The organism is Parafrankia sp. BMG5.11, assembly GCF_004337455.1.
In genome coordinates this window covers 1-195694 of the sequence record NZ_SJXI01000028.1, presented here as the reverse complement: position 1 = coordinate 195694, position 195694 = coordinate 1, and the positions used below count along the sequence as shown (strand labels likewise).

Annotated in this window: 168 protein-coding genes, 2 tRNA genes and 1 pseudogene; 79 read left to right on the top strand and 92 right to left on the bottom strand. The window is 72.6% G+C overall.

The annotated features are described in order from the left end of the window. Positions 1-1647 (bottom strand): succinyldiaminopimelate transaminase (dapC, locus tag E0504_RS52160; RefSeq protein WP_243657569.1); only part of this gene is annotated, 1647 nt, incomplete at its 3' end. Positions 1648-1706: 59 nt separating this feature from the next. Beyond that, positions 1707-2030 (bottom strand): ferredoxin, encoded by a 324-nt coding sequence (gene fdxA / locus E0504_RS21895; protein WP_018502185.1) that lies wholly within the window; start codon positions 2028-2030, stop codon positions 1707-1709. A gap of 558 nt (positions 2031-2588) precedes the next feature. On the opposite strand from fdxA, the gene E0504_RS21885 reads away from it, so the two are divergent. Continuing rightward, on the top strand, positions 2589-3611 hold the full coding sequence (locus E0504_RS21885; protein WP_131625784.1) for a transglutaminase-like domain-containing protein: 1023 nt from the start codon (positions 2589-2591) through the stop codon (positions 3609-3611). A 4-nt stretch (positions 3612-3615) separates the two neighbouring features. On the opposite strand, the gene E0504_RS21880 is transcribed toward E0504_RS21885, so the two are convergent. From E0504_RS21880 to E0504_RS21855, 6 genes are all read right to left on the bottom strand, one after another. Next, complete coding sequence (locus E0504_RS21880; protein ID WP_112104646.1) at positions 3616-4329, bottom strand: flavin reductase family protein; 714 nt, start codon at positions 4327-4329, stop codon at positions 3616-3618. A 135-nt stretch (positions 4330-4464) separates the two neighbouring features. Continuing rightward, complete coding sequence (locus E0504_RS21875; protein WP_235013557.1) at positions 4465-4998, bottom strand: DUF6113 family protein; 534 nt, start codon at positions 4996-4998, stop codon at positions 4465-4467. A gap of 190 nt (positions 4999-5188) precedes the next feature. Further along, entirely contained in the window at positions 5189-6220 is a 1032-nt protein-coding gene (locus E0504_RS21870) for a S1C family serine protease (protein WP_200835123.1), read from the bottom strand. A 243-nt stretch (positions 6221-6463) separates the two neighbouring features. Next, positions 6464-7381: an N-acetyl-1-D-myo-inositol-2-amino-2-deoxy-alpha-D-glucopyranoside deacetylase gene (gene mshB / locus E0504_RS21865; protein ID WP_112105113.1), complete on the bottom strand. Its 918-nt coding sequence runs from the start codon at positions 7379-7381 to the stop codon at positions 6464-6466. A gap of 184 nt (positions 7382-7565) precedes the next feature. Beyond that, complete coding sequence (gene typA / locus E0504_RS21860) at positions 7566-9407, bottom strand: translational GTPase TypA (RefSeq protein ID WP_112105112.1); 1842 nt, start codon at positions 9405-9407, stop codon at positions 7566-7568. A 194-nt stretch (positions 9408-9601) separates the two neighbouring features. Then, positions 9602-10033, bottom strand: coding sequence for a (deoxy)nucleoside triphosphate pyrophosphohydrolase (locus E0504_RS21855; RefSeq protein ID WP_071059441.1), 432 nt, complete (start codon positions 10031-10033; stop codon positions 9602-9604). Positions 10034-10318: 285 nt separating this feature from the next. Between E0504_RS21855 and E0504_RS21850 the strand changes: the two genes are divergently transcribed. Continuing rightward, positions 10319-10618: a 4a-hydroxytetrahydrobiopterin dehydratase gene (locus tag E0504_RS21850; RefSeq protein ID WP_112105114.1), complete on the top strand. Its 300-nt coding sequence runs from the start codon at positions 10319-10321 to the stop codon at positions 10616-10618. Between the two features lie 33 nt (positions 10619-10651). Here E0504_RS21850 and E0504_RS21845 read toward each other — a convergent pair whose 3' ends face one another. The 4 genes from E0504_RS21845 to E0504_RS21830 are packed head-to-tail and all read right to left on the bottom strand — an operon-like array spanning position 10652 to position 14612. Further along, on the bottom strand, positions 10652-10996 hold the full coding sequence (locus tag E0504_RS21845) for a DUF952 domain-containing protein (protein WP_071059302.1): 345 nt from the start codon (positions 10994-10996) through the stop codon (positions 10652-10654). A gap of 43 nt (positions 10997-11039) precedes the next feature. Beyond that, positions 11040-12356, bottom strand: coding sequence for an ABC transporter permease (locus E0504_RS21840; protein WP_131625783.1), 1317 nt, complete (start codon positions 12354-12356; stop codon positions 11040-11042). Continuing rightward, positions 12353-13675 carry an ABC transporter permease gene (locus tag E0504_RS21835; RefSeq protein ID WP_112105110.1) on the bottom strand — a complete coding sequence of 441 codons (1323 nt, stop codon included), beginning with the start codon at positions 13673-13675 and terminating at the stop codon, positions 12353-12355. Before E0504_RS21835 ends, E0504_RS21840 begins: the two co-directional genes overlap by 4 nt. After that, the gene (locus E0504_RS21830) at positions 13668-14612 is read right to left on the bottom strand and encodes an ABC transporter ATP-binding protein (RefSeq protein ID WP_112105109.1); all 945 of its coding nucleotides are present in this window, start codon (positions 14610-14612) and stop codon (positions 13668-13670) included. Before E0504_RS21830 ends, E0504_RS21835 begins: the two co-directional genes overlap by 8 nt. A 137-nt stretch (positions 14613-14749) precedes the next feature. Between E0504_RS21830 and E0504_RS21825 the strand changes: the two genes are divergently transcribed. After that, positions 14750-15931 carry a heparan-alpha-glucosaminide N-acetyltransferase domain-containing protein gene (locus tag E0504_RS21825; RefSeq protein WP_071059296.1) on the top strand — a complete coding sequence of 394 codons (1182 nt, stop codon included), beginning with the start codon at positions 14750-14752 and terminating at the stop codon, positions 15929-15931. A 19-nt stretch (positions 15932-15950) separates the two neighbouring features. Here the strand turns inward: E0504_RS21825 and ychF are convergent, their stop codons facing one another. After that, positions 15951-17027, bottom strand: a complete 1077-nt coding sequence (ychF, locus tag E0504_RS21820; protein ID WP_071059294.1) for a redox-regulated ATPase YchF — start codon at positions 17025-17027, stop codon at positions 15951-15953. A 525-nt stretch (positions 17028-17552) separates the two neighbouring features. On the opposite strand from ychF, the gene E0504_RS21815 reads away from it, so the two are divergent. The 4 genes from E0504_RS21815 to E0504_RS21800 all read left to right on the top strand — a co-directional run bounded on the left by E0504_RS21815 (position 17553) and on the right by E0504_RS21800 (position 23337). Continuing rightward, a complete protein-coding gene (locus tag E0504_RS21815; RefSeq protein ID WP_071059293.1) occupies positions 17553-18071 on the top strand; it encodes a DUF6542 domain-containing protein in 519 nt (172 codons plus the stop codon). 1151 nt (positions 18072-19222) lie between these two features. Next, positions 19223-20191, top strand: coding sequence for a polysaccharide deacetylase family protein (locus E0504_RS21810; RefSeq protein WP_112105108.1), 969 nt, complete (start codon positions 19223-19225; stop codon positions 20189-20191). Continuing rightward, positions 20188-22050 carry a hypothetical protein gene (locus tag E0504_RS21805; protein ID WP_131625782.1) on the top strand — a complete coding sequence of 621 codons (1863 nt, stop codon included), beginning with the start codon at positions 20188-20190 and terminating at the stop codon, positions 22048-22050. The genes E0504_RS21810 and E0504_RS21805 overlap by 4 nt, the downstream gene beginning before the upstream one ends. Positions 22051-22086: 36 nt before the next feature. Continuing rightward, the gene (locus E0504_RS21800; RefSeq protein ID WP_131625781.1) at positions 22087-23337 is read left to right on the top strand and encodes a glycosyltransferase family 4 protein; all 1251 of its coding nucleotides are present in this window, start codon (positions 22087-22089) and stop codon (positions 23335-23337) included. Positions 23338-23412: 75 nt separating this feature from the next. On the opposite strand, the gene E0504_RS21795 is transcribed toward E0504_RS21800, so the two are convergent. The 5 genes from E0504_RS21795 to xseA all read right to left on the bottom strand — a co-directional run bounded on the left by E0504_RS21795 (position 23413) and on the right by xseA (position 28758). Then, positions 23413-24102 (bottom strand): sterol desaturase family protein, encoded by a 690-nt coding sequence (locus tag E0504_RS21795; protein WP_373693924.1) that lies wholly within the window; start codon positions 24100-24102, stop codon positions 23413-23415. A 72-nt stretch (positions 24103-24174) separates the two neighbouring features. Beyond that, entirely contained in the window at positions 24175-25194 is a 1020-nt protein-coding gene (gene glpX, locus E0504_RS21790; protein WP_235013705.1) for a class II fructose-bisphosphatase, read from the bottom strand. A gap of 512 nt (positions 25195-25706) precedes the next feature. Then, positions 25707-26306, bottom strand: a complete 600-nt coding sequence (locus E0504_RS21785) for a DUF4245 domain-containing protein (RefSeq protein WP_020458497.1) — start codon at positions 26304-26306, stop codon at positions 25707-25709. Positions 26307-27083: 777 nt separating this feature from the next. After that, the gene (locus tag E0504_RS21780; protein WP_071059282.1) at positions 27084-27416 is read right to left on the bottom strand and encodes an exodeoxyribonuclease VII small subunit; all 333 of its coding nucleotides are present in this window, start codon (positions 27414-27416) and stop codon (positions 27084-27086) included. Positions 27417-27552: 136 nt separating this feature from the next. Further along, a complete protein-coding gene (xseA, locus tag E0504_RS21775) occupies positions 27553-28758 on the bottom strand; it encodes an exodeoxyribonuclease VII large subunit (RefSeq protein ID WP_020458495.1) in 1206 nt (401 codons plus the stop codon). 124 nt (positions 28759-28882) lie between these two features. On the opposite strand from xseA, the gene E0504_RS21770 reads away from it, so the two are divergent. The 3 genes from E0504_RS21770 to sthA all read left to right on the top strand — a co-directional run bounded on the left by E0504_RS21770 (position 28883) and on the right by sthA (position 33971). Beyond that, complete coding sequence (locus tag E0504_RS21770) at positions 28883-29845, top strand: 4-hydroxy-3-methylbut-2-enyl diphosphate reductase (RefSeq protein WP_071059280.1); 963 nt, start codon at positions 28883-28885, stop codon at positions 29843-29845. Positions 29846-30494: 649 nt separating this feature from the next. Beyond that, positions 30495-31886, top strand: coding sequence for an aspartate ammonia-lyase (locus E0504_RS21765; RefSeq protein ID WP_131625780.1), 1392 nt, complete (start codon positions 30495-30497; stop codon positions 31884-31886). Between the two features lie 666 nt (positions 31887-32552). Then, positions 32553-33971 (top strand): Si-specific NAD(P)(+) transhydrogenase, encoded by a 1419-nt coding sequence (sthA, locus tag E0504_RS21760; protein ID WP_020458492.1) that lies wholly within the window; start codon positions 32553-32555, stop codon positions 33969-33971. Between the two features lie 7 nt (positions 33972-33978). Here sthA and E0504_RS21755 read toward each other — a convergent pair whose 3' ends face one another. Together E0504_RS21755 and E0504_RS21750 are read right to left on the bottom strand one after the other, a co-directional pair. Next, positions 33979-35073 carry a DUF3616 domain-containing protein gene (locus tag E0504_RS21755; RefSeq protein WP_235013645.1) on the bottom strand — a complete coding sequence of 365 codons (1095 nt, stop codon included), beginning with the start codon at positions 35071-35073 and terminating at the stop codon, positions 33979-33981. Positions 35074-35776: 703 nt separating this feature from the next. Beyond that, entirely contained in the window at positions 35777-36328 is a 552-nt protein-coding gene (locus E0504_RS21750) for an NUDIX domain-containing protein (protein WP_071059275.1), read from the bottom strand. A 511-nt stretch (positions 36329-36839) separates the two neighbouring features. Here E0504_RS21750 and E0504_RS21745 point away from each other — a divergent pair. After that, the gene (locus E0504_RS21745; protein WP_131625779.1) at positions 36840-37409 is read left to right on the top strand and encodes a hypothetical protein; all 570 of its coding nucleotides are present in this window, start codon (positions 36840-36842) and stop codon (positions 37407-37409) included. A gap of 75 nt (positions 37410-37484) precedes the next feature. On the opposite strand, the gene E0504_RS21740 is transcribed toward E0504_RS21745, so the two are convergent. Next, positions 37485-38141, bottom strand: a complete 657-nt coding sequence (locus E0504_RS21740) for a nucleoside monophosphate kinase (protein ID WP_018502151.1) — start codon at positions 38139-38141, stop codon at positions 37485-37487. Between the two features lie 507 nt (positions 38142-38648). On the opposite strand from E0504_RS21740, the gene E0504_RS21735 reads away from it, so the two are divergent. Next, on the top strand, positions 38649-40103 hold the full coding sequence (locus E0504_RS21735; RefSeq protein WP_112104926.1) for a hypothetical protein: 1455 nt from the start codon (positions 38649-38651) through the stop codon (positions 40101-40103). Positions 40104-40183: 80 nt separating this feature from the next. Here the strand turns inward: E0504_RS21735 and E0504_RS21730 are convergent, their stop codons facing one another. Both E0504_RS21730 and E0504_RS21725 read right to left on the bottom strand, forming a co-directional pair. Then, on the bottom strand, positions 40184-40921 hold the full coding sequence (locus E0504_RS21730) for a maleylpyruvate isomerase N-terminal domain-containing protein (RefSeq protein WP_071059438.1): 738 nt from the start codon (positions 40919-40921) through the stop codon (positions 40184-40186). A 49-nt stretch (positions 40922-40970) separates the two neighbouring features. After that, positions 40971-41531, bottom strand: a complete 561-nt coding sequence (locus E0504_RS21725; RefSeq protein ID WP_112104923.1) for a hypothetical protein — start codon at positions 41529-41531, stop codon at positions 40971-40973. A 180-nt stretch (positions 41532-41711) separates the two neighbouring features. Between E0504_RS21725 and E0504_RS21720 the strand changes: the two genes are divergently transcribed. Then, on the top strand, positions 41712-42374 hold the full coding sequence (locus E0504_RS21720; protein ID WP_020458486.1) for a RadC family protein: 663 nt from the start codon (positions 41712-41714) through the stop codon (positions 42372-42374). A gap of 130 nt (positions 42375-42504) precedes the next feature. After that, positions 42505-43317 (top strand): sigma factor, encoded by an 813-nt coding sequence (locus tag E0504_RS52155; RefSeq protein WP_235013647.1) that lies wholly within the window; start codon positions 42505-42507, stop codon positions 43315-43317. 80 nt (positions 43318-43397) lie between these two features. Here the strand turns inward: E0504_RS52155 and msrA are convergent, their stop codons facing one another. From msrA to E0504_RS21695, 3 genes are all read right to left on the bottom strand, one after another. Next, on the bottom strand, positions 43398-44063 hold the full coding sequence (gene msrA / locus E0504_RS21710) for a peptide-methionine (S)-S-oxide reductase MsrA (protein ID WP_112104924.1): 666 nt from the start codon (positions 44061-44063) through the stop codon (positions 43398-43400). Positions 44064-44495: 432 nt separating this feature from the next. Next, positions 44496-45788, bottom strand: a complete 1293-nt coding sequence (locus E0504_RS21705) for a PhoH family protein (RefSeq protein ID WP_071059262.1) — start codon at positions 45786-45788, stop codon at positions 44496-44498. A 668-nt stretch (positions 45789-46456) separates the two neighbouring features. Next, a complete protein-coding gene (locus tag E0504_RS21695) occupies positions 46457-48280 on the bottom strand; it encodes a phosphoenolpyruvate carboxykinase (GTP) (protein WP_112106376.1) in 1824 nt (607 codons plus the stop codon). A gap of 376 nt (positions 48281-48656) precedes the next feature. Between E0504_RS21695 and E0504_RS21690 the strand changes: the two genes are divergently transcribed. Next, positions 48657-49274, top strand: coding sequence for a hemolysin III family protein (locus tag E0504_RS21690; RefSeq protein ID WP_112106379.1), 618 nt, complete (start codon positions 48657-48659; stop codon positions 49272-49274). A gap of 249 nt (positions 49275-49523) precedes the next feature. Here the strand turns inward: E0504_RS21690 and E0504_RS21685 are convergent, their stop codons facing one another. Both E0504_RS21685 and E0504_RS21680 read right to left on the bottom strand, forming a co-directional pair. Next, a complete protein-coding gene (locus E0504_RS21685) occupies positions 49524-50054 on the bottom strand; it encodes a hypothetical protein (RefSeq protein WP_020458481.1) in 531 nt (176 codons plus the stop codon). Positions 50055-50259: 205 nt separating this feature from the next. Then, the gene (locus tag E0504_RS21680) at positions 50260-52269 is read right to left on the bottom strand and encodes a thioredoxin domain-containing protein (RefSeq protein ID WP_112106375.1); all 2010 of its coding nucleotides are present in this window, start codon (positions 52267-52269) and stop codon (positions 50260-50262) included. Between the two features lie 277 nt (positions 52270-52546). Here E0504_RS21680 and E0504_RS21675 point away from each other — a divergent pair, with 277 nt between their 5' ends. Both E0504_RS21675 and arfB read left to right on the top strand, forming a co-directional pair. Continuing rightward, positions 52547-55615 carry a leucine--tRNA ligase gene (locus E0504_RS21675; RefSeq protein ID WP_112106374.1) on the top strand — a complete coding sequence of 1023 codons (3069 nt, stop codon included), beginning with the start codon at positions 52547-52549 and terminating at the stop codon, positions 55613-55615. 173 nt (positions 55616-55788) lie between these two features. Further along, positions 55789-56220 (top strand): alternative ribosome rescue aminoacyl-tRNA hydrolase ArfB, encoded by a 432-nt coding sequence (gene arfB / locus E0504_RS21670; protein ID WP_020458478.1) that lies wholly within the window; start codon positions 55789-55791, stop codon positions 56218-56220. Between the two features lie 63 nt (positions 56221-56283). Here arfB and E0504_RS21665 read toward each other — a convergent pair whose 3' ends face one another. Together E0504_RS21665 and mca are read right to left on the bottom strand one after the other, a co-directional pair. Then, a complete protein-coding gene (locus tag E0504_RS21665; RefSeq protein ID WP_112106373.1) occupies positions 56284-56589 on the bottom strand; it encodes a hypothetical protein in 306 nt (101 codons plus the stop codon). 97 nt (positions 56590-56686) lie between these two features. After that, positions 56687-57583, bottom strand: a complete 897-nt coding sequence (gene mca / locus E0504_RS21660) for a mycothiol conjugate amidase Mca (RefSeq protein WP_131625777.1) — start codon at positions 57581-57583, stop codon at positions 56687-56689. Positions 57584-57872: 289 nt separating this feature from the next. On the opposite strand from mca, the gene E0504_RS50460 reads away from it, so the two are divergent. The 6 genes from E0504_RS50460 (at position 57873) to E0504_RS21630 (ending at position 64175) form a co-directional block, all read left to right on the top strand. Beyond that, complete coding sequence (locus tag E0504_RS50460) at positions 57873-58094, top strand: hypothetical protein (RefSeq protein ID WP_157904188.1); 222 nt, start codon at positions 57873-57875, stop codon at positions 58092-58094. A gap of 123 nt (positions 58095-58217) precedes the next feature. Beyond that, positions 58218-58703 (top strand): transcription elongation factor GreA, encoded by a 486-nt coding sequence (gene greA / locus E0504_RS21650; RefSeq protein WP_112106370.1) that lies wholly within the window; start codon positions 58218-58220, stop codon positions 58701-58703. Positions 58704-58817: 114 nt separating this feature from the next. Beyond that, on the top strand, positions 58818-60329 hold the full coding sequence (locus tag E0504_RS21645; RefSeq protein WP_112106369.1) for a sigma 54-interacting transcriptional regulator: 1512 nt from the start codon (positions 58818-58820) through the stop codon (positions 60327-60329). Between the two features lie 103 nt (positions 60330-60432). Continuing rightward, entirely contained in the window at positions 60433-62430 is a 1998-nt protein-coding gene (locus E0504_RS21640) for a VWA domain-containing protein (RefSeq protein WP_112106368.1), read from the top strand. A gap of 74 nt (positions 62431-62504) precedes the next feature. Continuing rightward, positions 62505-63623: a serine protease gene (locus E0504_RS21635; RefSeq protein WP_131625776.1), complete on the top strand. Its 1119-nt coding sequence runs from the start codon at positions 62505-62507 to the stop codon at positions 63621-63623. Between the two features lie 42 nt (positions 63624-63665). After that, complete coding sequence (locus tag E0504_RS21630) at positions 63666-64175, top strand: hypothetical protein (RefSeq protein WP_235013987.1); 510 nt, start codon at positions 63666-63668, stop codon at positions 64173-64175. Here the strand turns inward: E0504_RS21630 and E0504_RS21625 are convergent. After that, complete coding sequence (locus E0504_RS21625; protein ID WP_112106365.1) at positions 64150-65088, bottom strand: alpha/beta fold hydrolase; 939 nt, start codon at positions 65086-65088, stop codon at positions 64150-64152. The genes E0504_RS21630 and E0504_RS21625 overlap by 26 nt on opposite strands. 219 nt (positions 65089-65307) lie before the next feature. Between E0504_RS21625 and E0504_RS21620 the strand changes: the two genes are divergently transcribed. Further along, positions 65308-66915 carry an MBOAT family protein gene (locus E0504_RS21620; protein ID WP_112106364.1) on the top strand — a complete coding sequence of 536 codons (1608 nt, stop codon included), beginning with the start codon at positions 65308-65310 and terminating at the stop codon, positions 66913-66915. Positions 66916-67002: 87 nt separating this feature from the next. Here the strand turns inward: E0504_RS21620 and E0504_RS21615 are convergent, their stop codons facing one another. Both E0504_RS21615 and E0504_RS21610 read right to left on the bottom strand, forming a co-directional pair. After that, a complete protein-coding gene (locus tag E0504_RS21615) occupies positions 67003-68121 on the bottom strand; it encodes a site-specific integrase (protein ID WP_131625775.1) in 1119 nt (372 codons plus the stop codon). A gap of 74 nt (positions 68122-68195) precedes the next feature. Continuing rightward, positions 68196-68912 (bottom strand): helix-turn-helix domain-containing protein, encoded by a 717-nt coding sequence (locus E0504_RS21610; RefSeq protein ID WP_165938572.1) that lies wholly within the window; start codon positions 68910-68912, stop codon positions 68196-68198. A gap of 124 nt (positions 68913-69036) precedes the next feature. Here E0504_RS21610 and E0504_RS21605 point away from each other — a divergent pair, with 124 nt between their 5' ends. The 13 genes from E0504_RS21605 (at position 69037) to E0504_RS21545 (ending at position 77169) form a co-directional block, all read left to right on the top strand. Beyond that, positions 69037-69267: an AlpA family transcriptional regulator gene (locus E0504_RS21605; RefSeq protein ID WP_207974578.1), complete on the top strand. Its 231-nt coding sequence runs from the start codon at positions 69037-69039 to the stop codon at positions 69265-69267. Next, positions 69267-69518, top strand: a complete 252-nt coding sequence (locus E0504_RS21600) for a hypothetical protein (protein WP_131625772.1) — start codon at positions 69267-69269, stop codon at positions 69516-69518. The genes E0504_RS21605 and E0504_RS21600 overlap by 1 nt, the downstream gene beginning before the upstream one ends. Continuing rightward, positions 69515-70354: a bifunctional DNA primase/polymerase gene (locus tag E0504_RS21595; protein WP_131625771.1), complete on the top strand. Its 840-nt coding sequence runs from the start codon at positions 69515-69517 to the stop codon at positions 70352-70354. Before E0504_RS21600 ends, E0504_RS21595 begins: the two co-directional genes overlap by 4 nt. Further along, positions 70351-72000 carry a hypothetical protein gene (locus tag E0504_RS21590; protein ID WP_131625770.1) on the top strand — a complete coding sequence of 550 codons (1650 nt, stop codon included), beginning with the start codon at positions 70351-70353 and terminating at the stop codon, positions 71998-72000. Before E0504_RS21595 ends, E0504_RS21590 begins: the two co-directional genes overlap by 4 nt. Positions 72001-72284: 284 nt before the next feature. Continuing rightward, the gene (locus E0504_RS21585; RefSeq protein WP_165938571.1) at positions 72285-72836 is read left to right on the top strand and encodes a hypothetical protein; all 552 of its coding nucleotides are present in this window, start codon (positions 72285-72287) and stop codon (positions 72834-72836) included. Continuing rightward, positions 72833-73024 carry a hypothetical protein gene (locus tag E0504_RS21580; RefSeq protein ID WP_131625768.1) on the top strand — a complete coding sequence of 64 codons (192 nt, stop codon included), beginning with the start codon at positions 72833-72835 and terminating at the stop codon, positions 73022-73024. Before E0504_RS21585 ends, E0504_RS21580 begins: the two co-directional genes overlap by 4 nt. After that, positions 73021-73344 carry a hypothetical protein gene (locus E0504_RS21575; RefSeq protein ID WP_131625767.1) on the top strand — a complete coding sequence of 108 codons (324 nt, stop codon included), beginning with the start codon at positions 73021-73023 and terminating at the stop codon, positions 73342-73344. The genes E0504_RS21580 and E0504_RS21575 overlap by 4 nt, the downstream gene beginning before the upstream one ends. Positions 73345-73496: 152 nt before the next feature. Beyond that, the gene (locus E0504_RS51340) at positions 73497-73688 is read left to right on the top strand and encodes an HNH endonuclease (protein ID WP_207974577.1); all 192 of its coding nucleotides are present in this window, start codon (positions 73497-73499) and stop codon (positions 73686-73688) included. A 172-nt stretch (positions 73689-73860) separates the two neighbouring features. Then, complete coding sequence (locus E0504_RS21565) at positions 73861-74802, top strand: DUF5131 family protein (RefSeq protein WP_131625765.1); 942 nt, start codon at positions 73861-73863, stop codon at positions 74800-74802. A 33-nt stretch (positions 74803-74835) separates the two neighbouring features. Then, positions 74836-75216: a hypothetical protein gene (locus E0504_RS21560; RefSeq protein ID WP_131625764.1), complete on the top strand. Its 381-nt coding sequence runs from the start codon at positions 74836-74838 to the stop codon at positions 75214-75216. 207 nt (positions 75217-75423) lie between these two features. Continuing rightward, positions 75424-76047, top strand: a complete 624-nt coding sequence (locus tag E0504_RS21555) for a hypothetical protein (protein ID WP_131625763.1) — start codon at positions 75424-75426, stop codon at positions 76045-76047. A gap of 88 nt (positions 76048-76135) precedes the next feature. Next, a complete protein-coding gene (locus E0504_RS21550) occupies positions 76136-76354 on the top strand; it encodes a hypothetical protein (protein WP_131625762.1) in 219 nt (72 codons plus the stop codon). Further along, on the top strand, positions 76351-77169 hold the full coding sequence (locus E0504_RS21545; RefSeq protein WP_131625761.1) for a hypothetical protein: 819 nt from the start codon (positions 76351-76353) through the stop codon (positions 77167-77169). Before E0504_RS21550 ends, E0504_RS21545 begins: the two co-directional genes overlap by 4 nt. Positions 77170-77879: 710 nt before the next feature. Here the strand turns inward: E0504_RS21545 and E0504_RS21540 are convergent. Beyond that, positions 77880-78341, bottom strand: a complete 462-nt coding sequence (locus tag E0504_RS21540; protein ID WP_131625760.1) for a hypothetical protein — start codon at positions 78339-78341, stop codon at positions 77880-77882. Between the two features lie 648 nt (positions 78342-78989). Between E0504_RS21540 and E0504_RS21535 the strand changes: the two genes are divergently transcribed. Beyond that, positions 78990-80018, top strand: coding sequence for a hypothetical protein (locus E0504_RS21535; RefSeq protein WP_131625759.1), 1029 nt, complete (start codon positions 78990-78992; stop codon positions 80016-80018). 56 nt (positions 80019-80074) lie between these two features. On the opposite strand, the gene E0504_RS21530 is transcribed toward E0504_RS21535, so the two are convergent. The 3 genes from E0504_RS21530 to E0504_RS21520 are packed head-to-tail and all read right to left on the bottom strand — an operon-like array spanning position 80075 to position 80729. After that, positions 80075-80257: a hypothetical protein gene (locus E0504_RS21530; RefSeq protein WP_131625758.1), complete on the bottom strand. Its 183-nt coding sequence runs from the start codon at positions 80255-80257 to the stop codon at positions 80075-80077. Next, positions 80254-80475, bottom strand: coding sequence for a hypothetical protein (locus E0504_RS21525; protein WP_131625757.1), 222 nt, complete (start codon positions 80473-80475; stop codon positions 80254-80256). Before E0504_RS21525 ends, E0504_RS21530 begins: the two co-directional genes overlap by 4 nt. Then, complete coding sequence (locus E0504_RS21520; RefSeq protein WP_131625756.1) at positions 80472-80729, bottom strand: hypothetical protein; 258 nt, start codon at positions 80727-80729, stop codon at positions 80472-80474. The genes E0504_RS21525 and E0504_RS21520 overlap by 4 nt, the downstream gene beginning before the upstream one ends. A gap of 149 nt (positions 80730-80878) precedes the next feature. Between E0504_RS21520 and E0504_RS21515 the strand changes: the two genes are divergently transcribed. After that, entirely contained in the window at positions 80879-81112 is a 234-nt protein-coding gene (locus E0504_RS21515; protein ID WP_131625755.1) for a hypothetical protein, read from the top strand. Positions 81113-81379: 267 nt separating this feature from the next. Here the strand turns inward: E0504_RS21515 and E0504_RS21510 are convergent, their stop codons facing one another. Genes E0504_RS21510 through E0504_RS21490 form a run of 5 tightly spaced genes read right to left on the bottom strand, consistent with a single transcriptional unit; the run spans position 81380 to position 84981 of the window. Further along, positions 81380-83476, bottom strand: a complete 2097-nt coding sequence (locus E0504_RS21510; RefSeq protein ID WP_207974576.1) for an FtsK/SpoIIIE domain-containing protein — start codon at positions 83474-83476, stop codon at positions 81380-81382. After that, positions 83473-83691: a hypothetical protein gene (locus tag E0504_RS21505; protein ID WP_131625754.1), complete on the bottom strand. Its 219-nt coding sequence runs from the start codon at positions 83689-83691 to the stop codon at positions 83473-83475. The genes E0504_RS21510 and E0504_RS21505 overlap by 4 nt, the downstream gene beginning before the upstream one ends. Then, a complete protein-coding gene (locus E0504_RS21500; protein WP_131625753.1) occupies positions 83688-84398 on the bottom strand; it encodes a hypothetical protein in 711 nt (236 codons plus the stop codon). The genes E0504_RS21505 and E0504_RS21500 overlap by 4 nt, the downstream gene beginning before the upstream one ends. After that, the gene (locus E0504_RS21495; protein ID WP_131625752.1) at positions 84395-84676 is read right to left on the bottom strand and encodes a hypothetical protein; all 282 of its coding nucleotides are present in this window, start codon (positions 84674-84676) and stop codon (positions 84395-84397) included. The genes E0504_RS21500 and E0504_RS21495 overlap by 4 nt, the downstream gene beginning before the upstream one ends. Next, positions 84673-84981 carry a hypothetical protein gene (locus E0504_RS21490; protein ID WP_131625751.1) on the bottom strand — a complete coding sequence of 103 codons (309 nt, stop codon included), beginning with the start codon at positions 84979-84981 and terminating at the stop codon, positions 84673-84675. The genes E0504_RS21495 and E0504_RS21490 overlap by 4 nt, the downstream gene beginning before the upstream one ends. A 131-nt stretch (positions 84982-85112) precedes the next feature. On the opposite strand from E0504_RS21490, the gene E0504_RS21485 reads away from it, so the two are divergent. Next, positions 85113-85316 carry an AlpA family transcriptional regulator gene (locus tag E0504_RS21485; RefSeq protein ID WP_131625750.1) on the top strand — a complete coding sequence of 68 codons (204 nt, stop codon included), beginning with the start codon at positions 85113-85115 and terminating at the stop codon, positions 85314-85316. A 431-nt stretch (positions 85317-85747) separates the two neighbouring features. After that, positions 85748-86863, top strand: a complete 1116-nt coding sequence (locus tag E0504_RS21480; protein WP_235013984.1) for an SGNH family hydrolase — start codon at positions 85748-85750, stop codon at positions 86861-86863. A 104-nt stretch (positions 86864-86967) separates the two neighbouring features. Here E0504_RS21480 and E0504_RS21475 read toward each other — a convergent pair whose 3' ends face one another. Continuing rightward, complete coding sequence (locus E0504_RS21475) at positions 86968-87354, bottom strand: hypothetical protein (RefSeq protein ID WP_112106341.1); 387 nt, start codon at positions 87352-87354, stop codon at positions 86968-86970. 109 nt (positions 87355-87463) lie between these two features. On the opposite strand from E0504_RS21475, the gene E0504_RS21470 reads away from it, so the two are divergent. Together E0504_RS21470 and E0504_RS21465 are read left to right on the top strand one after the other, a co-directional pair. Then, positions 87464-87691, top strand: a complete 228-nt coding sequence (locus E0504_RS21470) for a DUF4287 domain-containing protein (RefSeq protein ID WP_020458465.1) — start codon at positions 87464-87466, stop codon at positions 87689-87691. 119 nt (positions 87692-87810) lie between these two features. Beyond that, the gene (locus tag E0504_RS21465) at positions 87811-88218 is read left to right on the top strand and encodes a PPOX class F420-dependent oxidoreductase (RefSeq protein ID WP_112106340.1); all 408 of its coding nucleotides are present in this window, start codon (positions 87811-87813) and stop codon (positions 88216-88218) included. Positions 88219-88290: 72 nt separating this feature from the next. Here E0504_RS21465 and E0504_RS21460 read toward each other — a convergent pair whose 3' ends face one another. The 12 genes from E0504_RS21460 to mfd all read right to left on the bottom strand — a co-directional run bounded on the left by E0504_RS21460 (position 88291) and on the right by mfd (position 104369). Further along, positions 88291-89088, bottom strand: coding sequence for a Bax inhibitor-1/YccA family protein (locus E0504_RS21460; protein WP_112106339.1), 798 nt, complete (start codon positions 89086-89088; stop codon positions 88291-88293). Between the two features lie 355 nt (positions 89089-89443). Then, positions 89444-89518 (bottom strand) — tRNA-Leu (locus tag E0504_RS21455). A 1743-nt stretch (positions 89519-91261) separates the two neighbouring features. Further along, positions 91262-92050, bottom strand: coding sequence for a uracil-DNA glycosylase (locus E0504_RS21450; protein WP_020458461.1), 789 nt, complete (start codon positions 92048-92050; stop codon positions 91262-91264). Next, positions 92047-93003 (bottom strand): Ppx/GppA phosphatase family protein, encoded by a 957-nt coding sequence (locus E0504_RS21445; RefSeq protein ID WP_071059225.1) that lies wholly within the window; start codon positions 93001-93003, stop codon positions 92047-92049. Before E0504_RS21445 ends, E0504_RS21450 begins: the two co-directional genes overlap by 4 nt. After that, positions 93000-93629 (bottom strand): DUF501 domain-containing protein, encoded by a 630-nt coding sequence (locus E0504_RS21440; RefSeq protein ID WP_373693923.1) that lies wholly within the window; start codon positions 93627-93629, stop codon positions 93000-93002. The genes E0504_RS21445 and E0504_RS21440 overlap by 4 nt, the downstream gene beginning before the upstream one ends. Positions 93630-93637: 8 nt before the next feature. Then, on the bottom strand, positions 93638-94042 hold the full coding sequence (locus E0504_RS21435) for a septum formation initiator family protein (RefSeq protein ID WP_071059223.1): 405 nt from the start codon (positions 94040-94042) through the stop codon (positions 93638-93640). Positions 94043-94049: 7 nt separating this feature from the next. Next, positions 94050-95333: a phosphopyruvate hydratase gene (gene eno, locus E0504_RS21430; RefSeq protein ID WP_112108376.1), complete on the bottom strand. Its 1284-nt coding sequence runs from the start codon at positions 95331-95333 to the stop codon at positions 94050-94052. A gap of 333 nt (positions 95334-95666) precedes the next feature. Further along, positions 95667-97622, bottom strand: coding sequence for a signal peptide peptidase SppA (sppA, locus tag E0504_RS21425; protein WP_112108373.1), 1956 nt, complete (start codon positions 97620-97622; stop codon positions 95667-95669). A gap of 185 nt (positions 97623-97807) precedes the next feature. Next, positions 97808-98167 carry an inorganic pyrophosphatase gene (locus tag E0504_RS21420; RefSeq protein ID WP_071059219.1) on the bottom strand — a complete coding sequence of 120 codons (360 nt, stop codon included), beginning with the start codon at positions 98165-98167 and terminating at the stop codon, positions 97808-97810. Between the two features lie 496 nt (positions 98168-98663). After that, the gene (locus tag E0504_RS21415) at positions 98664-99983 is read right to left on the bottom strand and encodes a nucleoside triphosphate pyrophosphohydrolase (RefSeq protein ID WP_112108372.1); all 1320 of its coding nucleotides are present in this window, start codon (positions 99981-99983) and stop codon (positions 98664-98666) included. A 5-nt stretch (positions 99984-99988) separates the two neighbouring features. Continuing rightward, the gene (locus tag E0504_RS21410; RefSeq protein ID WP_112108371.1) at positions 99989-100744 is read right to left on the bottom strand and encodes a SurA N-terminal domain-containing protein; all 756 of its coding nucleotides are present in this window, start codon (positions 100742-100744) and stop codon (positions 99989-99991) included. Between the two features lie 58 nt (positions 100745-100802). Then, on the bottom strand, positions 100803-104369 hold the full coding sequence (gene mfd, locus E0504_RS21405; RefSeq protein WP_112108370.1) for a transcription-repair coupling factor: 3567 nt from the start codon (positions 104367-104369) through the stop codon (positions 100803-100805). A gap of 493 nt (positions 104370-104862) precedes the next feature. Between mfd and E0504_RS21400 the strand changes: the two genes are divergently transcribed. After that, positions 104863-105276, top strand: a complete 414-nt coding sequence (locus tag E0504_RS21400) for a MerR family transcriptional regulator (RefSeq protein ID WP_112108369.1) — start codon at positions 104863-104865, stop codon at positions 105274-105276. 37 nt (positions 105277-105313) lie between these two features. On the opposite strand, the gene E0504_RS21395 is transcribed toward E0504_RS21400, so the two are convergent. After that, complete coding sequence (locus E0504_RS21395; protein WP_131625749.1) at positions 105314-108106, bottom strand: glycosyl hydrolase; 2793 nt, start codon at positions 108104-108106, stop codon at positions 105314-105316. A gap of 869 nt (positions 108107-108975) precedes the next feature. Between E0504_RS21395 and E0504_RS21390 the strand changes: the two genes are divergently transcribed. From E0504_RS21390 to E0504_RS21370, 5 genes are read left to right on the top strand one after another with little or no spacing between them, the layout of a single operon-like run. Then, the gene (locus E0504_RS21390) at positions 108976-109818 is read left to right on the top strand and encodes a sugar phosphate nucleotidyltransferase (RefSeq protein ID WP_020458450.1); all 843 of its coding nucleotides are present in this window, start codon (positions 108976-108978) and stop codon (positions 109816-109818) included. A 50-nt stretch (positions 109819-109868) separates the two neighbouring features. Next, positions 109869-111278: a DUF4910 domain-containing protein gene (locus E0504_RS21385; protein WP_165938570.1), complete on the top strand. Its 1410-nt coding sequence runs from the start codon at positions 109869-109871 to the stop codon at positions 111276-111278. Next, positions 111275-112024 carry a 2-C-methyl-D-erythritol 4-phosphate cytidylyltransferase gene (locus E0504_RS21380; protein ID WP_131625748.1) on the top strand — a complete coding sequence of 250 codons (750 nt, stop codon included), beginning with the start codon at positions 111275-111277 and terminating at the stop codon, positions 112022-112024. The genes E0504_RS21385 and E0504_RS21380 overlap by 4 nt, the downstream gene beginning before the upstream one ends. Then, positions 111987-112913 carry a hypothetical protein gene (locus E0504_RS21375; protein WP_112108366.1) on the top strand — a complete coding sequence of 309 codons (927 nt, stop codon included), beginning with the start codon at positions 111987-111989 and terminating at the stop codon, positions 112911-112913. The genes E0504_RS21380 and E0504_RS21375 overlap by 38 nt, the downstream gene beginning before the upstream one ends. Then, positions 112910-113770: an SDR family oxidoreductase gene (locus tag E0504_RS21370; RefSeq protein WP_373693922.1), complete on the top strand. Its 861-nt coding sequence runs from the start codon at positions 112910-112912 to the stop codon at positions 113768-113770. Before E0504_RS21375 ends, E0504_RS21370 begins: the two co-directional genes overlap by 4 nt. Before the next feature lie 60 nt (positions 113771-113830). On the opposite strand, the gene E0504_RS21365 is transcribed toward E0504_RS21370, so the two are convergent. Continuing rightward, a complete protein-coding gene (locus E0504_RS21365; RefSeq protein WP_112108365.1) occupies positions 113831-115102 on the bottom strand; it encodes a glycoside hydrolase family 26 protein in 1272 nt (423 codons plus the stop codon). A gap of 765 nt (positions 115103-115867) precedes the next feature. Between E0504_RS21365 and E0504_RS21360 the strand changes: the two genes are divergently transcribed. Then, positions 115868-117229, top strand: a complete 1362-nt coding sequence (locus E0504_RS21360) for a hypothetical protein (RefSeq protein WP_112108364.1) — start codon at positions 115868-115870, stop codon at positions 117227-117229. A 669-nt stretch (positions 117230-117898) separates the two neighbouring features. On the opposite strand, the gene E0504_RS21355 is transcribed toward E0504_RS21360, so the two are convergent. The 5 genes from E0504_RS21355 to E0504_RS21335 all read right to left on the bottom strand — a co-directional run bounded on the left by E0504_RS21355 (position 117899) and on the right by E0504_RS21335 (position 127322). Then, a complete protein-coding gene (locus tag E0504_RS21355) occupies positions 117899-119491 on the bottom strand; it encodes a lipopolysaccharide biosynthesis protein (RefSeq protein WP_112105080.1) in 1593 nt (530 codons plus the stop codon). Between the two features lie 222 nt (positions 119492-119713). After that, entirely contained in the window at positions 119714-122953 is a 3240-nt protein-coding gene (locus E0504_RS21350; RefSeq protein ID WP_243657568.1) for a hypothetical protein, read from the bottom strand. Between the two features lie 915 nt (positions 122954-123868). Further along, positions 123869-125152 (bottom strand): class I SAM-dependent methyltransferase, encoded by a 1284-nt coding sequence (locus tag E0504_RS21345; protein WP_071059198.1) that lies wholly within the window; start codon positions 125150-125152, stop codon positions 123869-123871. Between the two features lie 575 nt (positions 125153-125727). Continuing rightward, positions 125728-126297, bottom strand: coding sequence for a dTDP-4-dehydrorhamnose 3,5-epimerase family protein (locus tag E0504_RS21340; RefSeq protein ID WP_112105078.1), 570 nt, complete (start codon positions 126295-126297; stop codon positions 125728-125730). Next, positions 126294-127322 (bottom strand): NAD(P)-dependent oxidoreductase, encoded by a 1029-nt coding sequence (locus E0504_RS21335; protein WP_071059195.1) that lies wholly within the window; start codon positions 127320-127322, stop codon positions 126294-126296. The genes E0504_RS21340 and E0504_RS21335 overlap by 4 nt, the downstream gene beginning before the upstream one ends. A gap of 258 nt (positions 127323-127580) precedes the next feature. Between E0504_RS21335 and E0504_RS21330 the strand changes: the two genes are divergently transcribed. The 4 genes from E0504_RS21330 to E0504_RS21315 all read left to right on the top strand — a co-directional run bounded on the left by E0504_RS21330 (position 127581) and on the right by E0504_RS21315 (position 132738). Then, positions 127581-128303 carry a TetR/AcrR family transcriptional regulator gene (locus E0504_RS21330; RefSeq protein ID WP_235013696.1) on the top strand — a complete coding sequence of 241 codons (723 nt, stop codon included), beginning with the start codon at positions 127581-127583 and terminating at the stop codon, positions 128301-128303. Further along, positions 128300-129220, top strand: coding sequence for an ABC transporter ATP-binding protein (locus tag E0504_RS21325; RefSeq protein WP_112105076.1), 921 nt, complete (start codon positions 128300-128302; stop codon positions 129218-129220). The genes E0504_RS21330 and E0504_RS21325 overlap by 4 nt, the downstream gene beginning before the upstream one ends. Next, positions 129217-130818 (top strand): ABC transporter permease, encoded by a 1602-nt coding sequence (locus tag E0504_RS21320; RefSeq protein WP_131625747.1) that lies wholly within the window; start codon positions 129217-129219, stop codon positions 130816-130818. The genes E0504_RS21325 and E0504_RS21320 overlap by 4 nt, the downstream gene beginning before the upstream one ends. Before the next feature lie 222 nt (positions 130819-131040). Further along, entirely contained in the window at positions 131041-132738 is a 1698-nt protein-coding gene (locus E0504_RS21315; protein WP_112105074.1) for a S8 family serine peptidase, read from the top strand. Between the two features lie 43 nt (positions 132739-132781). Here E0504_RS21315 and E0504_RS21310 read toward each other — a convergent pair whose 3' ends face one another. Next, the gene (locus tag E0504_RS21310; RefSeq protein ID WP_235013695.1) at positions 132782-133792 is read right to left on the bottom strand and encodes a glycosyltransferase; all 1011 of its coding nucleotides are present in this window, start codon (positions 133790-133792) and stop codon (positions 132782-132784) included. A 55-nt stretch (positions 133793-133847) separates the two neighbouring features. Continuing rightward, on the bottom strand, positions 133848-135062 hold the full coding sequence (locus E0504_RS21305) for a glycosyltransferase (protein ID WP_071059192.1): 1215 nt from the start codon (positions 135060-135062) through the stop codon (positions 133848-133850). A 189-nt stretch (positions 135063-135251) separates the two neighbouring features. On the opposite strand from E0504_RS21305, the gene E0504_RS21300 reads away from it, so the two are divergent. Further along, positions 135252-136478: a glycosyltransferase gene (locus tag E0504_RS21300; protein WP_112105073.1), complete on the top strand. Its 1227-nt coding sequence runs from the start codon at positions 135252-135254 to the stop codon at positions 136476-136478. A 90-nt stretch (positions 136479-136568) separates the two neighbouring features. On the opposite strand, the gene E0504_RS21295 is transcribed toward E0504_RS21300, so the two are convergent. The 9 genes from E0504_RS21295 to E0504_RS21250 all read right to left on the bottom strand — a co-directional run bounded on the left by E0504_RS21295 (position 136569) and on the right by E0504_RS21250 (position 142589). Continuing rightward, positions 136569-137222, bottom strand: a complete 654-nt coding sequence (locus E0504_RS21295; protein WP_020458433.1) for a PIG-L deacetylase family protein — start codon at positions 137220-137222, stop codon at positions 136569-136571. A gap of 144 nt (positions 137223-137366) precedes the next feature. Next, the gene (gene pth / locus E0504_RS21290) at positions 137367-137954 is read right to left on the bottom strand and encodes an aminoacyl-tRNA hydrolase (protein WP_112105072.1); all 588 of its coding nucleotides are present in this window, start codon (positions 137952-137954) and stop codon (positions 137367-137369) included. Positions 137955-137971: 17 nt separating this feature from the next. Further along, positions 137972-138598: a 50S ribosomal protein L25/general stress protein Ctc gene (locus E0504_RS21285; RefSeq protein ID WP_071059186.1), complete on the bottom strand. Its 627-nt coding sequence runs from the start codon at positions 138596-138598 to the stop codon at positions 137972-137974. A gap of 300 nt (positions 138599-138898) precedes the next feature. Further along, entirely contained in the window at positions 138899-139546 is a 648-nt protein-coding gene (locus E0504_RS21280) for an alkaline shock response membrane anchor protein AmaP (RefSeq protein ID WP_112105071.1), read from the bottom strand. Then, a complete protein-coding gene (locus E0504_RS21275; RefSeq protein WP_112105070.1) occupies positions 139543-140343 on the bottom strand; it encodes a DUF6286 domain-containing protein in 801 nt (266 codons plus the stop codon). The genes E0504_RS21280 and E0504_RS21275 overlap by 4 nt, the downstream gene beginning before the upstream one ends. A gap of 147 nt (positions 140344-140490) precedes the next feature. Continuing rightward, entirely contained in the window at positions 140491-140880 is a 390-nt protein-coding gene (locus tag E0504_RS21270) for an Asp23/Gls24 family envelope stress response protein (protein WP_131625746.1), read from the bottom strand. Next, on the bottom strand, positions 140877-141116 hold the full coding sequence (locus E0504_RS21265) for a hypothetical protein (protein ID WP_112105068.1): 240 nt from the start codon (positions 141114-141116) through the stop codon (positions 140877-140879). Before E0504_RS21265 ends, E0504_RS21270 begins: the two co-directional genes overlap by 4 nt. Before the next feature lie 493 nt (positions 141117-141609). Beyond that, positions 141610-142020, bottom strand: a complete 411-nt coding sequence (locus E0504_RS21255) for a hypothetical protein (protein WP_235013694.1) — start codon at positions 142018-142020, stop codon at positions 141610-141612. After that, positions 142017-142589: an Asp23/Gls24 family envelope stress response protein gene (locus tag E0504_RS21250; RefSeq protein ID WP_112105066.1), complete on the bottom strand. Its 573-nt coding sequence runs from the start codon at positions 142587-142589 to the stop codon at positions 142017-142019. Before E0504_RS21250 ends, E0504_RS21255 begins: the two co-directional genes overlap by 4 nt. Positions 142590-143079: 490 nt before the next feature. Between E0504_RS21250 and E0504_RS21245 the strand changes: the two genes are divergently transcribed. Beyond that, positions 143080-144156 carry a 4-(cytidine 5'-diphospho)-2-C-methyl-D-erythritol kinase gene (locus E0504_RS21245; RefSeq protein ID WP_235013700.1) on the top strand — a complete coding sequence of 359 codons (1077 nt, stop codon included), beginning with the start codon at positions 143080-143082 and terminating at the stop codon, positions 144154-144156. A gap of 94 nt (positions 144157-144250) precedes the next feature. Further along, a complete protein-coding gene (locus E0504_RS21240) occupies positions 144251-146149 on the top strand; it encodes an ABC-F family ATP-binding cassette domain-containing protein (RefSeq protein ID WP_112105065.1) in 1899 nt (632 codons plus the stop codon). Positions 146150-146265: 116 nt separating this feature from the next. On the opposite strand, the gene E0504_RS21235 is transcribed toward E0504_RS21240, so the two are convergent. Next, the gene (locus E0504_RS21235) at positions 146266-147285 is read right to left on the bottom strand and encodes a fatty acid desaturase (protein WP_020458421.1); all 1020 of its coding nucleotides are present in this window, start codon (positions 147283-147285) and stop codon (positions 146266-146268) included. Between the two features lie 480 nt (positions 147286-147765). Here E0504_RS21235 and E0504_RS21230 point away from each other — a divergent pair. The 4 genes from E0504_RS21230 (at position 147766) to E0504_RS21215 (ending at position 152376) form a co-directional block, all read left to right on the top strand. Then, positions 147766-147837, top strand: a tRNA-Gln gene (locus E0504_RS21230). A gap of 450 nt (positions 147838-148287) precedes the next feature. Next, positions 148288-149811, top strand: coding sequence for a bifunctional UDP-N-acetylglucosamine diphosphorylase/glucosamine-1-phosphate N-acetyltransferase GlmU (glmU, locus tag E0504_RS21225; RefSeq protein WP_112105064.1), 1524 nt, complete (start codon positions 148288-148290; stop codon positions 149809-149811). 448 nt (positions 149812-150259) lie between these two features. After that, positions 150260-151234, top strand: coding sequence for a ribose-phosphate diphosphokinase (locus tag E0504_RS21220; protein ID WP_112105063.1), 975 nt, complete (start codon positions 150260-150262; stop codon positions 151232-151234). Between the two features lie 122 nt (positions 151235-151356). After that, entirely contained in the window at positions 151357-152376 is a 1020-nt protein-coding gene (locus E0504_RS21215; protein WP_071059168.1) for a tryptophan--tRNA ligase, read from the top strand. A 23-nt stretch (positions 152377-152399) separates the two neighbouring features. On the opposite strand, the gene rsmA is transcribed toward E0504_RS21215, so the two are convergent. Then, positions 152400-153293, bottom strand: a complete 894-nt coding sequence (rsmA, locus tag E0504_RS21210) for a 16S rRNA (adenine(1518)-N(6)/adenine(1519)-N(6))-dimethyltransferase RsmA (RefSeq protein WP_131625785.1) — start codon at positions 153291-153293, stop codon at positions 152400-152402. After that, on the bottom strand, positions 153287-154111 hold the full coding sequence (locus tag E0504_RS21205) for a TatD family hydrolase (protein ID WP_071059166.1): 825 nt from the start codon (positions 154109-154111) through the stop codon (positions 153287-153289). Before E0504_RS21205 ends, rsmA begins: the two co-directional genes overlap by 7 nt. 212 nt (positions 154112-154323) lie before the next feature. On the opposite strand from E0504_RS21205, the gene E0504_RS21200 reads away from it, so the two are divergent. Both E0504_RS21200 and E0504_RS21195 read left to right on the top strand, forming a co-directional pair. Next, positions 154324-155661 (top strand): ABC transporter substrate-binding protein, encoded by a 1338-nt coding sequence (locus E0504_RS21200; protein WP_131625745.1) that lies wholly within the window; start codon positions 154324-154326, stop codon positions 155659-155661. Positions 155662-155673: 12 nt separating this feature from the next. Next, positions 155674-156321, top strand: coding sequence for a YdcF family protein (locus tag E0504_RS21195; protein WP_112106950.1), 648 nt, complete (start codon positions 155674-155676; stop codon positions 156319-156321). A 54-nt stretch (positions 156322-156375) separates the two neighbouring features. Here E0504_RS21195 and E0504_RS21190 read toward each other — a convergent pair whose 3' ends face one another. Continuing rightward, positions 156376-156924 (bottom strand): YdcF family protein, encoded by a 549-nt coding sequence (locus E0504_RS21190; RefSeq protein ID WP_112106951.1) that lies wholly within the window; start codon positions 156922-156924, stop codon positions 156376-156378. Positions 156925-157775: 851 nt separating this feature from the next. On the opposite strand from E0504_RS21190, the gene E0504_RS21185 reads away from it, so the two are divergent. Then, complete coding sequence (locus tag E0504_RS21185) at positions 157776-158390, top strand: dTDP-4-dehydrorhamnose 3,5-epimerase family protein (RefSeq protein ID WP_112106952.1); 615 nt, start codon at positions 157776-157778, stop codon at positions 158388-158390. 54 nt (positions 158391-158444) lie between these two features. Here E0504_RS21185 and E0504_RS21180 read toward each other — a convergent pair whose 3' ends face one another. The 5 genes from E0504_RS21180 to E0504_RS21160 are packed head-to-tail and all read right to left on the bottom strand — an operon-like array spanning position 158445 to position 162955. Next, positions 158445-159044 carry a DapH/DapD/GlmU-related protein gene (locus E0504_RS21180; RefSeq protein WP_071059157.1) on the bottom strand — a complete coding sequence of 200 codons (600 nt, stop codon included), beginning with the start codon at positions 159042-159044 and terminating at the stop codon, positions 158445-158447. Continuing rightward, positions 159041-160075, bottom strand: a complete 1035-nt coding sequence (locus E0504_RS21175; RefSeq protein WP_071059155.1) for a glycosyltransferase family 2 protein — start codon at positions 160073-160075, stop codon at positions 159041-159043. Before E0504_RS21175 ends, E0504_RS21180 begins: the two co-directional genes overlap by 4 nt. Beyond that, positions 160072-160701 (bottom strand): DapH/DapD/GlmU-related protein, encoded by a 630-nt coding sequence (locus tag E0504_RS21170; RefSeq protein ID WP_112106953.1) that lies wholly within the window; start codon positions 160699-160701, stop codon positions 160072-160074. Before E0504_RS21170 ends, E0504_RS21175 begins: the two co-directional genes overlap by 4 nt. Then, positions 160698-161621, bottom strand: a complete 924-nt coding sequence (locus tag E0504_RS21165) for a glycosyltransferase (RefSeq protein ID WP_112106954.1) — start codon at positions 161619-161621, stop codon at positions 160698-160700. Before E0504_RS21165 ends, E0504_RS21170 begins: the two co-directional genes overlap by 4 nt. Further along, entirely contained in the window at positions 161618-162955 is a 1338-nt protein-coding gene (locus E0504_RS21160; RefSeq protein WP_071059149.1) for a glycosyltransferase family 4 protein, read from the bottom strand. Before E0504_RS21160 ends, E0504_RS21165 begins: the two co-directional genes overlap by 4 nt. A 327-nt stretch (positions 162956-163282) precedes the next feature. Between E0504_RS21160 and E0504_RS21155 the strand changes: the two genes are divergently transcribed. Together E0504_RS21155 and E0504_RS21150 are read left to right on the top strand one after the other, a co-directional pair. Then, the gene (locus E0504_RS21155) at positions 163283-164812 is read left to right on the top strand and encodes a lipopolysaccharide biosynthesis protein (protein WP_112106955.1); all 1530 of its coding nucleotides are present in this window, start codon (positions 163283-163285) and stop codon (positions 164810-164812) included. Positions 164813-164833: 21 nt separating this feature from the next. Then, positions 164834-166084, top strand: a complete 1251-nt coding sequence (locus tag E0504_RS21150) for a glycosyltransferase (protein WP_131625744.1) — start codon at positions 164834-164836, stop codon at positions 166082-166084. 53 nt (positions 166085-166137) lie between these two features. On the opposite strand, the gene E0504_RS21145 is transcribed toward E0504_RS21150, so the two are convergent. The 5 genes from E0504_RS21145 to E0504_RS21125 all read right to left on the bottom strand — a co-directional run bounded on the left by E0504_RS21145 (position 166138) and on the right by E0504_RS21125 (position 171962). Then, on the bottom strand, positions 166138-167562 hold the full coding sequence (locus E0504_RS21145) for an O-antigen ligase family protein (RefSeq protein WP_235014154.1): 1425 nt from the start codon (positions 167560-167562) through the stop codon (positions 166138-166140). 2 nt (positions 167563-167564) lie between these two features. Continuing rightward, positions 167565-168419 carry a hypothetical protein gene (locus E0504_RS21140; protein WP_112106958.1) on the bottom strand — a complete coding sequence of 285 codons (855 nt, stop codon included), beginning with the start codon at positions 168417-168419 and terminating at the stop codon, positions 167565-167567. A 165-nt stretch (positions 168420-168584) separates the two neighbouring features. Then, a complete protein-coding gene (locus E0504_RS21135; protein ID WP_112106959.1) occupies positions 168585-169739 on the bottom strand; it encodes a glycosyltransferase family 4 protein in 1155 nt (384 codons plus the stop codon). After that, positions 169736-170797 (bottom strand): polysaccharide pyruvyl transferase family protein, encoded by a 1062-nt coding sequence (locus E0504_RS21130; protein ID WP_071059136.1) that lies wholly within the window; start codon positions 170795-170797, stop codon positions 169736-169738. The genes E0504_RS21135 and E0504_RS21130 overlap by 4 nt, the downstream gene beginning before the upstream one ends. 58 nt (positions 170798-170855) lie before the next feature. Next, on the bottom strand, positions 170856-171962 hold the full coding sequence (locus tag E0504_RS21125; protein ID WP_112106960.1) for a hypothetical protein: 1107 nt from the start codon (positions 171960-171962) through the stop codon (positions 170856-170858). A gap of 842 nt (positions 171963-172804) precedes the next feature. Here E0504_RS21125 and E0504_RS21120 point away from each other — a divergent pair. Continuing rightward, the gene (locus E0504_RS21120) at positions 172805-173707 is read left to right on the top strand and encodes a tyrosinase family protein (protein WP_112106961.1); all 903 of its coding nucleotides are present in this window, start codon (positions 172805-172807) and stop codon (positions 173705-173707) included. Positions 173708-173716: 9 nt separating this feature from the next. Beyond that, entirely contained in the window at positions 173717-174076 is a 360-nt protein-coding gene (locus E0504_RS21115; protein WP_071059130.1) for a hypothetical protein, read from the top strand. A 145-nt stretch (positions 174077-174221) separates the two neighbouring features. Here E0504_RS21115 and E0504_RS21110 read toward each other — a convergent pair whose 3' ends face one another. Together E0504_RS21110 and rsmI are read right to left on the bottom strand one after the other, a co-directional pair. Next, positions 174222-175859 carry a carbohydrate-binding protein gene (locus E0504_RS21110; RefSeq protein WP_112106962.1) on the bottom strand — a complete coding sequence of 546 codons (1638 nt, stop codon included), beginning with the start codon at positions 175857-175859 and terminating at the stop codon, positions 174222-174224. Between the two features lie 752 nt (positions 175860-176611). Then, positions 176612-177607, bottom strand: a complete 996-nt coding sequence (gene rsmI, locus E0504_RS21105) for a 16S rRNA (cytidine(1402)-2'-O)-methyltransferase (protein ID WP_112106963.1) — start codon at positions 177605-177607, stop codon at positions 176612-176614. Between the two features lie 40 nt (positions 177608-177647). Here rsmI and E0504_RS21100 point away from each other — a divergent pair, with 40 nt between their 5' ends. Together E0504_RS21100 and E0504_RS21095 are read left to right on the top strand one after the other, a co-directional pair. Further along, a complete protein-coding gene (locus E0504_RS21100) occupies positions 177648-179252 on the top strand; it encodes a dolichyl-phosphate-mannose--protein mannosyltransferase (protein ID WP_112106964.1) in 1605 nt (534 codons plus the stop codon). Between the two features lie 448 nt (positions 179253-179700). Beyond that, positions 179701-179901, top strand: a complete 201-nt coding sequence (locus E0504_RS21095) for a hypothetical protein (protein ID WP_018502051.1) — start codon at positions 179701-179703, stop codon at positions 179899-179901. 63 nt (positions 179902-179964) lie between these two features. On the opposite strand, the gene E0504_RS21090 is transcribed toward E0504_RS21095, so the two are convergent. Further along, positions 179965-181311 carry a hypothetical protein gene (locus E0504_RS21090; protein WP_131625743.1) on the bottom strand — a complete coding sequence of 449 codons (1347 nt, stop codon included), beginning with the start codon at positions 181309-181311 and terminating at the stop codon, positions 179965-179967. A 390-nt stretch (positions 181312-181701) separates the two neighbouring features. On the opposite strand from E0504_RS21090, the gene E0504_RS21085 reads away from it, so the two are divergent. The 7 genes from E0504_RS21085 (at position 181702) to E0504_RS21055 (ending at position 191383) form a co-directional block, all read left to right on the top strand. After that, positions 181702-183486: a glycoside hydrolase family 15 protein gene (locus tag E0504_RS21085; protein ID WP_071059120.1), complete on the top strand. Its 1785-nt coding sequence runs from the start codon at positions 181702-181704 to the stop codon at positions 183484-183486. Positions 183487-183692: 206 nt separating this feature from the next. Beyond that, entirely contained in the window at positions 183693-185348 is a 1656-nt protein-coding gene (locus tag E0504_RS21080; RefSeq protein WP_112106972.1) for a hypothetical protein, read from the top strand. Positions 185349-185377: 29 nt separating this feature from the next. Beyond that, positions 185378-185812: a hypothetical protein gene (locus E0504_RS21075; protein ID WP_071059118.1), complete on the top strand. Its 435-nt coding sequence runs from the start codon at positions 185378-185380 to the stop codon at positions 185810-185812. 207 nt (positions 185813-186019) lie between these two features. Continuing rightward, positions 186020-187516 (top strand): FHA domain-containing protein, encoded by a 1497-nt coding sequence (locus E0504_RS21070; protein ID WP_112106965.1) that lies wholly within the window; start codon positions 186020-186022, stop codon positions 187514-187516. 164 nt (positions 187517-187680) lie between these two features. Next, positions 187681-188607 (top strand): DUF305 domain-containing protein, encoded by a 927-nt coding sequence (locus E0504_RS21065; protein WP_235014162.1) that lies wholly within the window; start codon positions 187681-187683, stop codon positions 188605-188607. Between the two features lie 256 nt (positions 188608-188863). Further along, positions 188864-190546, top strand: a complete 1683-nt coding sequence (locus tag E0504_RS21060; protein WP_235014164.1) for a SulP family inorganic anion transporter — start codon at positions 188864-188866, stop codon at positions 190544-190546. A gap of 111 nt (positions 190547-190657) precedes the next feature. Further along, positions 190658-191383, top strand: coding sequence for a YceI family protein (locus tag E0504_RS21055; protein WP_112106968.1), 726 nt, complete (start codon positions 190658-190660; stop codon positions 191381-191383). Positions 191384-191487: 104 nt separating this feature from the next. Here the strand turns inward: E0504_RS21055 and E0504_RS21050 are convergent, their stop codons facing one another. Together E0504_RS21050 and E0504_RS21045 are read right to left on the bottom strand one after the other, a co-directional pair. Next, positions 191488-193311 (bottom strand): regulator, encoded by a 1824-nt coding sequence (locus E0504_RS21050; protein WP_131625742.1) that lies wholly within the window; start codon positions 193309-193311, stop codon positions 191488-191490. A 23-nt stretch (positions 193312-193334) separates the two neighbouring features. After that, positions 193335-194057, bottom strand: coding sequence for a cysteine hydrolase family protein (locus E0504_RS21045; RefSeq protein WP_071059106.1), 723 nt, complete (start codon positions 194055-194057; stop codon positions 193335-193337). 649 nt (positions 194058-194706) lie between these two features. On the opposite strand from E0504_RS21045, the pseudogene E0504_RS54290 reads away from it, so the two are divergent. Beyond that, a pseudogene (locus E0504_RS54290) lies at positions 194707-194838 on the top strand (hypothetical protein); the annotation flags it as partial. 69 nt (positions 194839-194907) lie between these two features. Next, positions 194908-195687: an endonuclease domain-containing protein gene (locus E0504_RS21040; protein WP_243657566.1), complete on the top strand. Its 780-nt coding sequence runs from the start codon at positions 194908-194910 to the stop codon at positions 195685-195687. Positions 195688-195694: the final 7 nt, after the last annotated feature.

The following is a 195694-nucleotide window of genomic DNA, read 5'->3' as shown; positions in this document are numbered from 1 at the left end:
CATCTGCCCCGTCTGGTACGGCAGCGGCGGTTGCTGCTGCGGCGCGCTGCCGCCGCCGTTCTCATACGAGGGGACGGGCAGCTGACCCGTCTGGTACGGCGGTGGCGTGCCCTGCCCGGCGGCACCCTCACCCGCACCGGAGTACGACCCCGACCGACGGTGGGCGCCCTGGGGGTCCCGGTAGGGATCTCCGGGCTGCCCCGAGCGGACGTCCCGGCCTCCCCAGAAGTCCTGGGGCTGCCGGTATTCCTCAGGCTGCCGGTACTCCTCGGGCTGGCGGTACTCCTGGGCCGAGCCGAAGTCCTGGGTGGGGCGGTAGTCCTGGGACGGCCGGGCGCCCGGATCGGGCTGACTCGACCGGTACCGGTCGAACGAACCGACGGAGCTCTGGTCGGCCCGCGCCGGCTCACCCGCTCCGTACCCGGACGGACGGCCGGAGGACCAGCCCTGGTCACCGCCGCGGCCCGCACCCACCGGATGCGGCCCCGAAGCCGCGGGGCCGGGCGGCCCGGCGGGCGGGTAGCCGGCCGGCTGCTGGCCCCAGCCCGGCGCGGCCTGCGCGCCGCTCGGGGCGCCTGCCGCGGGGAGCATGGTCATGCGCTCCGGAACGGTGGCGATCTGGGCGTCCGGGGCGGTCAGCGCGACCCGCACGTGCCGCCGGCCGGACTCACCGTAGAAGCTCCCCGGCGCGACCAGGACACCCACGCTGGACAGCGCGTCCACCGTGGCCCAGCAGTCCTCGCCGCGGGTGGCCCACAAATAGAGACCGGCCTCGCTGTGGTCGATCGTGAAGCCCGCGACGGCGAGCGCCGCGGCGAGCACCGCCCGCCGGTTGGCGTAGCGGGCGCGCTGGTCGGCGACGTGCATGTCGTCCGCGAGCGCGGCCGTCGCCGCCGCCTGCACCGGCGACGGCATCATCAGCCCCGCGTGCTTGCGGAGCTGGAGCAGCCCGTCGACGAGCTCGGGGTCACCGGTGACGAACCCGGCCCGGTACCCGGCCAGGTTCGAGCGCTTGGACAACGAGTGGACGGCGAGCAGGCCCTCGTGGGAGCCGCCGCAGACATCCGGGTGGAGCACCGAGACCGCGCGGGCCTCCCAGCCCAGCTCGATGTAGCACTCGTCGCTGGCGACGATCACGCCGCGCTCACGCGCCCAGGTGACCACCGCGCGCATCTCGTCCACCGACAGGACACGCCCCGTCGGGTTGCCGGGCGAGTTCAGCCAGACGAGGGCGACACCCTCGGCGGGGCCGACGACCGGCTCGCAGTGCGCGAGCAGGGCGCCGACCTCGTAGGTCGGGTAGGCCGGGGTGGGCACCCAGACGCGGTCCCCGGGCTCCAGGCCGAGCTGCGAGGGAAGCTGGGCGACCAGCTCCTTCGTGCCCAGCACCGGCAGCACGGCGGACGGCTCCACCAGCACTCCGAGCCGGCGGGCCAGCCAGCCGGCGGCCGCCTCGCGAAGATCAGGTGTACCTGCGGTGAGCGGGTACCCCGGAGAGTCCGCGGCACCGGCGAGGGCATGGCGCACCACCGCCGGCGTCGCGTCGACCGGGGTACCCACCGACAGGTCCACCAGCCCGTACGGATGCGACCGCGCCTTCTCCTTGTACGAGACCAGGTGGTCCCACGGGAAGTCGGGCAGCCGCACCCGCGACCGTCCCGGCGATCTGATCGTCCGGGACGGTCTCGCCGACTCCCCTGAACCGGTCAGGACTCGCCCTGGGGAGCCAGCGCGGAGATGGTGGGCGGGTCGAAGTCGAGGGCGCCGACCTTGGAGGCGCCGCCGGGCGAGCCGAGCTCCTCGAAGAACGACGCGTTCGTGTCGGTGAAGGTCTTCCACTGGTCGGGGACGTCGTCCTCGTAGTAGATCGCCTCAACCGGGCAGACGGGCTCACAGGCACCACAGTCGACGCACTCGTCAGGCTGGATGTAGAGCATCCGTCCGCCTTCGTAGATGCAGTCGACCGGGCACTCCTCGATGCAAGCCCTGTCCTTCACATCAACACAGGGCTCCGCGATGACGTAGGTCACCGGACGTTCCTCCTCGAGCTCACGGGCGACTGATTCCTTAGTATCGACCTGGACCGTTCGGTGTCGACAACAAGGGCGTGCACTAGTGGTGTATGTCGTCCACATCACTCCGGCCGACATCGGCTCCCGGGTCGTGATCCGGCGCCGTATCTCTGGTCCGCTCCCCCTGAGCGATGTTCTGGGCACGCTTGAGTCCTGGTCGGAAGGCGAACTCCGCCTCCGCCGCACCGACGGTACGACAGTGAGTGTGCCCGAGGAATCCCTCGTAGCGGCGCGTGTCGTGCCCTTGACACCCCGGCGGGCCAATCCTCGGCCCCCCGGTCGGGCGACACCATTGGACCAGCCCGGAACGCCCCCTCGCCACGACATTGCGGAACGCAACGATCAGATCACGGAATCAGATCGCCCCGCCGCTCTCCGCACGGACGGCCAGGTCGGCGCCGACGCGGATGGAGAGTACCCGGACGCCGGTGACGACGATACCGGGGACAATGGCGGCGACCGGGACGCGAGTGGCGCCGACCCGGGCGGCGCCGGCCCGAGTGTGGAGGTCCAGCGGTGAGCGCCCACAGCAGGCGGATGTTCGCCACCGTCGTCCGCCGCGAACCCGTCGACCTGGCACTCGCGTGTCATCTGATCGCCGCCGAGGCCGGCCCGGAGACGAACCCGGCCGAGACGACCCGTGCCCTCGACGCCCTGGCCGCCGACACCGCCGCCCTCCTCGCGGCCCGCCGGGCCGCTCCGCGGGGCCGTGGCGCGGCTGGTGCCGGTACCGACACCGGTGCCGCTTCCGGGGCCGGGGCCGGGGCCGCCACTGAGGCCGCTTCCGGGGCCGGGGCCACCTCCGGGGCGGTTCCCGGGGCCGCCTCCGGGGCGCCGGCGGAGCGGGGCACCGCGGCCGACGCGGGCACCGACGCCGGCGGGGGCACGCTGACCGGGCTCGACCTGCGCGCCGCCGCCGAGGCGCTGCGGGAGTCCCTCGGCGAGCGGGCCGGGTTCGCCGGGCACGAGTCCGACTACGACGACGTTCGGGCCTCGTTGCTGCCCGACGTCATCAGCCGGCGCCGCGGCCTGCCGATCCTGCTGTCCATCGTGTGGATCGAGGTCGCGCGCAGAATCGGCGTCCCCGCCTACGCCGTCGGGCTGCCCGGCCACGTGATCGTCGCGGTGGGCGCGCCCCATGAGAACGTCCTCGTCGACCCGTACGCCGGGGGGGAGATCATGACGGTGCACGACGCGGCGGCACGAGTGCGCGCGGCCGGCGCGGCGTTCACCCGGGCCCAGCTCGCCCCGATGACCCCGGAGGACCTGCTCACCAGGGTCCTGAGCAACATCCGGGTGCTCGCGGCACGCACCGACGTCCCACGCACCAGGCTGTGGGCGGTGGAGCTCTCGCTCCTGCTGCCCCGCCACCCCGCCGTGCTGCGGCGCGAGCGGGGCGAGCTGCGCGTCCGGCTGGGCGACTTCCTCGGCGGCGCGACGGACCTGACCAACTTCGCCGACGCGGTCACCACCGTGGAACCCGCCGCCGCCGCGGCCGCCCGGCACGCCGCCGCGGCCGCCCGCGCCCGCCTGAACTGAAGGCTTACGAGGACGAGCCGGCCCGGCGCGAGCGAGCCGGCTGGTCGGCCGAGAGGTACGAGCCCTCGTAGAAGATCAGCGGAGCGGCATCCGGCCGCTGCGCCGCCAGCGCGACCACCTCTCCGATCACCAGCGTGTGGTCACCGCCCGGATGCGTCGCGACGGTCCTGCACTCCAGGACGGCGAGCGCGCCCTCCAGCAGGGCGACCCCGGTCCGCGCGCCGAGCGAGTACCGCCAGCCCAGGAGCTGCCCCCCGCCACCGCCGGACCGCCCGTCGCCCCCGTACCCGTCGTCGGTGGGCCGGTCGGCGCCGCGGCGGGCGAAGTCGCGGGACGCCTGATCCATGTCGGCGGCGAGGATCGAGACCCCCCACACCCCGGCGTCGAGGAGCGGGGCGTGGAACCGGGCGTCCTGACGCACGCTGACGAGGACGAGCAGCGGGTCGAGGGAGACCGAGACGAAGGAGTTGGCCGTCATCGCGAGCTGGTGCCCGTCCACAACCGTGGTCAGGACGGTCACACCGGTCGCGAACCGGCCGACCACCCGGCGGAACGCCGCCGCGTCGGGCACGGCCAATCCGTCCGGAGCCGTCGGGCCGTCCAGGGAGCCGGCGGCGGGGAGGTCGGGCCCGGGCTGGAGCTCGGCCGGGCACGGCTGCGCGCGGGCCGTCTCCGCCGGAGCGGGTTCGGGCAGGGGCTGGCGCGCGGGGCTGGCCACGGCGGCAACGCTACAGCGGCGGAAGTGGCCCCACCGCCCTGTCGGGACACCTCGGTGACCATCGGCACAACCCCGGCAGGGCCCACGGCCCCACCGTCACCCGGCCGACCGCGCGGACGCTCCTCCCGGCCGCCCTCAGCGGGGAGGCACCGTCGGGGGACGCGGCGGCAGCGCCGTCAGGCCGCGCCGCGCCTGCCCGAACACGGCCACGACCACCGGCGCGAACACGCCTATCCCCAGGAAGAGGTAGCCCGTAGCGGTCGCCTTCAGCAGCAGGTCGCCCTCGGTACGCGACGCGGCGAGAAGCAGGACGACGGGGATCCAGCCGACAAGCGGGATCATCGCCCCGAGCCGGGTACCGGTCAGCCAGCGGACCAGAAACGGCACCCCGGTGTTACCGAAAAGCGCCAGCAGCAGGCCGATGGAGATCAGCGTCCCGCCCGGCCGCGGGCCGGAGGGCACCAGAACGACGCCGTACACCCCGAGCACGAGCCCGGCCACGATGCCGAACGCGTACGAGACACCGAGGAAGGCACGATGGGGCTCCTCGGGCGGCCCCGGCACCGCGGCGGCCGGGACGGCCCGGCCGGCAGCGGCGCCCGGGGTGGCCGGGGTGGCCCTCCCCTGCCGGCGCGCGGACGGCTTGGAACGCTCCTTCGAAGGCGTCAAGGCCGTCGACGGAGCCGGATCACCGCTCGCGTCGTGACCGTGGCCAAGCGTCGGACGGGGCATTCCCCGACAGTAGGCCATGGACCGCCCGATCACGCGCCGAGGCCGAACCGTCGATCTCGCACCGCCCGCCAGCCGGCCGCCCCGGCGCCAGGCCCCGTTCCGCTGCCGGCTTCTCCGGGTCGGTGCCCTACGGGGTTACGAGTTCCCGGGGCACGGCTATGACGTCCACGAGGGCGCCGCGACGCCAGACTGTCATTTCGACGGGTTGTCCGATGGTGTCCTCGGTCAGCAGTCGCTGGAGATCGCCCGGGCCGGCGACGGGCGTCCCGGCGATCGACAGGACGAGATCGTCGGTGAACAGTCCGGCCTGCCCGGCTGGGCTACCCTGTACCACCTCCGCGAGGCGCACGCCGTGGCGTTGCCCCGTCCGCTCGGCCAGGGCCGGCGGGAGCGGCACCCGGGCACCGGCCACACCGAGGTAGGCGCGGCGGACTCGGCCATCCCGGATCAGTGCCGCGAGGATGCGCCTGGTGGTGGCGTTCACGGGGACGGCCAGGCCGAGCCCGACGCCGGCGACGGCGGTGTTCACCCCGACCACGCGGCCGTCGGCGGTGACCAGTGCCCCGCCGGAGTTTCCCGGGTTCAGCGCGGCGTCCGTCTGGATGACCTCGTCCACGACGCGCACGGCCGAACCGGAGCGGGTCGGCAGCGAGCGGTTCAGGGCGCTGACCACGCCGGCGGTGACGCTCCCGGTCAGCCCCAGCGGATTGCCGACGGCGACGACGAGTTGGCCGACCCGCAGCGTCGCCGCGTCGCCGAGCTCGGCCGGGCGCGGTGTGGAGCCGCGGGCCCGCAGCACGGCGAGGTCGGAGAGCGGGTCGGCTCCCACCAGGTCCACGGCACGCTCGGTCCCGTCGACGAACTCCACCGTGCCGACCGGCTCGCCGGCCCGGCCGGTGCCTGGACGTCCCTCGACGACATGCGCGGAGGTGAGCAGGAACCCGTCCTCGGTGAACAGCACCGCGGAACCGGCTCCGGCGCCACGCGAGGTGCGCACCCGCAGGCTTCCCACGCTCGGCCCGACCCGCTCGGCCACCCGGGTCACCACACGGGAGTAGGCGTCCAGCGCCGCCTCACCACGATCACCGGACGGCGCGGTCTCGTCGGGGAGTGCGATCTGGTCCTCGGGGCCCGGGTTGGCGGTGGCGCCTGCGTCCATCCGATCCTCCTCGCGATTACAGTGTTGCACTGCAATCAACGCAAGCGAGGAGCGGATCCTGCCGCCGAGGCGTCCGCCGTCGGCATAACCACCCCACCCCACCCCACCCACCCCGCCGGCGCCGGCGCCGGCGCCGGCCGGCGATGTGGCGGCCGGGTGAGTCCTGGGTGTCGCCGAGCCGCCCCGGTCGACCCGAGCGGCGCGCCGGAGCCGCCCTGGCCCGAAGCGCCAGGGCGGCCAGAGCTAGAGGGGGAGGCCGGCGAAGAGGTCGGTTTCGCGGGCGCCGGGTTCCGTTCCCGGGCCGCGCTCACCCCGGGTCAGCACGAAGTGCTCGGCGGCCCAGGCCCGCTTGCCGATGCCGTCGGCGAGCGCGAAGAAGAAGCCGTCCACCGCCATCTGGGTGCGGTGTGCCCGCATCGCCGCCACCTTCGCGGGCAGGTACTCGTCGGTCTGGATCTCGGTGGTGATCATCTCGTCGGGAACCGCCAGCGGAATGTCGTCCGCGGACTCGGCGGAGCCGAACGGGCTCTCGCCCCCGGACTCCCGGAAATACTCGATACCAGCCTGGACGAACGACTTGGGCGTGGCCGTCTCGTAGAACTTGGAGATCTGCCACGGCGGGCCGGCTTCCGGCGCGAAGTCGGGGTTCGCGGCATCGGCGAAGGCCCGGACGGACACGTCATGTGCCCGAATGTGATCCGGGTGGCCGTAGGCGCCGTTCTCGTCGTAGGTGACGAGAACCTGTGGACGGACCTCCCGCACCACCTGAACCAGGGCCGCCGACGCCTCGTCGAGGTCCGCGCGCCACAGGCAGCGCGGGTCGTCGTTGGCCGGAGTGTCGATCATGCCGCTGTCCCGCCACCGGCCGGCGCCGCCGAGGAAACGGTGGTCGGTGACGCCGAGCTCGGCGCAGGACCGGTCGAGCTCACCGATCCGGTACCCGCCGAGCTGGTCACCGAGATCCGACCTGAGGTTGATCAGCTCGGGAACCAGAACCTCACCGACCTCACCGAGCGTGCAGGTGACGAGAGTCACGTGCGTGTCGGGCCGAGCCGCGTAGGAGGCCATGGTCACGCCGGTCGAGATGACCTCGTCATCCGGGTGGGCATGCACGAAAAGCACGCGGCGCGGCGGCAGCACCGTTTCGGCGGATTGCGTCACCCCGCGACCCTATGCGGCCCCGGACCAGCGCCTCCGGCCCCCGCGCACCGAGCCCACCGCGGAAAGCGGGCCCACCACGGAAAGCGGGCCGACTCCCTGAGAGCAGGCCCGCTTCCCGGACTTCCTGAACTTCCTGAACTTCCCGGGCTTCCCGGGCTTCCCGGGCTTCCCGGGCGGGTCGGTGTCAGCCGGTGCGGCGACGCGAGCGCAGCTTCTCCCGCTCCGAGGCGGCGAGCGCCACCTTGCGCAGGCGCACCGTCGCCGGGGTCACCTCGACGCACTCGTCCTCGCGGCAGAACTCCAGCGCCTGCTCCAGCGAGAGCTGACGGTGCGGGGTGAGCCGCACCAGCTCGTCGCCGGTCGAGGACCGCATGTTGGTGAGCTTCTTCTCCTTGGTCGGGTTGACGTCCATGTCGTCCGCCCGGGAGTTCTCACCGACGATCATTCCCTCGTAGAGCTCGGTCGTCGGCGCGACGAACATCGTCCCGCGGTCCTGCAGGTTGAACAGGGCGTAGGCGGTCGCGACGCCCGACCGGTCCGCGACCATCGAGCCGGTCGCACGGGTGCGCAGCTCGCCGAACCAGGGCTCGTACCGGTCGAAGACGTGGTGCAGCAGCCCGGTGCCGCGAGTCTCGGTGAGGAACTCCGTCCGGAACCCGATCAGCCCGCGGGCCGGGACGAGGTACTCCAGCCGGATCCAGCCGGTCCCATGGTTCACCATCTGCTCCAGGCGGCCCTTGCGCAGCGCCAGCAACTGGGTGAGCACCCCGAGGTAGTCCTCCGGGGCGTCGATGGTCAGCCGCTCGACGGGCTCGTGCACCTTCCCGTCGATCTCCCTGGTCACCACCTGGGGCTTGCCGACCGTCAGCTCGAACTCCTCGCGGCGCATCAGCTCGACCAGGATGGCCAGCGCCAGCTCGCCACGACCCTGGACCTCCCAGGTGTCCGGCCGCTCGGTCGGCAGCACCCGGATGGAGACGTTGCCGACGAGCTCGGCGTCCAGCCGGTTCTTCAGCAGGCGCGCGGTCAGCTTCTTGCCGGACCTGCCGGCCAGCGGCGAGGTGTTCACGCCGATCGTCATGCTGATCGACGGCTCGTCCACCGTGATCACCGGGAGTGCGTGCGGGTCCTCGGCGTCGGCCAGGGTCTCGCCGATCATGATGTCGGGGATACCCGCGACGGCGATGATGTCGCCGGGGCCGGCCTGCTCGGCCGGGACCCGCTCCAGGGCCTCGGTCATCAGCATCTCGGTGATCTTCACCCGCTGCTGGCTGCCGTCCACCCGGCACAGCACGACGGTCTGCCCCCGGGTGATCGTCCCGTTGTGCACCCGGCACAGCGCGAGCCGGCCGAGGTACGGCGAGGCATCCAGGTTCGTCACCAGCGCCTGCAGCGGCGCGCCCTCGGTGTGGGACGGCGCCGGGATGGCCTCCAGCAGCAGGTCGAACAGCGGCTTGAGGTCAGGCGAGTCAGGGCTCGTGCCGTTCTCCGGGCGGGTCGTGGACGCCCGCCCCGCCTTGGCGTTGCAGTAGACGATCGGGAAGTCGATCTGGTCCTCGTCCGCGTCGAGGTCGAGGAAGAGCTCGTAGGCCTCGTCCACGACCTCGCTGATGCGGGCGTCCGACCGGTCGACCTTGTTGATGACGAGGACGACGGGCAGCCGGGCGGCGAGCGCCTTGCGCAGCACGAACCGGGTCTGCGGCAGCGGGCCCTCGCTGGCGTCCACGAGCAGCAGCACGCCGTCGACCATCGCGAGACCACGTTCCACCTCGCCGCCGAAATCGGCGTGGCCGGGAGTATCGATGATGTTAATGGTGACGTCACCGAAACGTACGGCGGTGTTCTTCGCGAGAATGGTGATCCCCTTCTCGCGCTCGAGGTCCATCGAGTCCATCACCCGGTCGGTGGCCTCACCACGCTCACCGAACGCGCCGGACTGCCGGAGCATCGCGTCAACAAGAGTCGTTTTGCCATGGTCGACATGGGCAATGATCGCGACATTACGAAGATCGGCGCGTACGGGCACGGTGATGAGCTCCGGGGCAACATGGGGCTTCAGGGCACTACCCTAGGACCCCGAAACGGTTCGTCGGATGAGGGACCGCGATCTTCGGCAGCACCCCCCGGAGGGCGGTACCCGCCCGGGAGAACGACGTCTGCTCCGCCGCGGTCCAACTCCATGGTACGGACTCGCGGCCGCGGGCCGCGCACTGCGGACCGTCACGACGCCGGCAGGCCCTCCCCCGGTTCCCCGAGCTCGGCCCGCAGGGCGTCGACCAGCGGCGCGTCCGCCGGCAGCCACGGGACGTCGTCGAGCTCGCGCACACCCAGCCAACGCAGGTCGTCGTGCTCGGCGGCGACTGGCACGCCCGCGGCCACGCGCCCGAGCCACAACCGCATCCGCCAGCCCGGGCGGGGCAGCGCGATCTCCCCGAACAGGCGCCCGACCTCAATCTCCACGTCGAGTTCCTCGCGGCACTCGCGGCGCAGCGCCGCGAGCTCGTCCTCCCCGGGCTCGACCTTCCCTCCCGGGAACTCCCACATCCCCGCGAGGGACGGCGGCGACACCCGCCGCGCGGCGAGCACCCGCCGAGCACCGTCGATCAGCGCGACGGCCACGACGAGCCGCCCCTCCTCCACCGATCCCACCACCAGCCGCCTTTCCGCCACCCGTTCTTCCGCCACCTGCCACCCTTTCGCCACCTGCTCCTCCGCCACCAGCCACCTTTCCGCCACCAGAGGACGGCCGGGCCGGGCGACCCCGCTGTCCGGTGCGACGGCCCGGAGTGGTAGCCGACGGAACTGATGAGTGTGCGGAGGGTGGCGGATTCCGCTTCCGGGTGACAGCATCCGGCGCAAGGGCCGAGGACGGGCAGGTCCCGTGCCCGGCACGGATCACAGACCGGACCACCGCTCACGGACGTGAAGGAGTCGCGGATGCCTACACGGCTGGACAACAGCGCCGTATCCACCGCGTTGGAGGCACTACCCGGCTGGATCGGCGACGCCGATCGGATCCGGCTCGAGATCCTTGTCGACGGTGACGAGTCGACGGCCATAGTCGACGAGGTGATGCGCGAGGCCGACGCGATGGACCATCACCCGGTCGTGGAAAGCGGCCCGGGGAGCACGATCTTCACGGTCTGGACCCACTCCGCCGGTGGTGTGACCGAGCTGGACGTCGAGCTGGCGCGCAAGATCTCCGCCATCCTGAGGTCCGCCGGCATCGCCTTCTGAGTCGCCTTGGGAGCATGACGGGGGCGGAACCCGTCACCACAGGCCCGGCATCACCGCGAAGGTGCCCTCCGCGGTGGGCGGGAGCGGGACGACGGCCCGCACGGCCTCCGGATCGATCATCCCGTAGAGGTGCGGGAACAGTGCCCCGCCGCGGTCGTCCTCGCCGCTGGCCGGCTCCCAGCGCAGCGGGGCGGTGAGCCGCTCGGGGTCGACCACGAGCAGCAGCAGGTCGGAGCGCCCCGAGTAGTAGCGGCTCGCCGTCTCCAGGACCTGCTCGGGAGCCGAGAAGTGGATGAACCCCTCGGCGTCGAGGCTCGGCGGGTGGTAGTTCGCCGGACCGACCGCCCATGCGTCCCGGCCCACCAGATGACAGATCACTACCGAGCCCTTCCCTCCCACGCGCCGTACGGACGCGGTTTCGTCAGCCCCGCGCGAGCTGATGGCGCAGGATCGCGGCCGCGGCCGCCGACAGCGCGACCGCCATCACCGCAAGCACCGCCAGATTGACACCGACATCCGCGAGTCCGCCACCGTCGATGATCAGATCTTCCCATCCGGTCACCGCCCAGTAGTGGGGTGTCACATGCGCCACCGCGTCGATGGCCGGTGGGAAGAATTCCAGGGGAACCATGCACCCCCCGATCGCGCCCAGCACGATGCCGACGAACGGCGTGATGGACGAGGTCCGCTCGGGGTCGCGCCCGATCGCGCCCACGACCAGGCCCCCGCCACAGCCCACGCCGGCGAAGGCCAGCAGGAGCAGCCCGCCGGCGAGCGGATCACCCCAGTCGACACCGAACGCGAGCGCCCCCACCGCGACGATCAGCGCCGACTGGGCGAGAGCCAGCACGAGCCAGCCGAGGGCGAGCCCGGCCAGCAGGGCCGGCACCCCCGACCGGGTCGAGGCGGCCCGGTGCAGGACCCCGCAGCGGCGGACACTCACGATGAACGCGGCGCTCGCGAGACTGTTGATGAAGACGAAAAGGATCAGGTTTCTTGGCGCGACCTCGGAGAACCGGTTCGGCTCGACGCCGGCACCGGCTCCGACGTCGCGGGAGGCGACCGCCACCGGCGGAGCCGTCCGGGCCAGGTCCCGGGCGATCTCGGCCACCGGGGCACCGGTCAGCCGGGCGGACACGGCTGTGGCCGTGAAGGTGGCCGCGGTGCCCTGGACGATGCCGGTCAGGGTTGTGCGGGCCGTCATCCCCACGTCGCTGCCGAGATCGGTGAGGACCTCGACCTCCCCGGGATCACCCGCGGACACGCGGGAGGGATCCGCGGCGGCGAACACGGCTGCGTCGAGGCCGGCCGGCAGCACGAGGACGGCGCCCACGTCCCCGCGGCGGAGCTGGTCACGGGCGTTACGCACGGTGTCGACGGCCCGTTCACGCAGGCCCGCGGCGGTGGAGACGCGATCCTCGATCGCGGCGGTGACCGGGCCGTCACCCTCGCGCACGACCGCCACGGTGATGGAACCGGCCCCGCCGAACGCGGCACCCGTCACCACCATCACGGCGATCGGAAGGACCAGGAGGAAGAACAGGGCCATCCGATCACGGGACAGCGAGCGCCAGACGACGGCGGTGAACGCGAAGGCCGCGACGAGCCGCAGCCAGACGCCGGGCAACCCGCGTGGACGCCCCGGGCCGCGACCGCGGCCGCCGGTACCCCCGGAACCAGCGCTGCGGCCGGGATCGGGACCGGGATCGGCCCGGTGGCTGGCGGTCTCCGCTGTCACCGGAAGATCACCCGCCGCACGCGGATCATGCCGATGCCTCCCGTGACCACGGCGACGACGAGCAGTACCGCCACCGCCGTCAGCACCGACTCGACGGTCGCCACCCCGGCCGCCAGGTCCGACAGGATGCGCAGCGACCAGCCGTTCGGTGTGAGAAGCGAGATCCGGTCGAGCACCGCGGGTTTCGGCCCCGGGCCGAAGAAGTTCCCGCCGGCGAGCGCGAGGGCGAACGCCACGAGCGAGGTCAGGGCTCCGACCTGCTGCTCGGTCCGGCCGAGCGAGGCGACCACCAGCGTCACCCCGGCGATGGCCAGCGCCGTCGCGACCAGCACCGGCAGCACGCCCGCCGTGGGTCCCCAGTGGGCGCCGAAGGCCACCGTGGTGACCGCCCACACGGTCACCAGACCCGACGTCCCGAGCGCGGCGACCGCCAGCGCGCGTCCGGCGATGAGTTCCCCGGGCCGGACCGGCGCGGCGAGGATCCGGTCGAGGATGCCCGCGTCACGGTCGTTCACCAGCGAGCGCGCGACGAACCCGACCGTGAAGAACAGGAAGAGTATCCCCATGGCGGCGCCGTAGAACGCGACGGGATCGACGCCCGTCCCGGAGACGCCGCTCTCCCGCAGGGTCAGGACGGGGGCCGCGTCGCGGGCGGCGGCGACCTCCGCGGCACTCGGCGGGCGCCCGGTACGGCGCGCCACGTCGGCGAGCGTGAGCCCGACCTGGTTGAACGACGCCGAGACGCCGATCGCGATGGAGTCGGCGACCTGGCCGGCGACCGGCGACGCCGGATCCCGCAGCACGGTGATGGTCGTGAGACCGCCCCGCCCCGCACCCTCCTCGTCCGGCCCGCCGGCGCCGGCCGCCCCATCATCGCCGCCGGCCGCCCCGTCATCGCCGGTGGCGCCGGCCGCCCCGTCGCCCGCGGCCTGGCCAGCGCGGATGGCTCCGCCACCGACCGCCGCCCCGAACCCCGCCGGCAGGACGAGGGCCGCGTCGACATCTCCGTCGTCCACCCCGCGCTCCGCCGCCGCCGTATCCGCCAGCGTCGCGAAACGCATCGGGCCGGCGTCGCCACGGGCCGGCGCGGTCAGGTCCGCGACGAGATCGCGGGTGAGGCCGGATCCGTCCTGGTCGACCACCCCGATCGTGAACGTCACCGACGACGTCCCGCTGATCAGCAGGCCGAAGACACCCGCGAGCACGAGCGGCCCGACGAAGCCCATCATCAGCGCGGATCTGTTCCGCAGGCGGCGCCGCAGGTCGACGCCGGCGATGACGAGCACCGGATGAGCACGCTCCGGACGCCGCTCAGTCACGCAGCGCCCGGCCGGTCAGGTGGAGGAAGACGGCCTCCAGGTCTGGCTCGACGACCTCGATGCCGGCGATGGTCACCCCGAGGTGCTCACCGGTGGTGACCAGAGGCGCCAGCAGGGCCGAGGCGGAGTCCGCGAGCACCTCCAGACCGCCGTCGACCGGCCGCGCCGCGTGGACGCCGGGAAGCTCGCCCGCCGCCGCCGCGAACCCGGCCGTCGGACCGGTCGCCGTGACGACGACCCGGTCGTGTTCGCCGATGCGTTCCACCAGCTCGCGGCGGGTGCCCTCGGCCACGATCCGGCCGGCGTCGATGATGCCCAGCCGGTCGCAGAGCCGCTCGGCCTCCTCCATGTAGTGGGTCGTGTACAGCACCGCGAGACCGGCGCCGCCGAGCGTCTCGACGCTGGCGAGGATCTGATGCCGGCTCTGCGGATCCACGCCCACGGTCGGTTCGTCGAGGATGAGCAGCCGCGGTTCGTGCAGGAGTCCGACGGCGATGTTGACCCGCCGCTTCATCCCGCCGGAGCAGACGTCGACCCGGTCCCGGGCCCGGTCGGCGAGGCCGACCACCTCGAGGACCTCGTCGATGCGCCGCGCGAGGTGCCGGCGGGGCATCCGCTGCAGCCGGCCGAAGAACCGCAGGTTCTCCCGAATGGTCAGGTCCGGGTAGAGCGCCAGCTCCTGCGGGACCAGACCGATCGCGCCGCGGGCGCGGCCGGCGTCGGTCCGCATCGGATGGCCGGCGACGACGACCGACCCGGAGTCGGCGGCGAGGACCCCGGCGATGATCGAGATCGCCGTCGTCTTGCCCGCTCCGTTGGGGCCGAGCAGGCCGTACGTCTCACCGGGGGCGATGGAGAAGCTGACGTCGTCCACCGCCGTCCGCTCGCAGAAGCGCCGGACGAGGCCCTCACAGCGCAACACCGGCGCGGCGTCCATCGTCGGTAGCGACCCGCTGCCCGTCACTCCGCGAACCCTAACCGCACCCGGCGGAAACGGGGCCGCCAGTGGCGAATCGGACGGCGACCGGGCCGACCGTCCAACCCCGACGAGCCGCCGCCTGCGACGCTGGAGACATGGACGGTGAGAATCCACCCCGGTCCGGACGGATCGTCGGTGTCGACATCGCTCGCGGCGTGGCGCTGCTCGGCATGGTGGCGACCCACGTCTTTCCCGCCTTCACCGACACCGAGTCGGACAACCCGGCGATCTCGCCCGTGTTCACCCTGGCCGCCGGGCGGGCCGCCGCCGCGTTCGCGGTGCTGGCGGGCGTGGCGCTGGTCCTGTCCACCCGGCGGCAGAGCGCGGGCCAGGCCCGGCTCTCGGTGTTCCTGCGCGCGCTCGGCATCGGGGCGCTCGGCCTGGGCCTCGCCTATGCCGACTCGGGCATCGCCGTGATCCTGGTGTACTACGCGCTGCTGTTCGTCCTGGCTCTGCCGCTGCTACGGGCATCCGTCCCGGTCCTGGTGGCGGTCGCCGTCCTGGCGATCGTCGCGGAGCCCGTCGTCAGCCAGTTCGTCCGCGACGACCTGCCGGGTTCGGACCTGTCGTCGCCGACGTTCGCCGCGCTGGGCGAGCCCGGACACCTCCTGGCGAAGCTGACGGTCACCGGCGTCTACCCCGCACTCGCCTGGCTGGGTTATCTCTGCGCCGGGATGGCCGTGGCCCATGCGGACCTTCGCTCACGCCAGGTGGCGACCCGGCTCCTGGTCGGTGGCCTGGCGCTGGCCCTCGCCGCGAGCGCCGCCTCCTGGCTGCTCCTGGAACCGCTCGGCGGGCGCACCGAGCTCGCGGACCCGGCCGAGGTTCCCGGCGTGGGCTCCCTGCCGCAGGGCTGGTTCATCGACTCCGGTCTCTACGGCGCGACCCCCACCGACAGCGCCTGGTGGCTGGCCGTCGACACGCCGCACTCGACGACTCCGTTCGACCTGGCTCACACCACCGGGACCGCGCTGGCGCTGCTCGGCCTGGCGTTGCTGGTGGCCCGCGCCCCCCTTGCCCGGCCCCTCGCGGCGGTCGGCGCGATGACGCTCACCTTTTACTCGCTGCACGTGGTGGTGATGGCCTCCGACCTGCTCCCCACCGACCCGACCAGGTCGTATGCGCTCCAGGTCCTCGTCGCGCTCACGGCCGCCACGCTCTGGCGCCTGACCGGCCGGCGCGGCCCGGCCGAGGCCGCCGTCTCGGTGCTCCCCCGGGCGGCCCGCCTCGTCCAGAGCCCGCGGCGGCCCGCGGTCAGGCTGGAACGAGGAACCTGACCCAGGCGGGGCGCCGGCTTCAGACGTTGAAACGGAAGTCGACGATGTCGCCGTCGGCCATCACGTAGTCCTTGCCCTCCATGCGGACGCGGCCGGCGGCGCGCGCCGCGGCCATGGAGCCCGCAGCCATCAGGTCGTCGTAGGAGACGATCTCGGCCTTGATGAAGCCCCGCTGGAAGTCGCTGTGGATCACCCCGGCCGCCTCGGGCGCGGTGGCTCCGGCCCTGATGGTCCAGGCCCGGGACTCCTTGGGACCCGCGGTCAGGTACGTCTGCAGGCCGAGGGTGTGGAAGCCGATCCGGGCGAGCTGCGCCAGCCCGCTCTCGTCCTGGCCGAGGGAGGCCAGCAGCTCGGCCGCGTCCGCCTCGGGCAGTTCGATCAGCTCCGCCTCGACCTTCGCGCAGAGGATCACCGCGTCGGCCGGGGCCACGAGGTCCGCGAGCTCCTTGTGCCGACCGGTGTCGGCGAGGACGTCCTCGTCGACGTTGAAGACGTAGAGGAAGGGCTTGGCGGTGAGCAGGAACAGCTCACGCAGCTCCGCGCGGTCGATCGACGGGTCGCTGGACAGCGGCCGCCCGGCGTCGAGCACCTCGTGCGCCGCCTTCATCGCGGCGAGCAGGGGCTGCTTCGACCGGTCGAGGCGAGCTTCCTTCTCCAGCTTCGGCAGCCGCGCGCCGATGGTCTGGAGGTCGGCGAGCACGAGTTCGGTGTTGATGGTCTCGATGTCGGAGGCCGGATCGACGTTGCCCTCGACGTGGACCACGTCCGGATCCGAGAAGACCCGGACGACCTGGCAGACCGCGTCCGATTCGCGGATGTTCGCAAGGAAGCGGTTGCCCAGGCCCTGACCCTCCGACGCACCTCTGACCAGGCCGGCGATGTCGACGAAGCTCACCATCGCGGGGACGACCCGCGCGCTGGAGAACATCTCGCCGAGCTTCGCGAGACGCGGATCCGGCACGCCGACGACGCCCACGTTGGGCTCGATCGTCGCGAACGGATAGTTCGCCGCCAGGACCTCGTTACGGGTCAGGGCATTGAAAAGCGTGGACTTGCCGACGTTGGGCAGCCCGACGATGCCTATCGACAGACCCATGACCGAGCAGTCTACGGGTGATCGCGCCCGGCCCCGATCGCGGAGGTCCCGGTCGCAATGCCACCGCCGCTCCCGCGACGCCACAGCGGCGCCACCGCGGCACGGTCGCGCCGCCCGCATGGCCGCGGCGCCACCATCGGATCATTCGTGGGCAGAGTATTCGCCGCCGCGCGCCGCCCGGCCGGGACGGACGGCGCGCGGCGGCCGTCGCAACGGCCTGGGATCGGCCGGGACGAGGCACGATCCCCGCTCTCCGCTGGACTTCCGGGTCGCCGGGCCGTCGGGCCGACGTCCGCGGACGGCCGGACGGCCGGTCCCGCCCGATCCGTCCGATGGCTGCGGGTCATACCGATCGGTAGCTCATCGTGCATAACGGAATGCCGAAAGTGCAGCTACCAAGACGTGCTCACTTCTCTGACCTATCGCCCTGACGCAGCCGCAAAGTTGGGACGGTACGTTGCCTGGGTGAGTACGCCGCCTCACCGGCAGCCCGCCGGACCGCCGGGAAGGTCCGGGCGTACCCGAGTGCCGGATGATTCGTACCCGCCCGGCCCGCGCACGCGGTCCGGATCACCGCCGCCCCCCACCGTCGTCACGGGGACGCGCCGGGGCCTGACCGCGCTCGGCGCGGGACTGGTCGCCGTGGTGGTCGGCGGAATCGGCGCCGCGGTCGACTCGCTCCTCTTCGACAATCTCAGTTACGTCTTCGGTGTCCTGTTTGTGGCCGCCTGCGTGCTGGCCGCGGTGCGGGTCCATGTCGACGACCTGATCGGTGTCGTGATCATGCCGCCGCTGGCGTATGCCGTGATCACGGTAGTGGTCGGCTTCCTGAACCCCGCGGCCGGCGACGGAAGCGCCGGGCTGCGCAACCGGGCGATCGACATCGGCTCCGAGATGATCCTGCACGCTCCCGCGCTGCTCACGGCGGTCGTCCTCGTGACGCTGATCGCGGCCGTGCGCGGGCGCCGGGCGCAGGTCGCGCGGCGCGAGCGCCAGCGCTCGCTCGCCCAGTCGGCCGCGGCCCGCAGGCGCCGGCCCCAGTAGAGCCCGCCCCAGTAGCGCGCGCTCCGCCGCCACTCTCCGACGGCCCCTCGCCCCGACGGTGCCCTTTCCGTGGCCCACTGCCGCGGGCCGCGATCCCCCGGCGAACGATGCGGCCGCGTGGTGCCGGCGTCCAGGGCAGCCGCCCGCCGCCACCGCAATGTGCCGCACCCAGGGCCCGCCCGCCACCGTGCGGATCACACCGATCACCGCTTCACGGGGGTCGGCCGGGCCCGGCCGACACACCAAGGCGCCATTCACGTCGTTCACCCGCATTGTTCACGGGTTAGCACGCCTGGGCTTTGCTGAGGTCAGCGCGGTGATCCCCACCGATGGGCACCCGAACGTCACCATCGCAACATCCGGACCGGCGGATCCGTGCAGTACTGTCACGACGTGCCCAACACGCCGGATTACCAGGGACGCACTCGTCACCCCTGGTGGCGGGCGTGCCGGTGCGGCCACACGCGGGATTCGCACCGACATTACCGACCAGACAGCGACTGCGGCGAATGCGACTGCCCACGGTTCACCCGGGTGCGTCGCCGCACCGGTCGTTCGGGTGCGCCACCGCCGTAGCGACGTCCATCCGGAGGACGTCGACGGGGCATGGTCGATCCCGGCGCTTGACGGCCGTGACGGCCATGGCGGCCGTCATGTGTCGGTTGCCGTGTCGGGTGTGGTGACGACCGCCCTAACGGCGGGGTCCTGACATCCGCTGTTCCGGCAGTGATCGCCCTGGCGGTCGCCGCCCGGTCAGCGGTTGCCGTGACCACCGCCCGCCATGCCGGCGGCACCGCTGGACGGCGGCACCCGGCGCGACGCGGGACAGCGACATCGAGGTCGCCGTCCGGGCACCCGCATGTAACGCAGTATTCGGAATTCTCGAATACAGATGATCTAAATTTCTTCAGCAGGACGCAGGAACACCGTCGCCCGCAGGTGCCGAACGGAAGCGCGGCCACTCACCGATGACGCGCCGTTAACCGTTCGATTTCAGCTCACCTCTTGATACACATCGCCTGGCCGTAATGGCGCTACTACAGGCAGCAATCACTCATGCTAGATTCCGCTGGACGCCAACCGGTTACATTCCGCGATATGAGCCGACCCGAGCAAAGCGGGCGGCCCGGGGACCGCTGGAGGGGCGAAAAGTGTCTTCCCCGAAATCCGCCACCACCGCGACGTGCAAGGAAAACAACGAAGGAGCCGGAGCCACGGCTCGTTCGGCGGCGGCCGGCCGGGCACGCGGTCGCAACGGCGCGGCCAACCAGCCGCGGCCGGTCCCGATCCTGCGCTACGACGTTGCCGCCGATCCCACGGGCCACGCGCCGCGGAGATCGACGGTGACGCCCGCCGTCTTCGCGCGCCACCGTCGCATGATCCAGAGATCCCGTCGCCACTTCATGACCGTCGTGGACTACTGCGCGGCGCTGCGCTCGGCCGACGCGCCACCCGACGCGATCGTCATCACCTTCGACGGCGATCACGCGGAGACCTTCGTCGCGGCCCGCGAGCTGGCCGAACGAGGCCTCGCCGCCACCGTCTTCGTCACCACCTCCCGGCTCGGGACACCCGGCATGCTCAGTGAGGGGGACGTGCGCCGCCTGCACGAGATGGGCGTCGAGATCGGCGCGGCCGGGCACAGCGGGCGCCGGCTCGACGGTCTGCAGCGCTCCGACGTCACCGCGGAGATCACGCTGAGCCGGCGGCGGCTGGCCGCGATCACCGGCGACGAGCCACGCTCGTTCGCCTACCCCCGCGGAGGCTGGGACCCGACCGCGCGCCAGCTGGTGATCGCGGCCGGATACGGCGGCGCGTGCGCCGTCGGGCAGGCGCTGTCCCACCAGGGTGACGACCCGTTCGCCATTACCAGGCTGACCGTGGACGGCGGTCTCGCCGACCACCGCGTGCGCGCCTGGCTGGACGGGATCGGCCGGACGCTGCCGCGCACGGTCCCGGCCAGGCCGCGGATCAGGCTCGTCCCGTCGGTGCTGGGGGCGCGGGTCCCGGCCCGGGCGCCGGCGCGGCTGGCCGGCGCGTACCGCCCCCGGTTCGCGCCGCACATCGCCGAGGGGACCCGTCTCCCCGCGCCCGGCCAACCCACCCTCCCACCGCTGTGACCACGGCCTCGTCGGCGGGCGCGCGAGGCGGCGCGGGACGGCGGAGCGGACGCGGCCGGCCCGCGAGCGCCGGCGCGGCCACAACCGGCACGACCACCGGCACGACCACCGCCGCAGCCGCGGCCGTCACCACGGTGACGGCCGCGCTGCTCGCGGCCGCCTTCTGGGCCTGGGCGGCACACCGGGTCCCGGCGGTAGACGTCGCCGCGGACGCCACCGTCGTGCTGGGTCTGCGGGTCATCGTCTCGCTCGCGCGCGCCGCCGCGCCCGGACCCGGCGCGCGGCACCGGCTGCGCGCCGGAGCCCTGGCCGCGCTCGGAGCGGTCACCCTGGCCTGGGCCGGTGGATCGCTGATCCCAAGCCTGGCCTTCCTCGCCGCCACCCCCGGTTTCCTCATCCTCCTGCCGCTGGCGGCCGCCAGCGTCGCCCTCTGGCCGGCACGCCCCGATGTGTGGCGGTTCAACGCGTCCCAGGACTCACCGAACCGCCGCACATCGGCGGCCGGGATGCTGGTCGCCGCGGGGGCGTGGGTGGCGCTGGGCGCCGTCCGGGTGGGCGCGCTGGTGTTCGCCGCGGACGTCGCGGCGCGGGGCGGGGCGGGGCATGCGCACGTCGCCCTGCTCGCATGGCTGGCGCCGGTCGCCCTGGCGGCCGGTCCACGCTGCGGATGGCTGCTCTGGCGGACGGACGCGGACCCCGGCCTCGCCTCATCCCGTGTGGCCACCCCGGCGGGGCGGCAGCGCCCCGTCCGGCGGCTCGGCGCCCCCCGGCGGACGACGACGACGGCGCGAGCCGTCCCCGCGCCGGAGTGGGAGCCGCCGGCTCCCGGGTCACGCCCGGGCCTCAGATCGCTCCCAGCCCGCGGATCGCAACCCGCTCCGGGATCGCTCCCGACCCGCGGCTCGCCACCCACTCCCGACTCGCTCCCCGCTGTCGGGTCACCGTCGGAGCGAGGATCAGTGGTCCGGCCCAGCGCGCAGCGGTGGGCGCAGGGCCCCCAGCGACCGCCCAGGTCACGGCGCCCCTCGCTACCACCGACGAGGTCGCCGCAGGCGCCGACCCCGCGGTCACCGTTCTCGGCACTGCCCACAGCTCCGCCCAGCAGGACCCCGTTCGGCAGGACGCAGGTGGATGAGGCGGCGCGGCGATCGCTCGCGTCACTCGCGGCCGCGCCGGCCGCGCCGGCCGCGCCGGAGCCTGTGACGCGGGTGCTCTGGTCGGCGGCGGCGGCCGGACTGGCCCTGGTCGTCCTCGATCACCAGGTCGGCCCGGGGAGCGCCGCCTTCGCCCTGGCCGTGCTCGCCATCCTGGCCGTCGGCGGGTTCGCCGGCGGCCGTGGGGCCGCGACGCTGCCGTGCGTGGCCGTCGCGCTGGTCGCCGCGCCGCTGCCGCTGGCCGTGCTCGGCGACGAGTACGCCGATCAGGGAACAGCCGGGCTCCGCCTGCTCCTGGCCACCCTCGCGATCGACGCCCTGCCAACCGGCGCCCGCCCGACCGGCGCCCAGCCGTCCAGCGGGGTGCGGGCGGCCGCGCGGCCGGTGATCCGGCGCGGGGCCACGGTGACTGGGCTGGCCGTTCTGGTGGCCGCGCTCCCGATCATGCTGGCGGCCTGGGGTGCCGAGGGGGCCGCGCTTGCGCTGCTGCTCGGCCGGGTGGTCGCCGTGGCGCCTGTGGTCCGCCTGCCGGCGCGCCGCGAGCGCGCCGGCGGGCCAGCCGCCGAGGCCCCCGGGCAATCCCGGCCCGCCGGAACCGCGCCGGCCGCCGTCGACCGCCGCCCCGAGGCGGCCGGCCGCGGCGGGAGACGCGCCCGGATGGCCAGGTTCGCGCCGGGAGTCAGTCACCCATCTCGGTCACTGTAGCGACACGATGGCCAACTTTCCGTAACCTGCCGTGGCGTGGAGGAACAGCCGGCCGCACGGGTCCTCATCGTCGAGCAGGGTGAGGGGCTGTGGGGCGCCCAGCGCTTCCTGCTGAGGCTCGCCCCGCTGCTGGAGCGACGCGGGATCGAGCAGATTCTCGCCGCCCCGGAGGACAGCGCGACGGGCGCGGCCTGGCGGGCGTCCGGGCGGCACCACGCCGTCCTGCCAGTGCCGGCGGACCGGAGGTTGCGCCGCCCGGACGGCCGCCCGAGCCCCGCGCTGGTACTGCGCGAATCCGGCCGGACGGCGGTCATGGCGGCCCGGACAGCCCGGCTCGCCCGGCGGTTCGGCGTCGACGTCCTGCAGGCGAACAGCCGCTGGTCGCATCTGGAGGCCGTCGGGGCCTCGGCGCTGTGCCGGCGGCCCGCGTTGCTGCTGCTGCACGAGGAGAACGAGCCGGACCTGGTCGGCCAGCTGCACGGGCTGGCCGTCCGGGGGGCCGCGCGGTCCGTGGCGGTGAGCGGCGCGGTCGCGGCGTCGCTGCCGGGGTGGGCCGCCCGACGCGCGGTGGTGATCCGCAACGGGGTCGACACCGACGCGCTGCGCCCCGGCCCGGCGGACCCGGCCGTGCGGGCCAGCCTGTCGACGGACCCGGCAGCGCCGCTGGTCCTAGCGATGTCCCGCCTGGACCCCCGCAAAGGCGTCGACAAGGTGATCCGTGCGGTGGCCGCGCTGCCGGACCACCTGAAGTCCACGCGGCTGGCGGTCGCGGGCGCGCCCAGCCTCGACCCGGCGTCCGGGGAGTCGCTGCGCCGGCTCGGCGCCGAACTGCTCGGTGACCGGGTGCTGTTCCTGGGGCCGCGCTCGGACATCGGCGACCTGCTGCGCGCCACCGATGTCCTGGTCCTCGCGTCGAGTCTGGAGGGGCTGCCGCTGAACGTGCTGGAGGCGCAGGCGTGCGGGCGGCCGGTGGTGGCGTTCCCGACCGCGGGCATCCCGGAGATCGTGACCGACGGAGCGACCGGCCTGATCGCCCGCCAGGACGACATGGCCGACCTCAGCGCGAAGCTCGCCCGGGTGCTCGACGACCAGACGCTGGCCGAGCTGCTCGGCGCCCGCGCGCGGGCGAGCGTCGTCGCCCACCACACGCTGGACGCGCAGGCGGACGCGCTGGGCGGCCTGCTGATCAGCCTCGCCGGGCAGGCTCGCGCGCGGAGGCACCGGTCAGCCGGCCACGACACCGCACACTATGAGGTGCATCACACCACCGCTGGACGCAGGTCGTAGCCGGGCGGTTCCGCGAAGCCGCCGCCGGGCTGGCGCGGAGCGGCCCGGTCACGGCGCCGGCTCACGAGGAGCCGGTCAGGCGCCGGTAGGCAGGCCGGGGGCGGCGCGCCGGGCGGCACCGCGGGCCGTCGGCGAGACAGGCACGTCGTCACGGGCGGGCGAGGTGCCCAGCACCATGTCCGCGACCGGGCTCGTCACACCCAGCCAGTACCGCTCGTTGCGATAGTGGTGCAGCCGGTGCCCGCGCCAGACCCGCCGGTAGAACCGGTTCGACGGGCGGACGGCCGTGTGCACGAGGAAATGCGTCCAGTCGTAGGCCAGTGCGCCCAGCCCGGCGCACACCGCCGCGGTGCCGACAGCCGGCGGGCCCAGCGCCGCGAGGCCGACGGCGAGCGCCCCGCCTGCCGTCACCTCCCGGGGCCGCAGGAACATCGTGTCCAGGTTCGTCGGATCACGGTGATGCTGCTCGTGCCCGTAGCCGGCGAGCTGGTAGCCGACCGACCCGAGCCGGCCGCCCGGCCGGGCGTGCAGCAGGCCGCGGTGCACCGCCCACTCGACGAACGGCTGCGCGGCGAGGCAGGCCGCGGCCGTGACGACGTCCCGGCGCCGCAGCGGACCACGCACGGCCCGCACCACGCCGACCGCGCCCACACACCCGAGGAGCACCGGCGGGCGCGGGTGGGCGACAAACCGCCGCAGCGCCTGCGGAAGCGTCCGGATCTCGGCCGCGCTGCCATGCGGGCCGGGCCGGTCCAGCCGCGCCACCGCCCGTCCGATCGGAGCCGTCAGCCGCCGCCGGGTCCTGGCTCCTCGGACGAGAGTGGGCATCGGCCGGACTCAGAACGGGACGGTCGAGTAGGCCTGGAGCTTGGTCAGCTGGTGCTGGCTGTCGACCCGCCGGATCGTGCCCGAACGCGAGCGCATGACCAGCGACGACGTGTTGGCACCGCCCGGCCGGTACCGCACCCCGGCGAGCAGTTCGCCGTCCGTGATGCCGGTGGCGACGAAGAAGATGTCCTCGCTGTTCACCAGGTCCCGGGTGTGCAGGACCCGGCCCGGGTCGTGCCCGGCGTCCAGGACCCTCGCCCGTTCGGCGTCGTCCCGCGGCCAGAGCCGGCCCTGGATGACGCCGCCGATGCAGGTCACCGCGCACGCGGCGATGATCCCCTCGGGTGTTCCGCCGATGCCGAGCAGCATGTCCACCCCGGTGTCCGCCGAGGCCGCCATGACCGCGCCGGCGACGTCACCATCGGAGATCAGCTTGACGCGCGCCCCGGCCTTGCGGATGTTCTCCACCAGCTCGGCGTGCCGAGGGCGGTCCAGCACCACGACCGTGACATCCCGCGGCAGAATGCCCTTGGCCTTCGCCACCGCGCGGACGTTGTCCTCCACCGAGGCGTCGATGTCGACGACGCTCGCCGCTTCCGGCCCGGTGACCAGCTTCTCCATGTAGAAACAGGCGCTGGCGTCGTACATCGAGCCACGCTCGCTGACCGCCATCACCGACACCGCGTTGTTCATTCCCTTGGACGTCAGCGTCGTCCCGTCCACCGGGTCGACCGCGACGTCGCACTCGGGGCCCTCGCCGGAGCCGACCTCCTCGCCGTTGAACAGCATGGGGGCCTCGTCCTTCTCCCCCTCGCCGATCACGACGACGCCCCGCATCGACACCGTCCCGACGAGCCGGCGCATCGCGTCCACGGCCGCCTGGTCAGCACCGTTCTTGTCACCACGCCCGACCCAGCGGGCGGCGGCGAGCGCCGCGGCCTCGGTCACCCGGACCAGCTCGAGAGCGAGGTTCCTGTCAGGCGCCTGGCCCTGGACGGCGAGGGACTCGGGCACGGACGACTCGGGCACGGAAGGGGTCTCGGCAGCCACGGGAGGAGCGTAGTTCGACACGGCGTCACGCGCCGCCGGTAGCCGCCGAAGTACCAGCCCGCGACCGGGCCGCTACCGCCACGACCAGCCCTGCGACCAGCCTGTTTCCGGTCCGTGATGAGGCCGGCGGCTGGCTGCGGAGGCCGCGTCGCCGACGACCGGGCGGAAGCCCGGAAAATTCTTTGGACGGGCGCGCAACCTTCCCCGGAGGAACCGCGTCATACAGGTCGATACGGGTGGCCGTCACGCGGAGGGGGCGTGACGGCCACCCGAAGTCGTTTCTGTACCCGAGCCGTCCCAGCGCCCGGAGCCGTTCCAGGTCAGTGCATCCCGCCCACGGGACGGCCGCGCCGGGAGCCCACCCCGAGCCGGCTCGCGATCGCGACATCGGCGGGGCCCGCAGCGGCTCGCCTGGCGTCGCAAACGCCGCCAATCCCCTTTCTGGTCCTGCTGGTGCCGTCCTGCTGGTGCCGCCCTGGTCCTGCTGCTGATCAGGCGGCGGGGCTGGCGACCGCGGCTGACGCTCCGGTGTCGAGCGGCCGGACGGCGGCGGCGAGCGTCTCGAGGTCGGCCCGGTCGGCTGCCCCGGGGCCGCCACCGTCGTCGACAATCGTCGTCACACCGTCGGCCACGCGCGTGATCGCCAGATGCCCGTCGCTGTCGCGTCGCTCGTCCCACTCCTCACCGGCGACGCTCACGGCCCCGGTGGTGGGTCGGTCACCGAGAATCGCCTGGACCGCGTCCGGGGCGTTGCTCTGGATGAACCGGGTGTAGGTCCGGTCGCCCGGCCGGTCGATGACGTACCCGATCGTGATCTGAGTGGTGTCTCCGTCGCTGGTCCCACCGGAGGGCAGCTTCATCCGGATCGACGTCGGCTTGAAGAAGTCGGGCAGGTCCTGGGGCGCCGAGGCCGGGTAGGGCGCCTGGCGCGCGTACGGCACCAGCGTGGACTCCGTGTCCACGACCTTCACCTCGGGATCCTCACCCCCGTGCGGCATCACGAAGACGTAGAACACCGCCACTCCCGCCAGCACCACGGCGAGGGAGAGCACCATGTCCCGGACTGTTTCCTGACCGCGTTGACGCGCCACGCCCTCATCTTCCGATCCGACGCCGCCCTGATCCGACGACGTCCGTACTCGACGTCCGCATGGGACGCCCACAGGGGACGTCCGTGACTCCATGTCCGCACTGGACGTCCGGGCCCGACGGCGTTCGGATCCGGCGGCCATCACCTGACGAACACCCGCTGGACACCCGCGGAACCTCTGAACCGCGGAACCGCGGAACCCGACCCTACGGCCCCCCGAAGCCCTGGCGTCCCGCCCGGCCCCACCGAATGTGTGCCACCCACCGCACACCTGGCCCCCCTGAACGCGCTCAACCCCCACCACCGACGCACCCCCCACCAGAGTCCCGCTACCCCGCCCACCCCGAAGCCGCTCCCGCCCTCCGCCCCACCCAGCTCCCAACCGGGCTTCGGGGCCCGGGCCCCGAAGATGTGTGGCGGCTCGATGTGTGGCGGCTCAGTGAGTCCATGGACTCACTGAGCCGCCACACATCAGAAGCGATCTTCAGGCCGCGAATGATTCGTGATGGTTTTGGGGTTTTGGGGTTTTGGGGTTGGAGGTGCGGGCTGGGAGTCCCCGGTTCGTGGCCTGGCAGGCTCAGGCGCCCCGGGTCCCGGAGTCCGGGATCCCGGGGCAGGTGGAAGATCGACGATCTGGATGGCTCTGTGTCCTCCGCGCCCGGGAACGGGAGACCCGGCCCCGGGCTGACGGGGGTTCCGGGAAGACCACCGGCAGGTCGAGAACGACCAGCGAGGAGGAGCAGCGCGGCGCGATGCCAGGAGGTTCGGCCGGTGGGACTCAGGAAGGTTCGGCGGTCGGGGCGGGGGTGAGGCGGGCCCGGGCGCCGTCGAGGAGGCGCTGGCAGACGGCGGCGAGCTCCTCGCCGCGTTCCCAGAGCGCGAGGGACTCCTCCAGAGCGCATCCCCCGGCCTCCAACCTGCGGACGACGTCCTCCAGCTCCGCGCGAGCCGCCTCGAAGGTGAGACCGGGAGTGGTCCCCGGGGTGACACCCGTGGCGACCCCGGAGGTCGGTCCTGGCGCAGTACCCGCCGTAGTCCCTGGCGTGGTCTCCGGAACACCATCCGAACCGGGTCCGGTGGTGGGGCTCCGCTGACGGTCAAGATCGGTCATGTGCCTTCTCCTGTCCCGTTCGACGGCTGTCCCGCTCGACGGCCGTGAGCCCGCGCCCGGGCTCGAGAGCACCGAAAACGCTGAGAACACCGAGAGACGAGAACACCGGGAGAACCGTTCGAGCGCCGCGTGGTGGTCACTCCGCTCTGGCGGCGAAGGTACCGCCCGCGACCCGGACGGTCAGCGGGTCGCCGGCCTCGATCTCGGCCGGTGAGCGGATCACCGCGCCGTCCGCGTTCTGGATCAGGGCGTAGCCGCGTTCCAGCGTGGCCGCCGGGGACAGCGCCCGCATGCGTGCCGCCGCGTGGACGAGGTCGCGCTCGGCGACGTCCACCGCGTGGGTGAGGCAGCGCAGCGAGCGCGAGCGCAGCGCCCCGACGGTCTGCTCGCGCCGGTCGATCTCGCGCAGCGGGGCTGCCAGGACGGGACGGGCCCGCAGGTCCGCCAGCCGGCGTCGTTCGAGGTCGAGGCGGTGCGCGAGGACCCTGCGGGCCCGGCTGCGCAGGGCCTCCACCAGCGCTGACTGCTCGGAGACGTCGGGGACCACACGCTTGGCGGCGTCGGTCGGCGTGGAGGCTCGGACGTCGGCCACAAAGTCGAGCAGGGGGGTGTCCTGCTCGTGTCCGATTGCCGACACGACAGGTGTCCGGGCGGCGACAACGGCGCGCAGCAGGGCCTCGTCCGAGAACGGTAGGAGATCTTCCAGGGAGCCCCCGCCGCGGGCGATGACGATCACCTCGACGGCGCGGTCGGCGTCCAGATCGGACAGCGCGTCGAGGATCTGGCTCACCGCGAGGGGGCCCTGGACCGCCACTTCCCGTAGTTCGATGCGTACCGCGGGCCACCGGCGGCGGGCGTTCTCGATCACGTCGCGCTCGGCGGCGGATGCACGCCCGGTGATGAGGCCGACCGCCGTCGGGAGGAACGGGAGCCGCCGTTTGCGGCTCGCCGCGAAGAGTCCCTCGGCGGCGAGCGTGGCCTTCAGCCGCTCCAGCCGGGCCAGCAGCGCACCGGCCCCCAGAGGGCGAATCTCCACTACAGCAAGGGCCAACGTGCCCCGGCCGGGGTGGAAGCTGGGCTTGCCCCAGACCACCACCCGGGCCCCGTCGACGAGCCCGGGACCGACCGCGTCGCACACCGCCCGGGGGCAGGTGACCCGCAGGGAGACGTCCGCGACAGGGTCGCGCAGGGTGAGGAAGACCGTGTTCATGCCCGGCCGGCGGGAGATCTCGGTGACCTGACCTTCCACCCATACGCGACCGAGCCGGGAGATCCAGTCACCCAACGCCCGGGAGATCGTCCGCACCGGGAGCGGCTCGTCCGGGGTCGAGGTCAGGGGCACCTGTCGAACCGTACGACCTCCCCCACGGGGGAAGGTCACCGGCGGGCCGGACGATGCTGCCCATCCGGTGATGCTCCGCTCGCCGCTCTTCCAGCCTCGCTGCTCCCGCGTAGACTGCTGCGACATGGGGCGGGTCTTGTTGGCCAAGCCGCGCGGCTACTGCGCGGGTGTCGATCGCGCGGTCCAAACCGTCGAGAAGGCACTCGATCTGTACGGGTCGCCGGTGTATGTACGCAAGCAGATCGTGCACAACGCTCACGTCGTCAAGACGCTGGAAGCGAAGGGCGCGATCTTTGTCGAAGAGACCGACGAGGTGCCTCACGGCGCCACGGTGGTGTTCTCGGCGCACGGCGTGGCACCGACGGTCCACGAGGAGGCTTCCTCGCGTCAGCTTCGCACCATTGACGCGACGTGCCCCCTCGTTACCAAGGTCCACTCCGAGGCTCGCCGGTTCGCCAAGGAGGATCTGGACATCCTCCTCATCGGTCATGAGGGCCACGAGGAGGTAGTAGGCACCACCGGCCAGGCGCCGGACCGTATCCATCTGGTCGACGGTCCTGAGGACGCCGCCGCTGTGAAGGTCCGGGACCCGAAGCGGGTCGCGTTCCTCTCGCAGACGACGCTCTCGGTCGACGAGACGCAGACAACGGTCAAGGCGCTTCGCGAGCGGTTCCCGCATCTGCAGGGGCCGCCGAGCGACGACATCTGCTACGCCACCCAGAACCGCCAGGTGGCCGTCAAGGAGATCGCCGAGAAGGTCGACCTGCTCATCGTGGTCGGCTCACCGAACTCCTCCAACTCGGTCCGGCTCGTCGAGGTCGCCCTCGACGCCGGTGCACCCAAGTCGTTCCTCGTGGACGACTGCGCCGAGGTGGATGAGGGCTGGCTCGACGGTGTCGAGACGGTTGGTGTGACGAGCGGGGCGTCCGTCCCCGAGGAACTCGTCACCGGGGTCATGGCGTGGCTGGCGGACCGCGGGTTCAACGACGTCGAGGAAGTCACCTCGGCGGACGAGCACCTGCTGTTCGCGCTCCCGCCGGAGCTGCGTCGCGACATGCGTGCCCGGGAGCGGGCCGCGGGCGCCTGACGCTCGCTCATCCTGAGCGCGCCGACGGCACCAGGCGGCACAGCACTCCAGCGGTACGTCACTCCAGCGATATCCACTCCGCCGACATTCATCCGGCGTCGGCGCCGCCGTCCAAGCCGCATCGCCGCATTCGGGCGGTCGCGGCCGGAGGCGTCGTCGGCGCCGGCACCAACGGGCCGTCCAGCCAGCGCCGGAAATTCCGGTCGGTCGTGCTGCCGGCGGCCCCCTCACGCCTGGGTCACCGCGCGTGGTGTGAGGACCGTGTCCCATCGGGCGGCTGCGCCACCCGGTCGGATGATCGTCGACGCCCGTGCTGGTCACCGGCTTCGCTCGTAGCCCGGTCCACCCATCGTGTTTCTCTCCGTCCGGTGCCGCGCCAGCCTGGTGCGGCACCGGACGTTCGTCTGTGGTGGCCCGGTGACGGGTGCCGGCCGCCCGGCATGCCGCCCGCGCAGGCCCGTCTCGGGCGATGTGACGAGCGCCCGCCGGGGATGCCGGCCGAGGCGACGGATGCACCTGATGTCCTAGGGTCGGCAGTGGCCTGTCATCGCCAGCGCCGCGGGCGGTTCCGCGGCAAGCCGGATCGGCGGCAAGCCAGATCAAGGTCGACGGACATCTCGGGAGATCGGCGCATGAGCGAGCACGAGTCATGAGCGAGCAGGAATACCGCATCGAGCACGACAGCATGGGTGACGTGCGGGTGCCGGCCGCGGCGAAGTGGCGAGCGCAGACGCAGCGGGCGGTCGAGAACTTCCCCGTCTCCGGCCAGCGCATCTCGCGCGCCCACATCGCGGCGCTCGCGCGGATCAAGGCCGCGGCCGCGACCGTGAACGCCAAACTCGGCGTTCTCGACGGTGACATCGCCGCGGCGATCGCCGAGGCCGCCGGCGAGGTGGCCCGGGGCGACTGGGACACCCAGTTCCCGCTCGACGTCTTCCAGACCGGCAGCGGCACGTCGTCCAACATGAACACCAACGAGGTGCTGGCGTCGCTCGCCTCGGAGCGGCTCGGCCGGGCCGTTCACCCGAACGACCACGTGAACGCCTCGCAGTCGTCGAACGACGTGTTCCCGTCCTCGATCCACGTGGCGGCGACCCAGGGGATCGTGCACGAGCTGATCCCCGCGCTCGATCACCTCGCCGTCTCACTGGAGCGGAAGGCGACCGAGTTCGCCGAGGTGGTCAAGTCGGGGCGCACCCACCTCATGGACGCCACGCCGGTGACCCTCGGCCAGGAGTTCGGCGGGTACGCGGCGGCCGTCCGGCTGGGTGTCGAGCGGCTCAACGGCGCGCTGCCCCGGATCGGCGAGCTGCCGCTGGGCGGCACCGCGGTCGGCACCGGCATCAACACGCCGCCGGGGTTCTCGGCGGCGGTCATCGAGGAGCTGGCGGCGAGCACCGGGCTCCCGCTCACCGAAGCCCGCAACCACTTCGAGGCCCAGGCCTCGCGGGACGGCCTCGTCGAGGCGTCCGGCGTGCTGCGGGTGATCGCGGTGTCGCTCTACAAGATCTCGAACGACCTGCGGTGGGCGTCCTCGGGCCCGCGGGCCGGGCTGGGCGAGATCAGGCTGCCGGACCTGCAGCCCGGGTCGTCGATCATGCCCGGCAAGGTGAACCCGGTCATCCCCGAGGCGGTCTGCCAGGTGGTGGCCCAGGTGGTCGGCAACGACGCGGCGGTGGCGTTCGGCGGCTCGGCCGGCAACTTCGAGCTCAACGTGATGCTGCCGGTCATCGCCCGCAACCTGCTCGAGTCGATCTACATCCTGTCGACGATCAGCCGTCTGTTCGCCGACCGCTGCATCGACGGCATCGTCGCGGACGTCGAGCGCTGCCGCCGCTACGCGGAGTCCTCGCCGTCGGTCGTGACGCCACTCAACAAGTACATCGGCTACGAGGAGGCGGCCAAGGTCGCCAAGCAGTCGCTGGCCGAGGAGAAGACGATCCGCGAGGTCGTGATCGAGCGCGGGTACGTCCAGGCCGGCAAGCTCACCGAGGCCGAGCTGGACAGCGCGCTCGACGTCCTGTCGATGACGCACCCGTAGGACGGACCGGTAGGACGGACCGGTAGCCGCACCCGTGGGCGGTCGCCCGCGGGTGCGCCTCCCACGGGTGCTCGGCTTTCGCCGCCGGCACCCTCGGGCGCGACTCGGCCCGTCGGTGCGCTCGATCAGGCGGAACGGGGGGGACGGGCCCGGGTGGGCCCGTAGCGGTGGGACAGGGAACGGACCCGGCTCCACGAACGTGCGGGAGCCGGGTCCCGATGCCGACGCCTGTTCCCCCGGCCACTGGCCGGGAGCACGCCATCCCCACGGCAGGCCAGCATACCCCGTCGCGAGAGCCGTGGAAGACCCCCCAGCCAGCCTCCACGACCCCCGCGACCCCCGATGCCCTGTCCAACGAGGCGGCTCGGCTTTCGTTACGGGCCGCACCACGGATTTCTGGGTTTCCTCCGGCCGGTGGGCGACCACGGGCCGGCACGGGGCCCGGGTGACCACGGGCCGGCACGGGCCGGGTGAGCACGGGTGGACCACGCCGTCCCCCCGCGTCGGCGTGTGACGATGGGAACGCAAGCCATGACATGGCGCGACTGGTGTGACGTTCTGGGGACCTGGGCGAGAAAACGGCGTAACAACACCGACCGCCGGAGGTTCCGGGCCTCCTGGGCGGATAGCCTCGGCGCGACACGATAAATGACAGGGGGAAACGACGTGCACGAGGTCGATGTCCTTGTCATCGGTTCCGGGCCCGGCGGGCAGAAGGCTGCCATCGCCGCGGCCAAACTCGGGCGCAGCGTCGCGGTCGTCGACAAGCGGGACATGATCGGCGGGGTCTGCATCAACACGGGGACCATCCCGTCCAAGACGCTGCGCGAGGCCGTCATGTACCTGACGGGCCTGGCCCAGCGAGAGGTCTACGGCCAGAGCTACCGACTCAAGGACGAGATCACGGTCGCGGACCTCTCCGCACGGACGCAGCACGTGATCGGCCGCGAGATCGACGTGATCCGCAGCCAGCTCACCCGCAACCGGGTCCAGGTCCTCTCCGGGCTCGCGACCTTCCTCGACCCGAACACCGTGAGCGTCCGCGGGCCTGGCGGGGTCGAGGAACGACAGGTCCGCGCCAACAAGATCATCATTGCCACCGGCACCCGGCCGGCCCGGCCCGACTCGGTGGACTTCGACGGCCGCACGGTCGTCGACAGCGACCAGATCCTCGACATCGACCGGATCCCCGGCTCGATGGTCGTGGTCGGCGCCGGAGTGATCGGCATCGAGTACGCCTCGATGTTCGCGGCACTGGGCACAAAGGTCACCGTCGTCGAACGGCGCGACCGGATGCTGGACTTCTGTGACCTGGAGATCATCGAGGCGCTCAAGTACCAGCTGCGCGACCTCGCGGTGACCTTCCGGTTCCGCGAGTCCGTGGTCTCCGTCGAGCGCCACAACGGCGGCACCCTCACGACGCTGGAGAGCGGCAAGAAGATCCCCGCCGACACCGTCATGTACTCCGCCGGGCGGCAGGGGCTCACCGAGGTCCTCCAGTTGCAGAACGCCGGGCTCTCCGCGGACAACCGCGGCCGGATCCTGGTCGGCCCGGACTTCCGCACCGAGGTGGACCACATCTACGCCGTCGGTGACGTGATCGGTTTCCCGGCCCTGGCGGCGACGTCCATGGAGCAGGGGCGGCTGGCCGCCTACGCGGCGTGCGGCGAGCCGGCCACGGGGATGCGGGCCGAGCTGATGCCGATCGGCATCTACACGATCCCGGAGATCTCCTACGTCGGCAGCACCGAGGACGAGCTCACCGAGCGCGCGGTGCCCTTCGAGGTGGGCATCGCCCGCTACCGCGAGCTGGCCCGCGGCGCGATCCTGGGCGACTCCTACGGCATGCTCAAGCTCCTGGTGAGCCCGGAGGACGGCCGGCTGCTCGGCATCCACGTCTTCGGCACCGGGGCCACCGAGCTGGTCCACATCGGGCAGGCCGTGATGGGCTGCGGCGGAACGGTCAACTACCTGGTCGACACCGTCTTCAACTACCCGACCCTGGCGGAGTCCTACAAGGTCGCCGCGCTCGACGCGATGAACAAGATGCGGGCGGTGGCCCGCATCTCGGGCCGTCACCTGTGACGGCGGGCTAGCCGGCGGCGGGCGGCAGGGGCAGGACGTCCGCGATGATCTCGTGGCGGTGCCGGCGGCGGTGCGGAGCGGGGCTGTCGTAGACGACCAGCAGCGCCTGCCCGCCGGAACCACCCGGGTCGGGGATCAGGGTGATGCCCTCGGCGTGGTCCACTCCATCGCCGTAGGGGACGTCCATGATCTTCTCGATGACGGTGCCACGCACCACGACGGACGTCTCCGCCCGCACCGCGCCCCGCCAGGCGTGGATGCGGACCGGGCCGTCGAGATCCATCGTCGGCCCGGCGAGGACGAGCAGGTCGTCCCCGTAGGGGATCATGTCGCGCACCCCGAGGCCGCCCAGGTCGAGGAAGTGCTTGCGGTAGGGGCCGTCGTCGAGCGGGGCGAGCAGCAGGTCGGGGCCGTCGCTGCCGGCCAGCCGCAGCTCGATGACGACGGCCCAGCCGCGCAGCACGGGGCCCCGCAGGCCCAGGTAGATCCGCTCCCCCACGACGGCCAGTCCCTCGATGTCCAGGCCGTTGTCCTTGCTGGGGATCGTGAGGAAGGGCCCCAGGTGCGGGTCGTCGCGCAGCGCGCGGGTGAGCCGGGTGCTCTTGCGTAGGCCCAGGGCCGCCGCCGACAACTTCCGGCCCGGGTTCGCCGGGTCCGGCGCCGATGCGGCCAGCACGGGCCCGTCGGGCGTCTCCACGACCGGTATCCGGCCGATGATGTGCCGGTTGGCGTTGTTGCTCACCTTGGCGAGCCGGGTGAGCGCCGCCTCGGTGGCGTGGTCGGGCCGCACCCGCTTGCGCGTCCTGGCGTGCGACCCGGTGAACCAGAGGTAGCCGCCTGCGAGGTCCAGGCCCTCGATGTCGATCTCCGGCACGACCCCGTCGGCGTCGGCCGGCTCGGGCAGCGCCAGGAAGTCGCCCACCTGGAAGCTCACGTGCCCGCCGTAGCAGTCGCCGTCCGCCGAGCGGGTCACCCGCTCGATCGTCACGGTCTCGTCGCCGCCCAGCCACAGGTGGCTGCCGTCGCAGCGCACCGTCGACAGTGACTCGGCGATGTCGAGCACCATGCGACCGTCGACGAACCGGATCGGAATCGTGTCCACGCCGCTCCCCTTCACCGGCACCCGGCACTCGGCCGCCGGCACCCGTTCCAGGAGCCTACGACCGCGCCCCGTCGTCAGCCGGACGTTGTCCCAGGCAGGACCCGTCCGGCCGAACCCGGCGTCATCCCGAGGCGGGCTCGGAGAGCAGGGATCCACATTGAAGCCCGCCCCCGCCCACCCACCACACTGGTCGCCCCGTCCGGCCCGCTCGCCGAATCCGGTCCGCCCGGAGCGGCCGTGCTTGTCGAATCGCTTTCAGCTAAAGATCCATCAGTACTGCCCGGATATTTTTCCGATCGTCCCCTGACCCCGATCAGGGGACGGGTCGGCGGGGTGCTCAACGGGTCGACTCCGTCGCCGTCCGCCCGAGGGGAATCGCGGGCGGCTGGCGCGGCGGGGGCCTCACCGGGAGCGGGCAGGACCGCCGTGGCAGGGGAAGGCACGAGGAGCAGGCGATGCAGCTGACCAGCGCCAGGGCCAGGGCCATCGACGACAGGGGTCGTCCCCCGCCGACCGGTCCCGCGCGCTGCCACCAGATGTGTGTAGCGGCGGCCGGGACGCGAGAGAAGAGGGTGCGCGTATTGTTTCGCGGATTTCACCGGCCACAGCGACCAGGCCGGCCGACGCCGTGGCCGAGAAATAACCCGGACGCGGATCCGTCACATCACGGAACACATTGTCCGAGGTCATTCGGAGCGGTAGGTCAGACCTCGGCGCGGTTGGAGGCCAGCCGGAGCTTGTCGCCGAGCTTGCCGCGTACGTCGGCGAGGTTCACCCAGCGGCGGGAGATCCCCCGGCCCGACGGCTCGGGCAGCGTGCGGTCGTCGACGTGCAGCAGGAAAGTGGCCTCGTAGTGCACGTGCTCGGGCTCGCTGAGCGCGGGGACGGCGTCGATGGGGTGGGCCGTCACGTCAACGGGTAACACGCTCGCCGGGATCAGGCCGTTCGCCTCGATGTCGGCCTCCGTCGCGAGGTGGCGCAGCGCGGCGCCGAGCAGCGACTGGTCCTCGGGGTCGATGTGCCCGCCCGGCAGCCGCCAGTTCCTGGCGGGGCGCCGCCTGGTCTGCAGCACCCGCCAGTCGGGCGAGACCAGCACCGCACTGCACGTGACATGGGCCGGAGTCGTGGAGCGGGTGACGACGGGCGGCCCATGCAGCGCAAGCACGATCAGGGAACGTAGTAGGTCCGTCTCGTCGGGGTTGGCCTCGATGTACCCCAGCGCAACACCGATCACCGCGTTGTTCGTGACCGCCACAAAAGGAACGTACAGGTGTAAGCCGCCCAAGGCACCCCCCAGATGGGGTGACACTTATCGGACCGGCTCCGTGCGCACTCCCTGACTCCAGGTATGGACAATGGGGGCACAGTGGGCTAAAACGCCATGACCAGCAGGCCTGACGATCAGTCGCCGGAATCGTGCGACCGCGCCGCGCGCCCAACCCGGGCGACCCCGCCCGCGGCGCCCGCCCGCGCCGGGCCCGAGGCGGCGGTGGTCCCGCCTCCGGGTGGCACGTAGTTCCCTATCCCCCACTTGTCCCCCGCCCAATCCACCTGGTTCGCAGGGGATGCCGGGAGTTCCCACGGGATGCGGGGAGTTCCGGGGGCGGGGCGAGTTCGGCGGGATGCGGCGAGTCGTCGCGTTCGTGACACGATGAGACGGGTTCGGACGACGTGCCGCTAGGGTGTCCTCAGTCGATCTTGTGTAGATCCGCCGCATGACGGGCCGCGGCGGCACGGCGCGATCATGAGCACGGGGAGGACCGGGCATGCCGAAAATCGCCCTCACCCAGGTCGGGCCGCGGGTATACCGGGGCAGGCTGCTGGCGGTGGGGATGGCGGCCGTGGCCGCGGTCACCCTCGCCGGCTGCAACGGCTCCGACGGCGACCTGGACGTCCCGAAGCCCTCGGCGAGCCTGCCTACCAGCCTTCCGACCAGCCTGCCCAGCGGCCTGCCGACGTCCCTGCCGACCTCGCTGCCGACGGCGATCCCGACTTCGCTGCCCGGCGTCGGTCGAGTCGACACGGCGACCGGGGCGGAGGCGCTGCGCGGCACGAACATCCCGCCCGACTTCCCGATCCCGCCCGGCGCCACCGTGAAGGTGGGGACGACCACCGGCAGCCGTTCCACCTTCACGATGGAGGGCGTGGACAGCGACGCCGCCCGCGCCTTCTACCGCCAGGCGCTGCCGGCCGCCGGGTACGAGATCACCCGGGACGTCGGTGTCGCCGGCATCGCCAGCTCGATCGAGTTCCGGGGCAAGGGCGTGACCGGGACGATCGGGGCCGCCGGCGTCGGCTCCGCGAACGCGATCGCGGTCGTCTTCCAGAAGCAGTGACTCCCCCGGCCCGGGGGATTACCGCCGGGCCGGCGGATCATCACCGGGCCAGAGTGGATCCGCCGGGCGGGACGGTCACCGTGCCATCGCGCGCGGTGACGGCAGGGCGAACTGGTCGCGGATCTCCGCCTGCACCTCCAGAACGGAGCGCCGCGCGTCGACCACGGCGACCTGCTCCTTGCGCTGGAAGATCTCCATCACCGGCCGGGTCTTCGCGTGGTACTCCGAGAGCCGCACCGCAAGGGCCTCGGGGTTGTCGTCGGAGCGCGTCACCAGCGCGCCCCCACAGACGTCACAGGTGTCCTCGATCTGCGGCCGGCTCGCGATCAGGTTGTAGTCAAGACCACATCGCGAGCACAGCCGGCGGGCCAGCACCCGGCGCACCACCTCCTCGTCCGGCAGGTCGAGGTAGATGACGCCGTCTATGTCGTAGCTCTCCAGGAAGAACTCCGCCTGCCTGGCGTTGCGCGGGAACCCGTCGATGATGAACCCGTAGTTCCAGTCGTGCTCGGTGAGCCGGGTGCGGACCACCGACTCGACGAGGTCGTCGCCCACCAGGTGCCCGCTGGCCACGATCCGCCGCACCTGCGCGCCGATCTTGGTGTGGTTCTGCACGTTCCAGCGGAACACGTCGCCCACGCTGATGTGGACCAGGTCGAGCTCGTCGGCCATCAGCTTCGCCTGGGTCCCCTTCCCGCTGCCCTGCACGCCCATGATCACGAACTTGCGCACGGTGCCTCCCCGCGTGCTTCGACGGCCTGTGGTCGGGCGGCTCCCCACCCAGCCGACGACCCGTGCGGCGGGGAGCCCTGATCTGGCTGCCGATGGCGTGCCATGGGTACGAGCGTTCCTGGCTCCGGGCGTCTGTCTCCACGCGCTCACGCACCCCTGCTGCACGTACCCCTCAAGAATGATGCCGGACGGGCCTGCGCCTCCGCGTCCGCCGCGGGCACGTTCGGAGGGATTCCCGGCCGTCGCGGCGAGCGACATCCGCCACCCGCGGCAGCGGCCACCCCGCTCGCGGACGTCCGAACCCCACCCGCACCCTCAACCAAGAGTGACCAAACGGGTGCCCGCCAACTGGACCTTCCAGGATGACACCCCCATTAGGGGGAGGCCGGCTGCGACCGAACGCGGCTGAGACGTCAGGATGGAGAAACGCAGGATCGCGTGACGATTCGGGACGGGTGGGACGGCCGCGGCGCGGCGGGTGCTCCCGGATCACAGAAGGAGAATCGGGTGCCTGGGGTAATTCGCCGACTGCTCGGTGGCGGGCTCGCCGCCACCCTGCTCGCCGTGACCGTCGCGGCGTGTGACTCGAGCGGTGACGCGCCCGCCGCGCCCGCCGAGGTGGTGCTCGACCGCGCGGCCGAGACGACCGTCCCGTTCAGCGTGGACAACGCGGGCGAGGTCGTGCTCGACGTGACCACGTCCGCCCCGGGCGTCTCCTGGGGAACGGTCGGTTCCGAGTCCGCCGTGGTCTCCGTGTTCGTCGACGGCACCTACACGACGGACGTGGTGATCCCCGCGTCGTTCCCGATCCGGCGCGGCCTGGCCCTCGGCGCGCTCACCCCCGGGAAGCACAACCTGCGGCTGCTGTTCGCCGGGGACCGCTCCCCGCAGGGGTCGTCCACGGCGAAGCTGTCGGACTTCGCCTTCCGCACGATCGCGCCCGGTGACCCCCAGTACGCGGCGGCCCGCAACGCCCCGGTGCTCTACGGGCGCACGGCGGTCAACCCCGCGCTTCTGCCCGGGACACCGGCGACCGGCCCCTTCCAGAACGCCCTCACCGACGCCCCGCTCGTCGCCTTCTACTCCGAGGCCCCGACCGCGGTCTCCGGGCACCGCCTGTTCACCTACTCCATGATCTGGAGCAACGAGGACGGCGGGACGTCCACGCCCGCGCTGATGGCCCGCTGGGGCCGCACCACCGACATCGAGTGGACCTACCAGGTCGAGGTCGACGCCGCCGGCAACGCCGTCCCGGGCAGCGCCGTGATCCAGGCGCCCGAGCACGTCCAGGCCCCGTTCACCGGACGTCTCGAGGGCACCCACCCCGTCCTGCAGACCTGCACGCTGAACAACAACATGTGCGACCCGACGGACGGCAGGATGCGCTTCTCCCTCGCCCTGGGCGAGCCCCTGGACCAGGCGGACGAGGCCCGCGAGCGGGTCATGGACCGCAACCCGTGGACGTACTGGGTGATGGCCCAGGAGGTGAACCGCGAGGGCAAGGTGACCGAGGCCCCCGAGGCGTCGTCCACCGACCTGATCAGCGATCCCCGCAACTACCTGTACCTGGTCATCCGTAAGAGCACGCTGGGCCAGCCGAACACCGACGACGCCTGGGTCGGGCTGTCCGTGGGCGTCCGGCTCTCCGGCAACCCCAACACGTTCCGCTCCAGCGGGGTGTATCCGGCGTGGTCCATCCAGCGGGACTCCCCCGCGCAGACCGCGATCGCGCTCCCGCCGGGCACCGTCGCCGAGGACATCGCCTCCATCCAGGCGACCCGGCTGATCGGCGCGGGATACGACACCGGGGCACGCATCCAGGTCGACTCGATCGAGCAGGCGTTCTTCCTCGGCCCGGACGGCCTGCCGCAGAAGTCCTTCCTGTTCACCCCGGCCAAGGCCACGCTGACCGCCGCGGCCCCCACCGCCACGCTGTTCCGCCGGCCCACCGGCACTTCGTGAGCCGGCGGCGTTCCCGCCGGCGGATCCCTGAGGACACGCCGGCGGGAACGCCGCACCCGCGAGCACCGGGACGGCCTTGATCAGCCCGGCCGCAGCCCGGCCAGGATGGCGGCGTCGCCGTGGACGGCGAGGCCGTCCCCACGCGGACCGGGAGCGGCCGGATCGAGCCGCCCCCACAACGCGAGCAGGACGGGCCCGGCCGGCCCCCGCAGCGCGGCGTCCCCCTTGGCGTGCTCGGGCGTCACCGTGACGGCGGGGCCGTTCAGACGCACCAGCCACTCGCCGGGCAGGTCGGTGAGGTGCACATGCGCGGTGCCCTCGCCCGGCGGCGAGATCCCGGCCGCACGCGCCGCCGGCAGCAGCACCGTCAACACCTCGTCCACGCCGTCCGCGGCCAGCTGCGGGACCAGCTCCGGCGGCGCACCGAACGCGGCGGCGGCGTCCCAGGCGTGCACCTGGAACTCGTTGGCCAGCCGGCGCGGCCAGAACCCGGCCACCTCGGGGGCGAACCCGGCGACGAACGTCCAGGCCGGCGCGCCCGGATCGACGTCACGAAGCACCGTGAGCGTTTCGGTGACCATCCGCCGGTAGTAGGCGGTGAGCTCGCCGGCCTCCGCGGGCGGGCGGGGCACCAGCTCGGGCGGATCGGTCGTTCCCCGCGGCAGGTGGCGCACCGTCGAGGCGAGCAACCGGGCGACGTGGGAGACCAGGCGGCGGCAGTCCCAGCCGGGACAACTCGGGACGGGTGCGTCGAGATCACGCGACGCGGCCGCCAGCAGGGCGTCGGCGTGGGCCTCGAACTGTGCTGGGTAGTCCATCAGCCGAAGTGTCGCAGCATCGAAGCCACGCCGCCCGAACCCGGCCGGCTCAGGCCGGAGGGACCACGAGGGCCGGTTCACCCAGGTCGGACGCCAGCCGAGCCCACAGGCCGTCCGCCGTGTCGAGAGCGGACGTCGTGCGCGTGAGCAGGGTGGGCGGCGGGACGGGCGTGCCGTCGAAGAGGTTGCCGCAGGCCCTGGCCGCGCCGGCGTACGCCGCGGCACCGTCGGACCAGGTCCGAGCCGCCGACTCCAGCGGCGCGGCCGGGATCTCGGCCGCGTCCCGGGCCGCCCGGTCCAGCACCTCACAGGCTGGCCGCAGCGAGATCCCGTCGTTCGCGCCGATGTGGGTGCGCACGTCGGTGGCCGCCCTGGCGACGTCCGTGCGCACCGCCGACGTGGACTGGTACCAGTCGGCCAGCTCGGCCTCGAGGTCGATGGTCGGGGGCGCGGCCGCGCCGGTCTCGGCGTCCGCGCCGTCACCACCGATCAGGAACCACACCCCGATCACCGCGACGAGCCCGACGGCGGCGAGCAGCGCCAGCCCGGTCCGCTGTTCCGGGCGGCTGAGTTCGTCCCACGTCCGGTGGTCGTTGTTGCGGCGAGCCACATGTTCCCCCACGCGCCGAAGTGTGCAGGCACAGAACAGACGCGCAGGCACCCCGCGACGTTGCGATACCCCCGGGGCGCCGCGACTGGCGGAACCCGTCGTACCCGCCGTCTACCGTGATACGACGCCGGGCACGGCGGGCCCGGCTCGTGATGTCATTCGCCCATGAACGGGGTAGCCATGCGGGTGAAGGATCTTCCGATACGGGAACGGCCACGCGAGCGAGCCCTGGCCGCGGGCGCCGAGGCACTCGCCGATCGCGAGCTGCTGGCGCTCCTGCTCGGGTCGGGCTCGCCCGGCTGTGACGCGGTCGATCTCGCCGGGCGGCTCATCGCCCGGCACGGCGGGCTGTACGAGCTCTCACGGGCCGACCCGCAGGAGCTGATCGCGCAGCCCGGGGTGGGGCCGGCGAAGGCGGCCCGGGTCTGCGCGGCCTTCCACCTGGGCCGGCGCGCCCGGCCCCCGGCGGCCGGCGCCACCGGGCTGACCAGCACGGCGGCACTGGCCGAGGCCGCCGCGCCGCTGCTGCGCGGCCTGCGCGGCGAGCGTGTCGTCGTGGTCGTCTGCGACGGCAACGCGGGCATCCTGCGGGCGCGGCTGCTCACGCAGGGCGCGTCCGGCCACAGCCCGCTGAGCATGCGCGACCTGCTCGGCTACGTGCTGCGCTGCGGGGGCTCGGCGTTCGGAGTGGCCCACAACCACCCCGACGGCAACCCCGAGCCGAGCGCGGACGACCGCCGCGTCACCACCCGGCTCCGGGAGTCGGCCGCGCTGCTGGGCCTGCGCTTCCTCGACCACGTGGTCATCACCGACGAGACGTGGCGCCGGGTGGTCGACGCCTGAGCCCGCGGGCGGGGCCCGCACCCACACCCTCAAGGCGATCACCCACGGCCACCGCGGGACCGAAGTTAGGACGCTCTTCGCAGGTGACTGCCGACGAGTCTGGTTCGCGAGGCATCGCGGGACGGGCCGGATGCGTACGGAACAGGGCAACGGCGATATTTCTCAGGGAGACGAGGCCGTGCCTGCCGACGACGCCAGCTTTGAACACTTTGTCGCTGACTGCGCGGATCGACTGCTACTGAGCGCCGTGCTGCTCGTCGGCGGCGACTGGGCGGCGGGCGAGGACCTGCTGCAGGGTGCGTTCGAGCGCACCTACCGGCACTGGGGCCAGATGAACGACCCGAAGCCGGAGGCCTACGTCCGCCGTGCCCTGGTCAACGCGGCCACGTCCCGCTGGCGCAGGCTACGGGCGCGGGTCAGCGAGGTACCGCTGCTCGTCAACGGGAAGTGGACCGCCGACCCGGCCGACTCCAGCGCCGCCGACCCGGCAGTCGTCGCCCGCGTCGCGGAGGGGCTCACACTCGTCGGGCAGCCGCCTCCGCCGGTGCCACCGGACGAAACGACGGCGGAGGCGATCCGCGCCGCGTTCCACGACGCCTTCACCGCCGGCGTCCGTGACGACCGGTTCGCCGCCGCGGTGCAGGACGGCCCGGCACTGGCCTCACTGCGCGCCAAGGTGGCGGCCCGGTACCCCCGGTTCGCGGCCACCCTGTCGGTGCAGATCGATCAGATGCTCGTCGTCGCCCCGGGCACCGTCTCGGCGGGGCTGTGGGTCTCGTTCACCGACCCGACAGTGCCTCCTCAGGCCCTGCTGGCGGCACGCAGCCCCTCGGGCGCCTTCGGCGAGGCGGTACTCACCCCGGCGGGCTGGCAGGTCACCCGGGCCGCGTACTGCGACCTGGTCATGGGTCTCGGGACTCCCGACCTGCGCTGCCCGCCCTGACCCTTCCGACACCGGCCACGGGTCTGGACACACTGGCCGCCAGCCGGTCGGAGCGCTTGGTCCAACCGGCTGGCGATCGCTCAGGACTCCGCTGACGCGAGGCCGACGGGGCAGCTGACTCCGGTTCCGCCCAGGCCGCAGTAGCCGTGGGGATTCTTGGCGTCCGACAGGTACTGCTGGTGGTACTCCTCGGCGTAGTAGAACGGGCCGGCGGGCGCGATCTCCGTGGTGATCTCCGGGTAGCCGGCGGCGGTGAGGACGCGCTGGAAAGCGTCCCGGCTCGCCTGCGCGGCCGCGGCCTGGTCCTCGCCGGTCGTGTAGACCGCCGACCGGTACTGGGTGCCGACGTCGTTGCCCTGGCGCATGCCCTGTGTCGGGTCGTGCGCCTCCCAGAAGACCCGCAGCAACTCGGCGAAGCCGACCTTCGCCGGGTCGAAGACGACGAGCACGGCCTCGGTGTGGCCGGTCAGGCCGGAGCAGGCCTCCTCGTAGGTCGGGTTGGGCGTGATCCCGCCCGCGTAGCCGACCGCGGTCGAGTACACCCCCGGGACCTGCCAGAACTTGCGCTCCGCACCCCAGAAACAGCCCATCCCGAACACCGCCGTACGCAGCCCCTCCGGGAAGGGGCCGAGCAAGGACGTGCCGAGGACGGTGTGACGGTCGGGGCCGGTGAAGATCGGCGTGCCGCGGCCGGGCAGGGCCTGGTCGGCAGTCGGGAGGGTCGTCTTGTGGCGACCGAAGAACATCGCGAACCACCTCCGGGGAGTTCCGACAGACACAACCACCGCGGACTCCCCCAAGTTCCCGACCCCCCGCAGGCCCCAACCCCGTTCCCCGACGCCCTGCACCCCCAAGCATCCTGGCGCCCGGGCCGATATGTGGCGGCTGTCTGTGGCGGGTGAGGGGGTCTATAGACTCACTCACCCGCCACGGTTCAGCGATGTCGCCGCGCACCCCGGGCCTGCCGTCGGGGCAGGCGTTCCCGGACACCCGGATTCCCCGAAGACCGACGCCCCCGGGCACCCGACGCCTCCCGGGCACCGCGGCGTGCCCGGGCAGCGACGGTCCCTGGGCGCCCCGATGTTCCGCGGGAGTGGACGTCCAGTGGATGTGGGTGGTTCGGGGAGGTGTTCGGGGTGGTTAGGCCAAACTGGGCCAGTTCGGCCGGTTGGGCCCGATCAGAGCACCAGGTCCTCGAGCATGGTTGTGACGAGGGCGGCGATCGGGGACCGCTCGGAGCGGGTCAGGGTGACGTGGGCGAACAGGGGGTGGCCCTTGAGTGTCTCGATGACCGAGGCGACTCCGTCATGACGGCCGACCCGCAGGTTGTCGCGCTGGGCGACGTCGTGGGTGAGGACGACCCGCGAGCCCTGGCCGAGCCGGGACAGGACCGTCAGCAGCACGCCCCGCTCAAGCGACTGTGCCTCGTCCACGATGACGAAGGCGTCGTGCAGCGAGCGGCCGCGGATGTGCGTGAGCGGGAGCACCTCGAGCATGCCCCGATCGACGATCTCCTCGATGACCTCGGGCGACACGAGCGCGCCGAGGGTGTCGAAGACGGCCTGCGCCCACGGTGCCATTTTCTCGTTCTCGCTGCCGGGCAGGTAACCGAGGTCCTGGCCGCCGACGGCGTAGAGCGGGCGGAAGACGACGACCCGCCGGTGCAGCCGGCGTTCCATGACCGCCTCGAGGCCGGCGCACAGGGCGAGGGCGGACTTTCCCGTACCCGCGCGGCCACCGAGGGAGACGATGCCGACCTCGTGGTCGAGGAGCAGGTCGAGGGCCACCCGCTGCTCCGCGGAGCGGCCGTGCAGCCCGAAGGCGTCGCGGTCGCCGCGCACGAGCTGGATGGACTTGTCGGCGGTGACCCGGCCGAGTGCCGAGGCGCTCCCTCCGGGCGCGGTGAGCACGAGGCCGGTGTGGCAGGGCAGGTCGGCCGCCTCCGCGGCCTCGACGAGCTCCTTGGCGTAGAGCCGGTCGAGATCGTCCTGGCTGACGGTCAGCTCCGCCATCCCGCTCCAGCCGCTGTCGACCGGCGACAGTGCCTGGTACTCCTCCGCGGCGAGCCCGACCACGGATGCCTTCACACGCAGCGGCAGGTCCTTCGTGACCAGCACCACCTCGGCGCCTTCACGCGCGAGGTTGAGGGCCACCGAGAGGATCCTGGAGTCGTTGTCGTCCACGCGGAACCCCGGTGGAAGCACGGACGAGTCGGTGTGGTTAAGTTCCACTCGGAGCGTTCCACCGGTCTCCAGCGGCAGTGGCTGGTCCAGCCGGCCGTGGCGGATCCGGAGGTCGTCCAGGATGCGCAGTGCCTCCCGGGCGAACCAACCCAGCTCCGGGTGGTTTCGCTTACCTTCCAGCTCCCCTATGACGACCAGGGGGAGCACGACATTGTGCTCCGCGAACCGCAGCAGCGCGCCAGGATCAGAGAGCAGCACGCTTGTGTCGACGACATGCGTTCGTGGCACACGCCCACCCGCTTACTCGGAGGTATCCGGGACCGGGCCCCTGAGCAGGAGCCGGGTACCGGCCTCCTGACGTTGTCGCAGTTGCGGCACCGAGGGGCCTCCCGAGTGGCCGACCCGATGTCGGACCACGACTTGAGACGCTAGGGCTCTCACGTTAGCCGCCACCCCGCAAGATGGCGACCAACTTCTTACAACACGCTTCGCTTGTCTTTGTGTGCCCTTCGTGGTCCATGCTCGGCGAAGACTCGGTTCTAGTCACCCTCTGCGAATAATCTCACGGACCGAAACCGAGCAGTTCTTCTCAGGTCGCGGCGCCGGCGGCGCTCGGACCTCCTGGCGCGGTGAGACTCTTCCCACCGCGGACCAGCCTCGACGGCACGGGGCCCGTCCCGCGCGCACCCCGCCCTCGGCTACCCCGCGCCGGCACGGGCCGCGGGCCGCGCTCCCCGCAGCGCCGTCCCCGCGACGCGGCCGTCCCCGAAACGCCGAACCGGCGCCCGCGAATGATCGCGGACGCCGGTTCGACGCCCCGGGGAGGGACACCGGCCGCGGTGCGGTCGGTCTCCTCCGGTCGTCAGCCGTCCAGACGCCTGGCCCTCGAGGCCGTTCAGTCCTCGAGAAGCCCGGCCCGCGCCGAGCTCAGCCCGCGCGAGCTGACTGGCTGGCCGTCAGCCGTTGAGGCGCTTGGTGAGTGCCTCGTGCTCCGCCCACAGCTGGGCCGGCAGGCGGTCGCCGAAGGTGTTGTAGTGCTCCGGGATCAGCTCCGCCTCCTGCCGCCACACCTCGGTGTCGACGGAGAGCAGCGTCTCCAGGTCGGCCTCGGAGACGTCCAGGCCCTCGGTGGGGAGCTCGCCCGGGGCCGGGAGGATGCCCAGCGGGGTCTCCGTGCCCTTCGCCTCGCCGTCGAGCCGGCTCGCGACCCAGGCCAGCACGCGGCTGTTCTCGCCGAACCCTGGCCAGAGGTAACGGCCCTCGGGGCTCTTGCGGAACCAGTTCACGTAGTAGATCCGCGGCAGCTTGTCCGGGTCGGCCTTGTTGCCGATCTCCAGCCAGTGGGCGAAGTAGTCGGCCATGTTGTAGCCGCAGAACGGCAGCATCGCGAACGGGTCCCGTCGCAGCTTGCCGATCGCCCCGGCCGCGGCGGCAGTGGTCTCGGAGGAGACGATCGAGCCGAAGAACACCCCGCGCTGCCAGTCCGGCGCCTCGGTCACCAGCGGGACGGCCGTCGCGCGGCGGCCGCCGAACAGGATCGCCGAGATGGGAACGCCGGCCGGGTTCTCCCACTCGGGCGCCATGGTCGGGCACTGGCTCGCCGGCACGGTGAACCGGGCGTTCGGGTGCGCGGCCGGTTCGGTCGAGTCGGGCGTCCAGTCCCGGCCCTTCCAGTCGATGAGGTGCGCGGGCTTGTCCGGAGTGAGGCCCTCCCACCAGACGTCACCGTCGTCGGTCCGCGCGACGTTGGTGAAGACCGCGTTCCCCCACAGGGTCTTGACCGCGTTCGGGTTGGTCTCCTCGCCGGTGCCCGGCGCCACCCCGAACAGACCCGCCTCCGGGTTGACGGCGTAGAGCCGGCCGTCGTCACCGAAGCGCATCCAGGCGATGTCGTCGCCGACCGTCTCGGCCTTCCAGCCGGGCAGCGTCGGGATCAGCATCGCGAGGTTGGTCTTGCCGCATGCCGACGGGAACGCGGCGGCGATGAAGTGGACCTTGCCGGCCGGCGAGGTCAGCTTGAGGATCAGCATGTGCTCGGCCAGCCACCCCTGGTCACGCGCCATGACCGAGGCGATGCGCAGGGCGTAGCACTTCTTGCCGAGCAGCGCGTTGCCGCCGTAACCGGAGCCGTACGACCAGATCTCGCGGGTCTCCGGGAAGTGCGTGATGTACTTCGTCGAATTACACGGCCACGGGACGTCCGTCGCGCCCGGCTCCAGGGGCGCGCCCAGTGAGTGAACCGCCGGGACGAAGAAGCCGTCGTCACCGAGCTGGTCCAGCGCGGGAGTTCCCATACGGGTCATCGTGCGCATGGAGATGACGACGTAGGGCGAGTCCGTGATTTCGACGCCGAGCGCCGAGATGTGCGAACCGAGCGGACCCATGCAGAACGGGACGACATACATCGTCCGTCCCCGCATGCATCCGGAGAAGAGCTCACCCAGCTTCGTGCGCATTTCGGCCGGATCAAGCCAGTTGTTCGTCGGGCCGGCATCCTCGGCCTTTTCCGAACAAATGTAGGTCCGGTCCTCCACACGCGCCACGTCGCTGGGGTCCGAAGCGGCGTAGAAGCTGTTCGGGCGTTTCTCGTCGTCAAGCTGGACGAGAGTGCCCTTGTCGATGAGCAGTGATGTCAGCCGATCGAACTCGGATTCCGAGCCGTCGCACCATTCAATACGGTCCGGCTGGGTGAGTTCGGCGATCTCACGCACCCAGGCGAGCAGCCTGGCGTGCTTGGTGGGGGCGGCATCCAGCCCGGGAATCTGTGCCGCGGTCGTCACAGCTCACACCTCCGGTCGAGTTGAACCTGTCGCGTTCTCGTCCCGTGTGCGAGTGCCGTGAGCCAGGTGCCGCGTTCGCACCCGAACACCACCAGACACCCAGGTACAAACCTGTGGGAAACGGGGCAGTTCGAGGCCGCGTTCAGGATCATTAGACTGTACCGCTCTTTCGGTGCAGAGTCGCGCGGTAGGCAGTACGCGGAAACGTAGGATCCATCACGCACCGGGACGGACCGACCGCCGCTGGTCGGCTCCGCTTCGTGACCCCGATGCCGACCCGATATCGTTCTGCCCCGTGGCCTCCCCCGCGCGGCAGACCGTCGGCTCCGACGACGCGACCTCGAACTCCCATCCGCGTGACCTGGTGCGACCGCGCATGCGGGGGTGGCTACACGCCGGAGCATTCCCTGTGAGCCTCGCACTCGGCGTCATTGCGGTGGCACTGGCCACGACACTGAGGGCCCGCCTCGGGGTGGGCGTTTACGCGATCAGCATTGCCGCACTGTTCGGAACCAGTGCCCTCTATCACCGAAAAATGTGGTCGACCTCACGCGCCCGCTCGCTGATGAAGCGCCTCGACCACTCTATGATCTTCATTTTCATCGCCGGCACCTACACCCCATTCGCCCTCATCGCGATGCCGGAGCACACCGCACGCATCGTGCTGGCCGTCGTCTGGGGCGGCGCGGCGCTGGGCGTGCTGGTGCGCATGCTGTGGCTGCACTCGCCGCGCTTCCTGATCGTCCCGCTCTACATCGCCCTGGGCTGGGTCGCCGTCTTCGTCATACCCGAGCTGATGCACCAGGCCGGCGTGGCCGCGATGGTCCTGCTACTGGTGGGCGGCGCCTGCTACAGCCTCGGCGCGCTGGTGTACGCCACCCGCCGACCTGACCCGGCACCCAGCACCTTCGGGTACCACGAGGTGTTCCACGCATTCACCCTCGTCGCCGCCGGCTGTCACTACACAGCACTGATGATCGCCATGCTCGGCTGACTCCCGGCACACCCGCACGTGTTTGTGACGCGGCGGTGACCGCGGCCCCGCTGCCCGCCACCGAAGGCCGTGCCCGGATCCACCACGGGCGGTCACCCGGCCGGGCCAAAAGTCCGGCCCCTTGGCCCGGCCGACCGGGATACGAAATGCCGAATCACCCGGGACGGGTGACCGGTGGCCGCCGGCGGATTCACCCTCGGCCGGTCGGACCCACCGTCCAAGATTCGACGACAGACAGTCGGGACGGGACTAGATTCCCGGTCCTTCCGACCGGATCTGCTCTACCTTTTCCATCGCTTCGCGCAACCGGGCGAGCCAGGTGTCGGCGTTCTCCCCCACCAGCCGCACGCACCAGGCAAGGGCCTCGCTCCGGCTGCGCGCCACCCCGGAATCGACCAGGGTGTCGAGAACCTGCCGCTCGGGCTGGCGCAGCCGGGTCATCACCGGAACGGACACGGTGGTGAACAACTCCGTACTACCTCCGAGCGACACCCCCCAGGACACGCTGCGGCCGTAGCGCAGTTCCGCCTCCCGGGCCATGCCGATTCGCGCGTCCCGGGTCTCCTCGCGGAATCCGCGGATTCGGCCGACCCGGTCCGCGTCCGACGGCGGCAGCGCGCCGACCACGGTGATCTCGTCCCGGTCGACGGTGACCTTCGGTGGCCCGGTGAACCAGCCGTCGGGTACTCGGCGGGCGAACCACGCGGCGACGTCATCGGCCGGGACGGGCTCGGGCCGTTCGCCTCCCCGTCCGCCCCCACGCCCGCGAAGACCGGCCATGACAGACCCCTCACCTGGTCGGATGGCACGCCCGGTCGGGCGGCACGGTGGCCCCGCCCGGGCCGGCCGCTCACGCCGCGCCCGGCCCGCGCCGCCGATTACATGCTTACACAGCCAATCGTGACAGTGCGCGGGCCGTCCGGACCAGGCACGTTCGGCCTCAGCGAACAAACCGGCCCGTGCCAATCGGGTCAGGCTGATCGAGTCAGGCTGGAAGCCGCACTCCCAGCCGCGCGCGGACCTCCTCCGGGGTCCGCGCCGGGAGCTCGCAGACGAAGTCCCGGCAGATGTAGACGGCCGGCTCGTCCCGGCCCGCGGTCAGCGGGCCCTCGGTGACGACGACCGCGCCGGGAGCGGTGCCGAGCCTGGCCAGACGCTCCAGATCCGGCCGGCCGACCACCGCGACCTCGGCCGGCCCGGCCAGCAGGGCCTCCGCGACGGCACCCGCCCAGCCGGCGAAACGGGCGTCCCGGCTCAACAGCGGGGTGAGCTGCTCGACGGTCGCCCGCGCGCTGTCCCGGTGATCGGCGGAGCCGGTGAGCGCCGCGTAGGTCAGCAGGGCGCCGGCGACGGCCGCCTGGCCCGAGGGGGTCGCCGAGTCGGAGGCGTCCCGCGGCCGGCGCAGCAGCGCCTCGGCGTCGTCCGCGGTGTCGAAGTAGCCGCCGTCCGGCGCCGCGAACCGCGCCCGGACCACATCGAGCAACTCGCCGGCGAGCGCGAGCCAGCCCGCGGTGCCTGTCACCTGGTGCAGCGTGAGGAAGCCCTCGGCGACACACCCGTAGTCCTCCAGCACACCGGCGTTGGGGCCGCGCCGGCCGTCCCGGCTGGTCCGCCACAGCCGGCCCTCATGCAGGTGGACGTCCCGCAGCAGCTCGGCGGCGCGCTCGGCGGCCCCCACCCAGGACGGCTCGCCCAGCAGCGCGCCCGCCTCGGCGAGCGCCCCGATGACCAGACCGTTCCAGGCCGCGACGATCTTGTCGTCCCGGGCCGGCTGTGGGCGGGTGGCGCGCGCGGCGGCCAGCGCCGCCCGGACCCGGGCGAACCTGGCGGGGTCCTCCGGGTCGGCCGGCAGCATCAGCACGGACGTCCCGTGCTCGAACGACCCCTCCGCGGTGACCCCCAGGACCCGCGCGGCCAGGGCACCGTCGTCGGGGCCGAGCACGTCCACCAGCTGGGCGGGCGTCCACGAGTAGCTCGCGCCCTCCTCGGGATGGCCGCCGGGGCTGCCCGCCGGCACGGCGTCGGCGTCGAGCGCCGAGGCGAAGCCCCCCTCGGGGGTACGCAGGTCGGCGAGCAGGAAGGCCGCGGTCTCGCGCACCACCCGCTCGGCCAGCGGCAGGCCCGTGGCCCGCCACAGATGCAGGTAGACCCGCAGCAGCTGGGCGTTGTCGTACAGCATCTTCTCGAAGTGCGGGACGGTCCACGACTCGTCCACGCTGTAGCGGGCGAAGCCGCCGCCGAGCTGGTCGTACATCCCGCCGCGCGCCATCCGCTCGCAGGTCTCGCGCACCATTCCCAGGGCCCGGCCGTCCCCGGTGCGGGCCCAGCTCCGCAGCAGCATCTCGGCGACCATCGACGGTGGGAACTTCGGCGCCCCGCCGAACCCGCCGTGTACGGAGTCGAACCGGTCGGCCAGCCCGGCGACCGCCCGGTCGAGAAGGTCGGCCGTGATCTGTGTTGTGGCCCCACCGCCGGACGCCGCTCCACCGGGCGCCACCGCCTCCGCCAGCTGGCGGGCGATGTCCGCCCCGGACTGCTCGACCTCCGCCCGGCGCGCCGTCCACGCGTCCACGATGGCCGCCATGACCTGGGGGAACGACGCGCTGCCCCGCATCGGCCGGGGTGGGAAGTAGGTGCCGGCGAAGAACGGCTCGGCGGCCGGGGTGAGGAACACCGTCATCGGCCAACCGCCATGCCCGGTGAGCGCGACCGTGACGTCCATGTACACCGAGTCGACGTCGGGGCGCTCCTCCCGGTCGACCTTGATGTTGACGAAGTGCTGGTTCATGTACGCGGCGATCTCGGGGTCCTCGAAGGACTCGTGCGCCATGACGTGGCACCAGTGGCAGGCCGCGTAGCCCACGGAGAGCAACACCGGCACCCCGCGGGTGGTGGCCTCGGCGAACGCCTCGGGCCCCCAGGGCCACCAGTCGACCGGGTTGTCGGCGTGCTGCAGCAGGTAGGGGGACGTCTGCTCCGCGAGCTTGTTGGGCACCGCACCACCATGCCATCGCCACGGCCGGGACATCGGCCGCGCCAGGGCAATCAGGGCCCCTCCGGCCCACAGTCTCGCGACAGCCGTGCGCGGGAGGAGGGGGGCCGTGGCCGAACCGATACGCTGGAGGCCGAAGGTGATCCCCGCTGTTCACTCGCTCCGGTTCACGACCGCCTCGACCGCCACGACCTCGCTGGGCCCGCGGACGGCCGTCGTCGGCAGGGCGCGCGAACGCGGGCGGGTCAACAGTGATCGAAGCCCTGGGATGCGACCTGCCATGAGCGAGACGACCGAGCGCGGCCCCGCCGCGGTGCCCGCGGGAACCGCGGCCGGTGACGGCGACCTGCCCCACCGGTACGACTCCCGGCTGGCCGCCGAGATCGAGCGGCACTGGCAGCAGCGGTGGCTGCGGGAGGGCACCTTCGAGTCGCCGAACCCGACGGGCCCGCTGTCCGAGGGCTTCGAGGCGGTCCGCGGCCGTGACCCGTTCTACGTCCTCGACATGTTCCCGTACCCGAGCGGAACCGGCCTGCATGTGGGCCACCCGCTGGGCTACATCGGCTCGGACGTCTTCGCCCGCTTCCTGCGAATGACCGGGCGCCATGTCCTGCACACCTTCGGCTACGACGCCTTCGGGTTGCCGGCCGAGCAGTACGCCATCAACACCGGCCAGCACCCCCGGGTGACGACCGAGGCGAACATCGCGAACATGCGCCGCCAGCTCTCCCGGCTGGGGCTGGGCCACGACACCCGCCGCGAGATCGCCACCACCGACACCGCGTACTACCGATGGACACAGTGGATCTTCCTGAAGATCTTCGACAGCTGGTACGACGAGGCCGCCGGGCGGGCCCGTCCGATCAGTGAGCTGGTCGAGGAGCTCGACGCCGGGCACCGCGCCGCGACCGGGCCCGGCACGGCCGAGGCGAACCCGCGGCAGGCCGCCTGGTCGGAGCTGACCGCGACGGAGCGCCGCCGGGTCGTCGACGCGCACCGGCTGACCTACATCTCCGAGGAGCTGGTCAACTGGTGCCCGGGGCTGGGCACGGTGCTGGCCAACGAGGAGGTCACGCCCGAGGGTCGCAGCGACATCGGGAACTATCCGGTCTACCGCCGTCCGCTGCGCCAGTGGATGATGCGGATCACCGCCTACGCGGACCGGCTGATGTCCGACCTGGACCTGGTCGACTGGCCGGATTCCATCAAGCACATGCAGCGGAACTGGATCGGCCCGAGCGACGGCGCGACCGTCCGCTTCTCCACGGTCACCGGCGCGGGCGACACGGCCGGCGCGGGCGACACCGCTGGCGCAGGCGGGGTGGATGCCCCGGTCGGGCCGGCGCCGATCGACGTCGAGGTGTACACCACCCGGCCCGACACCCTGCCGGGTGCGACCTTCCTCGTCCTGGCGCCGGAGCACCCGCTGGTCGACGCCCTGACCGCCACCTCGTGGCCGACCGACACCCCGGCGGGCTGGCGCTTCGCGCAGGAACGCCCTGCCGGTGTCACCGACGGGGAGTGGACGCCCCAGGCGGCCGTCGACGCCTACCGGGCGTTCGCCGCCCGGCGCAGCGACCGCCAGCGCGGCGGCACGGAGATCGACCGCACCGGCGTGTTCACCGGGACGTACGTCCGCAACCCGGTCGGCGGCGGCGTGATCCCGGTCTTCCTGGCGGACTACGTCCTGCTCGGCTACGGCACCGGCGCGATCATGGCGGTGCCCGCGCACGACGAGCGTGACTTCTCCTTCGCCCGGGAGTTCGGCCTGCCCATTCCCGCGGTCCTGGAGCCCGACGAGGCGTGGCTGGCCGAGCGCGACCTGGCCGCCGGGGCTCCGGCGTCGTCCTGGCCGGAGGCGTTCAGCGGCGAGGGCTCGTATCTGGCCGGCGCCACGGACCGGCCCGTGCTGGCCGGCCTGTCCAAGGCCGACGCGATCAAGACGACGATCAGCTGGCTGGAGGACGACGGCCGCGGCCGGGCGACCCGCTCCTACCGGCTGCGGGACTGGCTGTTCTCCCGCCAGCGCTACTGGGGTGAGCCGTTCCCGATCGTCTTCGACGACGACGGCATGCCCCGCGCCGTACCCGAGGACCAGTTGCCGGTCGAGCTCCCGGAGATGACCGACTTCCGGCCGAAGGCGATGGCCGACGACGACGAGAGCGAGCCCGTCCCCCCGCTGGCCCGGGCCAGCGAGTGGACCACGGTCACCCTCGACCTGGGCGACGGCCCGCGCAGCTACCGCCGCGAGCTGAACACGATGCCGCAGTGGGCCGGCTCCTGCTGGTACTACCTGCGCTACCTGGACCCGACGAACTCCGAGCGCTTCGTCGACCCGGCCGTCGAGCGCTACTGGATGCACTCCGAGCGCGGCCCGGCCGGCGACGGCGGCGTCGACCTGTACGTGGGCGGCGTCGAGCACGCCGTGCTGCACCTGCTCTACGCCCGGTTCTGGCACAAGGTGCTGTACGACCTGGGCCTGGTCTCGACCAGGGAGCCGTTCAAGCGGCTCTACAACCAGGGCTACATCCAGGCGGACGCGTTCACCGACGAGCGCGGCATGTACGTCGCGGCGGCCGAGGTCGTCCAGGGTGCCGACGGGTCGTTCAGCCACGAGGGCGCCCCGGTCAACCGGCGCTCCGGGAAGATGGGCAAGAGCCTCAAGAACAGCGTCAGCCCCGACGAGATGTACGACAGCTACGGGGCCGACACGCTGCGCGTGTACGAGATGGCGATGGGCCCGCTGGACGCCCACCGTCCGTGGCGCACCGACGACATCGTCGGCTCCTACCGGTTCCTGCAGCGGCTGTGGCGCAACATCATCGACGAGGGCACCGGGGAGCCACGGGTCCGTGCCGCCGCGCTCGACGACGAGACCGCGCAGGCCCTGCACCGGACGATCCTGGCCGTTCGCGCCGACTACGCCGAGCTGCGCTTCAACACCGCGGTCGCCCGGCTCATCGAGCTGACGAACCTGGCCAGCAAGCGCTTCGGCGCCGGGCTCGACGGCCCGCCGCGGGAGCTGGCCGAGGCGTTGGTGCTGATGGCCGCGCCGCTGGCGCCGCACATCGCCGAGGAGCTGTGGACGCGGCTGGGGCACACCGGCTCGGTCTGCGCCGTGCCCTTCCCCGAGGGGGACGAGTCGCTGGCGGCGGCCGCGACGGTGCGGCTACCGGTGCAGGTCAACGGCAAGGTGCGCTTCACGATCGACGTCCCGGCCGACGCGGACGAGGCGGCCGTGCGTGCGGTCCTGGAGGCACATGCGGACTACACCCGGCACACCTCCGGGCGCACCATCAAGCGCCTTATCGTGGTCCCCGGCCGGATCGTGAACATCGCCCTGGGCTGAGCCGGCCGGCCGGGCCGACTGAGCCCACCGGCCGACTGACCCAACCGGCCGGTAGGCCCAACCGGTGGGGCCGGCCGGGAGAAACGCCCGGCACGGCCCGCCGGTAGGCGATCTCCGGCGGTGGGTCCGAAACGCCCGGGACGCCAACCGCCGCCGGCTGGCACGATGGACGGGTGCTGCCGAGCGTCCTGGTGATCCGGCCGGGCTTCGGAATCCCGGCCGGCGAGCTGGCGTGGCGCTATTCGCGATCCGCCGGGCCCGGCGGCCAGTCGGTGAACACCTCCGACTCCCGGGTCGAACTGTCGTTCGACCTGGCCCGGTCGGGCTCCGTCCCGGAGCAGATGCGGGAGCGGGCGTTGTCCCGCCTTGACGGGCGGCTGGTGGACGGCGTGCTCACGCTCGCCGCCTCCGAGCACCGCTCCCAGCTCCGCAACCGGGAGGCCGCACTCGCCCGGCTGGCCAGCACCCTCCGGGAGGCCACCGCGCCGCCGCCCCGGCCGCGCCAGGCGACCCGCCCCACCCGCGGCTCGGTCGAGCGCCGGCTGGCCGGCAAGAAGCGCCGCTCCACGATCAAACGTGCCCGCCGCGACCGCCCGGACGACTGAACACCCAGGCAGCAGCACTGGTACCGAGAGCAGCACCCGGCGACCGAGCGGCCGGGCCGCAGGTCAGGCCGGGTCCGGGTCCTTCTCCGCGCCGGTCGCCGTGCCACCGGTCGCGGCGCCGCCTGCCGCCGCACTGCCTGCCGCCGGTTCGGAGGCCGGCGCCGAATCTTCGGCCGCGGCCCGGCCCCGCTCGCGAGCCTCCGAGCCGAACTCGCCGCTGGCGACGTTCGCCCGCATCCGGCGCAGGCTGCCCGAGAGGAACGTGAACAACGCGACCGAGGCGAGGATCAGCGCGAAGACCACGAGAGCGCCACCGGTACCCGTGCCGATCTCCGCGGCGAGCCGCGTTCCGCCGGATGTGTCACCCACCGACCGGCACCTCCTGTTCGCTGTCCTATGTCCGCTGTCCGATGTCGATGTCCGGTGCGTCTGCCCGTTCCGCGACCCTACGCCGCGCCACCGACAGTCAGCGGATCCCGTTGAACAGATCGTCCTCGGGGAGGATCCCGACCTCGATCAGCGACCGGGCGAGCTGGTAGTCCTCGGTGGGCCACGCCTGGCGCTGCAGTGCCAGCGGCACCTGGAACCACGGCCCGCTCGGGTCGACCTGGGTGGCGTGCGCGAGCAGGGCGCGGTCGCGCACCTCGAACCAGTCGGCGCAGGGCACCCGGGTGGTGAGCCGGCCGGTGTCCTCGGCGCGGTCGATCCACTCGTCGAGCCGCTTGGCATAGGGCGACTCCAGCCCGGCGGCCAGCATTCCCTCGTGCAGGGCGAGGATCCGGTCCTTGTGGAACGTGAGGTGGTAGTAGAGCTTCAGCGGCTGCCACGGCCCCAGGCCGACGTCAGCGCCGACCTCGGGGTAGCGCGCCGGGTCACCGGCCGCCTCGAACGCCTCCACGCTGATCCGGTGCGTCATGATGTGGTCGGGGTGCGGGTAGCCGCCGTTCTCGTCGTAGGTCGTGACGACCTGCGGGCGGAACTCGCGGATCAACCGGACCAGCGGCCGGGACGCGGCGGCCAGCTCCAGCGTGGCGAAGCTCCCTTCCGGCAGCGGCGGCGGCGGGTCACCTTCGGGCAGCCCCGAGTCGAGGAACCCCAGCCACTCCTGGCGCACGCCCAGGATCTGCCGCGCCCGCTCCATCTCCTCCCGGCGGACCTCGGTCATCCGGGCCAGCACCTCGGGAGAGTCCATTGCCGGGTTGAGGACGCTGCCCGCCTCGCCGCCGGTACACGTGACCACCAGGACCTCGAGGCCCTCGTATGCGTAGCGGGCCATCGTCGCCGCGCCCTTGCTGGACTCGTCGTCGGGATGCGCGTGGACGGCCATGAGCCGCAGACCACGCTCCTGTTCGTCCGGGAACATGCGACCATTGTGGCTGACGGCCGGACGGGCCCAGCCCAGGCCGACACGGCGACAGCCGGGTGCACGGTGAGCGCCTGACGCGGGCCGGCGAGCGCCTCGCACCGGCCGCCGGGTACCCGGGCTACCGGCCGGTAGCGCCGCAAGGGCAGGCGTTCGGCCAGGCACACGGCCGGCGTTCGGGCGGGTCGCCGGGGTGCCATGCGGTCACCCCGACAGGGTGGGCACGGAAGCCACCCGGTCACCCGGCGAGACCCAGTTCACTTTCGATCTGGAAAAGTCACCGAGAGCCGTGGCAGAATACACCGTCCGCGCACGCTCCGAAGACAGCGAGGTCGCCGGCCGGCACGCCGACATCGTCGTCGGCCCGGCCTCGAGCGAGCCACCGGTCAACGGCCGCGCCGGCCCGTCGCACGGACGGCCGCGCGCGCCGGGAGAACCGACGTCGAGGACGGCCGGAACACCCGCTCGGCTCGGCCTCGTGCCGACCGCCGTGGCGTCGGCCGCGCGCTGACCTCACGAGGTCGGAACGGGGTCGTCGGAACAACGGTGTCGCCGAAACAGAGTCGGACAAACCGGCAACCATGATTCCCTCCAGTAAAGTAAGAACTTTGGTATCCCTCGAGGAGCGTGACGCGTGACGCAGCAGACCTGGCTCACTCAGGAGGCCTACGACCGACTTCGCTCCGAGCTCGACTACCTCACGGGCACCTGGCGGACGGAGATCGCCGCGAAGATCGAGGCCGCGCGGGAGGAAGGCGACCTGAAGGAGAACGGTGGCTACCACGCGGCCAAGGAGGAGCAGGGCAAGCAGGAGGCCCGCATCCGCCAGCTGATGGACCTGCTCCGCGACGCGCGCGTCGGCCAGGCGTCGTCCTCCGCGTCCGGCGAGGCCGGACCCGGCACGATCGTCGAGATCCGCTTCCCCGGGGAGAAGGAGACCGAGCGGTTCCTGATCGGCTCACGCGAGGACCACAGCGCGAGCATCGAGGTGTTCTCCCCCGCCTCCCCTCTGGGCGGCGCGGTCACCGGGCACAAGGCCGGAGACACGGTGAAGTACACGCTTCCCAACGGCCGGCCGGCCACCGTGGAGATCGTCTCGGTCGCGCCGTACGCGTCCTGAGGACGTCGCCCTACGTGTTCTGAGGACGTCTCGGGCGAGCGGTGCGGAGTACGCCATAAGCGGACGGCCTCCCACTCCGCTGCGCGCGGGCCGGCGTGGACGTACCGTCGGCTGGTGGCAGATCCGCCGGCTCCGCACAGTCCGTCCACGCCTCCGACGAACCCGATCACCGTCGGCTCGACGGCCCGGAAGACGACCGACGCCCCCGGGTCCGGAACTCCGCCGACCGAGATCACCCTGGCTGACCTGCGCAGATCAGGGCACCGGCAGCGCTCGGTGCGCGCCGAGCTGCGCGGCAACCTCCTCGCCAGGATGCGGGCCGACGAGACCCGTTTCCCGGGCATCGTCGGTTTCGACGACACCGTCCTGCCGCAGGTCGAACGGGCGCTGCTGGCCGGGCACGACATCGTCTTCCTCGGCGAGCGCGGGCAGGGCAAGACCCGTCTGATCCGCACACTCGTCGGCCTGCTCGACGAGTGGTCGCCGGCCGTCGCCGGCTGCGAGATCAACGACCACCCCTACGCGCCGGTGTGCGGCCGGTGCCGCCTGCTGCTCGCCGAGGTGGGCGAGCGGCTGCCCATCGCCTGGCGGCACCGCTCGGAGCGCTTCGGCGAGAAACTCGCGACCCCCGACACCAGCGTCGGCGACCTGATCGGCGACGTGGACCCGGTGAAGGTCGCCGAGGGCCGCACCCTCGGCGACCCGGAGACCGTCCACTACGGGCTGGTCCCGCGGACCAACCGCGGCATCTTCAGCATCAACGAGCTGCCCGACCTGGCCGAGCGCATCCAGGTCTCGCTGCTCAACGTGCTTGAGGAGCGCGACATCCAGGTCCGCGGCTACATGCTGCGGCTGCCGCTGGACATCCTGCTGGTCGCCTCGGCGAACCCGGAGGACTACACCAACCGTGGCCGGATCATCACGCCGCTGAAGGACCGCTTCGGCGCCGAGGTCCGCACGCACTACCCGCTGCGCCTGGACGACGAGCTGCGGCTCATCCGACAGGAGGCCGTGGTCTCCTGGGCCGACTCGCCGCTGGGCCGGCCCGAGCTGCCCGACCACCTCATCGAGGTGGTCGCCCGGTTCACCCGGGCAGTGCGCGACGCGCCGCAGGTGGACCAACGCTCGGGTGTGTCGGCCCGGCTCGCGGTGGCGGCGGCGGAGACGGTGGCCGCCTCGGCCGTCCGCCGGGCGGCGCTGACCGGCGAGGACACCGCCACCGCGCGGGTCGTCGACCTGGCCGCGATCGTCCCGGCGGTACGGGGCAAGGTCGAGTTCGACCAGCTCGAGGAGGGCCGCGAGGACGAGGTCCTGGCCCTGCTGCTGCGCCGCGCGATCGCGGAGACCTTCCGGGCGAAGCTGGCCGGCACCGACCTCTCCGGCCTGCAGCAGCGCTTCGAGCGCGACGGCGCGGTCGAGACGGGCGATCTCGTCCCGGCCGCCGAGCTGCTGCGCCGGGTCGGTCCCGTCCCAGGCCTGGCGGCGATCCTCAACCGCCTCGACATCGACGGCGCGGAGTCGCCGGGGCTGGCCGCGGCCGCCCTGGAGCTGGCGATGGAGGGCCTGCACCTCAACCGCCGGCTCGCCAAGGAGGAACTGCCCGGCCGGACGGTCTACGGGGGCTGACCGCCGGTGCCGGGCCCCGCACCACTCCGCCAATCCGCGACGCCACCGGCGCGACGCCGGACGCGGCCGCGGCCGCACGGCACAGGCCACCCAGGAGGAACCGGTGAGTTCCGGACAGTTCCGCTACGGCCCATGGGACGGCGGGCCGGACCCGCTGGCCTCCCCGTTCTCCGCAACCGACGCCATGGACGAGATGTCCCGGCAGATCCTCGAGGGGCGCACGCCCCGGGAGGCCCTGGAAAGCCTGCTGCGCCGGGGCATGCCGAACCGCCGCGGCCTGGACGACCTGCGCCGCGCGATCGAGCGCCGGCGCCGCGAGGCCCGCTCGCGCGGCCGGCTGGACGGCACCCTCGAGGAGGTCCGTCGGCTGCTCGACACCGCGGTCGGGCAGGAGCGGGCCGCGCTGTTCCCCGACCCGGCGGACGAGGCGCGGATGCGCGAGGCGGAGCTGGACGCGCTGCCGTCCGACCCGGCCCGGGCCGTGCGCGAGCTGGCCGACTACGACTGGCGCTCGCCGCAGGCCCGCGAGACCTACGAGCAGATCTCCGACCTGCTGCGCCGCGAGGTCCTCGACGCGCAGTTCCGCGGCATGAAGCAGGCGCTGCAGGGCGCCTCGCCCGAGGACATGGCCCGCGTGCGCGAGATGGTCCGCGAGCTCAACGAGCTGCTGGAGGCGGACGCCCGGGGTGAGGACACCCAGGGCCGCTTCGACGAGTTCATGCGCCGCAACGGCGAGTTCTTCCCGGAGAACCCGCGCAACCTCGACGAGCTCGTCGACGTGCTCGCCCGCCGGGCCGCGGCGGCGGCGCGCCTGCTCGCCGGGCTGACCCCCCAGCAGCGCCAGGAGCTCGCCGACCTGATGTCCACCGCGATGGAGGACATGGGCCTGGCCACCGAGATGTCCCGGCTGTCGCAGGCGCTGCGGTCGGCCCGGCCGGGCCTGGACTGGGGCGGGCGCTCGCGCGGGCGCGGCCGGGGTCGGTTCTCCGACGCGATGACCGGCGAGGAGCCGCTCGGCCTCGGCGACGCGACCAGCGCGCTCGAGGAGCTGGCGGAGCTCGACGACCTCGCGGCCTCACTCAGCCAGGACTACCCGGGCGCGTCCCTGGACGACGTCGACCCGGAGGCCGTCGAGCGCGCGCTCGGCCGTTCGGCCGTCGACGACCTGCGCAACCTGCAGCAGATCGAGCGGGAGCTCGAGCGGCAGGGGTTCGTCACCCGCCGCGCCGGAGCGCTGGAGCTCACGCCGCGGGCCGTCCGGCGCATCGGGGAGTCGGCGCTCGCGCGGATCTTCCGCGAGGTGGCGGCGCGCGGGCGCGGCGACCACAGCCTCACCGACGCCGGCTCGGCCGGTGACCTGCTCGGGACGTCCCGGCGCTGGCAGTTCGGTGACACCCAGCCCATCGACGTCGTCCGCACGGTGCGCAACGCGGTGCTGCGCGGCGGGCCGCCGGGGCGGGGCCGGCGGATCCGGCTGGCGGTCGACGACTTCGAGGTCGCCGAGACGGAGCGGCGCACCAGCGCGGCCGTCTGCCTGCTCGTGGACCTCTCCTACTCGATGGCGCTGCGCGGCACCTGGGGGGTGGCGAAGTCGACCGCGCTCGCACTGCACACCCTGGTGGCCACCCGGTTCCCGCAGGACAAGGTGCACATCGTCGGCTTCTCCGACTACGCCCGCGAGCTGCGCCCGGTCGAGCTCGCCGGGCTCGACTCGGAGATGGTCCAGGGCACGAACCTGCAGCACGCGCTGCTCATCGCCGGACGGCTGCTGCGCCGCTACCCGGACTCCGAGCCGGTGATCATGGTGGTGACGGACGGCGAGCCCACAGCCCACCTGCAGCGCAACGGCACGCCGTCCTTCTCCTGGCCGCCGCTGCCCGAGACACTGGAGCTGACGCTCGCCGAGGTCGACCGGCTGACCCGCCGCGGCGTCACGATCAACGTCTTCATGCTGGACGACGAGCCCCGCCTGGTGCGCTTCGTCGAGGAGATGGCCCGCCGCAACGGCGGGCGGGTGCTCTCCCCGGACCCGTCCGCGCTGGGCAGCTACGTCATCCGGGACTACCTGCGCTCCCGCGGCTCACGGCGCGTCGCCCGCTGAGCCCCGGGTCGGCCGGCGAACCACCCGACCCAACATGAGCACCATGAGTTATCAACCTGCTACCGTGCGCACTCGTGGTGGCAGAGCGCGGACGCGGCGACGGACTCGGAACCCACCGGCGCCGGCGGTGGGTCGCCGCGGCCGCGGTGGCGGCGGCACTGTGCTCGCTCGCCCCGACCGTCCCGACGCTGGCGGCCGCCGCCGCCGGTGACCTCCCGGCCGGCGGTGCCACCGAAGCCGTCCCGCCCGCGCCCTTCTCGGACCTGCCCGGCCCCTTCGCCGGCCCGTACTCCGAACCGCTCGGACGTCCCTACGCCGAGCCGATGTCGGCGCCGGTCGCGGCGAGCCCCTACGAGCAGTCCCGGATCGAGCGGTACTGGTCCGCCGACCGGCGCGCCCGGGCGCAGACGGCGGACGCGGCCGAGCGCGGCGACCGGCCGGCCCCGTCCGCGCTGGAAGGGGCCGCCACGGCCGGCGAGGCCCAGCGCGACGCCACGCCGCCGCCGCCGAGCACCGGCGCCCCCTACGTCTACGGCGGGCTGGCGACGAAGACGGTCGGCCGGCTGTTCACCACGCTGCGCGGTGTCGACTACGCCTGCTCGGCGACGGTCGTGTCCAGCCCGGGCCGCGACCTGGCCGTGACCGCGGGCCACTGCCTGCACCAGGGCACGGGCGACCAGTTCGCGACGAACGTCGTCTTCATGCCCGGATACTCCGAGGGACGGATGCCGTACGGGCTGTGGACAGCCCGCCGGATCACTGTCACCCCGGGCTGGGGCCTGGACGGGGACTTCGACTACGACACCGGGTTCGTCCTGTTCAACGCGCGCGGGGGCCGTCACGTCGAGGACGTCGTCGGCGCCCAGCGCATCGCCTTCAACCAGCCCCGCACCTTCGCGCAGTACGCGTTCGGATACCCGCGGCTGGCGCCCTACGACGGCAACCGGCTGGTCTACTGCGCCGGGGCTCCCTCCCCCGACCCGTACGGGACGGTGTCGCTCGGGCTGAACTGCGACATGACCGGTGGCGCCAGCGGCGGACCGCTGATCATCGGGCTCGGCCGGGCCGGGCCCGGGGCCGGCTGGGTCGACAGCGTGGTCAGCTACGCCTACGTCGGCGAGTCGCAGACCATCTACGGCACCTACTTCGGGCGGGCGATCGAGCTGCTGTACTACCAGGCGATGGAGCTCTGACCGCCGCGGCGGGGCCCCGAAGGTGGACCCGAAGGTGGAGTCGTGCCGCCCCACGGCGGGCGCCCCGCCGGCGCTGGATACGGTCTCGACATGCCGCACTCGGGCAGCTTCGGGCTCTTCCTCACCCTCCACGTGCTCTCGGCCGTCCTGCTCGTCGGGCCTCTCTGCGTCACGACCGCCGCGGCCCCCGGGCTGGTGCGGACGGGCCCGGCCGGCCTGCCCAGGATGCGCGCCGCCGTGCGGACGACCAGGTACTACCCGCCCGCGACCGTCCTGATCGTTCTTTTCGGGCTGGTGATCGTGCGGCAGGGGTCGTTCGGCAGCGTCCGCGGGTTCGGCGACCCGTGGCTGGCGGCGTCGATCGTGCTGTGGCTCGCGGCGGTCTCGATCACGATGACCGTGGTCGCGCGGAACCTGCAGAAGGCCGTCCACGAGATCGAACGCGGCGGTGACGCGCGCCGCCAGCTCCCGATGATCACCATCGGGGCCGCGGCCGCCGTCACCTGCTGGGTCGTGGTGATCGCGCTCATGGTGGTGAAACCGGGGTCCTGACCATGCTGTCCGGGGCCCGCGTGCGCGCCGCGTCCGCGCGCACGGTCTCGCCGTGGTGCGTGACGTCCTCCAGTCGGTCCAGCAGCCGGCTCCAGATCTGTCTGGGCAGGTCGTGCCCCATCCCGTCAATCTCCATCAGCTCCGCGGACGGAATCGCGGCCGCGGTCAGCCGTCCACCGCGGACGGGGATCAGCGGATCGAGCGTGCCGTGTACGACGAGGGCCGGCACCCGCAGCGCGCGCAGCGCCTCGGTGCGGTCCGGCGCCACCAGGACGGCGGCGAGCTGCCGGGCGACCCCCGCGGGGTTCTGCCGCCGCTCCCAGAGCACCGCCGAGCGGGTACGCAGCCATTCGACGTCGAGCACGAACTCCGGCGAGCCGATGACCCGGGCGGACTCCTCGGCGGCGAGGACGAACTCCGCCAGGTTGGTCGGGCTGGGGCGCAGCAGCAGGTCGACGGCCTCGTCCGTCGGCTTCACGGTGGGATCGCCGGGGTGTGACATCACCGAGGTGATGCTGCGCACCCGCTCGGGGCTGGTCAGCGCGAGGATCTGCGCCACCATCCCGCCCAGCGAGAGGCCCAGGACGTGGGCGGAGTCGAGCCCGAGGACGTCCATCAGGCCCAGCGTGTCGGCGGCCAGGTCCTCGAGCCGGTAGGGCGCGAGCTCCGTCTCGCCGTTCACGATGGCCAGCAGGTCGGGCTCGCCGTGCCAGTCGAGGTGAGTGGAGTGCCCGACGTCCCGGTTGTCGAAGACGATCACCCGGTAGCCGCGCCGGACCATGCTCGTGAGCAGCTCGGGATGCCAACCGACGAGATGCTGTCCCATCCCGCTCACGAGTACCAACGGCAGTCCGTCCGGATCACCGTGCACCTCGACGGCCAGCTCGAGGCCGTTGACGGGAACGATTCTCATGCCCGGGACGGTAGCGACCACCCGGCCGTTTCGTCAGTGCACAGCCGCGAATCGGCTTCATGTCACCCGCGTCACACAGGGGTGATCCACGTGCCCTCGGGGTGACCCGCCTCCCGCCCCGGGCCGGCCGGTGGCCCGTCGGGGAGCGCCGCACCGCCGCATCAACTACTTTCAGTAGTTGACCGTACTCTTTCCGTAGCAGACGCCGGGCGGTTGCGCGTGGTATTCCCAACGATCGAGTTCGCCGCGTTCCTGGTGGTCGTCATGGCCGTCTCCTGGCTGCTCATGCCGGTCCCACTGCTGTGGAAACCGTTCATCCTGGGCGCCTCCTACTTCTTCTACGCCTACGCGGACGCCCGGTTCGTGCTGCTCATCGTCGCCTCCACCCTGATCAACCAGGCCGCGGCGGTCGCCATCCACCGCTTCCGGGACAGGCGAATCCTGATCGCCGCCATCGCCTGCGACCTCGGACTGCTGGGCTGGTTCAAGTACTACGGTTTCTTCGCACTGTCCGTCGACCGGGCCCTGCAGGATGTCGGGCTGCCCGCACCGCTGCCGCTGCTGCAGGTCGCGCTGCCGATCGGGATCTCGTTCTTCACGTTCCAGGCGCTGTCCTACGTGATCGACGTGTGGCGGGGCGACATCCGCCCGGTGTCACTGATCGACTTCGCCGTCTACGAGGCGTTCTTCCCGCACCTCGTCGCCGGGCCGATCGTGCGGGCCAGCGAGTTCACCCCCCAGCTCACCGCGCCGCGGGACCCGCGCCAGGTACAGGCGACCAGGGCGGTCTTCCTCATCGCGGGCGGACTGGTGAAGAAGGTCGTCCTCGCGGACCTGCTCGCCACCCGCATCGTCGACCCGGTCTTCGACGCACCGGGACAGCACTCCTCCGGCGAGATCGCGGTGGCGGTCTACGGCTACGCCGTACAGATCTACTGCGACTTCTCCGCCTACTCGGACATCGCGATCGGCGTGGCCCTGCTGCTCGGCTTCCGCTTCCCCGACAACTTCGACCGCCCCTACACGGCCACCAGCCTCCAGGACTTCTGGCGCCGATGGCACATGACGCTGTCCCGGTGGCTGCGCGACTACGTCTACCTCCCCCTGGGCGGAAACCGCGCGGGCCGCCGCCGGACGTACGTCAACCTGATGATCACCATGGTCCTCGGTGGACTCTGGCACGGCGCCGCGTGGACGTTCGTCGTCTGGGGCGCCCTGCACGGCGGCGGACTCGCCGCCGAACGCGCCTGGCGCGCCCGCCGCGACGGCCGACCGCGCCCAATGGACGGATTCGGCGGCGGCGGTACCGGTGACGTCGGCGGCGGTGGGGTCGGTGGAGTCGGTAGGCCGATGGTGCCCGCGCCGGCCCGGTCCCTGGAGGTGCCGGTGGGTGCCCTGGCGGACCGGTCGGGCCCCACCGGCGCGGCCGTCGCGGTCGGCGGCGCCGCCCCGGTCGCGGCCACCGTCCCGATGCACGGCCGGCGGCACACGTCACAGGCCTGGCTCGGACGTCTCGTTGTGTTCCACTTCGTCTGCGCGGCCTGGGTGCTGTTCCGGTCACCCGACCTCGCGACAGCCGGCGAGATCTTCCATCGCCTGCTCACCGCCGGCGGACCATCGCCCCTGGTGACGAACACCGTGCTGGTCGCCATAGCGATCGGCCTCGGCACGGCCGCCGTCCCCCGGCTCTGGTGGATCCGGGCACAGCAGGCCTTCGCCGCCCGCCCACTGACCGTGCAGATCATCATGGTGGTCGCGTTCCTGCTGGTCATCTACACCTTCGTCGGCCAACAGGACGTCGCGCCGTTCATCTATTTCCGGTTCTGACCGACGATCATGCTGCTATGCAGGTCAGTGCCTATGTTGATGGCCGCCATCGGGTCTATGGACACGGATTGGACACGAACGCGCCGATCAAGAAACGGCGGACGTGCCCGACAGCAGCGCGACCACGGCATCGGCCGCGGCTACGGCGGCCCCCTCGACGAGGTGGCCGTACAGGTCGGACGTCGTCTTCGTCGAGGCGTGGCCGACGAGCTTGGACACGACCGGCAACGGGATGCCGACCGCGATCAACATGCTCACGGCGCCGTGGCGCAAGTCGTGAAGCCTGACCCGCGGCAGGCCGGCCGCCGCCGCCAGCTGGCGGAACCGGTGAGACACGGCGGGGGGTTTGATCATGCGCCCGATCTCGTCGCAGAAGATCAGGCCGTTGTCCTCGTACACCGAACCGGCCTTCAGCCGCTCGGCCGCCTGTGCCTTCCGGTGCGCCTTGAACGCGGCGATGGTCTCGGCGTCGAGGACCGCCACCCGATCTTCACCGGCCTTGGTTTTCGGCTTGCCGACCACGACCTTGCCGCCGGCCAGCGTGACGGCTTGGCGCACGGTGAGCTGGCCGGCGTCGAGGTCGACATCAACCCAGCGCAGGCCGATGCCCTCACCGCGCCGGAGTCCGAGCACCGCGTACAGGCGCCACAGCAGCGCGTCCCGCTCCCCTGCGACCGCCGCCAGGAACACGGACGTCTGCGCCGGAGTCCACGGCGAGACCTTGGGGGTGTCCTTCGGGGGTAGGTTCCGCTTCCCATAGTGTCTGGCCGGGTTCCGCGCGATCTGCTCTCGTTCCTCGGCCTCGCCGAGCGCGCTGGACAGTACGGCCAGGATCGAGTGCAGCGACGTCGGGCCGACGTCGTGGGCCTCGTCTTCGGCGATCTCGTCGAACATGTGATCTAAGTGGGCGATCCGCACATCGCCCAGACGCACGCCCCCGATGTGCGGGATGACGAACTTCTCCAGCCGCCACGTGTAGTCCGAGATGGTGCCCGGCCGGAGAGTCCGGGCTTTCCGCTTCAGCCAGGCGCGCAGGTAGTCCTTCAGGGTCTCGCGGGACGGGTCGACGAACGTCCCCTGTGCGACCGCGGCGACCTGGCCAGCGAGGAAGTTGTCCGCCTCGTCCGCGGTCCGGAACCGGCGCTTGCCCTGCCTGCGCTTCCCGTCGAGGCCGGGCGGTTTCTCGTATCGGACGAGGTACCGCACCCGGTGGTTCTTGGAGTCCTTCCGGCGACAGCTCTCCGGTTCCTCACAGGGGCACTCGCGGTGCCGTGAGCCCTTCACACGCACTCGCCCCCGATGCGCTGTTCGATCTGCTGAGCCAGCTCCCGCGTGATGTGTCCGCGGTGCGCCTGGCGCTCGCCGGGCTCCAGGTCGCCGAGCGCGGCCACCCGCGCGTCCCGCTCCTCTGTGAGCGTGTGACCCCACAAGCGATCGGCTGCGCGCAGGACATCCTTCAGGCCGACACCGAGACGCTTCGCCAGGGCGTCATCCGCCTCAACCGGGATGACGCGGCCGTGAACCCGCGGCCTGACGGGGGCCGACTTGTCGGGCGCGACGAGCACCCGGTCACGCGCTCCGATGCCGGGCGACTCCGACTCGCCGCGTAGCGACGCTCGCAGTCCAGAGCGGCTCTGCTGCGCCCGTGGCGACAAGACAACGTCGCCGTCGCCAGCAAAGAACTCGGCCACCTCGACGCCGAACGCATCGGCCAGTAGCCGAAGGGTTCCCATGTCGACCGTCTCGCGGGCCCCTCGTTCCATCGCTGCGACTCGGACCCGCGTCCACGGCAGGCCGGACCCGCGGCAGGCCAACGCAGCCTCGTGCTGCGTGAGCTTTCGATCTTCCCGAATTCGCCGGAGGTTCTCGCCCACGACCTGGCCGACGGTGGCTCCTGACGGATCGGCGCCGGGGTCCAGCACCGGGATGCGCTCACTCCGGAGCAAGCGCGGGACGGCATCGGTCGTCACCTGTCCCTGCCGGTCATCAGTTGGCATGCACCGATAGTCGCACGTCGTCTGCTCGCTTGCCGAACACACCACCCATCGGTTACGTTCGCCATCGTTCGGTCGATGAGCGATCATTCGACCATCCAACGGCGATCGGATGAAGGGGTGGATCGTGGCGAAAGAGACGTGGCACGAGGGCGAGATCAGGGGGTTGGGCGCCCGGACCGATCTCCGGACCGCCTGCGACATCCTCGGGATGGGCCACACCGCCGGCTACCGCATGGCGAAGAACGGCACCTTCCCGGTGCCGCTCATCAAGGTCGGTCGCAGCTACGTGGTGCCCGTGGCGCACCTGCTCGATCTGCTCGGCCTGTCCCGCGGGTCGGAGATGGCCGCCGCCTGATGGACGCCCAAGCAAGAAGAGGCCGCCCCCGGCAGGGCGACCTCTCCACGGATCAGCGGTCGGGCGACGGCATAACCCGCGCACAGCGTAACCCGTCTCGCGCGGACGTCGAGGTCGCGCGTCTCCGCGCGCGTCTGCGCCGCCTGGCCGCCGCCGCGGGCCGGCCGTTGCGCTCCCGCCTCGACGAGCAGCAGCACCTGGCCACGCGCCGGGCAGGCGAGCTCGCCCGGATGAAAGTCGTGGGCGAGTGATCAGCGAGACGGGCCGCGGCGCTCTGGACCTGGCCGCCCACGGCATCTTCGTGTTCCCGGTGCCGCCGGGCACGAAGCGGTCCTACGTGGCGTGGGGTTCCGAGGCGACCACCGACCCGGCTGTCATCGACAGGTGGTACTCCCGGTGGCCGCTGGCCTCGGTGGGTGCGGCCTGCCGGCCGTCCGGGCTGGTGGTGGTCGACGTCGACGGCCCGGCCGGGGCGTCGTCGTGGTTCACGCTGCTGACCAAGCATCCCGAGACGCCGGCTACGTGGACCGTGACGACCGGCCGGGAGAGCGGCGGCCGGCACTTCTGGTTCCGGGCGCCGGACGGGGTGGAAGTGCCGAACTCCGCCGGCCGAGTGGCCCCCGGCATCGACATCCGCGGCAACGTCAACGCGGGCGGCGGCGGCCACGGCGGCATGGTCGTGGCCCCGCCGTCGCTGCACCACTCCGGCCGCCGCTACGAGTGGGGCCCGGTGCAGACGCTGGCCGCCCTGCCGGAGTGGGTCCGGGCGCTGGCGGCGCCGCCGAAGCCGGTCCGGTTCGCCCGGCCGGCGCCGGTGGGCGCGTCCCCCAACGGCCTGTTGGCCTCCCTGGTGCAGGTCGTCATGGACGGCATCAAGGGCACGGAAGGCAAGGACGGAATCCCGGGCGACGTGAATAACCGCCTGTACTGGGCCGCGTGCCGCGCGGGCGAGCACGTCGACGCCGGCCGCCTGACCAAGCACGTGGTGGTGGCCGCGCTGACCGGGGCGGCCGAGGCGAAGAACCTTCCCACGGGTGAGGCCGCGCGGACGATCCAGTCGGGTCTGGGCCGGGAGGTCCGGGCATGACGATCAGCGAGGAGACGCGCAAGGTCGTGGCCGACGCCACCGGACAGCCATACATCGAGATCTCGGCCGAGGCCGCGTCGATCCGGGTTCTGCGCCGGGCGATCGAGGACAACGAGATCCCCGATCTGTACGTGACCAACGGCGAGGTCGTCCACCTCGAGCGGGTGTCCGGGGACATCAGCACGCCTCTCGGCCTGGCCGACCCGCCCCCGTTGCCGTACGCCCCGACCGTGCTCACCCCGCCCGGGTTGGCGTCGGTGCTGGCCAGGCACGCCTACGTCTACCAGACCAAATCCGTGATGATCAAACGGGGGAAGAAGGGGAAGGACGGGGCGCCCGACGAGCCGCCGGTCTACGAGGACCGGGAGGAGGAAGTGGTCCCGCCGGCGCGGGTGCTCGCCGCGGTGCTGTCGGGCCGGTACTGGCCGGGGGTGCGTCCGCTGCTCGGCATCGTCGGCTCGCCGGTGCTCCGGCCGAACGGCAGCCTGTTGCAGACCGCCGGGTACGACGGCGTGACGGGCTTGTTCTACGCCCCGAAGGTCGAGATCCCGTTCGTTCCGGCGCGGCCGGACCGCGACGAGGTCGCCGAGGCCCGCCGGTTCCTGCTCGGTGACTTCCTCGGTGGGTTCCCGTGGGAGTCCGCGGCCGACCGGGCAAACTACATCGCCTTGCTGGTGACCAACATCCTTCGGCCGTACGTCCGGGCGGTGACGCCGTTCGGGATGATCACGGCCACCACGCAGGCGTCCGGCAAGACGATCCTGTCAGAGGGGATCGGCCTGCTCTACGGCCAGCGCGTTCTGCCGTGGCCCGAGGCCGAGGCCGAGATGCGCAAGGCCATCACGGCCGCGCTCGGCGAGCCCGCGCCGGTGCTGGTGTTCGACAACCTTCGTGAGGGCACCGCGGTGGACGCGCCGGTGCTGGCACAGCTCATGACCGCGCCGACCTGGTCTGACCGTCGTCTCGGGACCAACACCACGGTGACGATGGCCAATGATCGTCTGTGGCTCGCCACGGGTAACAACCTGCGGTTGGGCGGGGACATGGCCACCCGGACCGTGCTCGTGCGCCTGGACCCCAAGACGCCGCACCCCGAGGAGCGGACCGGGTTCACGATCCCGGGCCTGGACCGGTGGGTGAAGGACCCCGCGAACCAGCGGACCGTACTGCGTCACCTCCTGGTGCTCGTCATGGACTGGATGGCCGCCGGGGCGCCGCGCTCCGAGCACGTCATGCGGCAGTTCACCCCCTGGGCGCAGGCCGTGGGCGGGTTCCTCGCTCACCACGGGATCGATGGCTTCCTGGGCAACGTCGAGGACGTCCGGGCCATGGATGACGAGGACAGCGAGTGGGAAGTCTTCCTCGCCCGGTGGGTCGAGCTGTTCCGTGATCAGAAGGTCACCAGCAACACCGTCCGGAAGTCCGCGGACATCGACATGGACGGCGGCGGCCGGCCGGTCGACCGGTGGGAGGGACGGTTCCTCACCGACGACGCCGGTCGGACCGTCAACGCCATGTCGCTCGGCCGCCGGCTCCGGGGGCAGGTGGGTCGGTTCCACGGACAGCTCGTCCTGCGCCGAGGCAAGGACACCCACACGAAGTCGACCTTCTGGTGGGTCGAGACCGCCGGCGGCGATGCCTCGTGAGCGACCTGCACGCGCTCAACACCGCGCATGAAGTGCCGCAAGCACCGCAAGTACCGCGCGCACCCGGTCTGACCTGCACAAACGGGTGCAGTGCACCCGCTGGCGGAAGTACCGCAGAAGTACCGCGGGAAGTACCGCAGGCCGCCGCGCCATCCACCGCAAGTACCGCCATGTACCGCAAGTACCGCAACCCGATCATGAGCATTTTCGCAGGTCAAAGACCTACTTGCGGTACTTGCGGTACTTGCGGTACTTCATCGCCGGTCCAGCAGAGGAACGCTTTGATGACGACCCCCACCCCCGCCGGGATCGGACCGGCCGCGGTCGCGCTCTCCGACTTCCTGACCACCATCACGCCGGCGGACCTGGCCGCGATGCGTGGCCACCTCGACGCCCTTGTGCCCGGCTTCCTGGACCAGGCGGACGCTGCCGCGGCCGAGGTCGAGGGACAGATGCAGCAGCGCGCCGCCGGCGCCGGCGCCCTGTTCCGGCGGGCGACCGCCGACGAGGTCCCCGAGTGGGTTCGGGTGGGTGCCGCCGAGGCCCTGCTGATGTTCTGCACGGGCAGCGCGGTGACGTGCCGGCACTCGCCCGACCCGGCGCGGCCGGAGCCGGTGTTCGCCGCGGCCTGGCGGCCGGGGGTCATCTCGTGCGCCGCCTGCTGCGGGTACCTGTTCCGCCTCTCCGGCGACCGGGACCGCACGTGCGACCAGTGCGGTCGTATCGAGCGTGAGCGCGGGATCTACCCGTGTCAGACCGCGCTGGGCTTGGTCAGCTTCCGGTTCGGGCTCTGCCACGACTGCCGGCCCGACATCACACCCGAGGCCACGCCGTGACCGCCCCGACCATGCCGGTCGTCACGGTGACGACCGCCCGTCAGCTTGTCGACGCCGGCGCGTGCACCCCCGGGTGCCTGCTCGCCGCGGTGCCGGTCGCCACCTGCTCGTGCCGGTGCGCCGGTCGCCATCACGGCGCCCTGGCCGACGTGCCGGTGTCCGTCGAGGCCGAGCGGGCCGCGGCGTGAGCGGCCCGCCCACCTACGGCAACGACGCCGGCGCCGTCGGCCGGGTGGTGGCCGCCCGCGCCGGCGCCACCGTGCGGCGCCACGTGCCGGACCGTGACGGCCGCCTCGAGGTCCTGGCCGCGCTCGGCCTCCCGCGCGATCTGGCCGAGGACCCCCCGCCGCCGGCGGGTGTGGCCGCGGGCTATGCCGCCCTGGCTGCCTCGGTGCTGTCGGTCGACGAGGGCCAGGCCCTCGAGGACGGCGTGACTGCGCTTCCTGCTCGTCGCCGGCCGGGCCGCCGCGGCGGGCGTCGACACAAGGTGCCCGGGGGTGCGTCGTGACGGTGCGGCCGTGCCTCGGGACGTCGGAGCGGGAGTGCTCCGCGCTGGTGACCAACGGGAACCGGTGCCGGTCGTGCGCCGCCGCGACGCAGCGCGGGAAGCGACAGCGGCGGCCGCGAGTGGCCTCCGAGGACGCCCGCCGAGCACAGGCCGTGACCGATCACGTGGCCCGTAACGGCGAGTGGTGCCCGGGGTGGGGTGACCGCGCCGCCCACGTCGCGCTCCGGTCCGACCTGACTGCCGACCACGTGACGCCCGTTGCCGCCGGCGGCCGGGAGGACGGCCCGCTGACGGTCAGATGCCGCGCGTGCAACTCGGCCAAGGGCGCGCGGGTCGCGCCATGACCAGGAGACCGGGCCCGGACACGACAGCGGCCCCGCGTCGTGCCTACGCGGGGCCGCCAGATCGAACCAGGTCAGGACCCATGATCGCACGCCCTGAGCCGATCACGGGCATCGACCGCAACCAGACCTCGGCGCCCGTCTCGGGCGCCGCCACTCGGAAGGACTAGATCACATGTCGTGGAACGACTGGGAGCTTTCGTACGGCTGCGAGCGCGTCAGCCCCGGCTGCGACGGCTGCTCGGCGATCGGTGCGGTTGACCGGTTCAGCAAGCGCAAGCCCTCCCGGGCGAGCCAGCGGTCCGGAAACCCCGCGCGCAGGAACGACAAGCCGTTCGAGGGCCTCATCCGTCGCCGTGAGGGTGGCGGGCTCGACTGGACGGGCCGCGTCAACCTGCGCCCCGGCGAGATCTCGAAGCCGCTGCACCGCAAAGAGCACACCCGCTGGTTTGTCTCCGGGAACTCGGACCTGTTCCACCCGTCGATCCCTGACGAGTTCCTCGGCGACGTGTGGGCGACGATGGCCGCGACGCCGCACCACACGTATCAGCTCCTCACCAAGCGGCCCGCCCGCGCCCGCGCGCTGCTGAACCGCTGGGCCGAGGCCGGCTGGACCTGGCAGGGCACGGACGGGGCCTGGCACGGCCCGCTCGACGGCCCGCTGCCCAACGTCTGGGTGGGTACCTCCGCCGAGGACCAGAAGCACGCTGACGTGCGCATGGCGCACCTGCGCGCGACGCCGGCCGCGCTCCGCTGGGTCAGCCTGCAACCGCTGCTCGGCCCGATCGATCTCGACCTGACCGGCATCGGCTGGGTGGACGTCGGGGGCGAGATCCTTTCGGGGGCGAGGAAGGGCCGCAGCGGGGATGACGCCTGGCCCCGGCCGCTCGAGCTCGAGTGGGTGCGGTCGATCCGTGACCAGTGCGCCGCGGCGAAGGTGCCGTTCGCGCTCAACGAGCTGGGGTTCCGGTGGGCCGCCGAATCTGACATCGAGCGCCCGGACCCGAGTGGAAAGAACCCGTTCGAGTGGCCCCGCGACCTGCGCATCCGCCAGTTGCCCGAGGGCGTCCAGCTCATGGACCGCGAGAAGGACGAGTTCCTCCGCAAGTACTGCTAGCGCCCCGGTCTCCCGCCTAACGAAAGGACTCCCATGGTCGCCCTCGACGAGCTCGTGAGCGTCATCGGCACCGATCCGGAGCGTCTGCACGGTGCCTACCTGGCCGAGATGGCGAAGGACGAGCACCACCGTCACGGCGGCCTGGTGAACGAGCTCCGGCGCCTGCTCGGCGCGTGGCCGTACCCCGACACCCCGCCCGAGCAGGTGCTGGCGTTCGTCGGCCGCCCCGGGTGCCCGCCGCTCACGGTCCTGATCGACCGGGAGGCGTCGAGGCCGGAGCGGTACCGCCGGCCCGCGCTCGTCGCCGCGCTGCGCGAGCGGGCCGCCGAGGTCGGCCAGGCGCACGCCGCCGCGCTGGGGTCGGCCTGGCCGCGGCCGGCGGTGGTCACGGGAGGCCTGTTCCGTGCCCGTTGACCACTACCGCTGGCCGACTCTCGCGGAGCGCCGCGGGCGCCTGGGCGCCCTGCACGGGCCCCGTCCGGGCGAGCCGATCCCGCTCCCACCACCGCTGCCGTACCGCCGGCCGGTGGTCCCTAAGCCCCGGGTCGTGGCCGACCCGGTTCCCGCACCACCCGCGCGCCGTTGGTGGCGCCGGGCCCGACTCAACAACGGAGTGTGATCATGTTCGACACGTCGATGATGCCGCCGCCGCCTCGGCCGGCCCGTCCGATCCATGTCGACCCCGCCCTGATCGACGAGGTCCGGGCGGCCACGGCCATGGAGCGCCGCCGGATCTACAACGCCTGGAAGGACGACGCCGGCCGGATCTACATCACCGAGGTGGAACCGCGCCGGACGTACGTGTGGTGCCCGCCGGACGCCCCGGACGCGCTCGGGCAGACCGGCCTGTTGTACGACCGGATGCGGTCGTTCGGCAACGCCCAGCCGGGCCGTAACGCGAAGATCTTCTTCGACCCGGCGGAGCGGTGGCACGAGCCGTGGACGGCCGCCGACCTCGACCTTGAGGCGTCGCGGCTGCGGGAGAAGCCGGAGGCGCGCAACGTCCGCGGCGAGGACGGCATCGTTCGGCCCAGCTATGGCGAGTGGGTGGGCTCCGACCCGGTCCGTGCCCGCGCGCTGTGGCTGCACCTGGCGCGCGCCCGGAAGGTGGCGCCGGGGGCGGTGATCCACCGGGAGCCGTGGGCCGGGTGGGCCCGGAAGGTCATCTTCTCCTCGGACTGGGTCGCGCCGAGTGAGTTCGGCCTGCTCGACCGCGACCCCGCCGGCGAGCCGGTCGCTGCCTGACCCTCGGCAACTCCCGGTGATCGGCCACGGTCCGTACCCACTGCGGGCCGTGGCCGGTCCCGGGCCATCTCGACAGGAAGGACAGACGATGACCAGTCCACGACGGTGGACGGAGGCCGAGGCGGCCGAGCTGCTCAACGCCACGTTGTACGGGCCCGCGGCCAGACGCCACGAGCGGGTGCGGGACGTGTTCGCGGGGCGGGACACCGCGACCGTGAGGGCCGCGTTGGCCGCCGCCGACCGGGCCGCGGCCGGGCAGGGTGTCCCGCTGGTGAACGGGGGCGTTCTCGAGCGGGTGTTCGGGTGAGCCTGCTCGACGCCGTCGCGTGGCCGGAGCTGCTGCGCACGATGGTCGAGCGGGGGGAGCTGGACTGGTACGAGGGGATGGTGGTCTTTCCGCCCCTCACGAGGCACCACGGGGCGTTCGCGCGCGCGGTCGTTCGGCATGGTGACCTCGGTGCGCGTCTCGCGTTGCGTGAGCACCTCGGCGACGTGGTCCAGGGCGACCGGGTCGGGTCCTGGCTGTACCAGGCCGCGCGGGTCGCCGACGTCCGGACCTCCCCGGGCATCCTCATGACGCCCCGCCACGGCCGCCTGGTGCCCACCTACGCCGGCGGCCCCTGCCACCTCGACCCCCGCCTGCCGCCGCTGCACCACGTCGAGGCGGTGCGTGACCATGTGCAGCGTGACGGCCGCGCCCTGGTCGTGGTCGTGGTCGACCTGGCCGGTGAGGCGGCCGGAGTGGCACGGAGCCACGTCACCCTCACCACCAGCCGCGGCGACGAGGTACCCGCCGCCCTGGTCCAGCTCGACCCCGCATACAACGCGGCGTACGTCTGGTTGCACGAGCTGGGGCACCTCGTCGACGACGATGTGACCGCGGCCGGCCGGGAGTACTACGCGGACGCGGTCCGTGCCCGGCTGCGCGGACTGCCTGACGTCACCCTCGACGAGCTCGACGAGGTAGCCCGGGAGGCCGAGGCGGACCGCGCGGCGTATATGGCCCTGATGACCCACGGCGCGCAGCAGGGTGCAGTGGTCGAGGTGGGCGAGACGCTGCCTGCGCCGACGCTGGCGGAGTTCGCCGCCCTGCCCGTGGTCGAGGCGATGCAGGTCGCCTGAGCAGGACACAGGACCCCCACCCCTCGTAGCAGGGGGGTGGGGGTCCTCGCGCGTTCACGGGGCTGTGTGGGCCGTACAGCCCCGTTCGCGCGGTGCCTGGTGTTGGTGGGTGGGCGACTCGACCCGAGTGCGGTGGAGCCGAGGGGCCCGGTAGGGCGAGGGACCCCCGCCTGCCCCGAGCGGGGCGGGGTGAGACGAACCCCCTCCCTGCCCTGGCTACGGGGAGTCATGACGGCAGGGGGGTTACGGTGCGTGGTGGGCAAGGGTGAGCAAGGGTGGGTGCCACACCCCGTCGCTGCTACCCCGAGTAAGCAGGGGTCGAGCCACGGAAGACACGATGTGTGACATCGATGATCGATCACTCTGAGTCGATGACGACTCAGCGTTACAGCGAGCTTGGGAGTGATGTGACGGATCGTGGCCGCTGGGCCTGTCCTGGTCTACGGAGGGTGGCCCCGGCCCCCCGCCCCCCTCAGGTCCGTTGGGCCGCCAGGGCCGGACCCATCCTTATGCTTCTCGACCCCCGCGCGGGTTCCCAGGTCGCATGATCATCGCCGGCCGTCACGCATCGTGACGGCCAGCGGGTGTCACCCACGGTGACGCCCCGCCCGGGGGTCACTGTCCGTCACTCGGGTCGAGTCACCCAACGTGACGTCCGTCGGGGTGGCTCGGACGGTCCGCCGGCCGCCCCGATGTCACATGCAGTGACATCACGCAGGGTTGTCGACCGCCCGGACGCCCCTGCCCGGTCGCCCGGCGCCGTCCACGGCGCGTAGTCGCGCGGCAGGGTGCTCGGCGACGTCGGCCGGGACCTCCTCGACCACCGCCCACCGGAGCTTCGCCATCGCCAGCGGCGACAGCCCGAACCGGTCCTCGACCTGGCGGAGCTCGCCGAGCAGGGCGGCCGGCGCGTCGCCGGTCTCGCAGTGCACCGCCAGGCGGACGTAACGCGCGAGAACGGCACGCACGCCGTACCCGAGGGCCTCCCACGCGACCGCCTGTGGCGACGTCCACAGCAGCGCCCAGCGTTCCGCCTCGCCCTCGGCCTGCGTGGCCAACGGCCACGCGGGAGGCGGGCCGGTCTGGCCGGCCGCGGGTAGGTCGACCGCGAACCCGCCGCCGGCCGCCTTCCGACGCTGGCCATCGCGGTACTTCGGTAGTGGTCCGGGCATGGTGACCTCCTCGGGCTGGACATCACCCAGTGTCCCGGACGAGCCGCTGAGACGGCCGTAGAGCGCCGTTCGGATACCGGCGGGGGGTGACGGCCGGGCCGGGGGTTTGACCGGCTTGCCCCGGGGCAGGGGCCAACCGGGGCGCCGGTGGGCCTACTGCAAGGGGATGCCGGCATGGCCCGCGGCACCCCGCCCGGCCGCCGGCCCTGCTCTGCCGAACTCGGGACCGGCGGTCAGGAGACGTTGCCCCCGGCGCCGTCGGCGTCCCGCGGTGCTGGGGGTGGTCCTCCGTCCGGGGCGGAGCTGGCGATCATCCGCACACCGGGCGGGACCACCGGCCCGCCGGCCATCCCCGGCGGGTCGTGGCCGTTCTGGGGGCCGAGAACGGCGCCCTGAGATGGACGGAGACGGCCGAATCCGTCCGCGCTGGTGTGGTGGGTAGGGTCCGCTCCGGCTACGATGATCGTCGACACCCGCGCCACGGTCCTCCGCAGGGAACCGCGCGGGTGTCGCCTTTTTGCTCCGACACTGGTGACAGGCCGGTCACGCTGGCGGGATGATCGGCGCCATGCGGAGGATCACACGGGGGTCGACTCGATCCCGCAGAGCACGGACACTCGATCCACAGTCCTACCTGCGGAGGACACGATGGATCACGCCCTACCCCTGCCCGGAAGCTCTGGACTACCCAGGGTCGACCGGCGCCACTTCATCGCACTCGTGCTCGCCGGCACAGCCGGTGTCGCCCTGGACGGTGTCCCGATGAGCCGCCTGTCGGCCGACGGACCGGCCCTCACCCTGGCCTCGGTGCAGCGCACCGTGTCCAGCCTCGCCGCCACCTTCGACACCACCGCGCCGAGCAAGGTGGCGCGGGTACTCAAGGGCGCCGAGCACTCCCTGATGCCCGTGCTGACCGACAACCTTCCGGCGTCGATGACCCGGGATGCCCGGGTCGCCTACAGCCAGGTACTCGCCATGTCCGCGACCGTGTCCAGCGCGCTCGGCGAGCATGCCGACGCCGCCCGGACGGCGGACATGGCCGCATCGCTGGCGGTCGAGGCCGGTGACGCCCAGGCGGCCGGGCTCGCGTGGGCGGTCGCCGCTGGCGCGCTGGCGAAGCAGGACGGCCGGACACGGGCGTCGCTGGACATCGCCCGCCGGGCCCGCGCGGCGGCCGGGAGCACGCCGGCCGCGGTGGTCGCGCTGCTTGAGGAGGCATCGACCGCGTCCCGGTCCGGTCAGGCCCACATCACCCTCGATGCGGTCGTGGCCGCAGAGGAGACCCACCGCCGCCTCGGTGACGATGTGTGGGGCACCCCCGGCTACCCGCTGGCGACCTACCACCCGGTCTCGGTGCTGATGTACGGCGGGTTCGCGCTCACCCGTGCCGGGCTGCACGACGAGGCCGCCCCGCGTCTGGCCGAGGCGGGCGACCTGCTCGCCGGCCGGACGTCGGTCGGACTGCGCACGTTCGTGTGGCTGGGGCAAGCTCAGGCCGCCCTGGGAGCCGGTGACGTCGACAACGCACACGCCTACGCGGCGCTGGCGGTCGAGCTGGCGCAGACCAGGCCCACAGCCGGTGTGGTGGCCACGATTCACAAGCTCAACCGCGACCGGCCCGGCGCGTTCACCGACCTCGTCGAGCAGGTTGACCGGTGGGGGTTCAGCGTGGGCTGACTCCGCCCGTGCCGCGGCCCGCACCCTCCGAGGATGCGGGCCGCTACGTCGGTCGATCAGGCGCCCGCCGGCGGAGCCGACTCCCAGCTCAGGATGTGGTCCGGGGGGTCGTCCTCGAGCGTCTGCGTCCACGTGAGCCGGGCGCCCGCCGGCACCTGCTCGACGAGCAGGGCGAGCAGGGCGTCCCGGGTGATGCCGGCGGGCACAGGGAGGTCCAGGACCCCGCCGGGCCCGGTCACATCCGGACCCTGGGCACCTGCGCAGGGAGCACCCGGAACGCGGTGATGCCGTCTTGCCGCGCCCACTGCCGGGCCGCCGTCTCCGACGCGAACGGGCCAACGATCCTGGCCGGCTCGCCCTGCTCGTCGAGCAGCAGCAGACCGACGAGCACCACCGGCCGGTCCAGCACTGCCGAGGCGCGGTGCCGGGCCGCGTCGAGATGCAGGTGCGCGCTCACCGCTGCGGCCTGGTGAACGTCAGCAGCAGCCGCCCGCCCTCGACGGCCGCGCTGGTGAGGACGGACGCGATCGGGGTGTGGATCGCGAGCCGGTCGACGAGCCGGCCGGCGCTCACCCCGATGTCGGCCATCACGTCGACGGTGCCGTCGACGTGGCTCTCACGAATCCTGAACCCGGGCTCGTCGAGTCGCGGTGCGCGCGGGACGGCGGCGTCGGGGGCCTGGTCGTCTTGCTCCGGGGATGATGTGGTCACGGGTCGGTCCTCCATACAGGGTCGGCCACAGAGCCCCGTCGGTGTGCATACCGGCGGGGCTCGCGCGTTTCCGGCACGGTAGCGCGTCAGTGAACCTATGCACAGTGCAGACATCGTCAACGTAGGTTCCCGCCCCACAGTCCGAACCTATGGCCAGCACCGGAGAGCACGACGACTGCGCCCGCCCGGGAGACCTGGTCACCTTCGGAGACATCCGGGCGTGGCTGGGCGTCGGCCGCACCCGCGGCTACACGATCACTCGTGATCGGGACTTCCCCGCGCCCTGGTTCACGAGCACCGACGGCACGGTCCGGCTGTGGCGCAGGACGGATGTCGAAGTCTGGCTCGACGCGAACCGCCCCGGGTGGCGTGAGCAGGGCTGAACCGCCCGCGTGGGAGTTCAAGTCCCTGTAGGGACACAACCCCACGGAGCGCGCCGGGACATAGAACGGGGCCGGCGGATTGGGTGGTTCAGCGCCCGCCGGCCCCTGCACATTCCAACCCCACAGAGAGGGATCGGCACACCCTATCGGTAGCGGAACGGGCCCGCCCCCGGGATGGGGACGGGCCCGCCTTCTGCGCCCTCTACCGGCCTTACCTCGCAGATCAGGGGCCTCTACGGCACCCGCTACGCGGGTAGAGAGGGACCTCTACATGCCGGCGCTCGCACCGACCGGGGTAGACGGGGCTCCGCCTACCGGCCGGGCGGCGAGGACGTCGGGCGGGAGCGCGCCCTCGACGTCGGAGCGATACCACCCCGCTCGGTTCTCGCCGTCGATCTTGACCTGTTTGCGGGTGCGGTTCACGCCCGCGTCCTCCAGCTCGGCGGCGAGCCGGGTGCCGTCCCAGTCGCCGTAGACGTCCTCGTCGAGGTTGCGCAGCTCGACGAGCAGGTCCTCCGTCCAGATCCGGGCCCGTTGCCCGAAGGCCTCGAGGACGTCACCGATGACGGCCGGGACGACGTAGCCGACTGCTGCGGCGGCCGCGGGGATGTCGCCGCAGGCCTGCCCGGTGAGGGTTCCTTCGGCCAGGCGGAGCGCGCGGCCACGCTGGCAGATGACCTCAAACTCCGGGTTGTCGAGCAGGTCGGCCTTCACGGTGACGAACGACGCCGGGCCGGTCACCAGCACCCCGACGCCCTTGTGTTCGGCCGAGAGCACCGAGGCGTCCGCTCCGGCGCGCGCCTTCCCGTCGCCGAGCACCATGTCGGATGAGGTCCGGTCGGTCACCTGTGTCGAGTACCGGAAGGTGACGATCTCCCGAAGCTTGGTCGGGACCGACTTCGCGTCGGGCCGCTGGCTCGCGTAGACCGGCATGATCCCCGCGGCCGGGCCGCGCCGGGCGATCCGGGCCAACTTCCCGATGATCCGTTGCCGGTCCTTCTCCTCCTCGACGGCCTCGAAGTACTCCTGCAACTCGTCGATCACCAGCGGGATCAGCGGGAGGTTGTACCGCCGCATGATCTCCGGGGTGAGCTTGCCTTCCGGGCACAGCGACGCGGGCAGGCTCGCGAGCAACGCGAACCGCCGCGACATCTCCGAGATGAGCTCGTCGAGCATCGACTCGAACGCGGCCAGGTCGTCAGGATCGGCACCGGAGACGTAGCGGTGCGCGACCTGCGCCATGGCCCGGAAGTCCGCCCCGCCCTTCCCGTCCGCCAACCAGATCTGCACCCACGGGTCCAGCACGGCCGCGGCGACGAGCAGCCGCATCGAGAACGTCTTCCCGCGCCGCGGGAGGCCGCCGAAGAACGCCGACTGCCACAACAGCAGGATCTCGACGCGGTTCCCGCGGGCGTCCTGCCCGAACGGCACCGCCTTCCAGAAGTCGAACCGCTCGACGTCGATCAGCAGGGACGGTGTCGGCGGGCCGAGATACGGATCGTCGTCGGCCACCCACAACGACAGCCGCCGGCCGTGCCCACCCTCGTGGGCCCGCACGCGGGTCATGAGTAGCTGGATCTCGTCGACACCGAGCTCGGCCGCGATCGTGGGGAGCTTCCCGATCGCGTCCGCGGCCGTCTTCCCGCCGCCGCGGGGGAGGTCGAGGACGGTCTCCCATCCCCGCCCGTTGCGGTCGCGCACGACCGGAGCGCACAGCACGAGCCCGGTCTGACCCTTGAGGAGACCAGCCGCGCGGAACGCCGCGTCGAGGTGCTCGGGCGCCAGGTCCCGGTGCACATCCGGTTCGATGCCGGGCGCCAGCAACTCACCGGCCGCCAGGCGGCGCCGCCCGGCCAGACCGGCCGCGCCTACGGCGACCGCGCAGGAAAGGGCGGGAACCCACTCGCCCACCATCGCCGCGGCGGCCACCTCGACGATGCCGGTCGTGCCCGCGCCGGCGCCGGTGAGGAACCAGCGGACCCGCCGGTGCTCCCGGACCACGAAGACCTCTTTACCGAGACGGCCGGTCTGCGGGTCGCGCAGCTCGACGGCCAGGTCCTCGGCGCGGACCCAGGACCACCAGAACCGCCCCGCCCGCCACGTGCCGCGCAGCACCGCGACCGGGCCACGCCACGTCGACCGGGCCGCCGCCCGCCCGGCCAGACGTGCGCCGTGCCGCGCCGTCGCCCGACGTACCGCCCGATCCGTCGTCCATGCGGGCAGACGGATCGGATCAACCAGCGATCCGCCCGACACCGCACGTGCCGCTGGCTCCTCGACCACCGCCAGCGACGCGGAAGCCGCCTGGGGAACCCACGGGCCGGGAACGACGTCGCCCACGAGCTCCACCTGTTCCGCCGTCACCGGACACCACCGTCCGGGAGCACCACGACCGACGCCCCCAAGGGGCGGATACCAGCCGCTCCCGAAGCGGCCGCCTCGACCCGCTCGGCCGCATCCACGAGCACGCACACGAGCAGACCGGCCGCGCGCACGACGAGCACGACGGCCGCCAGGACCACGAGCACGCCGGCGCACCACAGCGGGAGGGACCGCAGATCCGCACGGATGCCGTTCATGCCGCCACCGTCTTCCGCAGGTCGCCGAGGTACCGGCGCGCTGTGGACGGAGCCAGGCCGGCGACCGGGGCCAGGTCCGCGGCGAGCTGCCGTTCCGACCGGGGGTCGTCCGCCGGCAACTTCGCCACGAGCTCGGCCAGGACGTGCCGGCCGGAGCCGCGCGACGTGGCACCGGTACCGGCTGCCGGTGGCTCCGGAGCCGGCGGTGGTGCCGGCGCGGTCACGGGCTCCGGCGTCCGCTCCGGCACCGGTGCCACCTCGACGGCCGCCGGTGCCACCTGCTCGACCGCCGCGGTGTGCGACCGGGTCGCCTTCAGCCCGGCGACGCATCCGAACGCCACCACGACCCACACGGCCATGGTCGGCCGCCAGACCCCCGGCTCGCCGGCGAGCCGGCCCGTCACGGGATCGCGGTCGGCCAGCGCCGCCGCCAGGTTGCACGCACCGGAGAACACCACCGCGGCGACGAGCACGATCACCGGCATCACGAGACTTCCCCCGTGGTACTGCCGGTGGCGGATCTCCAGAATCGCCGCGACCGCCATAGCCTCACCGGTGCACGCGAGCAGGACAGCCGACCACGCCGGCTGACCCGCCCACACCGCCAGTTCCACGATGTGCGCGAACGCCACAGCGAACACGCCGGCGCCGAGCAGCGCCGGGAGCGCCATCACCAGGAACCGCTCGACCCATCCCGGGGCCTTCACGCCGCACCCCGCTTGGGACGCTCGGCACGGACGGCCGCGATCAGTTCGACGACCACGTCGAGGGCATCGACCACACCGGTGGTGAACGGTGCCGTCCGGTCGTCGAGGGTGGCCAGGAACTCGCGGTGCAGACGCTCGGCCTCGGAGTCGCCGGCCGGGGACTCCATGTGCGCGATCATCACGTCAATGGCCGCCGCCGCGCCGTCCCCGTAGGGGCCGTCTGCGTCGAGCAGGTGCCGGACCGCCAGACCGGCGCGGTGCACATCCTGGGCGGTCATCGGGTACCCGCCGTCCGGGCCGCGTGGGCGGCGTCCAGCTCGGCGAGCCGCTCGACGTACGCGCGCCGCGACGCCAGCATCGCCTGCACCCGCATCGCCGCGACGAACGTGTGGCCCGCCGCGAGCGCCGCCGCCAGGGCCTCGATGTGCACGGTGGTGATGGCCAGCTCGGCGCGCGCCGCGTCGAAGTTGGCGCAGCTGGCGAAGTGCGCCCGTTCTTCGGCCATCTGCTCGGCGGTCGGCTCGAGGTCGGCGGCGGGGATGACGGGCGCGGGACCGTGCCCGTCTGGGATCGTGGGAACCACGACTTGGCCTCCTGTGTGAGCAGGGGTTCGGGTCGAGGTCCCGTTCGGAGGTGCAACTCCGGGCGGGACCGCGCATTTGGAACAGTTGCAAGTTAACCCGTACTTGGAAACGTTGCAAGTACGATTCCGTCATGACTCCGCCGGACCCCGTCGCGCTGTGGACGACCGCCGACATTGCGCGCCGCCTGGGGCTGACACAGGAACGCGCGCGTCAGCTCGCCAACTCCGAGAGCTTCCCGCCGCCGAGCTTCATGCATGGCCGGTCGCGGTTCTGGACCATCGGCGATGTCGAGGCGTGGATCAAAGAGCATCGGCCAGGCCAGTCCGACCAGTGATCCACAGCGGCACCCGTGGACACATCGTGGACACGCGAGAGCCGGCTAGAGGCGACCATCGGCGACAACCGACGTTGATCGAGATGTGCTCTGAACTGCACAGATGACAATAGGTAACGACCGCTGGCGACAGCCGATGACCGCGCTACCTACTTCCGGTTCTGACGAAGCCCGCGCCCGCGCGTCATCCGCCTGCCGCACCCCGCACGCCGCACATCGGACGCACCAGGCGCACGGCCTGCACCGACAATGATCATCACTTAAGGTAACCACCTGAGCACATAGAACTCGACAGTCTCGGGGGAGGCCATGACGCAGCGCGACGAGCCCGCGGCATCGGCGCCAACCGCGCCGGCTCCCCGCCGGGATGGCGACCGGCCGCGCCCGGTGCACCGGCGCAGCCCGGCGTATTGGCTCCACGGACCCGTCCGATGACGCCGGAGGCCAGGTCACCGAGCGCGCCGACCGCTCCGGCGGCGCCCCCCACGGCTCCCCCTCCCTCCCCGCGCGCGAAGCCGGCCACGCCCGCGGAGCCCGCCACGCCGGCCGTGTCGGCCCGGCGGGCGCTGCTGTTCGTCGTGGCCTGCCTGGCCCTGCTGGCGGTCCTGCGCTCGGCCGCGATGGTGCACGCCGGTGAGGGGATGCCGCCCGGCACCACCCGGGACCTGGTGCTGGGCGTGGCCCGTCCGTTGGACGAGGTCACCTCGGCGCTGCGGCTCAACCAGCCCGACCGGCTGCTGACGAAGGCCTTCGGGCACCCCGACCCGACCGTGGGCAAGGCCGACGACTCCGAGCTCGCCGCCGCGGCCGCGCTCGCCGAGCCCGATGCCAACGCCAACACCGGCACCGGAACCGGCCAGGTCAAAGACCGAAGCCGGGACGGCGACGCGGCGGGCGCGCTGCGCACCCCCACCCCCGCCGACCCGCTGCGAGTGCTGGTCACGGGTGACTCGTTGACCGAGTCGCTGGGACCGACGATCACAAAGACGGCACCGCCGGCGATCCGCGCCGAGACCGACACCCGATTCGGCACCGGCCTCGTCCGCCCGGACTTCTTCGACTGGGCCACCCACGCCCGTCACCAGGTCGCCGAGCGCGACCCCGAGGCGGTGGTGGTGGCGATGGGCGGCAACGACGGCCAGGGCATCACCCAGCCGGACGGCACGATCCTCCCGGCCGGCTCACCGCAGTGGGAGGCCGAGTACCGCCGCCGGGCGATCGTGCTGATGCGCATCTGGTCGGACGGCGGAACCCGCCGGGTGTACTGGCTCGGCCTGCCTCCCGCCCGCTCGACCACACTGAACGGGTACTTCACACGGATGAACGAGGCGACCCGTGCGGCCGCCGACCGGGTTCCCGGGGCGCGCTTCCTGGACCTGCGGCCGACCCTGTCGAACGGCGGCGCCTACACCGACTATCTGACGGACGGCGGCGGCCACTCGGTGCTCATCCGCACCCGTGACGGCGTCCACCTGACCCTCGACGGCGCACGGCTGGCAGCGGGCCCGGTCCTGCACACACTCAGCGGAGACTGGCACCTGAGCTGACACCGGGCACCACAACGCACGGCCGGGACCAGCAGACCGGAACCAGCACAGCCGGGACCAGGCACAGCCGGGACCAGGCACGGCCGGGGTCGGCGGCGCCGGGGTCAGCGCGGCCGGAAGCCGAAACCCGGGCCGTCGAGATCATTGCGGGCGGTGCTCACCGCGGTGAGCGCGCGGCCCATCAGATCGGCCTTCCGGCCCGGCGCGGCGGACCGGTCGGCCGAGGTGACGGCGTCGAGGAAGTCGTCCGCGAGGACGATGAGCTGGTCGGGCAGGGCGTGATCCGCCACCCGCGGCGGGCGGACGCCGAGCGGAGCGCCGCTGCCGGCCTGCCGGCCGAGCATGGCCAGCTCGTCGATCAGCGTGCGGAGCCGGGCGGCGCGCGTCTCCCCGGTGGGGATCCGCACGTCCCAGGAGGAGCCCGTCCAGCTCCGCGCGCGGGAGAGCAGGAGGTTCGTCTGCCGGGACAGCTCGCGGACCGAATCCGACATCCGGGCAGGATACCCGACGATGGCACTCCCGGGTCTTGCTCAGACGTGTGGTATGAGGCACGCTCGCTTCATGGTCCGTTGACGTCGGGTTCAACCTCTGGAGGCGCGCATGTCGCAGTACCGCTCCCCGCAGATCCACCAGGGACTCATCGACCGCATGCCGAAGGCGACCGGACACGACGTCGGGCACTGGCTCGCCCGCCTGCACGACGGGCCCGGGCTGCTGCGCTTCTCGGAACGAGTGGGCTGGCTGCGGGACGCGCACAGCCTGCCGCACCGGTACGCGGCGGCCGTGGTGCACGAAGCCGACCTGCGTCGGCGCGCGATCCGCGTCTGATCGATGATCCCGGCCGGCGGCCGGGCGCGGGCCGGGCTGCCGGCCCGGCCCGACCGCCGGCAGGATCGGTCCGGCGGGGCTGTCCGGCGGGCGCGGGCTCGCTGGACCAGAATGGCGGCGTGGATCTCGCCGCCGCCCGGGCCTTCGTCCTGGAGCATCATCGTGCCGTCCTGGGTACCACCCGCCGTGACGGCACCCCGCAGCTGTCTCCCGTGCTGGTCGGCGTGGAGGGCGACACGCTGGTGATCAGCACCCGCGTCACCGCGCTGAAGGTCACGAACATCGAACGGGATCCGCGGGTGCACCTGTGTGTGCTCCCCGACGGCTTCTTCGGGCCGTGGGTGCAGATCAGCGGCACGGCCGAGATCATCCGGCTACCCGACGCCCTTGACGGGCTGGTCGCCTACTACCGCCAGATCTCGGGGGAGCACCCGGACTGGGATGACTACCGTGCCGCGATGGTGCGCGAGCAGCGCTGCCTGATCAGGGTCACGCCGACCACCGCGGGCCCGGACCGCTCCGGCTGACGCCCTCTGCCGCGTACGGCGGCCGAGGGCCGGGGACCAAGCCCGCCGGGGCTGCTGCCGGAGCGCACGGGGCTACTGGCGGAGCTTGGAGAGCAGGCGCAGCAGCTCCAGGTACACCCACACGAAGCCGATCAGCAGACCGAACGCGGCCCGCCAGGCCTCCTCGCGAGGCGCGCCGGAGGCGACCGCCCGCTCGATGTAGTCGAAGTCGAGGATGAACTGCAGGCTGGCCACCGCGAGCACCGCGATGCTGAACAGGATGCCCAGCGGCGACGCGTCGTTGATCACGGGCAGGTGACTGCCGGACACGGCCCTGATGACGAGGTCGGTGACGCCGAGCAGCACCACGCCCAGTAGAGCGCCCGTGACGATCCGCGCCATACGGGGGGTGGCTCGGAGCCGCCGGCTGCGGTAGGCGACCAGCATGGCGATGAACACCAGCGCGGTGCCGAGCAGCGCCTGGAGCACGATGCCCGAGAACGCGGACTCGTAGAACCGCGAGACCCCGCCGACGAGCAGGCCCTCCAGCACGGCGAAGACCACCACGAGCGGCGGGCTGATCCGGCTGCGGAGCGAGATGACGAAGCTCAGCGCGAGCGCCGCGACACCGGCCCCGAGCGCGATGCCCGGCGAGTCGGGCGAGAGGTACCAGCCGATACCCGCGCCGACCAGCATCACCGCGAACACGCCGAGCGTGTGCATGACGACGTCGTCGAAGGTCAGCCTGTCGTGCACCGGGGTGGGCGGCGGGCCACCCGGCCACGGAGCAGGGCCGCCCTGCGGCCAGGGACCGGCCGGCGGGACCGGCGAACGGCTCTGACCGAAGCCCGACCGGGTGAACGCCGGGTTGGATGAACGCAGCTCTGCCATCGGGCCTGGACCTCCCCAGCGAGTCGCGGACGGGCCACCTGCCGCACGCGATCGCACAGTACAACGGCCACCGGATGACGACCGTTCCGCACCCGGTGCGCAACGTGATCCCGTCGGCAGGCCGGAGACGATCAGCCGATCGCCGGGTGGCGCAGCCCGGGGGCCTCGCCCATCGATCAGCAACAGAAGGGGTGAAAGGGACAGGAGTGGACGCAATGCGCGTCCCAGTGGGAATCAGACCGTACGGAGGCGCCCTTCAGGCGAAGGGGGGCAAGACTGATCACGAGCCTGTCGACCGCCGCGCCTCGTAATCCCCCATGGGGGATTACGAGGCGCGGCGGTCGACATTGATGGGTGCCGGTGGTCGGAGTCGAACCGACACTCGAGCTGTTTTTAGGACAGCCTCCTCTACCTGTTGGGATACACCGGCTCGTTCACATCGCTGATGTTTCTACCACGCTACGTAGGGTCTGGGAATGACACATCGCAGGAAAAGTCGTGCGGAGAGGCCGGCGCGGACGAATTCGTGACTCTTTGTGACGACCGTGACGCGGACGCCGCTCTCCCGCGGCGTGCGGTCACTCCACGGTTCGAATCCGGGAGGGGGCGGGGACGGCCACGGGCTCACCCATGACGCTCCCCCAGCCCCCCTCGGGCCGGTCTCCGGCCCGCCCCCCGCCGCACGCGCGAAGATCAAGAATACCGAATGTCCCGGTCCTTCCGCCCCCCGCCCACGGACGGACGACACTCCGCCCACCGGGGCCGGGCCGGAGCCAGGCTGGTGCCCGGCGGTCCGGCGCCACGCGTTCCCGCCGGCAGGCCGCCCACCGGCACCCGCTGTCCCGGCCGACCGGCGGGCCGGCAATCCCAGTCGTGGCGGTCGATCCCGCCAGGCGACCGCGGCCGCGGAGGCCGCCCGAGCGTCGGTTGCGGCGTGCGACCTGTCCACCGCCGGCCCGGCGACTCCGTGCCGAGCGCGAGCGCCGCCGCCGGGCCCGGCGGCGAGGATGACAGCGGGGCGTGTTCGAGGAGGGCCCTCCGGTTCGCCCGGCGGGTCGGACCGGTCCGACCCGCCGGGCGAACCAGCCGGCCGGCTAGGTGGTGCGACAAAGCGCCCACCCGGGCGCGAAAGACGTCGCGCGCCGGGCGCCGGCGCGGCCCGGCGGCACCGTCCCAAACGATTCGAGTCGTTATCAGCGATGCGGCGAGGGAATCCGCACCCACGGCAGCCGCGTGAACGGCCCCACCGGCGCTCACGGCGCCAATCGGAATCCGGTACCAGTGCCGAGCAGAATCCTCCGGCATGCCCTCGATATTGTTCTGCCGACACCGGCCGGGGACGGCGGACCTATTTCAAAGGCCATTCAGCGGGCACCGGGAAGGCGGTCTCGGCTCCGGCTCCGTCGAGGACGGCCCGCGGACGCGCGGACCAGGCCCGGCCGGCCGTCTCCGGGTCGCCGGCCCTCCCCCGGCGTCTCCGCCGGGCCGCCCACCGGTGCCTGCGCGGTCCGCCGTTCCGGGGTGACGCTGGCTACACAGTGGCATCCCAACAGGCACCTGGAGGACACCTTCCGCATGGGATCGGAAGCGCAAAGCGACATCACGAGCGACCTGGACCCGGGGCCACCCGTCCTGGGCGAAGGGGGCCGCGCGACCACCGCCGGACGCCACTCCCGGGCCGGACGGCCCGACCCGGCCCACCACGACGGCCGGCGGGTTCGCCGGTCGGTATCCCCGCAGACAATGAGATCCGCGGTGAACCACCTTCTCGACGAGGAAAAATGCGGCTGCCACGGGCAGACACGCCAAGCCTCGAAGACCACACCGAGCCTTCGCCGCACGACCCGTCCGTTAGTCCGATAGGCGGTCGCGGCGTGATCTGGCCCACTGTCCCCGCATACGGGAAGTCGTGCTCCCACCGGATACGGTAATGGACGTTTCCGCAAGACTCGACCTTCACCGTGGTTTCGGTCACCTGGCCGCGCGGCGATTCGCGGCCCCACGCAACGCGCCCCACCGAGGACGACCCGGGCTCCCGTCCGGGCGGCCCGGGACGTCACCGGAGCGAGCCGGGCGCCGGACGATTGCACGCCGGAGCCTCCCGGAGCCGGCGCGCGGGACCACCGTCAGCTCGCGGGACCACCATCAGCTCCGCGGGGCCACGATGCCGCCATCAGCCCTCCTGGGCCACCGGATCGGCCACGGCGGCGGCGAGGACGGCGTCGAGCATCGGCTCGGTCAGCCGGCCGGTGAACGTGTTCTGCTGGCTCGGGTGGTAGCACCCGAGGACCCGCACCGGACCCGCGTCCGCCGTGACGCCGTGGCCGAACGGAACGCGCCGCGCCGGCGTCGGATAGCCGGCCCGCGCGAGCGCCGGCCACAGCGCGGACCAGGCGAATCCGCCCAGCACGACGATCGACCGCAGGGCCGGTCGCAGCAGTTCGAGCTCCCGGACCAGCCAGGGCCGGCAGGTGTCCCGCTCGGTGGGGGTGGGCTTGTTCGCCGGCGGCGCGCACCGGACGACGGCGACCACGCGCGCGCCGGTCATCCGCTGGCCGTCGCCGGCGGAGACGGAGGTCCCGAGGGCGGCCAGGCCGGCCCGGTGCAGCGCGGCGAACAGCCAGTCCCCGCTGCGGTCGCCGGTGAAGATCCGGCCTGTCCGGTTGCCGCCGTGCGCGGCCGGGGCGAGGCCGACAATCAACGTCCGCGCGTCGGCCGGCCCGAACGACGGCACCGGCCGTCCCCAGTAGGGTTGGTCGGCGAACGCGGCCCGGCGGACAGCGGCCACCTCCTCGCGCCATTCGACCAGCCGCGGGCAGGCCCGGCAGACCGAAATCCGCGCGTCAAGCTCGTCGCAGTCCGGCGCCGTCCCGGCGAGGGTCGCCACCTCCGGCCCGGAACGGGCGACGGGCGTGCCCGGGACGGCCGGGTCTCCGGGCCAGCCCGAGCCCGGCAGATTCACCGAGCCCCGGACTCGACCACTCCGCCCAGCGAGAGTGCGATGCCGTCGAGGATGTCCCGCTCGCTCGCGATCACCATGGAGGTTCCGGACCGCTCCATGAGGGTCCGCAGCACCAGTGCGCCGGCGGCGATGACGTCCACCCGCCCGGGGTGCATCACCGGCAGCGCGGCGCGCTGGGCGTGGGTCATCCCGAGCAGGCTCGCGGTGACGGCGGCCACGTCGGCGGCCGAGGTGACCATCAGGTGGATGCGGTCGGGATCGTAGGTGGGCAGGTCGGCCGCCAGTGCCGCGACGGTGGTCACCGTCCCGGCGACACCGACCAGGGTGGCGGCGGTGGTGATGGGCACGGTGCGCTCGGCCAGGTCGAACGCCGCGTGGACGTCGGCGACGATCGCGGCGATCTGCTCCGGTGCCGGCGGATCGGAGTGCAGGTGGCGTTCCGCCATGCGGACGCAGCCCACGTTGACCGAAATCGACTCCCGCACGCCCTCGGCGCCGCCGAGCACCAGCTCGGTCGAGCCGCCGCCGATGTCGGCCAGCAGGATCGGAGTCGCGACCCCGTCGAGATCGCCGATCGCGCCGGCAAAGGAGAGCGCAGCCTCCTCGCCACCGCTGATCACCTCGGGGTCGACACCCAGGATCGCGCGGACGCCGTCCACCAGCTCGGCACGGTTGCGCGCGTCCCGGGTGGCGCTGGTGGCGACCATCCGGACGCGGGTCGCGCCGAGCCGGGTGATCTCGTCGGAGTAGTCGCGCAGCGCGGTGAACGTCCGGGCCAGCGCCTCGGGCGCCAGCTCACCGGTGCGGTCGACGCCGGCGCCGAGCCGGACGATCTCCATCCGGCGGGTCAGCTCGCGCAGCCGCCCACCGGAGCCGGCCGCCCCCTCGTCGAGCTCGGCCACGAGCAGTCGGATGGAGTTGGTGCCACAGTCGATCGCGGCCACGCGGGTCATCCGGCGGTCTCCTCTCGTCCCTGGCCGACGCGTGCCGCATGGCCGCGCGAGCCCCCCGGTTCCCCCGCACAGGATGCGCCGTCCGGCTCGACGCACGGCCCGCGGGCCCCCCAGTCGGCGAGCTGAGCGAGAGCCTCGTCACCGAACGGGTTGACTCCCGGGCCGGCGGCCAGGCTGTGGGCGACCAGCACGTGCAGGCACTTGACCCGGTCGGGCATCCCACCGGCGCTCGGGTTCCCGGGCAGGGTTCCGTGGGCGTCGCGGCGCGCCAGGTAGTCGCGGTGGGCGGCGCGGTAGGCGGCGGCGAGCCCGGGATCGGTCCCCAGCCGCGCGGTCATCTCCCGCATGAGGCCGGAGCCCTCCAGCCGCGAGATCGCCGCCGCCGCCCGCGGGCAGGTCAGGTAGAACAGCGTCGGGAACGGCGTGCCGTCCTCGAGCCGCGGGGCTGTCTCCACGACGTCCGGCAGCCCGCACGAACAGCGGTGCGCGACGTCGAGCACGGCCCGCGGCGGACGGCCGAGCTGGCGGCGCACGACGGCGAGCTCACCGCCCGCACCGTCCGTCCAGCCGGCGCCGTCTACAGCGCCCGCACCGTGTACACCATCCGCACCGTCTACACCGCCCACGCCGCCGCTCACGAGGGCGGCGCCGGAGTCGGAGTAGCCGGCGGTTCGTCCAGCTGTGACCACAGCCGGCCGTACCAGGACTGGTCGCCGGAGCCACCGGCCGCGTCCGCTCCGGGCTCCGCCGTCGGATGCGGCGCGGTGGGCATCAGGTACGACTTCTCCCCGGGCAGGACGAAGTGCAGCCGGCGGCGCGCCTCGTCCGCCACCCACAAGGGGTCGTCGTAACGGGCCACCTCCGCGCGCAGGTCGTCGACCCTGGTCTGGCGCTGCGCGTTCGCCCGCGTGAGCTCGGAGATCTTCGCCTGCTGCTGCAGGTACAGCCGCAACGGATAGGCCAGGGTCAACACCAGGACGCAGATGACGACGGCCAGCAGCGTGGCCCTCGTCGTCAGCGCGGTACGCCGGACGGGCATGGTCGGCTCAGCCGGTGGTCGTCCGCCGCGGGAACGCGCCGGCTCCCGCGTACCGGGCGGCGTCGTCCAGCTCCTCCTCGATGCGCAGCAGCTGGTTGTACTTCGCCACCCGCTCGCTGCGCGCCGGGGCGCCGGTCTTGATCTGGCCACAGTCGACGGCCACGGCCAGGTCGGCGATCGTGGTGTCCTCGGTCTCGCCGGAGCGGTGCGACATCATGCAGCGATAGCCGCTGCGGTGCGCGAGGTTCACCGCGTCCAGGGTCTCGGTCAGGGTGCCGATCTGGTTCACCTTCACCAGCAGCGCGTTCGCCGCCCCCTCGGCGATGCCGCGGGCCAGCCGCTCCGGGTTGGTGACGAACAGGTCGTCGCCGACGAGCTGGACGCGGGCACCGAGCCGGGTGGTGATGCTCGTCCAGCCGGCCCAGTCGTCCTCGGCGAGCGGGTCCTCGATGGAGACGATCGGGTAGGAGTCGACCAGGTCCGCGTAGTAGTCGATCATCTGCTCGGCCGACCGGCCGCTGCCCTCGAAGGTGTAGGAGCCGTCGGCGAAGAACTCGGTGGAGGCAACGTCGAGCGCCAGCGCGATGTCGTCGCCGAGCCCGAAGCCGGCCTTGTCGATCGCCTCGGCGATCAGGTCGAGCGCCTCCCGGTTCGTCGGCAGGCTCGGGGCGAAGCCACCCTCGTCGCCGACGCCGGTGGCCAGGCCACGGCCCTTGAGCACGCTCTTGAGCGCCTGGTAGATCTCGGCACCCCAGCGCAGCGACTCCGCGAACGTGCCCGCGCCGATCGGCGCGATCATGAACTCCTGGATGTCGACGTTGGTGTCGGCGTGCGCCCCGCCGTTGAGGATGTTCATCATCGGCACCGGCAGCAGGTGGGCGCTCGGGCCGCCCAGGTACCGGAACAGCGGCAGGCCGCTGGAGGCCGCGGCGGCCTTGGCGACGGCGAGGCTGACCCCGAGCAGCGCGTTCGCGCCGAGGGCGGACTTGCCGGGCGTGCCGTCCAGGTCGATCAGGGTCGCGTCGAGCAGACGCTGCTCGGTGGCCTCCAGCTCCATGATGGCGGGACCGATCCGGCCGATGACCGCCTCGACGGCCTTCGTGACGCCCCTGCCGCCGTAGCGGTCACCGCCGTCGCGCAGCTCCACGGCCTCGAAGGCACCGGTGCTGGCACCGCTCGGGACAGCGGCGCGACCGAGGGTGCCGTCCTCCAGGACGACCTCGACCTCGACGGTGGGGTTGCCTCGGGAGTCGAGGATCTCACGGGCTCCGACAGCCTCGATGGACGGCACGGGCACGACCTTTCGATGGAGACGCGACCGGGGCACCGGCGCGGGACGGCATCTGCTGGCGGACAGACATCTGCTGGCGGACAGAAACGACCGCTGGCGGACGGACGGGCACCGGGGATCCGCCGCGGCAGCCCGGCGGGCGCGGACCCGGGGCACGGGGACGAGCGGCGCCGTCCGGACGAACCGGTCGGTGCGAGACTACCGCCGCCCGCGCGCCACCGCGTCGCCTCCCGGTCGCGCCACGCGGGGACGTCCCGCCACCATCGTGACACCCTGATCATGCTCCGGGGTCGCGCAACCAGCGCGCGTTCTGCCCGGCCGGGCCCCGCGGGACTAACGGATCTCGCCGACCGGCGGCATCACCAGGGGGCCGGCACCCGGCAGGCCCGCCCGGGCCAGGCCAGCCCCCAGGAGCCGCTCGCCGACGAGCAGCGCGCCGCGCAGCCCGAGGCCGGCGAGCCCGGCGCCCAGCCCGGGTGCCAGCGCGGACGCCGCGGCCGGCTCCTCGCTGGACTTCGGCGCGCGCAGCCGGTCGAACACCGACGGCTTCGGCGTGAGCCGCACCCTGGGCGTCTCCCCCGCCGGCAGGCCGGCCCGGGCCCAGGCGAGGTCGATCGCGTGGGCCAGCCCGCCCAGCTCGTCCACCAGGCCGTGACGGTGGGCGTCGGCGCCCGTCCAGACCCGGCCGCGGGCGAGCTCGTGGGCGTCGCCGTGCGACATGCGGCGGGCCTGGGCGACCTTGTCCACGAAGTCGGCGTAGACGCGGTCGAGGAACTCGTCCAGCTTCGCCCGCTCGGCCTGGGTGAACGGCTGGCGTGGGGACATCATCAGCGCGTTCTCACCGGCGGCGACGGCGCCGAAGCCGATGCCGACCTTGTCGAACAGGTCGCGCACGACCTGCTTGCCGCCGAAGACACCGATGGACCCGGTCAGCGTTCCCGGGTTCGCGACGATCACGTCCCCCGCGAGCGCGACGAAGTACCCGCCCGACGCGGCCACCGAGCCCATCGAGACCACTACTGGACGGCCTGTGGATCGGAACCGTTCGATCTCCCGACGGACCACGTCCGAGGCCACATAGGAGCCTCCAGGGCTCTCCACCCGAAAGACCGCGGCGGCCACAGAAGGATCACGTGCGGCGGCGCGGAACGCTGCCGTGACGGCGTCGGCGGCCAACACCGGCCCCGAGAAGGGCATCGTGGCTCCGCCGAGGACCACCGGCCCGGTGCCGTGCACGAGCGCCACCACCGACGTGTGCGGATCGATCTCCGGCGGCACCACGTCCGCGCCCGCCCGCGACGGGCCCGCCGCGCCGGCCGGTCTCTCGTCCCCGGGACCACCGGCCGTTCCCGTGCGGGAACGGCCGGACTCGCGCAGGAAGATCGTCGCCGGCAGCGACGAGGCGAACGACCCGGCGCGGCGCACCGGCGACTCGGCCTTGCGGACGGCCGCCCGCCGGTAGGCGGAGACGTACCTCAGAACCGGTTCGACCGTCTCCCCGGCGTCATCGCCCGGGTCCCGGCCGGCCAGCGCGCGGGCTCGCTCCCGGGCGTACTCGTAGATCTCGTCGCGGTAGCCGATGCGGTCGACGAGGCCGGCGGAGAGCGCCACGTGGCCGGCCAGCGGCGCGATGTCGATCATGCGCCGGACCTGGTCGGCCGACAGGCCCCGGCTCTGCGCGATCCCGGCGACGATCTGCTCGGCGCTGGAGTCGACGATGCGGGCCAGCGCCTCCCGGTGGGCGGGGGTGAAGTCCCGCTCCACCAGCGTGTTCACCGCGTTCTTGTACTCGTGGCGCTGACCGATCTCAACGGTGACACCGAGCCGGTCGAGCGCGTCGCGCACGAACGGGGTCTCCATCGCGACGCCGGTCAGGCCCAGGTCACCGGGCGGCGCGAGCCAGATCTCGTCGAACGCGCAGGCCAGGTAGTAGGCGACGGTGCCGCCGCCGAACTCGCCGAAGGTGTCCGCGTAGGCGTAGGCGGCCCCGCCGGAGGCCCGGAACTCGGCGACGGCGTCCCGGATCTCCTGCACCCGCGCCAGCGGCATCCCGCAGGCGGCGACGTGCGCCACGACGACGCTCGCGCGCTCGTCCCGAGCCGCTCGGCGCAGCCCGTCGACGATCTCCCGCAGGCCGGTCCGCCGGTGCGAGACCGCCGCCGTCAGCGGGTCCGTGGGCACGCCCTCGACCGGATCGGACGTCAGGTCGAGCTCGAGCACGATCGGGGCGTTGCGCCGCCGCGCGATCCGCTGGACGTCGGCGACCACCTGTCTGGGGGTTCCAACCATGCTCCGAGGCTAGACGCAAGGCCGGGTAATTCGGCGGGGCTGGTCGGGCGCGGCTGTTGTCCTGTCCCGGTAGATGCTTGCCACTGACGTCCCAGGTGATGGTTGACGGCGATCCTGCTCGGCCTTGTCGTGGCGCGGTCTCTGCGACCCGGGCTCATCCCGTCAGACAGGTGTTTCGGCGGTCCTCAGTCGGTCTCCGTGGACCGCAGCACGAGCATGCCGCCGATCTCCAAGACATCGTCCAGCAGACGTCGCACACCTTCGATCTCGTCGGCGGTGCAGTCGATCAGCACCTTGATCTCCACATCGCGTTTGACGGGATCTGCCGTCACGAAGAACCCCACGACGCCAGTGCAGGCGGCGCTACCACAGAAGACATCCACACCGTCACTGTCCGCAGCCACGGTGCCTTCCAGGTAGCCGTAGTCGACGGGATACACGGCCTGCGGCACTCGTGGATGCCTGCTTCCGGCCGGACGGTCCACTACCAGGCGCGAGGTAGCCACCAGCTCGCCGAGGATGCCAAAGAGGTGTTTCTCAGACATGATCGCCGTCTTCCAAAGATCGCGAAAACCGGGTCAGGTTGATGCTGAGTCTCTCGGCTGGATACACGTGGCGATGCGGGCTGGCGACGCGTCGGCGTCGGCGGACCACCAGTCAGCCGATCCAGAGGATGAAGGCCCACCGCCTCCACACCACCAACGTTTCCTAGATCGACTGTCAACCATGACGGCGGCACCGCGGAACACCATGATCACCTGCGGGACGCGGGACGCGGGACGCGGGACGCGGGACGCGGGACGCGGGACGCGGGACGCGGGACGCGGCCGAGGCTCGGGGGGTCGTGTCACCGGGAGGCAGGGGTGCGCGGCGGAGCACCGGGAATCCCGGAGAAGGCCGGAGGCGGAAAATATTCATGCCTACCAGGCCTGTATGCACGGCGCTGAGGAACCGCGGCGGTTGAGTGACAGCCAGGACTCACCCATCCGCCACGCATCGCCGGACGGCGGTATCTGGCCTGCGTAGTTCCTCGACGCTCGGTCAGGCCTCGCGCACCGGCCCGCCCGCGGCGCCCCGCTCCAGCGGGGGAAGGCTCGCGGCTGCCCACAGGTCTCGCCAGCTGTCGGCGGCCAGCCCACCGGGCTCCTCGCCGCGGGCGAGGGCGGCGTGCTCGGCCCGGGCCAGCGTGTCCCGGAACAGCCGGGCCCGTGCGCGCAGCGCGGTCTCCGGGTCGACCCCCTGCTCCCCGGCCAGCACGACCGCGGCGAACAGCAGGTCCCCGACCCGCTCCTCGGCGGTGGTGCCCGCCTCGGCGCCAGGACCGTCACCCTGACCGGCGGACGCCCGATCTCCGGGGCCGGCAGTCCCGACCTCCCGGGCCAGCTCCGCGACGAGGCCGGGCAGGCCGGGCAGGCCGGCCCCGGCCGCCCCGGCGCCGCTGCCGGCCGGGTGGCGGGGAAGGGCCAGCTCCGGCGGGAGCCCGAGCTTCGCGGCCCGCCGTAGCAGCTTGGCGGCCAGGAAGAGCGCCGGCGCGGAGAGCGGCACGCCCTCCGTCACCGACTTCCGGCCCTTCTCCTGGGCCTTGATCGCATCCCAGTTGGTGACGACGTCGTCCGCGCCGGAGACGGCGACGTCACCGAACACGTGCGGGTGGCGGCGGATCAGTTTGGCGGTCAGCCCGGCCGCGACGTCGTCGACGTCCCAGCCCGCCCCGCCGGACTCGGCGGCGACCCGCGCGTGGAAGAGCACCTGCATCAGGACGTCGCCCAGCTCCTCGCGCAGCTCCGCGAGGTCCCCGTCCTCGATGGCCTGGTAGGCCTCGTAGGCCTCCTCGAGCAGGTAGGGGGCCAGCGAGACGTGGTTCTGCTCGGCGTCCCAGGGGCAGCCGCCGGGCGAGCGCAGCCGGTCCATGACCGCGACCGCGTCGAGCAGCGCCGACCCGGGCAGCTCGCGGGTGGCGACGAGCAGTTCGACGACGGCCCCCGGCTCCGCCGAGTGGTCCTGGTCGGTGAGGGCGGCGCGCAGCGCGCGGTCGGCGGCTGTCGGCGAGACCGGGTCGAGCAGCCACGCGACATGGGTGCCCGGCCCGGCCACCGCCCGCAGCTCGGCGACCGGATCAGCCTCCGCCCGGCTTGACGGCACCACACCGGCCTCGGCCGGCAGCCCCGCGCCGGGTTCGGACGGCGGAGCGGGGCGCAGCACCGAGACGTCGACGCCGGCCTCGCGCAGCGCCGCGGCCTGGGGATGCTCCGGGCTCGCCGTCCAGACCCGGGCCGAGCGGAGCACGTCCCAGGCGGCGGCGGTGAGCAGGCCGGGGGCCACCCGGGCGCTGGTCGAGACCAGGGTGATGCGGGTGGTCACGCCGGTCAGGAGCCCAGTGTCAGGTCGAGCGCGGACTCCGGCGCGGCCGTCGTGGCGATCGTCCCGGGGGCGGAGACCACGGCGAACTGCTTGTCGTCCCACGAGCCGAAGCGCGGGTTGATCGAGACGTGCTCCCGGTCGGCGGCCTCGGTCAGCAGCGGGCGGAGCTTGACGGCACGCTGGTCGGTGGCCAGGAAGCGCTGCAGGTACGGACGGGCCGCCTCGAAGGTCAGCGGAAGTTCGCCGACCTGCGCCACGATGCTGTCGTACTGCGTGCGGGCTTCGGCCACCGAGGCGAGGGTGGTGGGCGCGATCTTGTCACCGATGGCGGACTCCAGCGCCCCGGTGCGCACGATCACGCCGACGTCCTCCTTGGCGAAGCCGGCCGCGGCGGCCCGCGTCTCGAAGGCCTCGACGCTGCCGAACTGCAGGACGGCGTACGCCTGGTAGTAGGCGTCGACGTCCTGGCTGCTCAGCGTGACCCCGAGGCGGTCCGCCTCGGACTCGAGCACCTGGAGCTGCACCAGGGTGGTCAGCGTGCGGCGCTGCAGCTCGGGCCGGTCGAGGCTCTGCGCCGCCTGCTGGGCGGGGACGGTCGAGACGGCCTCGAAGCCGCGGTCGACGATCCCGCGCACCGTGGAGGTCTCGATCGTGCTCGACCCGACCTGCGCGGCAGCCCCGGCGTGCGTCGTGCATGCGGTACCTGCGATGCCGGTGAGCACGACGAGCCCGAGCCCGGCCAGAAGACGCGGAAACTTCACGGTGCTGACCGTATCCGCTCGCCGGGCTTGAACGGTATAGGGCTATCCGGTGCGGCCCTCACCGACTTGCGGCGGCGGCCACCGAGTCGCCGGCGACGGCCTCCAGCAACTGGCCGGCCCAGGCCAGCAGCGCACGGTCGCGCAGCGGTCGGGAGCCGATCCGGCCGGTCTCGGTGGGCGCCGGCACCAGCACCGTGCGCACGGCCGGCTTGACCACCGCGCCCTTGTAGAGCCTGGTCAGCCGCAGGGTCTGGCTCTCCCGCAGCTCCAGCGGGGCGAACCGGACCTGCCGGCCGGCCACCGTGATCTCGGTGACGCCGAACCGGCGGGCGAGCACCCGCAGGCCGGCGACGGCGAGCAGGTTCTCCACCGGCTCGGGCAGCGGGCCGAACCGGTCGGTCAGCTCGCCGCGGACCTCGGCGATGTCGGCGTCGGAGACCGCGCCGGCCAGCCGGCGGTAGGCGTCGAGCCGCAGCCGCTCGCTGGGCACGTAGTCGTGCGGCAGGTTCGCGTCGACGGGCAGCTCGACCTTGACCTCCGGCGGCTCCTCCGCCTCGCCCTTGTACTCGGCGACGGCCTCGCCCACCATCCGGACGTACAGGTCGAAACCGACCGATGCGATGTGGCCGGACTGTTCGCCGCCGAGCAGGTTCCCGGCACCGCGGATCTCCAGGTCCTTCATCGCGACGGCCATGCCGGCGCCCAGGTCGTTGTGCTGGGCGATGGTGGCCAGCCGGTCGTGCGCGGTCTCCGACAGCGGCCGGTCCGCCGGGTACAGGAAGTAGGCGTAGGCGCGCTCCCGGCCTCGCCCGACCCGCCCGCGCAGCTGGTGCAACTGGGAGAGCCCGAAGTTGTCGGCCCGCTCGACGATCAGCGTGTTCGCGTTGGAGATGTCCAGGCCCGACTCGACGATCGTCGTGCAGACCAGGACGTCGAACTTCTTCTCCCAGAAGGAGACCATGACCTGCTCGAGGGCGTCCTCGTTCATCTGGCCGTGCGCGGTGGCGATCCGCGCCTCGGGCACCAGCTCGCGCAGCGCGGCCGCAGCCCGGTCGATGCTCTCCACCCGGTTGTGGATGAAGAAGACCTGCCCCTCGCGCAACAACTCGCGGCGGATGGCCGCGGTCACCTGGCGCGGGTCGTAGGGCGCCACGGACGTCAGCACCGGGTGGCGCTCCTCGGGCGGGGTGTCGATCGTCGACAGCTCCCGGATACCGGTGATCGACATCTCCAGGGTCCGCGGGATCGGCGTGGCGCTCATGGTGAGCACGTCCACCGCGGTCCGCATCTTCTTGAGGTGCTCCTTGTGCTCGACGCCGAAGCGCTGCTCCTCGTCGACGATCACCAGGCCCAGGTCGGAGAACTTCGTCTCGCCGGAGAGCAGACGGTGCGTGCCGATGACGACGTCCACCGTGCCGTTGGCGAGGCCGTCGAGCACGGCGCGCTGCTCGGACGGCGCGTTGAACCGGCTCACCGCCTTCACCGTGACCGGGAACGGCGCGTACCGCTCGGCGAAGGTCTGGAAGTGCTGCTGGACGAGCAGCGTGGTCGGGACGAGGACGGCGACCTGGCGGCCGTCCGTGACCGCCTTGAACGCCGCGCGGACGGCGATCTCGGTCTTTCCGTAGCCGACGTCGCCGCAGATCACCCTGTCCATCGGGACGGGCTTCTCCATGTCGGCCTTGACCTCGTCGATGGCCGCGAGCTGGTCGGGCGTCTCCCGGAAGGGGAAGGCGTCCTCCAGCTCACGCTGCCAGGGGCTGTCGGGACCGAAGGCGTGGCCGGGGGCGGCCATCCGAGCGCTGTACAGCCGGATCAGCTCGCCGGCGATCTCCTTGACGGCCTTGCGCGCCCGGCTCTTGCGCTTGCCCCAGTCAGCGCCGCCGATGCGGTCCAGGCTCGGGCCCTCGCCGCCGACGTAGCGGCTGATCTGCTCGAGCTGGTCGGTCGGCACGTAGAGGCGGTCGCCGCGGGCGTACTCGAGCAGCAGGTACTCGCGCTTGGCGCCGGCCACCGTGCGGGTGACCATCTCGACGTAGCGGCCGACACCGTGGGCGTCGTGCACGACGAGGTCGCCGGCGCTCAGCGCGAGCGGGTCGATGCCCTTGCGCCGCCGGCTCGGCATCCGGCGCATGTCCCGGGTGGTGACCCCCCGGGCGCCGGCGAGGTCGGTCTCGGTGAGCACGGCCAGCCGCAGCGTGGGGCTGACGAACCCGGCGCCGAGCTGGGCCTGGGTGACGACGGCGACCCCCGCGGCGAGCTCGGCGTCGGCCGCCAGCCGCGCGCCGAGATCGGCCTCCCGCATCATCTCGACGAGCCGCTCGGCCGGGCCGTGGCCCTCGGTGACGAGCAGCACCCGCCAGGAGTCGGCGAGCCAGCCCTTGATGTCCGCGGTGGCCCGCGCGGTGTCCCCGTGGTAGGCCGTGGCCGGCCGCAGGCTGGCGACGACCGTGTCGTCGCCGAAGGCGTCGTCGCCCCCGGCCGCGGCTCCGGCTCCGGGGTCGGAGGCGAACGGGCTGACGGACCACCAGGGGATACCCAGCTCGGCGGCCCGCTCCCGGACGTCGGCGACCGAGCGGTAGGTCGCCGCGCCCAGGTCGATCGGCGACCCGCCACCGAGCGCCGCGACGCTCCACGAGGCGTCCAGGAACTCCTGGCTGGTGCGGACCAGCTCGCCGGCCCGGGTGCGCACCCGCTCGGGATCGCAGACCAGCACACGTGAGCCCGCCGGAAGCTCGTCCAGCAGCAGGGTCATCTCGTCGGTGAGCACGGGCGCGAGCGCCTCCATGCCCTCCACCGGGATGCCCTCGGCGATCTTGTCAAGCATGTCGACGAGCTGCGGGTGCTCCCGCGCCAGCTCCGCCGCGCGGGCCCGGACCTCGTCGGTGAGCAGCAGCTCCCGGCACGGCGGCGCGAACAGCTCGGCCGCCGGCTCGCCGTCCTCCGCGGGCAGCGCTCGCTGGTCGGCGACGGAGAAGCGGCGGATGTCGTCCACCTCGTCGCCGAAGAACTCGATCCGCAGCGGGTGTTCCTCGGTCGGCGGGAAGACGTCGAGGATCCCGCCGCGGACGGCCATCTCGCCGCGCCGCTCGACCAGGTCGACGCGGTGGTAGGCGATGCCCACCAGGCGGGCGGTGACCTCCTCGAGGTCGGCGGTGTCCCCCTTCGCCAGCGCGACCGGGGCCAGCTCACCCAGCCGGGCCACCTGGGGCTGGAGCACCGAGCGGACCGGGGCCACCACGACGGCCAGCGGGCCCGCACCGGTGGCACCGCCGGTGCCCGGGTGCGCGAGCCGGCGCAGGACGGCCAGCCGGCGCCCCACCGTGTCCGCCCGCGGCGAGAGCCGCTCGTGGGGCAGCGTCTCCCAGCTCGGGTACACCGCGACGCGCTCGGGACCCAGCAGGCTGCCCACCGCGTCGGCCAGGTCCTCGGCCTCGCGGCCGGTCGCCGTCACCGCGAGGACGGTGTGACCGGCCCGGGCCATCGCCGCCGCCGCGAACGGGCGCAGCGCCGCGGGCCCGGCCAGGTCGAGGACGGGTTCGGCCGGCGAGCCCAGCGCGCGGGTCAGCGCTGGATCACCGCCGGGGCGGGCGACTAGGGCGTCGAGCAGCGGCGCGAGGGTCATGTGATCCGTCCCGTGCCTCTCCAGTGCTAGCGAATCCGGTGCCGACGGACTACGCGGCGGCCACGGCGATGCGGCCAGACGGCGGCCGACTCCGGTTGCAACAGCGATCCGACAGACGGTATTGCCGGCCGTGAGGATTGCCGGCTGTGGGAACCGGACGGAGGACAACCTCCGCCGGCGGGCCGACCACCCCCGCTGGGCACCGGAGAGGATGTACCCCGGACGCGGCGCACTACCGGATGTGGCACCGACCCGGACGGGCACCCCGCGGACCACACCGCCGCGGCGACGGAACCCCCGGATACGGAGCCACCCTGGGCGCGGAGGCGTCCCGGATGCAGCCGTCCCCGGCGAGGTTCCCGGGCGGCGGGGTCGATATGACCAGCCTACGGCAGGGCGTCCGATCGAGATGCGGGCGCCGTGTCACGGATCGACGTACAGTCGTCAGACGCCCGGTTTGCCACCGGCGACAGATGCTGACGTAAGGGTCGACTTGTCCACCACGCGACGCCGTGACGTCCACCAGATCGGTGATGTCGCCGAGCGAGTCGGGCTGTCCCTGCGCACGGTTCGGTACTACGAGGAAGCCGGGCTCCTGATGCCGGTCGGTCGGACGGTGGGCGGCTTCCGCCTCTACGACGACGACGCGGTCGACCGGCTCTTCCTGATCAAGAAAATGAAGCCGCTCGGCTTCACCCTGGAGGAGATGCGCTCCCTGCTCGTGCTGCGCGACGAGCTCGAGGAGGCGGACCTGCCCGCCGAACGGCGCGCCGAGCTCCAGGCCCGGCTGGCCACCTGGGTCGCCCTCGCCGAGGAGAAGCTGATCACACTGCGCGAGCAGGTGCAGGTGGCCGAGGCGTTCGTCGGTGGACTCCACGACGACGCCGGCCGCTCCGGCGCCATCTGACCGGCCGCACGCCGCGGCCCGGGGTCGCGGGTGGGTGTTACCAGAGCCGTTTGTAGGTGTCCGCCGAGCGTGGGTGGCGGTTGGGGTTGAGCAGGGACGAGTGGACGTTGCCCGGGACGTCGTCGCTGAAGTACGCCTCGTAGGCGAGGATGTCCGCGTTGCGCTCGAAGATGCTGTACATCCGCTCGATGTAGACCGGGTTGTCCCCGCCCGCCTGGCCGACGGCACCGGCCTTGGTGTTCTGCTGGCTGACCACACCCCACTCGGGCACCGAGAACAGCTTGTTGTGCCGGCGGGCGAAGCTGATCACCTGGCACAGGCCTTCGGTGGCGTCGCACTGGGCGTCGAAGGCGCTGAGGGTCGGGCTCGGCGGGTACTGGTCGTAGCTGTCGATGCCGATGACGTCGACGTACTGGTCACCCGGGTAGACGGCGAAGGCGCTGCGCGGCCCGTGGGCGTTGATGTTCCAGTCGATGCGGACCTTCGGGCTCGTCGCCTTGATCGACGACGAGGCGTTGCGGAAGCACTGCACGTAGGCCGTCGGGTTCGCTGAGGCCCGCCAGGCGAACCAGTCGCCGTTGAACTCCCAGCCAAGGCGGACGAACGAGTCCCCTCGACCCTCGTTCACCAGCCACCGGCCGAACTGGCGCCATTTCGCGTTGTAGTCACCAGCGGCACAGTCAGTGAGATTTCCCAGCTCCGAGCCCTCGACCGGAAAAAGGGGAACGCTGACGACCAGGGTGCCGGCGAAGTTTGAGAACGTCGACGCGCTGCGGCCGATCCAGGGGTTCACGATCGCGTCCCAGCTGTTCCGGTCCGTGTAGGTGACCACCACGTCCACCGGCCGGCCGCGGAACTGCGCCCACGCCGTCGCCTCCGCCACCGTGTGCGCGGCCACCCCGCTGGGGAAACTCCCCGCGGTCGCCGCCCGCGCCACGCGGGTCACCTGCCCCGATGGCGGGGCGACCGCACCGGATCCGGGGGCGGGCTCGGCCGAGACGGGTGCCGGCGGCGGCACGGCGGCAGGCGAGGGTGCGGCGGACGGAGTCGGCGTGACCGGGGCCGCGTCCACGCTCGCCGGGCTGTTCTGGGCCGGCCCGAGCATCCAGGCGACCAGGGCCAGCACCGCCGCCAGGGCGACCAGGCCCACCGGCAGGTACGGGTGCCGCCCGGGCTTCGCGCCCCAGTGCTCGATGATCCAGTCGGTGACCCGGTGTGGCAGCGATGCGTCGGCCGCCGGCTCGGTCCGCGGCGGCTGCGCGGAACCACGCCCGTCCCGGACGGGGTCGGCGATGGGCAGCACCCCGGTGACGTGCCCGCCGGCGGACCCGGGCCGCGAGCGCTCGGGCCGAGCACGGTCAGGCCGGGCGCGATCGGACCGGGTGCGGTCGGTGGCCGAACGCCGCTGCCGCGGCCGCTCCGGATGTTCCTGCGCCCGCCCGGTCTGCTCCTGCCCCCGCCGCGACCGCTCCGGCTGGTCGTCCGACCGCTGGGCACGCTCCGGGCCGGTCACCGGCCGCGAGGACCGCTCCCGCGCGGCGGTGCCCTCCCCGGGGGCCCGCTCGCGAGCGCCGTCTCCGCGACGGGCCCGCTCCGAGGCCCGCCGATCACGGCCCGGCTGATCGCCCCGCCGATCACGGCCTGGCCGGTCACGTCGGTCAAGGCCCGGCTGGTCGCCGCGCCGATCAGGGTCCGGCTGGTCGCGGGGGGCACGGCCCGGCTGATGGTTCCGCTGGTCACGGCCCGGCCGTTGGCTCCGCTGGTCGCGATCCCCGCGTTCGCGCGCGCCCTGCTCCGGCCGGGACGGCGGGAGGATCATCGTCTCGTCTGCGCGTTCCCCGCCCGGCCGGGTGGGCCTCGGTCCGCCGGGCCGCGGCTCACCTTCCCAGTCTCGCCGCTGGAAATGCTGGGTGGCGAGATCACCGGGCGGCCACGTCGAGGACGGTGACTCCGACGGTGGCGGCGGTGGCACCCGCGAGCTCGGTGCCGAGAACGGCGGTGCCGCCGGCGGCGGGACCCGTGCGGGCGGTGCCGAGGATGGCCGTGGCTCGAAGGGCGGCGGGGTCCACGGGGCGGGACGGGAGGGCTCGCCGGCCCAGTCCGGCTCATCCCAGTGCCCCGCCGCGCCGGGACGCCCGTCCGCGCCGCGGTACGGATCGCGCCCGTGGCCGGACTCGCCGTACCCCGACGTGGGCTCACCGACGCCGCGACCCTCGGGCCGGCCGGGTCCGGACCGGTGCCGTTCAGGCTGACGCTGGCGCTGTTCGCCCTCGCCGGGGCCAGGACGGTCGGATCCGGGGGCGTCCCATCCGGGCACGTCCCATCTGGAGTCGCGATCGCGCCGGGACCCGCTGTGGCCCCGTCCGCGTTGGCCGGACTCGTGGTCATCGGGCCATTCCGCCCCGGACTCGCCGCGCGCCCCGGACTCGCCGCGCGTGGCGGATCCCGGGTAGGCCGGGCCCTCCGGGTAGGGGGCGATCGGCGCGGCCGGCGAACGGCGGCGCGCCGGCCGGCGCCGGGAGGAGAGCATCTCGGGGTCAAAAGGTGAGCCGGGAGCCCTGCCGGTGGCCGGCTGGGCGGGAGGGGCGGGAACCGCGGCCGCTCCAGCGGGCGGCGAGGCGGAGGTGGCGCCGGTGGCGGCCGTTGCTCCGGTGGCCGGGCCGGGCCCCGGAACCTCGTCACCGCGCCGATAGACCCCGATCGACCAGTCGGACGTCGGCCGGGTGCCCGCGGGGCCGTCGTCGACGACCCATTCACCGGTCGGCACGTCGGCCCGGCTCGCGCGGGTCAGATCGGGGCGGCCGTGGCCGTGCCACTCGTCAGGCGGCATGGGATCCACCCCCGAGTGCGTCGTCCCGCCGAACCAGGGCCTGAATCATGTTGAGTCGTTTACTAAAAGTAAAAAGTATGGCCGAGAGCATGGATCTTACCTCCCGGCCGACGTAGAGAAAGACAACGGTATAGGCGCGCCGAGGCCAGCGACCGCGCAGGCCGGGGGATGGACATGGAGACGACGGACCGCGTCCTTCATCCCAGGACATCCGACAAACCGTAACAAGGACGACGCACACCGGTGCCAAAGGGACCGCGGAAGAGCCCTCGCGCACCGGCACTCACGTCAACGTTGACAGAGCCGTCCGGCCGGGTGGACGGGGTCCGACCCGCCCATGCTGACCAGGTACTCCGGGACCGTGGACCGGCACGGAAGGGGCGGTACGGTACCGTTGCCGCGTCGCGCCCGGCGCTCAGGTCGGCGGTTGGCCGCCGTCACGCGCACACGCGATCAACGCGCAGGAGAACACGCGAATACGCGATCACACAACAGTGGACCAGGAAACTCCGCGGACCGACTGGAGGACACCGCACGTCCGCCCCCGACAGGTGACGGGCGTCGCGAGCTGCACATCCTCACGCTCCGGCGGCTGGCGACCGTGCCGGCCGGCAGGAGCCGCGCCGGCCGAGTCCGAGGGGAACCGGGCCCGCCGTCGGGAACGGACGGCCGCACCGGCCAGCGCCCGACGCGGGAGACGACCCCTCCCGCGGCCGGTACGCACCGGCGGAGCCGGTGAGCCGGTACGGCCAGTGGCACGGACCCCGTCACAGCCCCGCACCGGCTCTGCCTCCGGCACCTGGCCCATCCGGCACCGAGCCATCCGCCCCCGGGCCCGCCGGGGCACTGACACGGGAGACGCGACAGCTTTGACCACCGAGACAACCCGAGCTCTCTCGACGGATGCCGCAAGCGTCGACCCGCGCGACATTCCGGTCGTCATCCTCTGTGGCGGCATGGGAACCCGGCTGCGCGAGGCCAGCGAGAAGCTCCCCAAGCCCCTGGTCGACATCGGCGGTAAGCCGGTGCTGTGGCACATCATGAAGACCTACGAGCACTACGGTTTCCGCAAGTTCGTGCTGTGTCTCGGCTACAAGAGCGACCTGATCAAGAACTACTTCCTGGCCTACCGCCAGCAGGTCGCCGACTTCACGCTCAAGCTCGCCGACGACCACACACCGCAGTTCCACAACACCGCCGGCGACGAGGACTGGGAGGTCACCTTCGTCGAGACGGGACTGCTCACCGGGACGGGCGCCCGCCTGCGCCGGGTGGCGCAGTACCTCACCGGCCCCCGCTTCATGATCACTTATGGTGACGGCGTCGGCGCCATCAACGTGGCGGACGTTCTCGGCGACCACATCCGGTCCGGCCGGATCGGCACGGTCACCGGCGTGCGGCCGTCCAGCCGTTACGGCGAGCTGGTCACCGAGGGCAACGCCGTCACGCAGTTCGCCGAGAAGCCCCCGGCGACCGGCTGGGTCAGTGGCGGCTACTTCGTCTTCGAGCGCGAGTTCGTCGACAAGTACCTCGACGATGACCCGTCCACGATGCTCGAGCGCCACCCGCTGCAGCAGCTCGCCCGGGACAACCAGCTCACCCTGCACACGCATGAGGGGTTCTGGATGGGCATGGACACCTTCCGCGACTGGACCGAGCTCAACCAGCTGTGGGACGCGGGCACGGCGCCGTGGCGCGTCTGGGCCGACTGACGGAACCGGACGCCGCTCCCATGAGTACCACGCCCCTGAGTACTGCGCCCATGACCACCGCCGGCATCGACGCGGTCGGGCGCCGCCTGCACGACCTGGTCGCCGCCCTCATGCCCCCCATGCGCTCCATCACCGGCAGCGGGGTGCGGGCCACCCTGGACCTCGTGCGCGCGGCGCTGCCCGCGCAGATCCCGTTCACCGTGCACGAGGTGCCGTCGGGCACGCCCGTGCTGGACTGGACGGTCCCGCGGGAGTGGAACGTCGCCGGCGCCCGGCTGGTCGGGCCGGACGGGCGGGTCGTCGTCGATGTCGCCGACAACCCCCTGCACCTGCTCGGCTACAGCACGCCCGTGCGCGCGAGGATGCCGCTGCACGAGCTGCGCCAGCACCTGTACTCGATGCCGGACCGGCCCGACTGGGTCCCCTACCGGACGTCCTACTACAACGACGCGTGGGGCTTCTGCCTCACCGACCGCCAGCTCGCGGCGCTGCCCGACGGCGAGTACCAGGTCGAGATCGACACCTCGCTCACCGACGGGTCGCTGACCTACGGCGAGATCGTGCTGCCCGGGACCACCGACGAGGAGTTCCTCGTCACCACGCACACCTGCCACCCGGCGATGGCCAACGACAACTCCTCCGGCATCGCCGTGGCCGCCGAGCTGGCGTCCGCGCTGGCCGCGCGGGAACGCCGGTTCACCTACCGGCTGCTGTTCATCCCGGGGACGATCGGCTCGATCACCTGGCTGGCCCGCAACCCGGCGGCGGTCGGGCGGATCCGGCACGGCCTGGTGCTCACCGGCCTCGGTGACCGGGGCACGCCGACCTACAAGCGCAGCCGGCGCGGCGACGCGGTCGTCGACCGGGCGGCGGCGCGCGCGCTCGCCGAGACCGGACGTCCGCACCGGGTCGTCGGCTTCTCGCCCTACGGCTACGACGAGCGCCAGTTCTGCTCGCCCGGCTTCGACCTGCCGGTGGGCCGGTTCGGCCGCAGCCAGCACGGCGAGTACCCGGAATACCACACGTCGGCCGACAACCTCGACTTCGTGACGCCGGAGTCGCTGGCGGACTCGTTCGCCATCCTGAACCGGACGATGGAGATCTGCGAGGCCGACCGGGTCTGGCGCAACACCTCTCCCTACGGGGAGCCCCAGCTCGGCCGGCGCGGGCTGTACCGCTCGATCGGCGCGACGATGAACCGCGCGTCGATCGAGATGGGCCTGCTGTGGGTGCTCAACCTCGCGGACGGCACCCGCACCCTGCTCGACATCGCCGAGCGGGCCGAGCTGCCGTTCGACGCGGTCGCCAACGCCGCGGACGCGCTGGCCGGCGTCGGCCTGCTCACCGAGGACGGCCCGGCCGTCGACTCGCCCGACACCGCTCCCATCGCCGCTCCCGCCACGGTCGCGCCGCCCGGCACCGTCGCCGCCGCGCCGGAACCCGCGGTAGTGATCAGGTGAGTTCGGCGGAATCGGCTCAACCTGCTCAATCGGCTCCCGGCGGGCCGGCCTGGGCGATCGTGCTGGCGGCCGGTGGCGGCACCCGGTTCGGCGGACCCAAGCAGTTCTCCGACCTGGGCGGGCTCCCGCTCGTGGCGCATCCCGTCCGGGCGGCCGCGGCCGCCTGCGACGGGGTCGTCGTGGTGCTCCCCGCGCCCCTGCTCGACCGGTGGGCTCCGCCGGACGGCGTGCGCGCCATCCCCGGCGGCGCCACCCGCGCCGAGTCCGTCCGGGCCGGGCTGGCCGCCGTCCCGGCCGAGGCCGGGGTGATCGTGGTGACCGACGCCGCGCACCCGCTGGCCACCGCCGCGCTGTACCGCTCGGTCGTCGCGGCGGTGCGTGCGGGCGCGGACGGCGCCGTGCCCGGCCTGCCGCTCACCGAGGTCGTCAAGGGGGTCCTGGCCAGCGGCCCGGACCTCGTCACCGGGGCCTCGCTGGCGCGCGAGACGCACCGGCTGGTACAGACCCCGCACGCCTTCCGTGCCGCCGCCCTGCACGCCGCGCACGCGGGCGCGGTCGAGGCCGTGGAGGACTCCGCCATGGTCGCCGACGCCGGCGGACGGGTGGTCGTGCTCCCGGGCGAGCCGGCCAACATCCACGTCACGACGCCGGAAGAGCTCGAGATCGCCCGGCTGCTTCTCATCCACGTCCAGAGCGAGGGGGAACCCGATGAGCACGGTGCTGCTCGACTCAGCGCTGTCCGATGACGAAAGGCGCGCCAAGCTGTACGCGGGCGAGCTGTTCGTCTACTCGCCGCGGCCCAGCACCACGGCATTCGTCGAGTTCACCCGCGAGCTGATCCGGGACGCCTTCGGTGACCTGGACCCCGAGACGGCGCAGCACCACATGCCCGTCGAGGAGTACGCCGCCCTGCTCGCCGACCTGAAGCCGCGTTTCATCCACCACCCGACCTGCAAGGAACTCCTGCCGGCGATGCTCGCCGAGCTGGGCTGCGACATCAGCAAGACCTACTTCGACGTCCCGCGGCTGCGGACGTCCACCAGCGACGACTACCTGACCTCGGGTATCGCCTACGCCTTCCACCCGCACCGTGACACCTGGTACTCGGCGCCGTTCTGCCAGCTCAACTGGTGGATGCCGATCTTCGACATCGTCCCGGAGAACGGGCTGGCCTTCCATCCCCGCTATTTCACGCAGGGAGTCAGGAACAGCTCGCGCACCTACAACTACTACGAGTGGAACAAGACGAACCGCGCGTCGGCCGCCAAGCACATCAAGACCGACACGCGCGTGCAGCCGAAGCCCGAGGAGGAGGTCGAGATCTTCCCGCAGACGCGGGTCGTCGCCCCTCCCGGCGGAATGCTGGTCTTCTCCGGCAACCAGCTCCACTCCTCGGTGCCGAACACCTCCGGCCGCACCCGGTTCAGCATCGACTTCCGCACCGTGCACTACGACGACGTGGTGAACCACGTGGGCTCGGTGAACGTCGACTCCGAGTGCACCGGCACGACGATGCGCGACTACCTGCGCGGCACCGACCTCAGCCGCATCCCCGAGGACATCTGCCTCAGCTACGACACCGCTCCCCCGCTGCCGGACGCGATCCTCGTCTACGAACCCCAGACCACCGCGTGACAGCCGCCGACAAGGACACAGTCCCGCCGGCGGGCCGGGTGGCCGGCGCGGCCGGGAACACTCGCCTGCTGGCCGGCCGGGTCGCGGTGGTCACGGGCGCGTCGAGCGGCATCGGTCGCGCCGTCGCCGCCCGCCTGGCCGCGGACGGCGCGACCGTGCTGGCCCTCGGCCGCGACCAGGCCCGCCTGGACGCCCTGGCCAAGGAGGCCGGCGTGGCCACGACAGACGGCGCGGCCTCCGGCGCCGGGACGCTCGTGCCGGTGCGCCTGGACCTGACCGACACCGCAGCGGTGGACCGGTTCGCCGCGGACACCGCCAGCCGGTACGGCCGGGTGCACCTCCTCGTCCACAGCGCGGGGGGCTACCTCACCTCCCGGGTCGAGGACGCCTCCGTCGACGACTTCGACACCCAGTACGCCGCGAACGTCCGCGGCCCGTTCGCCCTCACCCAGCGCCTGCTCCCCGCCCTGCGCGCGGCGGCATCGGAAAGCGCGCCCGAGACGTCGGGCGCGGCGGAGGAGCCGGGCGCCGACGTGATCGTCATGAACTCGTCGCAGGGGGTCCGGGCGGGTGCCGGCACCAGCCAGTTCGCGGCCACCCAGCACGCGATGCGGGCGGTCGCGGACAGCCTGCGCCAGGAGGTCAACGCCGACGGCATCCGGGTGGTGACCCTCCACCTCGGCCGGACGGCGACGCCCCGCCAGGAGACCATTTTCCTGCGCGAGGGCCGGCCCTACCGGCCCGAGCTGCTGATCCAGGCCGACGATGTGGCGGACCTGGTCACCTACCTGACCCGCCTCCCGCGCACCGCCGAGATCACCGAACTACACCTGCGCCCCGCCAAGAAGAGCTACTGACCCGATCCCCGGAGGCCGGACCGGCTCCGCCCCGGCTGAGCCGCGGGGCGGAGCGGGTGGTCAGGAGGAGCCGGGGTCCCCGGTCAGCGGAGCGGCTCCGGCCGGGGTCGAGGTCCCGGCGCCGGCCTGCGCGGCGCTCACCCGCGGCCCGAACAGCTCGAGGTACCGCTTGGCGCTCTCCGGGTTCGCGGTCGGGTTGTGCAGCGACGAGCCGACGTTCTCGGTCTCGGCCGGTGAGGCGCTGTAGTAGCCCTCGTAGGCCAGGATGTCGCGGTTGGCGACGAACAGCTCGTACATCTTCTCCACGTAGAACGGGTTGTCGCCGCCGCCGCCCGTGGAGCGGACCAGGCCCCACTCGGGGACGGCGAACTGCTTGCCGCGCTCGCGTGCGGCCGCCGCCACCGAGCACGCGCCGGAGGCCCGGTTGCACTGGTTGTTGAAGATCTTCTGCGTGGCCGACGCCGGGTAGGAGTCGTAGGCGTCGATGCTGATGATGTCGACGACGTCGTCGCCGGGGTAGGCGTCCCAGACGTTGTCGCCGTTGGGCATGGTGTCCCGGTGCGCGGTCATGTTCCAGTCGATCTTGACCTGGGGGTCGGTGGACCGCATCGCGGCGACCGCCCGCCGGAAGCAGGTCTTCCAGGCCACGGTGTCGCGAGGATGCCACCAGAACCAGTCGCCGTTGAACTCCCAGCCGAGGCGGACGATCGCGTCCGGCCGCTCGTTACGGATCATCGTGGTGCCGAAGTCGCGCCAGTGGCTGTCATAGTCCCCGCGGGCGCACGCCGCCTCACTGCCGCTCTGCGGGAACAGCGGCTGGGCGACGGAGAGCTTGCCCGGGTAGGTCCCGGGGCGGAAGTCGGACATCGGCCAGTCGGCCTGGGTGATGGTCTGCCAGTTCGTTCGGGCGGTGAAGACCATTGCGATGTCGGTGGGCCGGCCGATCCACTTCTCCCAGCCGGCGAGGTCGTTCGGCGGGTTGGCGTTCGCGCCGGAGACCCAGCTCACGCCGCCGGTGGTCGGATGCGTGGTCGGGGGCTCGTCCTCCCCACCGGTCAGCACGACGATCCCGACCGCCAGCAGGACCACGGCCATCGCCGCGCCGATGCCCCCGAGCAGCAGGCCGCGGCGCCGACGCCCCGGCTGGCCGCCGGCGGGACCCGCCGCCCACTTGGAGCGAGGGCCGCGACGGCCGCCTGCCCGCGGCGACCCGGATGCCTGGACGTCGCCGGCGTGCTGGGCGTCACCGGCGTGGTCGTCGGACGAGTCCCGCGGTGGCCCCTCGCCGGACGAAGAACCTGGGTCGCCGGCATCCCCACGGCGATGTTCCACGCCCCCACCTCCGTCGACGACGCGCCGCCCGCGCCCTGGTGACTGTCTGATGACGTGCGGTCGACGGAGCACCGCAGTGACCGCGATCCCGGTCGTGCTCCGCCCTGGCCACGCCCGCGCCGACGTGGCCACACCGACCTGGCCGTATCCGGCCCGCCGCTAGGCCTGCTCGCTCGCCTCCCGACGAACGGGCGGCACCTGTACCCCGAGGCGATCGGCTCGACCAACGGGCCGGTCACGTCATCGGAGACGTCCGTTTCCTGCCCCCCTGACCGCCCAACGGGGTGCGAGCTCGACCGGTTCCCCGGCGAGGTACGCATCATGGTCAGTTCCTTGTGCCTCTTGCTACTCGCACATTATTCACAGGACCGCTAGATCAATACGACACGCTCCCCCGCAACCACCTGTCGTAACCATGACGCCACGTGAGGTTTACTAACGATACCCGGTGGAGTAGGGCCCGAGCGGCCCACCCGAGAGGGCAATCCGCCCACGGATACACTGTCGCCCCGAGCCGACACCAGACCCTCGGGTGGAAGAACCCCGCCGACCACTGACCCTCCGTCCGCACCCCCGCATGAACCCGGGTCGGACCAACCGGTGGTGTACCGACCAACGGGGTGGGGCCGACCGGCCCCGAGGCGGCCCGGCAGTGCGAGAGCGACCGGCCGTACCCGGTGGACGACGGTGTTGACGCGGTCGTCCCGACCGGGGACGACGGCGCGGGCGAGACATCCGACGCGGCAGAAACGGGGGCGGGAACTGGTGGTCACCACCACCCTCACCACGAGGATTCCACGCTCGTGGGTGATCCCCACCTCGGAGGCCGCCGACCGGCGCCCGGAGAACGCGCGGATCCTCAACACCCTGACGGTCCTGCTGTTCTGCAACATCTTCCTGCAAAGGCTCGCCATCCCCGTGGCGGGCGCCCAGCTCCAGCTCATCCTGCCGATCACCATCGTCGGCGTGATCGTGATGATGAGCCGCGGCGACATCCAGGTGAACGTCGGCCGCCTGCGCGCCTACCTGCTCGCCATGACCGCCTGTTGCGCGGCCGGCCTGGTGTCCTTTCTACGCGAGCTCGACGACACGGCCCTCACCTCACTCATCCTGCTTTTCGGCACCTACATCCCGCTGTGCTTCGGGCTCGCCCCCGCCGACTCGCGCGCGCTGTTCCCCAAGCTGCTCGACCGGTTCGTGAACCTCACGACGATCCTCGCCGGGGTCGCGCTGTTCCAGTTCGCCATCCAGCTCGTGGGCTGGCAGTACACCGACGTCCTGAGCGTCATCCCGGCCGACTTCCGGATGCACGGGTTCAACACCAGCTACCCCGTCCAGTACGGATCGAGTCTCTACAAGTCGAACGCCTTCATCTGCCTCGAGCCGTCCTTCTGCTCGCAGTTCCTCGGGTTCGGCATCGTCGTCTGTGTCCTGCGCAGCGGCAGCTGGTGGCGCTACGTGATGTACGTGCTCGCCCTGCTATCCACGGTCTCGGGTACCGGGGTCCTGCTGCTGGCCGCCGCCCTGGTGCTGCTGTCGGTACACAAGGGCGCCCGGTTCGCCACGACGGCGCTGGTCGGCGTGAGCATCGTCGTCCTCATCCTGAGCTTCACCCCGGCGGCCGATATCTTCGCCCAACGGGCGACCGAGACATCGTCGAACAACTCCAGCGGAAGCCTGCGGTTCGTCCAGCCCTATACCCGCACCTGGGAGGCGCTGGACAAGGATCCACTGACAGTCCTGTTCGGCTCCGGCCCCGGATTCGCCGACCGGGACGCCGCGGCCTTCTACCTGAAGACCAGCCTGCCGCTGAACTACGCCCTCCTCCCGAAGCTGGTACTGGAGTACGGCGTGATCGGGACGGTGGCGTTCCTGGCGTTCGTCATGGCCATGTTCGTACGCGGTTCGCCGTCGTTCGTATTGTCCGGGTCGGTCATCGTCTTCTACAGCATTCTGTCCGGTGGTCTACTGAGCCCGGTGGTCACCGCGCTCGGCATGCTGCTGGTCTCGTGGTTCACCGCCACGCCGGAGGACGAACGCTGGAGTCGAAGCCGGGAGAGCCCCCCGGCCGATCCCAGCTCACCACCACCGCCCGGTCGTCTGACACCGGCCCAGCGCTCCGCCTGAAGCCTGCAGGGGCATCTCCTAGCACTGCGACAGCATCCGGGTGTGTCCTCGTCGTTGGCGGAGCGCCAAGATCGGCTGCGGTTCGGGGTGGTCGCGGTCTGAGCACGTTCCGGTTCCGCGGAACACCAGGATCGACTGCGGCTCGTGGCGGCCGCGCCATCCGAGCCGGCAACGGGCAGAGGGGTGCTGGGGACCACGAAGAAGGCCGGAAGCGATAGATATTCACCCGTTTCCGCGCATGGCCCGCGCGGCCCCAGCCCTGGGCCTACGCTGCCCAGCCCCGCGCCCCGGCCCCGTGCCCCAGCCCCGGGTCAGCGCCGCCCAGGCCCGGCCGGCCCGTGCCTGCGCCGCCCCGACACCTACCCCCGCCGGCCCGCCCCCGCCGGCCTGAGCACGATCGTTTCGGGCGCGCGTATCTCCCCAGCCCGGACCGGCGGGTTCCCGGGCGGAAACAGCGAGGGGCGGGCCGGCCGGGACTCTGCCAAATCCCGGCCAACCCGCCCCTCATTCGGTGCGGTCCAGCATCCCCGCCGCCCGTGGGTCCCGGGCCTTGGGGGGTGGTGCCTCTTGCCGTGCCTGGCGGGGCCTGACCGCCGCCCGTCCTTCGTACCTCGGGGCGGCGGCCGGCCTCTGTGGTGTTTGTGTTGCCTGCTGCCGTCAGTGCCTGACTCAGCGCTTCGCGGGACGCGCGTAGCGGTCCGTCGCCTCGGTGTCACGGGGGGCGCGGCTGGCCGCCTCGCCGCCCACCGGTGAGGCCGAGGTGATCGACTCGACCGCGGCCTGCGGCGAGCCGCGCCCGCCACCCGCGTTGCGTCGCACCGCCGTGCGGCCGTCGTGCACGACACCCACGACCCGCTCGGCCAGGGCCGGCCAGTCGCGCGGCACCTGCTCGAGCTCCTTGAGGTTGGTGTCGGGCGAGGTGATGACGACGACGGCGTCCGCCTGGATCGCCGAGGCGGCGGTCATCGGCAGGTCCGCGAGCGCGGCGGTGACGAGGATGACGAGGTCCACCACAGGCGCGCGGTCGGCCAGGATGGGCGCGAGGCCCCCCGGGCGGGCGGCCCGGGCCGGCGAGACCCGGTTGTAGAGGATGTGGCCGCGGCCCGTCCCCGAGGAGCGGGCCAGGCAGGTCGGCTCGTGCGCCCAGCGGGGCAGCTCGGCCGAGGTGGGCCGGGGCAGCCCCTCCAGCGACGCGCGGACCTCCGACTGCGCCGAGGTGTCGAGGATCAGCACCACGCCCTGGTCGTCCGACCAGGCGGCGGCGACGGCGGCGACCAGCTCGGAGCTGAGGTCCGTCCGGGATGCCGGGGTGAAGGCCACCACCTTGCTGGTGGGTGACATCACCGCCGACATGGCCGATACCAGTGTCTCCGCCGCGTTCGCGCTCGTCCGGCTCGCCGGCAGGTCCGCGATGAGCGGCACGCCCATCAGGTCCGCCGAGTTGTGCGGGTCGAGGATGGTCGGGCGGCGCTGGTACATGATCCAGAGCCCGGCCGCGGAACCGAACAGGCCGAGCAGCGCGGCGACGAGGACGTTACGGAACAGGCTCGGCGCGACCTGACCCTCCGACCGCGACGGTTCGGCGAGCCGGATCGTGGTGGGCGCCGCGGCGACGTTCACACCGGCCTCGGTGATCCGGGTGTTGAGCGCCTTCACCTCGTCCTGGAGCACGAGACGCTGGTTCGTCAGCCCGGGGTCCGATGCCCCGCCTTCCTGGGTCTGGGCCTGCTGGTCGAGGCCCTGGAGCTGGGTTGCCTTCTCGTTCCGGATCCTGGTGAGCGTGTCGACCAACGTCTCGTCACCGGAGCCGGACTTCCCGAGCTGGGAGGTGTAGGCGGCCGTCGCGGCGTTGACGAAGTCGATCGCGGCCTGCTCGCTGGTGCCGGTACCGGTGATCGTGAAGAAGTACCCCTCGTCCGACGGGGTCGTCGTCAGGCGGTCCGCGACGTCAGCCCGGGTGATCTTCAGCTTGGCGGCGATCTCGTCCAGAGTCGCTGTCGAGGTCGCGAGCTGGGCCTGGGTCTGCACGAAGCGGCCCGCGTCGACCGAGTTCGCGCCAAGGGTCTGGTCCGAGGTGTCCAGGAAGATGCGCGAGCTCGCCTGGAACGTCGCCGCCTGCTGCTTGGATATGATCATCGCCAGCGCGGCCAGGATGACCACCGAGATGGCGATCACCATCCACCGCGGCTTGAGGATGCGGATCAGCGACGGGGCAGATGGGGCCCGGCCGGACTCCGTGCCCTGCTGAGAGGAGCGGCTCATGCGGCGCCCGCCTCAGGGCGCCAGGCGCGTGGCGAGGTGCCGGTCAGCCGCAGCTGGGCGAACGCTGACGCAAGCCCTTTGGGCGGCAGGTGAAGCGGAGTCAATTTGGGCCCCCCACAGGAGCGTCCGGCCCGGTCATCGGACCACGGCCAAGATCTGACGGAACCGATTTGTGAGCATAGCCGATAGCGCAAAGTAAGCGACTCATAGCGTGAGCGCAGGCTAGCGGCCAGGGTTTCGCCCGCCGCCTCGCGGTCCGTCGGCACCGCCGCGCTGTTCCGGTTCGAGCAGGTCCAGCGGCTCAGGATCATTGCGGTCCCGCTCGCCGGCCTGCGGCGACACCTCAACGGAGCTTCCGCGCGGGGGCGGGCCCTGCAGAACCGTGGTCCGCTCGACGTCCTCCTGCGCCGCCCCACCGGAGCCCGCGCCGCCAGCGCCCGCGCCGCCGCGCGCGGGGGTTCCGTGCGCCTCGCCGCCGTGTGCCGGCCTGACATGTACCGCCTCGCCGCGGCTCGGACGACCGGATGGTGGTGGCGGCGCGAGCGCGGGCAGCCTCGACACCTGGGCCCGTTCCCGGCCGGGGCCCTCCCGTCCGGAGGGCTCGACGACCCGCACGTTCCCGGCCGGCAGGACGGCCCGGTCGGACATCCCGGTGTGATCGAACCTCTCGGCCCGGTCGGACGTCGCGATCTCCTCGAACGTCTCGGCCTGTTCGGGCGCCCCGACCTGGACGGACATCTCGGCCGCGTCGCGGGCGTCCGGTCGTCCGCGTGCGTGTTCGCGGACGATCCGGCGCAGCAGGATCCACCAGACCGGGGCGATGCCCCAGAACACGAGGTTGTACCCGATGACCGCGCCCGTGGCGTCCGCGAGCAGCAGGCCGAGAATCGGGAAGGCGAAGAGCATCGGCGCCATGGACAGGTTGATCCGGAACGTGATCTTGGTTCGGCCGAGCGCGTACATGATGCAGGCCGGCCCGGTCGGCAGCGCCGTCCCCGCGTAGTGGAACGCGGAGTACACGAGGATGTGGTGCGCCCCGGGCCAGGTGTCACCGAGCAGCGTTTCCCCGATGGCCGGGAATGCGATGAACAGCAGGCTCCACAGGCCGCCGACGCCGACCACGATCACCGTGAGCAGCACCGCCGCGCGCTCGCGCGCCCGCACGGACATGTCGATGCGGCGGGAGAGCTCCGGCACCGCGAAGCTGACGATGCCCACGCCGATGACGGTGGTCGGGCCGAGCAGCGTCCGCACGCCGTTCAGCGCCCCGATCGTCTCCTTGGAGCTGAGCAGCCCGATCAGCAGCATCGACGCCTGCAGCGCGCCCTGGACGGTGACGAACTCGGCCGCGAGGTTGGCCGCGTTGGCCCGGTTCTCCCGGACCCAGGTCAGCGCCCGCGACGGCGCCGGCCACAGACCGGCCTGCGCGACCCCCAGCAGCGCCGCGACCAGCGCGGAGATGCCCCAGGCGAGCAGCATCGGCGGCGAGGCCGTCACGCCCCGCTCGATGAGCACCGTCAGCCCGACCACCTGCACCAGGGCCCAGGCGACATCGTTCAGGAACGCGCCGAGGGGTTTGCCCATCGCGAAGAACACGTAGCGCCAGGCGTCCTGGAGCAGCAGGCCGGGCAGGACGAAGCCCACCACGACGAGGGCGGAGCCGACCGACCCACCGGCGACGGCCCCCACGCCGACGAGCACGATCCCCAGCAGTCCACCGAAGACCAGGCACGCTCCGGTGGCGGACGCGGCCGCGTACCGGAACTCGGACACCGACTTGCCCGAGTACGAGATCCCCAGCGGCAGGCAGCCACCCGCCCGGGAGATCCCGATGATCACCGAGAAGATGATGTAGGCGATCGCGAACGAGCCGTACTCGGACGAGCTCACCTGCCGGGCGATCAGGAGCGAGACGGCGGCGTTGGTGGCGCTGGAGACACCCTGGTCGGCGAGGGTCCAGATCGCCTTCGCCTTCGTCGACCCGCCGCCTACGACGGCCTCCTCGGCGGCGGCCGGCCCGGTGCCCGGACGCTGCTCGGCCACCTCCAGCGCCCCGGTGCCGGAACCTCCGCCGCGTGCGTGGCGCGCCCGGCCGGGCCGGGCGGTTCCGTCCACCGGGTCGCCCTCGCCCGCGGCCGCTCCGGCCGCGCTCCCGGAGCTGGCCGGGCCGGCCCACCGGCCACCAGCCTGCCCTGGCCCCGTTCCGGCCCCCGAGCGCCGCATGACCTGCGTGCTCGCGGCGTCGGACTCCGGCCGGTTACGGCCGTAGAGACGCGGGATGTAGTCCGTCTGGTCGACGGCGGCGGCACCGTCCTCCATCTCCAGCCGGCGCCGCAGCGACGACAGGTCGATGGTGTCGGTGAACGCGTTGATGAAGTGGATGTCGGGGTTGCGGGCCGCGCCCTGCCGCCCGCGGCGCCCGCCACGGCCCTGCCGGCCGCGGCCATCGCCGGCCCGGCTGGTCAGCGCGGTCTGGTCCGATCCGGCCGCGGCGCCGCCGCCCCGGCCCGGTGGGCGCGGCTCCCGGCGCCCCGTCGCCGACCATCCGCGCCCCGATCGTCGCGCGTCCCCCGCTCCGGCCGCGCCGGCAAGGCCGGCAGGGCCGGCCGCGGCAGCAGGGCGCCCCTCGGGAGGCGCTCCCGCGGAACGCGGTGCGGCGGGCGGCGGCGGGGCCTGACGCTGATCCGCTGGCGACTGCCCGGCGGGCGACTGCCCGCCAGGCGAGTGGGCGCCAGACGAGTGGGCGCCAGACGAGTGGGCGGTCGGGGCCTGGGTGGCTGAGGGCGGTGTGGATGGGAGCTGGGTCGCCGGCGGGGGTGCGGCGGCACTCGGGCCGGCGACGTCGACCCGCATGAAGTCATCGCCCCGCCGGCCCGCCGGCGGCAGGCCGGGCGACGGGACGGGTGGCGAGGTCCGCGGTGGTGACGTCTGCGGTGGTGGGGTCTGCGCCGGCCCGGCGCCGGGCGGCGGGGTGCCGGCCGGGCGCCCCGGCAGTGGCGTGCCCACCGTGAAGCCGCTCGGCGGAGCGGGCCTCGGCGTGGGCTGACGGGCCACGCCTCCCGGCGGAGGCGGTGCCTGCGGCCCGGTGGTACCCATGCGGACGGTGGTCTCGGGCGGAACCCATCCGCCGGACGGGGGCGCCCCGCCCGCCCGTTGCGCGGCGCCCCGCTCGCCCTGTCCCGGCTGGTCGTGCCGGGCAGCAGGGTCGGTCGGGGTGCCGCCGGGGGCGGGCGTGTTGCCGGTGGAATGCCGGGGCATGGGGGTCCAGCCCGGCGGCGGCGTCAGCGCACGCGCCGCGCCCTGGTTCGGCGGCGTCCCGTCCGGCGGCCGGACGCCCGGCAGGGGCGTACCGCCCGGGCGGGGGGTGTAGCCGGGCGGCGGCGTGCGCCCGGACGGCGTGCGCCCGGACGGCGTGCGCCCGGGCGGCGGCGCCTGCCCGGGAGACGTGTAGCCGGAAGGCACGTGCCCTGCCGGTGTGTGACCGGGAGGCGCCTGCCCGGCCGGTGGGGTGTTCCCCGGGGCCGGAGCCCGCTCGAACGGCGCGGCGCCGCCCGGCGGCGGAGTACGTCCCGGCGGCGGGGTGTGCGCGGGTGGCGCGGCATGGCCTGGCCACGGTGTCGCGCCAGAGGATGGGGTACGCCCGTACGGCTCGGGACGCCCCGGGGCTGGCGTGCGGCCCGGGGGCGGAGTACGGCCCACCTCCGGCCGGTAGCCCGCTTCCGCCCGATGGCCCGGCTCCTGCCGACGGTCCGGGAGCGGCGTCCGGCCTGGAGGCGGAGTGTGCCCTGGAGGCGGAGTGCGACCCGGGGGCGGAGTGTGACCAGCCTCGGGCCGGTATCCCGGGAGCGGAGTGCGACCGGGGGGTGGGGTGCGGCCGTCCCGGTAGCCGGATCGGCCCTCCACCACGAACGGCTCGGGAACCGGCCGATGCTGCTCCGGCCCCCCGCGCGGATCAGTTCCAGTCCGCCCGTCAGCACCACCCCACTGGTCAGCACCACCGCGGGGATCGGTGGCGCCCCGCGGATCGGGCGTGCCCGGCAGGACGATCCGCGGCAGCGGAGTGTCGACGTGGACCTCCTGCTGCCGGGGATCGGTCGCGCCAGGCCGGGGCTGGGGCTCGTCGTTCCGGCCGGTCGGCCCGGTGCGCGGCTGACGCGGGGCGCGCGGCACGTACTGCGTGGTGTCGGCGTCGCCGGCGGGCGGCTCGGGCGGGAGGTCCGCGTCGTCCGCGCCGGCTGCCCTCGGCTCCATACCGAGATCGGTCACGCCCGACACCCCGTCCCGCCCGGGACGTCGAGGATGTCCGGGCCGCGGGGTGCTGGGCGCAGCCGGGGGGCTGCCGACGCTGATGTCATCGCTTCGTTGGGTTGGGCTCTCCTAGAGCACGACCGGACGGGGCACGGGTACGACGAAGCGGCCGCCCCGAGAGGCGTACTCCTCCTGCTGGGCCATGATCTCCTTCTTCACGTTCCACGCGAGCAGCAGCAGGTAGTCGGGCTGGCGCTCAAGCAGCACGGCCGGGTCGAGGATCGGGATCCGCGCGCCCGGGATGTACTTGCCCTGCTTGTGCACGTTCCGGTCGACGACGAAGTCGATCAGCGTGTGGTCGATGCCGGTCGAGTTCAGCAGGGTGGCGCCCTTGGCCGCCGCGCCGTAGGCCGCGATGGACTTCCCCTCGGCCTTCAGCGAGCGCAGCAGCTCGGTCAGCTCGCCCTGCAGCACGCGGACGTCGTCGCCGAAGCTGCCGTAGCGCTCGAACGTCCCGAGGCCGGCGGCGCGCTCCGCGTCCAGGACGGCCTTCACCGACCCGGTCGGCTCGGCGGCGCCCTGGTGCTGCATCCGCCAGCGCAGCGTCCCGCCGTGCAGGTCCGCGAACTCCTCGACGCCGACGAGCTGCAGGTCGTGGCGGCGCATGAGGGCGTCCACCGCGATCGTGGAGAAGTAGCAGAAGTGCTCGTGGTAGACGGTGTCGAACTCGTTGTGCGCCAGCAGCGCGCCGACCCCGGGGTTCTCGACGTCGACGATCCCGTCGTCGGCGAGCAGGATCGAGAAGCCCTCGACGAAGCTGTTGAGGTCGGGGACGTGCGCCATCACGTTGTTGGCGATGATGACGTCCGCCCGCAGGCCCTCGGCGACGAGCGTACGGGCGAGGTCGGCCCCGAAGAACTCCTCGCGGGTGGGCACGCCCGCCTTGCGCGCGGCGGCGGCCGGGCCGGGGGTCGGCTCGATGCCCAGCACCGGTATGCCGCGTTCGACGAACGCCTTGAGCAGGTAGCCGTCGTTGCTGGCGACCTCGACGACCAGGCTCTCCGGGCCGAGGTTGCGGCTCGCGATCAGGTCGATCACGTGCTTCTCGGAGTGCCGGACGAGCATGTCGGAGAACGACGAGAAGTACGGGTAGTCGGCGTCGAAGATCTCGTCGGCGGGGAGCACGTGGGTCAGCTGGACGAGCGCGCACTGCTCGCAGAAGCCGACCTCCAGCGGGAAGGCCGGGTCCACGGCGTCGAGGGCGTCCGCCTTCACGAGCCGGTTCGCGACAGGGGTGTCACCCAGCGACAGGAAGACACGCGGGGCGGGCCCGTCACACGATCGGCAGGCGGTGACCGGGGCGGCGACGCCTCCCGCGGCCGGGCTTCCTTCTGCTGAGGTTCCGGATGACATGCGTTCCCCTGTTCGAGGTGACCGGCGCGCGGTGACCGGTGAGCGGCGGTTCGGCTGGCTGCACTTCAGCTGGCGGCACTTCAGCTGGCTGTACTTCGGCTGACAACAGTTCGGGCTGCGGCCGGATCGGATCTAATGTGGCCTCGGTCGAGATGATGACGATGTCGGCGTGACGGCCGTCAGCCGCCTCCGGTCGACCGGTCACGGACCACCGACCCACCGACGACCGCGTCCGACCAGATCACCATGACGGGCGTGCGAACAGATCGATTTCCAGGTGGTCCGCTCGTACCCGTCCGGCCGTCCCGAACCACCCCCACATTACTCAGCGTTGCGAACAAACACGCCAGGTGCTGGATTCGGCCGCTTTCGTCGCCTCCTCCACGCTTCCCGCCTCGTGCCCGGGATGCCACCCCGACAGGCGCACATCACGGTGACGTGAGTGTCACACACGCACGGAGTTGACCTGACGCAAGCACGCCGGGCATCCCCACCCCGGGAAACCGGCCTGCCCAGTGGGCATGGCCGTTGCCGACGGGCCCGGGACGCGGATCCGGCAAACCGGATCCCCCCGTTCAGGTCTGGCCGAGCTGGATGAGCTCGTCACCCGGGGCGCCGGCGGGCAGCAGCGGCCAGCCGCGGTCCTTCTCCGAGATCACCGAGACGGGCAGCGGCCAGGCGATCCCGAGCCGGGGGTCGTCAAAACGGAGACCACGATCATGCCCCGGAGTGAACGGGACGTTCATCTGGTATGTGGCCTCGGTGTCGTCCACCAGGGTCTGGTAGCCGTGCGCGAGCCCGGCGGCGATGAACAACGCCCGGTGGTTGTCCGCGGTCAGCTCCACGGCCACGTGCTCCAGGTAGGTCGCCGAGCCGGGCCGCGAGTCGACGATGACGTCCAGCAGGGCGCCGCGGGTGCAGCGGACCAGCTTGGTCTCGCGCACCGGCTCGCCGGCCCAGTGCAGGCCGCGGATCGTCCCGGCACGGCGGTTGTAGGCGACGCTGCACTGCGCGACGGCGACCTCCAGCCCGGCGGCGGCGAACTCCTCCTGGCAGAAGGTGCGCGCGAACAGGCCGCGGTCGTCCGAGAACGCCTCGACGTCGACGATCGTCACGCCGTCGACGGCGGTGGGCGTGAGCTTCACCGGGCGGTCCAGAACAGCTCGGCGTCTACCTGGCCGGTGCCGATCAGGTACTGCAGCTGCTTGAGCCGGGTGTGCCCGCGGCCGGTGAACGTCTCGGTGTCGAGCTGGATGCGGCTGAACACCTCGTGGAGCTGCTCGGCTCCCTTGTGCGCGTCCCAGTCGCAGGAGAAGCCCGGGAGCTGGGAGGCGATCTTGTCGAACGACACCCGGTAGCTGCGGTTGTCCCCGCCGTTGTCGCCGAAGCTCAGCTTGCAGCCGGTGAAGACGGTGGCGACCGCGTCCGCGATCTCCTTCACCTGGTAGTTCTGCGCGCTGTCACCCACGTTGAAGATCTCGTTGTGGACGGCGTCGCGCGGCGCGGCGAGCACGCACCGGATCGCCTTGGCGATGTCCAGGCCGTGCACCAGCGGGCGCCACGGGGTGCCGTCCGAGGTCATCGCGATCTCGTTCGTGGTCCAGGCGACCCCGGCCAGGTTGTTCAGCACGATGTCGAACCGCATCCGCGGCGAGGCGCCGTACGCGGTGGCGTTGCGCAGGAACGTCGGCGAGAAGGTGTCGTCCGCCAGCGGCGCGACGTCCCGCTCGACGTAGACCTTGCACTCGGCGTACGGCGTCTGCGGGTTGACCGGCGAGGTCTCCGTGACGTCCGACCCGGTCGCGACGCCGTAGACGCTGCACGACGACATGTAGACGAACCGCTGGACGCCGGCCTGCTTCGCCAGCTTCGCGAGCCGCACGGACCCCTGATGGTTCACCTTGTAGGTCACGTCGGGCGCCAGCGCGCCCAGCGGGTCGTTCGACAGCTCCGCCATGTGCACGACCGCGTCGACGCCCGCGAAGTCCTCGACGGTGAGGTCGCGCAGGTCCTTGTCGATCGTGTACGGGACGCGGTCGGTACCGCGGTAGAGCCAGCCGTACTTGTAGTAGCCGGTGTCCACCCCGACCACCTCGTGGCCGTCGCGCAGCAGCTCCGGGGCAAGCAGGCAGCCCAGGTAGCCCTCCGTGCCGGTGACGAGCACCTTCATCCGAGAGTCCTCCCGATCTCGACGAGGGCACGCGGGGTTCGACGACGGCCCTGCGCTCCGACCACAGAAGGTACCGAGAGGGCCGGAGGTGCCCGCCAGTGACGCCCCACTGTGCTCCTGTCCGTCTGACGACGAACACTCTGCGCATACCGGACGCGACCTACACAAGCGTGTAGGATACCGCCGTCTTGTGTAGCCGATCGGTTCGGACCACAGGAGGAGCGAGATGACGGGCGACGCGAGATGACGGATGAGTGGGTGGGCGGTGTTCACGGCCGGGCCGGTCCGCCGCCCGAGGATCTGACGGCGAAGGCGCGCATCCGCGACGCGGCCCTGCGCATGTTCGCCGACCAGGGCTTCGAGGCCACGACGGTCCGCGGGGTCGCCGAGGCGGCCGGAGTGTCGTCGGGGCTGGTCCGCCATCACTTCGGGTCGAAGGAGGCGCTGCGCGACGCCTGCGACACGTACGCGCTGGACCAGTTGGTGACCATCAAGGAGCAGGCGCTCCTGGGCGGCCGGCTGGCCGACCCGGCCTTCCTGGTCGCCGTCCATCCCACGGTGCTGCTGATGCAGCGCTATGTGGCGCGGTCGCTGATCGACGGCTCCGCGGCCGCCGCCGCGCTGTTCGACCGCATGGTCGCCGTCGCGGAGAAGTGGGTCTCGGAAGAACACCTGGCCGGGTCGGACGACCCACGTGCGTTCGCCGCCACACTGGTCGCGATGCAGGCCGGCCTGCTCGCCCTGCACGGGCACGTCTCCCGGGCGCTGGGAACCGACATCCTGTCCGCCGGCGGTCAGGTCCGGCTGGGCCGGGCGCTCGTCGACATCTACTCGCGCGCCGTGATCAGCCCCGAGCAGGCGGAGCAGGCACGCGCCGCCTACGACCAGGTCCTGGCCCACTTCCCTGCTCCGGGCCCGGCCACGGCTCCGGGCCCGGCCACGGCCACGGCCACGGCCGGGCCCGAGCGGCGGCGGTCATGAACGAGGCGATCCACGCGCGAGGGCTGGTCAAGACCTTCGGGTCCACCCGGGCCCTGGACGGCCTCGACCTGACCGTGCGCACCGGTGAGGTACACGGTTTCCTCGGACCGAACGGCGCGGGCAAGAGCACGGCTCTGCGGGTCCTGCTCGGCCTCACCCGTGCCGACGCCGGCACAGCCACGCTGCTCGGCGGCGACGCCTGGCGGGAGGCGACCACGCTGCACCGCCGGCTGGCCTACGTACCCGGCGACGTCACGCTCTGGCCGAACCTCTCCGGTGGGGAGGCGATCGACCTGCTCGGGCGCCTTCGGGGCGGCCTCGACCCGCGGCGTCGGGCGGACCTGCTCGAGCGCTTCGACCTCGATCCGCGCAAGAAGGGCCGCTCCTACTCGAAGGGCAACCGGCAGAAGGTGGCGCTCGTCGCCGCGTTCGCCTCGGACGTCGAGCTGCTGCTGCTGGACGAGCCGACCTCGGGCCTCGACCCACTGATGGAGGAGGTGTTCCGCGAGGTCGTCCGGGCCGAGCAGCGCGCGGGCGGACGCACGGTGCTGCTGTCGAGCCACATCCTCGCCGAGGTCGAGGCGCTCTGCGACCGCGTCACGATCATCCGGGACGGCCGGACCGTCGAGACCGGCACCCTCGCGGACCTGCGGCACCTGACCCGGACATCCGTCCGGGCCGAGCTCGTCACCCCGGCGAGCGGGCTCGTGGACCTGCCCGGGGTGCACGGGCTGGACGTGGCCGGCACCAGGGTCAGCTTCGAGGCCGACGGTGACGCTCTCAACGCCGCGCTGCTGCGGCTCACCACCGCCGGGGTGCGCAGCCTCGTGAGCCAGCCACCCACCCTCGAGGAGCTGTTCCTGCGCCACTACGGCCGGGCCGGCACGCGCCCCGGCCGCGCGGAGGCGGAGCGGTGAACGGCCTGACGGGCACCGGAGCACTGGCCCGGCTGGCGCTGCGCCGGGACCGGGCGCTCATTCCCGTGTGGGTGGCCGTCCTGGGCCTCCTCCCGGTCGTCCTGGCGGTCTCCTTCGCGGACCTGTACCCGACGGCCACCGAGCGGCAGGAGTTCTTCGCGACCAGCGCGCGCGACGGGACCTTCACCGCCCTCTACGGGCCCCTGCGCGGTTCCAGCCTCGGCGAGCTGATCACCTGGCGGGCCGGGTTCCTGCCCGTCGTCGTCGGCCTGATCAGCCTGCTCGTCGTCATCCGGCACACCCGGGCCGAGGAGGAGGCCGGGCGGCGGGAGCTGGTGGGCGCGACCGTGGTCGGCCGGCACGCCGGCCTCGCGGCCGCCCTGGCCGTGACCTGCGCCGCCGATCTCGCCGTCGCCCTGGTCGTGACGATCACCCTGATCGGAAAGGACCTGCCCGCGGCCGGATCGTTGGCACTCGGCATGCAGCTCGCCGCCGCCGGCTGGGTCTTCGCGGCGGTCGGCGCGGTGGCCGCGCAGGTCATCACGGGGGCCGGCGGCGCGCGCGGGATCGGGGCCGCCGTCCTCGGCGCGGCCTACGCGGCACGGATCGCCGGCGATCGCGGCGACTCCCCGGGATGGGCCTGGCTGTCCTGGCTGTCGCCCATCGGCCTCGTCCAGCGGATCCACCCCTACGGCGCGCAGCGCTGGTGGCTGCTCGCACCCGTCGCGACCGTGGTCGCCGTGCTCGTCGGGGTGGCCGTCGGGTTGTCCGCCCGGCGCGACCTCGGGGCCGGCCTGCTGCCGGACCGCCCGGGCCGGGCCGGCGCGACGCCCGCGCTGCGGTCACCGCTGGCAGTGGCCTGGCGGCTGCACCGGGGCCTGTTCTCGGCCTGGATCGCCGGGTTCGCCCTGCTCGGCGCGGTGTTCGGCGGGGTCGCGAACGGCGTCGGGGATCTCGTGGGGGACAACCCGACGCTGCGGGACGTGTTCACCCGGCTGGGCGGCCGGAGCGCGATCGTCGACGCCTACCTGGCATCCGTCATGTCGATCATGGCAATGCTCGCGGCGGGGTACGCGATCCAGGCCGTCCTGCGGCTGCGCGTGGAGGAGACCGGCGGGCGGGCGGAGCCGATCCTGGCGACGGCCGTCGGGCGGCTGCGGTGGGCGGCGGGCCATCTGCTCATCGCCGCTCTCGGCCCTGGCATCGCGCTACTCACGGCCGGCGCCGTCACCGGGCTGGTCTACGGGCTGAGCAGCGGCGACGTCGGGCGCGAGCTCCCGCATGCCGTGCGTCTCGCGGCCGGGCAGCTGCCCGCGGTCGCCGTGCTGGCGGCGATCGCGGTGACGCTGTTCGGCCTGCTGCCCCGGCTGTGCGCGATGAGCTGGGCCGCGCTGTCCGCCTGCGTGCTGCTCGGTCTGGTCGGCGCCGGCGCGGGCGCCAGCCACTGGCTGCTGGATGTCTCACCGTTCACGCACACCACGGGCGCATCGGGCGGGTCGGTGTCCGCCGTGGCGCTGGCCGTGCTCACACTCCTCGCCGCCGCGCTCGCCGCGGCTGGTCTCGCCGGTCTGCGGCGCCGGGACATCCCGGCCAGCTGACCCGCACCGCCCACCCTCCCCCGTACGGATATGACCCACATCACGTCATGTAGCCGACGTGTGTCTTGGTGAACCGACTGCCTGTCGACTCGCAGACAAACGACCGCACAACACCGAGGATGTGGAAAGCTCGCCTCCGGGCACGGTGTGTGCGTGTTCGTGTCGTGATGCGCATCCCCCGGTCCGCGCCGCGCGGAGCGTCCGAAGGCAGGTCACGTAGTGATGGGTCACCGAGGCGGCGCCAGCGGGGCCCGGGCCGGGCGGCGCCCGGCCGCCGGAGTCGCCGGCGGGGTGCTGACGGCGGTGCTGACGGCGGTGCTGCTGCCCGGCGCCGCGGCCGTCGCCACGGCCGGCACAGCGACCGCCGCGACGCCCCAGCAGGCTGTCCCGGATGCGAGCGCCCGGCCGGCCCCTCGGGCCGCCCCCGCGCCGACGGCCGCGGCGCCGGGCCGCTCCCCGTCGGGCGGGCTGCCGTCCAGCGGGTTCTCGTCCACCAACGAGCAGTGGTACCACGAGAGCCTCCGGCTCGCCGAGGCCCACCGGGTGAGCCGCGGCAGGGGCGTCATCGTGGCGATCATCGACGGCGGGGTGGACGCCACCCATCCGAAGCTGCGCGGGCAGCTCCTCTCCGGCGCCGGGGTCGGTGCGGACGCCGCTCTCGACGGGCTGCGCGACGACGACCCCGACGGCCACGGCACGGCCATGGCCGGGCTGGTCGCCGCCCGCGGTGACGTCGGTGACCCGGCTGTGTGGGGGGTCGCGCCCGAGGCGAAGATCCTGCCGATCTCCACCGGCGAGGAGGCCGACTCCGAGGAGGTCGCCCGTTCGGTGCGGATCGCCGTCGACCGGGGGGCGGGCGTGATCAGCATGTCCCTCGGCTCGGTGGGGCGGGCGACGAGCGCGGAGGAGAGCGCCGTCCGCTACGCGCTCGCGCACGACGTGGTCGTCGTGGCCTCGGCCGGCAACACCGAGCCGGGCGACACCGAGGTGAACTCCCCGGCGAACATCCCGGGCGTGATCGCCGTGACCGGATCGGACTACCGCGGGATGTTCTGGGGCGGCTCGGTACAGGGGCCGGAGGCCGTCCTGGCCGCGCCCGGACCGGGCATCCGGGCTCCGGTGCCGACCAGGGTGTCGCCCGACGGCCTGGACACCGGAGGCGGCACCAGCAACTCGGCGGCGATCGTCGCCGGGGTGGCCGCGCTCGTCCGCGCCGCGAAGCCCGGCCTGGACGCACCCAACGTCATCAACCGCCTGATCCGCACCGCGCTCGACATGGGCCCGGTGGGGCGCGACAGCCAGTATGGCTTCGGGCTGGTCGAGCCGGTGGCCGCGCTGACCGCCGAGCTCCCCCTCGTGGACGGGAACCCACTGCTCACCGCCCCGATCCCACGCACCGGCAGCAGCGCGGACGGCGGCAGCGGGGCCGGGGGCGGCGCCACCCCCGACGGGGCCATCCCGGCCCTGCCGACACCGCCGCTGCCCGCGGCCGCCACTCCCCCCGTCGCCGCGGCCAGCCCCGACGAGGGTGGGGACGGCCCGTCCGCGCTGACCTGGATCGCCGGGCTCGGCCTCGCGGCGTCGGCGGGTGTTCTGCTCGGGGCGCTGGCGTACGTGCTGGCCGGCGCCCGGTTCGCCACGGCGCTGGGCCGCCGCCGGGCCACGGCCGGGGTCACGGGGCCGGGCGGTGGCCCGCCCGTGACGGCGGCCGTCCCGCCGGAGGCCCCCCCGCCCGGTTGGGCGACGCAGCCCGGCTGGGCGGCTCCACCGGCCCGTGCCGTACCACCCGACAGGGCGGGGCAGCCTGCCCCGCCACACCCGCCGGCCCCACCGCACCCGGCCGGGCCGGCGGCGGGAGGCCCGCGCACCCCCGGTGGGGGCGTTCCCGTCGACACCCGCGGGTGGCGGACACCGCACTGACGCTCGGGACGTCCGAGGCGTCAGTGTCAGCAGTGCCCTGGTGTCAGCGCGGCGGGGGGCCGACCAGCAGGCCCTTGATGTAGGCGGCGTGCTCGTCGGCCGTGGCCCTGCGGCCCCGCACCCGGGAGAGCACCGTGCGGCCCGCGTAGCCGGCGACGAGCATCGAGCGCATCACGTTCACCCGCGCCGGGGCGTTGTGCTTGCGCAGGTAGCGGACCATCGAGGCGCCGCGCATCTGCAGCATCCACGTCTTGCCGGCCCCGGAGCCGCCGGCGCCGTGCGGGACGAGCAGGTCGGTGCGCAGCTGCTGGCGCATCCCCGCCTCGCGGATCGCCCGGCCCAGCGCCATGTCCTCGTTGTAGACGTAGAACGTCTCGTCGAAGCCGCCGAGCTCGAGGAACGACTGCCGGCGGACGGCCATGCAGGCCCCGGTCAGCCACTCGGGGCTCATCGGCCGGTTCGGCGTCGGACGGGCGAACAGCGCCGACGACGGGGCGATCTTGTGGGCTCCCAGGACGTGCATGAGCACCCGACGGGGGGTCGGCTCCCAGCCGCCGTTGCCGAGCTCGGGCTTGTCGTCCTGCCCCTTCATGGTCGCCGCGCTCACGACCAGGCCGGGGTCGCCCTCGAGGTCGGCGACGAGCGTCCTGATGACCTCGACGGTCGGCCGGCTGTCCGGGTTGCCCAGCACCACGTAGTCGTACGCGGACGAGCGGATGCCCATGTTGGCCGCCTTCGCGAAGCCCTTGCCGCCACCGGAATCGATGTAGCGGCCGTTCGGCCGGTCGGCGAGGAGCTCGTCCACCCGGTCGACGCCACTGGCGTTGTCGACGACGACGACGGGCATGTCGATCGGCAGCGTCGCGAACATCTGCTCGAGCTGGTCACGGCTGTGGAAGCTCACGAGCTGGAGCTCGAACGACCAGCCGTCCACGGCCGGCCGCACGGCGGGCACGGCTGGCACCCTGGCGGGGCCGTCCGGAGCTGGTGTCTCCAGGGTGGAGCCAGCAGGTGTCGCCTGGTCGGCAACCGAGTCGGGTGCGATGTCCGGCACGGGTCTGTTCCTCTCAGCTCGCCGCTCGGAACGGTCAGCTCACGACGGACGACAGTCACACAACGGACACGGAGGCACCGGCCCCGGACGCGCTGGCGGGGTCGATGTCGGCTTCGGACGCCGCCGGCTGCGCCGGCACGGGCTGCCGGTCCGGCTTCGGCCAGATCGCCGGCCGGTCACGGGCCAGGAAGCGGCGGACGCCGCCGAGCGCGACGGCCTGCAGGAAGAAGACCTGGGCCACCAGGCGGCTCGGCCCGGGCGGGGTCCCGCCCCGCATCAGGACGCCGGCGCTGGCCGCACCGGCGGCGTTGCCGAGCAGGAACAGCCGGGCGCCCCAGCTGTTGCGGGCCGCCGGGACGCTGATCGCCACCAGCGCGACGTGGGCCAGCGGGCCGAACGAGGACCGGACGAGCCGGTGCCCCCACAGCTGCGAGGTGACCGGCAGCGCGCCGGGCACGAGCGCGGCGCGGCGCCGCCAGAGCATGTCGAGGTTGCCGGCGACGATGCGGGTGCGGCGCTCCCACTCGGCGGCGTAGTCCGGCGCGGAGGTCTCGATCGAGTAGGCCTCGGGCTCATAGACCACCCGCAGGCCACTTTCGAGGATGTCGAGCGCCAGCCAGGCGTCGTCCACCGCGGTGTCCTTCGGCAGCGGCCGGAACGCCTTGCGGCGGAACGCCAGCATCTCGCCGACCACGCCGATGGTGGCGCCGGTCGCGGACTCGCGCTGCTTGAGCCAGGACTCGAACGTCCAGTAGAAGCCCTGGGCGCCGGCCGGGTCGTCGACCTGCTTCTCGCCGGCGACGGCGCCGACGGACTCGTCGGTGAAGTGGCGCGCCGCGGCGCGCAGCGAGTGCGGGGCCAGCACCGCGTTGGCGTCGGTGAGGACCACGACGTCGTGGCTGGCCGCGGCGACACCGCGGTTGACCGCGCGGGCCTTGCCGAGCCGCTCCCCGGACGACAGGACCCGGACGCCGGGACGGCGGGCGGCCGTGGCCGTCTCCGCGTCGTCGGCGACGACGATGATCTCCATCGGGCCGGGGTAGTCCGTACCGGCCAGCTCGTCGAGCTTGGTGCCGATGACCGCCGACTCGCGGTAGGCGGAGACCACGACGCTGAGGCCCGGCCACACGTCCGGCTCGGCGGGGACCGACGGCGCAAGCCCACGACTGCGGTACCCGATGTAAGCGGGATACAGAACATGGCCGTACACGGCGGTCGCGCCGAGAACCGCGATCGCGGTGCCCTTCCCGAATGCACGAGCTCCTGTCATGCGACAACCGTAGCGGTGCCTCTACCAGGTGACGGAATGGGCTACCCGGCACCTTACCGGGGCGATCACCGACGCGGGCCGGGCGGAACCCGTCCCTGCCCGCCCGGACCCGCTGTCCCGGCATGCCCGCCGGTGTCCCTGCCGCTCCCCTGCCGGGCGGTCTCGGGCCCCGGGACTACAGTTACTCGGATGAGCGACTCCGAGCGCTGGATCGTCGTCGTCGAGGAGCCCTTCCTCCCCGCGGATGCCGGCGGGCGGGTGGAGACCTTCAGCTTCCTCACGGCGGCCTCGGCGGCCGGTATCCGGATGCAGGTCCTGGTGCCGTCCCGCACCGACCTGGACATCGCGGCCTACGAGGACGCCGTCCCCGGCGCGGCGGTCATCCGCCTACCCCGGGACGACAGCCCGCTGGCGCACCTCTCGCCGCGGCCGTTCACGCACGCGTCCCGCCCGGTCGGCCCGCTGCGCCGGGCGCTGGAGAACACCCCGCCGCGCGCCGACTCCGTCATCAGCTACAGCTGCCGGACGTCGCATCTCGGCGAGGAGATCTCGCGGATCTGGCGGCTTCCCCACCTGGTGCGGGCGCACAACATCGACTCGGAGTTCTTCCGCGTCCTGGCCCGGAACTCCACGGGCCCCCGCGCGGTCGCCTACGAGCTCGAGTACCACCGCCTGCGGCTCGCCGAGCAGGCCATGCACCACTCACCGCTGGTGAACGCCATCGCGGACATCTCCGTGGAGGACCACGAGTGGCGCCGCGGGCGGGCGAGCGTCCCGACGTTCCACCTACCGCCGTTCCTGCCCGCCAGCACGGTCGCCGAGGCCCGCGCGGCCGGCGGCGTCGCGGACACGGAGCGGGCCGGCGAGCGCCTGGTCTTCGTCGGCTCGCTGGACACGCCCACCAACATCGAGGCGCTGCGCTGGTTCCTGGGCGGCTGCTGGCCCACGATCCGGGTGCGCCACCCCGCGGCCGTCCTGCAGGTCGTCGGCCGCCGTCCGGAGGACGGCCTGGCCGAGTGGCTGGCCGGCTTCGACAGCGTCGAGCTGCACACCGACGTGCCGAGCGTGCTCGGCTACGTGGCCGGGGCGACCGTGTCGGTGAACCCGATGCGCTCCGGGTCCGGGGTCAACATCAAGGCGATCGAGGCGATGTCCGCCGGGACGCCTGTCGTCAGCACCCCGACCGGCAGCCGCGGCCTGGGCTGGCGCCCGGGCGAGCATCTGCTGGTCGCCGACGATCCGGGCGCGTTCGCGGACGCCGTCTGCGGGCTGCTGGACAACCCCTGGCTCGCCGCCGAGGTCGGGACGGCCGGGCGCGAGTTCGTCCTGCGCGAGCTCGATCACGCGACGCTCATCGACCGGGTCCGGGGCATGCTGGCCGGGCGCACCGAGGAGACCGCAGCTCAGACCGCTTGAGACGGGGCTGGCGGGGCTGGCGCCGGGGTCACCCGACGGGGCCCCGCACCGCCCCCCGGTCACCGGGGGTGACCCGGTGACCCGGTCAGGTCACCAGGCGAGTGTCAGCTTGCGGGCGTCGAACGCCTCGGCGTAGCGGCTGCCGCACTCGACGCCGCGCAGCCGCATCGTCGCGCGGAACGTCTCCTCGTCGAACCAGATCCGGTCGTGCTGGCTGCTGAAGTGCCGCTGGAGATGCTCCACCTTGGCCGCCACCACGTCCTCGGGCACCGGTACGTAGAGGCTCGGGGCGCCGCGGTCGCTCTCCCACTTGGGGATCTCGTAGCCGAGGATCAGCGCGCCGCGGAAGGCCTGCCAGGCCAGTTCGGCCAGCATGCGATGGTCCTGATGGGCGTCACCGAGCGAGGGCGCGAAGACGATGTCCGGGGTCACCTGCCGGGAGATCTGCAGCAGCATCTCCTTGACCCCGCTCCACTCCCGGGGGAGGAAGCCGTCCCGCACCTCGTGCAGGTGCAGGGAGCCCAGGGACGAGCCGAGCAGCTCGCGCGCGCTCGCCTCCGCCTCGGAACCCCGCTCACCGCTGCCGGAGAAGACCACCCAGTGGACCACAGTGTCCGGATGGGCGGCGATCATCTGCGAGATCGTGCCGCCGGCGCCGATCTCCACGTCGTCCGCGTGCGCGCCGAGGGCCACCACCGTGTAGGCGCTGCCCTCGACCGGGCGGCCCGGCGTCAGCGCGAGCATCGCACGCTCCTCTCGGTTACCGGCCACATGGCGGCCCAACCTACCCGGATCCGCACAGCGGAACATCACCGATACCGCCTGCACCAGCAGGCTCGCGCACCCGCGGGCGAACACGGTGGCGGTGTGTTCCCTCGCGGGTGCGCGTCAACCGGCGTGGAAGCGGTTCTGCACGGCCGCGAGCTCTTCCTGGAGCAGCGACTCGACGGCGTCCGCCGCGTTGTCGACGATCAGCGGGAGCGCCTTGCGCTCGACCGGGCTGAAGTCGCGCAGGACGAAATCCGCCGGATCCATCCGCCCGGGTGGCCGGCCGATGCCGACCCGGACCCGCAGGTAGTCACGCGAGCCCAGCGACGAGGTGATCGAGCGCAGCCCGTTGTGCCCGTTGTCCCCGCCGCCGCGCTTGAGCCGGATGGCGTCGAACGGGATGTCCAGCTCGTCGTGGACGACGATCACCCGGGAGAGGTCGATCTTGTAGAACGCCCGGACGGCGGCCACCGGCGGCCCCGAGACGTTCATGAACGTCCGCGGCCTGGCGAGAACGACCGAGCGCCCGGCGATCCGCACCTGGTCGATCTCGGCCCGCGAGCGGTGGGACCGCAGCCGGGCGCCGGTGCGCTCGGCCAACAGGTCCACCACCATGAAACCGACGTTGTGCCGGTTCCCGGCATAGCTCGCGCCCGGGTTGCCTAGGCCGACGACGAGCCAGGGCCCGTCATCGGCAGGGGCTTCCATCCGTTCGCCGGAACAGATCAGGCCGAGGCAGCCGGGGCGGCGGCCGTGCCCTCAGTGCCCTCGGCGGTCTCACCGAGATCGGCTTCCATCTGGGCGACCGTGCGCTTGGCCAGGCCCTGGACGACGACGAGCTCCCCGTCGGCCTCGAGCTCGACACCCTGCGGCAGCTCCAGCTGGGCGGCCGTGATGCCGTGACCCGCCTCGAGGCCGGTGATGTCGACCTCGATCCGGTCCGGCAGCGACGCCGCGTCGGCCTTCACCGACAGCGCCGTGACCTGCTGGTCGACCAGAGTGTCGGGGTCGGCCTCACCGATGAGGACGAGCGCGACCTCGACCGAGACGTGCTCGCCCCGGTTGACCAGGACCAGGTCGACGTGCTCATAGCTGCCGCGGATCGGGTGGCGCTGGACCTCCTTGGGCAGCGCCAGCTCCGTCTGGCCCGACAGCTCCAGCGTCAGCAGGACGTTGGTGCCGGCGTCGGTCTTGAACGCGTGCAGCAGATCGTGAGCGGGCAGCGCGATGTGGCGCGGCGGCTGGCCGTGACCGTAGAGAACAGCCGGGACCTTGCCGGCCCGGCGGGTGCGACGAGCCCCGCCCTTCCCGAACTCGGTGCGCGGCTCCGCGGCGATGCGGACCTCGGACATGGGGGCGCTCATCCTTTCAGCAATGTGAACTCGGCGCCTGGCGGTCACCGACCGCCGATCACCAGGAGATGGTGACTCAGCGGCGAAAGGTGGCTCAGCGCCGGACGGCGGGGCCGCGCCATCATGGACGCGGTCCTCAACAGTACCGGAAGCTTCGCTGTCAACACCCGGGAGGTGTCGTGTCGCCCCGACCTCGCTGCCGCGGCTCCCCCCGCCCGGCTCGCGAAAGCGCGCAAACTCCCCGGCGCGGTGCGCCCGCCGACTCACCCTGAATGGCGCCTGGATGGCGCCTGGATGGCGTCAGCGCACCCTGGCCGGCGGGCCGGCGTGTACCGCGAGATCGATCTCGGCGCCGAGATCCGGGCGTCCCACCGCGCGGCGCGCCCGTGGCAGCACCCGCTCCTCGACGTCGGAACGGACGGCGCGGATGTCCGCCCCGGCATCCGCCTCGACGGCCAGCTGGAGCACCGGCCGGCGCGGCCGCCCGCGCACGACCACCCGCACCGCGTGCACCACGGGGTTCGCGACCAGGTCCGCCGCGACGGCGTCCGCGAGCGCGGCGGTGTCGAGGTGAACCCCGCCGACCTCGTCGTCAGTCACATAGAGACCACGGAGCCGGCTCGTCCGGGCCTGGGCGACCAGCCATCCGACGGCGCACAGGGCCACCACGCCGGCGGCCGTGCCCACGACCGGCCAGAACCACCCGTGCCGCGCCGCGAAGGAGCGGACATCCCCCCCGAGCACGGGCTGATCGGCGAGCGCCGGGCCGAACAGACCCGATCCGGCCAGCAGGACCAGCACTCCACCGCTCACCAGCACCAGGCCGACCAGCACCAGGAGGACCTGGTTACAACGGTCCACCACCGGGATGAAGGCGCGCGTCGGCGCGGGTGAGCCGGCGCCGGCCGACGGAGCCGCGTGCCGGGCCGGAACGCCGCCGCGGGTCATCGCCGGCCCCCGGGCGTCCCCGAGCGGGCGGTACCGATCTCGCGCTTCGTGCCCGGTGCCGCGGCGGCCGGCGACGCACGCCAGGCCCCGGGCACGGTCCGGGCCGCGGCGGAGGCGGGCTCGGGCTCGGTCGACACCGGGGAGTTCGACGTTGGCAGCGACGACACGGAAACCGGCGAGGTTGACGTCGACACCGACGAAAGCGAGGGCGACACCGACGAAGGCGAGGGCGACACCGGTGGGGCGACGAGCCCGTGGCCGGAACGCCGGCCGGGGCGCTCGGAGCTCGTCGTGAGCATCAGTCGCGGCGGGCGCAGCAGGTCGAACGACTCCACCCTGCGCGCCAGCCGCGCCCGGGCCTCGACCATCACACCGGTGGACGTCCGCGGCCGCAGCCGGGCGCGGACCACGGCACGCCGCCGCCGCACCCGGACCGAGACGGCCGAGACCCCGTCGACCGCGAGCGCGCTCTGCCGCAACGCCCGCACGAGTGCCCGGCGGGGAACGAACACCGCCGCGCCGGGCGTGGTCGGGCGGGTCCGGAAACGCGACCTCGCGCCCAGCCGGGCGCAGAGGAACAGCAGGCCGGCGCCGACGAGCACGACGCACACCCCCACGAGCCGGACGGCGCCGCTCGACCACGACCAGTCACCGAGACGCGCCGACCAGGCTGGCCAGTCGACCAGAGCGGGCCCGTGCCCGCCCGCGGCGACGATGATCTCCACCAGCGTGATGACGCCGGCGGCGGCGAGCACCGCCGCCACGAGCGCCGCAAGGACGCGGTTACCGGCCCGCATGGCGCCTCCCTCCCGCGCCGAGGGGGTTCGAACCGCCGGTCTCCGGCACGGACAGAACAACCGGCACGGTTCGGCCTGCCCGCGAGCGGCCACGCTGACACGCCGGGTCACCGCCCGCTCGGGCCTGCGCGCGCAGGCTCGAGCGGGTCACGGGCCCGCCCCCGCGGACAGCAGCGGGATGTCGATGTCGATGCGGGCGACGGGCAGCCCGGCGAGCGCGGCCACCCGTTCGCGCACCCTGTCCCGGACGGCCTGCGTGGTCTGGCTCACCGAGGCCGGGTAGGTGATCGACAGCGTCAGCGACACCCAGGCCGCTCCGTCGACCACCCGCACCGTCGCCTCGGGACGACCGCTCGGCCGGCCACCGGGCGAGCCGTCGCGCAGAAACGCGGCGACCCTGGTCGCCGCCCGGGGCGGCGGGCCCGCGACAGCCTCCACATCGGCGGCGGCGATCGCGGCGATCTTCGCCACGACCCGCTCGGCGACCAGCAGCCGGCCCGGACCGCCGGCGCCGCCGCCGAGATGATCGGGGCTCACGGCTGTTCCCGGCCCCGGCCGCCGCCGGGGAACCGACCGCGGTCCCGGCCCGGCCGCGACTGGTCGAACCGGCCCCGGTCGAACCGGCTGAGGTCGATCTCGCCGTCGACGAGCTTCCCGACGATCAGGCCGAGGGCCCCGAAGAGCAGGACGATCAGGAACTCGCCGAACCCGCCGAACGCGAGCGCGAGGCCCGCGACGAGCCCGGCGATCAGTCCGAGCGCACTCGATCGCATCCGAGGTCCTCCCTCACCGGCACTGCCAGCAACCTGGCACGCCGCCCGCTCTCACCAGCAGCGCCAGTGACCTGGCGTGCCGCTCGTTCCGGACCGGTGCGCGCCGCCTCCTGCACGCCGCGTCACCCTGATTCCCAGTCTCGGCCGCGTGGCCTTGGCCTTCCAGTTCGCGGCCCGGGCCCTCCAGTTCGCGATCTCCCAGTTCGCGCCCTCCCGGCGGACCAGCCGCGCACGGGCCCGCCCGAGTGGGCCACGCTTTCGGTAGAAGGTCACGGTCGGGGCCGGCCTCGTTCCGTCCGGACCGCCCCCGACATCACCGTGGCCACCGCCGCCGGGCCTGCCACCAGGCCCGATATCTGTGCGACCGCCGCCGGCACCGGCCGCGGTGAACGCCCGCAGGCCGGCCTGGAACGCCTCGGGATCGCCGCCGCGGTCCGGGTGGTTGTCGAGGATGAACCGCCGCCGCGCCGCCCGCGCCCGCGCGGCGCGGGGGTCAGGTGACACCGACCCAGGCCGGGACGTCGACCTCGAGATCATCGATGATCACATCGATCCGGGGACAGCCCGGGGCCGCGAGGGCCACCGCCGCCCGGACCTGCGCCGCGAGCTCAGCCACGGTCGGCCCGAACCGGCAGACCACGCGAACCGTGATCCCCTCCGGCCTGGCACCGGCCGCCGCGCCGTCCCGGGGAGCCATGCCGTCCCGGAGCGTGACGCCCGCGGTCGGTCGACCGACCAGTCGGACGACGTCCGGGCAGGCACGCACCCGGGCGGCGACCTCGTCCATCTCGGCGATGCCGGCCCGGTACATGTCAGCTGGTCCGGCCACATCAGCCGGCACGGGGACGTCGACCAGACCGGGCGGGTCGGCCGGTGCCGGACGGGCTGGCTCCCGCGCGGTCAACGGACCCGTGGCGGGGCCTCCGCCGCCTCGTCGTCGCCGATGTAGACGTCGTCCACGGCGATGTTGACCTCGGTGACCTCCAGGCCGGTCATCTGCTCGACCGAGTCGACGACGTTGCGGCGGACCGCCTGCGAGAGGTCGACGATCGAGACGCCGTACTCGCAGACGACGTCCAGGTCGATCGCGGCCTGCCGCTCGCCCACCTCCACCGACACGCCCTGCGACACGCTGGGGCTCGTTCCGGGCAGGTGTGCTCGGAAGGTGCCCATCGCGCGGCTGCCACCGGTTCCGAGAGCGTGGACCCCGGTCACCTCCCTGGTCGCGACACCGGCGATCTTGCGGACCACGGAGTCCGCGATCGATGTCCGTCCCTGCGCCGTCACCAGCTCGGTGAAGGCACGCCGGGCGGGAGCCGTGGACCGCTCGGCCACGCCGTTCCAGTGGCTCTCCCCCGACCGGGCCCGGTCGGGCCCACCGGGCCGACTCTCCCCCGCTCCCTTGGCAGTGCCTGTCTCGACTCCCTTGGCGGTGCCTGTCTCGACGCTCTGTGTCCGCGTGGTGGTCGTCATCGCTGCTCCTCCCGCGTCACCGTGCCTCCGCCCGGCCGGCGGCGCCGTGACGACTTAGGGCCGCGGCGGCTTGGGCCGCGGCGCGCGCCCGGTGGCCGGGGAGGTCACCGGTGCCGTCCACCCGACGAGGTACCCGCCCCGCCCGGGCTAATACGTCCCCGCCGGAACCGGCTGGTACGTCCACGCAGGAAGCGGCCGGGCACCCGGGAGGCGGGTAGCGGACACCGGAACGCACCCGGAGGCGCCAGAACCGGCGGGACGCAAGAGCCGCTCCGCCGCCGCGACCGATAAGTTGAGCACGGGCCCCTACGTTGAGCGCGGGCCCCGGTGACCAACACCGGCCATGCCGAGTGCGCTCGCCGCGAGCGACGCCTGAGCCAAGGAGCGTCCGTTGCCTCGATCGCATCCGGGTCGACGCGCCACCGAACCCGGCCGCCCCCTGCCGACCGTCACCGTTCGCGCTCCCGCCAAGGTCAACCTCCACCTCGGGGTGGGCCCACGCCGGCCCGACGGCTACCACGAGGTGACGACGATCCTGCAGGCCGTCGCGCTGTACGACGACATCACCGCGACGTCGGTCCCCCCGGAGTCACTCGCCGGGCCCGACGGCGCCGGCCCGGTGTTCACCGACGAGGACCCGATCGCGGTCACGGTCGGCGTCGCCGGCGAGGGCGCGCGACCGGCGACGTCAGACGACGCGGACGGCGCTGGCGACGGCCCGGGTGGTTCCCCGGGTGACACCGGCGCCGAGCCGTCCGTCTCGGTGGTGCCGACCGGTAAGGACAACCTGGCTGTCCGCGCCGCCTACCTGGTCGCCGAGGCCGCCGGGATCCGCGGCGAGGCCGTCCACCTGACGCTGTCGAAGGGCATCCCGGTCGCCGCCGGGATGGCCGGCGGCAGCGCCGACGCGGCCGCGGCCCTGCTCGCCTGCGACACGCTGTGGGGCGCCGGCCTCGACCGCGAGACCCTCGTCGCGCTGGCCGCCAAGCTGGGCAGCGACGTCCCGTTCCCGCTCACCGGTGGGACGGCGCTGGGCACCGGCCGCGGTGAGCAGCTCACCGACGTCCTCGGGCGCGGCGAGTACCACTGGGTGTTCGCGCTCGCCGACGGCGGGCTGTCGACGCCCGCCGTCTACGGCGAGTTCGACCGGCTCTCCGAGGGCAGGCTGCGCACCGGGCCCACGCCCGCGGACGCCGCCCTGAGCGCCCTGCGCAGCGGGGATCCGGCGGAGCTCGGAGCCGCCCTGGTCAACGACCTGCAGCCGGCGGCGCTGCGGCTGCGCCCGTCCCTGCGGCGGGTGCTGGAGAGCGGGCTGGAGCTGGGCGCGATCGGCGCGATCGTGAGCGGATCCGGGCCGACCTGCGCTTTCCTCGCCCGCGACGCGGCGGCGAGCGTCTCGCTCGCCGCGAGCCTCGCCGGCATGGGCGTCGCGCGCGCCGTCCGGCGGGCCCACGGCCCGGTCGCCGGAGCACGGGTGATCCCGGCGGACCCGGCCGGTCCGGGTGGGGAGCCGGGCAGCTCCGCGGCGCAGTCCCCGCCGCTTTCCCCCTCCTCGTCACCGGCGTGACCCGCCCGCCTGCATACTCGGACACGTTCCGGGCACGGGACGCGTCCGAGTACGCGGCGGATGTCACGGTCGAAGTCGTGGGGAGAATCGTCGCGTGAGCCCGGTCGTTGTCTCGTTGGAGAGCGTCTCGGCAGCGCACGGCACCCGAACGCTGCTGGACGGCGTCGGCCTCGGGCTCGACATCGGCGAACGGGTCGGCGTGGTCGGCCGCAACGGAGCCGGCAAGTCGACCCTCCTCAACATCATTTCCGGGACGCACCCGCCCGACTCGGGTCGGGTCGTGCACGCCGGCGGCACCCGGGTCGGCGCCCTCTCGCAGGCCGACTCGCTGCCCGGCGGCACCGTCCGCTCGGCCGTCGTCGGCGACGTGCCCGACCATGTCTGGGCGGCCGACCCGCGGCAGCGGGCCGTGCTCACCGGCCTCGGCCTGATCGACCGGCTCGACGAGGAGACCGGGCCGATGTCCGGCGGCGAGCGCCGCCGCGTCGCGCTGGCCCGCCTGCTCGTGCAGGAACTCGACCTGCTGATCCTCGACGAGCCGACGAACCATCTCGACGTCGAGGGCGTCGCCTGGCTCGCACGCCACCTCGCCACCCGGCGCTGCGCGCTGATCGTCGCCACCCACGACCGGTGGTTCCTCGACGAGGTGTGCGACCAGGTGTGGGAGGTCGTCGACGGCCGGGTCGACGCCTACGAGGGCGGCTACTCCGCCTACGTGCTCGCCCGGGCGGAACGCTCCCGGCGCGCCGACGCGACCGAGGCCCGCCGGCAGAACCTGCTACGCAAGGAGCTGGCCTGGCTGCGCCGCGGCCCGCCGGCCCGCACCAGCAAGCCCCGCTTCCGCATCGACGCCGCCAACGCGCTGATCGCCGACGAGCCGCCCGCCCGCGACAGCCTTGAGCTACGCACCTTCGCGGCGTCCAGACTGGGCAAGGACGTCTACGACGTCGAGGACGTCGACCTCACCGTCGGTGACCGCACGCTGCTGCGCGACGTGACCTGGCGGCTCGGCCCCGGCGACCGGATCGGCCTGGTCGGCGTGAACGGCGCCGGCAAAACCTCTCTGCTGCGGCTGCTCATCGGCACCCTCGAACCGGGCGCGGGGCGGGTCCGTCGCGGGGCGAGCGTGCGCCCGGCGATCCTGTCCCAGGAGGTCACCGAGCTGCCCGGCGACCTGCGGGCACTCGAGGCGGTCGAGCAGGTCGCCCGCATCCTGGCGGTGGAACGCGGCCGGGAGCGCACCGCCGGCCAGATGCTCGAGCAGTTCGGCCTGCCCTCGAGCCGGCAGTGGACCAGGGTGCGCGACCTCTCCGGCGGCGAGCGCCGCCGCCTGCAGCTCCTGCGTCTGCTGATGGGACGCCCGAACGTCCTCCTCCTGGACGAGCCCACGAACGACCTCGACACCGACACGCTGACCGCGCTGGAGGACCTGCTCGACTCCTGGCCCGGAACCCTCGTCGTCGTCAGCCACGACCGTTACTTCCTGGAGCGGACCTGCGACGTCGTCTGGGCCCTGCTGGGCGACGAGCGGATCCGGATGCTGCCCGGCGGCGTCGAGGAGTACCTGGCCCGGCGCGCGGCGGCGGGCGGCTCCCCAGGTTCCGGGACGGCCGGTTCGGGTGCCTCCACCGCCTCGGGTGCCTCGGGGCGTTCCGCTGGTTCAGGCGGCTCGTCCGGCTCCGGTGGCTCGGGCGGCGGCGCGGGGGGTCCGGCTGGGCCGGGCTCGGCCGCGGGCTCCGGGCAGGCGTCGGGAACGGACGCGCGTCCGGCCCTGAGCTCGGGCGAACTGCGTGCGGCCCGCAAGGAGCTGGCCCGGTTGGAACGGACCCTCGAAAAACTGGGACGTCGCGAGTCCGAGCTGCACAAGGCGCTGGCCGAGGCCGCCACCGACCACGAGCGCATCCTCACCCTCGACGCCGAGCTCCGCGCCCTCACCAGCGAGAAGGACCAGACCGAGGACCAGTGGCTCACCCTGGCCTCCAAGATCGAATAATCCCCTGCAAGGCCGCTCCGGCACCCGACCCGGGGCTCGGGTCGGGTGCCGGGGCGGAAAGACAGATGCCGAGGTCGAGAGCCGGGACCAGCGGCGCGGGGAGTGGACGACGCCGGTCAGGCGCGCTTGGCGGCCAGGCGGGCGGGGTCGGGCCAGCGGACGTCCCGGGCCAGCCCGAGGATCTCCAGAGTCTTGATCACGTAGAAGCTGGTGTCGATCTGCCAGGGGCGGACGCCGTGCCGGGCCGAGGTCGGCTCGGCGTGGTGCAGGTTGTGCCAGGACTCGCCCATGGAAAGCAGGGCCAGCGGCCACACGTTGCCCGAGCGGTCGCGGGAGCGGTAGGGCCGGGAGCCCATGACGTGGCAGATGCTGTTGACCGACCAGGTCACATGGTGGAGCAGCGCCACCCGGACGAGCGAGGCCCAGAAGAAGGCCTGGAGCGCGGCCTCGAACGAACCGCCCCACAGGCCGCCGATGACCGCGGGCAGGGCGAGGCTGACGAAGGCGCAGAGAGCAAACGAACGGCTCACCCGGACGATCATCGGGTCGTCCAGGAGGTCGGGGGCGTAGCGGCGCTGGTCGGTCTGCTCGACGTCGAAGAGCCAGCCGACGTGGGCGTGCCAGAGCCCGCGGGCGAGGGCGGCCGGGCCGGTGCCGTAGCGCCACGGTGAGTGCGGGTCACCGTCGGCGTCGCTGAAGGCGTGGTGACGGCGGTGGTCGGCCACCCAGCGGATCACCGGGCCCTCTATGGCCATGTTGCCGGCGATGGCGAGCGCGGCACGCACCGGCTTGGAGGTCTTGAAACCCCGGTGGGTGAAATAGCGATGGAATCCGACGGTGACGCCGTGGCCGGTGATCGCGTACATCACCGCCGCGAGGATGACGTCCCGCCATGTGATCCAGTGGTCCCACAACAACGGAACTGCCGCGACAAGCGCCGCGAACGGAAATAGGATCGTCGCCACAAGCACAAGCTGTTCGCCACGCGCCCGGAACATCGAGGGAGTGGTGGTGTGGGACTCGGTCGGCGCCGGCGACGTGACCCCGCCGGCATCCGCGACGGACTGGTCACCTCCAACCACGGCCGCACCCTGATGCCTGGTTTCGGTCGCTTTCACCGTGTCGGTAGCGGTCATTGCTTCATCCCGTCCGTCGCGGTGGGCCGCCCACTGCCGACCCTCTGGTCGCCACGTTAGCCCGCCTGGATGACAACGGGCACCATTCACGGCGTCCGCCACGCAAACGGGCCGGACCGCCCAGCCCACGCCGACGGCCTCCACGCGACGGATGGCATCTTTCCCGATCCACAGGATTCCACCCCCCTCCGCGCCGACACCCCTCGCGACAGGATCATCACCTTGCGTCGGGATCAACCGACGGCGGCGAAAGTGTTCACACGGACACAACACGAATACACCCGACGACCTCGGCCGGGGGGTGACTACGTGCCGCGACGCCCTGACGCCGCTCCAGCTAGAGCCGGGCCCGGGACACACCCTGATCCGCACAGCACACCGGGGGGACCACAGACACTCGCCGGGAGGCCCACGTACATTTCTTCCGTTGCCGGGCACGATGGTAGAGTGGGTGCGGCAGTAACCCTGTTTTACCCGCGGTCCGCCGTAGTGTAATCGGCAGCACAGGAGATTTTGGTTCTCTTAGTCCACGTTCGAGTCGTGGCGGCGGAGCACAAGCAGTCGCGGGGTGCCGAAATTGTTTCGACAAGACGGCGTCTTGATTTTCAAGATACGTCCAGTCAAAAGATTTCCCTCTTTGCCGCTCTCGCGTTCGCGCGATGCGGCAGACCGCACGGAGTCACCCACCGTCGCCGAGGTTGGAGTGCCTCTTCGGTAGGCTGACAGCCGATGCCTCACCCTCCGCGGGCCGGCCGAACAGGACCGACCCCACGGCGCTCACCGTGAGTCAGACGCACCGCGAGTCAGCCGCACCCGGGTCGGAAGCGTCCCGGGGTCGGACAACTCGGCGGGTCAGGCACTCAGCGGGCCGGGTGCGCAGCAGGTTCGGTGCGCAGAAGGTCCAGTACACGGCAGGTCCAGTGCACAGCGGGTCCGTCCACGGCGCGTCGTTCCCTCGGCAGGTCGGGCGCAGCCAGGTCCATCGAGATTGCGGGAGCTCGTGTGACTCAGCCACGTCCGGCGGCTGTCATCGTCCTGGCGGCGGGCGAGGGGCGGCGAATGCGTTCGGGCACCCCGAAGGTCCTGCATCGCCTCGCCGGTCTGACCCTGCTCGAGCATGTGCTCCGCGCGACCGAGCCGGTCGGGGCGCCCCGGGCGGTGGTCGTCGTCGGTCACGGGCGCGAGCAGGTCGCGGCCATGCTCGCCGAGCGGGCGCCGCATGTCATCACCGCCGTCCAGGAGCACCAGGGCGGGACGGGCCACGCCGTGCGTGCCGCGCTGGCGGCGCTGGACGGTCTCCCGCCCGACGCGTCCGTCGTCGTGCTGCCCGGCGACACCCCGCTGCTGACCGGCGAGACCATCGCCGGCCTGGTCGAGCGCCATCAGGCGCTGGGCGCGGCGGCCACCGTTCTGTCGGCCTTCGTCGCCGACCCGACCGGGTACGGCCGCATCGTGCGCGGCGACGGCGGCCAGGTGCGGGCGATCGTCGAGCAGCGGGACGCCGACCCCGCGACCGCCGCGATCAGGGAGATCAACGCCGGCGTCTACGTGTTCGACGTCGAGCTGCTGCAGTCCGCGCTGAAGCGGCTCACCACCGACAACGCGCAGGGCGAGGAGTACCTCACCGACGTGGTCGGCCTGCTCGTCGCGGACGGCGAGCCGATCGGGGCGCACGTCGTCGCCGACGCGGCCGAGGCCGGCGGAGTCAACGACCGGGTGCAGCTCAGCGAGGCCGGCCGCACGCTGCGCGAACGGATCACCCGCGCCGCAATGCTCGGCGGGGCCACGATCGTCGACCCGGTCACCACCTGGATCGACGTCGACGTCACCCTGGAGCCGGACACGACCGTCTGGCCGAACACGCACCTGCGTGGGGCCACGACGATCGCCACCGGGGCGGAGGTCGGCCCGGACTGCACCCTCATCGACACGGTCGTCGGCGCGGGAGCGCGTGTCGTCAGCTCGGTGACCGAGCGCGCCGAGGTCGGTGCCGGCGCCGTCGTCGGGCCGTTCGCCCACCTGCGCGCGGGGACCAGGCTCGGTCGCAGCGGCAAGATCGGCGCCTTCGTCGAGACGAAGGCCGCCGACATCGGCGATGAGTCCAAGGTCCCCCATCTCGCCTACGTGGGCGACGCGGTGGTCGGCGAGCGCAGCAACATCGGCTGCACCACGGTGTTCGTCAACTACGACGGGGTCGCCAAGCACCGCACGGTGATCGGTTCGGACGTCCGGATCGGCAGCGACACCATGCTGGTGGCCCCGGTGACCGTGGGGGACGGCGCCTACACCGGCGCCGGCGCCGTCATCAGGGAGGACGTCCCACCGGGAGCGCTCGCGATCAGGGAGGGCCGGCAGCGCAACGTGCCGGGCTGGGTACTGCGCCGCCGGCCGGACAGCCCCGCGGCGCAGGCCGCGCTGCGCGCCCGGCAGCATGAGGCGGAAACGGCCGAGCCAGCCGGACACAAGCAGGCCACGCCCGAGCCGGCCGGGCAGGAGCCCGGCCAGCCCGGGCAGTCGGGCACGTGAGTTGAACCACAGCCCGGCCCCGGGACCCGGTATCGCTGGCGTTTTCGCCGCGCGAGGCCGAACGTAGAAACCGTTTGGCCGCAGGTGGGCTGATCTGCGGCTATCGATACCGTCGTACACAGTCTGCCGCGTGGAAGGGGACGCCTGATCCCGAGTCGCTCGTTCCCGGCCGCCTGCGCCATGCCCGGGCGGAACGGGTAGATCTGACCTGACCAGGCAGTGACCCCAGCCCAGGCCCCGGCGCGACGGGTACCCGCCCGCCGCCGGTCGCCGCCCGGCCCCCCGACGACCACCGCGACCAGCAGACGAGCCAGTCGAGTCCGACGAAGCAGCAGCGCCACCAGCAGACGAGTCAGCCGCAGACGAACACATCAACGGTCCACGTCCGCAACCGTCCGTGTCACGGGCCGCCTGTCAGAGCCGCCAGTCATGCCTTGAGGAGATAACGGTGGGATACCAGACCGAGAACCGCCGAAACCTGATGCTCTTCGCGGGGCGTTCCCACCCTGAGCTCGCGGCCGAGGTGGCCCGAGCCCTCGACGTGCGGCCGGTCCCCACGAACGCGTACGAGTTCGCCAGTGGCGAGATCTTCGTCCGCTTCGAGGAGTCCGTCCGCGGGTGTGACGCCTTCGTGCTCCAGTGCCACGCCGCGCCGGTGAACACCTGGCTGATGGAACAGCTCATCATGGTCGACGCGCTCAAGCGCGCCAGCGCCAAGCGCATCACCGTCGTCGCCCCGTTCTACCCGTACGCCCGCCAGGACAAGAAGCACCGCGGCCGCGAGCCGATCTCGGCCCGCCTCGTCGCCGACCTGTTCAAGACCGCCGGCGCGCACCGGCTGATGTCCGTCGACCTGCACACCGCCCAGATCCAGGGGTTCTTCGACGGCCCGGTCGACCACCTGTTCGCGCTGCCGCTGCTCGCGGACTACATCGAGAGCAAGCTCGACACGTCCGAGGTGACGGTCGTGGCGCCCGACTCCGGCCGGGTGCGCGTCGCGGAGCGGTGGACCGACCGGCTCGGCTGCCCGCTGGCGATCATCCACAAGCGCCGCGACCCGAACGTCCCGAACCAGGTCAAGATGTTCGACGTGGTCGGCGAGGTCCGCGGGCGCACCTGCGTGATCGTGGACGACATGATCGACACCGCCGGGACGATCACGAAGGCCGCGGAGTCCCTGAAGGCGCACGGCGCGACCGACGTCATCGCCGCGGCGACGCACGGCGTCCTGTCCGGCCCGGCCGCCGACCGGCTGAAGAACTCCGAGATCAGCGAGGTCGTCCTCACCAACACGCTGCCGTTGCCCAGCGAGGCCCGCATCGACAAGATCACCGAACTGTCGATCGCGCCGCTGATCGCCGCTGCCATCAAGGCCGTCTTCGAGGACGGCTCGGTGACCGGCCTGTTCGGCGGGGACGCCTGACCCACCACCACGCCGGCCACCCCCGGGGTGATCCCCTGCGCCCCCGAAGCCAGGCCCCTGAGCCCGGGCTTCGGGGGCGCGTTGGGGAGAGCGCGATCTGGTGGGCCGTAGAATCACCCGACATGACGCAGGACCGGCCACGGGTCTCGCTGACCGGCATCAAGCCGACCGGCGATCCGCACCTGGGCAACTACATCGGGGCGATCCGCCCCGCCCTCGACCTGACGGCGACGTACGAGTCGATCTACTTCATCGCCGACTACCACGCCCTGACCTCCATCCGGGACAGGGCGAAGTTCGCCGCCTACACCCGGTCCGTCGCCGCCACCTGGATCACGCTCGGGCTCGATCCCGAGCGCACGGTCTTCTACCGGCAGTCCGACGTCCCGGAGATCTTCGAGCTGACCTGGATCCTGTCCTGCGTCACGGGCAAGGGCCTGATGAACCGGGCGCACGCCTACAAGGCGGCGCGTGACCGCAACGCCGAGAGCGGCATCGCCGACCTCGACGCGGGCGTCAACATGGGGCTGTTCAACTACCCCATCCTGATGGCCGTCGACATCCTCGTCATGGGCGCGGACGTCGTCCCCGTCGGCCAGGACCAGTCGCAGCACCTCGAGATCGCCGCGGACATCGCCGGCTCGTTCAACCACCTCTACGGCGACGTGTTCAGCCTGAAGATTCCCGAGGCGGTGCTGCCGTCCGGGGTCAACGCGCGGACGATGCCCGGCACCGACGGCCGGAAGATGAGCAAGTCCTACGGGAACACGATTCCGCTGTTCGCGCCGCCGTCCCAGCTACGCAAACTGGTGCGCGGCATCCGCAGCGACAGCACGCCGGTCGAGGCGCCGAAGGATCCGGACGCCTCCGCCGCCTTCCAGATCTACGAGAACTTCGCGGACCCGGAGGCCGTCAAGGACATGCGGGTCCGCCTCGAGCAGGGCGGCACCGGCTGGGGCGAGCTGAAGAACGCCCTGTTCGAGACGCTCGACGCCTGGCTGACCCCGCTGCGGGCCCGCTACGACGAGCTGGTGGCCCCGGGCAGCGAGCTGGACGCGATCCTCGCCGCCGGCGCGGACAAGGCCCGCGACCGCGCCCGCCCCGTCCTCGCCGGCGCCCGCCGCGCCATCGGCGTCGGCTGACCGGCCCCGCCTGACCAGCGCGGTCAGGCGGGCTGGTCGGCCGGGAGGATGCGGGCCTGCTGGGCCAGCCGGGCGAACGCCTCGACGTCGAGGGTCTCGCCGCGGGCGCCCGGGTCCACCCCGGCCGCACGGGCGAGCTGCTCGGCTCGCGCGGGTGAGCCGGCCCAGGGGGCGAGCGCCGTCCGCAACGTCTTGCGTCGTTGGGCGAAGGCCGCGTCGACGGCCGCGAAGACCTCACGGCGCAGTCCGGCGTCCGCCGGTGGGGCGGCGCGCCGGGTGAAGGCGACGAGGCCGGAGTCGACGTTGGGCTGCGGCCAGAACACCGGGCGGGGCACCGCGCCGGCCGGCCGGGCCTGCGCGTACCAGGCCAGTTTCACGCTCGGCACGCCGTAGATCCGCCCGCCGGGCGGCGAGGTGAGGCGGTCGGCGACCTCGGCCTGCACCATCACCAGGCCCCGTTCGATCGACGGGAACCGCTCCAGCAGACCGAGCAGCAGCGGGACGGCCACGTTGTACGGCAGGTTCGCCGCCAGCACCGTCGGCGCGGCGACCGCCGGCGGCAGGTCGGCCGGCTCGACCCGCAGGCCGTCCGCCTCGACGACGTGGAGCCGGGCGGCCACCGTCGCCGGCAGCCGGGCCGCGGCGGTGACGGGCAGGGCGGCGGCGAGCACCGGATCGACCTCGACCGCGGCCACCGCCGCCGCCTCGGTGACCAGGCCGAGGGTGAGCGAGCCCAGCCCGGGGCCCACCTCGAGCGCGACGTCGTCCGGGCCGACCGCGGCCAGGCGCACCAGCCGGCGGACGGTGTTCGGGTCCACCAGGAAGTTCTGGCCCCTGCGCTTCGTCGGCCGCAGGTCAAGGGCGTGGGCGAGCTCCCGGATGTCGGCCGGCGAGAGCAGCGCCTCGGTCTCTACCAGGGCCCGAACGTCCGTTCCGCGTTGGCGGCGACCTGGGCGGCGAGCTCGTCGACGGCCTCGCCGCGGGTCTGTGCCAGCAGCCGCAGGGTGAGCGGCACCAGATACGGGCCGCCGGGCCGCCCGCGCCACGGGACCGGGGTGAGGTACGGCGCGTCGGTCTCGACCAGCAGGAGCTCGGCGGGCACCACCGCGGCGGCGTCGCGCAGCTCCTGGGCGTTCTTGAAGGTGACGTTGCCGGCGAAGGACATCACGTACCCGGCGTCGGCGCAGATCTTGGCCATCTCCGCGTCGCCGGAGAAGGCGTGGAACACGACCCGCTCGGGCGCGCCCTCCTCGGCCAGGATGCGCAGCGTGTCGTCGTGCGCCTCCCGGTCGTGGATCATCAGGGCCCGGCCGGTCTCCTTGGCGATGGCGATGTGCCGGCGGAAGCTCGCCTGCTGGGCGGCGTGCTGCTCCGGGGGCGTGCGGTAGTAGTCGAGCCCGGTCTCGCCGACCGCGCCGACACCGTCTAGGCGGGCGAGCGCCGCGATCGCCTCGAACGTCTCCTCGCCGACGCCGTTCGCCGCCGCGTTGGGATGGATCGCCACCGCCGCGCGGACCTCCGGGTTGGCCGCGGCGATCTCGGCCTGCCAGCGGCTGGTCGGCAGGTCGACGCCGACGGAGACCATCCGGGTGATGCCGACGGCGCGGGCCGCGGCGATGGCCTCGGCCACCGGGGTGCCCATCAGGTCCAGATGGCAGTGCGCGTCGACCGCCGGGACGGGCAGCGGCTCGGGCGGCGGTGGAGGGTCACCGACGCGTCCGGAGTTCCTCGCCACCCGTTCGCTCCTTCACCCGAGGACACACCCGAGGACACACCCGAAGGCGCATCGATGACGCCACCGCAGGACACGGCACGACACGGCACGAAGATCACGTCGTTGCCGCCGACATCCCCTTGCCCACCGCAGATCCTAGGGCTCCCGCCGGGTGTGCCGCCCCGACGGCCGTGGGATTCTGAAGGAGTGCTCGACCTCACGGGTTTCTGCCGATGACGACTCCGCTCCCCGTCGCGCTGGTCACGCCGTTGACCGGACCGGACGCCGCCCTTGGCCTGGCGGCACTGCGCGGAATGACGCTGTGGGCGCGTGACGAACGGCTGCCGCCGCCCTGGGACGAAGTGGGCGTGACGGCCTACGACGCCCACCCCGACCCGGTCGGCGCGATGCGCTCGGCCGCGGCGGCCGAGCCCGCCGCCGTCTTCGGCCCGGTCGGCCCGCGCGCGGCGCTCGCCGCGCTCGGCGCGACGGGCCGGGTCGTGTTCAACGCCGGTGCCCCGTCCACGCGTTTCATGCGCCAGTCGTTCCCGCACGTCGTCAACGTGGCCGCGCCGACCTCCACCTGGCCGCGCGGGGTGCTCTCGGCGATCCGCTCGGTGGACCGCCACGCCCGCCGGGTCGCGCTGCTGGCCTCGGGGGATCTCGCGGTCGAGCTGACGTCGGTGACCAAGGCCGCGGCCCGCTCCCAGGGTTACGACGTCACCTCCAACGTGTTCCCGCCCGGCCGCGGAGCGCAGGCGGCCCGGCTGCTCCCGCCGGCGGACGTCCTCATCGTGCACGGCGGCGCCGACGACGAGCTGGAGATCGCGAACGTGCTGCTGCGCCGCTCGTGGCGGGCCGCGGCGTTCTCCACCGCGGTGAGCGCCGAGGCCACGGCGACGCTGGGCGCGCTGCGCGAGGGCCTGCTGGCCCCGGCGAGCTGGGCCCCGGACAGCGTCGCCGAGGTGGGGACGGGCCCGACCGCACGGGAGTTCTCCGCCGACTTCGCCACGCTGCACGGCGTCCCGCCGACGGCGACCGCCGCCTGGGCGTACGTGGGGGGGCTGATCCTGGGGCGCTGCATCCGCCACTGCGGCGGCGTCGGCGACGCCTCGCTCCTGGCCGCCGCGCGCGGCCTCGACACCACGACCATGCTGGGCCGTTTCCGGCTCGACGAGGCGACCGGGCTCCAGGTCGGCCATCAGGTCCCGATCGTCCAGTGGCAGTCCGGCGCGTCCTGGACGGTCTGGCCCCGCGAAGCGGCGCGCGCGCCGTTCCACCACCCGCGCTGGAACGCCCCGCCGCCGGGCGGGGTGGACGTCGAGGCCGGTGCGCGGCCCGCGGACGCCCCGGCCGGGGAGGGGACGGCCACCGGCCCGGGCCCCGAGCCGACCCTGCCACTGCCCGCCCAGGACGCCCCCGCCCGCCCGTTCGGCCTGGGCCGGCCGAGGCCCGGGCTGGGCAGCGGCTTCGGTGCGCGCTGGCCGGCCTCGCCCGCCCCGGAGGGGCCTTCCGGCGGGCTGTCGGGCCCGGATGCCGACGCCGGCCGTCCGGCCGGCTGGCCGGGCTGAGGGGGCGCGGCGATGTCGGCACCACCAGCACGTCCCCCGTGGACGGGCGAGGACCCCTGGGGGGCCCGCGGACGGCCATCGGCGGGCCGCGAGCGACCACCGGCAGGTCCCGGGCAGCCGCCGGCGGGCCGCGCCCGGGACCGCGGGCGGCGGCGCATCACTGTGCTCGGGGTCCTCGGGGTCGTGAGCGTCATGTTCCTCGGCGCGACCTTCCGGCTGTTCGTCCATCCCCGGCGGGACTCCCCCGCCCCGGTCGACGCCATCGTGATGTTCGCCGGCAGCCCGGGCCGCCTCGAGCACGCGGTGAGCCTGGCCGTGGCCGGGTACGCGCCGACGCTGGCAGTCTCGGTGCCCACGGCGGACGACCCGTGCCCCCCGGCCATCCCGAACGTCGAGGTGATCTGCTTCGCCCCGGATCCGGTGACCACCCAGGGCGAGTCACGCTGGGTGGCCGCCGCGGCCGCCCGGTACGACTGGAAGTCGGTGCTCGTGATCACCTCGACCAGCCAGACGACCCGCGCGCGGCTGCGGCTGGGGCGCTGCTACTCGGGGCAGGTGCTCATGAGCCCGGTCGCGCCGGCAAAGAGCATGTGGCCGTACATGATCGCCTACGAGTGGGCCGCGATGGGCAAGGCGCTGATCGTCCAGCGGGACTGCTGACCGCTGCCGACCTGGCCGCTGATCTCGGCTGACCGCTGCCGGCCCGCCTGTCGATCAGCAGCCGCGCTGCCAGACCAGCGCCTTGACGGTCGCCGCGGTCTGGTAGGCGATCAGGTACGGCCACTGCCGTCGGGGGGTCCCGACGGCGTCCACCAGGACCTCACCGTCGTAGCAGCGCTCGATGCGCAGCCTGGCCCGGCTGTCCTGGGAGCGGTCCGTGACGAACAGGATCGAGCGCCAGCCGTGGATCCTGGCCAGGCGGCCGGCCTCGCGAGCCTCGCCCTGGGTGGTCACCGGGTCCGGCCAGAAGCAGATGACCTGGATGTCCCGGCCGACCTCGGCCGCGTCGGGGCACCGCCAGGTGCCGGGCATCGAGACCACCAGAACCGGGGCGATGCCGGACCTGGCCAGCTCGACGGCCTTGTCCCGCCGTTCGCCCGGACCCCCGAGCATGAAGATCGCGTCCACGGGACGCGGCTTGTCGATCCTCGGGAAGACGATCATTCGCACGTTCAGCACGGCGATCAGAAGCGCCGCACCGAGCACCCCGGAGCGCAGCGCACGCCGCCACCGCGGCCGCGCCTGCTGTGCGTCTGTGATCACACTCGTGACTGTAGACGGCGTACCTGTGGCCGCGGACCGGTCGAGACGTGCTCTGCTTCACGTTCCCCGACCACCCCCCGCGGTGAATCGCCCGGCGCGGCCGACGCGGCCGGCCGGAAGAAGTCAGCCGACGTCGCGTGACGGTGCCCCGGAAATCAGCCGGGCGCGGCGCACGCAAATACCGCGGGCGTCCATCCCGCATTCTGGTGGGCCTATGAGAGCCGGCTTCGCACCCCGCACCCGGCTCGCCAGGGCCATGCGGGCGGCCGGGCTCCAAGCCGGCCCGCCGGCCGGCGGCGAACGCTGTCGGGCGGTTCGGTGACCGGCCTGACCAGACATCACCGCACCCTCGCCCAGGCGGCCACGGCAGACATTCTCAGAGCACCACCCCCTTCGGGTGGAGGGGCCGAGTGAACCGGGTTTACCCGTGAGCAGCCGACACTTCATCCCATGGTCGACATCGCACCCCAGAAGAGATCTAAGCCACCTGCCACACGCACCGAAGGACCACGACGGAGTGAGTAAGGTGCTGATATAGTTCAGCACGCGGATGTCGGCCGCCGAGGTTTCGCTCAACCGACCTCGGCGACTACCGGGTCCGCGGTCATGCGCAGTGGCGCGGTGCATCCTCATCCCATCCCTTGCCGCCCAGCTCCCGCCGCCCGCCGCGCCGTCCATCAGGCCGAGCCGGGCACCGCCGGCACCGGCGGCCGGGCCACCGCCGGCGCCGGTCCGACATCGACCGCCGATTCATGCCGTCCACACTTCCGTGTATCGGAGTGCTCGGCCGCCGAGAAAACCCATCAGGTTCTCCGGCTGCCCGGGTACCGGGCGCAAGAGGGAGATCTTCCGTGGCCGTCCTGACTACCACGCAGTTCACCGGCTCCGAGACCGAGATTCCGGGCCTTTTTGTGTTCGATGTTACGTCCATCGAGGATGAGCGCGGCTGGTTCCAGGAGAAGTTCCACCACGCCAAGCTCGTTGACGCAGGGATTCCCGCGAGCTTCCGGGTCGTCCAGAACAGCCTTTCCTACAACAAAAAGCTAGGCGTGACACGGGGCTTTCATGCCGAGCCCTGGGACAAGTACATATCGGTGGTGAAGGGCCGCGTCTTCTGCGCCTATGTCGACCTGCGAGCAGGGAAGAGCTTCGGAACCGTCGTCACCGTCGAACTCGACCGGAACCGAGCCGTCTTCCTGCCTCAGGGGGTCGCGAACTCCTATCAGACGATCGAGGACGACACCTACTATCTGTACAGCGTCAACGAGCACTGGAGTGCCGACCGGTACGACAGCTACGTCTTCGTGAATCTTGCCGACCCGGTCCTCGGTGTGCAGTGGCCCGTCCCGTTGCGTGAGGCCGTGATATCCGATCGGGACCAGCACCACCCGGCGCTGGCCGACGTGAGCCCGGTGGAGATCGCGCCGGCCGAGGTCGCCGGCCGCGGGGACACGGACCCGAGCTGACCGAGCACAGACTGGCCGGGCCGCCGGGCCGCCGGGCTGACCGGCGACCCAGCCTCACGGCCGGCTCGGGACGCCGTGCGGCGCCCAGCTCCGGACGACCCGGGCGGGCGCCCCTACCGCGAGACTGAAGTCGGGCACGACCCCCTTCACGACGCTGTTCGCGCCGACGACGGCGCCGCGGCCGATCGTCGAGCCCGCTGTGACCACACAGTTCTGGCCCAGCCAGGCGCCGTCGCCGATCGCCACCGGGGCGACGCCGGTGTGGCCCTGGTCCCGGATCGCGACGCCGGCCGCCCGGTAGGCGTGGTCATGATCGGCCACGTAGACGCCACGCGCGAACATCGCTCTGTCCCCGATCGTGATGCCGCGGACGGCCGACAACGTGCACCACCCGACGAACGACGAGCCCGCGCCGATTCGAATCACCGGCGCCGCCGGCTCGCCGTCCCCATCGATCACCTGGAACCACGAGCCGGGGCCCACATGGACGCCGGCGCCGATCGACATCCAGCGGGCGCCGTAGAGCCGGAACGGCGGCTCGATGTCGGTACGCGGGCCGAGCGCCCCGAACGACCCGGCCAGGAACCGGGTGAAGGCCCGGCTGCGGGCCCTGCGCCACAGGTCGAGGGACCGCTCGGGTAGCGAACTGCTCATGGCCTCGTCAGATGTCGGGACGGGTGACACGTGCCGGATGCGGGCTCGGGCGGGACGCGCGACTGGCTGGGGACGCCGCCCGTGGGCTCGGTGTACGGGGGGTAGCCGGGCCACCAGTCCCGCCGCCGACGCCAGAGCGCGCGCCAGTCGCTCGCACGCGCCCGCGGCCGCCCACGGGCCAGCCCCGACCCCAGATCGGCCAGGGCCCGCAGCGCCACCCCAAGAACGATCATCGCCAGGCAGAGCCGCTGCCGCCACCCCGTCCAGTGCTTCCTCGCCAGCGTGGTCTTCCCGCGGAGGACGAGCACGTGCTTGGCCGCCCAGTTCGAGGACGAGGCCCCGACGTGGTGCACGATCGCCGCGGTCGGGACGATCGTGGGGCGGTAGCCGGCGGCCCGCGCCCGCATCGACAGGTCGGTGTCCTCCCCGTACATGAAGAACCGGGGGTCGAACCCGCCCAGCCGTTCGAAGAGGCCGCGGCTGACCAGCAGCAGGCATCCGGTGACGACACCGACCTCGCGGACGCTGTCGCGCTGCCAGCGCCCGAGCGACTCCGGATCGAAGATCCTCGATCCGTGGAACATCGTCGACAGGCCGACCCCGAAGCACGCCAGGCTCCACAGGCTGGGTGCCCCCCAGCAGGAGCTCGGGTCGACCGATCCGTCCGGCCGCAGCGTCCGCCCGCCGTAGAGCCCGCAGGCCGGGTTCCGGCGGGCGAAGGTGAGGATCTCGGCGACCGCCCGATCGAGGACGACGGCGTCGGGGTTCAGCAGGAGCAGATAGTCCCCGTCGGCGTGGGAGGCCGCCAGGTTGACCGCGCGGCCGAACCCGAGGTTCGTCGCCGACTCGATCAGCCGCACCGCCGGGAACGCGTCCCGAATGGCGTCCGGGGAGCCGTCCGTCGAGGCGTTGTCGACGACGATGATCTCAATCTCGACCCCGGCCGGCTCAGCCAGGACGGACTCCAGGCACCGGACCGTCAGCTCGGCGGTGTTGTAGGACACGACCAGCACGGACACCTCGACGGTCACTGCTCACCCGCCGGGTGGGAGCCGGGGCGCCGCCCGGTGCCGTCCACACCGGCACGGCCGTTCTGCTCAGGCCGGTCCGCCTGGGCTGCACGACCGGAACGGGTCGACTCCCCGCGCTTCCCGATGACCTTCGCCGGAACACCCGCGGCCAACGCTCCGGCGGGCAACGACTTCGTGACGACAGAACCGGCGCCGACAATCGTGCTGTCGCCTATCGTCACGCCCGGAAGAACCACCGAGTTGGCGCCGACCCACACGTCGTTGCCGATGACGATGTCCGCCTCCCGCTTCGGCTGGCTGTCGATGACGATGTCCGGCAGCGTCTCGTAGTTCGCGGCCGTGAGAAACGTGCCCGGGCCGATCAGGGAGTGCTCGCCGATCTCGATCCGGCCAGTGCGGTCACCGGCCCACAGCGAAACCCGCTCACCGATGTGGGCGAACGCCCGTATCTCCACCCGCTCCCCGTTCCGGACGGAGACGTTCGGCGCCAGGCGGACACCCCGTTCGATCGTCATCCGGCGAACCTGCTGGACATGCGAGTAGTTGTAGAAGTGGAGGATCCGCAGTGAGTGCAGCAGGGCGCGGGCGTCGAGCAGGGAACGAAGAAAGCCGAGAACCCTGGTCACGTCGTCTCCTCAAGAAGGCGCCTGCTGCTGTCGTCACGCTCCCAGGCACCGAGGTCGCCGTGGCGGACCTTCCGGATGGCCAGCAGCTTCGCCACCGCCGAGATGGTGAGGTAGGCGGGGGCGGCGGTGAGCAGCCGGCGATCGGCGGCGACGACGGACAGCCAGGACGCGCTGCCGGTGTTCCGGTTCTCCGCGGGCACCAGCCCACGGCCGCGGAGTTCGATGTTCCCGGCGTACACCCGGATCTTCCTCCGGACGAAATCCCGCACCGTCCTCGCGGGATAGACGGTGAAGTGGACGGAGTCCACCGTGGTCCGTTCCTCCGCGCTGAACTGGTGGTAGAGGTACAGATCGTCGGCGATGGCCTCGGGAAAGCGGGTGAAACGCTTCCGCCCGACATCGCTGACACCGACGACCCCGGAGCCCACGTGCCCGTCGGCGACATAGGGCAGGCGCGTCCAGATCCGGTAGTAGTCGCGGACGGGCCGGGCCACCCCGGTCATGCACGGACGCAGCGCGGGCGCCGCGGCGAGCGCCGCACCCGTGCGCAGGACGTCGGCGACCTCGAGCAGCGCCGCTCCGGCGACCTCCACGTCGGCGTCGACGTAGAAGCGCGGGAAGGCCATGGCCGCCGCGTCCCCGGTGTTCAGGGCGGCCGCCTTGTTCGCCCGATCCGTCTCGATCACCCGGACGCCACGGGCACGGGCGGCCGCGGCTGTGCCGTCCGTGCATCCGTTGCACACCACGATCACGTCGAGTGCTCCGGTGGGCAGCCCGACGCTGAGCGCCGCGAGGCACCGTCCGATGACGGACTCCTCGTTGTGCGCCGGCACGACGACGCTGGCCAGGACGACGCTGGCTGGGACATCACCGACGCCGTGCGGCGCCGGGGCGGAGCCCGCGGAGAGCGGTGCCGTCACCCCGTCGCCGATCTGAGCTCGTCGCCCTCGTGGTCGCCGCCAGGTGCCGCCGCCGGTGTGTGGGAGCCGGCCTGCTCGCGGCGGCGTGGCGCCGGGACGGCGCAGTCAACCGGCCTCGGGCGGACCCGCTCGCCGGCCGGGCGCTCCCGCCCGGTGATGCGGTCGAAGACATCCACGTAGCCGGGGACCTGCAGGCTCCAGTCCAGTACCTCTACCGCGCGCTGCCGGCCCCGCTTGGACAGGTCGGCCCGCCGCTCCGGGTCATCGAGCAGCCGCTCGATCGCGGCGGCGAACCCGTCGATGTCGCCGGGTTCGACGTATTCCGCGATGTCCGCGGCGGTGACCCTGGTCTCGACGAGATCGAACGTGACCACGGGCAGGCCGTAGGCCATGTATTCCATGGTCTTGTTCATGGTCGACACGTTGTTGAGCGGGTTCATCGGGTCCGGTCCGACCGCCAGGTCGGCGGTCGAGAGGTATTTGTCGATCATCTCGTGGTCCGCGCGACCGGTGAAGGTCACGTGGTCGTCAAGATCCAGCTCCGTGGCGAGCGCGCACAGATCGTCATAGCAGTCGCCGAAACCGAGCAGGGCCATGTGGACGTCGGTGCGGCCGCGCTGGTGGACGAGGATGTCGAGGGCACGCAGCGCGTTGTCCACTCCGTCCTGCGGGCCCATCACCCCGAGATAGCAGAGCAGGAACTCGCGGCCTTTCCGCAGTTCCGGGTGGACTGCGCCGGGCCGCATCCGATCGGTGTCCGGGCCGCTGCGCACGACCGTCGTGTCCTGCCTGGTCCGGCCGCCACGGCGGATCGCGATCTCACGGTAGGAGTCATTGGTGGAGATGACGTGGTGCGACAGCCCGTAGGTGATGCGCTCGAGCGCGAAAAGGAAGGCGAGCAGAATCCGCGACGGGCGCTCGAAACGGGACTGGTAGACCTCCGGGCAGAGGTCGTGCTGGTCGTACACGAGGCGCACACCGCGCCGCCGATAGAATAACGCGAGCAACGCGTAGGTGTCCGGCGGATTGCACACCTGGATAACGTCGAAGCCGCGTTCCCGGTAGACCCGGCGCGCCAGCCGGGCGGTGCGCATCCAGCAGACAAAAAACTCTTTCATATATGAGAATACGCCGGACGTTGCGACGTACGGCTCGTACTTGTAGAGGTACACGTCGTCGAGCAGCTCACAGTCCGGGTCACCCGGCCCCTTGGGGCATATGACCCGCACCTCGTAACCGGCACTCACCAGGGCCTGACATTCCAGCCAGACCCGTCGGTCGAGCGGTACCGGCAGGTTCTGCACTATGATCAGCACGCGATTACTCAACGTCACCGCTCCCCCAGATTGACCAAGTGAACCCGCGGTGAGCGCCGCTGCTGGACAGGTCACCCACTGACGACATACTAGAACAGATGTTGTTCGATCCGTCCGGCCCTTTGGGGAACTCGAGATGAACCGGGCGGTCAGGCCGGTCAACGCATCAGGGTACAGTGCCCTGACCATGCGTTTTAGCGGAAAGCTTGATCGTTTGTGGTGAAATCCCGCACCGAGCCGGCCTCGCGATCTGCTCGCCGACAAGCATTCTTAGACGGAAAGCAAGGGCGCTGGTTCGACACCTCGGAACTGAACCAGGGCCTTGCCGGGCGGTCCCGGAGAGGTGTGGCGGCGACGGCCGGCGCCCAACTCTGGCGATTGTTCACCCAATTCGGCTCAACGATTATTCTGGCCCGGCTGCTGTCGCCGGACGCCTACGGCCTCGTCGGGATGGTGCTGGCGATCTCGGCTCTCGCCGACCAGCTGACGGACCTCGGGCTCTCCCAGGCCGTCATCCAGCGCAAGACGATCACTCACAGTCAGGTCAGCGCGCTGTTCTGGGTCAACGTCGTGGTCGGGCTCAGCCTCGCGGTGGCGCTGGCCGCGGCCAGCCCGCTGATCGCCCTGTTCTACGGGCACGACGAGCTCGTCGGAATCACCCTCGTCGTCGCGCCGTCATACCTGATCACCGGCGCCCTCGTACAGCACCAGGCGCTGCTCCAACGGCAGATGAAGTTCGGCTCCGTCGCGGCCCGCGACATGATCGGCCGGACCACCAGCATCGTCGTGGCCATCACTCTCGCGTCGCTGGGGGCCGGCTACTGGTCGCTGGCGCTCATGCCGACCTCGGCGGCCCTCGCCCGGGCGGTTCTCGTCTGGACGGCCTGCGACTGGCGGCCGAGCCGACCGGCCCGCGCGGACGGCCTCGCGCCGATGCTGCGCTTCGGCGGCAGCGTCGCCGGCTCCGGCCTGCTCGGGTACGTCAGCCGCAACGCCGACAACGTCCTGGTGGGCCGGTTCGCCGGGCCGGCGGCCCTCGGCCTCTACTCCCGTGCGTACGCGCTGCTCCTGCTCCCGCTGCAGCAGGTCAACCAGCCGGTCAACATGGTCGCGATCCCCACCCTGTCCAGGCTCCACGACCAGCCGGACCGGTTCCGCGACTACTACCGCGCCGCCGTGTTCACCGTGGCACTGCTCGCTCTTCCGCTGGTCGTGCTGATGGCGCTGCTCGCAGACGTGTTCGTCACCGGCCTGCTGGGCGCGCCGTGGAGCGGGGTCGTGCCGATCTTCAGAGTGCTGGCGATCGCCGGATTCGCCCAGGCGATCAGCTCGACGGCGACCTGGCTGTGGGTCTCGCGGAACCGGGCCGACAAGATGCTCAAGGTCGCCGCGGTGACCCGTCCGCTCACCGTGGCCTCGTTCTTCCTGGGGTTGCCCTGGGGGCCGGTGGGCGTCGCCTGGGCCGTCAGCATCGCCTCGGTGGTGACCGCCATCCCGATGCTTGCCAGCGCCACCCGCGACACCCCGGTCAGGCTGTCGGATGTCGCGACCTCGATCGCGCCGGCCGTCCTCGCCAGCGCGGTGCTCGCCGCGGTGACCGCCGGGGTGCGGGCGGTGGTGGACCTGCCCCCGATCGCCGAGCTCGTCACCGCCGGGACGGCCGGCGTGGCGGCGTATGTGGCTGTCGTGTCGGCCATGCCGACCTGCCGGCGCCAACTGCGCGGCGTGCTGCGCGGAAAGCGCGGGACGGCGCCGGGTCGGGGGCCGTCCGACAGCCCGGCTCCCGGATCCGTCCCGCCCCAGGATCAGTGGCCGCTCGCGGCGGCGGCCGAGCACGGCGCCCGACGCCGACGGTCACACCGGCGGTCTCGTTGATCTCGACGGAGGAACCGACCCATGCCCGAGCCCGAACCCCGCTCCGCCCCCGCGCGCGACGTCGTGTTCACCCTGTCCAGGGAGACGCTGCGGGACATGGCGATCCGCTCCTACATGCGGCCGCCGGACCGCGTCCTGCTCACCCTGATGCAGTCGCCGCGGGTGCGACGGCTGCTCGTCGCCGAGCCGTTCCGCAGCCGGGTGACAGCGTTGGCGAAGGGCGACCCGGTGGTGGCCATTCCACCGACGAGCAGGCCGGACCGCTACGTCGTGTCCGCGCGCCGCTGGCGTCGCGAGGACCCGGTCTCGCCCGCGATGCTGCGCCACACCTACCGGCGCTACGACCGGGTGCTGCGACGGGCCACGGAGCAGGCCCGCTGCGAGCGGCCCGTGGTCGTCACGACGTACCCGCTGCTGGCCGGGCTCGCCGAGCTGGAATGGGCCGACTCGGTCGTCTACTTCGCCCGTGACGACTGGGCGACCTACCCCCCGCTGGAACGCTGGCACCCGGCGTTCCAGGATGCCTACGCCGAGATCCGCCGCCGGCGGCGGCCGGTGGTCGCGGTGTCGGAGTCGCTGCGCCGACGGCTCGCTCCCACCGGAGGCTCACTGGTCGTCCACAACGGCGTCGATCCCGCCGAGTGGGAGCGGCTGCCGCCGGCGCCCGCGCTGACCACGGGCCTGCCCCGGCCGTGGTGCGTCTACGCGGGCACCGTCGACGACCGGCTCGACGTCGACATGGTCGCCCGGCTGGCGACGGAGAGCACGGTGATACTCGCCGGGCCCGTCAAGGACGAGCGACACGCCGCCCCGCTGCGGGCGTTGCCCTCGGTGGTCCTGCCAGGCCATCTCCCCCGGCCGGCCGTCACCGGGCTGATCGCCGCGGCGGACGTGTGCCTGCTACCGCACCGGGTGACCTCACTGACGGAGGCGATGGATCCGATCAAGCTGTACGAGTACCTGGCGGCGGGGCGGCCCGTCCTGGCGAGCGACCTGACACCGGTCCGGGGCATGGGACCGCGGGTCAGGCTGCTGGCGCCGGGCGACGATCCGGTGGCCGCGTTCAGGGAGGTCCGCGGCTGGCCGGAGGTGACCGAAGCGGAACGCCACCGGTTCGTCGCGGCGAACAGCTGGTCAGCCCGTCATGTGGAGCTGCTGGACTTCGCTCTTGGCGGCGATCCGGAGCGGCAGCAGCGGCCCGCGGCCCGGCCGGCCCCGCCGATCGAAGGCCACGCTAGGGCGACGTCAGCGAGGGCCGGCGAAGCGACGTGAGACCGGCACCCGCGAGGGCCGGCGTACCCGCGGCCGGCCCTCGCGGCGCTGGTTCACGCGATACCGGCGGGCTGCCGGGCCGCCGGGACGAGCTCCGCCACGCTTGGCTGGTCACCGCGCGGGTCCCGCCACTGGACGGGTGCCGCCGCGGCAGGGCCGGCCGGTGTGGGCACGGGCCGCTGTTCGAGTCGCCACAACGCGCCGGTGACACCCAGCGTCAGGTAGAACAGGCCGGCGAAGGCCGGGAACGACAGTGAGTCGAAGCTGTACGAGGCCGCCGCGACGGCGACGAGCATCGCGGCGAGGGCCTGGGCCAGTTCTCGGGTCGCCGCGTCGGCGGCGCGCCGGGCCACCCCGAACGCCATCGTGATCCCGCCGAGCATGACGATGACGAGCGCGGCCAGACCCACGTATCCGGAGGTGAGGATGGTCCCGAGGTACTGGTTGTCGAGGAAGAAGTACTTCGCCGGGATGAAGGTGCCCGGCCCGCGCCCGAACCACGGCCGCTCGCTGATGTAGGCCTGCGCGACCGCGTAGTCCGCGATCCGTCCCTGATAGCTGGGATCAGTCTTGTAGTTCAGGAACAGACTGCGCAGCGTGCCGAGCACGCCGGGCACGGCGGCACCGAACGCGCCGACCCCGATCACCAGCCAGACGAACACGTTGAAGCGCCGCCGCCAGCTCCACACGACGCTCTGGACCAGCAGCACGCAGCCAAGCCCGATGATCGCCGTCCGGGAGACGGAGAGGGGGGCGGCCGCCGCGGTCAGCACCAGCGCCCCGGCGGCACGCTGCCGGGCACCCTTGGTGACAGCGTGAGAAGTCCGGTACAGCGCCAGCGGGACGACCATGGCGACGACCACACCGAACTCGATGTAGTGCGACGCCGTGCCGGCGACCCGGGAGGTGCCGCCCCCTCGTGAGACGGACTCGAGCGCCGGGGACCACATCACGAACCCGGGAAGCCGCAGGTACCTGCTGTAGTCCTCGTGCGTCAGGTACTGGACGATTCCGAACAGCGCCATCACGGCCCCGAAGCACATGATGCGCGAGATCAGGACCTCGAGCCGGGCCCGCGAGGGAATTCCGTCGGCTGCCGCGAGCGCGATGCCGACGAGCGCCAGGACGGCCAGGATCGACCGGTCCGAGGCACGGGCCTCCACGCCGTCGAGCCCGCGGCGCTGACCGGCCACATAGGCGGCGAGCAGCGCACCCAGATAGATGAGCAACAGGCCCCGGACCGGCTGGCGGCCACGGCGGACCAGGCCGGGATGCAGCCAGGTGCACAGCCAGGCGCCGGCCAGCACCAGGCCGAGCAGGAACATCGGCCGGCCCGCCGCGCCGAGCGACTGCAGGGTGTTGCGCGCCGGGATGACGAACAGCAGCACGCCGAGGAGTGTCAGCACGCTCACCGCGTCCGGCCGCCACCTGGCGATCGGGAGCGCCGCCACCGTCCGGAGCGCCGCCCGTCCGGGCATCGTCACCGCGGGCGGCCGCTTCGGTCGAGGTCCGGCGGGACGGGCCCCGCCCCGAGTCGGTTGCCCGTCCGAATGGTCACCGTGTCCTCATTGACCGCCGCGGTCTCGTACTCCGGTGTGTCCCTGCCCGGTGTGTCCCCGCCTCGGCGCGGCGAGGCCAGTGGATCTCCCAGCGGATCCGGCTCCCGAGTCAGCGGGCTCCGCGGTGATCCGGCGTCCGGCAAGCTGTCGGGCCGGCCGGTTCCACCGGCCGCGGCGCGACGGCGGGCGGCGACGAAGCCGTCCAGCGCCACCGCGAGGCCCACCGCCGCCGCGAGCGCGACGACGCCGATGACGATCCGCTGGCGGGAACGACCCGGGTACTGGGCGGGTGAGAGGTTGGCTCCCTCGGCCGCCGGCATGATCGAGTACTGCGCGCCCGGAGCGGTGACACCGGTGCTGGCCTGGTGCGCGACGAGGTGTCGGTTCGCCATCGCGACGACCTCCTCGACGGTGCGACGGGCCAGGTCGGGCGTCGGGCCCGTCACGCTCACCGACAGCACCAGCTTCGCCCTGGTCCAGCTGACCTTGTAGGTGGGGAGAAGGCCCATCTTGTGGATCTGCGCGCGGGACGCGTCGGCGTCCATGGCGCGTTCCTCGAGCGAGCCGGCGAAGCCGACGCCGCCGGAGTTCTCCACGCTGCCGGTCGGCGCACTCGCGCGGCTCGGCGGGGCGTTGACGAAGGCGTCCATGGCCGCGGAGTACTGCGGCTTCACTCCCGAAGTGGTGACCAGGGCGGTTGCGATCCCCACTGCCACAACCGCCAGGAACACATACCAGCGCCGAATGGTGATGCGCACGATCTGCCATATATCCATCTGAGCATTCCCTCCCCTCCCACGCCGCCGGCGCTCACCGACGGCAGATACTCTGATCGCCTTTTCGGCACGTCGTCAGACCCAGCGGGTCCTTGTTCCTCCCGTACTTCGCCTGGACAGCGCCGTCACGCGCCACCGGCGCCTTCTCGCCCGGCCCGCGGCAGATCACATCCCTCGCAACAGACCGGCCAACCGGCCCGCCTGCGCGCCGGTGTTGAACGTCGTCTCGACCGCCTGGCGGCCGGCCCGCCCCATTGCCGCGGCCCGGTCGGGGTCGAGCAGGAGCCCCGCCAGCTCCGCGGCGAGGGCGCCGGAATCACCCGGCGGAACAAGCAGTCCTGTCCGCCCATGATCGACGTAGTCGGACATTCCCGGGGTTTCGGTGACCACGACCGGGCGGCCCGAGGCCATGGCCTCGAGAACGACACTGACGCCGCTGACATGTAGGTTCGGCCGCAGTGTAACCACCACCGCGGAGGCGCGAGCGTAGAGATCAACAAGATCGATGTGGCTCATTCTTGGATGCCGCTTCCCGAGCCTTGCGGGAATCGTCACCTCTCGGCCGGTAACCAGTTCCAGGCGCAGCCCGGTGACTTTTCCAGCCGCGTCCGCGATGGCGGCGAGAAGCGTATCGTGGTCCCGGTGCCGGTCGTTTCCGACGCTGACCACCAGGCCGGGTACCGGATCGGTTTCGGCCGGCCGGAAGAAGTCCGCGTCGATGCCGAAGGGCAGATGGGCGAGTCTGCGTTCGGCGACCTTCAGGACGTCCCGGAGCACCGGGAGCTGGGCGCTCGACAGCGCCCAGACCAGCTGGGCCGAACGCAGCGCGCGGGGCGCCAGCGCCAGTGCCCCCCGCGGCCGGCCCACCGGGTCGGTCAGCCAGATGACGCCGGTGGCGACCGGTCTGCCGCCCCGCCACCGCTCCATCGAGGCAGCCGGTACCCCGGCCCGTTCGTCCCAGCACAGCACCGCCTCCGCCGCCGCGTCGATCCGACGCGCGGCGACCTCCCGCCACTCGAAGCCCCCCAGCGCGCGGGTGGCTCTCGCGCCCGGCGCCCGGTGGCTCACGGCCGGCAGCGACCCGCTGGTCCGAAACCCGTGGTCGGCAAGCCTGTTCAGCCCGTACGGCCAGACGTCCGGGACCTCGCCCCGGGCATGTCGACGTTCCCAGTCGTAGGGGTCGAGGCCCCGACTCAGGAGCACATCCACGACCGGCCGTGGCTCACGGTTCGTGTCGGCGGTGTCGGCACGAGCGGCCATCTCGGCACGAGCGGCGGTGTCGGCACGAGCACCGACGCCGTGTCGCGGTGGGGCGGTCACGGCGCGAACTCCCGGCACCTCTCCAGGGCCTCGTCCGCGCTGGTCGCCCAGTGCACGAGGTCGCTGTCCGAGGTCCACGCCTCGAAGGTCCCACTGACCTTTCCGTAGCTGTTGTCAAACACCGAGTGGGGGATGCCGAGAAGCAGGCAGAGAATGTGCGCGTGCAACCGGTCGGTCACCACGTAACGTGCGGTGCACAGGAGGCTCGTCGCCGTTCCCACGCTTATCTTCGCCATTGTTTCATAGGCCGCGTGCAGCGCGGGGCGGGCCGCCCGGTGCGCATCCGGATGCCGGCCCAGGGCATGCCGCTCGAGTTTCGGCAGCGCCTTCGCCGCCCTCCACCGCGCCGCGGGCAGGCCACGCATTCCCCAGTCGGCCCGACGTATGCCGGGGCCGGCCACGCCCGCGATGGCTCCGGTGCCCTCAACGTCATCGCGGGCAAGACACAGCACGCCGTCGGGACGTACCGGCCGCGGCGGTCTCAGCGGGCCGTTGGCCAGGGCCGAGTCCGGCGCGAACACGAGCGGCACATCGAAGTTCTCGGTGGCGAACGAAAGACTGCGCCGTTCACGGACCATGAGAGTGAAATGTGGGTGGGCCGCGGTCACGCGCTGGGCCTCGGAAAGCGCCGTCCGGCTACGGAAGGAAATACTCTGCGGAAGTTGGATCACGGTACGGTCCGGGAAGTCACGCAGGACCCGGACCCGGAGCTCCTGATGCCCCGGCCAGAGGTCACCGAAATTCCCCCCGCCGAGTAACAGGACAGGCCCCTCCGGCAGTGCCTCCCGTAACCGGTCCGGCCGGTAGCGCGCGGTGTCCGCGACGTAGGCGACCCTTACTCCCAGCTGTCGGAGAATCTGGCGTACGCCGAGCCAGATGGCCGAGTCACCACTGTTGCGGTGGTACGGGAAGTCGAGGAGCGCCACGTCGGTCGTCCCCGGCGGCAGCAGGTCGGCGACGGCGGCCGTGGCCCGCGTCGACAGGCTCTCGATCAGGCGGGCAGTGGATGCGACCGCTGCCGTCGAGGCGTACGAAACCCCTGTCGCGGCCTCCGTCATTACTCGCGTCCCCCAGCGTCCCGTAATCCTCGGATGGTCCGGTCGGTACAGCACCGCGTCAGGTCGTCGCGGCCCGGCCGCGCAGGGCCCGCCGCCGCACAAGCCGGTGCACCCGCCGTGCGTCGGACCTCGCGATCGCCTCGGCAAGCGCCCTGACGAGCACGGGGTCACGGTTCGCCCGGCGAAGTTCACGCAGGTTCACGACCGCCCAGTGCCGGGGGCCTCGGCCGGGGAGGTCAACCCGCCGCACGACATCCGGATCAAGACCGGACGGGAAGCAGGTGAACTCGCCGAGCACGCCGAGGGACTCCAGGGCGAGCATCGTGCGCAGGCACTTCTCGCACCTGCCGCAGTTGAAGTCGCCGCCCGGGTTCTCCCAGCAGACCCTCAGGTTCTGCCGGACGACCGGGTGCCTCGCGATGAAGGCGACCTTCTCCTGGCGGGTGGCGTCACATCCGTCGTGCTCGATCGCGATCTGGTCGCTGGACAGCAACGGATCGGTGAGCGGGTGTGAGGCGAGCGGCTGCAGCTCGTGGTAGGCGAGAGTCCCGGCGACCAGCGCACGACCGAACCGCCGGGACAGCAGGTGCGCGACGGTGGCGAGCCCGGACGAGACGTAGGCGGGCCAGCTGACGTGCGGATCCGACAGCGCGCGCAGGTCGGTCTCGAGCTCGATCAGCTCCTTGCCGAGGCTCTCCACCGTCCGACGCAGGCTGTCGGAGACGACTCGTCGCAGTTCGACGTCCTCCAGACCGACGTCGAATCCGTGCACGTAGACGACCGCGTCGACCCTGTCGATGTTGCGTAGGAGCGTGTAGAAGCTGTCGACCCCGCCGGAGAAGAAGCAGAAGGTCTCGGCCGCCGCCGGCCGGGCCGAGCGGGCGGTCCCGGTCAGCACCTGTACCGGCTCGAGGGTGGGATACCACCGCGACATCAGTGCCTGGTAGTCGTCCACCCTGGCGGCCAGCACCTCGCTGATCGGCCCCGCGCACTCCAGAGTCACGCCGCGCCGCATGGCGATTGTCAGCGCAGTGGTCAGGCCGGCGTTCGCCGTCTCGGCAAGCTCGACGTCCGAGGAACGGAAGTACGCCTCTTCCACTCCCCTCAGGCCACGCACACCGATGGAGACCAGATCGCCCGGCACGGACGAAACCTCCACCTTCATGGCTTTCCCCCAATTATAGCCCTGATAGTGAGCAGGGTCGAGCATAACGGGATGGGGACACCGAGATACGGGAATTCTTGGATGTCCTCGCCCCATCTCGTCGAACGGTACTACCTCGGCGGAAGATCCGCCCGGAGCGGCTACGCGGCCACCGAGGGGAGCCGGCGCGGCCGCGCCGGCTCCGACGGCCCGAGAGCATCATCGGATGCCGATTGTTTGCTTGTCGTCAGAATTTGTTTGCTAGACGCCAGGAATCCGAAAGTGGCGCCACGGCCGCATCTCCAGCAGCTGGCCCGGCGCCCGCCGAGCCGAATCGACTGCCACGAAAGAAGATCGGCCGCGGCACCCATTCGCCAGCCCCCACCATCATGTAGCGGCGTGAACACGGAGAGCGCCTGGACGGTTTCCGGCAAGAATTCAAGCCGATTTGCAGCTACGCCCTCCGGTGTGTGCTTAAACTGGTGGGGCTCTCGCGCAGACAGGGTTCAAAGCATGAAGGTCGCAACATCTCCATCATTCAACAATCCGATGCCGGTCCGTTACATCCGGTCGACCGGCAGAGAGTTGCCCTGCCCCCGGCCGCCACGGACCGGCGGGGGATCAGGAAGGTGGACGGCAGCCAGGGATGCGTGTGGGCGCAGGGGAAGTCCACGCCAGGAACACCGCCGCCGGGTCGGTGGCGCGGACAGCGGCAGCGGCTTCCAGGAACCAATCGGCCGGCGTCGGATATCCGACATCGACCGGCCCGGCCCCGAGGGGCCATCGCAGGTCGCAGCGTCGAGTCGTTCACAGGAATGCGTCGACGCGCCTACCGGGCGCGTCGGCGAGGGGGGGAAGGTTACATGCCTGTTCGTCGAAGTATCTACGCACTCAGTCTGGCCGAGGTCCAGGCGTTCACCGACGCACTGAACACCCTGAAGCAGTCAGGTGTCTACGACCAGTTCGTGACACGGCATCACACCGCAATGATGACTTTCACACCGACGTCACAGACCGTACGGAACGCCGCACACAAGGGACCGTCGTTCCTGCCCTGGCACCGCCAGTCACTCCTCGAGTTCGAATCCGCGCTCGGTGCGGTCCTGCCCGATTTCGGAATCCCTTACTGGCCGTGGGAGGCCGACGCCGCGTTACCTGACCCGAAACAGGCGCTGATCTGGACGGCGGACTACTTCGGCGGGAACGGTCTGCAGAGCAACGGCTGGTATGTACAGGACGGGCCGTTCGTCAGCTGGCAGGCGATCATCCTGAACAGCTCGACGGGTCAGCTCGTCCCCCGTTCAAGGGCTGGACTCATCCGGAAGTTCGCGGTGGACACCGGCGCGACAACCCTGCCGACACAGGCGGACGTCACCGACTGCCTCACCGAGTCACAGTACGACCGCTCCCCCTGGATCGACTCCCAGAGCACGAGTCCGAGTTTCCGTAACCGGATAGAGGGCTTCCTCCGACACGCCGGCGAGTCGTCCACCCAGGCGAGAATGCACGGCCGGGTGCATCGGTGGGTCGGCGGCGACATGGGCGTCAGCACGTCCCCGAACGACCCGATCTTCTGGCTGCATCACTCGAACGTCGACCGGATCTGGTCGGTGTGGCAGGCGTCCGGGCACGCCACCGACTACCTCCCGGTCACCGGCGGGCCGACGGGCCACAACCTGAACGACGCGCTGCTGGGTCTTGCCACGTCGGGAGTCACGCCCGCCTCGTTGCTGGACATCACCGCACTCGGCTACAGCTACGAGTAGGGGAAAGACATGACCGAGATGTCGCGCCGGCGGATACTGAGCAGCGCCGGAGTCGCGGGTGTGCTGGCTGCCACCGGGTTCGTCGCCACACGGCCGACCGAGGTGGAGGCCGCCACCGCGGATTCCCTCCGGTCCTTCCGGTCGGGCCAGATCAAGGACCTCAGGATCGGCGGGCGAGCAGTACGGATCGCCGAGAGCTCCAATGATCTCGTCGTCACCGTCGACGGGCGGCAGCTGAACCACGTGCAGATCCATCGGGACAGCCCCACCCGATACCTGTCCCACGTCTTCCCGCACCACGAGTTCGCGGACGTGAAGTCACTGGTCGCGGCCCTGGTCGAAGGCGACCGAACGCTCCTCGTTCTCTGAGATTCGCTGAGGCGAGTCTCCGCGCCAAGCGGCGGCCAGACGCAGCTGTCCGTGGGTCCTGGTCGCGACCGGGACCCACGGATCCGTACGAGTGGTGGATCAGGGGGCCGTCGGGCTCGGAGCGCCCGACGGCCCCCTGATCACCTCAGCATTTGGGGTCGTCGTTCACCGGACGGCCGGTGTCGGCCCAGATGTTGGACTGGTCGAACTTCACCTGGCTGCCCTTGAACGACTTGATCCCGTACAGGCAGTTGCGGCCGAACCGGTTGTTCACGAAGGTCACGTCACCGGCACCGTTGAGGGTGAAGCCGCCGCCGTTGATGAAGTTTCCGTCGAAGACAACCCGCGAGATCGGCCCGATGTTCTGCCCGAACATGTAGCCGGCGTTACTCGACTCGCCGGTCGTCTCGTTGATGGGAATCAGGGTGTTGTGGCGCAGCACGATGTTGCTGCCGCCGGTGGTCTGTACCGCGTCGTTGTGGCTGGACGGGGTCTGGGCGAGGTGATGAACGTACGAGTTCTCGATGAGGATGTTGTCGTTAATGAAAAAGCCGTCGATCGTGTTCGAGATGTTCACCCGGCGGGCGGTGAAGTCGGCGGTCGACATACCGGAGTTCGAGGCGCCCTGCCCGTCGATGGTGACGTCCTCGACCAGCAGGTTCTGGCCGAGGTTCTTGATCACCGCGGAACCCGACGACCGGCAGGAGACCCGGGAGTTCCGGATGACGACGTTGTCGGCCTCCACTCGGATGCACCCGCGCACATCCCTGTTCTCGATCACCGTTCCCGCGCGGGTGATGCGCTGGTCACCGGAGAGGAGGGTCAGCGACGTCCCCGCCCGGACGCCAGTGGTGCTCGCGTTGGGCATGCCGGCCGGGATCGGCGTGATACCCGACCCACCCGGTGCGGGCGGTGCCGTGCTCGGGCGCGGTTGCTCACTCGTCGGCGCGCTGGGAGTCGCGCTCGTGCCAGGCCGCGGGCTGCCGCTCACCGGCGGGGACGCGCTCGGCTGGCCGCCTGTGGTCGCCGCCGGCCCCGTCGGGGCCGGCGATGACGGCCTCCCGATGAGAAGGGACGCATCGTCCGCGTAGAGGAACTGGCCGGCGGGAAGCCGGTCGGCGACGACCGCGAAGTCCAGCCGGTGGCCCGTGGCGGTCGCCCGCAGGGAGACCTCGACCTTTCGCCAGGTGGCATCGTTCAGGGTGACGTTGGTCAGGGCGCGCGCGGCCGTGCGGGCACCGTCGAGCTCGGTCAGCTTCAGCTGGACGCGGGTGCCCGGGGCGGTCGTGCGCACCCAGACGGCGCCGAGATAGGTCAGCCTGCCGCCGGTCCAGGTCACGGCGTCCGGAGTGTCGGTCAGGGTGATGGCGGGTACCCGGGCCCTGGCCGTGACGACCGCCGCGCCGGACCCACTGCGGCCGGGCACCGTCGGGGACAGGCGAGCGCTCTCGGACGGCCCGGCCGACCAGCCCGCCACCGTGTTCTCGAAGCCAGGGTTCGGGAGGAAGTTCACACCGGTCTGGTATCGCGGCTCGGTGTCGGCCAGCTGGATGGGCTTCCCACCCGCGTCGTCGCCCCCGAGCGCGGAGTGCAGGATCACGCCGGTCGTCCCGCCGACCACGACAAGGAGACAGAGGGCGGATAGCAGGATCTTGCGTCTGGCGGTTCGAACCACGCGGTCACGCCTGCGCCGGTCACGCCGCCCCACCCGGCGGCCCGCGCCACGCGAATTCTGTGCGGGGCCGTCCGGCCTTGCCTCGTCCTCGATGATGCTCTGATGCATCTGCAGCCAGCTCCAGAAGATGGATGGCCGGGTTCACGGGAGCTGCCGCCTGCTGGCGGCCAGCGGCTTGGAACCCGTTGACAGAATGTGCACCCCCCCGTTGAGAGCACTCCCACCGGGGCAGCCCGGTTCAGCGGGCGCAGGCGGGATGCATTCATCAGGATGCTTTCAAACTGATTCCTCTGATTCCGCCGGTCTTTCTTGACATAAAGCAAGCATCGGCGGCCGGTCGACAGCCACCGCCCGTCGACAGCCAGGGTCGCCAACAGCCAGGGCCTCGGAATTTGACACACAGCCGATAATCCATGCCTGGCAGGGTGGCTTATCCTACCCCGACCACTCCGCCTCGCCAATGGATACTCGTGGGGAGAGCGTGACGTCCGGTCTGATGGACGCCATCGGATGGACGTGGTCGGGCAGGCGCTGTCGGGCAAGTGCTGTCGGGCAGGCGCTGTCGGGCGGATGCCGGAACGGTTGCTGAACGTCTGGGGGGCGCGGTAACCGTACGAGACCGCCGGCACCCCGGTACGGCCAAGCGGAAGGAATTCCACACCGAGACCACATATGAGAAAGGACCTGCCGTGGCCTCGCAAACCGCCGCGGCACGACGTGGCTCCAGGCCCTCATGGTCCGTGCGATGGTCTGTGCGAGCGGCACTGCACGGCACGACATCGCCAGGAATCACCGCCCCGAAGTGCGAGTTCCGCACCGGCGCCCTGGCGCCCCCGGTCACCCGGGCGGGCCGGGGCGGCTCACCCCTCGTCTGTTCCCGGGGTCTCTGTCCGTTCCAGGTCGCGGGCGGCGATCACCGCCGCGTACACCTCCCGGGGTGACAGGGAGTACTCGGCGGCCACCGCCTTACGCGCGTCCCGCGCCGGCATGCCGCCCGCCGTCAGGCGGGCCACCGCCGCGGCGAGCACCTCCGGCCCGGCCTGAGTGGGCGCCGCGGGACCAGCCCCCGGCCCGGCCGCGGCACCGGCCTTGTGCGGCCCCGTCTCTGCCCAGAGCGCGCCAACTGGTGCGCTCGCTCCGGCCTCCCGGGCGGGCCTGGCCGTCCCGGCGCTCGCGTCGCCGGCGATCACCAGGGTGAACTCGCCCCGGACGGTGCGCCCGTCGCCGGCCCAGTCGACCAGGCCGGCCAGGTCGGTGCGGACGATCTCCTCCCAGGTCTTCGTGAGCTCCCGGCACAGCGTCGCCCGGCGCGGCCCGCCGAAGGCCTCCGCCAGGTCACGCAGCGACGCGCCCAGCCGGTGCGGCGACTCCAGGAAGACCATCGTCCGGCTCTCCGCGGCGAGCCCGCGCAGCCGTGACCGGCGTTCGCCCGCCTTGCGGGGCAGAAACCCCTCGAAGGTCCAGCGGTCCGAGGGCAGCCCGCTGACGGCCAGCGCCGCCGTGACCGCCGACGGCCCGGGGACCACGGTGATCGCCACCCCGGCCGCGGCCGCCGCCGCGACGACCCGGTAGCCGGGGTCGGAGACCGCGGGCATGCCCGCGTCCGTGACGAGCGCGACGGTGCGGCCGGCGAGCAACTGCTCGGTGAGCATCTCCGCCCGGGCGCCCTCGACGGCGTCGTAACAGGAGACGACCCGCCCCGTGATCGTGATCCCGAGCGCGTGCGCGAGCCGGCGCACCCGGCGGGTGTCCTCGGCGGCGATCACGTCGGCGGTCGCGAGCACCTCGCCCAGCCGCGGGCTCGCGTCGCGCACGTCACCGATCGGGGCACCGCACAGCACGAGGGTCCCGGACACCCGACCAGTCTGCCAGGGGGCAGGACCTACCCTGATCGGTGTGACGGCGACGACGGCGCACCTACCCCGTTCCGAGACTGGCGCATCGGAGCCCAGCCGCCCGGAACCGGCCACTGCCGCCAGAACCGGCCGTACGCCGCGCGAGCGGCTGTGCCCGCCGATGCCCGGCGACCGCGCCGTCGGATGGCTGGCGCCCCTGTTCGTCGCGGTGACCGCCGGGATCCTGCGGTTCTGGCGGATCACCGAGCCCCGCGGGCTGTACTTCGACGAGGTCTATTACGTCAAGGACGCCTGGGGCCTCATGACCGCCGGGTACGAGATCAACTCGAAGACCTGTGACGGGCCCGCCTACGTCGTCCACCCGCCGTTCGGCAAGTGGCTCATGGCCGCGTCGCAGTGGCTGTTCGGCTACGTCGACTGCGCGGGCACCCCGCACGGCAGCCCCGAGCTGGGCTGGCGCTTCTCGTCCGCGCTCGCGGGCACGCTGGCGGTGCTCGTGCTCGCCCGCGCGGCCCGCCGGATGTTCCGTTCGACGGTGCTCGGCTGCTTCGCCGGCCTTCTGCTCTCCATGGACGGGCTGGAGTTCGTGCAGAGCCGGATCGGCATCCTCGACATCTTCCTGATGACGGGCATCGTCATCGCCCTGGCCTGCCTGGTGCACGACCGTGACGACGGCCGGCGCCGGCTCGCCGACCGCCTCGACCAGGCCGCGGCCGGCGCCGGCCCGACGCCGGCCGACACGCGGTTCGGCCCCCGGCTCGGCCTGCGCCCGTGGCGGCTCGCGATGGGCGTGGCCCTCGGCGCGTCCATGGGGGTCAAGTGGAGCGCGCTGTACACGATCGTCGGCTTCGCCGCGCTCGCGCTGGCCTGGGACGTCGGTGCCCGCCGCACTGCCGGCGCCCACTCCCCCGTGCTGGGCGCACTGCGCCGGGACCTGCCCGGATGGCTGACGGGCTGCGTCGCGGTGCCCGTCGTGACCTTCCTGGCGACCTGGACGGGCTGGTTCGTCACCGACGGCGGCTGGTACCGCGACCGGCACGGGCACGGTTTCCTCGCCGCCTGGCACGGCTGGTGGGACTACCAGATGGAGGTGCTGCACTTCCACGAGGGCCTGTCCGACTCGCACCCGTTCCGGTCGACCCCGATGAGCTGGCTGGTACTCGGCCGGCCGATCGCCTACTTCTACAGCTCCCCCGCGTATGGCGCCGAGGGCTGCACGGCGGTCAACGGCTGCTCGCGGGAGGTCATCGCGCTGGGCAACCCCGCCGTGTGGTGGGGCGGGACGGCGGCGCTGGTCGGCTCGCTGGCGCTGTGGGTGCGCGCCCGTGACTGGCGGGCGGCACTGGTGCTCGTCGGCTTCGGCTCGGCGTTCCTGCCCTGGCTGCTGTTCCCCAGCCGGACGATGTTCTTCTTCTACGCGCTGCCCTCGCTGCCGTTCCTGGTGCTGGGGCTGACGGCGATGGCAGGGCTGGCCCTCGGGCCGCGCGACGCGTCCGAGACCAGGCGGCTCGCCGGCGCGCTGTCCGTCGGCGTGTACACGGTGATCGTGGTCCTGTTGTTCGCCTACTTCTACCCGATCCTGGCCGCCGAGGTGATTCCTTATTCATCTTGGCGAATACGTATGTGGTTTCCCGGGTGGATCTGACGGAATCAGCCCCGGACAGGGCCTCCACCCAGGGCGGGAGCGCCCGGAGAGAGCCGCCCGGGGCCCGCCGATCGGCGTGACGGCGGGCGCCAGCCACGACAAACAGACCACAGCCGTGTCTCATGTCACCTTTGCCGGAAAGTCCCCCTACCGGCGGCCACATCATGAAGTGGCACCATCACTGAGAGAAGGTCTTGGCAGAGTAAGGCCGGTACGGGGGAGACATTTCGACATGGCCAGTCACCGAAAGTCCACACCGACGGTAGCTAGCAGCAGCACACCACCGCCGAACGAGGGGGGTCACGCACGCCCCGACAACCCGATCGGGGATCGTGGATCGGTCACCACGTCCCTTGGCCGCGGAGACGGGGAGGCCCTGACAGGTCTCCTCGACACGATCGGTCACCGGCCACGGGTGTCCGGGGGACCAGGACTGAGAGGAAAGAGCATGGCGGATGTGTCGGTGCGCTTCGCGATGACCGATGACAGCGAGATCGTTCTGAACCTCTCGCTCACCCAGGCGATCCGTCTCACCGAGGCGATCGCGTCCAAGGTCAGCCAGGCCATGACCGAACAGCCGCGGGCCGGCATGAACGGCAGCAACGCCTACGGCCCAGGTGTGCGTCCGGGGCCGTACTCGACCTCCTGAGTCCCCACCGGGCAGCGTCCCGGCGAAACCTTGGGCGGCGCCGGCCGGGTGCGGCGCCGCCCGTCACCGCAGCGGGTACCCCGACGGCGGTCCGGCGGGCGGCCCCGCACCCGGCCGGCCGGGGGTTCCCACCACCACGTCGGGACGTACCCGATCAGCCCGCACGGCGTCGCCGCGGGCCGCTTCACCGCGGGCCGCTTCAGCCCGCATCGCTTCGGCCCGCTGTATTTCGGCTCGCAGTATCTCTGCCCGCAGCGTTTCGGCCCTCGCCATCTCCAGGCGCGCCGCCTCCGATCGGCCGAGGTCCGAGCGGTCAGGATCCGAGCGGTCGAGGTCCGAACGCCCAGGGCCAGACCGGCCGACGTCGGACCGTGCCGGATCGACGCGTCCGACGAAGACATCGGGCCGCGGCGCCTCGCGCCGAGCCGGGTCCGCCTGGCGTCCCACCTCGGCGACCGGCCGGTCCCCACCAGGGCTCCCGACCGTCACGTCCTGGTTCCCCACCGCCACGGGATGCCCCGGCCCGGAGCCCGCCACGAGCACGTCGGGGCGCCGCGCCGTCGGCGGACGTCCACCGGCGGGCAGCCCGGCCGCGCCGCCGGGAACGCCCGCGGGAGCCTCGGGCCGCCCCACAGCCACATCGGCCCGCCCGACAGCGACCTCGGAACGCCCCCCGGCCATGTCGGTACGCCCAGCGCCGCGCGCGCCCCCGGCATCGGCACGGGCGGCGTCCAGCCGGGCCGCGTCGAGGCGCGCGATGTCCCGGCGGGCGGCGTCCAGACGGGCGGCGGCATCGCGGCGCGCGGCGTCCGGGCCCGCGGGATCCAGGCGCGCGGAGTCCAGGTGCGGGACGTCGTCCGGCGGCGGGCCGGTGAGCTCGGCTATCAGCGCGTTCAGCAGGCTCAGGTCGCGGCGGCGGATCTCCGCCGCCGACGCGGCGTCGCCGTGGCCCGGGGCCAGCGCCGCGCGCACCCGGCCAAGCCGGGCACGCAGCGCGCCGACGTCCGCCGCGGCCAGCAGCCCCTCCCGCAGCACCAGGACGACGTGGCCCCCGTGGTCGACGACGTCGAAGGGCTGGCTCATCTCCATCGTGACCACCCGGATGCCCACCGGGGCCTCCTGGTCGTAGACCAGGCAGAGCTTGTCCTCGGCGAGGACCTCCGCGGAGCCGTCGTCCCACAGCACCGTCGCCCGGGCGGTCGACGGCGCGGCCGAGGGCACCGCATCGACCCGGACGCCGCCCCCGACCGGCTGCGCCTCCTCGTGTGACGCCGGATGCACGGACAGCACCGTGCCACGACGAGACCACACCCCGCCGCCAAGATCGTCCACCGGGAAAACCCGGTCGCCACGGGCGAACATGACAAGGCTGGCTCGACCGTCCGCGATGGTCGGCAGCTGCTCGGTCATGGCGCGATCGTAGGGCGCCCGCCCAGGCACCGGGCACCCGAGACCCTCCACAGCCCGCCGGGCCCTCCGCCGCACCCCCGTCCCGCGACGGTCGCCGCAGCGGCGACTTCACCGTCAGAACAGGGACTTCCGCCCCGGGCCACCTGCCCGGAGCCCCCCGCGCCGGGCTACTCCCGGCCTACCCCGATCGGGTAGTGGGGGGCACTTTCGGCGGTGGCCGCCGGCCTGGCGGGACGGGCGGGATGGCCTGCCCGCTGGGATACCTTCGGCTGACCACGCCGAAGTGGGCTGCAGTGACCACTCCCCGAGGCGACGCACCGCCCGCCCGGGGGCTTCCCGCAAGGCCCGTCCTCCGGCCGCGCCCGGACATCCCCACCCGCGGAGGTCCGCATGCCCGCATCCGACTACCCGCCGATCGAGGAGCACGCGGTCATCGGCGACCTGCGCACCGTGGCCCTGGTCGCCACGGACGGCACGATCGACTGGTACTGCCCGCAGCGCTTCGACGGCCCGTCGGTCTTCGCGAGCCTGCTCGACGCCGACCGCGGCGGCTCCTTCCGCATCCACTGCTCGCAGTCGAAGGCCAAGCAGCTCTACCTGCCCGACTCGAACGTCCTGATGACCCGCTTCCTCACGCCGCACTCGGTGGGCGAGGTCGTCGACTTCATGGTCCCGGTCGACAACGACCTGACCGAGACGCCGCACGTGGTCGTCCGCCAGGCCCGCGCCGTGCGCGGCACCGCCGGGTTCCGGCTGCGCTGCGACCCCCGGTTCGACTACGGGCGGGCCTCCCACACGGTGACGCTGGTGCCCGGCGCCGGCGCGGTCTTCGAGTCGGCCACCGGCACCCTCGTGCTGCGCACGGCGCTGCCGCTGCGGATCGAGGGCACCGCGGTCGCCTGCGACTTCGAGCTGACGATGGGCGAGACGGCCGACATCGTCCTCGAGTGGGACTCCCGCATCCGCCCGCTGCAGCCCGGCGAGGCCGACAACCTGTTCACCCGGACGCTGGAGTACTGGCAGACGTGGGTGCGCCGGGGCCGGTACCACGGCCGTTGGCGGGAAATGGTGCTGCGCTCGGCGCTGGTGCTCAAGCTGCTGGTCTACCGCCCGACCGGAGCACTCATCGCGGCGCCGACCACCTCCCTGCCGGAGGAGCTGGGCGGGGTGCGCAACTGGGACTACCGCTACACCTGGATCCGCGACGCGGCGTTCACCACCTACGCGCTGATGGCCCTCGGGTTCACCGAGGAGGCCGCCGCGTTCATGGACTGGCTCGAGCAGCGCTGCAAGGAGGCGCCGCCCGAGCTCGGCCTGGGCGTGCTGTACAGCGTCGACGGCAACGCCGACCTGGACGAGATCGTCCTCGACCATCTCGAGGGCTACCGGGGCTCGAGGCCGGTGCGCATCGGCAACGGCGCCGCCGGCCAGCTCCAGATCGACATCTACGGCGAGCTGATGGACTCGGTGTACCTGTACAACAAGCAGGTCCCGATCTCCTTCGGGCTGTGGGAGGCGCTCGGCCGTCAGCTCGACTGGCTGGCCAGGCACTGGGAACAGCCCGACGAGGGCATCTGGGAGACCCGGGGCGGACGGCAGCGCTTCACCTACTCGGCGGTCATGACCTGGGTGGCGTTCGAGCGTGCCTGCCGGATCTCCCGGCAGCGCGGTCTGCCCGGGCCCACCAACGACTGGAAGGACCACGCCGGGCGGGCCTACCGGTTCGTCCAGAACGAGGCCTGGGATCCCCGGAAGGGGGCCTACATGGAGTTCCCGGGCTCGCCGCGGCTGGACGCCTCGCTGCTGTGCATGCCGCTCGTGAAGTTCTCCGGCCCGACCGACCCCCGCTTCCTGTCGACGCTGGACCGGGTCGGCTCGGAGCTGGTGAGCGACAGCCTGGTGCGCAGGTACGCCGCGGACGGCAGCGACGGCCTGACCGGGGACGAGGGCACGTTCAACCTGTGCTCGTTCTGGTACGTGGAGGCGCTGACCCGTGCCGGCCGCACGACCGAGGCCCGGCTGGTCTTCGAGAAGATGCTCACCTACGCCAACCACGTGGGGCTCTACGCCGAGGAGATCGGCCCCTCCGGCGAGGCCCTGGGCAACTTCCCGCAGGCCTTCACCCACCTGGCCCTGATCAGCGCGGCGATCCACCTGGACCGCGCCCTGGGCTGAGCCGACCGGGCGGTGTCTTGCCTCGGACACCCCGCCCGGAAGGGTCACCGGGCCACCTATCCTGGCAATCCGGTCCCTGGTGGCCCGGTTCTGGCGATCCAGCCCTGGCGGCGGTCCGGTCCCGGTAGTCCGGTCGCGGCGCCGCCGGTCGCACCGGCGCGCGGCGGCAGGCCCGGGTGAGCGCGCCCGGCGAGGAGGTGGAGGCGTTGGTCGGCCCACACCCGCCCGGCGGCCCGGACGACCCGCTCCACGGCCCCACCACCGTGCTCGGCAACTCCGCGGCCCCGCAGGCGCCACCCGTCACAGCACCACCCGCACCAGCCCGGGTGGGCGGGGGCGAGACCCATGGCGACCTCACCCGACGGCTGATCGAGACGTCGGTCTGGACGGACCGCATGCTCGCCGACGCCGGCATCCCCGTCCACGACGCACCCCTGGTCACGGTGGGCGGTGGGATCGGCTCGTTCGTCCTGGTCGACTACCTGCGCATCGCGGGCGCGCCGACCTCGGCGATCCGGGTGCTGTCCAACATCGACACCCCCTGGCAGACCTACCGGTACCTGACCCGGGTCTCGCAGATCCCCGACCACGAGCGCATCCGCTCGGACTCGAGCTCGACCCCGGACAACATCTGGGCCTTCCCGTCCTACGCGGTACGGGAGGCGTTCGCGGCCCGAGGCCTGCGCGGGTTCGTCGAACCGCTGTGGCGGGTCGCGACCGAGCCACTGCTGTCGGACTACTTCACCCCCCGCATCAGGATGGTCTTCGACGGCATGGCCCGGGAGGCCGCCCGGATCTCGTACCCCGAGATGTTGGTCTCCGGGCAGGTGCGGATGGTCCGCCGCCGCGCGGGCGGGGGGTACCTGACCGTCCTCACCCCCCCGGCCGGACGGTCCGCGACGAAGCGGATCGCCTACCGCAGCCGGTACGTCCACCTGGGCGTCGGCTACCCGGGGCTGAAGTTCCTCCCGGACCTGCAGGAGTACCGCTCCCGGTACGGGGACGTGCGGCGGGTCGTCAACGCCTACGAGCCGCACGAGCACGTCTACGACGAGCTGATCCGGCACCCGGCGACCGTCGTGGTGCGCGGGGCGGGCATCGTGGCCTCCCGCATCCTCGACCGGCTGATCACCGACCGCGACCGGCACGGGGCGAGGACGCACATCGTGCACCTGTTCCGCACGTATGTGCGCGGCTCGCACGGCCCCAGCGTGTTCATGCGCCGCCGGGGCGGCGACGGCTGGGCCTACCAGGGGTTCAACTACCCGAAGTCGGTCTGGGGCGGCCAGCTGAAGGCACGCATGCGCATGCTGGAGGGCGACGAGCGTAAGGCGCTCTACGACACGATCGGCGGGACGAACACCCCCCGCCGGCGCCGGTGGCAGGCTCAGCTCGCCCGCGGCCGGCACGAGGGCTGGTATGTGACCCGGGTGGGCGAGGTGGAGCGGCTCACCCCCGGAACGGACGGGACGGTGGTCACCCGGGTCCGCACCGCCGACGGGATGCTGGAGGTGCCGGCGGCGTACGTCATCGACGCCACCGGCCTGGTGGCGGACATCCGCGAGCACCGGGTGCTGGCAGACCTGCTCGACCACTCCGGAGCCGGGCACAACCCGCTCGGCCGGCTGGACGTGGAGCGGACCTTCGAGGTCCGCGGGACCCGCAACGGGCCGGGGCGGCTCTACGCCTCGGGCGCGGCGACCCTCGGCGGCTACTTCCCGGGCGTCGACACCTTCCTCGGTCTGCAGATCGCCGCCCAGGAAATCTGTGACGACCTGGCCGCGGAGGGATTCGTGCCCCGGATAGGGGTGGCACGTTCGGTGTCGCAGTGGGTGCGTTGGATGCGCAACCAACCGGTCTGACGCCGCACACGATCGGAGAAAATCGCCTCATGGTGCCGACCCTGGCCGGACGGCTTCAGACCCGCCTGTTCCTACTCGCCACCGTCGGGGTCGTTCTGACGGCGCTGATCGCCCCGCTGCTGCCCACCGAGGCATCTGCCGGGGCCGCGTGGCGGGCGAGTTTCGGCGTGCTGTGCGCGGTCGCCCTTCTCGGGCTGGGCTGGGAGCTCGTCTACCACGGGCTGCAGCAGTTCCGCTGGGAGAAGGACTGGCCGACGATGTTCGGCCTGCTCACCGCGGTGAACGAGGGCCTGCTGGTGTGGCTGGCAGCGCGGGCGGGCGCCGTTCCGGGTGCGGACGGCGTCGAAGGAAAGGCCTTCCTCGTCCATTTCGGGCTCGTCTGGCTGGCGGTGTGGCTCTGCGCGAACGGCCCGATGCGCGTCCCGTTCCTGCGGTGGCGTTTCCACGGTGGCCGACTACTCTGACGGCGGTGCCGCCGCCTTCCCGGGGCCTTTACCACGTTCGCCGCGGCCGCCGCGCCGCTGCCCCGCCGGTGGGGTCCGCACAGCGACACCGGAGGTTCCAACCACCGCTCTCGCGGCAGGATAAGTGCGGTACGCCGTGCGCGGGTGCCGCTAGTCTGAAGATCGGTACCGTTTGCACGGCGCGGGTGGGCGGCGAAGGGCGAGGCAATGGCGGGACTAGACCGTTTCCGGGTCGTGGTCGGCACGGGGCACGGCGGGCACACGGGCGTGGTCGTCAGACTGCCCGGGGTGCTGGTCGTCGCCCACGTGGGCCGGCCCGAGACCACCGAGACCACCAAGCGGCTGCTTGCCCTGTGCGCCGAGGTGGCCGGCGAGGCCGGCACGGCGGCGACGATGGGCCGCCGCCTCGTCCGCCGCGTCGCCGGACTGCTGGCCGACGCCGATCCGGACCGCGTCCCCGACTTCAGCCTCCTCACGACGGTCAACGACCGGGTCGCCGCGCTCGTCCACGGCGCGATGGACGTCGTCGCGACCGGCCCGTCCCCCGTCTCGCTGTCCGGGGTGGATTCGGCTACCTGGGTCGACCGCCTGCTGCCCGCCGAGATCACCCGGCTGGAGGTCGGGCCGACCGGCACGATCGGCGACGGCGCCCCCACCGGCGGCATCGACGACCTGGGCTTCCCGCTGGACCTGCGGATCGGCGCGGTGCCGGGCACCGCGGTGAGCCTGGTGGCCGACGACTCCCCGGCGCTGCCCGCCCCGAAGGCCTCGACCGACGCGCTGCTGGCCGGCTTCGAGTCGCCGCGCGAGCCGATGACGGGGGCGGCGCCGATCCCCACCTCGGGCGCCCGCATGCCCGACCCGCTCTCCACAGCTCCGCCGGCGCTCACCCCGCTGCTGAGCAAGGAGGAGGAGGCGCACCGGATGCGCGCGGCCGCCGAGCCGACGCAGGCCGCCGACTTCGACGAGCTCGAGGAGGACCCGCCCACGGAGCTCGCCGGTCGGGAGCCGGCGCCCTCCGGGCACTCGTCCGGGCACCAGCACGGGGGCGGGCACAGCTCGATGGGCTCGATGGGCCACACCCCGGGCGGCCCCCCCGGCCTGCACGACGATCTCGGCGACGACCTCGACGACGACCACGACGCCATGACGCAGCTGCCGGGGCAGACCTTCACCGTCTCCGACCTCATCGAGGACGACGAGGCGCAGACGATCCTGCCGAACCCGTCGCAGCCCCAGGTCGAGGGCGTCCTGTGCGCCCACGGCCACTTCAACCACCCGCAGGCGCCCTACTGCGCCGAGTGCGGCCTCTCGCTGGCCCAGCAGACGAACCGGACGGTGCTCGGCCCCCGGCCGGCGGTGGGCGTCCTGGTGTTCGACGACGGCCAGACCGTCAACGTCGACATGGACCTGGTGATCGGGCGTCAGCCGGACCGCGACGAGGCCGTCCGCGCCGGCAACGCGCGCCCGCTGCCCGTCGAGGACGGCGAGAGCGCCGTGTCCCGGGTCCACGCGGTGATCACCCTGACCGGGTGGGACGCGGTCATCACCGACCGCGGGTCGGCGAACGGCACCTACATCGCCCCGCCGGAGGCGACGGTGTGGACCCCGCTGAACCCGCACCAGCCCGCCCCGCTCGTCCCCGGGACCCGCGTCCAGGTCGGCAAGCGGACCTTCGTCTTCAACTCACACCTGCAGGTCTGAGCGCCCCGGGAAGCGTCCCGGGACGGCCGGCCCCCTGCCGGCCGGATACTCACCGGGGGCCGGGTGACCTGGCCGCGCGGGCGGTTCGCCCCTGACCGGGCGCCGTCCGTGGGCCACACTGGACGGTGATGAGCCGAGCCGACGAAGACCGGGGCGTGAGCGCCATGCCACGTGACAGCAGAACCGCAGACGGCACACGCGCCGAGACCGACGCGGCGGCGCCCAGGGCCTCCACCGCGGCCTCCACCGCGACCAAGCCTTCCGGTATGACCCCCACCGTGACCGAGGCCGCCGGGTTGCCCGACGCAGCGGAGGCCGAGCGGACGAGCCCCGGAAGCGACGAGGACGTCCTCGTCGGCGCGGCCGGAAGCGGGCCGGCGGGGGCACGGGCCGACCGCGCGCCGGCCTGGGTCCGGCTCTGGTGGACGCCGCTCGTCCTGTTCGCCGTCCTCGGGCTGCTCGCCGGCGGCGCCGGCCTGCGCGTGCTGCTGGACCGTCCGCCCGCCGACAACTCGGTCGACGTGGGCTTCGCCCGGGACATGTCCGAGCACCACTCCCAGGCCGTCCAGATGGCGATGGTCGAGTTCAACCACGGAGGCAATGCGGACGTCCGCAACATGGCCCAGGACATCGCGCTCAGCCAGCAGCGGGAGATCGGCGTCATGGACGCGTGGCTGTCCGGCTGGGGCCGTACCTCGACGTCCGCCAACGCGCCCATGGCCTGGATGGCCGATGACAGCGCCGGCGGCCACGGCGACCACGGCACCGCGGGGACCGGCGCGATGACCGACGGAACCATGCCCGGCGGCGGCATGACCGGTAGGACCGGGGAGACCGTGCGGATGCCGGGCATGGCGACCGAGTCCGAGCTCGGCGCGCTCGCGGCGGCGAGCGGGCGCGACCTGGACGTCCAGTTCCTGACCCTGATGATCCACCACCACCGCGGCGGCGTGGCCATGGCGCAGTACGCCTCGATGCACGCCGACGACGACCGGGTGCGGGCGCTGGCCCGGGCGATGGTGGTCAACCAGGCCTGGGAGATCGACCAGATGCAGCGGTACCTCGAGCAGTTGGGCGCGCCGCGGGCCTGACCCGGAGGGCCCGTAGATCCGGTTTCGAGGGCTTTGTATCGTCATATCTGACCTACCGGAAGAGTTGGGGGACGTCCCCGCCGCCGGGCCGGGATGGCATGCCACCCGTCCGGGCGGGAGAGGCGAGGGTGTCCCGACTCCGGTGGCGTGTGCCCGCCCTGGCGGGACGCCCCGGCGTGCCGACCGGTTCACCGAGGTGACGTCTCGACGCCGCGACGTCACCGCCTCGCGCCTGTGAGAGTTCCGCGTGCCTGAGATGTCCCGGGGCCAGCCCTTGCCCCAGCCCGCCGTTCGCCGTGCCCGCCTTCCCCGGGCCCGGCCACGGCTGGCCGGTGCCCGCTGGGCGGCGCTGGCCGGCGTCCGGTGGGGCGTCCGGTGGCCGGGGCTGCGCGTGGTCCGCGTCGAGCTGCTGGCCGGCCTGGTCACCGCGCTGGCGCTCATCCCGGAGACCATCTCGTTCTCGGTCGTCGCCGGGGTGGATCCCAAGGTCGGCCTGTTCGCGTCGTTCACGATCTCCGTCGTCATCGCCTTCACCGGCGGCCGCCCGGCGATGATCTCGGCGGCGGCGGGCTCGATGGCGCTCGTCGCGGCACCGCTGGTCCGCGACCACGGCCTGGACTACCTGCTCGCGACCACGGTCGGCGTCGGCGTGACGATGTTCGCGCTCGGCCGGCTCGGGGTCGCGCGGCTGATGCGCTTCGTGCCGCGCACGGTGATGATCGGTTTCGTCAACGCACTGGCCATCCTGATCTTCATGGCGCAGATGCCGCACGTCATCGGCGAGTCGCTGCCGGTCTACCTGCTGGTCGGGGCCGGCCTGGCCATCCTGCTCATCGTCCCGCGGCTCACCCGGGCCGTGCCGCCGCCGCTGGTCGCGGTCGGCCTGCTGACCCTGACGACCGTCGCGTTCGACCTGTCGGTGCCGACCGTCGGCGACGAGGGCGCCCTGCCCGGCTCGCTGCCCGTCCCGGGGCTCCCGTCCGTCCCGATGACCTGGGAGACGCTGCGGATCATCGCGCCGTACGTTGTCACGCTCACCGCGGTCGGCCTGCTGGAGACCCTGCTCACCGCGCAGATCGTCGACCGGATGACCGACACCACGCACGACGCCAACCGGGAGGCGTGGGGACTGGGCCTCGCCAACGTCGTCAACGGCTTCCTCGGCGGCATGGCCGGCTGCGCCATGATCGGCCAGACGATGGTCAACGTCTCCTCCGGCGGCCGGACGCGCCTGTCCACCTTCGCCGCCGGCGCCTTCCTGCTCCTTCTCGTGGTCCCGCTGCGGGGGATCGTCGGCGTGATCCCGATGTCCGCCCTGGTGGCGGTCATGATCCTGGTCTCGGTGATGACCTTCGAGTGGCGCAGCGTGGCGCCGTCCACGCTGCGGCGGATGCCGCGCTCGGAGACCCTGGTGATGGTCGCGACCGTCGCGGTGGTCGTGCCCACCCACAACCTGGCGTACGGGGTGCTGGTGGGTGTCGTGCTCTCCGCGCTGCTGTTCACCCGCCGGGTCGCGCACCTCACCGAGGTCACCAGCGTGCTCGACCCGGAGGGGGGCGAGCGCCTCTACGCCGTGGGCGGCCCGGTCTTCTTCGGCTCCAGCAACGACCTGGTGAACGCCTTCGACTACGCCCACGACCCGCCCCGGGTCGTCATCGACCTCGCCGACGCCCAGATCCTGGACTCCGCCGGGGTGGCCGCGTTGGACGACGTCCTGCAGAAGTTCGCCGAGCGTGGCACCACCGTGCACCTGGCCGGCGCGACCGGCGGCACCGAGGCGATGCTCGCCCGGCTCTCGACCGCGCCGCCGGACCGGGCCGCCGGCCGCGAACCGCGTGAACCGTGCCCGGAGGAATCGCCTGGCGCAACGAAGAAATCCCGGCCCCGAACGGCCGACAGACCCGATGCCGAAGCTGGGCCGAGCACGCCCCGACGGTGATCGGGCGGCGTGGGCCGACACGCGCCCGTCGCCGTGCCATCAGGTTTAGCTCAGGTTGCCTGTGCAACATTGCCCCCAGGATGATTGAACCTTCAAGAAGGTAGGTACCTGGTGGCAGACAGCACGCCTCGTAAAAAGCGGCGCTGGCCGCTGATCCTGGTCGGCGCCGTCGTGGCCGTGGCGGTCCTGGTCGTGGGCGGCACCGCGTTCTACATCAACGTGATCAAGGAGGACGCCCCGGAGGAGTTCGCACTCGACGACCCCGGGCCCAGCACCTCGTCCGCCGGTTCCACGGCCGGCGATTCGGTCGACGGCGTGTGGCGGATCACCGACGGGTCCGAGGCCGGCTACCGGGTCGAGGAGGTCCTCTTCGGCCAGAAGACGACCGCCGCGGGCCGCACCTCGGAGGTGTCCGGGTCGATGACCATCGCCGACGACGGCGTCACCGAGGCGCAGTTCGAGGTGCAGATGGCGTCGGTGCGCAGCGACGAGGATCGTCGCGACAACCAGTTCCGCGGCCGGATCATGGACGTCGACACCTATCCGACGTCCCAGTTCACGCTCACCGAGCCGATCGACCTGGGTTCGGTGCCGGCCGCCGACGAGACGCGCACCTACCCGGCCACCGGAACGCTGACCATGCACGGCACCGCCCGCGAGGTGACCATGAACCTGCAGGCCCGCCGCGCCGGCGACCAGATCCAGATCGTCGGCCAGATCCCGGTGACCTTCGCCGACTACGGCATCCCGAACCCGAGCATCCCGGGTATCTCAACCGAGGACCACGGGATCATGGAGGTCTCGCTGAAGTTCGTGCGCGGCGAGCCGACCGAGTAGCTCCTCAGCACGCCCGCCGGGCGATCCGGCTGCTGACACCCCCGGCTGCTGACACCCCCGGCCACGCTGGCCGGCCGGGCCAGGCGGCCGGGGGCGCCCGGCAGTCAGGACGTCGCTGCCGCCGGCTTCCCGGTCGCGGGCTGAGCCGTGGCGGGCTCAGCCGAGGACGGCTCGTCCGCGCCCGGTCGCCCGCCGTTCACGGCCGCCGGCACCGCCGTCGGCGCGGGTTCCGGCACGGCTGCCGGCACGGCTGCCGGCACGGCTGCCGGCGCGGGTTCCGGCACGGCTGCCGGCGCGGCGTCGCCGCGGGAGCGCTGCGGGGGCACGCCGTGCACCCGTTCCAGCTCGATCTCCTCGGCGTCGGGCACCCGCGGCGCGGGCTTCGTCAGGGCCCAGATCGCGCAGACCACCGCGAGGAACAGATAGCCCAGCGCGACCTGGCCGCTGGCGTTCCACTCCACCTTCTCGCCGTGGATCAGGCCGACGAACGCCAGCACCGCGCCGGCCGCGGACGCGATCGTCGCGTGGACGAACCGCTTGTCGATGATGAACGCCACGATCGTGCCCAGGACCAGACCGGCGAGGACGGCCCCGTCGCCGAGGACGTGCAGCCCGTGCAGCAGCACGCTGTTCGCCTCGAGATCGTCGTCGGTGACGGTGAGCTGGACCGACGGGTTGAGGTTGGACGCCACGCCGACCGCGGTGGTCACCGTGTTGTCGATGAGCCCCGCCGCCCAGGACGCGATGTTCGGGATGATCGCCGCCACCACCGCGGCGCCGTGCGCCTTCGGTGACACCTGGAATGCCTGCGCACCGATCAGCAGCCCGATGTAGAGCAGGATCGGCACGATCGCCGGCAGCGGGAGCACCGCGTTGAGCAGGCTGAACATCCCCAGGAAGCACAGCAGCGCGATGACGGCGCCGGTCGCCAGCGAGTACCCCGTCCGGCCACCGGCCGCCTTCCAGCCGGGATGGCCGATGTAGACCGCGGGCGGGAACGGGGAGCCCAGCGCCGCGCCGACGACCGCGCCGAGGCCGTCGGCGAGCAGGATCGGCCGCAGGTTGTAGCTGTCCCCGGCGGACGCGGCACTCTCCACGTTGGTCATGCCCTCGGTGAAGTTGTAGACCCCGAGCGGGATGGCCGTGGCGAGCAGCGGCGAGATGTCGGACAGGCCGTCGATCAGCTTGTCGAAGTGGAACGTCGGCAGCGAGACAGCGATGTCCTTCGCCGCGTCGCCGACCGCGGGGGCGTCCATGAAGCCGCCGATCCAGCCGATCGCCGTCCCCAGCAGCAGCGCGACCGCGCCGATCGGCAGGTTCCACGGCAGCTTCAGGTCGGTGAGCAGCCCGATGAGCAGCAGGCCGAAGACCGGCAGCGCGATCCAGGCGGCGTCCCACATCTGCGCGGCCGGCCGCATCGAGATGAACGCGATGGAGATGCCGGCGAGCGTGCCGAGCATGGCCGCGCGCGGGGCGTAGCGGCGGATCGTCGGGCCGACGAAGGCGCCGATCATGACGATGATCCCGATGATGAACGCCCAGGCGAGGCCCGCCTGCCAGGCGGCCACCGGGTCCTTCGTCTGCAGGTAGATCGGCAACATGATCACGAAGACGACGATGAACATGTGCGGAACGCTCGGCCCGTACGGCATGGCCGTGACGTCGCCACGGCCCTCCTTGAGGGCCAGCCGGCGGCCGAGCCAGGCGTAGAAGAAGTTGCCGAGCAGCATCGCGATGCCCAGCGCGGGCAGGATCGCGCCGAACACGTCCCCCTTGGGGATGTTCACCACGAACAGGCACAGCGACGTCAGGACGATGACGTTGACCAGGACGTTGATGCCCAGGCCGAAGAACGCGTTGGTGTCGCCCTTCGTCCAGTAGGGCAGGTTGACCGACCGCTCGGCCGGCGGGCTTCCGATTTTGATCATGACGGGTACGGTCTCCCTGGGATTCAGGACGCGGCGACGGCGGACGAGGCGACGGCGGAGGCGCCCAGAACCGCGAGGGCGTCGAGGAACTGCTCGGAGGAGGCGACCCAGCCGAAGATCCCGCCCTGCGCGGCGATCATCTCCAGGGCGACCCGCTGGAACTCGGGAAAGTAGGAGCCGACGCAGTCGGAGAGGACGAGGCACTCGTAGCCGCGGTCGTTGGCCTCGCGCACGGTCGTGTGCACGCAGACCTCGGTGGTCACCCCGGTGACGACGAGGCTGGTGATCCCACGCGCTTTCAGGACGTCACCGAACTCGGTGGCGTAGAACGCACCCTTGCCGGGCTTGTCGATGACGGGCTCGCCCTCGGCCGGCGCGAGCTCGTCGATGATGTCCTGGCCGTACTCGCCGCGGATCAGGATGCGTCCCTTGGGGCCCCCGTCACCGATCTTCAGAGTGGCGCCGCCCCGGTTGAGCTTGGCCGGCGGGAGGTCGGAGAGGTCCGGCAGGTGCCCCTCCCGGGTGTGGATCACGGTGAGACCGACGGCCCGGGCCGCGGCGAGCACGGCCGCGAGCGGCTCGATCGTGCTCCGCAGCTGGGAGACGTCATTGCCCAGGCTCTCGCCGAAGCCACCCGGCTCCAGGAAGTCGCGCTGCATGTCGATGAGGACGAGCGCGGTCGTCGCCGGGTCGAACGTGTACTCGTAGGGACGCGCACTCACGGTGAGCGGTGCTGTGGGTGTCATGACGTGTCTTTCGCGCGAAGGGATGGGAGATCCCCTCCGGCCGGCCGGCGCGGGGCCCGTGCGAGGGCCGCCAGGAGGATCAGGTCCAGGGGCGAATCCGCTGCCGGGCGGGCGGATCCGCGCCCCGTCGGCGGTCGGGCGTCCGAAGACCATCCCCCGGTGTGCTGCATGCAGGTCAGGGTCGAGCGCGGTCGTTTCAGCTCACGTCCTGTCACGTAACACGGCGATGAACATGTATCCCGACTTGTATCCATCTCCGTATACAGATCTTGGTGACGGGTCGGCCTCCGACTCCTCCCAGGGCTCGGGGTGCCGGCGCGAGGCGGACCCCGAGGCGGGGACAGCCACCGGCCACAAGGCAGACCGGCCGGTCTCAGCCGCCACCGGCCACAAGGCACACCAGCCGGGCCCAGCCGCCACCACCCCCACGCCAGACCGCCCGCCCGCGGCTGACCCGCGACGCCGTCGCAGAACCGTGGCGGGTGAGTGAGTCCATAGACTCACTCACCCGCCACACTTGCTGCCGGCGCCTTGGATTTCCCCTGAATGGGGTTTGGAGCAATGCGGTCGTGAAGCTGCGGATTTTATCTCGTGGGGTGCCTGTGGATGGGTTTCATCCACAGGCGGAGTGGAGTGGCAATGTGGGGCGATGGATGACACGGGACGCGGGTGGGTGGCGCTGCTTCGGGCTCAGGCTGGTGTTTTCACGGTGGAGCAGGCCGCGGAAAATGGGTTTGATTATTATCGGCTTCGGTGGAAGGTCCGGTCGGGGCGTTGGCGGCGTGTGCACCCGCGGGTGTACTCCGCGCACAGCGGTCCGTTGAGCTGGGCGGCACGGCTGTGGGCGGCGGTGCTGTTCGCCGGTTCCGGCGCGGTGTTGTGTCGGCAGACCGCCGCACATGCCTGGGGCCTCGTCGAGGCGCCGACCCCGATTGTGCATGTGCTTGTGGTCGGCGCCGGTCATCCCAGGGCCACACCGGGCGTGGCCGTGCACCGAACACGCGAGCTTCGCCGCGGGGATGTGTTTCGTTCCCGGGCGCCGACCCGCACCTCGTTTGACCGTACCGTCCTCGACCTGGTCGAGCTGGCGACGCGGCCTGACGACGTCCAGGCGCTTGTGGCGAAGGCGATGCAGCGGGGGCGGACGACACCGGCGCGGTTGGGGCGTGCCCTGGAGCGTAGGCCCCGGCTGCGTCATCGCCGACTTGTCCGTGAGGCTCTGGTGCTCGCGGAGCAGGGCGCGGAGTCGTTGCTGGAGATTCGTCACGAAGAGCTTGGGAGGGCGCACGGCCTGCCGGTCCCGCGGCGCCAGGCACACCACGACCGCGGGAATCGTTCAGCTCGTCTCGATGCCTTTTATGAATCCTACGGTGTCGCGGTCGAGCTGGACGGACGGCTCAGCCATACCGAGGCCCGCCAGTGGTGGGACGACATGGATCGGGACAACAGCCTCCAGACCCAGGGCCTCCTCGTCCTCCGATTCCCCGGATTCATTGTCCTGAACGACCCGTGCAGAGTGGCGGCAACCATCGCCAAGGCCCTCCACTCCCGCGGCTGGACCACCCCCTACCACCCCTGCCCCACCTGCCAAACCACCCCAGACAGGTCCAAGGAAATGTGTGGCGGGTGAGTGAGTC

What these genes read in the sequence shown, in the direction of transcription:
- E0504_RS21550 (WP_131625762.1), top strand. Translation starts at nt 76,136, where the DNA reads ATGACCAGTCCACGACGGTGGACGGAGGCCGAGGCGGCCGAGCTGCTC.
- E0504_RS21065 (WP_235014162.1), top strand. Translation starts at nt 187,681, where the DNA reads ATGCCACGTGACAGCAGAACCGCAGACGGCACACGCGCCGAGACCGAC.
- E0504_RS21120 (WP_112106961.1), top strand. Translation starts at nt 172,805, where the DNA reads ATGCCTGTTCGTCGAAGTATCTACGCACTCAGTCTGGCCGAGGTCCAG.
- sppA (WP_112108373.1), bottom strand. Translation starts at nt 97,622, where the DNA reads ATGGTTGGAACCCCCAGACAGGTGGTCGCCGACGTCCAGCGGATCGCG.
- E0504_RS21690 (WP_112106379.1), top strand. Translation starts at nt 48,657, where the DNA reads ATGCGGGGGTGGCTACACGCCGGAGCATTCCCTGTGAGCCTCGCACTC.
- E0504_RS21095 (WP_018502051.1), top strand. Translation starts at nt 179,701, where the DNA reads ATGGCGGATGTGTCGGTGCGCTTCGCGATGACCGATGACAGCGAGATC.
- E0504_RS21495 (WP_131625752.1), bottom strand. Translation starts at nt 84,676, where the DNA reads ATGACCGCCCAGGATGTGCACCGCGCCGGTCTGGCGGTCCGGCACCTG.
- E0504_RS21335 (WP_071059195.1), bottom strand. Translation starts at nt 127,322, where the DNA reads ATGAAGGTGCTCGTCACCGGCACGGAGGGCTACCTGGGCTGCCTGCTT.
- E0504_RS21555 (WP_131625763.1), top strand. Translation starts at nt 75,424, where the DNA reads ATGTTCGACACGTCGATGATGCCGCCGCCGCCTCGGCCGGCCCGTCCG.
- E0504_RS21850 (WP_112105114.1), top strand. Translation starts at nt 10,319, where the DNA reads ATGCCTACACGGCTGGACAACAGCGCCGTATCCACCGCGTTGGAGGCA.
- E0504_RS21285 (WP_071059186.1), bottom strand. Translation starts at nt 138,598, where the DNA reads ATGTCCGAGGTCCGCATCGCCGCGGAGCCGCGCACCGAGTTCGGGAAG.
- E0504_RS21420 (WP_071059219.1), bottom strand. Translation starts at nt 98,167, where the DNA reads ATGTCTGAGAAACACCTCTTTGGCATCCTCGGCGAGCTGGTGGCTACC.
- E0504_RS21565 (WP_131625765.1), top strand. Translation starts at nt 73,861, where the DNA reads ATGTCGTGGAACGACTGGGAGCTTTCGTACGGCTGCGAGCGCGTCAGC.
- E0504_RS21090 (WP_131625743.1), bottom strand. Translation starts at nt 181,311, where the DNA reads ATGACCGAGCAGCTGCCGACCATCGCGGACGGTCGAGCCAGCCTTGTC.
- E0504_RS21130 (WP_071059136.1), bottom strand. Translation starts at nt 170,797, where the DNA reads ATGACGGAGGCCGCGACAGGGGTTTCGTACGCCTCGACGGCAGCGGTC.
- E0504_RS21050 (WP_131625742.1), bottom strand. Translation starts at nt 193,311, where the DNA reads ATGATCAAAATCGGAAGCCCGCCGGCCGAGCGGTCGGTCAACCTGCCC.
- E0504_RS21195 (WP_112106950.1), top strand. Translation starts at nt 155,674, where the DNA reads ATGTCGGCACCACCAGCACGTCCCCCGTGGACGGGCGAGGACCCCTGG.
- E0504_RS21485 (WP_131625750.1), top strand. Translation starts at nt 85,113, where the DNA reads ATGACTCCGCCGGACCCCGTCGCGCTGTGGACGACCGCCGACATTGCG.
- E0504_RS21280 (WP_112105071.1), bottom strand. Translation starts at nt 139,546, where the DNA reads ATGACCCGCGGCGGCGTTCCGGCCCGGCACGCGGCTCCGTCGGCCGGC.
- E0504_RS21265 (WP_112105068.1), bottom strand. Translation starts at nt 141,116, where the DNA reads ATGCGATCGAGTGCGCTCGGACTGATCGCCGGGCTCGTCGCGGGCCTC.
- E0504_RS21060 (WP_235014164.1), top strand. Translation starts at nt 188,864, where the DNA reads ATGTCCCGGGGCCAGCCCTTGCCCCAGCCCGCCGTTCGCCGTGCCCGC.
- E0504_RS21475 (WP_112106341.1), bottom strand. Translation starts at nt 87,354, where the DNA reads ATGTCGGATTCGGTCCGCGAGCTGTCCCGGCAGACGAACCTCCTGCTC.
- E0504_RS21085 (WP_071059120.1), top strand. Translation starts at nt 181,702, where the DNA reads ATGCCCGCATCCGACTACCCGCCGATCGAGGAGCACGCGGTCATCGGC.
- E0504_RS21515 (WP_131625755.1), top strand. Translation starts at nt 80,879, where the DNA reads ATGGCCAGCACCGGAGAGCACGACGACTGCGCCCGCCCGGGAGACCTG.
- E0504_RS21180 (WP_071059157.1), bottom strand. Translation starts at nt 159,044, where the DNA reads ATGAGCAGTTCGCTACCCGAGCGGTCCCTCGACCTGTGGCGCAGGGCC.
- E0504_RS21145 (WP_235014154.1), bottom strand. Translation starts at nt 167,562, where the DNA reads ATGCCCGGACGGGCGGCGCTCCGGACGGTGGCGGCGCTCCCGATCGCC.
- E0504_RS21445 (WP_071059225.1), bottom strand. Translation starts at nt 93,003, where the DNA reads ATGACCCGCGTGGCCGCGATCGACTGTGGCACCAACTCCATCCGACTG.
- E0504_RS21540 (WP_131625760.1), bottom strand. Translation starts at nt 78,341, where the DNA reads ATGCCCGGACCACTACCGAAGTACCGCGATGGCCAGCGTCGGAAGGCG.
- E0504_RS21125 (WP_112106960.1), bottom strand. Translation starts at nt 171,962, where the DNA reads ATGAAGGTGGAGGTTTCGTCCGTGCCGGGCGATCTGGTCTCCATCGGT.
- pth (WP_112105072.1), bottom strand. Translation starts at nt 137,954, where the DNA reads ATGGAAGCCCCTGCCGATGACGGGCCCTGGCTCGTCGTCGGCCTAGGC.
- E0504_RS21345 (WP_071059198.1), bottom strand. Translation starts at nt 125,152, where the DNA reads ATGTCATCCGGAACCTCAGCAGAAGGAAGCCCGGCCGCGGGAGGCGTC.
- E0504_RS21200 (WP_131625745.1), top strand. Translation starts at nt 154,324, where the DNA reads ATGACGACTCCGCTCCCCGTCGCGCTGGTCACGCCGTTGACCGGACCG.
- E0504_RS21560 (WP_131625764.1), top strand. Translation starts at nt 74,836, where the DNA reads ATGGTCGCCCTCGACGAGCTCGTGAGCGTCATCGGCACCGATCCGGAG.
- mca (WP_131625777.1), bottom strand. Translation starts at nt 57,583, where the DNA reads ATGTTCCCGGACGAACAGGAGCGTGGTCTGCGGCTCATGGCCGTCCAC.
- E0504_RS21720 (WP_020458486.1), top strand. Translation starts at nt 41,712, where the DNA reads ATGCGGGTGAAGGATCTTCCGATACGGGAACGGCCACGCGAGCGAGCC.
- E0504_RS21590 (WP_131625770.1), top strand. Translation starts at nt 70,351, where the DNA reads ATGACGATCAGCGAGGAGACGCGCAAGGTCGTGGCCGACGCCACCGGA.
- E0504_RS21600 (WP_131625772.1), top strand. Translation starts at nt 69,267, where the DNA reads ATGGACGCCCAAGCAAGAAGAGGCCGCCCCCGGCAGGGCGACCTCTCC.
- E0504_RS21045 (WP_071059106.1), bottom strand. Translation starts at nt 194,057, where the DNA reads ATGACACCCACAGCACCGCTCACCGTGAGTGCGCGTCCCTACGAGTAC.
- E0504_RS21305 (WP_071059192.1), bottom strand. Translation starts at nt 135,062, where the DNA reads ATGACAGGAGCTCGTGCATTCGGGAAGGGCACCGCGATCGCGGTTCTC.
- E0504_RS21610 (WP_165938572.1), bottom strand. Translation starts at nt 68,912, where the DNA reads ATGCCAACTGATGACCGGCAGGGACAGGTGACGACCGATGCCGTCCCG.
- E0504_RS21825 (WP_071059296.1), top strand. Translation starts at nt 14,750, where the DNA reads ATGGACGGTGAGAATCCACCCCGGTCCGGACGGATCGTCGGTGTCGAC.
- E0504_RS21375 (WP_112108366.1), top strand. Translation starts at nt 111,987, where the DNA reads ATGAGCACGGTGCTGCTCGACTCAGCGCTGTCCGATGACGAAAGGCGC.
- E0504_RS21070 (WP_112106965.1), top strand. Translation starts at nt 186,020, where the DNA reads ATGGCGGGACTAGACCGTTTCCGGGTCGTGGTCGGCACGGGGCACGGC.
- E0504_RS21115 (WP_071059130.1), top strand. Translation starts at nt 173,717, where the DNA reads ATGACCGAGATGTCGCGCCGGCGGATACTGAGCAGCGCCGGAGTCGCG.
- E0504_RS52155 (WP_235013647.1), top strand. Translation starts at nt 42,505, where the DNA reads ATGCGTACGGAACAGGGCAACGGCGATATTTCTCAGGGAGACGAGGCC.
- E0504_RS21685 (WP_020458481.1), bottom strand. Translation starts at nt 50,054, where the DNA reads ATGGCCGGTCTTCGCGGGCGTGGGGGCGGACGGGGAGGCGAACGGCCC.
- E0504_RS21215 (WP_071059168.1), top strand. Translation starts at nt 151,357, where the DNA reads ATGACGCAGGACCGGCCACGGGTCTCGCTGACCGGCATCAAGCCGACC.
- E0504_RS21730 (WP_071059438.1), bottom strand. Translation starts at nt 40,921, where the DNA reads ATGGACTACCCAGCACAGTTCGAGGCCCACGCCGACGCCCTGCTGGCG.
- E0504_RS21355 (WP_112105080.1), bottom strand. Translation starts at nt 119,491, where the DNA reads ATGAGCCGCTCCTCTCAGCAGGGCACGGAGTCCGGCCGGGCCCCATCT.
- E0504_RS21385 (WP_165938570.1), top strand. Translation starts at nt 109,869, where the DNA reads ATGACCACCGCCGGCATCGACGCGGTCGGGCGCCGCCTGCACGACCTG.
- E0504_RS21470 (WP_020458465.1), top strand. Translation starts at nt 87,464, where the DNA reads ATGTCGCAGTACCGCTCCCCGCAGATCCACCAGGGACTCATCGACCGC.
- E0504_RS21235 (WP_020458421.1), bottom strand. Translation starts at nt 147,285, where the DNA reads ATGACCGCTACCGACACGGTGAAAGCGACCGAAACCAGGCATCAGGGT.
- E0504_RS21675 (WP_112106374.1), top strand. Translation starts at nt 52,547, where the DNA reads ATGAGCGAGACGACCGAGCGCGGCCCCGCCGCGGTGCCCGCGGGAACC.
- E0504_RS21435 (WP_071059223.1), bottom strand. Translation starts at nt 94,042, where the DNA reads ATGCCCGTCCGGCGTACCGCGCTGACGACGAGGGCCACGCTGCTGGCC.
- E0504_RS21780 (WP_071059282.1), bottom strand. Translation starts at nt 27,416, where the DNA reads ATGACCGATCTTGACCGTCAGCGGAGCCCCACCACCGGACCCGGTTCG.
- E0504_RS21625 (WP_112106365.1), bottom strand. Translation starts at nt 65,088, where the DNA reads ATGAGAATCGTTCCCGTCAACGGCCTCGAGCTGGCCGTCGAGGTGCAC.
- E0504_RS21765 (WP_131625780.1), top strand. Translation starts at nt 30,495, where the DNA reads ATGAGCGAGCAGGAATACCGCATCGAGCACGACAGCATGGGTGACGTG.
- E0504_RS21075 (WP_071059118.1), top strand. Translation starts at nt 185,378, where the DNA reads ATGGTGCCGACCCTGGCCGGACGGCTTCAGACCCGCCTGTTCCTACTC.
- E0504_RS21140 (WP_112106958.1), bottom strand. Translation starts at nt 168,419, where the DNA reads ATGGATATATGGCAGATCGTGCGCATCACCATTCGGCGCTGGTATGTG.
- msrA (WP_112104924.1), bottom strand. Translation starts at nt 44,063, where the DNA reads ATGTTCTTCGGTCGCCACAAGACGACCCTCCCGACTGCCGACCAGGCC.
- E0504_RS21300 (WP_112105073.1), top strand. Translation starts at nt 135,252, where the DNA reads ATGAGCGACTCCGAGCGCTGGATCGTCGTCGTCGAGGAGCCCTTCCTC.
- E0504_RS21275 (WP_112105070.1), bottom strand. Translation starts at nt 140,343, where the DNA reads ATGCGGGCCGGTAACCGCGTCCTTGCGGCGCTCGTGGCGGCGGTGCTC.
- E0504_RS21325 (WP_112105076.1), top strand. Translation starts at nt 128,300, where the DNA reads ATGAACGAGGCGATCCACGCGCGAGGGCTGGTCAAGACCTTCGGGTCC.
- E0504_RS21460 (WP_112106339.1), bottom strand. Translation starts at nt 89,088, where the DNA reads ATGGCAGAGCTGCGTTCATCCAACCCGGCGTTCACCCGGTCGGGCTTC.
- E0504_RS21745 (WP_131625779.1), top strand. Translation starts at nt 36,840, where the DNA reads ATGCCGAAAATCGCCCTCACCCAGGTCGGGCCGCGGGTATACCGGGGC.
- E0504_RS21870 (WP_200835123.1), bottom strand. Translation starts at nt 6,220, where the DNA reads ATGGACGCAGGCGCCACCGCCAACCCGGGCCCCGAGGACCAGATCGCA.
- E0504_RS21250 (WP_112105066.1), bottom strand. Translation starts at nt 142,589, where the DNA reads ATGACGACCACCACGCGGACACAGAGCGTCGAGACAGGCACCGCCAAG.
- E0504_RS21535 (WP_131625759.1), top strand. Translation starts at nt 78,990, where the DNA reads ATGGATCACGCCCTACCCCTGCCCGGAAGCTCTGGACTACCCAGGGTC.
- E0504_RS21150 (WP_131625744.1), top strand. Translation starts at nt 164,834, where the DNA reads ATGCCCGAGCCCGAACCCCGCTCCGCCCCCGCGCGCGACGTCGTGTTC.
- E0504_RS21395 (WP_131625749.1), bottom strand. Translation starts at nt 108,106, where the DNA reads ATGCCGCCTGACGAGTGGCACGGCCACGGCCGCCCCGATCTGACCCGC.
- ychF (WP_071059294.1), bottom strand. Translation starts at nt 17,027, where the DNA reads ATGGGTCTGTCGATAGGCATCGTCGGGCTGCCCAACGTCGGCAAGTCC.
- E0504_RS21110 (WP_112106962.1), bottom strand. Translation starts at nt 175,859, where the DNA reads ATGCATCAGAGCATCATCGAGGACGAGGCAAGGCCGGACGGCCCCGCA.
- E0504_RS21830 (WP_112105109.1), bottom strand. Translation starts at nt 14,612, where the DNA reads ATGGACGCCGCGCCGGTGTTGCGCTGTGAGGGCCTCGTCCGGCGCTTC.
- E0504_RS21585 (WP_165938571.1), top strand. Translation starts at nt 72,285, where the DNA reads ATGACGACCCCCACCCCCGCCGGGATCGGACCGGCCGCGGTCGCGCTC.
- E0504_RS21480 (WP_235013984.1), top strand. Translation starts at nt 85,748, where the DNA reads ATGACGCCGGAGGCCAGGTCACCGAGCGCGCCGACCGCTCCGGCGGCG.
- E0504_RS21315 (WP_112105074.1), top strand. Translation starts at nt 131,041, where the DNA reads ATGGGTCACCGAGGCGGCGCCAGCGGGGCCCGGGCCGGGCGGCGCCCG.
- E0504_RS21770 (WP_071059280.1), top strand. Translation starts at nt 28,883, where the DNA reads ATGGGGCGGGTCTTGTTGGCCAAGCCGCGCGGCTACTGCGCGGGTGTC.
- mfd (WP_112108370.1), bottom strand. Translation starts at nt 104,369, where the DNA reads ATGACCCTCGCGCCGCTGCTCGACGCCCTAGTCGCCCGCCCCGGCGGT.
- E0504_RS21505 (WP_131625754.1), bottom strand. Translation starts at nt 83,691, where the DNA reads ATGAACGGCATCCGTGCGGATCTGCGGTCCCTCCCGCTGTGGTGCGCC.
- E0504_RS21295 (WP_020458433.1), bottom strand. Translation starts at nt 137,222, where the DNA reads ATGCTCGCGCTGACGCCGGGCCGCCCGGTCGAGGGCAGCGCCTACACG.